This window comes from Streptomyces sp. NPDC040610, assembly GCF_055594065.1.
Genome location: NZ_JBVIXA010000007.1, coordinates 365,731 through 536,554, shown reverse-complemented (window position 1 = coordinate 536,554; position 170,824 = coordinate 365,731). Strand labels below are relative to the sequence as shown.

At 72.8% G+C, this 170,824-nt stretch carries 130 protein-coding genes and 1 pseudogene (1 of these 131 cut by a window edge); 76 read left to right on the top strand and 55 right to left on the bottom strand.

What is annotated here, in order from left to right:
- Nucleotides 1–107 precede the first annotated feature (107 nt).
- On the bottom strand, nucleotides 108–974 hold the full coding sequence (locus ACZ6AA_RS25930) for a chitosanase (protein ID WP_468454379.1): 867 nt from the start codon (nucleotides 972–974) through the stop codon (nucleotides 108–110).
- A gap of 417 nt (nucleotides 975–1,391) precedes the next feature.
- Here ACZ6AA_RS25930 and ACZ6AA_RS25925 point away from each other — a divergent pair, with 417 nt between their 5' ends.
- Nucleotides 1,392–2,033 (top strand): DUF4360 domain-containing protein, encoded by a 642-nt coding sequence (locus ACZ6AA_RS25925; protein ID WP_468454381.1) that lies wholly within the window; start codon nucleotides 1,392–1,394, stop codon nucleotides 2,031–2,033.
- A gap of 90 nt (nucleotides 2,034–2,123) precedes the next feature.
- Here the strand turns inward: ACZ6AA_RS25925 and ACZ6AA_RS25920 are convergent, their stop codons facing one another.
- Together ACZ6AA_RS25920 and ACZ6AA_RS25915 are read right to left on the bottom strand one after the other, a co-directional pair.
- Nucleotides 2,124–4,358 carry an alpha-N-acetylglucosaminidase gene (locus tag ACZ6AA_RS25920; protein WP_471460197.1) on the bottom strand — a complete coding sequence of 745 codons (2,235 nt, stop codon included), beginning with the start codon at nucleotides 4,356–4,358 and terminating at the stop codon, nucleotides 2,124–2,126.
- Between the two features lie 166 nt (nucleotides 4,359–4,524).
- On the bottom strand, nucleotides 4,525–5,139 hold the full coding sequence (locus ACZ6AA_RS25915; RefSeq protein WP_471460194.1) for a hypothetical protein: 615 nt from the start codon (nucleotides 5,137–5,139) through the stop codon (nucleotides 4,525–4,527).
- 251 nt (nucleotides 5,140–5,390) lie between these two features.
- On the opposite strand from ACZ6AA_RS25915, the gene ACZ6AA_RS25910 reads away from it, so the two are divergent.
- Entirely contained in the window at nucleotides 5,391–7,226 is a 1,836-nt protein-coding gene (locus ACZ6AA_RS25910) for an alpha-L-fucosidase (protein WP_471460189.1), read from the top strand.
- A 21-nt stretch (nucleotides 7,227–7,247) separates the two neighbouring features.
- Here the strand turns inward: ACZ6AA_RS25910 and ACZ6AA_RS25905 are convergent, their stop codons facing one another.
- Both ACZ6AA_RS25905 and ACZ6AA_RS25900 read right to left on the bottom strand, forming a co-directional pair.
- The gene (locus ACZ6AA_RS25905; protein ID WP_468454389.1) at nucleotides 7,248–7,829 is read right to left on the bottom strand and encodes a TetR/AcrR family transcriptional regulator; all 582 of its coding nucleotides are present in this window, start codon (nucleotides 7,827–7,829) and stop codon (nucleotides 7,248–7,250) included.
- Nucleotides 7,830–7,839: 10 nt separating this feature from the next.
- Complete coding sequence (locus ACZ6AA_RS25900; protein ID WP_471460187.1) at nucleotides 7,840–9,069, bottom strand: Cmx/CmrA family chloramphenicol efflux MFS transporter; 1,230 nt, start codon at nucleotides 9,067–9,069, stop codon at nucleotides 7,840–7,842.
- Between the two features lie 305 nt (nucleotides 9,070–9,374).
- On the opposite strand from ACZ6AA_RS25900, the gene ACZ6AA_RS25895 reads away from it, so the two are divergent.
- Entirely contained in the window at nucleotides 9,375–10,055 is a 681-nt protein-coding gene (locus ACZ6AA_RS25895) for a S1 family peptidase (protein ID WP_468454393.1), read from the top strand.
- 131 nt (nucleotides 10,056–10,186) lie between these two features.
- Here ACZ6AA_RS25895 and ACZ6AA_RS25890 read toward each other — a convergent pair whose 3' ends face one another.
- Together ACZ6AA_RS25890 and ACZ6AA_RS25885 are read right to left on the bottom strand one after the other, a co-directional pair.
- Nucleotides 10,187–10,744 (bottom strand): HXXEE domain-containing protein, encoded by a 558-nt coding sequence (locus ACZ6AA_RS25890; RefSeq protein ID WP_468482676.1) that lies wholly within the window; start codon nucleotides 10,742–10,744, stop codon nucleotides 10,187–10,189.
- A 78-nt stretch (nucleotides 10,745–10,822) separates the two neighbouring features.
- Nucleotides 10,823–11,497 (bottom strand): DNA-binding response regulator, encoded by a 675-nt coding sequence (locus ACZ6AA_RS25885; protein ID WP_468482675.1) that lies wholly within the window; start codon nucleotides 11,495–11,497, stop codon nucleotides 10,823–10,825.
- Nucleotides 11,498–11,750: 253 nt separating this feature from the next.
- On the opposite strand from ACZ6AA_RS25885, the gene ACZ6AA_RS25880 reads away from it, so the two are divergent.
- Complete coding sequence (locus ACZ6AA_RS25880) at nucleotides 11,751–12,548, top strand: oxidoreductase (protein ID WP_471460184.1); 798 nt, start codon at nucleotides 11,751–11,753, stop codon at nucleotides 12,546–12,548.
- A 50-nt stretch (nucleotides 12,549–12,598) separates the two neighbouring features.
- Here the strand turns inward: ACZ6AA_RS25880 and ACZ6AA_RS25875 are convergent, their stop codons facing one another.
- From ACZ6AA_RS25875 to ACZ6AA_RS25865, 3 genes are all read right to left on the bottom strand, one after another.
- A complete protein-coding gene (locus ACZ6AA_RS25875; protein ID WP_471460182.1) occupies nucleotides 12,599–13,057 on the bottom strand; it encodes an acyl-CoA thioesterase in 459 nt (152 codons plus the stop codon).
- Between the two features lie 123 nt (nucleotides 13,058–13,180).
- Nucleotides 13,181–13,822: a hypothetical protein gene (locus ACZ6AA_RS25870; protein WP_468482673.1), complete on the bottom strand. Its 642-nt coding sequence runs from the start codon at nucleotides 13,820–13,822 to the stop codon at nucleotides 13,181–13,183.
- 96 nt (nucleotides 13,823–13,918) lie between these two features.
- Nucleotides 13,919–14,512 carry a histidine phosphatase family protein gene (locus ACZ6AA_RS25865; RefSeq protein ID WP_468482672.1) on the bottom strand — a complete coding sequence of 198 codons (594 nt, stop codon included), beginning with the start codon at nucleotides 14,510–14,512 and terminating at the stop codon, nucleotides 13,919–13,921.
- Between the two features lie 135 nt (nucleotides 14,513–14,647).
- Between ACZ6AA_RS25865 and ACZ6AA_RS25860 the strand changes: the two genes are divergently transcribed.
- Nucleotides 14,648–16,312 (top strand): glycine/sarcosine N-methyltransferase, encoded by a 1,665-nt coding sequence (locus tag ACZ6AA_RS25860; RefSeq protein WP_468454405.1) that lies wholly within the window; start codon nucleotides 14,648–14,650, stop codon nucleotides 16,310–16,312.
- A gap of 131 nt (nucleotides 16,313–16,443) precedes the next feature.
- On the opposite strand, the gene ACZ6AA_RS25855 is transcribed toward ACZ6AA_RS25860, so the two are convergent.
- The 3 genes from ACZ6AA_RS25855 to ACZ6AA_RS25845 are packed head-to-tail and all read right to left on the bottom strand — an operon-like array spanning nucleotide 16,444 to nucleotide 19,584.
- Nucleotides 16,444–17,661, bottom strand: coding sequence for an FAD-dependent monooxygenase (locus tag ACZ6AA_RS25855; protein ID WP_471460231.1), 1,218 nt, complete (start codon nucleotides 17,659–17,661; stop codon nucleotides 16,444–16,446).
- A gap of 48 nt (nucleotides 17,662–17,709) precedes the next feature.
- Nucleotides 17,710–18,351 carry a cysteine peptidase family C39 domain-containing protein gene (locus tag ACZ6AA_RS25850; protein WP_471460179.1) on the bottom strand — a complete coding sequence of 214 codons (642 nt, stop codon included), beginning with the start codon at nucleotides 18,349–18,351 and terminating at the stop codon, nucleotides 17,710–17,712.
- Between the two features lie 21 nt (nucleotides 18,352–18,372).
- Complete coding sequence (locus tag ACZ6AA_RS25845; RefSeq protein ID WP_471460177.1) at nucleotides 18,373–19,584, bottom strand: pyridoxal phosphate-dependent aminotransferase; 1,212 nt, start codon at nucleotides 19,582–19,584, stop codon at nucleotides 18,373–18,375.
- Between the two features lie 84 nt (nucleotides 19,585–19,668).
- Between ACZ6AA_RS25845 and ACZ6AA_RS25840 the strand changes: the two genes are divergently transcribed.
- Nucleotides 19,669–20,316 carry a winged helix-turn-helix transcriptional regulator gene (locus ACZ6AA_RS25840; protein WP_468454411.1) on the top strand — a complete coding sequence of 216 codons (648 nt, stop codon included), beginning with the start codon at nucleotides 19,669–19,671 and terminating at the stop codon, nucleotides 20,314–20,316.
- A 239-nt stretch (nucleotides 20,317–20,555) separates the two neighbouring features.
- On the opposite strand, the gene ACZ6AA_RS25835 is transcribed toward ACZ6AA_RS25840, so the two are convergent.
- A complete protein-coding gene (locus ACZ6AA_RS25835) occupies nucleotides 20,556–21,332 on the bottom strand; it encodes a hypothetical protein (protein WP_471460174.1) in 777 nt (258 codons plus the stop codon).
- Nucleotides 21,332–22,621: a VWA domain-containing protein gene (locus ACZ6AA_RS25830; protein ID WP_468454415.1), complete on the bottom strand. Its 1,290-nt coding sequence runs from the start codon at nucleotides 22,619–22,621 to the stop codon at nucleotides 21,332–21,334. The genes ACZ6AA_RS25835 and ACZ6AA_RS25830 overlap by 1 nt, the downstream gene beginning before the upstream one ends.
- A gap of 70 nt (nucleotides 22,622–22,691) precedes the next feature.
- Here ACZ6AA_RS25830 and ACZ6AA_RS25825 point away from each other — a divergent pair, with 70 nt between their 5' ends.
- Both ACZ6AA_RS25825 and ACZ6AA_RS25820 read left to right on the top strand, forming a co-directional pair.
- The gene (locus ACZ6AA_RS25825; protein WP_468482668.1) at nucleotides 22,692–23,603 is read left to right on the top strand and encodes a HipA family kinase; all 912 of its coding nucleotides are present in this window, start codon (nucleotides 22,692–22,694) and stop codon (nucleotides 23,601–23,603) included.
- Between the two features lie 4 nt (nucleotides 23,604–23,607).
- Nucleotides 23,608–23,889 carry an Rdx family protein gene (locus ACZ6AA_RS25820; protein WP_468454419.1) on the top strand — a complete coding sequence of 94 codons (282 nt, stop codon included), beginning with the start codon at nucleotides 23,608–23,610 and terminating at the stop codon, nucleotides 23,887–23,889.
- 25 nt (nucleotides 23,890–23,914) lie between these two features.
- On the opposite strand, the gene ACZ6AA_RS25815 is transcribed toward ACZ6AA_RS25820, so the two are convergent.
- The 3 genes from ACZ6AA_RS25815 to ACZ6AA_RS25805 form a co-directional block, all read right to left on the bottom strand.
- Nucleotides 23,915–25,063 (bottom strand): serine hydrolase domain-containing protein, encoded by a 1,149-nt coding sequence (locus ACZ6AA_RS25815; RefSeq protein WP_471460171.1) that lies wholly within the window; start codon nucleotides 25,061–25,063, stop codon nucleotides 23,915–23,917.
- Between the two features lie 185 nt (nucleotides 25,064–25,248).
- Nucleotides 25,249–26,880, bottom strand: coding sequence for a malate synthase A (gene aceB / locus ACZ6AA_RS25810; RefSeq protein WP_468454423.1), 1,632 nt, complete (start codon nucleotides 26,878–26,880; stop codon nucleotides 25,249–25,251).
- Nucleotides 26,881–27,162: 282 nt separating this feature from the next.
- Nucleotides 27,163–27,786 (bottom strand): nucleotidyltransferase family protein, encoded by a 624-nt coding sequence (locus tag ACZ6AA_RS25805; protein ID WP_471460169.1) that lies wholly within the window; start codon nucleotides 27,784–27,786, stop codon nucleotides 27,163–27,165.
- Between the two features lie 185 nt (nucleotides 27,787–27,971).
- Between ACZ6AA_RS25805 and ACZ6AA_RS25800 the strand changes: the two genes are divergently transcribed.
- The gene (locus tag ACZ6AA_RS25800) at nucleotides 27,972–28,289 is read left to right on the top strand and encodes a DUF5955 family protein (RefSeq protein WP_468454427.1); all 318 of its coding nucleotides are present in this window, start codon (nucleotides 27,972–27,974) and stop codon (nucleotides 28,287–28,289) included.
- 106 nt (nucleotides 28,290–28,395) lie between these two features.
- Here the strand turns inward: ACZ6AA_RS25800 and yczR are convergent, their stop codons facing one another.
- The gene (yczR, locus tag ACZ6AA_RS25795) at nucleotides 28,396–29,874 is read right to left on the bottom strand and encodes a MocR-like transcription factor YczR (protein WP_468454429.1); all 1,479 of its coding nucleotides are present in this window, start codon (nucleotides 29,872–29,874) and stop codon (nucleotides 28,396–28,398) included.
- 127 nt (nucleotides 29,875–30,001) lie between these two features.
- Here yczR and ACZ6AA_RS25790 point away from each other — a divergent pair, with 127 nt between their 5' ends.
- On the top strand, nucleotides 30,002–30,493 hold the full coding sequence (locus tag ACZ6AA_RS25790; RefSeq protein WP_471460166.1) for a universal stress protein: 492 nt from the start codon (nucleotides 30,002–30,004) through the stop codon (nucleotides 30,491–30,493).
- A gap of 311 nt (nucleotides 30,494–30,804) precedes the next feature.
- On the opposite strand, the gene ACZ6AA_RS25785 is transcribed toward ACZ6AA_RS25790, so the two are convergent.
- Complete coding sequence (locus ACZ6AA_RS25785; RefSeq protein ID WP_468454433.1) at nucleotides 30,805–31,605, bottom strand: IclR family transcriptional regulator; 801 nt, start codon at nucleotides 31,603–31,605, stop codon at nucleotides 30,805–30,807.
- A 321-nt stretch (nucleotides 31,606–31,926) separates the two neighbouring features.
- On the opposite strand from ACZ6AA_RS25785, the gene allB reads away from it, so the two are divergent.
- Both allB and alc read left to right on the top strand, forming a co-directional pair.
- Nucleotides 31,927–33,264: an allantoinase AllB gene (gene allB, locus ACZ6AA_RS25780; RefSeq protein WP_468454435.1), complete on the top strand. Its 1,338-nt coding sequence runs from the start codon at nucleotides 31,927–31,929 to the stop codon at nucleotides 33,262–33,264.
- A 5-nt stretch (nucleotides 33,265–33,269) separates the two neighbouring features.
- On the top strand, nucleotides 33,270–34,391 hold the full coding sequence (gene alc, locus ACZ6AA_RS25775; RefSeq protein ID WP_471460164.1) for an allantoicase: 1,122 nt from the start codon (nucleotides 33,270–33,272) through the stop codon (nucleotides 34,389–34,391).
- 230 nt (nucleotides 34,392–34,621) lie between these two features.
- Here alc and ACZ6AA_RS25770 read toward each other — a convergent pair whose 3' ends face one another.
- Complete coding sequence (locus ACZ6AA_RS25770) at nucleotides 34,622–35,362, bottom strand: SDR family NAD(P)-dependent oxidoreductase (protein ID WP_468454439.1); 741 nt, start codon at nucleotides 35,360–35,362, stop codon at nucleotides 34,622–34,624.
- Nucleotides 35,363–35,604: 242 nt separating this feature from the next.
- Between ACZ6AA_RS25770 and ACZ6AA_RS25765 the strand changes: the two genes are divergently transcribed.
- Both ACZ6AA_RS25765 and ACZ6AA_RS25760 read left to right on the top strand, forming a co-directional pair.
- Nucleotides 35,605–36,213: a dihydrofolate reductase family protein gene (locus ACZ6AA_RS25765; RefSeq protein ID WP_468454441.1), complete on the top strand. Its 609-nt coding sequence runs from the start codon at nucleotides 35,605–35,607 to the stop codon at nucleotides 36,211–36,213.
- 143 nt (nucleotides 36,214–36,356) lie between these two features.
- Complete coding sequence (locus ACZ6AA_RS25760; RefSeq protein ID WP_468454443.1) at nucleotides 36,357–36,782, top strand: guanyl-specific ribonuclease; 426 nt, start codon at nucleotides 36,357–36,359, stop codon at nucleotides 36,780–36,782.
- A 39-nt stretch (nucleotides 36,783–36,821) separates the two neighbouring features.
- Here the strand turns inward: ACZ6AA_RS25760 and ACZ6AA_RS25755 are convergent, their stop codons facing one another.
- Nucleotides 36,822–37,028 carry a hypothetical protein gene (locus tag ACZ6AA_RS25755; protein WP_030361883.1) on the bottom strand — a complete coding sequence of 69 codons (207 nt, stop codon included), beginning with the start codon at nucleotides 37,026–37,028 and terminating at the stop codon, nucleotides 36,822–36,824.
- A gap of 181 nt (nucleotides 37,029–37,209) precedes the next feature.
- Between ACZ6AA_RS25755 and ACZ6AA_RS25750 the strand changes: the two genes are divergently transcribed.
- The 5 genes from ACZ6AA_RS25750 to ACZ6AA_RS25730 all read left to right on the top strand — a co-directional run bounded on the left by ACZ6AA_RS25750 (nucleotide 37,210) and on the right by ACZ6AA_RS25730 (nucleotide 42,282).
- Nucleotides 37,210–38,484, top strand: a complete 1,275-nt coding sequence (locus ACZ6AA_RS25750) for a sensor histidine kinase (RefSeq protein WP_468454445.1) — start codon at nucleotides 37,210–37,212, stop codon at nucleotides 38,482–38,484.
- A gap of 117 nt (nucleotides 38,485–38,601) precedes the next feature.
- Entirely contained in the window at nucleotides 38,602–39,837 is a 1,236-nt protein-coding gene (locus ACZ6AA_RS25745) for a hypothetical protein (protein WP_468454447.1), read from the top strand.
- Entirely contained in the window at nucleotides 39,834–41,051 is a 1,218-nt protein-coding gene (locus ACZ6AA_RS25740) for a hypothetical protein (RefSeq protein ID WP_471460160.1), read from the top strand. Before ACZ6AA_RS25745 ends, ACZ6AA_RS25740 begins: the two co-directional genes overlap by 4 nt.
- Nucleotides 41,052–41,101: 50 nt before the next feature.
- Nucleotides 41,102–41,770, top strand: a complete 669-nt coding sequence (locus ACZ6AA_RS25735; protein WP_468454451.1) for a response regulator — start codon at nucleotides 41,102–41,104, stop codon at nucleotides 41,768–41,770.
- A 47-nt stretch (nucleotides 41,771–41,817) separates the two neighbouring features.
- The gene (locus ACZ6AA_RS25730; RefSeq protein ID WP_468454453.1) at nucleotides 41,818–42,282 is read left to right on the top strand and encodes a PaaI family thioesterase; all 465 of its coding nucleotides are present in this window, start codon (nucleotides 41,818–41,820) and stop codon (nucleotides 42,280–42,282) included.
- A gap of 91 nt (nucleotides 42,283–42,373) precedes the next feature.
- Here the strand turns inward: ACZ6AA_RS25730 and ACZ6AA_RS25725 are convergent, their stop codons facing one another.
- The gene (locus ACZ6AA_RS25725) at nucleotides 42,374–43,393 is read right to left on the bottom strand and encodes a Gfo/Idh/MocA family protein (protein ID WP_468482661.1); all 1,020 of its coding nucleotides are present in this window, start codon (nucleotides 43,391–43,393) and stop codon (nucleotides 42,374–42,376) included.
- A 140-nt stretch (nucleotides 43,394–43,533) separates the two neighbouring features.
- On the opposite strand from ACZ6AA_RS25725, the gene ACZ6AA_RS25720 reads away from it, so the two are divergent.
- The 8 genes from ACZ6AA_RS25720 (at nucleotide 43,534) to ACZ6AA_RS25685 (ending at nucleotide 51,968) form a co-directional block, all read left to right on the top strand.
- Nucleotides 43,534–44,283 carry a GntR family transcriptional regulator gene (locus ACZ6AA_RS25720; RefSeq protein WP_468455030.1) on the top strand — a complete coding sequence of 250 codons (750 nt, stop codon included), beginning with the start codon at nucleotides 43,534–43,536 and terminating at the stop codon, nucleotides 44,281–44,283.
- Between the two features lie 112 nt (nucleotides 44,284–44,395).
- Nucleotides 44,396–45,388 carry a sugar ABC transporter substrate-binding protein gene (locus ACZ6AA_RS25715; RefSeq protein ID WP_468454457.1) on the top strand — a complete coding sequence of 331 codons (993 nt, stop codon included), beginning with the start codon at nucleotides 44,396–44,398 and terminating at the stop codon, nucleotides 45,386–45,388.
- A 178-nt stretch (nucleotides 45,389–45,566) separates the two neighbouring features.
- Complete coding sequence (locus tag ACZ6AA_RS25710; RefSeq protein ID WP_471460157.1) at nucleotides 45,567–46,580, top strand: sugar ABC transporter substrate-binding protein; 1,014 nt, start codon at nucleotides 45,567–45,569, stop codon at nucleotides 46,578–46,580.
- Nucleotides 46,577–47,647, top strand: a complete 1,071-nt coding sequence (locus ACZ6AA_RS25705) for an ABC transporter permease (protein ID WP_468454461.1) — start codon at nucleotides 46,577–46,579, stop codon at nucleotides 47,645–47,647. Before ACZ6AA_RS25710 ends, ACZ6AA_RS25705 begins: the two co-directional genes overlap by 4 nt.
- Nucleotides 47,644–48,465: an ATP-binding cassette domain-containing protein gene (locus ACZ6AA_RS25700; protein ID WP_468454463.1), complete on the top strand. Its 822-nt coding sequence runs from the start codon at nucleotides 47,644–47,646 to the stop codon at nucleotides 48,463–48,465. The genes ACZ6AA_RS25705 and ACZ6AA_RS25700 overlap by 4 nt, the downstream gene beginning before the upstream one ends.
- Nucleotides 48,466–48,645: 180 nt before the next feature.
- Nucleotides 48,646–49,803, top strand: coding sequence for an ROK family glucokinase (locus ACZ6AA_RS25695; protein WP_030361870.1), 1,158 nt, complete (start codon nucleotides 48,646–48,648; stop codon nucleotides 49,801–49,803).
- Entirely contained in the window at nucleotides 49,804–50,412 is a 609-nt protein-coding gene (locus ACZ6AA_RS25690; protein ID WP_468454465.1) for a sugar kinase, read from the top strand.
- Between the two features lie 290 nt (nucleotides 50,413–50,702).
- The gene (locus ACZ6AA_RS25685) at nucleotides 50,703–51,968 is read left to right on the top strand and encodes a sulfite oxidase (RefSeq protein ID WP_468454467.1); all 1,266 of its coding nucleotides are present in this window, start codon (nucleotides 50,703–50,705) and stop codon (nucleotides 51,966–51,968) included.
- 16 nt (nucleotides 51,969–51,984) lie between these two features.
- On the opposite strand, the gene ACZ6AA_RS25680 is transcribed toward ACZ6AA_RS25685, so the two are convergent.
- On the bottom strand, nucleotides 51,985–52,974 hold the full coding sequence (locus tag ACZ6AA_RS25680; protein ID WP_468454469.1) for an ornithine cyclodeaminase family protein: 990 nt from the start codon (nucleotides 52,972–52,974) through the stop codon (nucleotides 51,985–51,987).
- Nucleotides 52,975–53,115: 141 nt separating this feature from the next.
- Here ACZ6AA_RS25680 and ACZ6AA_RS25675 point away from each other — a divergent pair, with 141 nt between their 5' ends.
- From ACZ6AA_RS25675 to ACZ6AA_RS25660, 4 genes are all read left to right on the top strand, one after another.
- Entirely contained in the window at nucleotides 53,116–56,391 is a 3,276-nt protein-coding gene (locus ACZ6AA_RS25675; RefSeq protein ID WP_471460153.1) for an AfsR/SARP family transcriptional regulator, read from the top strand.
- 96 nt (nucleotides 56,392–56,487) lie between these two features.
- Nucleotides 56,488–57,783 carry a bifunctional 3-oxoadipate enol-lactonase/4-carboxymuconolactone decarboxylase PcaDC gene (gene pcaDC, locus ACZ6AA_RS25670; protein ID WP_471460151.1) on the top strand — a complete coding sequence of 432 codons (1,296 nt, stop codon included), beginning with the start codon at nucleotides 56,488–56,490 and terminating at the stop codon, nucleotides 57,781–57,783.
- A gap of 78 nt (nucleotides 57,784–57,861) precedes the next feature.
- Nucleotides 57,862–58,494 carry an MBL fold metallo-hydrolase gene (locus ACZ6AA_RS25665; protein ID WP_468455032.1) on the top strand — a complete coding sequence of 211 codons (633 nt, stop codon included), beginning with the start codon at nucleotides 57,862–57,864 and terminating at the stop codon, nucleotides 58,492–58,494.
- Nucleotides 58,495–58,587: 93 nt separating this feature from the next.
- Nucleotides 58,588–59,367, top strand: coding sequence for an exodeoxyribonuclease III (locus ACZ6AA_RS25660; RefSeq protein ID WP_468454475.1), 780 nt, complete (start codon nucleotides 58,588–58,590; stop codon nucleotides 59,365–59,367).
- 212 nt (nucleotides 59,368–59,579) lie between these two features.
- Here ACZ6AA_RS25660 and ACZ6AA_RS25655 read toward each other — a convergent pair whose 3' ends face one another.
- Nucleotides 59,580–61,394, bottom strand: coding sequence for an SGNH/GDSL hydrolase family protein (locus tag ACZ6AA_RS25655; protein ID WP_471460149.1), 1,815 nt, complete (start codon nucleotides 61,392–61,394; stop codon nucleotides 59,580–59,582).
- 260 nt (nucleotides 61,395–61,654) lie between these two features.
- Between ACZ6AA_RS25655 and ACZ6AA_RS25650 the strand changes: the two genes are divergently transcribed.
- From ACZ6AA_RS25650 to ACZ6AA_RS25625, 6 genes are all read left to right on the top strand, one after another.
- On the top strand, nucleotides 61,655–62,098 hold the full coding sequence (locus ACZ6AA_RS25650; protein ID WP_468454479.1) for a DUF3093 domain-containing protein: 444 nt from the start codon (nucleotides 61,655–61,657) through the stop codon (nucleotides 62,096–62,098).
- Nucleotides 62,099–62,225: 127 nt separating this feature from the next.
- Nucleotides 62,226–62,666, top strand: a complete 441-nt coding sequence (locus ACZ6AA_RS25645) for a DUF6278 family protein (RefSeq protein WP_468454481.1) — start codon at nucleotides 62,226–62,228, stop codon at nucleotides 62,664–62,666.
- A gap of 121 nt (nucleotides 62,667–62,787) precedes the next feature.
- Complete coding sequence (locus ACZ6AA_RS25640; RefSeq protein WP_468454483.1) at nucleotides 62,788–63,531, top strand: amino acid ABC transporter ATP-binding protein; 744 nt, start codon at nucleotides 62,788–62,790, stop codon at nucleotides 63,529–63,531.
- Nucleotides 63,532–63,544: 13 nt separating this feature from the next.
- The gene (locus ACZ6AA_RS25635) at nucleotides 63,545–64,453 is read left to right on the top strand and encodes a glutamate ABC transporter substrate-binding protein (protein WP_468454485.1); all 909 of its coding nucleotides are present in this window, start codon (nucleotides 63,545–63,547) and stop codon (nucleotides 64,451–64,453) included.
- A gap of 9 nt (nucleotides 64,454–64,462) precedes the next feature.
- Nucleotides 64,463–65,107 carry an amino acid ABC transporter permease gene (locus tag ACZ6AA_RS25630; RefSeq protein WP_468454487.1) on the top strand — a complete coding sequence of 215 codons (645 nt, stop codon included), beginning with the start codon at nucleotides 64,463–64,465 and terminating at the stop codon, nucleotides 65,105–65,107.
- Nucleotides 65,104–66,000 carry an amino acid ABC transporter permease gene (locus ACZ6AA_RS25625; protein ID WP_385713264.1) on the top strand — a complete coding sequence of 299 codons (897 nt, stop codon included), beginning with the start codon at nucleotides 65,104–65,106 and terminating at the stop codon, nucleotides 65,998–66,000. Before ACZ6AA_RS25630 ends, ACZ6AA_RS25625 begins: the two co-directional genes overlap by 4 nt.
- Before the next feature lie 47 nt (nucleotides 66,001–66,047).
- Here the strand turns inward: ACZ6AA_RS25625 and ACZ6AA_RS25620 are convergent, their stop codons facing one another.
- From ACZ6AA_RS25620 to ACZ6AA_RS25610, 3 genes are all read right to left on the bottom strand, one after another.
- Entirely contained in the window at nucleotides 66,048–67,643 is a 1,596-nt protein-coding gene (locus tag ACZ6AA_RS25620; protein ID WP_471460145.1) for an alpha/beta fold hydrolase, read from the bottom strand.
- A 117-nt stretch (nucleotides 67,644–67,760) separates the two neighbouring features.
- On the bottom strand, nucleotides 67,761–68,972 hold the full coding sequence (locus tag ACZ6AA_RS25615; RefSeq protein WP_468482656.1) for a L,D-transpeptidase: 1,212 nt from the start codon (nucleotides 68,970–68,972) through the stop codon (nucleotides 67,761–67,763).
- A gap of 161 nt (nucleotides 68,973–69,133) precedes the next feature.
- Nucleotides 69,134–69,895, bottom strand: coding sequence for a hypothetical protein (locus ACZ6AA_RS25610; RefSeq protein WP_468454495.1), 762 nt, complete (start codon nucleotides 69,893–69,895; stop codon nucleotides 69,134–69,136).
- Nucleotides 69,896–69,999: 104 nt separating this feature from the next.
- Here ACZ6AA_RS25610 and ggt point away from each other — a divergent pair, with 104 nt between their 5' ends.
- A complete protein-coding gene (gene ggt / locus ACZ6AA_RS25605) occupies nucleotides 70,000–71,898 on the top strand; it encodes a gamma-glutamyltransferase (protein WP_468482654.1) in 1,899 nt (632 codons plus the stop codon).
- 129 nt (nucleotides 71,899–72,027) lie between these two features.
- Here ggt and map read toward each other — a convergent pair whose 3' ends face one another.
- Nucleotides 72,028–72,795 carry a type I methionyl aminopeptidase gene (map, locus tag ACZ6AA_RS25600; RefSeq protein ID WP_468454499.1) on the bottom strand — a complete coding sequence of 256 codons (768 nt, stop codon included), beginning with the start codon at nucleotides 72,793–72,795 and terminating at the stop codon, nucleotides 72,028–72,030.
- A gap of 50 nt (nucleotides 72,796–72,845) precedes the next feature.
- On the opposite strand from map, the gene ACZ6AA_RS25595 reads away from it, so the two are divergent.
- Nucleotides 72,846–73,097: a helix-turn-helix domain-containing protein gene (locus ACZ6AA_RS25595; protein WP_468454501.1), complete on the top strand. Its 252-nt coding sequence runs from the start codon at nucleotides 72,846–72,848 to the stop codon at nucleotides 73,095–73,097.
- Between the two features lie 23 nt (nucleotides 73,098–73,120).
- On the opposite strand, the gene ACZ6AA_RS25590 is transcribed toward ACZ6AA_RS25595, so the two are convergent.
- Complete coding sequence (locus tag ACZ6AA_RS25590) at nucleotides 73,121–74,302, bottom strand: Cmx/CmrA family chloramphenicol efflux MFS transporter (RefSeq protein WP_471460142.1); 1,182 nt, start codon at nucleotides 74,300–74,302, stop codon at nucleotides 73,121–73,123.
- 492 nt (nucleotides 74,303–74,794) lie between these two features.
- On the opposite strand from ACZ6AA_RS25590, the gene ACZ6AA_RS25585 reads away from it, so the two are divergent.
- The 5 genes from ACZ6AA_RS25585 (at nucleotide 74,795) to ACZ6AA_RS25565 (ending at nucleotide 81,230) form a co-directional block, all read left to right on the top strand.
- Nucleotides 74,795–76,345, top strand: a complete 1,551-nt coding sequence (locus ACZ6AA_RS25585) for a hypothetical protein (protein ID WP_471460141.1) — start codon at nucleotides 74,795–74,797, stop codon at nucleotides 76,343–76,345.
- Nucleotides 76,346–76,551: 206 nt separating this feature from the next.
- Nucleotides 76,552–77,394, top strand: a complete 843-nt coding sequence (locus ACZ6AA_RS25580; protein ID WP_030361840.1) for a nitrilase-related carbon-nitrogen hydrolase — start codon at nucleotides 76,552–76,554, stop codon at nucleotides 77,392–77,394.
- Nucleotides 77,391–78,674, top strand: coding sequence for an aspartate aminotransferase family protein (locus tag ACZ6AA_RS25575; protein ID WP_468482651.1), 1,284 nt, complete (start codon nucleotides 77,391–77,393; stop codon nucleotides 78,672–78,674). Before ACZ6AA_RS25580 ends, ACZ6AA_RS25575 begins: the two co-directional genes overlap by 4 nt.
- Nucleotides 78,675–78,761: 87 nt before the next feature.
- Complete coding sequence (gene hydA / locus ACZ6AA_RS25570) at nucleotides 78,762–80,165, top strand: dihydropyrimidinase (RefSeq protein WP_468454508.1); 1,404 nt, start codon at nucleotides 78,762–78,764, stop codon at nucleotides 80,163–80,165.
- Nucleotides 80,166–80,213: 48 nt separating this feature from the next.
- A complete protein-coding gene (locus ACZ6AA_RS25565) occupies nucleotides 80,214–81,230 on the top strand; it encodes a TIGR03842 family LLM class F420-dependent oxidoreductase (protein ID WP_468482650.1) in 1,017 nt (338 codons plus the stop codon).
- A gap of 100 nt (nucleotides 81,231–81,330) precedes the next feature.
- Here ACZ6AA_RS25565 and ACZ6AA_RS25560 read toward each other — a convergent pair whose 3' ends face one another.
- The 4 genes from ACZ6AA_RS25560 to ACZ6AA_RS25545 all read right to left on the bottom strand — a co-directional run bounded on the left by ACZ6AA_RS25560 (nucleotide 81,331) and on the right by ACZ6AA_RS25545 (nucleotide 86,491).
- Nucleotides 81,331–83,217, bottom strand: a complete 1,887-nt coding sequence (locus ACZ6AA_RS25560) for a collagenase (RefSeq protein ID WP_471460139.1) — start codon at nucleotides 83,215–83,217, stop codon at nucleotides 81,331–81,333.
- A gap of 425 nt (nucleotides 83,218–83,642) precedes the next feature.
- Nucleotides 83,643–84,362 carry a GntR family transcriptional regulator gene (locus ACZ6AA_RS25555; protein WP_471460137.1) on the bottom strand — a complete coding sequence of 240 codons (720 nt, stop codon included), beginning with the start codon at nucleotides 84,360–84,362 and terminating at the stop codon, nucleotides 83,643–83,645.
- A gap of 163 nt (nucleotides 84,363–84,525) precedes the next feature.
- A complete protein-coding gene (locus ACZ6AA_RS25550) occupies nucleotides 84,526–85,389 on the bottom strand; it encodes a dihydrodipicolinate synthase family protein (RefSeq protein WP_471460229.1) in 864 nt (287 codons plus the stop codon).
- A 247-nt stretch (nucleotides 85,390–85,636) separates the two neighbouring features.
- Nucleotides 85,637–86,491: a class I SAM-dependent methyltransferase gene (locus ACZ6AA_RS25545; protein WP_468454516.1), complete on the bottom strand. Its 855-nt coding sequence runs from the start codon at nucleotides 86,489–86,491 to the stop codon at nucleotides 85,637–85,639.
- A 348-nt stretch (nucleotides 86,492–86,839) separates the two neighbouring features.
- On the opposite strand from ACZ6AA_RS25545, the gene ACZ6AA_RS25540 reads away from it, so the two are divergent.
- From ACZ6AA_RS25540 to ACZ6AA_RS25505, 8 genes are all read left to right on the top strand, one after another.
- Entirely contained in the window at nucleotides 86,840–87,913 is a 1,074-nt protein-coding gene (locus tag ACZ6AA_RS25540; RefSeq protein ID WP_471460227.1) for a sensor histidine kinase, read from the top strand.
- Between the two features lie 5 nt (nucleotides 87,914–87,918).
- A complete protein-coding gene (locus tag ACZ6AA_RS25535; RefSeq protein WP_468455038.1) occupies nucleotides 87,919–88,632 on the top strand; it encodes a response regulator in 714 nt (237 codons plus the stop codon).
- A gap of 119 nt (nucleotides 88,633–88,751) precedes the next feature.
- Nucleotides 88,752–89,480 carry a DUF4232 domain-containing protein gene (locus ACZ6AA_RS25530; RefSeq protein WP_468454518.1) on the top strand — a complete coding sequence of 243 codons (729 nt, stop codon included), beginning with the start codon at nucleotides 88,752–88,754 and terminating at the stop codon, nucleotides 89,478–89,480.
- A 496-nt stretch (nucleotides 89,481–89,976) separates the two neighbouring features.
- Entirely contained in the window at nucleotides 89,977–92,232 is a 2,256-nt protein-coding gene (locus ACZ6AA_RS25525) for a sensor histidine kinase (RefSeq protein WP_471460135.1), read from the top strand.
- Nucleotides 92,233–92,424: 192 nt separating this feature from the next.
- A complete protein-coding gene (locus tag ACZ6AA_RS25520; RefSeq protein ID WP_468454522.1) occupies nucleotides 92,425–92,862 on the top strand; it encodes a roadblock/LC7 domain-containing protein in 438 nt (145 codons plus the stop codon).
- Nucleotides 92,859–93,215: a DUF742 domain-containing protein gene (locus ACZ6AA_RS25515; RefSeq protein WP_468454524.1), complete on the top strand. Its 357-nt coding sequence runs from the start codon at nucleotides 92,859–92,861 to the stop codon at nucleotides 93,213–93,215. The genes ACZ6AA_RS25520 and ACZ6AA_RS25515 overlap by 4 nt, the downstream gene beginning before the upstream one ends.
- Entirely contained in the window at nucleotides 93,196–93,813 is a 618-nt protein-coding gene (locus tag ACZ6AA_RS25510; protein WP_468454526.1) for a GTP-binding protein, read from the top strand. The genes ACZ6AA_RS25515 and ACZ6AA_RS25510 overlap by 20 nt, the downstream gene beginning before the upstream one ends.
- Nucleotides 93,810–95,087 (top strand): cytochrome P450, encoded by a 1,278-nt coding sequence (locus ACZ6AA_RS25505; protein WP_468454528.1) that lies wholly within the window; start codon nucleotides 93,810–93,812, stop codon nucleotides 95,085–95,087. Before ACZ6AA_RS25510 ends, ACZ6AA_RS25505 begins: the two co-directional genes overlap by 4 nt.
- 47 nt (nucleotides 95,088–95,134) lie before the next feature.
- Here the strand turns inward: ACZ6AA_RS25505 and ACZ6AA_RS25500 are convergent, their stop codons facing one another.
- Nucleotides 95,135–96,361: a cytochrome P450 gene (locus ACZ6AA_RS25500; RefSeq protein ID WP_468482645.1), complete on the bottom strand. Its 1,227-nt coding sequence runs from the start codon at nucleotides 96,359–96,361 to the stop codon at nucleotides 95,135–95,137.
- 207 nt (nucleotides 96,362–96,568) lie between these two features.
- Between ACZ6AA_RS25500 and ACZ6AA_RS25495 the strand changes: the two genes are divergently transcribed.
- Nucleotides 96,569–97,027 (top strand): SsgA family sporulation/cell division regulator, encoded by a 459-nt coding sequence (locus tag ACZ6AA_RS25495; RefSeq protein ID WP_468454532.1) that lies wholly within the window; start codon nucleotides 96,569–96,571, stop codon nucleotides 97,025–97,027.
- A gap of 16 nt (nucleotides 97,028–97,043) precedes the next feature.
- Here the strand turns inward: ACZ6AA_RS25495 and ACZ6AA_RS25490 are convergent, their stop codons facing one another.
- Together ACZ6AA_RS25490 and ACZ6AA_RS25485 are read right to left on the bottom strand one after the other, a co-directional pair.
- The gene (locus tag ACZ6AA_RS25490; protein ID WP_471460132.1) at nucleotides 97,044–120,179 is read right to left on the bottom strand and encodes a non-ribosomal peptide synthase/polyketide synthase; all 23,136 of its coding nucleotides are present in this window, start codon (nucleotides 120,177–120,179) and stop codon (nucleotides 97,044–97,046) included.
- 182 nt (nucleotides 120,180–120,361) lie between these two features.
- Nucleotides 120,362–121,747 (bottom strand): hypothetical protein, encoded by a 1,386-nt coding sequence (locus ACZ6AA_RS25485; RefSeq protein ID WP_468454536.1) that lies wholly within the window; start codon nucleotides 121,745–121,747, stop codon nucleotides 120,362–120,364.
- A 424-nt stretch (nucleotides 121,748–122,171) separates the two neighbouring features.
- On the opposite strand from ACZ6AA_RS25485, the gene ACZ6AA_RS25480 reads away from it, so the two are divergent.
- The 7 genes and pseudogenes from ACZ6AA_RS25480 (at nucleotide 122,172) to ACZ6AA_RS25450 (ending at nucleotide 130,981) form a co-directional block, all read left to right on the top strand.
- Nucleotides 122,172–123,068: a helix-turn-helix transcriptional regulator gene (locus ACZ6AA_RS25480; protein WP_468454538.1), complete on the top strand. Its 897-nt coding sequence runs from the start codon at nucleotides 122,172–122,174 to the stop codon at nucleotides 123,066–123,068.
- Nucleotides 123,069–123,077: 9 nt separating this feature from the next.
- Complete coding sequence (locus tag ACZ6AA_RS25475; RefSeq protein ID WP_471460129.1) at nucleotides 123,078–124,925, top strand: gamma-glutamyltransferase family protein; 1,848 nt, start codon at nucleotides 123,078–123,080, stop codon at nucleotides 124,923–124,925.
- An 86-nt stretch (nucleotides 124,926–125,011) separates the two neighbouring features.
- Nucleotides 125,012–125,866, top strand: a complete 855-nt coding sequence (locus tag ACZ6AA_RS25470; protein WP_468454542.1) for an inositol monophosphatase family protein — start codon at nucleotides 125,012–125,014, stop codon at nucleotides 125,864–125,866.
- A gap of 337 nt (nucleotides 125,867–126,203) precedes the next feature.
- Nucleotides 126,204–127,616 (top strand): phytoene desaturase family protein, encoded by a 1,413-nt coding sequence (locus ACZ6AA_RS25465; RefSeq protein ID WP_471460225.1) that lies wholly within the window; start codon nucleotides 126,204–126,206, stop codon nucleotides 127,614–127,616.
- A pseudogene (locus tag ACZ6AA_RS25460) lies at nucleotides 127,613–128,038 on the top strand (O-acetyl-ADP-ribose deacetylase); the annotation flags it as partial. The gene ACZ6AA_RS25465 and the pseudogene ACZ6AA_RS25460, both read left to right, overlap by 4 nt.
- A gap of 784 nt (nucleotides 128,039–128,822) precedes the next feature.
- Nucleotides 128,823–130,445, top strand: a complete 1,623-nt coding sequence (locus ACZ6AA_RS25455; protein ID WP_471460223.1) for an AlkA N-terminal domain-containing protein — start codon at nucleotides 128,823–128,825, stop codon at nucleotides 130,443–130,445.
- A 50-nt stretch (nucleotides 130,446–130,495) separates the two neighbouring features.
- Nucleotides 130,496–130,981 carry a methylated-DNA--[protein]-cysteine S-methyltransferase gene (locus ACZ6AA_RS25450; RefSeq protein WP_468482640.1) on the top strand — a complete coding sequence of 162 codons (486 nt, stop codon included), beginning with the start codon at nucleotides 130,496–130,498 and terminating at the stop codon, nucleotides 130,979–130,981.
- 106 nt (nucleotides 130,982–131,087) lie between these two features.
- Here ACZ6AA_RS25450 and ACZ6AA_RS25445 read toward each other — a convergent pair whose 3' ends face one another.
- Together ACZ6AA_RS25445 and ACZ6AA_RS25440 are read right to left on the bottom strand one after the other, a co-directional pair.
- Nucleotides 131,088–131,582 carry an NUDIX domain-containing protein gene (locus ACZ6AA_RS25445; protein WP_471460127.1) on the bottom strand — a complete coding sequence of 165 codons (495 nt, stop codon included), beginning with the start codon at nucleotides 131,580–131,582 and terminating at the stop codon, nucleotides 131,088–131,090.
- A gap of 25 nt (nucleotides 131,583–131,607) precedes the next feature.
- Nucleotides 131,608–132,774, bottom strand: a complete 1,167-nt coding sequence (locus ACZ6AA_RS25440) for an ADP-ribosylglycohydrolase family protein (protein ID WP_468454548.1) — start codon at nucleotides 132,772–132,774, stop codon at nucleotides 131,608–131,610.
- 308 nt (nucleotides 132,775–133,082) lie between these two features.
- Between ACZ6AA_RS25440 and ACZ6AA_RS25435 the strand changes: the two genes are divergently transcribed.
- Nucleotides 133,083–134,204, top strand: coding sequence for a glycerate kinase (locus tag ACZ6AA_RS25435; RefSeq protein ID WP_471460221.1), 1,122 nt, complete (start codon nucleotides 133,083–133,085; stop codon nucleotides 134,202–134,204).
- 84 nt (nucleotides 134,205–134,288) lie between these two features.
- On the opposite strand, the gene pssA is transcribed toward ACZ6AA_RS25435, so the two are convergent.
- From pssA to ACZ6AA_RS25390, 9 genes are all read right to left on the bottom strand, one after another.
- Entirely contained in the window at nucleotides 134,289–135,143 is an 855-nt protein-coding gene (gene pssA / locus ACZ6AA_RS25430; RefSeq protein WP_468454550.1) for a CDP-diacylglycerol--serine O-phosphatidyltransferase, read from the bottom strand.
- Nucleotides 135,130–135,786 carry a phosphatidylserine decarboxylase gene (locus ACZ6AA_RS25425; protein WP_030361809.1) on the bottom strand — a complete coding sequence of 219 codons (657 nt, stop codon included), beginning with the start codon at nucleotides 135,784–135,786 and terminating at the stop codon, nucleotides 135,130–135,132. The genes pssA and ACZ6AA_RS25425 overlap by 14 nt, the downstream gene beginning before the upstream one ends.
- 182 nt (nucleotides 135,787–135,968) lie before the next feature.
- Nucleotides 135,969–137,210, bottom strand: a complete 1,242-nt coding sequence (locus ACZ6AA_RS25420; RefSeq protein ID WP_468455044.1) for an acyl-CoA dehydrogenase family protein — start codon at nucleotides 137,208–137,210, stop codon at nucleotides 135,969–135,971.
- 7 nt (nucleotides 137,211–137,217) lie between these two features.
- Nucleotides 137,218–137,742, bottom strand: coding sequence for a MaoC family dehydratase (locus ACZ6AA_RS25415; RefSeq protein WP_468454551.1), 525 nt, complete (start codon nucleotides 137,740–137,742; stop codon nucleotides 137,218–137,220).
- Nucleotides 137,743–137,747: 5 nt separating this feature from the next.
- A complete protein-coding gene (locus ACZ6AA_RS25410; protein ID WP_468482638.1) occupies nucleotides 137,748–138,731 on the bottom strand; it encodes an HpcH/HpaI aldolase/citrate lyase family protein in 984 nt (327 codons plus the stop codon).
- On the bottom strand, nucleotides 138,728–140,779 hold the full coding sequence (locus tag ACZ6AA_RS25405; RefSeq protein ID WP_468454553.1) for a protein meaA: 2,052 nt from the start codon (nucleotides 140,777–140,779) through the stop codon (nucleotides 138,728–138,730). The genes ACZ6AA_RS25410 and ACZ6AA_RS25405 overlap by 4 nt, the downstream gene beginning before the upstream one ends.
- Before the next feature lie 17 nt (nucleotides 140,780–140,796).
- Entirely contained in the window at nucleotides 140,797–142,134 is a 1,338-nt protein-coding gene (ccrA, locus tag ACZ6AA_RS25400) for a crotonyl-CoA carboxylase/reductase (RefSeq protein ID WP_380857918.1), read from the bottom strand.
- Nucleotides 142,135–142,576: 442 nt separating this feature from the next.
- Nucleotides 142,577–143,386, bottom strand: a complete 810-nt coding sequence (locus ACZ6AA_RS25395) for a TetR family transcriptional regulator (RefSeq protein WP_468454556.1) — start codon at nucleotides 143,384–143,386, stop codon at nucleotides 142,577–142,579.
- A gap of 136 nt (nucleotides 143,387–143,522) precedes the next feature.
- Nucleotides 143,523–145,304 carry a 3-hydroxyacyl-CoA dehydrogenase family protein gene (locus ACZ6AA_RS25390; protein WP_468454558.1) on the bottom strand — a complete coding sequence of 594 codons (1,782 nt, stop codon included), beginning with the start codon at nucleotides 145,302–145,304 and terminating at the stop codon, nucleotides 143,523–143,525.
- Between the two features lie 381 nt (nucleotides 145,305–145,685).
- On the opposite strand from ACZ6AA_RS25390, the gene ACZ6AA_RS25385 reads away from it, so the two are divergent.
- A complete protein-coding gene (locus tag ACZ6AA_RS25385; protein WP_471460123.1) occupies nucleotides 145,686–146,279 on the top strand; it encodes a HEAT repeat domain-containing protein in 594 nt (197 codons plus the stop codon).
- On the opposite strand, the gene ACZ6AA_RS25380 is transcribed toward ACZ6AA_RS25385, so the two are convergent.
- The gene (locus tag ACZ6AA_RS25380) at nucleotides 146,274–146,774 is read right to left on the bottom strand and encodes an SRPBCC family protein (RefSeq protein WP_471460121.1); all 501 of its coding nucleotides are present in this window, start codon (nucleotides 146,772–146,774) and stop codon (nucleotides 146,274–146,276) included. The genes ACZ6AA_RS25385 and ACZ6AA_RS25380 overlap by 6 nt on opposite strands.
- 62 nt (nucleotides 146,775–146,836) lie before the next feature.
- Here ACZ6AA_RS25380 and ACZ6AA_RS25375 point away from each other — a divergent pair, with 62 nt between their 5' ends.
- Nucleotides 146,837–147,439, top strand: coding sequence for a TetR/AcrR family transcriptional regulator (locus ACZ6AA_RS25375; protein ID WP_468454564.1), 603 nt, complete (start codon nucleotides 146,837–146,839; stop codon nucleotides 147,437–147,439).
- A 41-nt stretch (nucleotides 147,440–147,480) separates the two neighbouring features.
- Here the strand turns inward: ACZ6AA_RS25375 and ACZ6AA_RS25370 are convergent, their stop codons facing one another.
- From ACZ6AA_RS25370 to ACZ6AA_RS25360, 3 genes are all read right to left on the bottom strand, one after another.
- Complete coding sequence (locus ACZ6AA_RS25370; protein WP_471460119.1) at nucleotides 147,481–147,897, bottom strand: RidA family protein; 417 nt, start codon at nucleotides 147,895–147,897, stop codon at nucleotides 147,481–147,483.
- 105 nt (nucleotides 147,898–148,002) lie between these two features.
- Entirely contained in the window at nucleotides 148,003–149,589 is a 1,587-nt protein-coding gene (locus ACZ6AA_RS25365; RefSeq protein ID WP_471460118.1) for an alpha/beta hydrolase, read from the bottom strand.
- 144 nt (nucleotides 149,590–149,733) lie between these two features.
- The gene (locus ACZ6AA_RS25360) at nucleotides 149,734–150,768 is read right to left on the bottom strand and encodes an Rv2578c family radical SAM protein (protein ID WP_468454570.1); all 1,035 of its coding nucleotides are present in this window, start codon (nucleotides 150,766–150,768) and stop codon (nucleotides 149,734–149,736) included.
- A 192-nt stretch (nucleotides 150,769–150,960) separates the two neighbouring features.
- On the opposite strand from ACZ6AA_RS25360, the gene ACZ6AA_RS25355 reads away from it, so the two are divergent.
- The 4 genes from ACZ6AA_RS25355 to ACZ6AA_RS25340 all read left to right on the top strand — a co-directional run bounded on the left by ACZ6AA_RS25355 (nucleotide 150,961) and on the right by ACZ6AA_RS25340 (nucleotide 157,640).
- On the top strand, nucleotides 150,961–151,404 hold the full coding sequence (locus ACZ6AA_RS25355) for an SRPBCC family protein (protein ID WP_471460116.1): 444 nt from the start codon (nucleotides 150,961–150,963) through the stop codon (nucleotides 151,402–151,404).
- 240 nt (nucleotides 151,405–151,644) lie between these two features.
- Nucleotides 151,645–154,086, top strand: a complete 2,442-nt coding sequence (locus ACZ6AA_RS25350) for an MFS transporter (RefSeq protein ID WP_471460115.1) — start codon at nucleotides 151,645–151,647, stop codon at nucleotides 154,084–154,086.
- A 150-nt stretch (nucleotides 154,087–154,236) separates the two neighbouring features.
- Nucleotides 154,237–156,684 (top strand): ATP-binding SpoIIE family protein phosphatase, encoded by a 2,448-nt coding sequence (locus tag ACZ6AA_RS25345; RefSeq protein WP_471460113.1) that lies wholly within the window; start codon nucleotides 154,237–154,239, stop codon nucleotides 156,682–156,684.
- A 227-nt stretch (nucleotides 156,685–156,911) separates the two neighbouring features.
- On the top strand, nucleotides 156,912–157,640 hold the full coding sequence (locus ACZ6AA_RS25340; protein ID WP_468454578.1) for a class I SAM-dependent methyltransferase: 729 nt from the start codon (nucleotides 156,912–156,914) through the stop codon (nucleotides 157,638–157,640).
- A gap of 45 nt (nucleotides 157,641–157,685) precedes the next feature.
- On the opposite strand, the gene ACZ6AA_RS25335 is transcribed toward ACZ6AA_RS25340, so the two are convergent.
- The gene (locus ACZ6AA_RS25335) at nucleotides 157,686–158,561 is read right to left on the bottom strand and encodes a DUF4436 family protein (RefSeq protein ID WP_468454580.1); all 876 of its coding nucleotides are present in this window, start codon (nucleotides 158,559–158,561) and stop codon (nucleotides 157,686–157,688) included.
- A 27-nt stretch (nucleotides 158,562–158,588) separates the two neighbouring features.
- A complete protein-coding gene (locus ACZ6AA_RS25330) occupies nucleotides 158,589–159,737 on the bottom strand; it encodes an agmatine deiminase family protein (protein ID WP_468455046.1) in 1,149 nt (382 codons plus the stop codon).
- Nucleotides 159,738–160,212: 475 nt separating this feature from the next.
- Here ACZ6AA_RS25330 and ACZ6AA_RS25325 point away from each other — a divergent pair, with 475 nt between their 5' ends.
- The 9 genes from ACZ6AA_RS25325 to ACZ6AA_RS25285 all read left to right on the top strand — a co-directional run bounded on the left by ACZ6AA_RS25325 (nucleotide 160,213) and on the right by ACZ6AA_RS25285 (nucleotide 170,323).
- The gene (locus tag ACZ6AA_RS25325) at nucleotides 160,213–160,794 is read left to right on the top strand and encodes a TetR/AcrR family transcriptional regulator (RefSeq protein ID WP_468454582.1); all 582 of its coding nucleotides are present in this window, start codon (nucleotides 160,213–160,215) and stop codon (nucleotides 160,792–160,794) included.
- A 242-nt stretch (nucleotides 160,795–161,036) separates the two neighbouring features.
- The gene (locus ACZ6AA_RS25320) at nucleotides 161,037–161,870 is read left to right on the top strand and encodes a M55 family metallopeptidase (protein WP_468454584.1); all 834 of its coding nucleotides are present in this window, start codon (nucleotides 161,037–161,039) and stop codon (nucleotides 161,868–161,870) included.
- Nucleotides 161,863–163,188: a M20/M25/M40 family metallo-hydrolase gene (locus ACZ6AA_RS25315; protein ID WP_468454586.1), complete on the top strand. Its 1,326-nt coding sequence runs from the start codon at nucleotides 161,863–161,865 to the stop codon at nucleotides 163,186–163,188. The genes ACZ6AA_RS25320 and ACZ6AA_RS25315 overlap by 8 nt, the downstream gene beginning before the upstream one ends.
- 16 nt (nucleotides 163,189–163,204) lie before the next feature.
- A complete protein-coding gene (locus tag ACZ6AA_RS25310) occupies nucleotides 163,205–165,211 on the top strand; it encodes a S9 family peptidase (protein ID WP_468454588.1) in 2,007 nt (668 codons plus the stop codon).
- Nucleotides 165,212–165,288: 77 nt separating this feature from the next.
- The gene (locus tag ACZ6AA_RS25305; RefSeq protein WP_468455047.1) at nucleotides 165,289–166,224 is read left to right on the top strand and encodes a S66 peptidase family protein; all 936 of its coding nucleotides are present in this window, start codon (nucleotides 165,289–165,291) and stop codon (nucleotides 166,222–166,224) included.
- A gap of 184 nt (nucleotides 166,225–166,408) precedes the next feature.
- Nucleotides 166,409–166,660: a LapA family protein gene (locus tag ACZ6AA_RS25300; RefSeq protein WP_380859950.1), complete on the top strand. Its 252-nt coding sequence runs from the start codon at nucleotides 166,409–166,411 to the stop codon at nucleotides 166,658–166,660.
- 76 nt (nucleotides 166,661–166,736) lie between these two features.
- Entirely contained in the window at nucleotides 166,737–167,294 is a 558-nt protein-coding gene (locus ACZ6AA_RS25295; RefSeq protein WP_468454590.1) for a GNAT family N-acetyltransferase, read from the top strand.
- A 33-nt stretch (nucleotides 167,295–167,327) separates the two neighbouring features.
- Nucleotides 167,328–168,224, top strand: a complete 897-nt coding sequence (locus tag ACZ6AA_RS25290) for an arginase family protein (RefSeq protein WP_468482633.1) — start codon at nucleotides 167,328–167,330, stop codon at nucleotides 168,222–168,224.
- Nucleotides 168,225–168,364: 140 nt separating this feature from the next.
- Complete coding sequence (locus ACZ6AA_RS25285; RefSeq protein ID WP_471460108.1) at nucleotides 168,365–170,323, top strand: DUF5107 domain-containing protein; 1,959 nt, start codon at nucleotides 168,365–168,367, stop codon at nucleotides 170,321–170,323.
- A gap of 198 nt (nucleotides 170,324–170,521) precedes the next feature.
- Here ACZ6AA_RS25285 and ACZ6AA_RS25280 read toward each other — a convergent pair whose 3' ends face one another.
- Nucleotides 170,522–170,824, bottom strand: partial view of a VOC family protein gene (locus ACZ6AA_RS25280; protein WP_405662965.1) — the 3' portion only. Its footprint extends 57 nt past the window's final position; 303 of the gene's 360 nt are visible here — the last part of the coding sequence; the start codon falls outside the window, past its right edge; its stop codon occupies nucleotides 170,522–170,524.

Genomic DNA, 170,824 nt, shown 5'->3' with positions numbered 1-170,824 from the left:
CCCCCCCCCCCCCCCCCCCCCCCCCCCCCCCCCCCCCCCCCCCCCCCCCCCCCCCCCCCCCCCCCCCCCCCCCCCCCCCCCCCCCCCCCCCCCGCGCCGGGTGGCGGCTAGCCGCCGATGTGGAAGGACTCGCCGTAGACCTTCCAGTCGAGCGGCGGGTTCAGGTTCAGGTTCTTCTTGTTGAGGAACACGCGCTGTGCGGTGTCCACGCGGCTGGTGTCCTCGTGGGCCTCCTCCTGCTTCATCGCCCAGACCCGGGCGTCGAGGAAGGCGTGCAGGTACTTGACCTCGTCGCCGCCCTGCGCCGGGGGCTTGGCCTTGGTGAGGGCGCGCTTGCGTATGCTGCTGAAGCCGGTGCTGTCGCCGCCGTCGCCGTGCATGACGATCGCGTCGTAGTAGGCGAACTGGCCGAGCGTGCCGATGCCGTCGGCCTTGCCCTGCTTGACCGCCGGGTTGAAGTAGACGCGGTCGCGCTCGTCGTTCTGGGCCTTCTGGAACGCGGAGTCCTGCGCGGCCTTCTTCCAGTCCTTGGTGAAGTTCGGGTCCAGGCCCTCGTGGGAGTCGCTGCCGTCGACCTTGCGCAGCGCGGGCAGGTACTTCGCGAGCACGTTGCCGGGCTTGCGCTGGGTGTACAGCTCGACGAGGTCGAGCATGTCGCCGGTGCCGGAACAGAAGCCGATGATGCCCGCCGTGTAGCCGCGGCCGTCGTCGATGTCCTCGATGTAGCCGTACTGCGCCTTCCAGTCGAGCGAGGAGTTCTCCGCGCTGGAGACCAGCTTCATCGCGATCTCCTTCTTCGCCGGGTCGTCGAGCCCGGCGGCGGAGACCGAGGGAGCGGCGCTCGCGGGCGCCGGGGCCGGGGCGGCGCCCGCGGTCTGGGTCAGGGCCAGCGAACCGGCGACCAGGGTGGCGCCGACCAGGCCGATCACGGCACGTCGCGTGGCGCGCCGGTGGGGGGAGCGGTGAGCGTGCAACGGGTCCTCCAGGTGGGGGAGTTCAGCGTTCCGCTGTTCTGTTAGGAAGGTTTCCTACCAGAGTTTGAAGGTGACGTATACCCGTCAAGCAAGAGTCGTCGGAGGTGTGGCGCCCTCCCGGAGCCCGCGGACCGCGCCCCGGCCTCCGTCCGTCACTCCCCGGTGGCAGCTCCCCGCGCCCCGGACGCCCCACGGGCCGCGCGACGTCGCCCATACATGGCCGGTCATCGACCTAGTCGCTGCTCACCCTGGTCCGTACTATCCCAGCACCCTCAGCCTCCGCTCATCGCTCGCGGGCCGCTCATGACCCCGTGCGAGGGCTGAGTCAGTTCCTCCCAGCACGGCTACATCCCCCACCTCACGGCGCCGCGCCCTGCGCGTGTGCCGCCGTGGGCCGAAGCAAGAATTGGGAGAACCATGTCCGTTGCACTGCTCGCCGGGGGCGCACTAGCCGCCCTGATCGGCGCGGGTCTGCCCGCGCAGGATCCTTCGGGTTTCTCCGACCCGCCGCCGGACAAGATCGTGATCGACGTCGCTACCGTGAACGGCTCGGGCTGCCCCAGAGGGACCGCCGCCGTCGCCGTCTCCGAGGACAACACGGCCTTCACCGTCACCTACAGCGACTACCTCGCCCAAGCGGGCGGAAATTCCTCCCCCACGGCGTTCCGCAAGAACTGCCAGCTCAGCCTGGTCGTTCACGTCCCCCACGGCTTCACCTACGCGATCGCGAGCGCCGACTACCGCGGCTTCGCGGCACTGGAGAGGGGCGCCAAGGGCACCGAGAAGGCGTCGTACTACTTCCAGGGCTCCCCGGACACGGGGACCAAGACGCACTCCTTCAACGGCCCGGTCGCCGACAACTGGCAGGCCACCGACGAGACCGAGGTCACCCAGCTGGTCTGGGCGCCCTGCGGCAAACAGCGCAACTTCAACATCAACACCGAGCTGCGCGTCGACCTCGGCACCTCGGACCGCACCAAGACCAGCTTCATGACGATGGACTCCACCGACGGGGACATCAGCACCATCTACCGCGTGAAGTGGAAGGAGTGCCCCTGATCGTGCCCGGATGAGGCACTGACCAGCTCCTGGTGAGGGGGTCGCGCCCGCGGCGGAATCCTGCTTCCGTCCGTCCGCGGGCGCGGCGACTCACTCGGAACCGGCGAGCGCGGCGCGCACCTGCTTCGCGATCGCGTACGTGTCCCCGGTGGGGCGGACCGCCAGCCGGCCCGGCTGCCGGGTCCAGCGGTCCTCCAGCGCGAACCAGTCGATGTCCTTGGGCGCGCGGCCCTCGTCGAGCGCGGCGCGCAGCTCCCCGAAGTACGTCTTCCAGCGCAGCCGGTACAACCCGCCGACCAGGCCCGCCCACTCCCGGTTGGCGTAGTCCTTCAAGCCCGCGTCGGCCCCGGCGCGGGTGCCCCACACGGTCAGCAACGACAGCTGGTCGTAGGCGAGTCGGTCCCGTTCGTGGGCGTCGGCGCCCCAGCCCCTGGCGTCGGCGAGCGCGCGGCCGAGCAGATGCCGGGCGTCGGTGGCGACCAGCCGGTCGAGGAGGTCGATCAGGCCGAGCCAGGCGCGGGTCAGCTCGTCGAAGCGGGCGGTGTCCCGCCGGTCGTACGCGTCCTTGATGCGCGGCAGCAGCACCCGGCTGCGGTTGGACAGGGCCTGCCGGGCCACGTCGAGCAGATCACGGCGGTACGCGGACGACCCGCGCAACTCCCTGCGTACCGCGAGCAGTTCTCCGAGCGCGGGCTCGAAGTCCGCCGCCTCGTAGCGCAGCGCCTTCGGCGACCAGGAGGCCGCCGACGTCACCGCGAGCCCGGGGCGCGCGCCGAACAGGCCGTCGGCGCCCTCCGCCCATTTGTCGGCCCGCGTGGTGCCGTAGGCGGTGCGGCGCAGCACGTCCCAGGCGGCCCGCGCGTGCGGATCGGCCGCCCCGTAGCGCGCCACCGACCACGCGTCGAACCACGCCTTGAGGTCCAGGTCGCCATCCAGCCACGGCAGTTCGGAGAACAGGGCGAACGCCGCCGGGTTGTTGTCGGCGGCCTCCGGCATCAGCGCGATGCCGCGCAGGGCGCTGCCGTCCTTGGTGCGCCACTTCTCGTACAGCTCCGCCCAGTCCGGCGTGTTCGCGCCGAGGACCGTGTGCCCGCCGAAGTTCCAGATCGAGCCGAAGGCGTACGGCGTGGAGCCCCAGTCGGACTCGCGGTCGGTGACCGTGGGGAAGCGGTCGGAGAGGCCGTCGACGACGAGCATGCGGGACTTGTCGACGGCGTCCGTGAGGGCCTTCGGCGGATTGTGCTGCCAGCCCAGGATCACCCAGAGCGCGTCCGGATGGGCTCTCCGCAGCGCCCTCTCGACGCTCTTCGCGGCCTCGCCGACCGGCACGTCACCGGGCTTGCCGCCCTCGTGCAGCAGGTCCATCTTGTACATCGTCGAAGGGCCGAACAGCTCGTCCTGCACCCGGTAGAACGCGGCGGCCACGCGCGCGAACGCGTCGGTGCGCGGGTCCAGCCAGTCGGGCCGCGCGAATCCCACCCAGTCGCCCTGCGGCACGGTCCGCGCCCCCGGGTTGCGGTCCTCGAAGCCGGGCGGGACGGTCCCGAAGTAGCCGGGGAGCACGGGCGTCATGCCCAGCTCACGGGCCCGGTCGGCGATGCGGCGGCCGAGGCGGGCGCGCTTGGCGAGCAGCTGCCGTGACACGGGGTGCGGGAAGGACGACATGTTCTGCAGCAGCCACCACGGCTGGTGCGCGGGGCCCGGCACCCAGGCCCGCAGCTCCTCGTCGTCGTACCCGAACTCCTGAAACATCCGGTGATAGACGGCGTCGGCCCCGGCGTACACCAGGACTTCGTTGTAGCCGTGCAGGGCGAGTACGTCGAGTTCGTGCTCCCAGTAGGTCCAGTCGGCGTAGGCGTTCACGTAGCCGTCGTTGGTGTCGTTCAGCACGAAGCGGTGCGGGACGTCGGCGCGCCGGGTGACGGGGGCGCCCGGGGCCGGGAGCGTCGCGGGCAGGTCGATCTGGTCGCCCGCCCAGGTGATCGAGGCGTGCGCGGTGTGCTGCAAGTAGTGCCGCAGGCCGGTGAGTTGGACGCCCGCGGTGGGGCCCGACACGACGATGTGGCCGCGCTTTCCGGACACCCGGAAGACGTCGTCGTCGCTCGCGACCGTCTTGAACGTGACCTGCTCCCAGTGGTCGGGGAGCAGCCGCCGCGCGGCCGCGGTGGCCGCCGCGGCGGGCCCGGACCCGCTGCGCGTACGGACCGACGTGCCGGGTGCCGGGCCGTCCGCACCCCGTGACGAGGCGGGCGAACAGGCCACGGCGGCACCGGCGGTGCCGGCGAACGCGGTCAGGACGGTGCGGCGGCGGGGCGGGTGCGGCATACGGGGCTCCGGGGGTCGGGGCGGGCGGAGAGTACCGAGGTGACTCTTGCCCGGCCCGGCCCCGTCGCGTAACCCTCGGGCGGGAGGTTGCGCTGTCCTTCACCGTCCGGTCGGACGCCGTTCAGGCGGCCCGCCCCGGGCTCGGGACTTGGGCTCGGGACGCCGTTCAGGCCGTGGGCTGCGTCCGCCGGAAGTAGTCGTTGCCGCTGCCGTCGGGCCACGCGAACGTGAGCTGTCCGCCGCTGAGCCGGGCCGTCCCGGCCGCCGACTCGCCCATGCAGGTCGCCCGGATCACCATGGCCGCGGTGATGGTGCCGGGGCAGGACTTGCCGCCGGACGCCATGTTCATCGAGGTGCCGTTGACGGTCAGGACGATCAGCCGCCCGCCGCTGCCGCGCCGCACGTGGTACCAGGTGCCCTGCACGGACTGCGGCCCGGCGGCGGGGCGCGTGGTCTTCTTCGGAGGGACGGCGGGGGCGCTGGCGCGGGGCCTGGTGGGGGTGGCCGCGGCGGTGGGGGTGCCGGGGCGTGTCGGGGTGGCGGTCGCCTTCTTCGTACGGCTGGGGGTGGGGGAAGCGGTCTCCTCGGCGTCGCCCTTCTTGCCGCCCTTGTCGCTCTTGTCGTGCGGGGCGTTCTTGTCGTCGGTCTTCCCGGCCTCCTCCACGGACGCCGTGGAACCCGACGAGCCCTTGCCGCTCTTCTTGCCGTCACCTCCGCATCCGGTCAGGGCGAGGGAGAGCGCGGCGGCGACGCAGGTGGCAACGGCAGGTATTCGGCGCACGGAGAAGTCCTGAATTCCGGTTCTGGTGGGGGGACTTGGAGGAGCCTGCCACAGGCCGGAGCGCGAGATCCAGGGCCGCCAAACATGTTCCTGCGATCAGTTCGACTGCACCACGGACCACCAGGATTCATCGGATCAACGGGTGCCGTACGCCCCAACTGATCCCCAGGAAGGTCTCGTTCCTCGCATTGACATCGGATGTATCTGCTCCTACGTTCCCCAGCGTTCCGTCAACGAACAGGAGCCCGCACATGCGTAGAAGAGTCCCCACGCTCGCCCTGCTCCTCACCGCGGCCCTCTCGGCCACGGCCCTCCCGACGGCCGCCGCCACGCCCGCGCCCCGCGCCCCCGCCCCGCCCGCCGGCCCCGCCGCGGGCCCCGGAACCGACCACGCCGCCGACGACCCCTTCACCGCCGACCGCACCAACTGGTTCCGCCAGGACCGCTTCGGCATGTTCATCCACTTCGGCGCGTACTCGAACCTGGAGGGCGAGTACAAGCGCCCCGACGGCACGGTCTGCCGCAACGCCGAGTGGATCCAGCGCCAGTGCAGGATCCCCAAGGACGCGTACGAGAAGCAGGCCAAGGCCTTCGACCCCGCGGACTTCGACGCGCAGGCGGTGGTGAAGGCGGCCAAGGACGCCGGGATGAAGTACATCGTCATCACGTCCAAGCACCACGAGGGCTACGCGATGTGGCCGACGAAGGTCAACTCCTGGAACCTGCGGGACCATTCGTCGTTCGACAAGAACCGCGACATCCTCGCGGAGCTGAAGAAGGCGACCGACGAGGCGGGCATCAAGCTCGGCTTCTACTACTCGATCTGGGACTGGCACGACCCGGACTTCCCCGACCCGGCGACCTTCCCGAAGTACGAGAAGCGCATGTACGCCCAGCTCAAGGAACTGGTGGACACCTATGACCCGGCGCTCCTGTGGTTCGACGGCGAGTGGGACACCGAGGACCCGCACAACCCGTGGACCGCGAAGGACGGCGAGCGCCTGGAGTCCTACCTGCGCGGTCTGAACCCGGACCTCGTCATCAACAACCGGGTCGGCAAGCGCCGTGTCACGGACGGCGACTACGGCACCCCCGAGCAGGAGATCCCCGACGCCCCGGTGGACGGCCAGCTGTGGGAGTCCTGCATGACGCTGAACGACAACTGGGGCTTCGCCCGCTACGACCAGAACTGGAAGTCGGGCACGAGCCTCGTCCGCAACCTGCTCGCCACCACGTCCCGCAGCGGCAACTACCTCCTGAACGTCGGCCCCGACGCACGCGGCCGCATCCCGCAGCCGTCCGTCGACCGCCTCAAGGAGATGGGCACCTGGCTGCGCACGGCGGGCCAAGGCGAGGCGGTGTACGGAGCGCGTTACGGCGGCCTGGTCGAGGAGCCGGAGTGGGGCGCGGTGAGCCGCAAGGGCGACAAGCTGTACGCGGCGGTCACGCGGTGGCCCGGGGCGGGCAAGCCCTTGCACCTGACCGCGCGCACCGACTTCGAGGTCACGTCGGCCCGGGTGCTCGGCAGCTCCCAGCAGGTCACCGTCACCCGGTCCGGCGACGGCTTCGACGTGACCCCCTCCGGCGCCGCGACGAACCCGACCGCCACCGTGATCGAACTGACCGTGGACCCCGGCCGCACAGCCCGCCCCGGCAAGGGCAGGGGCCTCAAGCAGGAGGTCTTCGACAACCCGGAGCTGGCCGGCGCCCCGAAGGTCACCCGCACCGACCCGACGGTCAACCACGCCTGGAAGTTCGGGGGTTCACCGGCCGCGTCCATCCCCTCCGACCGCTTCGGCGTCCGCTGGACCGGCTCGGTCGAGCCGCGCCGCACGGAGACGTACACCCTCACGACGGTCTCCGACGACGTGGTGCGCGTCTGGATCGACGGGAAGCTCGTCATCGACTCCTGGAACCCGCACGAGCCGAAGGTCGACAAGGCCAAGGTCCCGCTGACGGCGGGCAAGCGCCACAGCATCCGCGTCGACTACGCGGAGAACACCGGCGAGGCGCACATGAAGCTGCTGTGGTCGAGCCCGAACCAGTCCCAACAGGTCGTTCCCAGGACCCAGCTGTTCACGCGGTAGAACGTTCGTTTCGGAGCTGGTTCAGAGGTGCGCGAGGGTGCTGTCCACGGTGGCCAGGAGGGCCTTCCGGTCGTCCTGGACCCGGCTCAGCACGCGCAGGCCGTAGTACGTGCTCTGCACCAGGCGGGCCAGGGTGCGGGCGTCGCGTCCGGACGCGATCTCCCCTGCGGCCTGGCCCGTGCCCACGACCGCGCACAGCTCGTCCTCGACCCGGTCGAAGCAGCGCCGCACGGCGCTCTTGACGTCCGGGTCGAGGGCGGCGACCTCGACGGCGGCGTTCATGGCGAAGCAGCCGCGCCGCCCCTCGGCGTCGTCGAGGTCGCTGTCGAGTGAGTGCAGCATCATGGCGCGCAGCCGCTCCTTCGCGGAGCCGGGCTCGTTCAGGCGCGCGACCTGCTCGGCGGTGACCGTCTCGTAGTACCGCTCAAGGGCGCGCAGATACAGTTCGCGCTTGCCGCCGAAGGTGTTGTAGAGGCTCGACGGGCCGAGGCCCGTGCTGTCGCACAGGTCGCGGGTGGAGGTGCCCTCGTACCCGTGGCGCCAGAAGGTCTCCATGGCGGCGGTGATGACGCGGTCCTCGTCGAACTGTCGTGGCCTGGCCATGGGCCGGAGCCTACCGGTTTTGGAATACCTTTTCAAAACCGGCGGGGCCGGCCGGGGCGGCCAGGGGCGTCCTCCCCTGTGCGGCCCGCGCCGAAGCCCGCTCAAGGCGTCCCGCCCACAGCGCCCCCGCACACCCGAGCACCGCGAGCCCCGCCCCGACCCAGGCCACCGACGTGTACCCGTACCCGGCGTCGATGGTGAGCCCGCCGAGCATCGGGGCGAGCGTGTTGCCGACGTTGAACGCGGCGGTGTTGGTCGCGCCGACGAGGGTGGGCGCGTCCGGGGCGAGGGTGAACACCCGGGACTGGAGAGGCGGGTTGGTGACGTACCCCGCCATGCCGAGCAGGAAGACGAGGGCGAGCACGACGGCGATGGCGGTGTGCGCGGTGAGCGCGAGCGCGGCCGAGACCACGGCGAGCCCGCCGAGCCCCCACCCGAGCGTGCCGACGGCGTGCGCCTGCGCGGTACGGCTGCCGATGAGCAGGCCGAGCATGCCGCCCGCCCCGAACAGCGCGAGCACGGCGGGCACCCAGCCCTCGCTCAGCCCGCTCTCGTCGGTGAGGAGGGAGGCGAGGTAGGAGAAGGTGACGATGACCGCGCCGAAGGCGAAGCCGGTGATGGCGTACGACAGCCACAGCTGCGGCCGCCTCATGCCGCGCAGCTCGGCGCGCACGGACGGCGCCTCGCGCGAGCCCCGGCCGCCCGGCACGGCGAACACGGTCGCGGCCAGGCTGACGGCGGTCGCCGCGGCCACCGCCCAGAAGGCGGCGCGCCAGCTCGCGGACTGGCTGAGGACGGTGCCGGCCGGAACGCCGACGATGGTCGCGAGCGTCAGCCCGCCCGCGACGAGCCCAACGGCCTTGCTCTTGGCCTCACTCGGCACCAGCGCCACGGCCGTGGCGACGGCCACGCCCCAGAACCCGGCGTACGCGAGCGCGCTGACGATCCGGGTCGTGAACAGCACGCCGTACCCCGGCGCGAGCGCGCCCACGACGTGCCCCGCGATGAACACGGCCTGCAGCAGCACGAGCGCCGTGCGGCGCGGCCACCGCAACGTCGCCACTGCGAGCAGCGGCGCCCCGACGACCATGCCGATCGCGAACGCCGAGATGAGCAGCCCGGCGTCCGGTATGGAAACACCCAGGTCGTCGGACATGCCGGGGAGCAGCCCGGACAGCATGAACTCCGATGTGCCCTGGGTGAAGATGCCGAGCGCCAAGACGTATACCGCGAGCGGCATAGGGGGTCCCTCCTTGGTGGTGACTGGTGACTGGTGACTGGTGACTGGTGACTGGTGAGTGGTGAGTGGCGAGTGGCGAGTGGTGAGTGCGGCGGGGCGTGACGGGCCCGATGAGGGCCTGGTAAAAGCGCGGTGGGGGCACGACTCGTTTTGAATCACCCGCTTCAAAACATCGACCGCACGGACCCTAGCATGTTCTGAATCGAGTGCTTCAAAACGAGTCGGGCCCCGTGACGAGGGCCCCGGACTTCGCAACAATGCCCACGCTCGCCCGAGCGCGCGTCCTCGCCCCCACAGGAGACCCCATGAGACTCCGGCTGATCATTGCCCAGTTACTGTGCGCGGCCCTCGCCGCCCTCGGCCTGCTCGCCGCCCCCACGGCCACCGCCGCCCCCACCGCGACAGCGGTCCGTGGCGGCGACGTCCTCTACTCCGCGAGCGGCCGCTGCACGGTGGCCTTCAACGTCACCAACGGCACGCGCTTCTACGGAATCATGGGCGGCCACTGCGGCACGGTCGGCACCCAGTGGTACGCCGACCCCCGCCTCACCGTCCCCGTCGGCGTGACCGACACCGTCGTCTTCCCGCGCAGCAGCTACGCGCTCGTGCGCTACACCAACACCACCCTGACCTACCCCAGCGAGATCAGAGCCGGGACCCAGATCATCCGCATCAACCGCGCCCCGCAGCCCGTCGTCGGCCAGCAGATCTGCCGTACCGGCCCCACGACCGGCCTGCACTGCGGGACCGTCCAGTCCCTGAACGCCACGGTCACCTTCCCCGAGGGCGTCGTCTACGGCCTCATCCGCACGAACGTCTGCGCCGAGCCCGGCGACGCGGGCGGCCCCGGCTTCGCCGGGGACGCGGCCCTGGGCATCGTGGTCGGCGGCAGCGGCAACTGCACGTCCGGCGGCACGACGTTCTTCCAGCCGCTGCCCCCGATCCTCAGCGCGCACGGCCTCCGGGTCGGGTACGCGCGTACGTGAGGAAACCGGCCCAGACGGCCGGGGCCGGTTATGCGTCGAGGTGACCGCTACGCGCACGGAGTGCCGCCCGCCGGACGACCCCGAACTGCCGCCGTCGGACGCCGAGTCGGTGCGGCGACCCGCCCACCCGGTTACGGCGTCCGACTCCACCTGACAACCCGCCGCGCGATCGCGTGCGCCCCGACCGTGGCCGCCGCCGCGAACGCGAGGCCTTGTACGGCGTCCCGAGGCCGGGTGGGACGCAGCACCCCGGCCCGCCGCAGACGGCCGCGCGCCCAGAGCGTGAAGGGAATGACCACCAACGGCGAGGTGACCGAGCCAGGCGTGTACCCCCGGACTGCGGCGGCCTGAGCCAGATGCACGACGCCGTGCAGCCCGAACCCGTCGAGGGCGCTCCGGTAGACGGCGGAACGCCCACCCGTGCGGTACCCGTCGGCAGCCGCAGCGGCCACGACGACGGCCACCACGCCGACGGCAGTCGCGAACTCCCGCTCGTCGAGAGACTCAAGCCGCCGCCAGACCAGCTCGGGCACCTGCGGAAACCGCTCGCGCAGCTCGGGCACCCGGGCACGGGCCCAACGCGGCACCATGACGACTTCCTCGGCATCATGAACAGCCCAAGCAGCGAGCAACCCGAACGTCACGCCGACACCGACACCGCTGCCTCGACCGGTCTCCTGTGCACCCATGAGCAGGCAGTCTGGCAGCACACGCGGGGCACCCGACCGGCGGGCCGGGGTGCGGGACACGGGATACGAGCGCGGGGCCTACGGCTTCCCTGCCCGCACCCCCGCCTGGAAGCGCGACGTAGCCCCCAGGGCCGCCATCAACCCGGCCACCCGCCGTCGGTACGTCCGCAAGGACATCCCGAGCCGCCGAGCGGCAGCCTCATCGGTGAGCCCGGCGGACAACGCCCCGAGCACGGACCGGGCGTCCTCATCCAACACGGGCGACGCGGCCGCCCCGAGGCAGTCGGCGACATCGTCGGCGGCCTCCCACGTCGCGTACAGCAGGGAGTGGATGCCCTCGACCACGTCGGGCGCCCGAACCACCGTGTACGTACGGGCACCGCGTGCCTCGGACCCCGCGAGAATCGCCACCCGCCGGTCGATGACGATCGCCTCCCGGGCCAGCGGCGCCGCCGAGATCCGGACCTGTGCCCCGGACGCGGCGATCGCGGCGAGCCGCCGCTCCGAGTACGGGTCGCCGAGGGCGCGGCGCGTGTACACCTTGCGCATCGCGAGGCCGTCGCGGCGCCCCGGCCGCAGCGGCGGGCGCTTCCCGTCGGCGAAGGCGGCGTTCACCCCGCCCGACCAGGTCACGAGGTCGGCGGCTCCGCACAGGAACTCCTCCCGGGCCGAGGCGAAGAGATCACCGGCGCGCCGCACCAGTTCCTCCTCGCCCCGCAACGTGACGAAGTCCGACGCCGCACTGTGCTCCATGTCCCCGTCCCGTCTCCCCGTGCCCCGACCGGGACAGCCTCCCCGAAGTGGCAACAACGTGCCACCCGCGCCCACGCGGGCCCCGGTACCCACAGGATGTGGCCATGTCGAACACGAACGACCTGCCCGCCACCGCCGGCACCTCCGGGGCCCTCAGCACCCCCGCCATCCCCGAAGCGCACCCGAGCCGGGAACCGCGCCCGCCTCCGCCGCCGGGACCTGGCTCCTCGGCGGCGACCTCCCCGTGCGGCGCATGGGCTTCGGCGCCATGCGGCTGCCCGGCCGCACCTGGGAGGGCCCCGCGGGCGACCCCGTCGCGGCCCGCGCCGTGCTGCGTCGCGCCGTCGAGCTCGGCGTCGACCACATCGACACCGCCGCCTTCTACTTCTACAAGGACCTCGCCGCCAACACCTTCATCCGCGAAGCCCTCCACCCGTACCCCGAGAACCTCGTCATCGCCACCAAGGTCGGCCCCGACCGCGACCCCGACCACAACTGGCTCGGCGCCGCCGGCCCCGCGAAGCTCAAGGACGACGTCCACCGCAACCTCCGCGAACTCGGCCGCGACCACCTCGACCTCGTCTACCTGCGCTTCCTCGGCGAGGACGGACCCGGCGACGGCCGCTTCGAAGCCCTCGCCGAACTTCGCGCACAAGGCCTCATCCGGCACCTCGGCGTCAGCAACGCCACGCCCGCGCAGCTCGCCGAGGCCCAGGCCGTCGCGCCCGTCGCCGCCGTCCAGAACAGGTTCAGCCCCGGGCACCGGGCCGCCGCGCACGCGATGATCGCCCTGTGCGCGCGGCAGGGCATCGCCTTCGTGCCCTTCTTCCCGCTCGGCGGCGCGGGCGCCCCGCACCTCGCGGGCCTCGAAGCCGTCGCCGACCGGCACGGGGCCACGGCCGCGCAGGTCACCCTCGCCTGGTCCCTGGCCGCGTCCCCGGCGATGCTCGCCATCCCCGGGACGTCGTCCCCGGCCCACCTGGAGGAGAACGTGGCGGCGGCCGGGCTCCGCCTCGACGCGGGCGACCTCGCGGAACTGGACGCCGACTGATGCCCCCGTACGCCGGGCGCCTCCCGTACCGGCCGGATCAGCGGGACCGGTCAGAGGCCGAGCACGCCCGGGTCCGACGCCAGCGCCCTGAAGTACTCCTTCGGGTCCTCCACCATCCTGCGCTCCTTGAGGTCGAGCAGGCCGCCCAGCGCGGACACCGTCGCCGCGACCTGGCCGTCCGCCCGCACCACGCTCTGCTCGATCCGGAACGTCTTCCGCTCACCCCACACGAACTGGCACGTCACCTCGACCTCGTCGCCCGCCCGCAGCTCGCTCCGGTACCGCACCGTGTTCTCCAGGGCGACCGGGCCGACCCCCTTCCCGATCAGGTCGCGCTGCTCGATGCCGGCCGCCCGCAGCGCCGACCAGCGGGCGTGCTCCGCGTACTGCAGGTACACGGACTGGTTGAGGTGCCCCTGCGAGTCGGTCTCGTACCCGCGGACGCTGATGTCCACGGAGAACAGCTTGGACGACGAGTCCGGACTGGTCCCGGGCAATGGCTGCGACACGGCTTCCCCTTCACCTCTCACCTTCGACTGACCTTCGGCTCAACTTCGACGGATGCAACAACAAGTCATCAGGTTGAACATCAACACCTTCCCGACGTACGGCATTCCGGCCACCGCCGGAACTCATCCCCTCCGGGGCGACACCAGTACATACCGTCCCGCCGCCCCGGCCGCCGCCCGCTCGCTGTGCTCGCTGACCTGCCAACCCGCGCGCTCCAGGGCTGTGGCGCAGGCCCGGACGCCCTCCGGTGTCGGTTCGCGGACCGCCACCGCGTCCGGCTGTGCGGTCGACGTGACGCGGTATCCCTCGCGGTCCGGGCCCGCGGGGGTGCGGCCCGCTGCCTCCAGGGCTATCGCGGCCGCCTGCACCAGGTGGGTGCGTTCCCAGGCGCAGGGGCGGTCGCGGTCGGCGTCCGGGTTGGTCATGCGGCGCATCTCGACGAGGCCGAGCCAGGCGCCGCGCACCTCGCGCTGGCGTGCGGGGCCGTCCTCCACGTCGCTCGCCCCCTCTGTGCCCGTGCGGGCGGTGAAGACGCCGGGGACCCGCTCCACCGGGGCCGTTTCCGGGGTGGCCCGTTCGGGTTCCTCCCTGATGCGGTGGCCCGCCGGGGTCAGGAAGTACGCGTGCGGGGGGCGGGGGTGGCGGAAGGCCAGCTGTAGTCGTACGAGGGCGGTCAGCTGGGTCTCTGTGCCGGTGAGGCGGCCGGTTACTGGGTCGGCCGCCGCGATGACGCGGCGCTGTGCGGCTGTGGTCGGCTTGGCCATGGGGGCACCACCTCGTCTCCGGATCGCCCAGGGGGTCCTGGTCCCGATAGTGCCTCGTGCCACTGACAGCGGCCCTGCGGGGCTTTCCCCACCCCCTCAGGGCCGCACGTTCCACGTGGCCAGGACCGGGCGGCCGTGCTCGTAGCTGAGGCGGCTCACCGTGCCGGTGGCCAGTTGGAAGTGGGCGCCCGCCGACGGAGGGAAGCCGAGGCGGCGCGCCGTGAGGGCGCGGAGGAAGTGGCCGTGGGCGAAGAGGACGACGCTGCCCTCCGTGTTGGCGAGGGCCGCGTCGACCTTGGCGAGCATCCGATCGGCCCGCTCCCCGACCTGCTCGGGACTCTCGCCGGGGTGCTCGGCGGACCCGGGAGCGACCCCGTCGGTGAAGAGGAACCAGTCGGGCCGGGTGCGGTGGATCTCGACGGTGGTGACGCCTTCGTACGCGCCGTAGTCCCACTCGGAGAGGTCGGGATCCACGCGCGCGTCACCGAACCCCGCAAGCTCGGCCGTCTCACGCGCGCGCACGCGCGGGCTCGTGAAGGCCGCGTCAACGCGGTACTTGCCGAGGAGCGGCGCGACGGCCCGCGCCTGGGCGCGTCCGTTTTCGGTGAGAGGGATCTCCGACCAGCTGGTGTGCTGCCCCGACAGGGACCATTCGGTCTCGCCGTGACGTACGAGGAGAAGATCACCCATGGCGTTGACGGTCCTGTTCTTGTCGGCGAATTGTCAGCCCAGCGTATGTATACAAAGCGCGGACGCATGGGGGTACCCGCCTTGGGATAGCGATGTGCCCAGGCCATCCCCCATTGAAGTCGAAGGGTGTTCATCGTGCATCCGGCTCAGAAGTTCGGCGACAACCCTGTCGAAGTACGAGAAACCGGCCACTACACCGAGGAGTATGTGCCCAGCTTCGTGGAGAAATGGGACTCGCTCATAGATTGGGAGAGGAGGGCGCAGAGCGAAGGAGACTTCTTCATCGATCTGCTGCGCAAACGCGGAGTGAAGAGCGTGCTGGACGTCGCGACCGGCACCGGCTTCCACTCCGTTCAGCTGCTGGCCGCCGGGTTCGAGACGGTCAGCGCGGACGGCAGCGCGGAGATGCTGGCGGCCGCCTTCTCCAACGGCATGAAGGACGGCCATGTGATGCGGGTCGTCCAGGCGGACTGGCGCTGGCTCAACCGCGACGTGCACGGGGCGTACGACGCCATCGTCTGCCTCGGCAACTCCTTCACCCACCTGTTCTCGGAGCGCGACCGCCGCAGGGCGCTCGCCGAGTTCTACGCGATGCTCAAGCACGACGGCATCCTCGTCCTCGACCAGCGCAACTACGACGCGATCCTCGACGACGGCTACACCAGCAAGCACACGTACTACTACTGCGGCGAAGACGTCTCCGTGGAGCCCGACTACGTCGACGAGGGCCTCGTGCGGATGCGGTACAGCTTCCCGGACGACTCCGTGTACCACCTCAACATGTTTCCGCTGCGCAAGGACTACACCCGGCGGCTCATGTCGGAGGTGGGGTTCCAGAACATCGAGACGTACGGGGACTTCCAGCACACCTACCGGGGCGAGCAGCCCGACTTCTTCGTGCACGTCGCGGAGAAGGAGTACCGCGCGGACGACGAGCAGGACGAGCGGTACAGCGGCGCGGTCGGCGTCGCCCGCAGCTACTACAACTCCACCGACGCGGACAACTTCTACGCCCGCGTCTGGGGCGGCGAGGACATCCACATCGGCCTGTACGACCACTCCGGCGAGCCCATCGCCGACGCCAGCCGCCGCACCGTCGAGCGGATGGCGGCGAAGCTCGGCCTCACCGAGCAGTCCGTGGTCCTCGACCTGGGCTCCGGCTACGGCGGCTCCGCGCGGTACCTGGCGTCGACGTACGGCTGCCGCGTGCTCGCCCTCAACCTCAGCGAGGTGGAGAACCAGCGCCACAAGGAACTCAACGCGGCTCGCTCGCTGTCCGGCCTGATCGAGGTCGTCGACGGGTCCTTCGAGGACATCCCCTACCCGGACGACCAGGTCGACGTGGTGTGGTCGCAGGACGCCTTCCTGCACAGCGGCAACCGCGTCCGGGTCCTCGAGGAGATATCCCGGGTGCTTCGGCCCGGCGGGCAGCTGATCTTCACCGACCCGATGGCCGTCGACAACTGTCCACCGGGAGTGCTGCAGCCGATCCTCGACCGCATCCACCTCGACGACATGGGCTCACCCGGCTTCTACGCGCGCGAGCTGGCCCGGCTCGGGTTCGTCGCCTCGCCGGGCGGGTTCGAGGAGCACCGCGAGCAACTGGTGACGCACTACGCGCGCGTCCTTGAGGAGACCGAGCGCCAGGAGGCGGAAGGGCTGGCCGGCCAGGTCAGCCACGACTACCTCACGCAGATGAAGATCGGCCTCGCCCGCTGGGTCGCCGCAGGCCGCGACGGGCACATCACCTGGGGCATCCTGCACTTCAGGAACGGTGCGAACGGGGCGAACGGGGCGTAGGTCCCGGCTCCTGCAGTACGTACGACTCCTGTGGCTCCGGCTGTCGGCGGGAGCAGCAGGCGTGAGGGCGGGAACCGGGCCGGAGCGGCGTCGCTGCGCCGACGGGCCTCGGCGCTCCGGCCCGGCCGCCCTCACCGGGGACGCAGCTCGCGCCCCCCGAACGCCCCCGTCCCGTCCGCCTGCTTCCACCACGACTCCAGGCCCGCCTGGTCCAGATCGCGCCAGCGCGGGGTCCGCTCGACCAGGGCCAGGCCGAGCCGCCGCCCCAGGTCGACCATCGTGCGGCCCGCCACGGTGCGGTCGGTGTCGTAGGACTCCAGGGCCTCCGGCCAGGTCGTCGCCGTGGCGATGGCGGACTCAAGGACCGTGGCGTCCTGGAGCGCCTTCACCGCGCCCGCGCCGGTGTGCGGCCGCGCGACCGTGGCCGCGTCGCCCGCGAGGAGCACCCGGTCCAGGGCGTAGCGGGGCGCCGTGAAGTCGTACATGGGCTGGAGGAACAGCTCGTCGGGCCGGGTCGCGCGGACCACGGCGCCCCAGTACGGCGGCAGCAGCGCGTCGGCCACGTGCGCGAGGTGGGCGCCGAGCGCGTCGGTGAGGCAGCCGGGCGGCAGGCTCGTGGGGCTGGTGAAGCCGAGGTCGGCGTCCAGGCCCGGGGGCGGGGCGGTGTACAGGACCCAGTTGACGCGGTGGCCGCCGACGCCGTCCGGGATGCGGTAGACGATCACGTGCCCGCCGTCGAAGACCGCGTACACGCAGTCCTCCTCGTCCCACAGGTGCGCGTCGGCCAGGCGGTCGGCGGGGTAGGCGCCGCGCCAGGCCAGATAGCCGGCGTATTCGGCGCGCAGGCCCGGGTGGGCGGCGGCGCGCACCACCGAGCGGTAGCCGTCCGCGCCGACCACGACGTCGAACCGCTCGGTGCCCTCGGCGGTGTCCACCTCCGCGCCGACCGCCCCGGTGCGCACGGCGTCCACCGACGTGGCGGTGCGAAACTCCACGGACTCGGGTACCCGGCGCCGCAACTCGCCCCACAGCGGGCCCCAGTTGTAGGTGCGGAAGGGGAAGGGCATCGTGCCGATCGGGTGCCCGAGCGGGCCCGACGCCCGCTCGTCCCTTACGTACCAGCGGCGTCTGACCAGCTGCACCCACGGCATGTCGGCGTCCATGTACCCGGCCGACTCCAGCTCCGCGTACCGGGAGTTGTGCACGGCGAGGCCCACGCCCCGCTCCGCGAGGCGGCCGCCCGCCCGCTCGTACACCGTGATCTCGTCCGCTCCGCCACGGTGCGCCGCCAGCGCCATGGCGCACCCCGCGACGCTGCCGCCGACGACGGCGACCCTGCCTGAATGCATCATCGCGCCATCCTGGCAGGGAAGATGACGTTCTGTCATGACCGCCTGTCAGCGCGTGGTCGGCACGTCCGCGCGCGGGCCGAGCGATACGCCCCGGCCTGCGAAGAAGGGCTCGAACGTGGACACGGGCAACTCGGCCGCGCGGGTGCGCGCGTCGAGGCCCGAGGGGTTGTGGAAGTGCAGTGTGCCGTCCGCCGTGCGCCCCGTGATCAGGACCAGATGTCCGCCCCGGCCCGGCGCGGGGCGCTCGGGCCGCCGGATCTCGAAGTGCGCGGACACCATCACCGTGCGCCCCGCGTCCAGGAGCGCGGGGATCTCGTCGAGCGCGAGATGGCGGTGCACGGTCGCCTCCATGCCGTGCACCTCGCGCACGTACTCGGCGAACGGCGCGTAGATCAGCCCCCGGATCGTGCCCTCGGCGTCCTCCGTGTACCCGCCGTACTTCAGCGCGCCGTCGCGCAGCTCGAACAGCGACGGCGCGTCCGGGCCGAGCGCCATCCGCAGGCAGGCGATCCCGCACAGGTGCTTGCACCAGCGTCCGTAGTCCGCGAGGGTGGCGGCGCCCGACGTCCGCCAGGCCGGGTCGTCCGTGGCGTCGTGACCCTCGTACACGATCTTCCCGACCAGCTCCGGCGAGGCGAACTGGGTGAGGGACGGTTTCTGGCAGCTGGTGCAGAGGGTCACCGGCACGCTCCTGTCGCGGGCTTGTGGCTACTGGCGATAGCCGCTCAGGAAGCGGCCGATACGGCTGATCGCCGCGTCCAGATCGTCAGCGTACGGGAGGGTGAGGATGCGGAAGTGGTCGGGGCGCGGCCAGTTGAAGCCGGTGCCCTGGACCACCTGGATCTTCTCCTGGAGCAGCAGGTCCAGGACGAACTTCTCGTCGTCGTGGATCGCGTGCACCTTCGGGTCCAGGCGCGCGAAGGCGTACAGGGCGCCGCGCGGCTTCACGCAGGAGACGCCGGGGATCTCGTTGAGCTTCTGCCAGGCCCGGTCGCGCTGTTCGTACAGCCTGCCGCCGGGCGCGGTCAGGTCGTGGATGGACTGGCGGCCGCCGAGCGCGGCCTGGATCGCGTACTGGGCGGGGGCGTTGGGGCACAGGCGCATGGAGGCCAGCATCGTCAGGCCCTCCAGGTAGTTCCGCGCGTGCTGCTTCGGGCCCGTCACCACCAGCCAGCCGGAGCGGAAGCCCGCGACCCGGTACGTCTTGGAGAGGCCGCAGAAGGTCAGGACCACCAGGTCCGGGGCCAGGGAGGCGACGCTGTGGTGCACCGCGTCGTCGTACAGGATCTGGTCGTAGATCTCGTCGGCGAAGACCATCAGGCCGTGGCGGCGGGCGAGGTCGAGCATGCCTTCGAGGATCTCGCGCGGATAGACCGCGCCCGTCGGGTTGTTCGGGTTGATGATCACCAGGGCCTTGGTGCGGTCGGTGATCTTCGACGCCAGGTCGTCGAGGTCCGGATACCAGTCGGCCTGCTCGTCGCACAGGTAGTGCACGGCCTTGCCCCCGGAGAGCGTCGTCACGGCCGTCCAGAGGGGGAAGTCCGGTGCGGGGACGAGGACTTCGTCGCCGTCTTCGAGCAGTGCCTGTACGGCCATCGTCACCAGCTCGGACACGCCGTTGCCGAGGAAGACGTCGTCCACGTCGATGTCGGTCAGACCGAGCGCCTGATAGCGCTGCACCACCGCCCGGCGGGCCGAGAGGACGCCCCGCGAGTCCGTGTAGCCGTGCGCGCCCGGCAGCATCCGGATCATGTCCTGGACGATCTCCTCGGGCGCCTCGAAGCCGAAGAGCGCGGGGTTGCCGGTGTTGAGGCGCAGGACGCTGTGGCCCGCCTCCTCCAGGGCGTTGGCGTGCTCGATGACCGGGCCCCGGATCTCGTAACAGACCTCGCTGAGCTTGCTCGACTGCCGGAACTCCATGTGCTGTGCCTCCCGTGGCGTGCGTTACTTGGTTTTACCAAGCTGCCGCTTGGAAAGTCCAACAACTTGTCTAGACTGCGACGCATGCCACCTCGATCACGCCGAAGCTATGACCAGTACTGCGCGTCCGCCCGCGCTCTCGACGCCGTCGGTGATCGCTGGACCCTGCTGATCGTCCGCGAACTGCTCGCCGGGCCCCGCCGGTACACCGACCTGCACGCCGATCTGCCCGGCGTCAGCACGGACGTGCTCGCCTCGCGGCTCAAGGACATGGAGCAGGGCGGGATCGCCTCGCGGCGGCGGATGGCCGCGCCCGTTTCCGCGTACGTCTACGAACTCACCCCGCGCGGGCGGGCGTTGCTGCCCGTGCTTGAGGCGCTGGGGGAGTGGGGAGCCGTCGACCTCGGTGAGCGCAGGCCCACCGACGCCGTGCGTGCGCACTGGTTCGCCTTGCCGCTGCGGGGGCACTTGGAGGCGTTGGGCGGGGACGGGGTGGTGGAAGTCCGGCTGGATGAAGGGGAGTTCCTGCTGCGGCTCGGCTCCGCGGCCGAGGGGCGGGGGGTGTACGCCGAGGGGCGGGCCGCCGGGGAGCCGGATGCCCGTGTTCGGCTCGGTGCGGAGGTGTGTGTCGCCATGGCCCGGGGGGAGCTGACTCTGCGTGAGGCGGTGCGGGACGGGGGCGCTGTGGTGGAGGGGGAAGGGGTGTTGGCGAAGGTGTTGCGGGAGGGGTGAGGTGGGGTGCCCTCGCGGGGCGCCCCAGTCCCACCCCTTCCCGAAACCATGGGCTTCGCCCCTGGAACCCCGGGGGTGGGTGTTCCCCTCGGGTGGGACGGGGGCGCCTTCGAATCGGCGCTTCGCGCCTCGTCCTCAAACGCCGGACGGGCTGAAGATCCTCAGGTGGCCGATCGGCTGAAGGTCCTCAGGTGGCCGACGGGCTGAAGGCCATCATGTGGCCGACGGGCTGAAGGTCCTCAGTTTCCCGACGGGGGCCTTCCGTTGCCCCGCGTCAACGCGTGGCCTCCGATGCCCGCCAGCGCCGCGAGCACTCCGCCCGCTCCCGTCCAGATCCAGCGGTCCGTCCACCAGCCCGACGCCCAGCCGTCCTCGGGCTCCGCCGTCGACAGGGCGGCCCGGGAGCCGGAGTCGTCGGAGTCCACCGACGCGCCCGGCACCAGCGGCTTCGCCAGGGTGCCGTCCACCGCTGCCGCGCCGCCGATGTCCTTCGACGTCACCTCGACCTCGGCCGTGACGGGGGCGCCCAGGTCGGCCGTCCTCAGGCCGGTGGCCGTCAGGCGGATGTAGTACGTGCCCGGGAGCGGGTCGTTGGACCAGGGGTCCGACCAGGCGCGGACCGGGCGCAGGGTGCAGGCCAGGTCGACCGTCGCCGCGTCCGCGGGCCTCGACTGCATGCCGTACATGCAGGACTGACGGCGCCTCAGGCCGTCGTACACGTCGACGCGCCACCGCGCCTCGGACCTGCGCGCCGCGTCGGGGAGCTTCACGGTGGCCTTGGCCGTGGGCCGCTGACCGGCGTCCGCCGGGAAGGACCAGTACAGATAGTCGCCGCTCGACGCGCTCGCCGTGGTCCGGTGGCCCTGCTCGATCTCCGTGGCCGTGCGGAAGGACGTGCCCGCGTCGGACCGCGACTTGTCATCGTCGTCGCCGGGGGCGGCCAGCGCCGCGCCCGGCGTGAGGAGCGCGACGAGGGCCGCCAGGCCCGCTGCCGCCGACAGACGTGTCGTACGCATCAGTTCGTCCTCCAGACAGCGACGCGCCACCGCGCCACCCAGCCCCACAGCAATCCGCCGACGAAGCCGGTCAGCACCAGTGCGCCCAGCAGCCACCAGCCGCGGCCGAGCCCGAACGCCGCCACGTCGGAGGCGTCGTCCGGAGCGTCCACGATGTCGACGGCCAGCTCCACGGGCAGACCCGGCTCGCCCTTCGCGGCGGCCGCCCCGCCGGAGGCGGGCGCGTAGGAGTGGGACACCTGGAGGCAGACCGCCTCGGTCTCGGCGTCTTCGTCGTCTTGCTCCGGCTTCGGGTAGCGCAGGCCCGTCGAGATGGCGTCGGTGCGACCGTCGCCCGCCTCCGAGCCGCGTACGATCTCACGGCCGTGCTTGGTGACGGCCCGCATCAGCACGCCGTAGTCGTTGGTCACGGCCCGGTCGGCCGCCACGCTCACCGAGGCGCGCAGCTCCTGCCCCGGCTCGACGTCCACGCGGTACCAGCGGTGCTCGCCGAACCCCGTGCGGTCCGTGTACAGGCCGGGCTTGAGCCGCGGCGCGGCGGCGCAGCTTCCGGCGCCCTCGACCGCCACGGGTGTGACGACGGGGTCGGCCGCGCGGTCCACCAACTGGCCTACGCGGTCGGTGAGTTCGTCGGTGTGCCGGATGGAGGTGTAGGTGCCGCCGGTGGCCTCGGCGATGCAGCTCAACTGCGCGCGCATCTTGGTGTTCGGGACCAGGCCGAGCGTGTCGATGGTGAGGTGGATGCCCTTGGCGGCGATGTCCCGCGCCACCTCGCACGGGTCGAGGGGCTGGCAGGTGTCCTCGCCGTCGCTGATGAGGACGATGCGGCGCGAGCCCTCGCCGCCCTTCAGATCGCCCGCGGCCTTCAGCAGGGCCGGGCCGATCGGGGTCCAGCCGGTGGGCGCCAGCGTGGCGACCGCCGCCTTGGCGTCCCTGCGGTCCAGCGGGCCCACCGGGTAGAGCTGCTCGGTGTCCTTGCAGCCCGTCTTGCGGTCGTCGCCGCGGTAGTTGGCGCCGAGGGTGCGGATGCCGAGCTCGACGTCCTCGGGGGTGGCGTCGAGCACCTCGTTGAACGCCTGCTTCGCCGCGGCCATGCGGCTCTTGCCGTCGATGTCGCGGGCCCGCATCGACCCGCTCGCATCCAGCAGCAACTCGACCTTCGGGACGGGCCCCGACCCGCCGGAGCCGTCCGGTTCGTCGTCCGCGAACGCGGACGTGGGCGAGAGCCCCATGCTCAGGGCCGCGAACAGGGCACAGAAGCCCGCCGCGAACCTCTTTCCAGTGATCATCGGAGGATCTTATGGATCAAGGACCGCCCGCTCCAAAAATGGCTTGCGGCCGCCGGTTAGGGTGGCTGGTGTGCTGCGAGAAGTGACGGCTGTCCGGTATCTGGAACCCCTGCGGGCCGGCGGCTCCGTGCCCGGGATCGTCGAGGCCGACGACCTCGGGACCTACGTCCTGAAGTTCACCGGCTCCGCGCAGGGCCGCAAGGCGCTGGTCGCCGAGATCGTCGTCGGCGAGCTGGGGCGCCGCCTCGGCCTGCGCGTGCCCGAGCTGGTCCTCGCCCACTTCGACCCGGCCGTCGGCGCGCACGAACCGCACCAGGAGGTGCAGGACCTGCTGCGCGCCAGCGCGGGCCTGAACCTGGGCATGGACTATCTGCCGGGAGCCCGCGACTTCACCCCCGACACCGACCTGGACGTCGACCCGCTGGAGGCGGGCAAGGTCGTGTGGCTGGACGCCCTCACCGCGAACGTCGACCGCACGGTGCACAGCTCGAACCTCATGGTCTGGCCTGCCTTCGGCACCCGCGAGCCGCACCTGTGGCTCATCGACCACGGCGCGGCCCTCGTCTTCCACCACCGCTGGGACGCGGCCACCGTCCTCGCCACCGCCGAGAAGGCGTACGACTTCCGCCAGCACGCCCTCGGCCGCTACGGCCCGGACACCGCGGCCGCCGACGCGGAACTCGCGCCGCGCGTCACCGAGGAACTCCTCCGCGACATCGTGGCCGAGGTCCCGGACGCGTGGCTCGCCGACGAGCCGGGCTTCGCCACGACCGACGCCCTGCGGGACGCCTACGTCACCTACCTCACCGCCCGCGCCCGCGCCTCCGCCGCCTGGCTGCCCACCGACTTCCCCTCCCGCGCCGAGCTGGCCGCCGAGGACGCGCTGCGCGCCCGGGCCACGGAGGCGTCCCGCCCGACCTGGCTGAAGCGCGTCCCGAACCTGCACGGCAAGCCCGACCCGCGCCCGGCCAAGGAGTACTGACCCCATGACAGAGCCCACCGGCCACCGGGTCGAGATCGAATACTGCACGCAGTGCCGCTGGCTGCCCCGCGCCGCCTGGCTCGCCCAGGAACTGCTCACCACCTTCGAGGCGGAGCTGGACACCCTGGCCCTCAGGCCGGGCACGGGCGGCGTGTTCGTCGTCCGCGTCGACGACGAGCCGGTGTGGGACCGCCGTGAACAGGGGTTCCCGGAGCCGACCGCGGTGAAGCGGCTGGTCCGGGACATCGTGGCGCCGGGGCGGAGCCTCGGGCACTCGGAGCGGTAGCCGCGGTCCTCAGGACCCGTGGATCTCAGGTCCCGCAGTACTCGGCGTCCGCCAGTGCCATCGTCGACGTGTACCGGTCGCCGTTAGCGTTGGCTGCCAGCGTGTGGCGGCCGTCCGCCGACGCGACCGCCACCGACGACGAGCCGAGCGCGCTGCCGGTGTGGCCCCAGACGGTGATGCCGCAGGAGAGCCGGTAGGAGCCGAGGCCGAGGCCGAAGCGGATCCCGGGGACGTCGGGGTGGACGGGGACGGTCGTCTTCATCGCGTCCAGCTGGCGCTTCGGGAGGAGTCGGCCGCCGAGGAGCGCGGCGTAGAAGCGGTTCAGGTCCGCGCCGTTGGAGATCATCTCGCCCGCGGCCCCGGCGTAGGACGGGTTCAGCTCCGTCGTGTCGTGGAGGGTGCCGCCGGGTGCGCCGGACAGCAGGTCGTAGGCGCGGCTGCTCGGGCGGGGCAGGGTCGGGGACGTGCCGGGGACCCGGGTGCCGCGCAGGCGCAGGGGGTCGATGACGCGGCGGCGGATCTCGTCGCCGTAGGGGCGGCCCGTGGCCTTCTCGATGACGAGGCCCGCGAGCAGGAAGTTGGTCTTGGAGTAGAGCACGCCCTCGCCGGGCTGGTTGTGCGGTGCGTGGCGCATCGCCATGGCGATCATCCGGGCCGGGGTCCAGGTGTCGTAGCGGTGCTTCAGGAAGTCCTTGGAGAAGACCTTGCGCGCGTACTCGGGGTCCGCGTTGACGTCGTAGATCCCGCTGGAGTGGTTCAGGAGCTGCCGGATGGTGACCCGGTCGCCGTCGTGGCCGTTGCCCTCGACCACGCCCGGCAGCCAGGAGCCCACGGTGTCGTCGAGGTCCAGCCTGCCCTCGGCCTCCAACTGGAGCACGACGGTGGCCACGAAGGTCTTGGTGATGCTGCCGACCCGGTAGTGGTCCCGCTCGCCGCGCGGGGTGCCGCGCCTCAGGTCGCCGAGGCCCGTCGCGGCCTTCCAGACGCCGTCCGCGTCCGTGACCCGCGCGGTCACGCCGGGGGCTCCGCCCGCGACGACGGCGTCCATGGCCGCGCGGGTCGCCTTGTGGCCGGGGCCGTGCTCCTGGCGGGGAGCGGCGGTGGCGGTGGCGGCCATCGTCGTCAGCGCCACCGTCGATATCGCCGCGGCCGTCAGCCGTCTGCGCAGGTTCATGCCCGTCCTCCGTCGCACCTGTGTCGCACCGTCAACTGCCGTGCTGGGCGCGGATGTTATGTCACAGGGGCGGGCGGAGGCGAAGATCTGCCCGTCGACGGGACAGGCGGTACGCGGACTGCCGCCCCCCGGCACCGAGAAGTGCGGGGGGCGGCAGTCCGCGTACCGTACGGGAGCGCTCGGGCTCAGCGGAGCTGCTCGTACGCGGGCAGCGTCAGGAAGTCCGCGTAGTCGGCGTCCAGGGAGACCTGGAGCAGCAGGTCGTGGGCCTGCTGCCACGTGCCGGCCGCGAAGGCCTCCTCGCCGATCTCGGCGCGGATCGCGGCCAGTTCGGCGGCGGCGACCTCACGGGCCAGATCGGCCGTCGCGGGCGTACCGTCCTCGAAGACCACGCCCGCGTTGATCCACTGCCAGATCTGGGAGCGGGAGATCTCGGCGGTGGCCGCGTCCTCCATGAGGTTGAAGATGGCGACGGCGCCGAGGCCGCGCAGCCAGGCCTCGATGTAGCGGATGCCGACCTGGACGGCGTTGACCAGGCCGTCGTAGGTGGGCTTGGCGTCGAGGGAGTCGATGGCGATCAGGTCGCCGGGGGCCACGGAGACGTCCTCGCGCAGGCGGTCCTTCTGGTTCGGCTTGTCGCCGAGGACCTTGTCGAAGGACTCCAGGGCGATCGGGACCAGGTCGGGGTGGGCGACCCAGGAGCCGTCGAAGCCGTCGCCCGCCTCGCGGTCCTTGTCGGCGCGGACCTTCTCGAAGGCGACCTTGTTGACCTCGGCGTCCTTGCGGGACGGGATGAAGGCCGCCATGCCGCCGATGGCGTGCGCGCCGCGCTTGTGGCAGGTGCGGACGAGGAGTTCGGTGTAGGCGCGCATGAACGGGGCCGTCATCGTGACCAGGTTGCGGTCCGGCAGGACGAACTTCTGGCCGCCGTCACGGAAGTTCTTGACGATGGAGAAGAGGTAGTCCCAGCGCCCGGCGTTCAGCCCGGAGGCGTGGTCGCGCAGTTCGTAGAGGATCTCCTCCATCTCGTACGCGGCCGTGATCGTCTCGATGAGGACGGTGGCGCGGACCGTGCCCTGCGGGACGCCGACGTAGTCCTGCGCGAAGACGAAGATCTCGTTCCAGAGGCGGGCCTCCAGGTGCGACTCGGTCTTCGGGAGGTAGAAGTACGGGCCCTTGCCGAGGTCGATCAGGCGCTGGGCGTTGTGGAAGAAGTACAGGCCGAAGTCGACGAGGGCGCCCGGGACCGGCGTGCCGTCCGCGTCCGTGAGGTGCCGCTCGTTCAGGTGCCAGCCGCGCGGGCGCATCACGACGGTGGCGAGTTCGCCCGCGTCCTTCAGGGTGTACGACTTGCCGGTGCGCTCGTCCGTGAAGTCGATGCGGCGCTCATAGGCGTCGGTCATGTTCAGCTGGCCGAGGATCACGTTCTCCCAGGTGGGAGCGGAGGCGTCCTCGAAGTCGGCGAGCCAGACCTTCGCGCCGGAGTTGAGCGCGTTGATGGTCATCTTGCGGTCGGTGGGGCCGGTGATCTCCACCCGGCGGTCGTTCAGGGCGGCCGGGGCCGGGGCCACCTTCCAGGAGTCGTCCGCGCGGATCGCGGCGGTCTCCGGGAGGAAGTCCAGGGTCGAGGTGCGGGCACTCGCCGAAAATTCAGTGCGGCGCTCCGCACGGCGGGCGAGGAGCTCGTCACGCCGGGGCGTGAACCTCCGGTGCAGCTCGGCCACGAAGGCGAGGGCCGCGGGGGTGAGGACCTCTTCCTGCCGGGGCAGGGGCTCGGCGTCGACGATGGCCAGCGGGGACGGCGCTGGTGCGGACATGAGCTGTCACTTCCTTCAGCGAGCTTGCTTCACGGGCGGTGCGGTGCCCCGGCCGGGCGGGTGCGGTGCCCTCGCGGCCTTCGGTCCGCGGCGGCAGGTCGCGGCACTGAGTGCCGCGGGGTCGGGATACGGCTGCGGGCGCCGTCCACCAGGTCGGGCGCTTCTGAGCAGTGGATACTAGTTTCCTCATGGTGGAAGTTCAATGGTTTGTTGACGTCGAGATTCTCTCCGTCGACAGAACATGGCGCTGAGTGCCATGCCCGTCACTCCAAGTTGACCAGCTCACTCCAGCCGCTCCAAGTCGGAGAACGTGTCGATGTCGGACGGCTCGGCCACGTCCCCGCACTCGACCGCCGCGACGGCCCCGGCGTGCTCCTTCAGATAGGCGCGGGCGCCCCGGTCGCCGATCGCGCTCGCCGCGATGCCGTCCCAGTGGTCCGCGCCGAACAGCACGGGATGGCCGCGCTCACCCGCGTACGTCGCCGCCGCGAGCGTCCCCGGGGAGCGGTACGCGGCCCGCACCCGGGCCACCGCCGTAGCGCCGATGCCCGGCTGGTCCACCAGGCACACCAGCGCCGCCCCAGCCCCGGTCGCGCGCAGCGAGGCGAGGCCCGCCCGCAGCGAGGACCCCATGCCCTCGCGCCAGTCCGGGTTGTCCACCAGGACGCACCCGGGCAGGTCCGCCCGCTCCCGTACGACATCGGCGGTGGCGCCGAGCACCACGTGCACGCGGGTGCAGCCGCCGTCCCGCAGCGCCCGCGCCGCACGCTCCACGAACAGCTCGCCGCGATGCTCGAGGAGGGCCTTCGGGCAGCCGCCCAGGCGCCGTCCACCGCCCGCCGCCAGCAGCAGGCCGACGACCTCGGCGGGGGCGGTGGGGGCGGAAGGTGACAGTGATTCGGTCATGACTCTTGCTTACCGCATGGGTTCTGGGCACCCTGTTCCGGCCGGGGGCGTGGCCGAAAGTGACGCCTGCGTCGCGCCGTGGCCGCATCGGCCCGCGCCGCGCCCCTTCGGTGTCCGGCCGCCGCGGCGGGTCCGCCCGGGCCCGCGCGCGTACAGGCGCACAACGACGTGCGAGGGGGAGAGCTGTGTTGCGGAGCGTGGGGCAGAGAGCCGTGAGGGGAAACTTCGAGGATCCGCGGGTGACGGAACTGCGGGCGGCCGTGTCCCGGCTGCGCCGCGAACTGGCCGCGTACCCGGGTGAGTTCCCGGACCGGGCGATAGCGGAGGACGAGTTAGCGGCTCTGGCCGCCATGGCCGCGACCGGCGCGCCCGAGGCCCTCAGGCTGCGTCGCTCGCTGCTGCTCGTCGCGAGTTCGATCGGCTCGGTCAGTGCCCTGACCGGTGCTCTGACGGGCGTCAGAGGGGCCGTGGAGTTGTTCGGGGAGCCGCCGCATCCGAGGTGATGCGGCGGCTCTCGTGCGCTGAGCCGTGTGTGCGAGCCGTGTGCTGAACGCGGCGGCGCCCCGTTCCCCCAGCCGGGTCCCGCCGTGTTACGCCCACGGAGCCGCGTTACGCCACCCAGTCCATGCGGTCCGGCTCCGTGCCCGTCGGCCGCAGCTCGCCGCCGAGCGCCGCGGCGAGCCGGACGGCCGCGTCCTCGTACAGGTCCGGTGCCAGCGTGAACGGGACGCGCAGCCGGTGCTCATGGATGCCAGGATCGGCGCCGAACCGCGAACCGCCCTCGATCCGGACGCCGTGCCCGAGCGCCGCCCGCGCGAGCGACGAGGCGACGGGCGCGCCCAGGTCGACCCAGAGGGACAGGCCGCCGGGCGGCAACTGCCAGCGCCAGCCCGGCAGATGACGGCCGAGCGCGGCGGCGAGCGCGGCCCGGGACTCCCGCAGCCCCGCCCGCCGCTCGCGCAGCACCTCGTCGAGCCCGGCCAGCAACCGCACCGCCACCAACTGGTCGAGCACCGGCGTCGCCATGTCCGCCGGGATCCGCGCCATGGTCAGCTCCGTGATCAGCCGTGAGCCCGCCCGCACCCAGCCGATCCGCAGCCCGCCCCAGTACGACTTGCTCAACGAGCCCACGGTGACGACCTGTTCGGCCACCCCGTGCGGGGCGAGCGAGGCGAACGGCGCGGGCGGCGGCACATCCAGGGCCATGTCGGCGATCGTCTCGTCGATCAGCAGCCAGGTGCCCGTGGCGCGCGCCGTCTCCAGGATCCGCAGCCGCTGCTCGCGCGGCATCAGGGCGCCCGTCGGGTTCTGGAAGTCCGGTACGAGATAGGCGATGCGCGGCGCGGTCTGCCGCAGCGTCGACTCCACCAGGGCCGTGTCCCAGCCCGCGTCCGTCACCGGCACGGGCGCCGCGCGCAGGCCCGCGCGGCGGACGGCGTCCAGGGCGTTCGGGTACGAGGGGTTCTCCACCAGGGCGCGGTCGCCCGGCCGCCCGACGAGGGCGAGCACGAGGGAGATCGCCTGCTGGGCGCCCGTGGTGACGAGGATCTGGTCGGGCAGTGTCGGCAGCCCGCGCCGGGTGTACCGCTCCGCCACCGCCGCCCTCAACTCCGGCAGCCCGTACGGGTGGTAGCCCGAGGTCGGCGTGTGCGCGGGCAGTAGCGCGGCGGCCGCCGCCACCGCGTCGCCGAGCCCCGCCGGTGCCGCGGGCGCGGCCACCGCGAGGTCCAGGACGCCCTCGCCCGGCGCCCCCACCGGGAACGCGGCCACGCTCGCCGGGCGCCGCCCCTCCGGCAGCTCCGTCCAGGTGCTCGCGCCCCGCCGGCTGGCCGCGAACCCGCTCTCGCGCAGCAGGTCGTACGCCGCCGTGACCGTGGCCCGGCTGACACCCAGTGCCGACGCCAGCTCGCGCTCGGCGGGCAGCCGGGTGTGCAGGGGGATCCGGCCGTCGAGCAGGAGGGCGCGGACGGCGTGGGCCAGGGCCCGGTAGCCCGGCCGCTCCCCGGCCGCGCCCGTCACGAGGGCGGCCAGCTGGGTGCCGCCGAGGCGGCGGTCCGGAGAGGGAACCACTGTGTGTACTCCTGCCATGCCAACTCCTGCGTATTGGCCCTGCTGTCCAGGCCAATCAGCGTACAGACTCGGCGGCGACGGGGTGCCAGGGGCGATGTGGCCCGGATGTGGCCCCCGATCCGGAGAGCGAAGAGGGGTGCCAGGCATGGAGACGGAAGGGCGGGTCGTCGTCGGGGTCAGCGGGGCCGACGGGTCGCGGGCCAGCCTCGCGGCACTGCGGGCCGCGGCGAGCGAGGCCCGGTGGGGCGGGCGGCGGCTCGTCGTCGTCCTCGCGTGGGAGCCGCCCGAGGGCGAGGCCCTGTACGCGCGGTGGCCCGACCGGGAGTGGGCCCGGCACTGGGAGCGGGCCGCGTGGCAGCGGCTTGACGAGGCCTTCGACTCGGTGTTCGGCGGGGTGCCGGTGGGGGTGTGGGCGGGCGGCGCGGTGGAGCGGCGGGTCCTGCGGGGGCCCGCCGGGCCGGTGCTCTGCGGGGTGGCCTCCCGGCCGGGGGATCTGTTGGTGATCGGGGCACGGGGTGGGCGGCGGTGGGGGCGGGGGCGGGTGCGGCGGTATGTGGACGCGCATGCGGGGGGTGCGGTGATGGTGGTGCGGGGGCTGCGGCGAGCGCTGTTGCCTCTGCGGTGGGGGCGGGTGTGACGTCCCGGTCCCGTGGGCCGGGGGCACCCCCGTATCGGCGCTCCGCGCCTCGTCCTCACACGCCGGACGGGCTATCTCCCACCCACCCGCCCAAGCCATTCACCAACTGAGCAACACCCCGGCACCATCAACCCCAACCTCCCCGCCCCGGCGAAGTTTTCAGCCCGTCCGGCGTTTGAGGACGAGGCGCGGAGCGCCGATTCGGGGGAGGACTGGCCGACCCGCACGGGACACCCACCCCCGGGGTCCAGGGGCAGAGCCCTGGGATCGGAGAAGGGGCGGGACTGGGGCGCCCCGCGAGGGCCGGGCGGTCAGGTGGACGGGGCCGACGTGGCCAGGGCCTCCGAGAGTTCGGCCGCGACCTGCTGCAGGACGGGGACGATCTTCTCGGTGGCTTCCTCGGTGACCCGCCCCGCGGGCCCGGAGATCGAGATGGCCGCAGCCGTGGGGGAGTCGGGCACGGACACGGCAAGACACCGCACCCCGATCTCCTGCTCGTTGTCGTCGACGGCGTACCCCGCCCGCCGCACCTCTTCGAGGGCATCGAGAAAACCATCGGCCGTGGTGATGGTCTTCTCGGTGGCGGCAGGCATACCCGTACGGGCGAGCAGCGCCCGCACCTCCTCCGCGGGCGTATGCGCGAGCAGCGCCTTCCCGACACCGGTGGAGTGCGGAAGAACCCGCCGCCCCACCTCGGTGAACATGCGCATGGAGTGCTTGGACGGCACCTGCGCCACGTACACGATCTCGTCCCCGTCGAGCAGCGCCATGTTCGCGGTCTCGCCGGTCTCCTCGACGAGTCGGGCGAGATAGGGCCGGGCCCAGGTGCCGAGCAGCCGGGACGCGGACTCGCCGAGGCGGATCAGACGCGGCCCGAGGGCGTAGCGGCGGTTGGGCTGCTGGCGGACGTACCCGCAGGCGACGAGCGTGCGCATCAGCCGGTGGATCGTCGGCAGCGGCAGCCCACTGCTGGCGGACAGCTCGCTCAGACCGACCTCGCCCCCCGCGTCCGCCATGCGCTCGAGCAGGTCGAAGGCGCGCTCGAGGGACTGCACGCCTCCGCTCGCGGGGGACTTCGCGGCGTCGGTGGTGCTGGCGCTAGACGTCGGCACGGCGCGTTCCTTTCGGGGCCTTACGGGAGGGCAGGCAAGGCAGCAGCCTACCGGGCGCTTTCCCGGACAGCCCCGGTGCCGTCGTCACGTCAGTGCCGGTCAGTGGGCGTTTGTCCGGTCTTCGAGGCGGGCGGGGACCTCCCTTGACGGTCCGCGTTGTAGATAGCTACGTTCTGGTGTGCGGAATTCTAATTCCACTTTGTGGAAACGTATAGGCCCTTGACGGATCCCGGCCCGAGGCGAAGACTTCTTCAACAGAACGTTGAATTCCGCTGGCCGGAAGGTCGGCGGAGGCGCACAGACGAACAGAGAGGGGCCGCGGTGTCCGGCGAGGAACTGGTGCTGCGCTCGACGCGCGTCATCACCCCGGAGGGGACGCGTGCCGCGTCCGTCGTCGTCTCGGACGGCACGATCGTGGCGGTGCGCGCGCATGACGCCGCCGTGTCGACGCACGCCCGCGTGGAGGACTTCGGCGACGACGCGCTGCTGCCCGGCCTCGTCGACACCCACGTCCACGTCAACGACCCGGGCCGCACCGAGTGGGAGGGCTTCTGGACGGCCACGCGCGCCGCGGCCGCCGGGGGCATCACCACCCTCGTCGACATGCCGCTGAACTCGCTGCCGCCGACGACCACGGTCGCGAACCTCCGTACGAAGAAGGGCGTGGCGGCGGCCAAGGCGCACATCGACGTCGGGTTCTGGGGCGGCGCGCTGCCCGACAACGTCAAGGACCTGCGGCCCCTGCACGACGCGGGCGTCTTCGGCTTCAAGTGCTTCCTGTCGCCCTCGGGTGTCGACGAGTTCCCCGAGCTGACGCAGGATCAACTCGCTGTGTCGATGGGGGAGATAGCCGGTTTCGGCGGCCTGCTCATCGTGCACGCCGAGGACCCGCACGAACTGGCCGCGGCCCCCGCGAGGAGCGGCCCGCGCTACACCGACTTCCTGGACTCCCGCCCGCGCGTCAGCGAGGACACCGCGATCGAGGGCCTCATCGCCGTCGCGAAGCGCATCGGCGCCCGTGTCCACATCCTGCACCTGTCGTCCTCCGACGCGCTGCCGCTGATCGCCGCCGCCAAGCGTGAGGGCGTCCGCCTCACCGTCGAGACCTGCCCGCACTACCTCACCCTGACGGCCGAGGAAGTCCCCGACGGGGCCAGCGAGTTCAAGTGCTGCCCGCCGATCCGCGAGGCCGCGAACCAGGACCTGCTGTGGCAGGCGCTCGCCGACGGCACCATCGACTGCGTCGTGACCGACCACTCCCCGTCCACCGCCGACCTCAAGACGCCCGACTTCGCCACCGCCTGGGGCGGCATCTCCGGCCTCCAGCTGAGCCTGCCCGCCGTGTGGACGGCGGCCCGGGCGCGCGGGTACGGCCTGGAGGACGTCGTGCGCTGGATGTCGACGCGCACCGCCGAGCTGGTCGGCCTCGACCGCAAGGGCGCCATCGAGGTCGGCCGCGACGCCGACTTCGCGGTCCTCGCGCCCGACGAGACCTTCACCGTGGACCCCGCGCGCCTCCAGCACCGCAACCGAGTCACCGCCTACGCGGGCAAGACTCTCCGCGGTGTTGTGAAGTCCACCTGGCTGCGCGGCCAACGCATCGTGTCCGACGGCGAGTTCAGCGCGCCGTCGGGCCGACTTCTGGAAAGGAAGAACTGATCACCGTGACGGCGACACCGATCCCCCGCTTCACCGGCGACGCGAACCCCTACGGCGGCGGCGAGCCCTACGCCGACTACCGCACCGCCGACTTCCCCTTCACCCAGCACGCCAACCTCGCGGACCGCCAGCTCGGGGCCGGTGTCATCGCCGCCAACGACGAGTTCTTCGCCATGCGCGAGAACCTGCTGCTGCCCAACGACGCCGAGTTCGACCCCGAGCACTTCGGCCACAAGGGCAAGATCATGGACGGCTGGGAGACCCGGCGGCGGCGCGGCGCCTCCGCCGAGCACCCCTGGCCCACCGCCGACGACCACGACTGGGCGCTCGTCCGCCTCGGCGCGCCCGGCGTCATCCACGGCATCGTCGTCGACACCGCGCACTTCCGCGGCAACTACCCGCAGGCCGTGTCGATCGAGGGCGCCAACGTCGAGGGCTCGCCCACCCCCGACGAACTCCTCGCCGACGGCGTGAAGTGGACGACCCTCGTGCCGCGTACGGCCGTCGGCGGTCACGCCGCGAACGGCTTCGCCGTCGACGCCCCCCAGCGCTTCACGCACCTGCGCGTCAACCAGCACCCCGACGGGGGCATCGCCCGGCTGCGCGTGTACGGCGAAGTCGTCGCCGATCCCGCCTGGCTCGCCGCCCTCGGCACCTTCGACGTCGTCGCCCTCGAGAACGGCGGCCAGGTCGAGGACGCCTCCGACCGGTTCTACTCGCCCGCCACCAACACCATTCAGCCCGGGCGGTCCCGGAAGATGGACGACGGGTGGGAGACGCGGCGGCGGCGCGACCAGGGGCACGACTGGATCCGCTATCGTCTCGCCGCGCAGTCCGAGGTCCGCGCCCTCGAGATCGACACCGCCTACCTCAAGGGGAACTCCGCCGGGTGGGCCTCCGTGTCCGTCCGGGACGGGGAGTCCGGGGACTGGGTCGAGGTCCTTGCGCGTACGCGGCTCCAGCCCGACACCAACCATCGCTTCACGCTGCCCGCGGCCGCCGTCGGGACGCACGCGCGCGTCGACATCTTCCCCGACGGGGGGATTTCGCGGTTGCGGCTGTACGGGGCGCCTACGGAGGGTGGGGCGGACGTGTTGGCCGCGCGGTATCGGGAGCTCGGGGGCTGAGGTCGGGGCCCTGCCGGGGGCTCCCCGATCCCGCCCCTTTCCCGAAACTGGGGCTCCGCCCCAGACCCCGCTCCTCAAACGCCGGAGGGGCTATATATGTCGCCGGTACGGCACGGTTTCAGCCCGTCCGGCGTTTGAGGACGAGGCGCGAAGCGCCGACAAGCGGGGGTCCAGGGGGCGGCAGCCCCCGGTTTCGGTGAAGGGGCGGGACTGGGGCGCCCCCGCGAGGCCTACGCCGCGTGCCCCCCGTCCACAGCCCACTCGGCCCCCGTCACGTACGACGCCTCCTCCCCGGCCAGGTAGGCCACGACGGAGGCGACTTCCCCGGCGGAGCCGTAGCGGCCGAGCGCGGTCCCGGCGGCCTGGGCCGAGGCGTAGGGCCCGTCGGCGGGGTTCATGTCGGTGTCGATGGGCCCCGGGTGCACGAGGTTCACGGTGACGCCGCGCTCACCGAGCTCACGGGCGAGCGCCTTGGTGAGCCCGACGAGCGCGGCCTTGCTGGTGGCGTACAACGTGCCCCCGCCCCCGGGCACATGCTGCACGATGCAGGAGCCGATGGACACGATGCGCCCACCGCGCCGCATCCGCCCGGCCGCGGCCTGGGAGGCGAGGAACACCCCGCGCACGTTCACGGCGAGCACCCGGTCGACATCGGCGAGGGCGAGGTCCCCGATGGGCCCGAGCACCCCCGCGCCGGCGTTGTTGACGAGGATGTCCAGGCCGCCCAGGTCATCGGCGGCCCGCTCCACGGCGCCCGACGCGTCCCCGGCGTCGGCCGCGTCGGCCCGGATCGCGAACCCCCGCCGCCCCATCGACTCGATCTTGGCGACGACCTCGCGGGCGGCGTCCTCGCCCTGGACGTAGGTGACGGCCACGTCGGCGCCCTCCTGGGCGAGCCGCAGGGCCGTCGCCGCGCCGATACCGCGGCTGCCGCCGGTGACGAGAGCCGTCTTGCCGGTCAGAGAAGACATGTCCGTACCTCTTCGTTCTCGTTCTAGGAAAGTGTTTGCGGGTTCAACCGCTTCGACGAGTTCCATCAAAGCCGTGGGCACGGGGGACGGCTGGCGGTAAATGGACGGGGATGCCGGGGATGCCGGGGGTGCCGGGGCCACCCGGTACGCGGCGATGAGTTCCGGCGCGGGCGGCGGTCTGAGTAGGTGAGACAGGCAGGACCGCGCCGCGGGCGCGGCGGCCACCCCGGAGAGGTCACACCATGAAGATCACGCTCACCCAGTTCCTCACCCTCGACGGCGTCATCCAGGCCCCGGGCGGCCCGGAGGAGGACACCAGCGGCGGCTTCCCGCACGGCGGCTGGTCGTTCCCGTACGGGGACGAGGACTTCATCCGGTTCGTCACGGAGGTCTTCGACCGGGCGGACGCCTTCCTGCTCGGGCGCAGGACGTACGACATCTTCGCCTCGTACTGGCCGAAGGTGACCGACCCCGCCGACCCCATCGCCTCCCGTCTGAACTCCCTGCCGAAGTACGTCGCCAGCTCCACGCTGACCGCTGCCGACTGGCAGGGCGCCGAGATCATCGGCCGCGAGGACCTGGTCAAGGACGTCACCGCGCTCAAGGAGCGACCGGGCCGCGAGCTGCAACTGCACGGCAGCGCGGGGCTCGCGCAGTCCCTGATGGAGCACGAGTTGATCGACACGCTCCATCTGCTGACGTTCCCCGTGACTCTCGGCACCGGGAAGCGCCTGTTCGCGGAGGGCGGCCTGCCGACCGCGTTCCGGCACACCGGGGCGCGTACGACGTCCAAGGGCGTCGCCATCCACACATACGAGTGCGACGGCCGCCCGGAGTACGGGAGTTACTAGCGCGAAGGGAGAGCGACCGCGGGGTGAACGTGGTGTGGGGAGGGATTCGCGAACGTGAGGGCCCCGGGGAGGCGGTTAACTTCCGGAAAATTCGATGTACTTGACGTTGACACATCAACCTCTACGCGCGTCATCCTGGGGGCATGCGAATCCCCCCACGGATCCTCAGTGTCACTGCCCTCGCCGCCGCCCTGCTCGTCGGCGGCTCCGTCACCGGCACCGCGAACGCCGCGGCCCCCCACAAGGTCGCCGCCGTCGCGCCCGCCGGGCTCTCGGCCGCCGCCGTCGGCGAGATCTGCTACTCCGACCTGCCGTCCCAGGCGCACGACACGCTCGACCTGATCGAGCGGGGCGGCCCGTTCCCGTACCCGCAGGACGGCACCGTCTTCCAGAACAGGGAAGGCATCCTGCCCAAGCAGAGCAACGGCTACTACCACGAGTACACCGTCAAGACCCCCGGCTCCCCGAACCGGGGCGCGCGCCGCATCGTCACCGGTGAGTCCCAGCAGGAGGACTACTACACCGCCGACCACTACCGCTCGTTCGACCTCGTCGACCGCGGCTGCTGACCGCGTCAGGGGCGGGGTCGGGCCGGGGCGCGCCCTGGCTCAGCCGAACCTGCGGCTCTCCGCCGCGGCGAACAGCGCGCACGCGAGCACGATCATCGCGATGCTCAGATACAGCTCGTAGCCGTCGACGAAGGCCAGGTGCTGTACCGCGCCCCACCCGCCCAGCCACCCGGTGAGCTCGTTCAGCAGGCCCACCGCGCCCTGGATCAGCAGGATCACACCGAGAAACTCCAGCAGCTGTTTCATGGCTCAACAGCCTCGCCCCGCGGCCCCGCGCGCACATCGGCCGCGGGGCGAGGCCCCGCCCGTCCCAAGGCGCACCCCGGCGCGCACCCCGTTCGCCCAAAGTCTCGGACGCTCCGACTTTCGTCGATGATCACGTTCGGGGGTCGGGTGTGGCGCCGTACGGTGCGTAGATTTGTCGAGTGTGAAGAGTCGTACGCAGCCCGCGGGCACCGCAGACGTCGGGACCGGGGCGGAGCCCGTGGCCCGCAGGCAGTGGTTCCTGCCGTCGGCGGTCGCCGCCGAGCTCGATCCGGACCGGGCCACCGGCAGGACCGGGCGGCACAAGCGGACCGTGCGCGACTGGATGGTCGACTTCGCCTGCTTCCTGATCGCCGTCTTCCTCGGCCTCGTCATCAGCGACGAGGTGCAGCACAACCCCACCGTCTCCGACGGCTGGGCCGCGCTCGACCATCTGCTCGGCGCGCTCGCCTGCGCCGGGGTGTGGCTGCGCAGGCGCTGGCCGGTGGGGTTCGCCGTCGCGATGGTCGCCGTCAGCCTGCTGTCCAACACCGCGGGCGGCGCCGCCCTCGTCGCCTACTTCACGCTCGCCGTGCACCGGCCCTGGAAGTACTCCGCCTGGCTCGTCGGCGCCGCCGTGGTGCTGATGGTGCCCTTCTACTGGTGGCGGCCCGACCCGGACCTGCCCTACGTCCTCTCGATCGTCCTCACCTCGCTGTTCGCCGCGACCACCGTCGCCTGGGGGATGTTCGTGCGCTCCCGGCGCCAGCTCCTGCTCGCCCTGCGCGACCGTGCCCGGCGCGCCGAGAACGAGGCCGCGCTGCGCGCCGAGAAGGCCCAGCAGCTCGCCCGCGAGGCCATCGCCCGCGAGATGCACGACGTCCTCGCCCACCGGCTCACCCTGCTCAGCGTGCACGCGGGCGCCCTGGAGTTCCGGCCCGACGCGCCCCGCGAGGAGATCGCACGGGCGGCCGGGGTCATCCGGGAGAGCTCGCACGAGGCGCTTCAGGACCTGCGGCAGGTCATCGGCGTCCTGCGCGGCGGCGACGCGGACGCGTCGGGGCGGCCGCAGCCCACCCTCGCCGCCCTCGACACGCTCGTCGCCGAGTCCCGGGAAGCGGGCATGAAGGTCGTCCTCGACCTGCGCGTCCCCGACCCGGAGTCGGTGCCCGCCGCGATCGGCCGCACCGCGTACCGCATCGCCCAGGAGGGCCTGACCAACGCCCGCAAACACGCGCCCGGCGCCGAGGTCACCGTCGTCGTCGCGGGCGCGCCCGGCGAGGGCCTCACCCTGTCCGTGCGCAATCCGCCGCCGCCCGGCGAGGTGCCGCAGGTGCCCGGCTCCGGGCAGGGCCTCATCGGCCTCACCGAACGCGCCGCGCTCGCGGGCGGACGCCTCACCCACGGCGGCGGTCCCGGCGGGAGCTTCGCGGTCGAGGCCTGGCTGCCCTGGGCCTGACGGCCGGGCTGTCGTGGACCTGACGACCTGGTGGCTTCGCTTCCGCACACCTTCTGTACGATCAGCCGCCACACAACGGAGAGTCGGAGGGCGGAGATCGTGACGGGGGAGAGCCCAGTGGGGTCGTCCGGCGGTGCGCCGGGGGACATACCGGGGGACAGCGGGGCGGACCGGACGCAGGGCGCGGACGCCCAACGGCTCGCACGCGTACGGCGGTTCGTCAGGACGCGGCGCGGCGCCACCGCCACCGGCCTCGCCGTCGCGCTGCTCGCGGGCGGCCTCGGCACCTGGGCCACGGACACCTGGCCCTTCGACGGCCGGGACCAGTACTGCTGGGGCGCCTGGGAGCAGGACAGCGGGCCCGGCGTCCTCGGCGACGAGGGCTTCAAGGGCGAGGACGGCCGCAGCCGTACGTCCACGGGGACCGCGCCGACGCCCGGCGCGCCGCGCGGCGAGTGCCGACTCACCGTCAGCTCCAGCCACACGTACAGCGACGGCGACAAGGAGCGGCAGCGCACCACCGTCCGGGTGCGGTACGGGCCCGCGCCCAAGCCCGCGGGCGAACGCGTCAGCTGGCTCGGCGGCTATCTCGCCGACCGCGCCATGCCCCTGCCGGGCGGCCTGCCCGGCACCGCCGACGGCAACCACGGCATCCTCGTCCTGCCCGAGCGCTGCGACACCCGCGACGGGCGCCCGACCGCCGTCACCCTCGACGCCCACGAGGAGTCGGACGCCGACGACACGGTGCCCGACATCCCCGACCTCGGCGGCTCCCAGGCCGTCGCCGAACTCCTCGTCGCCGCCGCCAACAAGGGGATGAAGGCCGCCGGTTGCGCCGGGTCCGAGCCGCTGCGCGTCAGCTCGGCGGTGCCGGAGCTGCCGGAGCGCGCGGACACCTTCTCCCGCGGCCCCGTCTGCCGCATCCCCGGCCTCGACGTCGGCGCCGACCTCACCAAGGAGACCGCGATGCGCCTGGAGTACCAGGTCGGTGCGGTCAACCGGGACCTGCAGTCCTGCTCGGCGCGGATCGGCCGCTCCCTGCGGCTCGGGGAGCGCACCGACCAGCCGCTGTTCGACGCCGTGATGGTGCGCGAGCCCCGGCTCACCCGGCTCCTCGACGGCGCGGCCGGGACCAGGGCACCCGCGAAGGGCTGGCGGGGCACCGGGAACTTCACCGCCGACCGCCGGTTCGTCCGCGCCGGGTGTGCGGGCCGCCCGACGGCGTTCCTGCTGCTCGGTACGCCGACGGGGGCCACGTCCGACTACTTCGCCACGTTCACCAACGCGGTGGCGCGGCGCCTCGGCTGCGCACCCGTCGCGCCGACCACCGACGCGGAGGGGAACCGTCGATGAGCGACATGGAGAAGGACGAGAAGGCGGGGCAGTCCGAGGGTGAGGTGACTCCTGCCCTGGCGGACAAGCCGCTCGGTGTCGTCGCCGCCGCCATCGCCGCCGCCCCTGCCCCCTGGTGGCACTGGCGCAGCCTGCGCCGTCTCACCCGTGGCCACCGGAGGCGTGCCGTCGCCGCGGCGCTCGCGGGGGCGTTGCTCGGCGGGACCGTCGTGGCCTGGCAGGCCGAGGCGGGGCCGTTCGAGCGGGAGCGGGCGTGCTGGGGCGCGCTCGACGAGGACGACGTCGCGGACCTGTTCCACGGCAAGCGGGACATCGCGTACTCCCAGATGGACATCGGCTACGACCGCATCGCGTCGGACGGGCCCTCCGGCCGGTGCGAGCTGCGGTCGCCGCGCGGCCACCGCGTCCGCGCCCAACTGCACCGGCTCGACACCCGGTTCGGCGGCGACCGCGACGTGTGGGCCGACGAGTACCTGTCCGCGCGGATGACGCCCCTGGGCGGCGGGCTGCTCGGCATGGTGTCGGACACGCGCGCGTGGCTCGCCGTACCGGAGGGCTGCGTCGGCCGCGCCCCCGACCGGGACGGGCCGCTCGTCGTCGACATGGAGGCGGGCTGGACGACGTACCGCGACCCCGTCGACACCGACGAGCGCGCCCGGCTCGCCCGCGCCGTCGTCAAGCTCGTCAACCACTACATGGACGACCAGGGGTGCGACAGCGACCTCCCCGACCCCACGGACCGCCTGGCCGCCCCCGCGCGGTTCATCGACGAGAAGCCCGGCGCGTTCTGCGGCGTCAAGGGGCTCGGGCTGCCCGGCTCCGGCGAGAGCAGCCGGTACGAACGCCCGCTGGTGAGCGGCGCCGGTGGCCCGGTGCGGACCTGCGACCGGGACGTCCTGTTCGGCCACCCGAAGCTGCGCCTGATGACGGTCGAGAGCTCCCGGCTCTCGGCGCTCTACCACGGGCTCTCCTTCGAGGGCGGCCGCCGGATCACGGCCGAGGGGGACACCAAGGACGAGACGCGGGGGCGCGGTTTCCTGCGCGAGGACATGGCGCTTTACCAGGCCTCCTGCCAGACCGGCGACGTCACCTTCCTGATCCGTTCGGACGACGGCGGCCGGGCCGCGGACATCCGCAGGCTCATGCCGCGCTACGTCGCCGCGGAGGCCGACCGGATCGGCTGCGGGCCGCTGCGCCTGAGGCTCCCGGCGTGAGGGGGCCCGGGCGTGCCGAGGGGGTACGCGAGGCTGGTTACGGTAGGCGCATGACACCGATCAGGCTGCTGCTCGTCGACGACGACCCGCTGGTCCGCGCCGGTCTTTCCTTCATGCTCGGCGGCGCCGACGACATCGAGATCGTGGGGGAGGCGGGCGACGGCAGCGAGGTCGCCGCGCTCGTCGCGGAGGTCCGGCCCCACGTCGTCCTGATGGACATCCGGATGCCCACGATGGACGGGCTCGCCGCCACGGAGGCCCTGCGCAAGCGGCCCGACGCCCCCGAGGTCGTCGTGCTCACCACCTTCCACGCCGACGAGCAGGTGCTGCGGGCGCTGCGGGCGGGGGCCGCCGGGTTCGTCCTGAAGGACACCGCGCCCGCCGAGATCGTCGCGGCGGTACGGGCGGTGGCCGCGGGCGAGCCGGTCCTCTCGCCCAGCGTGACGCAGCAGTTGATCTCGCAGGTGGCCGGGGGCGGCCCCGAACTCGACCGGCGGCGGCGCGCCCTCGACCGGCTCGACGTGCTCGGCGACCGGGAGCGTGAGGTCGCCGTCGCCGTGGGCAAGGGCGCGTCCAACGCGGACATCGCCGCCGAGCTGTACCTGAGCGTGGCCACCGTGAAGGCCCATGTGTCCCGCGTTCTGACCAAGCTCGACCTGAACAACCGCGTCCAGATCGCCCTGTTGGTCCACGACGCGGGCCTCCTGAACGACGACTGACCGACCCCGCACGTCAACGGCCCGCGGGCGCGGGTACGTTGGCGGCCATGACGGATGACAAGGGGCGGACGGCCGCGGCCCACGACGGGACGGGAGTGCCCGTGCTCGACCTGGACCTCGCCCGCAAGACCCTGGACGCCCAGCCCTTCAGCCGCCTGGTGCGCGCCGAGATCACCGCGTTCGGGGACGGCGCGGCCACCCTGGAGATCCCCGTACGCGGCGAACTCCGCCAGCAGAACGGCTTCGTGCACGGCGGCGTGCTGGCGTACGCGGCCGACAACAGCATCACGTTCGCGGCCGGGACCGCGCTCGGCCCCGCGGTCCTGACGTCCGGCTTCACCATCCAGTACGTGCGCCCCGCGACCGGCGCCCGTCTGGTGGCCCGTGCGACGGTGGCGGAGGCGACCCGCCGTCAGGCCGTCGTCCGCTGCGATGTGTTCGCCGTGGCCGACGACGGCGCCGAGTCGCTGTGCGCGCTGGCCCAGGGCACGGTCCGCGCCACGTCGACCTGAGCCGCGCCCGCCCCCGAGCCACGTCCGAGCCTGAGCCGCGCCCGTCCCCGAGGCCAGGCCAGGCCCGCCCCTCAGCCCTCCTCGGCCCTCCTCAGCCCCCGTCGACCTCCGCGAGCCGCACCGGCCGCCGCTCGGCCCGCGACCGCTCGCACGCCTCCGCGATCCGCAGCGCGTGCAGCGCCTCACGGCCGTCGCAGGGGTTGGCCCGCTCGCCGCGCACGACCTCCACGAACGCGGCCAGCTCCGCCTCGTACGCGGGCGCGAAGCGCTCCAGGAAGCCGGGCCACGGCTTGTCGGGCGCGGGCGGTCCGTCCGGCTCGGCCGAGGTGAGCGGGGTGCGGTCGTTGACGCCGACCGCCAGCTGGTCGGCCTCGCCCGCGAGCTCCATGCGGACGTCGTAGCCCGCGCCGTTGCAGCGCGTCGCCGTGGCCGTGGCCAGTGTGCCGTCGTCGAGGGTGAGCAGCACCGCGGCGGTGTCGACGTCGCCCGCCTCGCGGAACATCGCGGGTCCGGCATCGGAGCCGGTGGCGTACACCTCCACCACCTCGCGGCCCGTCACCCAGCGCAGGATGTCGAAGTCGTGCACCAGGCAGTCGCGGTACAGGCCGCCGGAGAGCGGCAGATACGCGGCGGGCGGCGGCGCCGGGTCCGACGTCATGGCCCGCACCGTGTGCAGCCGGCCGAGGCGCCCGGCCCGCACGGCGTCGCGGGCCGCCGCGTACCCGGCGTCGAAGCGCCGCTGGAAGCCGAGCTGGAGCACCGTGCCCGCCGCCTCGACCTCCGCGAGCGCGGCGAGGGTGCCGGGCAGGTCGAGGGCGATCGGCTTCTCGCAGAACACCGGCAGACCGGCCCGCGCCGCCCTGCCGATCAGCTCCGCGTGCGCCGAGGTCGCCGCCGTGACGACCAGGGCGTCCACGCCGGAGCCCGCCGTCCCCGCCGTGAAGAGCGCGTCCACCGAGGGCGCCGTCTCCGCGCCCACCCGGGCCGCGAGGTCCGCCGCCCTGGCGGCGTCCACGTCCGCGACGACGAGTGAGTCCACCCCCGGATGGCCGACCAGGGCCGCCGAGTGGAAAGTGCCGATACGTCCCGTTCCGATCAGTCCGATGCGCATGGGCACACCTTCGCGAGGCAGCCGCGCTCCTGTCAATGGTTTGTCCTGACAACAGAACTTCCGAACTTCCCGTCATCATCTCCCCGGACTACGCTCACCCCGTGACCGATCCAGCCGCGGCCAAAGCCGCCAAACCGGCCGTGGACCCCACGGTGGCCCTGCACCTCGGCGTCGACCGCAGCAGCCCGGTCCCGCTGTACTTCCAGCTGTCGCAGCAGTTGGAGGCGGCGATCGAGCGCGGCGCCCTGACCCCCGGCAGCCTCCTCGGCAACGAGATCGAGCTCGCGGGCCGCCTCGGCCTGTCCCGGCCCACCGTCCGCCAGGCCATCCAGTCGCTCGTCGACAAGGGCCTCCTGGTGCGCCGCAGGGGCGTCGGCACCCAGGTCGTGCACAGCCAGGTCAAGCGCCCGCTGGAGCTGAGCAGCCTCTACGACGACCTGGAGGCGGCCGGGCAGCGGCCCGAGACCCGGGTCCTGCGCAACGTCGTCGAGCCCGCGACCGCCGAGACCGCCGCCGCCCTCGGGGTCGCGGAGGGCGGCGACGTCCACCTGGTGGAGCGCCTGCGTCTGGCCCACGGCGAGCCGATGGCGTACCTGCGCAACCACATCCCGGCCGGACTGCTTCCGCTCGACACGGAGCGCCTGGAGGCCACCGGGCTCTACCGTCTGATGCGTGCCGCGGGGATCACGCTGCACAGTGCCCGCCAGTCCGTCGGAGCCCGTGCCGCCGGGGCCGAGGAGGCCGACCTGCTCACCGAGCCGGAGGGTGCGCCGCTGCTCACGATGCGCCGCACGACCTTCGACGACACCGGCCGCGCGGTCGAGTTCGGCTCCCACATCTACCGGGCCTCGCGGTACTCCTTCGAGTTTCAACTTCTGGTGCGGCCGTAAGAATGTTCTGACAAAGTCATTGACGCTGGCCCGCTCCCGCCGTTAGAACTCCTCAAGCCGCATCGGCGCGGCCGAAGCCGCGATCCGCGGCCGGGAGAAGGGCGGACCCCTCATGCGTACAGCCCGCACGGCAGCAGCGCTCCTAGCGGTCATCGCACTCGCGGCAGGGTGCAGCGGCTCCGGGGGCAAGGACTCCGAGGACTCCGGGAAGTCCGGGGGCTCCGGTGGCCAGGCCGCCGGGACCCCACGCCTGAAGATCGCGATGGTGACGCACTCCGGCGAGGGCGACACCTTCTGGGACATCGTCCAGAACGGCGCCAAGGAGGCCGCCAAGAAGGACAACGTCGAGTTCCTGTACTCCAACGACAAGGAGGGCAAGGGCCAGGCGGAGCTCGTCCAGACCGCGATCGACAAGAAGGTCGACGGGATCGTGGTGACGCTCGCCAAGCCGGAGGCGATGAAGGCCGTGCTCGGCAAGGCCCGCGCGGCCGGGATCCCGGTCGTCACGATCAACTCGGGCGGGGAGTACTCCACCCGCTTCGGCGCGCTCGGCCACATCGGCCAGGACGAGTCCGTGGCGGGCGAGGCCGTCGGCGACGAACTGGACCGGCGAGGGCGGAAGAAGGCCCTGTGCGTGATCCACGAACAGGGCAACGTCTCGCTGGAACAGCGCTGTGCGGGTGTGAAGAAGACCTTCGACGGCACGGTGCAGAACCTCAACGTCGACGGCACCAACGCGCCCGGCGCCCAGTCGTCCGTCAGCGCCAAGCTCCAGGCCGCCAAGGACATCGACGCGGTCGTCACCCTGGGCGCGCCGATCGCGGCCGTGTCCGTGAAGGCGAAGGAGGACGCGGACAGCGAGGCGGAGGTCGACACCTTCGACCTCAACGCCGAGGTGGTCAAGCGGCTCAAGGCGGGCGAGGTCGGCTTCGCCGTCGATCAGCAGCCCTACCTCCAGGGCTACCTCGCGATCGACGAGCTGTGGCTGTACAGGTCCAACGCGAATGTGATCGGCGGCGGCAAACCGGTCCTGACCGGTCCGGCCGTGGTGACCAAGAAGGACGTACCGAAGCTGGAGAAGTACACCGCCCGCGGTACCCGATGACCACACGGCTGATCCGTGTGACCGATACTTGGGCGGCCGGGTCCGGGCAGCGGGCCCGGCCGCACCGAAGAACACAGCAAGCACTGCAAACCGAATCGGCGCCGCGAACGCAAATGTGGACGGCTCCGTGCGCACCGCAGGCACAGCAGACACTGGACAGCAAGAAGGGCACGACGTCGTGGCAAGGGTTCGGACTGGAGTACGTGCGGTGGGTGCCGTGCTTGTGGCGGTGCTCGGGGTGTCCCTGGCGGGATGCAGCAGCACCGGCGGCAAGCGCGCCGAGGACGCCCGCAAGGCGCAGCAGGCACAGGGCAGGGCCGCGGTGAACACGCCGCGCTGGACGTTCGCGATGATCACGCACTCGGGCGACGGCGACACGTTCTGGGACATCGTGCAGAGCGGCGCCAAGCAGGCCGCCGTGAAGGACAACATCAAGTTCCTGTACTCGCACCACGACGAGGCGCAGCAGCAGGCGCAGCTCGTGGACGCCGCCATCGACAAGAAGGTCGACGGCATCATCGTCACGCTGGCCAAGCCGGACGCGATGAAGGCCGCCGTGGCCCGCGCGACCAAGGCCGGGATCCCGGTGGTCACGGTGAACTCGGGCTCGGCGGAGTCCAAGCAGTTCGGCGCCCTGACCCACATCGGCCAGGACGAGACGATCGCGGGCGAGGCCGTCGGCGAGGAGCTGAACAAGCGCGGCAAGAAGAAGGCGCTGTGCGTCCTGCACGAGCAGGGCAACGTCGGCCACGAGCAGCGCTGCGAGGGCGCCAAGAAGACGTTCGACGGCGATATGCAGAACCTGTACGTCGAGGGCACCAACATGCCCGACGTGCAGTCCTCCATCGAGGCCAAGCTCCAGTCCGACAAGGACATCGACGCCGTGGTCACCCTCGGCGCGCCCTTCGCCGACACGGCCGTGAAGGCCAAGGACGGCGCGGGCAGCAAGGCCGAGATCGACACGTTCGACCTCAACGAGAAGGTCGCGGGCGGCCTGAAGTCCGGCACGCTGGGCTTCGCCGTGGACCAGCAGCCCTACCTTCAGGGCTACGAGGCCGTGGACCTGCTCTGGCTCTACAAGTACAACGCCGATGTGCTCGGCGGCGGCAAGCCGGTCCTCACCGGACCGCAGATCATCACCAAGGACCAGGCCGCCGAGCTGGAGGAATACGCGAAGCGGGGGACCCGATGAGCGCGACCGCACCTGCACCCGCACCGTCACCGCAGCGGCCCGAGAAGGCGGTCGACGAGCGGCTTCTGAAGACCTCGCCGCTGAAGAAGTTCCTGGGCCGGCCCGAGCTCGGCTCCGTCGTGGGCGCCGTGGCGGTGTTCCTGTTCTTCGCCGTCGTCGCCGACAGCTTCCTGCGCGCGACGAGCCTCGCCACCGTCCTGTACGCGGCCTCCACGATCGGCATCATGGCGGTGCCGGTGGCGCTGCTGATGATCGGCGGTGAGTTCGACCTGTCGGCGGGCGTCATGGTGACGACGTCCGCGCTGATCTCGTCGATGTTCAGCTACCAGATGACGGCGAACGTCTGGGTCGGCGTGGGCGTGTCCCTGCTGGCCACCCTCGCCATCGGCGTCTTCAACGGCGTGATGCTGATCCGCACGGACCCGCCGAGCTTCATCATCACGCTCGGTACGTTCCTGATGCTCACCGGCGCGAACCTGGGCTTCACCAAGCTGATCAGCGACACCGTCTCCACCAAGTCGATCTCCGACATGGAGGGCTTCTCGTCGGCGAAGGACGTGTTCGCCTCGACGATCACCATCGGCGACGTCGACTTCAAGATCACCATCGTCTGGTGGCTGGCGATGATCGCGGTCGCCACCTGGATCCTGCTGCGCACCCGCGCCGGAAACTGGATCTTCGCGGTCGGCGGCGGTGAGCAGGCCGCCCGTGCGGTCGGCGTCCCCGTCGGCAGGACCAAGATCGGCCTGTACATGGGCGTCGCCTTCGGCGCCTGGGTCTCCGGCCAGCACCTGCTCTTCAACTACGACGTCGTGCAGTCCGGCGAGGGCGTCGGCAACGAACTGATCTACATCATCGCGGCCGTCATCGGCGGCTGTCTGATCACCGGCGGCTACGGCTCGGCGGTCGGCGCCGCGGTCGGCGCCCTGATCTTCGGCATGACCAGCAAGGGCATCGTGTACGCCGAGTGGAACCCGGACTGGTTCAAGTTCTTCCTCGGAGCGATGCTGCTCCTCGCGACCCTGCTCAACGCCTGGGTCCGCAAGCGCGCGGAGGCGACGAAATGACCACTGAGGCCGTGGCCAAGGAAGAGACGGCCCCCGCGGACCGTACGCCGCTGGTCGAGCTCGACGCCGTCAGCAAGTACTACGGCAACATCCGGGCCCTCGAGGGCGTCTCCCTCGAAGTGCACGCCGGGGAGATCTCCTGCGTGCTCGGCGACAACGGCGCGGGCAAGTCCACCCTCATCAAGATCATCGCGGGGCTGCACCAGCACGACGCGGGCAGCCTGCGCATCGAGGGCGAGGAGACCAGGCTCTCCAGCCCCCGCGAGGCCCTGGACCGCGGCATCGCCACCGTCTACCAGGACCTGGCCGTCGTCCCGCTGATGCCGGTCTGGCGGAACTTCTTCCTCGGCTCCGAGCCGACGAAGGGCACCGGCCCGTTCAAGCGCCTCGACGTCGACCTGATGCGCCGGACGACGCACGCGGAGCTGCTCCGCATGGGCATCGACCTGCGCGACGTGGACCAGCCGATCGGCACCCTGTCCGGCGGTGAGCGCCAGTGTGTGGCGATCGCCCGCGCCGTGTACTTCGGCGCGAAGGTCCTCGTCCTGGACGAGCCCACCGCCGCGCTCGGCGTGAAGCAGTCCGGCGTCGTCCTCAAGTACGTCGCGGCCGCCCGGGACGCGGGCCTCGGTGTGGTCCTGATCACCCACAACCCGCACCACGCCTACCTGGTCGGCAACCGCTTCGTCCTCCTCAAGCGCGGGGCCATGTCCGGCAGCCACACCCGCGCCGAGATCACCCTCGACGAGCTGACCCGCCAGATGGCGGGCGGCTCCGAGCTGGACGACCTCCGTCACGAACTCGAGCGCGCCCCGTAAGGGGCGCGGGGAACTGCGCGACCAGCCCCGACAAAGCCGCAGACGCATCTGCTGAGTGCCGAGCAGACGCGTCTGCGGCTTTTCTCTGGCTGAGCGCGCAGTTCCCCGCGCCCCTGACGGGGCCCCGGCACCCCGGTCCCGTTGTGCGCGCCCCCGCGAGCGTGAGGCAGAATCGGCCCGATGAGCACCTACCGCGACCTCACGCACCGCGGCTCCGCACGAGCCACCGTTCTGCGGACCGTGGGCACGCGTGAGCGCCGATCCCATCTGACGGCGCCCCGCGTCCCCACCGTCGGCATCGACATCGGCGGCACGAAGGTGATGGCGGGCGTCGTGGACGCCGACGGCAACATCCTGGAGACGCTGCGCACCGAGACGCCGGACAAGTCCAAGAGCCCGAAGGTGGTCGAGGACACCATCGTCGAGCTGGTCCTTGACCTGTCCGACCGGCACGACGTGCACGCCGTCGGCATCGGCGCCGCGGGCTGGGTGGACGCGGACCGCAACCGCGTCCTGTTCGCCCCGCACCTGTCCTGGCGCAACGAACCCCTGCGCGACCGCATCTCCGGCCGCCTCGCGGTGCCCGTGCTCGTCGACAACGACGCGAACACCGCCGCGTGGGCCGAGTGGCGCTTCGGCGCGGCCCGCGGCGAGGACCACCTGGTCATGATCACGCTCGGCACCGGCATCGGCGGCGCGATCCTGGAGGACGGCCAGGTCAAGCGCGGCAAGTTCGGGGTCGCGGGCGAATTCGGCCATATGCAGGTCGTGCCCGGCGGCCACCGCTGCCCGTGCGGCAACCGCGGCTGCTGGGAGCAGTACAGCTCCGGCAACGCCCTGGTGCGCGAGGCCCGCGAGCTGGCGGCCGCGGACTCCCCGGTGGCGTACGGCATCATCGAGCGCGTCAAGGGCAACGTCCCCGACATCACGGGCCCCCTCATCACCGAGCTGGCCCGCGAGGGCGACGCCATGTGCGTCGAGCTGCTCCAGGACATCGGCCAGTGGCTCGGCGTCGGCATCGCCAACCTCGCCGCCGCCCTCGACCCGTCCTGCTTCGTCATCGGCGGCGGCGTCAGCGCGGCCGACGACCTGCTCATCGGCCCGGCCAGGGACGCCTTCCGCCGCCACCTCACCGGCCGCGGCTACCGCCCCGAGGCCCGCATCGCCCGCGCCCAGCTCGGCCCCGAGGCGGGCATGGTGGGCGCCGCCGACCTGGCCCGGCTCGTCGCCCGCCGCTTCCGGCGCGCCAACCGCCGCCGCGTCGAGCGCTACGAGCGGTACGAGCGCTACGCCGAGGCCCGCCGCTCCAACGACCGCACCGCCCAGGGAACCCAGTAGATGACCGTGCCCCGCCAGCCCTCGTCCCCGGACCTGCCGGGCCCGCCCGGACCGGGTGACGCGGAGCAGCGCCCTCCGGAAGACCGCCGCCACATGCTCCGCCGTCGCTGGCTCACCGCGACGATCATCGTGCTGCTCATCGGCGTACCCGCCGTGTATCTGCTGATCTCCGCGAACCAGAGCCGCGACAGCGGCCGCGACAAGGAGAAGAAGTACTCCGCGACCGGCCTCACCGCGGGCTGGCCCTCCAAGGTCCAGCGCCGCCTCTACGACGTGCCGATCCCGCCGTACTCCGCGGAGGTCGCCTACTACGAGACCAACAACTGGCGCACCAGCCGCCTGTACGTCCAGTTCCTCACCAGCAACGAGGGCCTCGACAAGTTCCTCAGGGCCACCGGCACCGGCAAGGGCGTCAGCGCCCTGAAGAAGAACGACATCACCATCAGCAAGCGCGACCGGAAGGTCGTCGGCTGGGAGTTCACCGACCCCGGGCCCTGGTGGGGCCTCACCCACAAGATGAAGAACCCCACCCCCACCCAGGACATCGTCGTGAACCGCTCCGACCCGAAGCACCCCATGGTGTACGTGGTGTCGACGACGACGCCGTAGCGGCGCCGTGCACGAACGGGCCGAGGCCGTGACGGGACACGTCACGGCCTCGTAGCATGTCGGGATGATCCTCAGCCGCAGCACCTGTGCCACCGGAAGCATCCGGGTCCGCGCACTGCCGTCGCACGCCTGTTGTTGATCCTCCTGCTCTCTCGCTTTCCCTCTCTTCCCTCTCTTCTTTCCTCTCGGTACGTCGCTGCTCGTCCCGTGCGCCGCTCGCTTCCCTGACGGCGTACGGCACTTCGCGCACTCGGAAAAGACCGTCACGCCCGCCGCGGAAGGCTGCCCTCATGACGCCCACGGAACCGATCACCGAAGCCGCGTACGACCGCCGTCGCCTGCGGCAGTGGCTCGCGGGCGCGGCCCGCGCCGACGGAGTGGCCCGCCGCGACGTGCTGCGGCTCGCCGCCGCCGCGGGCCTCGCGGCAGCCGTGCCCCTCGCCTGGCCCGCCCCGCGCGCACGGGCCGCGACCATGCCTGGCATCGTCAAACCGCTGCCCGACGACGTGTTCACGGTGCGTGGCACGAACGCCGAGACCCGCTTCGACGCGCTCGCCGACACCGGTCAGCTGACCCCCGCCTCGCACTTCTTCGTACGCAACCACACCACCACGCCCCGCCTCGACGCCACCGCGTGGCGGCTCACCGTGTGGGGAGACGGACTCACCGGCGGCGCACGGGAGTTCACGCTCGCCGACCTGAAGCGGCTGCCGTCGACGGCGCGCACGGCGTTCGTGGAGTGCGCGGGCAACGGCCGCAGCCTGTTCCAGACCCAGCAGGGCCAGCCGGTGTCGGGCACGGCCTGGACGCTCGGCGCCATCGGCACCGCACGCTGGCGCGGGGTCCGGCTCGCCGACGTCCTGCGCCGGGCGGGCCTCTCGCGCCGGGCCGTGGACGTCATGCCCCGTGGCCTCGACGACGACTACGTCACGGCCGACGGCACGAACCTCGGCCGGGTGCGGCGCCCGCTGCCCCTCGCGAAGGCCCTGGACGACGTCCTCCTCGCGTACGAGATGAACGGCGAGCCGCTGTCGCCCGACCACGGCCACCCCGTGCGCGTCGTCGTGCCCTCCTGGATCGGCATCGCGTCCATCAAGTGGGTCGGCGACATCGAGGTCTCGACGACACCGCTCTACTCGCCCTGGAACACCGACTTCTACCGCCTGTTCGGCCCGCACTTCCCGGCCGAGGGCTCACCGCCGCTCACCCGCCAGACCCTGAAGTCGGCCTTCGAACTCCCCTGGAACGCCACGCTCCGGGCCGGAGTCCGGCACCGCCTCACGGGCCGCTCCTGGTCGGGCGACGGCGCCGTCGCCCGCGTCGACATCAGCACCGACCAGGGCGGCACCTGGCACCGCGCCCGCCTCCACGACATACCCCGGCGCGGCTCCTGGGTGCGCTGGTCCACCGACTGGCGGCCGCGCACGCCCGGCCCCGCGACACTCCTCGCCCGCGCCACGGACACGACCGGGCGCAGCCAGCCGACGACGACGGCCCACAACACCCAGGGGTATCTCTTCGACGCGGTGGTGCGGCATCCCGTGACGGTGGCGTGAGGCCGGGGCGGGGCGCTCAGGCGTCGGCGCCCCGCCACCTCTCGTACGCCGCCACCGCCACCGCGAGGTCCTCCCAGGCCATGCCCGCCGACTTGAACAGGCGCGGGCGGGCCTCGTCGACGGCCACCTCGCCGCGGGCCAGCTCGCGCAGGGTGCGCAGCCGCCGCAGGTCGAACGCGGCGGTGGCGACCGCCTGCACGATGTCGCCGCACTCCCGCATCGCCACGGACCGGGACTCGGCGACGACCGTGGCCCGGCCGAGGAGGCGTTCGTCGACCTCGCGGGCGTCGGGCTCGTGCGAGCCGACCGCGGCGACGGTCGCGTGCGGGGCGAGCAGCGAGCTGTCGAACAGCGGCTCGCGCGCCGTGGTGCAGCAGCACACCACGTCGGCGTGGGCGACGTCCTTCGGCGCCGCGGCCGCCGCCGCGAGCCCCGCCGCCCGGCACCGCTCCACGAACGCGTCCACCCGCCCCTGATCGCGCCCGACGACGTCCACGTGCGCGAGGCCGGGGCGCACCGCCCGTACCGCCTCCACATGCCCCCACGCCTGCGGCCCCGTCCCGAACACGAGCAGCCGCCGGACCTCCGGCGCGGCCAGGCGCCGGATCGCGGCGCCGGACACCGCGGGCGTGCGCAGCGAGGTGAGGGCGATGCCGTCGAGCAGGGCGAGCGGCTGGTGGGTCACGCCGTCGAGCAGGAGGTACAGGCCCTGGATGCGGGGCAGTCCGCGCTCGGGGTTGGCGGGGGTCACGGTCGCCACCTTCACGCCCGCGTACGAGGCCGTCGACGACGGCATGAGCAAGAGCTGACCGCCCGTCACACCGACGACGGACCGCGCGGGTTCCGCCTCGGGGTCGAGCCCGCCGCTCGCGAGGACGTCCTCGACGGCGTCGACGGCGGCGCCCATCGGGACCAGGCGGTCGAGCGTGGCGGCGTCGAGATGGGGGAGGGCCGCATGGGTCGGGAGGGGGTTCTGTGGTGCGGGGGATTCGAGGTGCGGGGTCATTCGGTGATCCTCACCGCGGACGCCGCACCGAAACACCGGGGCGCGCCGGGCCCCTGGGACCGCGGGAACGGCGGTCGTGACCAGCGCGGGAGTGGTTGGTCAGGCGTCGGAGCCGTGCGGCACTATGGCCAGGTGCACATCATGATGCTCGGGCCGTTCGAGGTCAGGACCGCCGCCGGGGCGGCGGTGGAGGTGCCGGGCACTCGTCTGCGCGCCCTGCTGTCCGCGCTCGCCCTCGAACCCGGCCGGGTCGTCACCCGGTCGAGGCTCGTGGACTGGATCTGGGGGGAGCGGCCGCCCGCGGACGAGGCGAACGCCCTGCAGGTGCTCGTGTCCCGGCTGCGCAGGGTGCTGCCGGACGGGTCGGTCGAGGCGGAGTCCGGCGGGTACCGGCTGGCCGTGGCGCCCGACGCCGTGGACGTGAGCCGGTTCGAGCAGCTGCTCGGCCGGGCGCGCGCCGCCGACGACGTGCCGCGGCGGGCGGAGCTGCTGCGCTCGGCCCTGGAGCTGTGGCGCGGCACGGCCCTCGCGGACATCGCGCCGCACGGCAGCGACGCCTTCGCCGCCGCGGCCACCCGCCTCGACGAACTCCGCCTCGCCGCGCTCGCGGACCGGGTGGACGCGGACCTCCGCCTCGGCCGCGGCGCCGACCTCGTCTCCGAACTGACCGAGCTGGTCGCCACGCACCCGCTGCGTGAAGGCCTCGTCGCCGCGCTGATGCGGGCGCTCGCCGAGGCGGGCCGGGGCAGCGAGGCCCTGATGGCGTATCAGAAGCTGCGCGAGCGGCTCGTCGACGCGCTGGGCGTGGAGCCATCGGCCGAACTCTCCGCGCTGCACACCGCGTTGCTGCGTGGGGACCTGGGTGGGCGCGGGGCCCGGGGACAGCACCGCGAGCGCGCCGGGACCGCCGACCGCACCGCCCCTGCCGACCGCACCGACCGTGCCGAGCGCCATGAGCAGGGCGAGCAGCACGACCGGAGCGGCGGCCGGACGCAGCCGGAGCGGCCCCGCACCAACCTGCGCGCCGGGCTGACCAGCTTCGTCGGCAAGGACGAGGACGTCGCCGCGGTCGCCGACCTCGTCACCGAGCACCGCCTCGTCACCCTGACCGGACCTGGCGGCTCGGGCAAGACGCGCCTCGCCACGGAGACCGCGCGGCGGATGCTCGAAGACCTGCCGGACGGGGCCTGGCTGGTCGAGCTGGCCTCGGTGCGGGCGGGCGGGGAGCTGGCCCAGGTCGTGCTCACCGCCATCGGCCTGCGCGACCAGGCGCTGGTCGGTGGGGACGGCGGCGGGGACCCGGGCGGGGACTCGATGGACCGGCTCGTCGCGGCGGTCCGGGACCGCGCGCACCTGCTGGTCCTCGACAACTGCGAGCACATGATCGAGGCGGCCGCGACCTTCGCCGACCGGCTGCTCGGGGAGTGCCGGGGCCTGCGGATCCTGGCCACGAGCCGGGAGCCGCTCGGCATCACCGGCGAGGCGCTGTGGCAGGTGGAGCCGCTCGCCCTGCCCGGCGGAAGCGCGGACCCGGCCGCGGTCGGGGCCTCGCCCGCGGTGCTGCTGCTGCGGGACCGGGCCGGCGCGGTGCGCAAGGACATCGTCTTCGACGAGCCGACCCTGGCCGCCATGGCCCGGATCTGCCGGGCGCTCGACGGCATTCCCCTCGCCATCGAACTGGCCGCGGCACGGCTGCGCACGATGTCCGTCGAACAGCTCGCCCTCCGGCTCGACGACCGCTTCCGGCTGCTCAGCAGCGGCAGCCGCACCGCGCTGCCCCGGCACAAGACCCTGCGCGCGGTCGTCGACTGGAGCTGGGACCTGCTCACCGAGGCCGAGCGGAGCGTGCTGCGGCGGCTCTCGGTGTTCTCCGGCGGCGCCACGCTCGACGCGGCCGAGCGGGTGTGCGGGGGCGAGGACCCGGGCGGGGAGCAGGTCCTCGACGTGCTCACCGCGCTGATCGAGAAGTCCCTGCTGCTCGCCGACGACACGGCCGTGCCGCGCTACCGGATGCTGGACACCATCAGGGAGTACGCGGCGCACCGCCTGGCCGAGGCCGGGGAGACCGAGTCGGCCCGCCGGGCGCACCTCGCGCACTTCACCGACCTCGCCGCGACGGCCGAGCCGCACCTGCGCCGGACGGAGCAACTGGAGTGGCTCGCCGTCCTCGAGGCCGAGCACGACAACATCAACGCGGCCCTGCGCGGCGCCATCGCGGACGGCTGGGCCCACGAGGCGATGCGGCTCGCCGGACCCGCGGGCTGGTACTGGTTCCTGAGCGGACGCAAGGCCGAGGGCACCGAACTGAGCGTCGCCGCTGCGTCCCTGGACGGGCCCGTGCCCGACGACGTGCGCGCCATGGCGTACGCCGTCGTGTCGCTGTTCCTGACCTCGGGCCAGGGCGACCAGTACGCGGCGCAGGAGTGGATCCACAAGGCGTACCGGTACGCCCGGCGCGGGACCGGGACGAGCAGCCACCCGCTGATGGTCATGGTCGACCTGATGGAGCGGATGCTGGCGGAGCCGCTGGAGTTCCTGGCCGCGTTCGAGCCCATGCTCACTGACGAGGACTCGTGGGTGCGCGCCCAGGCCCGGCTCAACCGCAGCCGGCTGCGGCTCACCATCGGCCGCGTCGAACCGGACACGGACACGGACATGGAGATCGCCCTGGCCGAGTTCCGCGCCCTCGGCGACCGCTGGGGGATGTCCCTCGCGCTGATGTCCCTGGCCGACCGGCTCGCCCAGCGCGGCGCGTTCGCCGAGGCCTGCGAGCACTACGAACAGGGGATCACGGCCCTGACCGAGCTGGGCGCGATCGAGGACGCGATCGGCCTGCGGGCGCGCCAGGCCCAGCTGTACTGGCTGCTCGGCGACGAGGCGGCGAGCGCGGCCGCCATGGCACAGGCGCAGGCCTGCGTGGACCGGGTCGCCTGGCCGGACGCGCTGGCCGGGCTCGTCCTCGCGAAGGCGCACCTGGCCCGCTGGCGCGGACGGCGGGAGGAGGCGTACGCGCACCTGGACGCGGCCAGGCCGCTGCGCGTCTCCGGGACCAGGGGATACCTGCGGGTCGTGACCCAGGACCTGTACGGCTACCTCGCCGAGGACGTCGAGGAGGCCCGCGGCCACTGGGCCGAGGCCTTCCGCGAGGCGGTGAGGCTGGGGCACCTGCCGCTGCTCGCACACGTGCTGGTCGGCCTCGCGGAGCTGGCGCTGCGCCAGGGGCAGCACGAGCGGGCCGCGACGCTGCTCGCCGCCGCTGACAGCGTGCGGGGCACACCGGACCGCTCACATCCGGACGTCGACCGGATCACCGCACAGGCCCGCGCCCACCTCGGCGAACCGGCGTTCGCCGAGGCGACCCGGGCAGGCGGGGCGGGGGACTGGCGCGAGCCCGCCGAGGCCGTACTCGCCGGGTGAACCCGTCCCGGCCGCGGCCGTGAAGGTCTGCGGCGGTTTGGTGGAGGCGCACACCCCCGTCGGTGCGCATGGGGGCGATGTGGCAGCGTGGAGCGGGTGAGCGAGACGAACACTGCAGCCCTGCAATACCGCTTTGACGGGCCGGAGGACGCCCCTGTCCTGGTCCTCGGCCCCTCCCTCGGCACCACGTGGCACATGTGGGACCGGCAGGTGCCCGAACTGAGCAAGAACTGGCGGATCATCCGCTTCGACATGCCCGGACACGGCGGCGCCCCCGCCCACCCCGTGGACTCCGTCGGTGAACTCGCCCGCCGCGTGCTCGCCACGCTCGACGAGCTCGGCGTGCAGCGCTTCGGGTTCGCGGGCTGCGCGCTCGGCGGCGCCATCGGCGCCGAACTGGCGCTGCGCAACCCGCACCGCGTCGCCTCGCTCGCACTCATCGCCACGTCGCCGCGGTTCGGCACCGCCGACGAGTTCCGCCAGCGCGGCGTCATCGTCCGCACCAACGGCCTCGACCCCATCGCCCGCAGCTCCCCGGAGCGCTGGTTCACGCCCGGCTTCGCCGCCGCCCAGCCCGCCATCACCGACTGGGCCGTGCAGATGGTGCGCACCACCGACCCCGGCTGCTACATCGCCGCCTGCGAGGCGCTCGCCGCCTTCGACATTCGCGCGGAGCTGGCCAGCATAGGAGTGCCCACCCTCGTCCTGGTCGGCTCCGAGGACCAGGTGACCGGTCAGGGCGAGGCCCGCACCCTCGTCGCGGGCATCCCCGACGCCCGCCTCGCCGTGGTGCCCGGCGCCTCCCACCTGGCCCCCGTGGAACAGCCCGGCGCGGTCACCGACCTGCTCGTACGCCACTTCTCCAGCGCCTGGCAGGCCGCCCCCGACACCCACGCCACCGGCCAGCACGCCATCACCGCGCCCCCCGTCAAGCCCGTGCTCACCCCACCCCCGGCCGCGCCCGTCGCCGAGATCGCCGCGGTCGAGCAGCCCGTGGCGACGGACGCCCGCCCCGACGCGTACGCCCAGGGCATGAAGGTCCGCCGCGAGGTGCTGGGCGACGCGCACGTCGACCGGGCCATGGCCACCGCCGACGAGTTCTCCGCGGACTTCCAGGACCTCGTCACCCGCTACGCCTGGGGCGAGATCTGGAACCGCCAGGGCCTGGACCGCCGCACCCGCAGCTGTGTCACCCTCACGGCCCTCGTCGCGGGCGGCCACCTGGACGAGCTGGCGTTCCACACCCGCGCCGCGCTCCGCAACGGCCTCACTCCGGCCGAGATCAAGGAAGTGCTGCTGCAGGCCGCGGTGTACTGCGGGGTCCCCGCGGCCAACAGCGCGTTCCGGGTCGCCCAGCAGGTGATCCGCGAGGAGACGACTCCGCAGGAGTAGCGGTGCATGTCCCCCTCGGGGCCCCGGTCGGCTCCGGTCGGCCCCGAGGAGCAGGATGGGGGCATGACGACGTCTCACATCAAGCTCACCAAGAAGTCCCACGCGTGCGTGCGCCTGGAGAAGGACGGCCGCCTCCTCGTCATCGACCCCGGCGGCTTCAGCGAGGACGACGCCGCTGCCGGGGCCGACGCCCTCCTGGTCACGCACGAGCACCCCGACCACTTCGACGAGCGCCATCTGCGCGCCGCCCTGGAGGCCGACCCGGCCACCGAGCTGTGGACCCTCGCGTCCGTCGCCGACCAGCTCGCGGCGGCCTTCCCGGGGCGGGTGCACACCGTCGGCCACGGCGACACGTTCACGGCCGCCGGGTTCGACATCCAGGTCCACGGCGAGCTGCACGCCGTGATCCACCCGGACCTGCCGCGCGTCACCAACGTCGGCTACCTCGTCGACGGCACCGTCTTCCACCCCGGCGACGCGTTCACGGTGCCCGAGCACCCCGTGGACACCCTGATGGTCCCGGTGATGGCCCCCTGGAACAAGATCTCCGAAGTCATCGACTACGTACGCGAGGTCAAGCCGCGGCGCGCCTACGACATCCACGACGCCCTCCTCACCGACCTGGCGTTGCCGATCTACGGCGGTCACATCGGGCGGCTCGGCGGCACGGACCACGTGCGGCTCGCGCCGGGGGAGTCGACCGAGGTGTGACCGCGCGGCGCGGGGCGGTGGGGCCGGGCGGTGGCGGGTGGTGTCGGGGCGGGGGATCCGGGACTGTCAGTGGTGGCGGGTAGGTTGTTTCCCATGCGCATCGCGACCTGGAACGTGAACTCGATCACCGCCCGCCTTCCCCGGCTCCTGGCCTGGCTGGAGAAGACCGGCACGGACGTGCTGTGCGTCCAGGAGACCAAGTGCGGCGCGGAGCAGTTCCCCGCCGAGGCCCTGCGCGAGCTGGGGTACGAGTCCGCGGTGAACGCCACGGGCCGGTGGAACGGCGTGGCACTGATCTCCCGCGTCGGCCTCGCCGACGTCACCACGGGCCTGCCCGGCGGCCCCGACTACGACGACGCGCAGGAGCCCCGCGCCATCTCCGCGACCTGCGGCCCCGCCCGCGTCTGGTCGGTCTACGTGCCCAACGGCCGCGAGGTCGACCACGCCCACTACGCCTACAAGCTCGCCTGGTTCGACGCCCTCAAGGCCGCCGTCGCCGAGGACGCGGCCGGGGCCCGGCCCTTCGCCGTCCTCGGTGACTACAACGTCGCGCCGACCGACGAGGACGTCTGGGACCCCGCCCTCTTCGAAGGTGCCACCCACGTCACGCCCGCCGAGCGCGGTGCGCTCGCCGCCCTCCGCGAGACCGGCCTCACGGACGTCGTCCCGCGGCCCCTCAAGTACGACCGTCCCTACACCTACTGGGACTACCGACAGCTCGCCTTCCCCAAGAACAACGGCATGCGCATCGACCTCGTCTACGGCAACGAGGCCTTCGCCAAGGCGGTGTCCGACTCCTACGTCGACCGTGAGGAACGCAAGGGCAAGGGTGCCTCGGACCACGCGCCCGTGGTGGTCGACCTGGATCTGTGACCTTTCCCCAACCCCGCCCCTTCTCCGAAACCGGGGGCTGCGCCCCCGGACCCCCGCTGATCGGCGCTTCGCGCCTCGTCCTCAAACGCCGGACGGGCTGAAACCGTGCCGCACCGGCGACATATATAGCCCCTCCGGCGTTTGAGGAGCGGGGTCTGGGGGCGGAGTCCCAGTTTCGGGAAAGGGGCGGGATCGGGGAGCTCCCAGCCGGGCTACGGCACCAGCTCCCCCAACCGCACCGACCGCCCCAGCGCGGCAAGCCCCGCATCGCCCGGATGAAGATGGTCCCCGCTGTCGTAGGCGGGCAGCATCCGCGAGGGACGGGCAGGATCACGCAGGACGGCGTCGAAGTCGAGGACGGCGTCGAAGTCACCACCACCCCGCAGGTAGGAGTTGACCTTCACCCGCTCCGCGTCCACCGCGGCAGTGCACCGAGCCTCCCCCTCACAGGGAACGACGGTCGCCGCGACCACCCGCACCCCCCGCTCCCGCGCCCGCAGGGCGATCTCCCGCAGCCCGGCGACGACGTCCTCGGCGGCCGCCCCGGCCCGCACGTCGTTGACGCCCTCGAAGACGACGAGCGTCCGCGCGGAGGTCTGGGCGAAGACGTCCCGGTCGAGGCGGTGCAGGGCGCTGACGCCACCGGTGTCGGTGGACACACCGTCGCCGGGGTAGCGGTCGGTGAGGACGCGGTTGGCGGAGATGCCGTGGTTCAGGACGCCGTAGCGCGGCACGTCGTCCTGGGCCAGGAGGCGCCGGGCCAGCTCGTCGGGCCAGCGCCGGTCGGTGTCGGGCGTGGAGCCGACGCCGTCCGTGATGGAGTCGCCGAGCAGCACCACGGACCCGGGCCCGCCCCCGACGTCGACGCCGGTGAGCAGCGGCCAGGTCCGCAGCGTCGAGGTGTACGAGGCTCCGGAGCCGTCGGCCGTGTGGTCACCGGGCCCGCTGACGTACGAGGTCTGCAGGGCCTGGCTGTGCACGGGCGCGGAGGCCACGGGCCCGGGCAGGTGGAAGCTGACGAGGAGGTGCGCGTCCGACGGCACCGCGAACCGCAGCGGATCGCTGAACACCTGCGCCCCGGCGGGAATCTCGGCCCCCGGACGCCCGCCGAACCGCAGCGCCACCGGCTCCCCCCGGGCCCCTGCGCCCGCCGCGCGCACGGCGACCGTGGCGCTCCCGACGCGTACCGGCGTACCCGCGAAGGTGTTGTCGAGCCGGATCCGCACCCGCGGCCCCCCGGCGCTGGTGTGCACCACGAGTCGCACGGTCCGGTCCTGCCAGGGCCCGACCGCGGTGTACCCGGCCGTCGAGGCCGCCCAGCTGCCCGTCCACCCCTTGGTCTCGCTTCGCACCGACAGCGCGAAGACATGCAGGTCGGCTCCCGCGCCGGGGTCCCGGGGCAGCACCACGGAGGCCACCTCGCGCCCGCGGTCGACCGGCACCGTGACGACGTACAGCCGGGCGCGCTCGGTGAGTTGGCCGCCGGGTGTGTTGACGTGGGGCAGGGCGACGGACTTGGTGGCGAGGGGGCCGCCGCGCCAGTCCGGCGCCGTGAGGCGGTAGCTGCCGCGTGAGCCGTCCCGGTAGCGCACGCTGCCCGTCCCGCTCGCGTCGCCGCCCGTGCCCGCGACCAGGAACGCCAGCGCGTCCCCGTGCCCGCGCACCCGTACCGCCTGCCCGTCCGCCCGGACGTTGTCCGGCTCGCCCGCCGCCGTGTCCGGCCAGGTGACACGGGCGCCGTCGACGCCGAGCGAGCGGCCGGGGGTCCAGCCGGCCGTCGCCAGGTCCCGGGCGGACAGCGAGGCACCGGCGCCGTCGAAGTCCGCGTCGCCGGGGCCCGCGTCGTCGCTGACGGCCCGATTGTCGAACAGCCGCTCCAGGGGGAGCGGTCGGGTGCTCTTCGCAGACGGGGAGCGCTGGGCCTGCTCAGGCGCTGCCTCGGCGGCGGCCACCGGGGCGAGCCCCGTGAGCAGGGCGAGTGCGGCGGCGGCTCCCCAGATACGTCTTCGCAAGATGCGTCTTCGCACGACGGACCCCTCCCACGACGTGGTGCACGGCGGACTCGACGCGCACGACGGACTGCTGACGCCTCATGCGGCCACGGACGACAGATGGTGCGTGATGAAACTAAGGAGCAGTCAGATGCCCGTCAATGAACGCGGCGTGGACATCGGCACCCGATCCGGCCAAGGTCACGCGCACGGGTCCGGCGCGCAGGGGACCGGCGGGCACGGGCCAGGGGGCGGCCCCCTCAACCCCGCCCGTACGCCAGTGCCAGGATGGCGGCATGCACCTTTACGATGAGCGCCTGAGCGTCCCGGCCGTGTGGTGGTTCCTCGTCGTGCTCGCGGGCTGTCTCCTCGGCGGGTTCCTGCTGCCGTTCGGGCCCGTGGCCGCCGTGTTCGGCGTGCTCCTCGTCGGCGGGGTGTTCGGCCCGCTGGTCCACCGCTACGGCTCGGCCCGCATCGTCGTGACGCCCGGCACGCTCGTCGTGGGCGACCGGGTCATCCCGATCGACGACCTCGGCGGCACGGAGATCCTCGACGCGGGCGAGGCCTTCGAGTGGCGCACGTACAAGGCGAACGCCTACGCCCTGCTCCTGCTGCGCGCCTACGTCCCCACGGCGCTCCGTGTGGAGCTGCGGGGACCGCACCACACCGCGCCCTATCTCTACCTCTCCACCCGCCGCCCGATGAACCTGGCCACGATCCTGGCCTTCACCCGCCGCTGATTCGCCTGATTCCGCTCATTCCGAGATCAACTGCCGCAAGATACATTCCTTGGAGCGCGGATCCGCCGTCCGGCCGCCCCGGCCCGCCCGGGGAGGCCGCCCCGGGCACCCCACGGAGAGGCCGGTCATGAACATTCCGTTCCTGGACAAATGGCGCAAGCGGCACCCGAGCGAGCCGGGGCTGCGGCTCGCGGCCGCCTTCGAGGACGATCCGGTCGGCGTGGGCGAACTGCTGTCCGAGTGCGAGCTGCTGCGCTCGCAGGCGGGCGCGGCCGGCCTTGAACTCGACGACTCCCCGGCGTCGTTGGCCGCCCTCGACCAGCTGCCGCCGCGCTGGCGCGACGACGCGGAGACGCTGCCGTGGCTCGGCAACGACGCGGGCCTGTATCTGGGCACGGTGATCGTGCGGACCGTGCCGGGCGCGGTCTGGCAGGTCCTTCCGGGTGGTACCCCGGTGGTGCGCCTGGTGTCGGGGCGGGAGCTCGACGTGGTCGCGGCGGGGCTCGACTGGGCGGTTCAGGGGACGCCCGAGTTGTCTCAGGTGTACGCGGAGGCGTCCGAGACGTAGCCGCCAGGCAACGTAGCCTCAAATACGGTTAATGCCCATAAGTGCGTGTCGTCCAATAAGTCCCGTTTTCGCGTGGATAGTTTGCGCTGACCGACACCGCGATGAGTGGGCAGGTCTGGGCATGGCCGTCGATCCGTTGATCGAGCTGCGTGATGTGAACAAGTACTACGGAGAGCTGCATGTCCTCCAGGACATCGATCTCACCGTCGGCAAGGGGGAGGTGGTCGTGGTCATCGGCCCTTCGGGGTCGGGCAAATCAACGCTCTGCCGGACGATCAACCGTCTTGAGACCATCCAGTCGGGCCGCATCAGCCTCGACGGGCAGCCGCTGCCCGAGGAGGGCAAGGCGCTCGCACGGCTCCGCGCCGAGGTGGGCATGGTCTTCCAGTCGTTCAACCTCTTCGCACACAAGACCGTGCTGCAGAACGTCTCCATGGGCCAGGTGAAGGTCAGGGGCCGCAAGAAGGACGAGGCGGACCAGCGCTCCCGTGAGCTGCTCGAACGCGTCGGCCTCAGCGCACACGCCGCGAAGTACCCGGCGCAGCTCTCCGGCGGCCAGCAGCAGCGCGTGGCCATCGCCCGCGCGCTGGCCATGGACCCCAAGGTGATGCTCTTCGACGAGCCGACCTCGGCCCTCGACCCGGAGATGATCAACGAGGTCCTCGAAGTCATGCAGCAGCTCGCGAGCGACGGCATGACCATGGTCGTCGTCACCCACGAGATGGGCTTCGCCCGCTCGGCCGCCAACCGCGTGGTCTTCATGGCCGACGGCCGCATCGTCGAGGACCGGGCCCCCGAGGACTTCTTCACCCACCCGGAGAGCGAGCGCGCCAAGGACTTCCTCTCCAAGATCCTCAAGCACTGACGGGGGGCTGAGCATGCTCCGTACGACACGTCTGTTCGCCGCGCTCGTCCTCACCGCGCTGGCCACCGCCGCCTGCGGCAAGGAGGGCAGCCCCCCGACCAAGGGCCCCGCGGCCGGTGAGCTGCCGAAGTACCAGGTGGCCAAGGGCTTCGAGCTGACCGAGTCCGGCACCTGGCGGAAGGCGAGGAGCCGCGGCCGCTTCGTCGTGGGCGCCAAGGAGGACCAGCCCTACCTCGGCGAGAAGGACCCGGCGACCGGCAGGTACTCGGGCTTCGACATCGAGATCGCCAAGATGGTCTCGGCCTCCCTCGGCCTCGACCCCGGGAAGATCTCCTTCCGGACGATCGCCTCCGCCAACCGCGAGACCGCCCTGCAGAACGGGCAGATCGACTACTACGTCGGCACCTACACCATCAACGACCTCCGCAAGAAGCTCGTCGGCTTCGCGGGCCCGTACTACATGGCCGGACAGGGCCTGCTCGTGCGGCACGACGAGGACGACATCAAGGGCCCCAAGGACCTGAACGGCAAGCGCGTGTGCTCCGCCGCGGGATCCACGCCGTACCAGCGCATCAAGCAGGACTACCCGAAGGCGACGCTCGTCGCGTACGACACGTACTCCGTGTGTGTCGACAATCTGCTGACCTATCAGGTCGACGCGGTCACCACCGACGACGCGATCCTCATCGGGTACGCGGCCAAGGTGCCCGACGAGCTCAAGCTGGTCGGCAAGCCGTTCTCGAAGGAGCCCTACGGCATCGGCGTGCCGCGCGGCGACACCACGCTGCGCTTCGCCATCGACGACGCCCTGGCCGCCCGGGAGAAGAACGGCGACTGGAAGAAGGCGTACGAGGCCACCCTCGGGCTCTCCGGCGTTCCGGCGCCGAAGCCGCCCGCCATCGACCGCTACCCGGCGAGCTGAGGAGGCGTCGTGGACGTACTGACAGACAACTTCTCCACGTTCGGGGACGGCTTCCTCGGCACCGTCGAACTCACCGTGTACGCCTCGCTGCTCGCGCTCGCGCTCGGGTTCGTGATGGCCTCGTTCCGGGTGGCGCCCGTCGGGTCCTTCCGGGTGTTCGGCGCGGTGTGGGTGGCGGTCCTGCGGAACACACCGCTGACGCTGCTGTTCTTCGCCGTGCTCCTCGGGCTGCCGCGGTTCGGGCTCGTGCTGCCCTTCAAGGTGTTCGCCGTGCTCGCGCTCGGCTGCTACACCTCGGCGTTCATCTGCGAGGCGCTGCGCTCCGGCATCAACACCGTGCCCAAGGGGCAGGGCGAGGCGGCCCGCAGCCTCGGTATGACCTTCAGTCAGACCCTGTCCGCGGTGGTGCTCCCGCAGGCCTTCCGTTCGGTCATCCCGCCGGTCGGCTCCACGCTGATCGCGCTCGCCAAGAACTCCGCCATCGCCGGGGCGTTCAGCGTCACCGAACTGCTCGGCACCTACAAGACCCTCAGCGAACTCGGCTACAGCATCATCTGGACCTTCGTCTGGATCGCCCTCGGCTACCTGATCATCACCCTCGCCATCAGCGCCGTCTTCAACATCCTCGAGAAGCGCTGGGGAGTCGCCCGATGACCACCACCGCCCACGCTCCCGAAGCCACCGCGCTCTACGACATCCCGGGCCCGCGGACCCGCCGCAGACACCTGATCTACGGCATCCTCTCCACCGCCCTGATCGTCGCGCTCGTCGGCTGGATCCTGTATCTGCTGTTCGACACCGACCAGTTCACCGCCACCAAGTGGACGCCGTTCGAGTACAAGGGCATCCAGGAGCTGCTGCTCCGCGGCCTCGGCAACACGCTGAAGGCGTTCGCCATCGCCGCCGTGCTCTCGCTCGCCCTCGGCGGACTGCTCGCCACCGGGCGGCTCTCGGACCACCGGCCGGTGCGCTGGGTGGCCACGCTCCTGGTGGAGTTCTTCCGGGCCATGCCCGTGCTCGTGATGATCTTCTTCGTCTTCGTGGCGCTGAAGGTCCAGCCGCTGCCGGCGCTGGTCGCCGGGCTCACGCTCTACAACGGTTCCGTGCTCGCCGAGGTGTTCCGCTCCGGCGTCAACTCGGTCGAGCGCGGCCAGAGGGAGGCCGCTTACGCGCTTGGCATGAGAAAGACCCAGGTCATGTCGTACGTCCTGGTGCCGCAGGCGGTGCGGGCCATGCTGCCCGCCATCATCAGCCAGCTGGTCGTGGCCCTGAAGGACACCTCACTCGGCTATCTGATCACCTATGAGGAGTTCCTCCATGCCGGGAAGCTCATCGCGTCGAATCTCGACTACGATTTGCCTTTCATCCCCGTGGTCATGGTGATCTCACCGATCTACATCGGGATGTGCATGCTGCTTTCGTGGTTCGCCTACTGGGTGTCCAAGCGTCAGCAGCGCAGTCCCAAGACAGAGGCCGTGGATGTCGCCCCGGCTGAACCAGGGACGCTGCTGCCGGGCGGGGGTCCCCCCAGGGCCCCCGGCCCCTGACGGGAGCAGCAGCTGGAGGGCCAGGCCCGCCCGGCAGCAGCCGGAGATCACTGCTCGCGCAGGGGGACCGACACGTACGACGGGTCGGTTCCGGGCGAGGAGAAGGTCAGCTGCGCGCCGGACGGGTTGTGCTCGACATAGAGCGGGTCGACCGTGTCGACGACCAGGGCGAGCCGGTGCCCCGCCGGGACGTCGTAGGCCGTGGAGAACAGCTCCAGGTCGACGGCGAACGGCTTGCCCGGGGTCTTGCCGTGGAAGGTGTACGGCGCGTTGCTGACCAGCTTGCCGAGGCCGAGCGGGCCCACGTCGTAGAGGTATGCGACGAGGGTTCCGCTCTCCTTGGTGCTGGTGAGCGTGGTGTGCAGCTTCGCGGTGCCGCGCACGCGCTGTTCCCGCTCGGCCCGCTCCGACTGCCACACCGCCGCGTACCTGCGCGGCAGCAGCGGCATCGATGCCACCGGCGGCAACTTCAGGAACTGGTCCAGCGTGTTGGACAGCATCACGATGCCGCCGTTGGCCCCGGAGTCGACGTTCGCGCGGATCGTGGTGGAGCCCGCGAGGTCGATCTTCCTGCTCGTCGCGCCGACCGACTTCCAGTCCGGATAGCCCTCGTAGCCGCCCGTGGACCGGGACTTGAGCTGGACGGGCTGCTCCTTCTCGATGCCGTTCCGCTCGCCCTTGAGGTAGTGGTCGAACCAGCGTTGGGTGGTCGTCCAGGTGTCGTTGGGCAGGCCGAGCAGGCCGGTCGCCTCGGCCGTGGCGTGGTCGCCGGGGCGGAACTCCAGGCGCTTGGGGCCGGTCAGCTTCTCGTAGAAGGACGCGTACTGGTTGGGCGGGAAGATGGTGTCGCCCCAGGCGTTGGCGAGCAGGATCGCGGCGCCGTTCTTGTTGAGGCGGTCCAGGTAGGTCGCGGGGGAGCGCTTGGTGCCCCATGCGATCATCTCGTCCTCGGTGTCGAGGTTCGAGCCGAGGAAGTCCTTGAGGATGCGCTGGAGTTCGGCGCTGGGGCGGCCGGTGAGGTAGCCCGCGCCGCCGAGGAGCGCGCCCGCCTGGGCGTGCTGGGTGCGGCCGCTGTAGATGGACTCGACGAGGTCGCCCCAGCCGCTGAGCGCGCCGACGGCCTTCACCCGCTTGTCGTGGGCGGCGGCCAGCAGGCTGATGCCCGCGCCGTAACTGACGCCCGCCATGCCGACCTTGTCGGGGTCGGTGGGGGTGTTCTTCAGCGTCCAGTCGATGACCTTGGAGGCGTCGGCGATGTCCTCGGGGCCGCCGACCTCGATCTCGCCGCCGGACTGCCAGAAGCCGCGGGAGTTGTAGCTGACGACGACGTATCCGGCGGCGGCGAGCTTCTTGGCCTGCGCGATGTATTCGATCTGCGGCATGGCCCAGCTGGTGGGCAGCACGATCGCGGGGTACGAGCTGTCCGCCCGCGCGCCCGCGGGCGCGACGACGTTGGCCTTGAGGACGGTGCCGCCGTCGCCGGGGATGTCGACGAACCGCACACTCGCCGCGGCCGCCGCGGCGGGGCGTTCGGCGGGTGCGGCCTGGGCCGCGGGCGCCAGACCGAAGGCGGCGCCCGCGATCAGGGTGGCGGAGACGGCCCCCGCGGTCGTGGACCGCAGGGACTGGTGGGGGTCTCGCACGGGTCACTCCTCACTTGTTGAAAGTGCAAAGTGACCGAACGGTAGCCGTGGTTCTTTACCGGGGGTAACCCGTCGGTAAGTTACGCCCCGGTAACGATTGTTGACGCGGCTGTCACCTCAAGAGGTCTGCTGCAGCGCGCTTTTGGCCTGCCAGTCCGCCCACGACAGGTTCCACAGGCCGTAGCCGTTGCCCGGGTCCGGCGTGCCCTTGGAGCCCGAGCCCGTGACCTCGAACGGGTCGCCGACCTGGACCTGGCCGTACAGCCAGGAGGCGTCGGAGGTGCTCATGCCGACGCAGCCGGAGCTGTGGTTGGTGTTGCCGAAGTACGAGGCGTTCCAGGGCGCCGCGTGCGCGTACATGCCCGACCAGGTGAGCCGCATCGAGTAGTCGACCATCTTGTCGTAGGCGTCGCCGAGGCCGACGGTCTCGGAGCGCATGTTGATCGTGCCCTCCTTGGCCATCAGGACCGACGTGCCGCCCCAGGACGCCTTCTCGCCGCCGGGGGTGCCGGCCGACATCGGGACCTGCTTGACGCTCTCGCCGTCCCGCGTCAGCGTCGCCGTCTTGCTGTCCAGGTTCACCTTGACGACCTGGTTCTTGCCGATGGTGGCGGCGGTGTCGTAGTCGCGCACGAACCAGCCGCCGTCCGCGCCCGAGTCGACGCCGTTGAGCTGGGCGTCGAGCTCCACCTTGGTGCCGGGCTTCCAGTACTCCTCGGGGCGCCAGTCGACGCGGTCCTTGCCGTCGTAGTTCTTGATCCAGCCCCAGGAGCCGGTGGTGTCGTTCGACGTGCTGACCTTGAGGTGCTTCTCCACCTCGGCCTTGTTCTTGACCGGGTGGTCGAAGACGATCGAGAGCGGCTGGGCCACGCCGACGGTCTTGAGGTTGCTGCCCGGCGTGATCGTGACCTTGTTGACCTTCTCGGGCGCGGCCGTCTTGAAGGACCTCGTCGCCTCGCCGCCCTCCTCGGTGGTGGCCCGCAGGGTGTAGCTGGTGCCGGGCGCGGCCTTGCGCGTCGAGGTCCAGCTGCGGCCGTCGGCGGCGACCTTGCCCGCCAGCTTCGTACCCTCGGCGTCGGCGACCGCGACGTCCTTGAGCTTGGCGTCCTCGGTGGCCAGCTTCACGGTGACGGGGACGCCCGCCTTGGCCTGGCCGCCGGTGAGGTTCACGGAGACCCTCGGCTTGACGGCCTTGGCGTCGTCGGAGCCGGAGCCGCCGTCCGAGCAGGCGGACAGGGTGGCCGCCAGGGCCGCGACGCCCGCGACGGCGGCGTGGCGGGGGCGTATGGAGCGTCGGCTGTGCGACGGGCTCTGGGACCGGGACCTCAAGGAAACGTACCTCCGTGCGGATGTTCACTGCCTGCCCGGAGTGAGAGTGCGCGAGGTCCGCTTCGGTTGCCCGTCGCCCGGAAATTGCCGACTACGTCATAGAGGCGTTATTCGCGGCATACGTTCCGTGGGGGTGCGCTCACGTGCTGCTCATGCAGCGCTCACTTGGCGCGGTGGGAGTTGCGCGCGGCCGGGGCGGGGGTCGGGATCGGCTCCTGGGCGGGGCGGGTCACGTCCGCGACGAGCTCGACCACGTCCGGTCCGTACGCCTGCGAGTTCACGACCTTCAGGAGCAGCGCGAAGGAGTGGTTGCCGTGCTTGCGGGCGAGGCGCTCGTGGTGGCGGGCCAGATAGCGGGTCGCTGCCTGGTTGGTGATGGCGCGCTGGCCGCAGAAGAGGAAGACGGGCCGCGCGTCCGGCGTCTGCCCGGCGGTGAGGCGGGCCAGGATGACGTACTCGGTCCTGCCGCCCTCCATGCGGTAGCGCTCGGAGCCGATCTGGAAGGCGCCCCGGTCCGGGCCCGGCTCCGGGTCGGTGTTGACGCGCACGCCGGGCAGCAGCGAGTGCATGTGCGCGGCCATGCGGCGGTGCACCGCCGGGTTGCCGACGCAGAACTCGGTGCGCTCGCCGAAGCCCTGCTGGGCGGCGTCGTGCGCGACGATCTGGGCGTGCCCGCCGCACTCCTTGATCAGCGCGGCGAGTTCGAGCAGCGAGAACACGTCATGCCGGGTCACGAGCAGCTCAGGGCCGCTCGCCTCGCGGTTGACCACGAGCAGCGACTCGGCGTTCGCGGGCAGCCCGAAGAACGCCTGCTTGCGGCGGAGCCTGCGCTTCCACAGCTGCGAACGCAGGAGCCAGCCCAGGGTGGCACCGAGCACGGCCGCGAGCAGGCCGAGGACGAGATAGCGCACGTCTTCAGTCATGGGGGCGCATGCTAGCGGCCATTCGGAGCCTCGTTCGAAGAGCCCATGGCGAGGCGCGGAGACCGAAGTTACGCTGCGCAGACGGCTGTTGACTGGAGGTACGAATGCGGCGCGGTCTCGTACGGAATCTGACGCTATGCGCGGTCGGCGGGGTATTGGTGACGGTCGGTGCGGCGGCGCCCCCTTCGCCTTCGCGCTCAGCGCAACCGGGCATGAGCGCCGAATCGGCCGGTGCGGCCGAACCCGGCGCAAGACCGGAATCGGCCACTATGGCCCGAACGGGCGCTTCGGGTGCCACGACTCCGGAGAAGACCCCGGTGGCCGTCGGCCACGGCGGCGCGGTGGCGAGCGTCGACCGGGACGCGTCCGCCGCCGGCATCGAGGTCCTGAAGAAGGGCGGCAACGCCGTGGACGCGGCGGTCGCCACGGCCGCGGCGCTCGGCGTCAGCGAGCCGTACTCCGCGGGGATCGGCGGCGGCGGTTACTTCGTGTACTACGACGCGAAGTCCCGCACGGTGCGCTCCCTCGACGGCCGCGAGACCGCGCCGCGCACCGCCGACTCCGGGCTCTTCCTGGAGAACGGCAAGCCGCTGCCGTTCGCGGAGGCCGTCACCAGCGGCCTGGCCGTGGGCACCCCCGGCACGCCCGCCACCTGGCAGGAGGCGCTGGACGCCTGGGGCAGCGAGTCGCTCGGCACGGTCCTGAAGCCCGCCGAGCGCCTGGCGCGGCACGGCTTCACCGTCGATGAGACCTTCCGCTCCCAGACCGCGTCGAACCAGGCGCGGTTCGCGGACTTCCCCGACACGGCGCGGCTGTTCCTGCCGGGCGGGGAGCTGCCCGTCGTCGGCTCCACGTTCAAGAACCCCGACCTCGCGCGCACGTACGCGGAGCTGGGGGACAAGGGCGTCGACGCGCTGTACGACGGCAGGCTCGGCCGCGATCTGGTGCGCACCGTCAACAAGCCGCCCGTGGACCCGGACTCCGGGCGCAACGCCCGCCCCGGCGACCTGTCCATGAAGGACCTGCGCGACTACGCGGTGAAGCGCCGCACCCCCACCAAGACGTCCTACCGCGGCCTCGACGTCTACTCCATGGCGCCGTCCTCCTCCGGCGGCACCACCGTCGGCGAGGCCCTGAACATCCTGGAGCGCACCGACCTCTCCGAGGCCACCCGCACGCGCTATCTGCACCGCTTCATCGAGGCCAGCCGCATCGCGTTCGCCGACCGGGGGCGCTGGGTGGGCGACCCGGCCTTCGAGGACGTACCGAAGAAGGAGCTCCTGTCGCAGAAGTACGCGGACTCCCGCGCCTGCCTGATCAAGGACGACGCCGTCCTCAAGAGCCCGCTCGCGCCCGGCGACCCGCGCAATCCGGTGCCCTGCCGCGCCGGGGACAAGGCGGCCCCGACGACGTACGAGGGTGAGAACACCACGCATCTGACGGCCGCCGACAAGTGGGGCAACGTCGTCGCGTACACCCTCACCATCGAGCAGACCGGCGGCAGCGGGATCACTGTGCCCGGGCGCGGCTTCCTGCTCAACAACGAGCTGACCGACTTCTCCTTCGCGCCCGCCAACCCGGCCGTGCACGACCCGAACCTGCCGGGGCCCGGCAAGCGCCCGCGCTCGTCGCTCTCGCCGACCATCGTCCTCGACGAGCGGGACCGACCGGTCGTCGCGCTCGGCTCGCCCGGCGGCGCGACCATCATCACGACCGTCCTGCAGACCCTGACCGGCTTCCTCGACCGGGGCCTGCCGCTCGTCGACGCGATCGCGGCGCCGCGCGCCAGCCAGCGCAACGCCGCCCAGACGGAACTCGAACCGGGCCTGTGGAACAGCGAGACCCGGCGCAGGCTGGAGGCGATCGGCCACTCCTTCCGGCAGAACCCGGAGATCGGTGCCGCGACCGGCGTGCAGCGGCTCGCGGGCGGGCAGTGGCTCGCGGCGGCCGAGAAGGAGCGCAGGGGCGGCGGGTCGGCGATGGTGGTGAAGCCTGGGCGGTAGTCCGGCCCGCGGTCGGTCGCCATCGGTTCGCGGTCGGTTCCGCGGTCGGTGGTCCGGCCCGCGTGTGACCTTTGGGTACGCGGAGGTCCGTACCGCCCCGGAGCCGGGGCGGTACGGACCTCCGCATGGTCACAGGGCCGTGAGGATGCGAGGGCCCGCGTCCGTGATCGCCACCGTGTGCTCCACGTGGGCCGCGCGGCTGCCGTCGTTCGTGCGCAGGGTCCAGCCGTCCGGCGCGGCGTGATAACCGTCCTTGCCGCTGGCGATCAGCATCGGCTCGATGGCGAGCACCATGCCGTGCCGCAGCGGCATGCCGCGGCCCGGGCGGCCCTCGTTCGGCACCCCGGGGTCCTCGTGCATGCTGCGGCCCACGCCGTGGCCGCCGAAGCCGTCCGGAATGCCGTACCCGGCGTCCCGGCAGACCGTGCCGACCGCGTGCGCGATGTCGCCGATGCGGTTTCCCACGACGGCCGCGGCGATACCGGCCTCCAGGGCCTGCTCGGCGGTCTTGACGAGCAGGACGTCCTCGGGGCGCGGGGTGCCGACGATGAAGCTGATGGCCGAGTCGCCCACCCAGCCGTCCAGGCTGGCGCCGAAGTCCGCGGAGACCAGGTCGCCGTCCCGCAGGCGGTACCCGTCCGGGATGCCGTGCACGATCGCGTCGTTCACCGACGTGATGAGCGTGGCCGGGAAGGGGACCGGGGCGAACGCCGGGTGGTAGTGCAGGAACGGTGATGTGGCGCCCGCGTCCTTCAGGACCTGGTGCGCCACCTCGTCCAGGTCCCGCAGGACCACGCCGACCGCCGCCGCCTCGCGCACCGCTGTCAGGGCGCGCGCGACCACGCGCCCCGCCTCCCGCATCGCTTCGATGGATGTGTCTGTCTTGAGTTCGACCATGCCAATTACTATACCGGTATTTAAATGGTGTCCAGGGGTAGGATGGCTTCATGGTTCGTACCCCCTTGACCCCCGAAGAGCGTGAACGCGGCGAGCGGCTCGGCCGGCTGCTGCGCGCCGCGCGCGGTGAGCGGAGCATGGTGGAGGTCGCCGCGAGCGCCGGGATCTCGGCGGAGACGCTGCGCAAGATCGAGACGGGGCGGGCGCCGACGCCCGCCTTCTTCACGGTGGCGGCCCTCGCGGTGACGCTGGAGCTGTCGATGGACGAGGTGGCGCGGGCCTGCGCGCTGGTCCCGGTCTGATCCCGGCCGCAGGCCCGTGCTCGTCACGCCCTCGCCGGTGACGGCTCCTCCCGCCGCGCCGCCCTGCGCCGCGCCGGCAGGGCCACGCCCGCCGTCGCCAGCGCCAGTGCCACGAGCAGGGCGCCGACCCACACCGGGGAGCGGTAGCCGAGCCCCGACGCGATGGCCCGGCCGCCCGCCCAAGGGCCCACCGCAGCGCCCAAGTTGAAGGCCGCCGTGGCGAATCCGCCCGCGAGCGTCGGCGCCCCTGTCGCCGCGTACAGCGCCTGCGAGATCAGAGTGGAGCCGACCGCGAACGACAGCATTCCCTGGGTGAAGGCGAGCACGACCGCCGCCACCGGGCTGCCCGCCGTGAGCGCGAACACCACCCAGCCCGCGAGCAGCGCCATCGTGCCGCCCACCAGGAGCGGCAGCGGACGCGTGTCGGCGAGCCGTCCGCCGAGCGCGACCCCGACCGACGAGCCGAGCCCGAACAGGGCGAGCAGTCCGGGCACCCACGCGTCGTCGATGCCGGAGACATGCGTGGCCAGCGGTTCCAGGTAGGTGAAGACGCAGAACGTGGCGCCGTTGACGAGCGCGCCGAGCAGCAGCGTGACCAGGAGCCTCGGGGAGCGCAGGGCCCGCAGCTCCGCGCGGGCCCCGGTGCGCGCGGCGGTGGGCGCCGACGGCGGCACGGCTTGGGCGACGGCGGCGACGGCGGGCACCGAGATCAGCGCCACCGCCCAGAACGCGGCGCGCCAGCCCCACAGTTGACCGAGCAGCGCGCCGCCCGGCACGCCCACCACGCAGGCGAGCGTCGTGCCGCCGAGCAGGATCGACGTGGCCCGGCCCTTGGCGTCCGGCGCGACCAGGCTGGTCGCGGTGGCCAGGGCCACAGCGAGGAAACCGGCGTTCGCGAGCGCGCCGACGACGCGGGTGGCGAGCAGCACGCCGTAGCTGGTGGTGAGGGCGCCCACCACATGCACGAGCAGAAACGTGATCAGGAAGCCGAGGAGTGCGCGGCGGCGGGGCCAGCGCAGGCTCAGCACCGCCATCAGGGGCGCCCCCACGATCATTCCGACGGCGAACGCCGAGGTCAGGGAACCGGCTGCCGGGACCGACACCGCCATGTCGGCGGCGATGTCCGACACCAGGCCGGACAGCATGAACTCGGACGTGCCCTGGGCGAACACGGCGAGAGCGAGCAGATACAGGACGAAGGGCACAGCGAGACTCCGCGAGCGCTGAGAGGATCGGCGAGCCCCGCGGGCAGCCCTCGGCGGCGCGGCGCAGGGCCGCGCCGGCGCCGCGCGGCTGCCGCGCGGGGAAGAGGAGGGTGAGAAGCAGTCCGTGACTACGGCACTGAGCAGTCCGTTGCTACGGCGCTGAACAGTCCGCGACTGCGGCACTGCGGCGATCCTGTGGCGGAGGGGCCGCGGAGCGACACAAGGCGTCGTACCGGACAACGGCACGACATCGGTGTCGCTGCCACGCGGCAGCGAAGGACTCAAGGAGTCCGTGGAGCAGCCACCGGAGCGCCGGTGGCTAGCGTCTGTTCGCCTCGGGACTGGACATGTGCGCAGACTAGCCACGTCTGTCGCCGCACGTCCAAGTAATTAATGAAGCCTTCGGAAAACCGCGTGTAGCCGTCCCGTAACCCATCTGGTGTTATCTTCCGGACCGGCAGACTCCAGTCTCCCAGGGGGCGGTGCCCGACGATGGCAGTGGGACAACTCCCGGACGAGATCCGGGAGTTCGCAAAGTACTTGAACGATCTCCTGGCCCGGCTCGACCGGGACGGCGGGTGGTGCGGGGTGTTCCTCGCCCGCGACCCCGACGGCATGCGGGCCTGCCTGGAGGGCGCCGAGGTGCCGCCCTGGGACGTCGTGCAGGCGCTGCTCCACGACCTCGCGGCCGACGCCGGGGTGGGCGTCGCGCACGCCGAGACGGCACGGGCGCAGGCCCTGCACGCGGCGTCGGTGTCCGCGCACGACGACCGGCCCGGCGCGCGCGAACTCCTCAGCGACCGGCTCGACCTGATGCTCCAGGAGCAGCGGTTCGCCCAGGAACGGCAGCAGGAGCTGGCGCGCGCCCTCGCCGTCGCCGCCACGCCCGACGAAGTGGACCGCATCCACCTGGACCTGGCGTGGGTGCGCGACGACCACGAACGCGCGGCCGCGCGCTGCGGGGAGCTGCGTGCACGCATCGACCGCCTCGACCGGGCGAGCGCGCCGCAGTGGGTGGACTTCGGGGGGCCGGGGCAGGAGGGCGTGCTGCCGAAGGCGGAACCGGGGCGCTCCCAGGACGCCCGGCCTGCCGATCACGACCCCCGCTCCGGCGAGTACGAACCTCGCCCCGCCGAGTACGACTCCCGCCCCGGCGAGTACGACACCGGCGCTCCCGCCCCCGCCCCCGCCCCCGCCCCCGACGAGCACACCCACGCCGACCCGCCCCACCGCACCCCCCGCGTCCCGCACCAGTCCACCCCCCACCGCCGCCCCCGGGGCGCCCGCTTCGCCGGGTTCGCCGGGCTCGACGCCGACGAGGCGGACGGGGTGGGACCCGTCGTCGCACCCGTGGCGGACGGGCCGCCCGCCGACGCGGGGACGCCCCGCGGCGCGCGCTACGCCCAGGCCATGGACGCCGCGCCGCGCGCCCCGAGGCGGTCCAGGTCCATGGACCGGGAGGCCGTCGGCGACCGCGAGGCGGCCGACGCGCGCGCCGCCGCCGACGCGCACCTCGCGGACGAGCGCGTCACCGTCGAGGCCGTGCGGGCCCTGATCCGGCTGCGCGGCGAGGGCCGCAGCGGCGAGGCGCACGGCGTGCTCGTGGAGGCTGCGGGGTGGCCCGCGGCCAGGCTCCCGCTGTTCGCCGAGGAACTGCACCACGCGGGCCTCGCCGCCGACTGGGCGACCCTGCTGTGGGAGGCCGCGTCGCTGCCGCCCGACCGGCTCGTGGCCGTCGCGGACGCGCTCGCCGGGGCGGGCCGCGCGGAGGACTGCCGCAAGCTGCTGCGCCAGGGCGTGGCCCGGCCCGCCCCGGAGATCGCCGAGTCCCTGATCGCGCTCGCCGACGCGGGGCGCACCCGTGAGGCCAGGGCGCTGCTCGACGCGTTCGTCCGGGTCCGCAGCGCCGAGGACGTCGCGGCCTGCGCGCACACCGACCCGCCCCGGCTCATCCCGCAGCTCCTCGAGGCCGCGAAGGCGGCGTCGGACGATCGCCACTGGGACCTCGTGCACGCCTTGCGCGTCGCGGGCTTCACCACCTGAGCCGCCCCGGCCGACCTGGACGCGCCCCGGCGCCGCCCGCGCACCGCCGCGCCGTTCCGTCACCCGCCCGGGTGCGAAACATGATCGACTCCGCCGCGTTACGACGATGGTCTTGGCAAGGCCGTCGATGGGGCTTACGTTCGTCTGTCTACGCAAGAAGTCTACGGGCGTAGAGGCTCTCTGACGTCCCGTCGAAGGAGCAGCTCATGGCCAATGTCGTACGCGCCGCACTGGTCCAGGCGACCTGGACAGGCGATACCGAATCCATGATCGCCAAGCATGAGGAGCACGCCCGCGAAGCCGCACGGCAGGGCGCGAAGGTCATCGGTTTCCAAGAGGTCTTCAACGCTCCCTACTTCTGCCAGGTCCAGGAGAAGGAGCACTACCGCTGGGCGGAGCCGGTGCCGGACGGGCCCACCGTGCGCCGCATGCAGGACCTCGCGCGCGAGACCGGCATGGTGATCGTCGTGCCGGTCTTCGAGGTCGAGCAGGCCGGTTTCTACTACAACACCGCCGCGGTGATCGACGCCGACGGCAGCTACCTGGGCAAGTACCGCAAGCACCACATCCCCCAAGTCAAGGGATTCTGGGAGAAGTTCTACTTCAGGCCGGGCAACATCGGCTGGCCCGTCTTCGACACCGCCGTCGGCCGCGTCGGCGTCTACATCTGCTACGACCGCCACTTCCCAGAGGGCTGGCGCCAGTTGGGCCTGAACGGCGCCCAGCTCGTCTACAACCCCTCGGCCACGTCCCGCGGCCTGTCCGCCTATCTGTGGCAGCTGGAGCAGCCCGCGGCGGCCGTCGCCAACGAGTACTTCATCGCCGCGATCAACCGCGTCGGCCAGGAGGAGTACGGCGACAACGACTTCTACGGCACGAGTTACTTCGTGGACCCGCGCGGGCAGTTCGTCGGCGAGACGGCGAGCGACAAGGCGGAGGAACTCGTCGTGCGCGACCTCGACTTCGACCTGATCGACGAGGTCCGTGAACAGTGGGCGTTCTACCGGGACCGCCGCCCGGACGCGTACGAAGGGCTGGTCAACCCGTGAAGGATCTCTACGCCCGGCACCGGGCCGTGCTGCCGGACTGGCTCGCGCTCTACTACGACGAGCCCGTCGAGCTGACCCACGGCGAGGGCCGCCACGTCTGGGACGCCGCCGGACGGCGCTACCTCGACTTCTTCGGCGGCATCCTCACCACCATGACCGCGCACGCCCTGCCCGACGTCACCAAGGCCGTCGCCGAGCAGGCCGGCCGGATCATCCACAGCTCCACGCTCTATCTGAACCGGCCGATGGTCGACCTCGCCGAGCGGATCGCGGCCCTGTCCGGCATCCCCGACGCCCGCGTGTTCTTCACGACGTCGGGCACCGAGGCCAACGACACGGCGCTGCTCCTGGCCACCGCGCACCGCCGCTCCAACCAGATCCTGGCGATGCGCAACAGCTACCACGGCCGCTCCTTCACCGCGGTCGGCATCACCGGCAACCAGTCCTGGTCGCCCACGAGCCTGTCGCCGTTGCAGACGCTGTACGTCCACGGCGGCGTCCGCTCCCGCGGCCCCTACGCCGCCCTGAGCGACGCCGAGTTCACCGCGGCGTGCGTCGCGGACCTGCGGGACATGCTCGGGCAGTCCCGCGGCGGTGTCGCCGCGCTCATCGCCGAGCCGGTCCAGGGCGTCGGCGGCTTCACGTCACCGCCCGACGGCCTGTACGCCGCCTTCCGCGAGGTCCTCGCCGAGCACGGCATCCTGTGGATCGCCGACGAGGTGCAGACCGGCTGGGGCCGCACCGGCGACCACTTCTGGGGCTGGCAGGCGCACGCCGCGGCCGGACCGCCGGACCTGCTCACCTTCGCCAAGGGCATCGGCAACGGCATGTCCATCGGCGGCGTCGTCGGCCGCGCCGAGATCATGAACTCCCTGGACGCCAACTCCATCTCCACCTTCGGCGGCTCGCCCGTCACCATGGCCGCGGGCCTCGCCAACCTCTCGTACCTCCTGGAGCACGACCTCCAGGGCAACGCGCGCCGCGTCGGCGGGCTGCTCATCGAGCGGCTGCGGGCCATCTGCGCCCAGCTCCCCGTGGTCCGCGAGGTGCGCGGACGGGGCCTGATGATCGGCATCGAGCTGGTCAGGCCCGGCACCGACGAGGCGAACCCGCAGGCCGCCGCGGCCGTCCTGGAGGCGGCCCGCGAGGGCGGACTGCTCATCGGCAAGGGCGGCGGGCACAGCACCAGCGTGCTGCGCGTCGCCCCGCCGCTCTCGCTGACCGTCGCCGAGGCCGAGGAGGGCGCCGCGATCCTGGAGCGGGCCCTGCGGAGCGTCTAGGCCGCCGCCCCGCCCCGTGCGCGGGCACACCCCGTGCCCGCGCACCGCACTCGCGTACCCCGTACGTACGAAAGGGAGCGCATCACCATGAGTACCCGCACCCTGATCCGCGGCGGTCTCGTCATCACCGCCGCCGAGGAGCTGCACGCCGACGTCCTGATCGAGGACGGCCGGATCGCGGCGCTCGCCGCGCGCGGCACCCGGGCCGCCGAGGCCTGGAGCGCGGACCGCGTCATCGACGCGAGCGACAAGTACGTCATCCCGGGCGGCGTCGACGCGCACACCCACATGGAGCTGCCGTTCGGCGGCACCTTCGCGTCGGACTCCTTCGAGACCGGCACCCGCGCGGCCGCCTGGGGCGGCACCACCACCATCGTCGACTTCGCCGTCCAGACCGTCGGCCGGGCGCTGCGCGAGGGCCTGGACGCGTGGTACGCGAAGGCCGACGGCAAGTGCGCCATCGACTACGCCTTCCACATGATCCTCTCCGACGTCAACGACCGGACGCTGAAGGAGATGGACCTGCTCGTGGAGGAGGGCATCACCTCCTTCAAGCTGTTCATGGCCTACCCCGGCGTCTTCTACAGTGACGACGGGCAGATCCTGCGCGCGATGCAGCGCTCCGCCGCCAACGGCGGGCTGATCATGATGCACGCCGAGAACGGCATCGCCATCGACGTGCTCGTGGAGCAGGCGCTCCAGCGCGGCGAGACCGACCCGCGCTACCACGGTGAGGTCCGCAAGGTCCTCCTGGAGGCCGAGGCCACGCACCGCGCCATCCAGCTCGCCCGGGTCGCGGGCGCCCCGCTGTACGTCGTGCACGTCTCCGCCGAGGAGGCCGTCGCGGAGCTGGCGGCCGCACGGGACAAGGGACTCGACGTCTTCGGGGAGACCTGCCCGCAGTATCTGTTCCTGTCCACCGACAACCTCGCCGAGCCGGACTTCGAGGGCGCCAAGTACGTCTGCTCGACGCCGCTCAGGCCCCGCGAGCACCAGGCGGCGCTCTGGCGGGGCCTCAGGACCAACGACCTCCAGGTGGTCTCCACCGACCACTGCCCGTTCTGCTTCACCGGCCAGAAGGAGCTGGGCCGCGGCGACTTCTCGAAGATCCCCAACGGCCTCCCCGGTGTCGAGAACCGCATGGACCTGCTGCACCAGGCCGTCCTCGACGGGCACATCACCCGCCGCCGCTGGATCGAGATCGCCTGCGCCACCCCGGCCCGCATGTTCGGCCTCTACCCGAAGAAGGGCACCATCGCCCCCGGCGCCGACGCGGACGTCGTCATCTACGACCCCGGCGCGCCCCAGACCATCTCCGCGGCCACCCACCACATGAACGTCGACTACTCCGCGTACGAGGGAAAGCAGGTCACCGGACGCGTCGAGACCGTCCTGTCGCGCGGCGAACCGGTCATCGACCAGCGGGAGTTCACCGGACGCGCCGGGCACGGCCTGTACACCCCGCGCGCCACCTGCCAGTACCTGAGCTGACCGGCCGCCCGCGCCGCTCACGCACCTGAACCAGCTAGGAGGTCCCTCGTGGATTTCGGACTTGTCCTGCAGACCGACCCGCCCGCGTCCGCCGTGGTCGACCTGATGCGCCGCGCCGAGCAGCGCGGCTTCCGCTACGGCTGGACGTTCGACTCGGCGGTCCTGTGGCAGGAGCCGTTCGTGATCTACAGCCGGATCCTTGAGCACACCGAACACCTGACGGTCGGCCCGATGGTGACCAACCCGGGCACCAGGACCTGGGAGGTCACGGCCTCGACGTTCGCCACGCTCAACGACATGTACGGCAACCGCACGGTGTGCGGCATCGGCCGCGGCGACTCGGCGATGCGGGTCGCGGGCCGCAAGCCCAACACCCTGGCCCGCCTCGGCGCGTGCATCGACGCGGTCCGTGACCTCGCCGAGGGCCGGGAGGCCGACGTCGACGGGCGGACCCTGCGCATCCCGTGGGTGCGCGACGGCAGGCTGCCGGTGTGGATGGCCGCGTACGGCCCGAGGGCCCTTGCCCTCACCGGGCAGAAGGCCGACGGGTTCATCCTCCAGCTCGCCGACCCGTTCCTGACGGAGTGGATGGTCAAGGCGGTGCGGGCCGCGGCCGTGGAGGCGGGACGTGATCCGGCGGCGGTGAAGATCTGTGTGGCGGCGCCCGCCTATCTCACCGACGACGACTCGCCGAAGGCCCTCGCGCATGCCCGGGACGAGTGCCGGTGGTTCGGCGGGATGGTGGGCAATCACGTGGCCGACCTGGTCGCCAAGTACGGGGAGCACTCGGGCCTGGTGCCCGAGGCGCTGACCGACTACATCAAGGCCCGCGAGGGGTACGACTACGCCCACCACGGCCGGACCGGCAATCCGGACACCGCCTTCGTGCCCGACGAGATCGTGGACCGCTTCTGCGTCATCGGCACCGCCGAGCAACACCGGCGGAAACTGGAGCAGTTGCGGGACCTCGGGGTCGACCAGTTCGCGGTGTACGCGATGCACGACGCCCGCGAGAAGGTCATCGACGGCTACGGCAGCACGGTCATTCCGGCGCTGGGGGAGTAGCCGCGTACGGAAGCCGATGAGACCGACGCGCAGGCGGACGCCGTTGTCCGCCTGCGCGCCGTTTCGTGCGGAGCTGACTTCATGCAGAGATGATGGAGCGTCAGCCCCGTGCGCTCGGACGGGTTCCGCAGTTGCCCGCGGAGCACTTGTCCAGCCAGTTGGCGAAGTCCGCGTCGTAGCGGGTGCCGATGGTGTTCGTGAGCAGGCTGCGGGCCGCCGCCCAGTCGCCCTTGCGGTAGTGGCCGAGCAGGGTCGTCACGTCCTGGGGGTGCGACTGGATCAGGTAACGGACCGCCAGGTAGCCCCAGTTGTAGATGCGCGTGGAGTCGGCGTTGTCGTAGGTGGTGTCGAAGAGCGTGCTGAGCCTGTACGTCTTCTTGCCCGCCTGCTCGATCGCGTCGTCATAGGTGACATTGCGGTACGAGTAAGAGATGTACTCGGCGAATCCCTCCACCCACATCACGGTCGGCGTCTTCATGCCCTCCGCGAAGTCGCCGTACATGTTGAAGCGGCCGTCGAGGTAGTGCGTGTACTCGTGGTTGAGGTTCCAGATCTGGAAGTCGGGGCGCAGCCACTCCGCCTCGTACGCGATGAACCGGGGCAGGTTGCCCGCCTGTGCCGGGTTGCCCTCCAGGTACATGCCGCCGTTGTTGGTGTCGATGCCGAAGACGATGCCCGCGTACGTCTTGTAGTCGCTGCTGGAGTCGAACGCGACGACTTCGAGGGTGGTGTTCTTGTCGTTGCCGACGGGGCCGTTGTCCTTGGCCACGCCGTGGAAGTAGGAGTCCTGTGCGAGCAGGCTGGAGCAGGCGGAGCTCAGCTCGGTGGACGTCATCTGCTGGGCGACGATCCGCAGGCTCGGGGCGCAGGTGTGCTTGACCGTCAGGACGGCGTCGCGTACGCGGTTCTGCAGGTCGCAGGTGTTGTAGTACGAGCAGTTGTCCTTGTCGTACGCGTCCGTCATCTCGGCGAGGCCGACCCACAGCGGTGCGGTGCGGCCGGTGATCCGGGTGCGGTCGAGGAGCTGCTTGACCAACTGCGGGACCACACCGGCGAATTGCTCGTGCCGCAGGAACCGGCCCAGCTCGCGCCCGGCGTTGGAGGTGAGGTACGACTTGTCGGTGCCGAGCAGGTCGTCGTGGGCGACGGCGAAGTCCCGCAGCACGGTCAGGACGGTCCGGTCGGCCTGTACGGCGGCCACGAACTCCGGCACCTGGTGGCCGCGGAACAGCACCGTGTAGGTGTTGTTGACCGCCACGACCATCCACCAGTGGGCGTTGTACGAGGAGTTGTAGCCGTTGAGGAGCCGCTTGACGACGTTCAGGAAGCGGGCGTTCTCACCCGAGCTGTCGATCAGGGTGACCGTCTCGGCCAGGGTCTCGCCGTTGGCCTCGGTCACGTCGAAGGCGCGCGCCGAGCCGAAGAAGGTGTCGAGGCCGCCCTGGATCGCGCTCTTCAGCGCCGGACCGTAGGAGCCGACGGTGTCCGGCTGGCCCCACTGCACGTAGTAGCCGGCGCGCAGGTACAGCACCACCTGCGTGATCGAACCACGGTTGTTCCCGGGGTAGTTGGCGGCCGTGTCGCGCAGCGCGCGGGCCACCGTCACCATCTGCTCCTCACGGAACAGGGCCCGGGCGTCCGAACCGGTCACGCCGAACAGCGTGTTGATGCAGCTGGTCTCCGCGGACTTGATCTGCTGGACCAGGGCGCCGCCGGTCTTCGACGTGAAGTCGGAGACGTTGCAGGCCGCCTTCGGGGCGCCGCGGTAGGCCTTGGGGGCCTGCTTGACGGTGTGCGTCGGCGGGCGCTTCGAGGGGTCCTTGGTCGGCCTGGCCGCGTGCTCGGCCTCCGTGGCCCGCAGGTCCTCGGTCGAGGTGGGGGTGGCGGGCGAGGGGGCGGTGCCCGGGCGTGGGGCGGGCGCCTTGGCACCGGCGTCCGCCGTGGCCGCCTGGCCGGTGAAGGCGACCAGGGTGAGGCCCAGACACATGACAAGGGCCGATATCAGGAGCTTGGCCAGGGAGGTTCTTGGCGTGGGGGAGTTCTGTGGTCTCGAGGTGCGTCTCAAAGTGCCCTCCGGGCGGTCGGCGGCCGTGCCCGAGCACGGCCGTGGGGGGTGCGCGAACCGTGGCGACAACGGGTACGGGGCGCTGAACTGCACGAACCCTTGATCTGTCATGCCCACGGAGAATGCGTGACATGTAATATTGCACACATCACATGGCCGGAGGAAGCCTTCTGCGGGCATGGGCAGGGATTGACGCAGCGTCACATCCGGGGTGAGGGTCAGGTGTTGTTCATCGCGATGCGGCCGTGGCGGCGCTCGCGCGACATGGTGGGGCCCGGCGGGCGGTGTCTGGTGTGCCGGTCCGGTGAGGTGGGTGCGGGGCCCGGGTCAGCGGGTGGTGTCCGGGGTCAGCGGGCGGTGCCGAGCCCGCCCCTGCGGGGGCGCTTGGCAGGCTCCTGGGGCTGACGCCCCTTCGCCCACAGGGTCCGGACGTGCCCGAGGTGGCGCGTCATGCACTTCTCGGCGCCCTTGGCGTCACCGGCCAGCATCAGGTCGAGCAGCTCGATGTGCTCCTCGGCCGACGGGAGCAGCTCGCCGCGCTCGTCCAGGCCCGTCAGGCCGTACAGCCGGGAGCGCTTGCGCAGATCGCCGACGGCTTCCACGAGCCGGTCGTTGCCCGACAGGGCGAGCAGCGACAGGTGGAAGCGGCGGTCCGCCTCCAGATAGCCGATGAGGTCGTGGACGCGGGCGGCGCGCACGATCTCCTCGGCCACCCCGCGCAGCGCCTCCAGGTCCTCGCGGGCGGCGGTGCGCGTGATGCGGCCGATCGTGGGGACCTCGATCAGGGTGCGGATCTCCGTGTACTGGTCGAGGTCCTGTTCGTTGACCTCGGTGACGCGGAAGCCCTTGTTGCGGACCGGCTCGACCATGCCCTCCCGGGCCAGGTCCAGCATCGCCTCGCGCACCGGCGTCGCCGACACCCCGAAGTCCTCGGCGAGGGCGGGCGCGGAGTAGACCTCGCCGGGCTTCAGCTCGCCGGAGATCAGGGCCGCGCGCAGCGCGTTCGCCACCTGGTCGCGCAGGCGCTCGCGGGTGGTGATGAGGTCGCGCTGCGTCAGATGACCCATGGCGGTGGTGATCCCTTCGTGCCTGCGCCCCGCGCCTTCGTGGCCGGGCGGATCACCAGCGTACAATGTCACGTTGTTTTCGCAGTTGAGCGGGCGGGAAAGGAAGCGGGTCCGGGCCCTTCGGGAGTTCCTCGGCGCGGGTCCCGGGGCGGCTCCCGGCCCCTCAGTGGTGGCCGTCGGCGACGGCCTTCTCGGTGGCGGAGCGTACCGCCTGCTCGGCCGCGCCCGGCAGGGGCAGCCGCGGTGGGCGGGTCGGGCCGCCGTACCGCCCCGCGAGGTCCATGGACAGCTTGATCGCCTGGACGAACTCGGGCCGGGAGTCCCAACGCAGCAGCGAGTGCAGGGACTTGTATCGGGGCAGGGCGCGGTCGAGGTCACCGGCCGTCGCCGCGCGGTACAGCTCGGCGCAGGAGACCGGGAAGGCATTCGGGTACCCGGCGATCCAGCCGACCGCGCCCGCGAGGGCCAGTTCGAGCAGGACGTCGTCGGCGCCGACGAGGAGGTCCAGGTCCGGGGCCAGCTCGGCGAGTTCGTAGGCCCTGCGGACATCGCCGCTGAACTCCTTGACGGCCACGATGTGCCCGGCCGCGCGCAACTCGGCGAGCAGTGCGGGGACCAGGTCGACCTTGGTGTCGACCGGGTTGTTGTAGGCGACGACCGGCAGGCCCGCCGAGGCGGCCTCGGCGTAGTGGGCGCGCACGGCGTCGGCGTCGGCGCGGTAGGCGTTCGGCGGCAGCAACAGGACGCTCCCGCAGCCCACTTCGGCCGCGTGCTCGGCCCAGCGCCGTGACTCGGCGCTGCCGTACGCGCCGACCCCGGCCATGACGCGGGCCCCGTCGCCCGCCGCCTCCACGGCGACGCGCACCACCAGGGCCCGCTCCTCGCGCGTCAGCGTCTGGTACTCGCCGAGCGAACCGTTCGGGACGACGCCGTCGCAGCCGCCCTCGATCAGGAACCGCACATGCTCGGCGTACGCGTCGTAGTCGACCGTGCGGTCGGCGCGCAGCGGGAGGGCGGTGGCGACCATGATGCCGCGCCAGGGGCGGGCGGGGCTCCAGGAGGCGTCGGGGGTGCCTGAGGCGCCTGAGGTGTCGGAGTTTTCGGTCGTGCTGGTGCTCATGGGGACTCCAGACGGGAGCGGGAGCGGGGGTGACGCGCGAGCGGTTCTCCTGGGGATCTCAGTAATATTTCACATGGCACCAAGGCTGCCAAGAGGGCGAGCGCCCCCCGCGGCCCCGCCACCGGGGGACGCGGGGCGAAGCCCTGGTGCTCCGTCAGGCCGGGCGGGTCGCCGTCACCAGCCACACCCGCGCCTGCATCCGGACCCCGCGCCCGCCCGCGTACGGGCTGAGCGTGTCCTCCAGGGCCTTGCGGGTGACCCTCGGCACCACGCGGCCGGGCGTGCGGGAGAGGAGGAAGTCGACGGCGTCCGCCGGGTCGCGGCCCCAGTACGTCTCGATGGGCAGCGAGGTCACGGTCACGTCGGTGTAGGCGGCGAGGGAGCGGCGGATGTGGGCGGGGTCGCTGAGGGAGGCCATCGCGGCGCGGGCGTCGGTGTGGTCGGGGGAGGGGGCGGCCCCGTGGGCGCCGAGCAGGCCCGCGAGCAGGCCGAGCGCGCGGGACTCCTCTATGTCGGGGCTCGCGGGCTGCGGGCAGACGAACACCAGGCGCCCGCCGGGACGCAGCGCGCGGGCCACATTGCGGAACGCGGCCGCGTGGTCGGCGAAGAACATCACGCCGCCCCTGCTGATCGCCACGTCGTAGCGTCCCCCGGGAAAGGCGTGCGTCTGGGCGTCCCCCAGTTCGTACGAGACGTTGGTGACGGCCTCGGCCGCGGTGCGCGCCCGGGCCCGCTCCAGGAGCGGCGCCGAGATGTCGACGCCGACCGCGTGCCCGTCGGGACCGGCGAGCCGTGCCGCGATCCGCGTGACGGTGCCCGCGCCACAGCCGATGTCCAGGACCCGGGCCCCGCCGCTGATCCGCGCGGCCGCGAAGAGCCGGCCGTTGAGGTCGCCGCTCATCGCGTCGTAGCGGTCCTGCTGTTCGGCCCAGTGCCGGCCGATGGGGCCGTTCCAGAGCTCCTCCTGGCGGGCGTTGGGGCGGGCTTCGGGGCGGGTGTGCGTCGTCATGGCGGTTCCTTCGCCTCGGGGGTCGTCCATGGGGTGGCTCCGCGTGGTGCGGCGCCGACGCGGTGGTGCCGCCGTGCCGGTGCCGCTGCGTGGTGTTCGTGCCGCCGATCGTCGCCGCGCCGGTGCCTCCCGGTCGTCGTACCGGCGAAGGCAGTTGGATCTACGGCGGCGGGGGCGGGCGGGCGCGCGACTACTACGCCGGGAGTAGCGCGGGAGCGGTCCGCACGGGGGACGTGACGGTCCGAACCCCGGGCTAGGGTGCGGGACATGATGGGGGAACACGGAGGATCAGGTGGCCGTGGCCTGCTCGACGGCCACGGCCACCTCGACGAGCGCAAGGCCAGGGCGATGGTCGTGGGGTTCGCCGCGATCGTCGCCGCCGTCGTCGTGGTCGCGACGGTGTACGAGGGCGGCACGGACGCCGTCGACTACGCCCTGGCGTGCGTCGGCTCGCTCGTCCTCGCGGAGTACCGCCGGGCACCGCGCGTCGTCCTCGTCGTCAGCGCGGCCTCCATGGCCGCCTTCGTACTGCACGCCGAACCGGCCACCGCGGCGGCGTTCCCCGTCCTCGGCGCCGTGCACGCCGCCGCGCACAGCGGCCACCGGCTGCTCGCCACGGGCACCGGACTCGCCTTCCTCGCCGTGTTCCTCGGCGCCGACCCGGGCCGCGACGGCGCCGTCGAGCGGACCCTGCTGCTCACCGGGTGGTTCGTGTGCGCCGTCGCCACCGGCATCGCGGCCACGACCTGGCAGGCGTATCTGCGCCAGACCGAGGAGCGCGCCCTGGAGGCCGAGCGGACCCGTGAGGAGGTGGCGCTGCGCAGGGCCGGGGAGGAACGCCTGCGCATCGCCCGCGAACTGCACGACTCCCTCACCCACCAGATCTCCATCGTCAAGCTCCAGGCGGGCGTGGCCGTCCACCTGGCGCGCAAGCGCGGCGAGGAGGTGCCGCCCGCGCTGCTCGCCATCCAGGAGGCCGGCGGCGAGGCCATGCGGGAGCTGCGCGCCACCCTGGAGGTCCTGCGCACCGACGGGCCCACCGGCAGCCCCGCCCTGCTCGTCGAGCGCGCGCGGTCGGCGGGCCTGCCCGTCGAGCTGACGGTGACCGGGCGCGAGCGTGCCCTGCCGACGGCCCTGGAGCAGGGCGTGTACCGCATCGTCCAGGAGTGCCTCACCAACGCGGCCCGGCACGCGGGCGGCCCGGCGAAGGTCGGCGTCCATCTCGACTACGGGGAGCGGCAGGTGGTGGTCCGCGTGGACGACGACGGGGCCGCTCACCCGGACCTGCCCGTGGAGCCCGGGGTCGGGCTCATCGGGATGCGCGAGCGGGTCGAGGCGCTGGGCGGCGCGCTGCGCGCCGGGGCGCGGGACGAGGGCGGCTTCTCGGTGCGGGCCGAGCTGCCGCTCGGGGCGGCCGGGTGAACCGGGTGATCCGGGTCGTGCTCGTCGACGACCAGGCCCTGATGCGGGCCGGATTCCGGGCGTTGATGGACGCCGAGGACGGGATCGAGGTGGTGGGCGAGGCCGGCGACGGGGCCCAGGGGGTGGCGCTCGTCGGGGAACTCGTGCCCGACGTCGCGCTCATCGACGTACAGATGCCGGTCATGACGGGCATCGAGGCGACCCGCCGCATCGCCGCCGACCCGCGCCTCGCGGACGTGCGCGTCGTCATCCTCACCAACTACGGCCTGGACGAGTACGTCTTCGAGGCGCTGCGCGCGGGGGCCAGCGGCTTCCTGCTCAAGGACACCGAGCCCGCCGACCTGTTGCAGGCCATCGAGGTCGTGGCCCGCGGCGACGCGCTGCTCTCGCCCGCCGTGACGCGGCGCCTGATCGGCGAGTTCGTGGCCCGGCCGCCGGACCGCGCGACCCCGCCGGGCCTCGAGGGCCTCACGCGCCGGGAACGCGAGGTGACGGCGCTCGCGGCCCGCGGCCTCACCAACGAGGAGATCGCCGCGCACATGGTCGTCAGCCCGTTCACGGCCAAGACGCATGTGAGCCGGGCGATGACGAAGCTGGGCGCGCGCGACCGGGCCCAACTCGTGGTGTTCGCCTATGAGTCGGGGCTGGTGCGGGCGCGGGTCGAGGGGGACGGGGGTGCGGGCGGGGGCGGGGATGGTGGGAGTGCGGGGGAGGTGTAGCCGTGTCCGGGGGTGCGGGTATGGGGAGGCCGTAGCCGTGTCCGGGGTGCGGGCGTGCGGCGGGGCGCGGGGCGGTCCGGCCGGGGTCGGCGTGAAGTGCCGCGTGGCATGATCCCGGCGTGACTCTCCTCTCGCCCCGCCGTGCCACCGCCCTCTGCGCCCTCGCGATACTCGTCGCCGGGTGCGGGCAGTCGAAGGGATCAGGGCGGGACGGCGCGGACGGCGCCGCGACCCGCGTCGCGGGCAAGGGCGGCCTGCCCCCGACCACCGCCGGGACCCCGTCCGCCGCCGGGCCCGCCCCGTCCTACCGCGTCACCCCCGACGAACTCCCCTCCGGCGCCGCGAGCGCGCCCCAGTACGGCGCGCCGCCGCCCGAGCCCCGGCAGGCGTCCCGGGACTGCGCGGGCAAGCGCGGCGCCCTCGTCGAACCGGGCCCCGTCGACGCCGCGATGGGCCTGCGCGCGATGCGGGTGACCCTGACGCACTGCGGCACCGGCACCTACCGGCTCGACGGCTACCCCGGCCTGCGCGCGCTCGGCGACGACGGGGAGCCCCTCGACGTACGCACCCTGCGGGGCGCCGGGGAGATCACCACCGGTGTGCCCGACCCGGGGCCGCACCCCGTGGCGCTGCGGCGGGGTGAGTCGGCGACGGTGGTCGTGGTGTGGCGCAACACCCACACGGACCTGGCCCGTCCCGCCGTGCACGCGCCCCGGCTGCGCGTGGTCCCCGCCCCCGGTGCCCCGGCCAGGACCGTCACGCCGGACGGCGGCATCGACCTCGGCAGCACCGGCCGCATCGGGACGACGGCCTGGAAGAAGTACGTGGCCGACGGCACCGGGGGGTGACCGAAGGGTGAGACGGCCCGGGGTCGCCTGTGCCATGGGACGCGCCGCACAGCAGGCAAGTTGGCTTGAAATCGCCATCATGGGGGTGGGATTTCAGCCGCAGGAAGGATCCTGCCCGCGATAGATGGCTGGCCCATGCACCGAACGTATGTGCGTGGCCGACGGTGCGTCACCGTCCGGCCTGGGGTGTCGGGTTCCGCGGGGCGGTAGCACGCACGCGGCCCCGATGAGTCCTTTCGCGACGAACCTTCCGGGCGGAGCCCCCCGGAGCTGAATGCCCGCTTCCACTGTGCGATCTTGTGACTAGCATGACCACCACAAGTGCCGTCGGAAGACAGCGCCACCAGGCGGACTTCCCTCGCGGCGGCACGCAGTCGAGGGCGGGCCGACGGCCCGCGCACCCGTGCCGACACCGAGGGACCAGGGAATGACACAGCCCGCCGATCGTCGTCCGGACCGCACCCCGAGCAGCCGGCGAACGGCATACACGCTGCCCGTGTTTCTCCTCATAGCCGCCGCGGCGGCGGGCGCCGCCGTCGCCGCCCTCGCCCCGGACGAGGCCCGCGCCTGGGCGGGCGCCGCGGCCGCCGGGGGCTGGATCCTGCTCACCGTCGCCGTCCTCGTCGGCCTCGCGACAGCGAACAGGCTGCGCGCGCGGGCCACCGACGCCGAGGGCGAACTGCTTTCCGTACGCGGCCAGTTGGACACCCGTACCGCCGAGGACATGGGCCTGGCGCAAGTGACCCTGCCGGGCGTCGCGCGACTCGTGCGCGAAGGCGTCGCCCCGGACGAGGTGCTGCGGCAGACCCGGCCGCCCGCCCTGCCCTCCCAGCGCGAGCTGCTGCGGGTGTGCGTGAGCGCCCTCGCCGACGCCGAGCAGCGCGCCGCCACCGCCGCCGCGACCCGGCGCCGCGCCGCCGACGACCTGGCCCGCGTCACCGACGACATCCGGCTCCTCGCCGACGAGACCCTCCCGGGCGTGGTCGCCACCCTGCGCGGCGGCGCCTCCGTCGACCGCGCCCTCGCGAGCACGCGCTGGCCCGACGATGCCGCGCTGCGCGCCCTGACCGAGGCGGCCGTCCGCGAACTCGCCCTGAGCGAGCGGCGCGCCGCCGCCGCGCAGGCCGCGAGCGCCAAGGCCCTCAGCCGCGTCCAGGCCAAGTCCGTGAGCATGCTGGCCGATCTGCGCGACATGCAGGACCGGCACGGCGAGGAGGTCTTCGGCGACCTGCTCCGGCTCGACCACAGCACCTCGCAGCTCGGCCTCATGACCGACCGCCTCGCCCTGCTCATGGGCGGCCGCTCCAGCCGCGCCTGGAACAAGCCCATCGTGATGGAGTCCATCCTGCGCGGCGCCGTCGGCCGCATCGCCGCCTACCAGCGGGTGCGGCTGCACTGCTCGACCCGGGTCGCCGTCGTCGGCTTCGCCGCCGAGGGCGTGATGCACCTGCTCGCCGAACTCGCCGACAACGCCGCGAACTTCTCGCCGCCCACCGACGAGGTCCACGTGTACGTGGAGGAGTCCCGCACCGGCGTCGTCATCACCATCGAGGACAGCGGCCTCAGGATGTCCGAGGCCGCCCAGCGCCGGGCCGAGGAGTCGGTGTCCGGACGGATGACCGACCTCGCGCTCCTCCAGGGCACCCGGCTCGGGCTCGCCGTCGTCGGCGGCCTCGCCGTGAAGTACGGCATCAACGTCAGTTTCCGCCCCTCGGCGCGCGGCGGCACCGGCGTCGTCGTCCTGCTGCCCCCGCAGCTCATCGCCCAGCAGCCGCAGCCGGAGCGCGCCCCGGCGCTCGACGCTCCCGCGCTGCCCGGTACGGGAGCCGCGGCCGGCGCGGAAGCCGTGCCCGCGCCGCGCCCCGCCCCGGAGGGCCCCGTCGGGACCCCGGCCGCAGCGGGCCTCGGCGGCGCCCCCGGCGAGCGGGCCGAGACACCCGAGCACACCGCCGTGCGGGAGCGCGCCGCCGATGGGGACGACGAGTACGGGCGGGCGCCGGGCCACGGCACGGATGGCCGGGGTGTCCGCGCGGACGGTGGGGGTGGCTTCGGCGGGACGGACGGTCGGGGGATGGGCACCGACGGCCCGGGCCGCACGGACGGCCGGGGCATCCGCACCGACGGCGGGGGCGGCACCGGCAGCACGGACGGCCGCGGCATCCGCACCGACGGCCCGGGCAGCTCCGGCGGCACCGACGGCCGTGGCGCCACCCTCGGCGGACTGCCGATGCGGCGCCCCGGCCGCACCATGGCCGCCGCGCACGCCGAACTCCAGCAGCGCCAGGCCGCCAACTCCGCCGCCCGGGAGGCCGCGCGGAGCGGCCCCGACACCACCCCGGGAGGCCGGGGCGCCACCCCCGGCGCCCCCGACTCCCACCGGCACACCGACCCGGCCGCACCCGGCACCACCCCCGCCGCGGACGGCGCGGACCAGGCCGGGGCGCAGCGCCCGCCGCGCGACCTGGGCGCCCGGTTCGGCGCGTTCCACCGCGCCCGGCGGGCCGCCGAGGAGAGCGCGCAGTCCGGGTTCGACGGAGACAGCGAGTCGCCCCGGGCCGCCGAGGCGAGTGAGTCGCCGCAGGCCGTCCGTGCGAGCGAGCCACTACCGGCCGCCCGCGCGAGCGAGTTGCCCCGGGCCGCCGAGGCGAGCGAGTCACCGCAGGCTGCCCACGAGAGCGAGCCACCGCAAGCCGCCCGCGCGAGCGAACCACCGCGGGCCGCCCACGAGAGCGAGCCGCCGCGGGCCGAGTGACCGGCCCCCGCGGCCGCCGGGGCCGGTCCGCCCGGACCGCGTCCCCGGGGCGCCGCGCGCACCCGGCGCCCCGCGCCGCCCCAGGGGCCCGCGACACCGACGAGCCCCACCGTTCTCACCTTCCCCACCCCCGCCCCGCATCGAAAGGGAGGCACGGGCGTTCGCGCACCCGGTGATCGCCCCCAATTCACCATGCAGACCACCGACAACAGCCTGAACTGGCTTCTGGACACCCTCCTCGACGGCACCCCCGGCACCCGGCACGCCCTCGTGCTGTCCCGGGACGGCCTCAAGCTCTGCTGGAGTCCCGGCCTCAGCCTCGACCAGGCCGACCAGCTCTCCGCGATCTGCTCCGGCATCCAGGCGCTCGCCCAGGGTGCCTCCATGGAGTTCGGCGACGGCACCGGAGGCGTGCGGCACTCCATGACCGAGTTCCACGGCGGACTGCTCTTCGTCGTGGAGGCCGGACAGGGCGCGCACCTCGCCGTCATCGCCGACGAGGACGCCGACCCCGGTGTGGTGGGCCATCAGATGAGCCAGCTCGTCTCCCAGATCGGCGAACACCTGCGGGCCGAGCCGCGCGCCCAGGGGACCGCCCGGCCCGGGAGCCCCGGGAGCACGGCCTCGTGATGCGGCGGCCCGTCGACGTGGGCGAACCCGACCGGCTCTACACGGTCACCGGGGGCCGCAGCCGCTCCGACGGCAGCTCCTTCGACCTGGTCACGCTGATCGTCGCCGAGTGCGACCCGTCCGTCGGCCAGCAGTCGGAGCACGCGCGCATCCTCGAACTGTGCCGCCACCCCACGGCCGTCGTCGAGATCGCCGCTGAGCTGTCCCTGCCCATCACGGTCGTCCGGATCCTCCTGGAGGACCTGCTGGCGACCGGCCGCATCACCCCTCGTCACCCCCGCGTGGCGGCCTCCGCCGCGCTGCCCGATTCCGCTCTTCTCACGGAGGTGCTCCATGGGCTCCGCAACCTCTGAGCTGCCGTCGTCCCGGACACCGCTGCGCGACACGGCCGAAAACGGACTGAAGATCGTCGTGGTGGGCGGCTTCGGCGTCGGCAAGACCACCCTCGTCCGCTCCGTCAGCGAGATCCGCCCCCTCAACACCGAGGAGGTGATGACGCAGGCGGGCGCCGGAGTCGACAGGATGCCCGAGTCGACCGGCAAGAACACCACCACCGTCGCCTTCGACTTCGGCCGCATCAGCCTCAACGACCGCCTGGTGCTCTATCTGTTCGGCGCCCCCGGCCAGAAGCGCTTCTGGTTCCTGTGGGACCGGCTGTTCTCCGGGACGCTCGGCGCGGTGGTCCTCGTGGACACGCGCAGGATGGACGAGTCCTGGTACGCCATCGACCGGCTCGAACACCACGGCACGCCCTTCGTGGTCGCCGTGAACCGCTTCGACGACGACACCGCGCGCCACTCCCTCCAGGACATACGCACCGCGCTCGCGCTGCCGGACCACGTCCCCCTCATCGAATGCGACGCCCGGGTCCGCTCGTCCGGCAAGGACGTGCTGATCACGCTCGTCGACCACCTCCACCACCTGGCACGGGAACGGGAACTGACAGCATGACCGAAGCGAGTGGACCCGCGGCCGCGCCGAACACCCCGCCGCCCGGCTGCCCCGCCCACACCGCCCACCCCGACGCGGTGCCCCTGAGCGGCCTCGAGTACCAGCAGACGCCCTTCGACCTGTACCGCAGCCTGCGCAGCAAGCACGGCTCCGTCGCGCCCGTCCTCCTCGACGGCGGCGTGCCCGCCTGGCTCGTCCTCGGCTACTCCGAGGTGTCGTACGTCACCGCGCACGACGAGCTGTTCGCCCGCGACTCCCGGCGCTGGAACCAGTGGGACAACATCCCCGCCGACTGGCCCCTGATGCCGTTCGTGGGCTACCAGCCCTCCGTGCTGTTCACCGAGGGCGCCGAGCACCGCCGCCGCGCGGGCGTCATCACCGAGGCCCTCGAAGGCGTCGACCAGTTCGAACTCGGCCGCGAGTGCGCCTACATCGCCGACCAGCTCATCGCGTCCTTCTCCGGCCGCGGCAGCGCCGAGCTGATGAGCGTCTACACCCACCCCCTCGCCATGCGCGCCGCCGTCCACATGGTCGGCATGCCGCCCGGCGCCGCCGACACCGAGGCCCTGGTCGAGGACCTGCGGATGTCCCTGGACGCCGCCGAGGGCGACGACCCGGTGGCCGCGTACATCCGCGTCGGCGAGCGCGTCCACCACCTGGTCAAGGAGCGGCGGCAGAACCCCGGAGCCGATGTCACGTCGCGCATGCTGGAGCACCCGGCGGGCCTGTCCGACGAGGAGATCGTGCAGGACCTGATCTCCGTGATCGCCGCCGCCCAGCAGCCCACCGCGAACTGGATCTGCAACGCGCTGCGGCTGCTCCTGACCGACGAGCGGTTCGCCCTGAACGTCTCCGGCGGCCGTCTCAGCGTCAGCCAGGCCCTCAACGAGGTGCTGTGGCTCGACACCCCCACCCAGAACTTCATCGGCCGCTGGGCGGTCCGCGACACCCAGCTCGGCGGGCGCCGCATCCGCGCGGGCGACTGCCTGGTCCTCGGTCTCGCCGCAGCCAACGCCGACCCGCAGATCTGGCCGGGCGCGCAGGTGGGCTCCGAGAACTCCGCGCACCTGTCCTTCAGCAACGGCGAGCACCGCTGCCCCTATCCGGCGCCGCTGCTCGCCGACGTCATCGCCCGCACCGCGGTCGAGACGCTCCTGGAGCGGCTGCCGGACCTGGTGCTCGCCGTCGACCCGGCGGAGCTGACCTGGCGGCCGTCCATCTGGATGCGCGGCCTGACGGCGCTGCCGGTCCAGTTCACGCCCGTGGCGCAGTGACGGCGGCGGCGCGGAGACGCTCCGCGCCGCACGCGGCGGCACGGTGCTCAGCGCGGCACGGGCGTGAACACCACGGGCAGGGCGGCGGGGCCCCGCGTGAACACGCCCTGCTCCGAGGGTACGAAGCCGTCGGCGAGCCGGATGTCCGGCATGGCGTCGAGGAGTTGGTTGACGCCCGTCTCCACCTCGGCGCGGGCGAGCAGCGCGCCCACGCAGAAGTGCCTGCCGAGGGCGAAAGCGAGATGGTCGGCCGCCGCGGAGAACGCGGTGGTGGTCGTCAGGTCGTCCCGGAAGATGTCGAACCGGTCCGGCTCGCGGTAGCGCTCGCCGTCCCGGTTGGCGGAGCCGATGAGGCAGGTCACGGTGGTACCGGCCGGAATGGTGCCACCGGCCACCTCGACGTCGACCGCGCTCTGCCGCATGATCATGTGGACCGGCGGGCTGTGCCGCAGGGTCTCCGCGAACGCCCGGTCGATCAGGGTGCGGTCCGCGCGCACGGCGGCGAGCTGGTCGGGGTGCGTGAGCAGGTTCGCGAAGATGCCCGCGATGGCCTTGTCGGTGGTCTCGCCACCCGCGGCGAGCAGCAGGCTGCAGAACGCCTTGATGTCCTCGTCGCTCATCCGCACCCCGTCGACCTCGGCGGCGCACAGCGCCGAAAGCAGGTCGGTCCCCGGGTTCTTCCGGCGCTCGGCGATGACCGGGAACATGTACTCGGCGAACTCCACCCGGGTCCGCTCGCCCGCGGCCGCCACCTCCGGGTCGCCCGCCAGATTGCCGAGGAAGGCGATGACGGTCGTGTACCAGCCGTGGAACCGGGCGTGGTCGGCCTTGTCCAGGCCGAGCATGTCGGCGATCACGTTCACCGGGAAGCGGGTGGCGTAGTCGGCGACCAGGTCCGCGGAGCCGCGGTCGCGGAAGGCGTCGATCAGTTCCTCGGAGTTGCGGCGGATGACCGGCAGGAACACGTCCCGCAGCTCGGTGCCGCGGAAGGCCGGGGCGACCAGGGCCCGGCGCACCGCGTGTTCACGGCCGCTGAGCTGGAGTATCGTCCGGCCGTGCACGGGTTCGACCTGCCAGTCGTAGTTCTCCGTGGTGAACTGCGCCTCCTTGTCCTTGAAGACGCGGGCCACGTCCTCGTAGCGGGAGACGAGGTAGCTTTTGGTGGGCTCGTGCCACAGCAGCGGGGCTTGTTCCCGCAGGGCGCGATAGACAGGGTAGGGATCGGCCGCGAACTCGGGCGAGAGGATGTCCGGGATGGGCTGAGCAGTGGACACGGTGCTCCTTCGGAGGGCGACTGCCTGGCCGGCACAGCCTATTGATCAAGGAAAAGAACCAACAGAGTGCGTCAGCTGTCATCTGTCAGCTGTTCGTCGTCATCTGTCAGTTGTTACATGTCACCCATCACGTGTTTTCCCCGCATTCCCCGAGCCCGTCGGGGCATACGGGATCCCACCATCCCCCAACCCCCCTGGAGGCACGCCGTGGAGGCCGAGGTCAGAGTGACGGTGTTCATGGAACTGGAGACGGCCGACACACCCGGCGGCCGCGCCCCCCTCTCCGCCGAACTCGCCTACGCGGCCGCCGATCCCTTCGCGGTCACCATGACGTTCCACTGCGAGGGCGGTGAGGTGACGCGCTGGCGCCTGGACCGGCAGCTCCTCGGCGACGGCTGCCGCGGCCCCGCCGGTGAGGGCGACGTGCGCGTCGAGCCGACCGCGGACCCGGGCCGCGGTCCCGGCGTGCGCATCGAGCTGTTCGGCATGCCGGGCCCCGCGGGCCGCTCCCACGGCGTGCTGCACGCCGCCGCGGCCGACATCACCGCCTTCCTCGCGGACGCCCACGAGATCGTGCCGCCGGGCGCGGAGCGGATCTGCCTGGACGAACTCGTGGCGGCCTGCCTGGGGGACAGCGAGAGCCCGTTCGGGGAGCACGCGGCGTAGCCGACGGCGGCGGCGCTCACGCGGGCCGCGGCCCGTCCGGCGCCCCTGCGGACCGCCGCAGCCGTTCCTCGATGACCGGCACGAGCGAGCGCAGGACGTCCGGACGTACGAGGGTGTGGTGCTTGGAGCGGACGAGGTGCCGGGTGATGTCCCCTGCGACGTACCCGCGCCACATCTCCGCGGTGACGAGCGGCGGCTCCCGGTCGGTGGCCGCGAACAGGAGCATGTCGGTGGCGACCCGTTCGTGCCGGTGCCGCCCGGCCAGCCGCACGAAGTGCCGGGTCCGCCGCACCAGCGCCGCCACCTCCTCCTCCGACAGCGAGCCGAGAGCCGTGCCGGTGGTCCGTGCCGCCTCCGTGAACTGTTCGTAGGTGAGGCGGTCGGTGTCCGGCTCGGCGCCCATCAGTTCGAGCAGCGTCGCGTAGATGCGGCCGGTGTCGTCCATCCGCTCCAGCTCGTGGTCCGGGACGGGCCGCGCGGGTTCGCTGTCCAGACAGACGATGACCTCGACGCGTTCGCCGGACCGTTCGAGGAGCGCGGCCATGGCGTGCGAGACGATGCCGCCGAAGGAGTGCCCGAGCAGGTGGTACGGGCCCGTGGGCTGGACGCGCCGCATCTGCGCGACGCAGTCCGCCGCGATCTCGTCGATGCTCGCGGGCACGTCGTCGGGGTGCCGCAGCAGCCGTGACTGCAGGCCGTAGACGGGGAAGTCGGCGCTGAGCAGCGGCAGCAGATGGGCGTAGCTCCAGCTGTCGCCGCCGCCCTGGTGCACACAGAACAGCGGCGGCATGTCCCCGCCGGTGCGCAGCGGAAGCAGGACGTCCAGGGAACCGTCGCCGTCCGTGGCGTCGTCGAGGTGGGCGGCGAGCCGGGCGGGCGTCGCGTGCACGAAGACGACCCGCAGCGGCACCTCGGCGCCGAGGGTCGTACGGATGCGGCTGATGAGGGTCGTGGCGAGCAGCGAGTGGCCGCCCAGGTCGAAGAAGCTGTCGTCGACGCCGACCTCGCCGATGCCGAGGACCTCGGCGAACAGCGTGCACAGGATCTCCTCGCGCGGCGAGCGCGGCGCCCGCCCCCCGGCGGTCGCGGGGAGCCCGGGCGCGGGCAGGGCACGCCGGTCGACCTTCCCGTTCGGGGTGAGCGGGACGGCGTCGAGGGGGACGATCGCGGACGGGACCAGGTGCGCCGGGAGTTGCTCCTGGAGCGCCGTCCGGAGGTCGGCCAGGGGCAGTTCGCCGGGCACGGCGGGCACGACGTACGCGATGAGCCGCAGGTCCTCCGCATCTGCCTGACGAGCCGTCACCACCGCCTGGCCAACGGTAGGTTGGGCGGTGAGAGCGGCCTGGACTTCGCCGGGCTCGATGCGGAAGCCGCGGATCTTGACCTGGTCGTCGGTGCGGCCGAGGTAGTGGAGTTGGCCGTCGGGAGCGAGGCGGACACGGTCTCCGGTGCGGTACAGCCGTGAGCCGGGTGGTCCGTAGGGGTTGGCGATGAAGTGGCTTGCCGTCAGGGCGGGTTGGCCGAGGTAGCCGCGGGCCAGCCCGGCGCCCTCGATGTACAGCTCGCCGGGGGTGCCGGGCGGTGTGAGGCCCAGATGCTCGTCGAGGACGTGCAGACGGGTCCGCGGCAGCGGTACGCCGATGGGGGCGCGGCCGTCCTCCAGGGGGCGGCTGATCGTGGCGAGGGCCGTGGTCTCGGTGGGGCCGTAGCCGTTGAGGAGCCGTCGGCCGGGCGCCCAGCGGGCGACGAGGTCCGGCGGGCAGGCCTCGGCGCCGACCATGAGCCCCCGCAGCTCGGTGAGGGCGCGCGGGGCGTCGGCGGGCAGGGTGGCGAGGACCGAGGGCGGGATGAAGGCGTGCGTGATCCGCTGCTCGGCCAGGACGCGCGCCAACTCCGCGCCCGCGAGCCGGTGTTGGTCGGGCACGACGAGGGTGGCCCCGGCGCGGAAGGCCATCGCGTACTCCAGGACGGACGCGTCGAAGCTCGCCGACGACAGCTGGAGCACCCTGCTGTCGGCGGTCACCTCTGCCCGCACGGCAAGCGCCGTGCCGAGCCCCGCGAGCCCCGAGTGCGTGGCCGCGACACCCTTCGGCCGCCCCGTCGAGCCCGACGTGTGGATGACGTACGCGAGGTGCGCGGGAGTCAGGGGCTTCGCCCGGTCGGCGTCCGTGGGGTCGGTGGCCGGCGCCTGCGCCAGGGCGTCACGCACGTCCGGCGCGTCGAGGTGGACCAGGCGCGCGGGCAGCTCCTGGGGGAGGTCCCGGGCCGTGGGCCGGTCGGTGAGGACGAGCGCGGGACGGGCGTCGGCGGTGAGGAAGGCGATGCGGTCGGCGGGGTAGGACGGGTCCACGGGCAGATGCGCGGCGCCCGCCTTGGCGATGCCGAGGACGGCGGCGATCTGCTCGCCGGAGCGGGGCAGGGCCACGCCCACCGGCTGCTCCGGGCCGACGCCCTGCCCGATGAGCCAGTGCGCGATCCGGTTGGCCCGCTCGTTCAACTCCCCGTAGGACCAGGTGCGCGGCCCGTCCACGACCGCCGACGCGTCCGGCGTCGCCCGCGCCCCGGCCTGGAAGAGCGCGGGCAGGGTCAGGGGCTCCACCCCGGCCTCGTCCGGCTGCTCCCGAGGAGCCAGGAGCAGGTCGCGCTCCGCCGTCGTGAGCAGATCGGCGTCGCCGATGCGCAGCGCGGGGTCGGCGACCACGGCTGAGAGGAGCCGCCGCCAGCGGTCCACGAACGCCTCGACGGTCGCCGCGTCGAACAGCTCCGTGGAGTACTCGACGCCGATCACCAGACCCGCGGGCGTGGCCCGGCCCTCGAACGTCTCGGACAGGGTGAGCAGCAGGTCGTACCGGGACGTGCCGGTCGCCGCGCCCTCCGTGCGCACCCGCAGGCCGGGCAGGTCGAAGTGGGCCTGCTCGTTGTTCTGCAGGGCGAGCGCGACCTGGAACAGCGGGTGCCGGGACGCCGAGCGCCGCGGGTTCAGCTTCTCCACGAGGCTCTCGAACGGCACGTCCTGGTGGGCGTACGCGGCGAGGCTGGCCTCCCGCACCCGCGCGAGGAGATCCGCGAACGCCGGGTTGCCGGAGGTGTCCGTGCGCAGCACCAGCGTGTTCACGAAGAACCCGACGAGGTCGTCGAGGCCCGCGTCGGTGCGCCCCGCGACCGGCGTGCCGATCGCGATGTCGTCGCCCGCCCCGAGCCGGGTCAGGAGCGCCGCCATCGCCGCCTGGAACACCATCTGCACGGTGGCCCCGGCGGAGCGGGCCAGCTCCGTCACCCGCTGGTGCAGGCGCGCGTCCACGGTGAACCGGGTGAACTCACCGGTGTGCTCCGGGCTGGCCGGGCGCGGCCGGTCGGCGGGCAGGGTCACCTCCTCGGGCAGCCCGGCGAGCCGCTCGGCCCAGTAGGCGTGCTGCCTGCCGTAGCGGCTTTCCGGGTCGTCGGCGTCGCCGAGGAGATCGTGCTGCCACAGCGTGTAGTCCGCGTACTGCACCGGCAGCGGTGCCCAGTCCGGCGCGCCGCCCGCGCGCCGCGCGGTGTACGCGGTCGTGAGGTCCCGGGCGAGCGGGGTCAGGGACCAGCCGTCGGCGGCGATGTGATGGAGCACGAGCACAAGCACCGACCGCGTCGGGCCGAGGGTGAACAGCCGGGCGCGCAGGGGCAGTTCGTCGGTCAGGGAGAAGGCATGCCGCGCCGCGGCCGCGACGGCCGCCGTCAGCTCTTCCTCACGGACTCGCCGCACGGGCAGCTCGAGCGGCGCCTCGTGCGGGTCGAGGACATGCTGGTGGGGCTTGCCGTCGGTGACGGGGAAGACGGTACGCAGGGTCTCGTGCCGCGCCACGACGTCGCCGAGCGCCGCCGTCAGGGCCGGGACGTCGAGGTCACCGGTGAGACGCAGGACGAACGGCATGTTGTACGTCGGCGACGGGCCCTCCAACTGGTGCAGGAACCACAGGCGTTGCTGGGCGAAGGACAGCGGAAGCCGCTCGGGCCCCCGCGCCGCGGGCGCCAGCGGGGTCCGGGCGTGCGGGGCCGTGTCCAGGTGCGGGGCGAGCCCGGCGACCGTGGGGTGGGCGAAGAGCAGCCGCAGCGGCAGCTCGGCGTCGAGGGCCGTGCGGATGCGGCTGATGAGCTTCGTGGCGAGCAGCGAGTGCCCGCCCAGGTCGAAGAAGTCGTCGTCGACGGTGACGGGCGCGGGCAGCCCGAGTGCCTCGGCGAACAGGGCGCACAGGATCTCCTCGCGGGGTGTGCGCGGGACCCGTCCGTCTCCGGCGGAACGGTGGTCGGGTCCCGGCAGCGCCCGGAGGTTGATCTTCCCGTTGGGCGTGAGCGGCACCTCCGTGATGGGGACGAGCGCCGACGGCACCATCGGCGCGGGCAGCCGGTCCTTCAGGCGCCGCCGCACGGCGGCGAGCAGGTCCGCGGTCGCCGCCGTACCCGCGGGGGCGTTGGCGGGCACCGCGGGCGGGGCGGGGCAGTCGTATGTGCCGACGTGCGCTCCGTCGGCGCCCGGCGGCAGGATCACCGCGTCGAAGGCGTCCAGGGCGTCCCCGCTCCACGTGGTGCGGACCGTGCGGCCCCGCTCCCGCGCCCAGCGGTGGACGTCCTCGGGGTCTACGGCCTCGGCGTCGGCGTGGGCGAGGAGCTGCCGGATGTGCTCCAGCGGCGTGTGGCCCGACGCGGCGCGGTGGGCGGCGACTTCGCGGGTGAGGCGCGCGTTGGGGATGCCGGTGACGCGCAGCGGCCCCTCGACGGCGGCCGTGAGTGCGGACAGGGTGGCGGCGGCGTCGGCGGGGCCGCCGTCCGCGGGCCAGGGGCGGGTGGGGGCGGTGCCGAGGTCGGCCGGGCGGGGCGTGGTGTGCAGGACGGCGTCGTAGCGGTGGCGGCTCAGCTCGTTGTGCGCGGTGGCCCGCTTGAGGCGGATGTCGACGCCCGTGGCGGCCGGGTGGCGGTGCGCGTAGGCGGTGAAGTAGCCGGGGTGGACGAGGAGTTCCGCCTCAGTGAGCACGGAGCGCTGCACGGCGTCGTACAGTCCCGGCGTCGTCGTGACGCCTTCCCGCGGTGCGTGCGCGGCGGTCTGCAGGGCCGGGAGCAGCCCGTGGTGGCGGACGTCGCCGACGATGACGCGGCCGCCGGGCGCGAGGTGCTTCAGGGCCTGGTCCAGGACGCCCGTCAGATAGGGGTGGCCGGGGAAGTACTGGAGCACCGAGTTCAGGACGATCGTGTCGAAGTGCCCGGCGGGCAGCCCCGTGAAGTCGTGCGCGGGCTGCCGGCGTACGCGCACGTGGTCCCAGTGCTCGGTCAGCGCGGTGAGCCGGTCCACGGCCGCGGCGGACAGGTCCGTCGCCCAGTACGACTCCACGTCCGGCGCCAGCGGCCCCAGGAGCAGCCCCGAGCCCGCGCCGATCTCCAGGACGTGGCGCGGCCGGTGCTCGCGGACGAGGGCGACGGTGGCGTCGCGCCACTCCCGCATCTCCTCGACGGGCAGCGGACGGCCGGTGTACGTGCTGTTCCAGCCGTGGAAGTCGGTGCCGAGCGGCACGTCGGGCGCCTCGGAGTACACGGCGTCGTAGACGCGTCGCCACTGCGTGACGTGCCGTTCGCCGGTGTCGTCGTCGGTGGCGGGCACCACGTACGCGATCAGCTGCCGGTCACCGGCGTCCGTGTCCTGGGCGGTGACGACCGCGCGGGCCACGCCGGGCTGCTCGGTGAGGGCCGCCTGGACCTCACCGGGCTCGACGCGGAACCCGCGGATCTTGAGCTGTTCGTCGCCGCGGCCCAGATACTCCAACTGCCCGTCGGCGGCCCGCCGGACCAGGTCGCCCGTGCGGTACATGCGGGATCCCGCGGGCCCGTACGGATCGGCGACGAACCGCTCCGCCGTCAGCGCGGCCCGCCCCCGATAGCCGCGCGCGAGGCCGGGGCCCGCCACGTACAGCTCGCCCGGGACGCCGGCCGGGGCGAGGCCGAGGCGTTCGTCGAGGACGTACAGGCGGGTGCCGACGGCGGCGGTGCCGATGGGCACGCGGGAGCCGGGGGTGAGCCGCGCCATGGTGGCGTCGCAGGTGATCTCCGTGGGGCCGTAGCCGTTCAGGAGGCGGCGGCCGGGCGCCCACCGGGCCGCGAGGTCCGGCGGGCACGCCTCCCCGGCCACCGTCAGGACCCGCAGCTCGCCGAGCGTCTCGGGGGCGTCGGCGGGCAGGGTGGCGACGACGGACGGCGGCAGCGTGACATGCGTGATGCGGCGGCCCGCCAGGGTCCGCGCCAACTCGTCCCCGGCAAGCCGCGGTTGCGGGGGCAGAACCAGCGTCGCGCCGGTCGTCAGGCCCGCGAGCAGGTCCCACACCGCCACGTCGAAGCCCGTGGACGCCGCCTGGAGCACCCGGGCGCCCGGGCCCGGCGCGAGGTCCCGCAGCTGGGTGGCGCGCAGCGGGGCCAGGCCCGCGTGGGTCAGGGTGACTCCCTTGGGGCGGCCGGTGGAGCCCGAGGTGTAGATGACGTACGCCGGGTGGGCGGGCGTCAGCGCGGTGGTGCGGTCGGCGTCGGTGGGGTCGGTCGCGGCCGACCGCGCCCAGGCCGCTTGCGTCTCCGGGGCGTCCACGGCGGCCAGCCGCGCGGGCAGGGCGCAGGGCAGGCGCCGGGTGGTCTCGCGGGTGGTGAGGACGAGCGCGGGACGCGCGTCCTCGACGAGCTGGGCGACGCGGTCCGCCGGGTGTTCCGGGTCGATCGGCAGGTGGGCGGCGCCCGCCTTGGAGATGCCGAGGACGGCCGCGACCTGCTCGCACGAGCGGGGCAGGGCCACCCCCACCAGGTCCTCCGGGCCGATGCCCTGCCCGATGAGCCAGTGCGCGATCCGGTTGGCCCGCTCGTTCAACTCCGCGTACGACCACAGGAGTTTGCCCGACTCCACGGCCGTGGCCTGCGGCGCCGCCCGCACCGCGGCCTCGAACAGCTCGGGCCAGGTCGCCGGGGGCGGCACGTCCGCCCCGGCCCGCCCCGGCGCCGCGAGCAGCTCCGCGCGCTCGGCACCGGTGAGCAGGTCGGCGGCACCGATCCGCAGCCCCGGATCGGCCACCACGGCCCGCAGCAGCCGCTCCCAGCGGGCGACGAACACCTCGACGGTGGCGGGGTCGAAGAGTTCCGTGGAGTACTCGACGTCGACGGTGACCCCGGCGGGCGTGGTCCGGTCCCGGAAGGTCTCGGACAGGCTGAGCAGCACGTCGTAGCGGGACGTGCCGGTGCCGGTGGTCACGGTGCGCACCCGCAGGCCCGGCAGGTCGAACCGCGCCTCCTCGTTGTTCTGCAGGACCAGGACGACCTGGAACAGCGGGTGGTGGGAGGGGGAGCGCTGCGGGTTGAGCCGCTCCACCAGGCTTTCGAAGGGGACGTCCTGGTGGGAGTAGGCCGCGAGGCTCGTCTCCCGCACCCGCGCGAGCAGGTCCGCGAACGCCGGGTCGCCGGAGGTGTCCGTGCGCAGCACCAGCGTGTTCACGAACAGGCCGATCAGGTCCTTCAGGCCCTCGTCGGTGCGTCCCGCGACACCGCTGCCGATGGGGATGTCCGTGCCCGCGCCGAGCCGGGTCAGCAGCGCGGCCATCGCGGCCTGGAGCACCATGAACGGCGTGGCTCCGGCAGCCCGCGCCAGGTCGGTGACGCCCTGGTGGAGATCGGCGGCCAGGGAGAGCCGGACCAGGTCGCCGCGGCCGGACAGGGCGGCGGGGCGCGGCCGGTCGGCGGGGAGGGTGACCTGCTCGGGCAGATCGGCGAGCTGCCCGGCCCAGTACGCGTACTGCTCGCTGAACCTGCTGTCCGGGTCGTCGGCGTCACCGAGGAGCCCGTGCTGCCACAGCGTGTAGTCCGCGTACTGCACCGGCAGCGGTGCCCAGTCCGGCGCGCGGCCCGCGCGCCGCGCGGTGTAGGCGGCGGCGAGGTCCCGCGCGAGCGGCGCGAGCGACCAGCCGTCGCCCGCGATGTGATGGACCACCACGGAAAGGACGTGCTCGTCCGGACCGACCTCGAACAGCCAGGCCCGCAGCGGCATGTCGGCGGACAGATCGAAGGCGTGCCGCGCGCACTCGTCGAGCGCGCCCGGCACCTCCTCGTCCGTCACCCGCCGCGTCCGCAGCGGCGGCCGTGCCTCTCCCGGGTCCAGGACGTGCTGGTACGGCTCGCCGTCGGCCATCGGGAACACGGTGCGCAGCGTCTCGTGCCGGGCGACGACATCGCTCAGCGCCGACTCCAGTGCGGCGACGTCGAGTTGACCGTCGAGGCGCAGGACGAACGGCATGTTGTACGTCGCCGACGGCCCTTCGAGCCGGTGCAGGAACCACAGGCGCCGCTGCGCGAACGACAGCGGAAGCCGCGCGGGCCGCCGGTCGGCACGCACCAGCGGCGGCTGCGCCGGGGACGGGCCGCCGTCGCCCAGCGCGGAGGCGAGCCCCGCGACCGTGGGGTGCGCGAACAGCGTCCGCAGCGCCACCTCGACGCCGAGGGCCGTCCGGATGCGGCTGACGAGCTTCGTGGCGAGCAGCGAGTGCCCGCCCAGGTCGAAGAAGCTGTCGTCGACGGTCACCGCCGCCGCGCCCAGGACGTCCGCGAACAGCGCGCACAGCGTCTCCTCGCGCGGCGAACGCGGCGCCCGCCCCGCACCGCCCGAGGCCCGCGCAGGCTCGGGCAGCGCACGCCGGTCCACCTTCCCGCCGACCGTCAACGGGATGGCGTCGAGCGCGACGAACGCCGACGGGACCATGGGGCCCGGAAGCCGCTCCGCCAGCGCGTCCCGCAGCGCGGCCACGGACAGCTCCGCCGACGGAGCGGGCACCACATAGGCGACGAGCCGCAGGTCGCCCCCCTCGTCCTGACGTGGCATCACCACAGCCTGTGCAACGGCAGGTTGGGCGGTGAGGGCGACCTGGACCTCGCCGGGTTCGATGCGGAAGCCGCGGATCTTGACCTGGTCGTCGGTGCGGCCGAGGTAGTGGAGTTGGCCGTCGGGGGTGAGGCGGACGCGGTCTCCGGTGCGGTAGAGGCGTGAGCCGGGTGGTCCGTAGGGGTTGGCGGTGAAGTGGCTCGCGGTGAGGGCGGGTTGGCCGAGGTAGCCGCGGGCCAGTCCGGCGCCCTCGACGTACAGCTCGCCGGGCGCTCCCGGTGGGGTGAGGTTCAGGAGCGGGTCGAGCACGTACAGACGGGTGTGGGGCAGCGGGGTGCCGATGGGGGCGTGCCCGCCGGTCAGGGGCTCGCTGAGGGAGGCCACCGACGTGGCCTCGGTGGGTCCGTAGGCGTTCAGGAGCCGTCGGCCGGGGGCCCAGCGGGCGACGAGGTCCGGCGGGCAGGCCTCGGCGCCGACCATGAGCCCTTGCAGGCCGGTGAGGGTGTCCGGGGCGTCGGCGGGCAGGGTGGCGAGGACCGAGGGCGGAATGAAGGCGTGTGTGATGCGCTGCTCGCCCAGGAAGAGCGCCAACTCCTCACCCACGAGCCGGGGTTGCTCGGGTATGACCAGTCCGGCGCCCCCGCACAGCGCCATCGTGTACTCCAGGACGGAGGCGTCGAAGGCGGCGGACGCCAACTGCAGCACCCGGCTGCCGTGGGTGACCCGCGCCCGCGCGGCCAGGGCCGTGCCGAGGCCCGCGAGCCCGGCGTGGGTGACGGCGACGCCCTTCGGCCGCCCCGTCGAGCCCGACGTGTGGATGACGTACGCGGTGTGGGCGGTGGTGAGGGGCGCGCTGCGGTCGGCGTCACCGGGGCTCGTCGCGGCCGCCCGCTCCCACGCCGCCCGCACGTCCGGCGCGTCCACGGCGACGACCCGGGTGGGCGGGCCCTCGGGCAGGCGGGGTGCGGTGGCGCGGGTGGTGAGGGTGAGGGCCGGGCGGGCGTCGGCGATCAGGTGGGCGATGCGGTCGGACGGGTACTCGGGGTCGAGGGGCAGATGGGCGGCGCCCGCCTTGGCGATGCCGAGGAGCACCGCGATCAGCTCGGCCGAGCGGGGCAGGGCGGTCCCCACGAGCTGGTCGGTGCGGACTCCCTGGGCGAGCAGCCAGTGCGCGACACGGTTCGCGCGCTCGGCGAGCGTCCGGTACGTCCACGACGTGCCCCCGTGCGTGACGGCGACCGCGTCCGGCGTGGCTGCCGTCTGCCGGTCGAACAGCTGAGGCAGCGTCAACTCCGGTACGGGCAGACCGGTGTCGTTGAACTCGTGCAGGGCCCGCTCCCGCTCGGCGGGCGACAGCGCGTCCAGGCGCCCCACCGGCAGCCGCGGGTCGTCGGCGCATTGCCGCAGGACCCGGGCGAACCGCTCGGCGACGGAGACCACGGCGGCACGGTCGAACACGTGGTGCTGGTACTGCAGGAGCAGGCGCAGCCGGGGCTCGGCGTCCGCCACCACCGTCAGCGGGTAGTGCGTGCCGCTCACCGCGCTGAGGCCCGTGACGGCGACGCCCGCCGCCGAGTACGCGTCGGCGAGGGAGACGGTGTCGATCGGATAGGAGTCGAACCCGATCATGGTGTCGAACAGGGAGTCCAGGCCGACGGCCTGCTGGATGTCCGACAGGCCGTAGTGGTGGTGGTCGAGGAGGGCGGCCTGGCGGTCCTGGAGGCCGGTGAGGAGCTGGGCGAGGGTCTGGCCGGGGTCGGCCTGAACGCGGACGGGGAGGGTGTTGATGAAGAGGCCGACCATGGTGTCGACGCCGGTGACCGACGGCGGGCGTCCGGAGACGGTGGCGCCGAAGGTCACGTCCTGGCGTCCCGTCAACTGGCCGAGGGTCAGGGCCCAGGCGCCCTGCACCAGGGTGTTGAGGGTGATGCCCAGTTCCGAGGCGCGCCGCGAGAGGGTGCGGGCGTCCTCCGCGGTCAGCGGCACCTCGACCGTGCCGGGCTCGGCGCGGCCGGGGGAGCCGGGGGCGCCCGGGGCGAGCAGGGTCGGCTCCTCGACGCCGTCCAGCTCGCGGGCCCAGGCGCGGGTGGCCTCCCCGTGGTCCTGCCGGTCGAGCCAGGCCAGGAACTCGCGGTAGCTGCGTACGCGGGGCAGGTCCGCGGGGTCGCCGTGGGAGCCGTAGAGGCGCAGGAGGTCCTGGATGAGCATGGGGAAGGACCAGCCGTCGTACAGCACGTGGTGGGCGCTGAAGACCAGCTCGGAGAGGTTGTCGTCCATCTTGACCAGGCACATCCGCAGCAGCGGCGCGGTGGCCGGGTCGAAGTGGGTGACCTGGTCCTCGGCGAGGAGCCTTTCGAGGGCGGCCTCGCGCTCGTGCGGGGGCAGTTCGCTCAAGTCGGTCTCGTGCCAGGGGAGTTCGACGCCGTCGACGATGAGCTGGACCAGCTCGCCCGCCGCGTCGTGCGCGAAGGCCGCCCGCAGGTTCGCGTACCGGTCCAGCAGGGCCTGCCCGGCCGCGCGCATGCGTCGCGGGTTCACCTGTCCGGACAGGTGGAGCACCAGGCGGACCTGGTAGGCGTCGTGCTCGCTGTCGCCGAGCATGCTGTGGTAGAGCAGGCCCGACTGCATCGGGGTCAGCGGCCATACGTCCATGAGGCCGGGGTGCGCCGCCTCCCAGGCCTCGATGTCGGACTGCTCCACGGTGACCAGCGGCACGTCGGACGGCGTGAGGCCGCCCGCGTCGGGGGTGGCGGCGTGGCGGGTGAGGCCGTCCAGGGCCTCGCACCACAGGTCCGCCAGGCGGCGCACCTCGTCCTCGGCGAGCAGGCCGGTGGGGAAGCCGAACCGGGCACTCAGGCGGGGGCCGCCCTCGCCGTCCGTGACGTACGCGTTCAGCTCGACCGTCGCGAGGGCGGGCATCTCCGCGTCGGGGTCGGCGATGAGCGCGTCCGTGTCGGGGGCGATGCTCCAGCCCAGGCCGCGCAGTTCCTCGGGCATGTCGTCGGCGGAGAACCGGCCCAGGTAGTTGAACGCGATCTGCCCCGTCGGCCGCCCCTCCAGGGCGCGGGACGTGTCCGGGTTGAGGTAGCGCAGGAGGCCGAAGCCGATGCCCTTGTCCGGCACGGACAGCAGCTGCTCCTTGACCGCCTTGACCACCGACCCCGCGGCCCGGCCGCCCGCGAACGCCTCCGCCACGTCGTGCCCCGCCACGTCCAGACGTACCGGGAACATGCTCGTGAACCAGCCGACGGTACGGGACACATCCGCGCCGGGAACGATGTGCTCCTCGCGGCCGTGGCCTTCGAGGCGGATCAGCGTCGAGGACTCGGTCACGCCCCGCTCGTCCCGCCAGCGCGACACCGCGAGGGCGAGCGCGGCGAGGAGACCGTCGTTGACGCCGCCGTGGAACGCGGCCGGGACGGTCGTCAGGAGCGACTCCGTCACTGCCACCGGCAGCTCCACCCAGAGGTGGTCCACAGTGGCCGTGGTGTCCACGGCGCTGTCGAAGGGGCGCGCGCCCAGATCGGGATCCGGGCCGTCCAACACGCGCTGCCAAAGGGCGAGTTCGGCGGTACGGGTCCCGCTGTGTGCCTCGTCCTTCAGGGCGTGTGCCCAGCGGCGCAGCGAGGTCGCCACAGGTGTCGGCTCCGGCGCCCTGCCCGCCTTGACCTGCTCCCAGGCCGCGGCGAAGTCCGGCACCAGGATGCGCCAGGACACACCGTCGACCACCAGGTGGTGCAGCACGACGATGAGCCGCCCGGCCGACTGGACACCCGCGGTGTCGAACCACACGAGCTGCGCCATCACCCCCGCCGCCGGATCCAATCGCCCTGTGGCAGCGTCGAGTTCGGCCTCCGCCACCTGCTGCCAGGCGGCCGAGCCCCACTCGCCCTCGTACGCCACCCGGCGCACCAGCGACGCCACGTCGACCGAACCGGGCGCGGTGACCTCCAGGCCCCCCTCGCCCTCGGTGAGGAAGCGCGAGCGCAGCACGTCGTGGGCGTCGACGACCGCCGTGAGGGTCGCGAAGAGCCCCGCCTCGTCGATGCCGACGGGCAGGTCGAGGACGGTGGACTGCGAGAACCGGCCGATGTGGGGCCCGAGTCCGGCGTGCATAGAGCGGGCCACGGGCAGGAGCGGCATCCAGCCGACACCGCCCCCTTCCAGCTCCTCCAGAACTTCCAGGTCCGCCGGGGTCGTACCGGCGCCCGAGCCCCCACGCGCCGCCGCGACGTCGGCCAGCTCGGCCACCGTCCGGCACTCGAAGATCTGCCTCGGCGTGATCTCGACGCCCTGCGCGCGGGCCCGCGAGACGGCCTGGATGGAGCGGATGGAATCGCCGCCGACGGCGAAGAAGTCGTCGTCGATGCCGACCCGGTCCAGGCCGAGGACCTCGGCGAAGACCCCGGTGAGGGCCTTCTCCGCCGCCGAGCGCGGCGCACGGTAGTCGCCGCCGGCGAACTCCGGCTCGGGCAGGGCCCGATGGTCGACCTTGCCGTTCGGTGTCAGCGGCAGTCGGTCGAGTACCACGAACACCGCGGGCACCATGAACTCCGGCAGCCGCGCGGCGAGGAAGCGCCGCAGGTCACGAGCGGAGACCACGGTGGCCAGGTCGACGTCCAGGTCACTGAGGGCCCGGGACTCCACGGACGTCGACGACCCCGCAGGGGCAGGCGACCCCACCGGCACCACATAGCCCACGAGTTGCCGGTTCCCGGGGCCCTCCCGGACGGTCACGACCGCTTGGGCCACCCCGGGGTGGGCGGTCAACGCGGCCTGGATCTCGCCGGGTTCGATGCGGATGCCGCGGACCTTGACCTGGTCGTCGGTGCGGCCGAGGTGTTCGAGCTGGCCGTCGGGTGCGCGGCGGACCAGGTCGCCGGTGCGGTAGAGGCGGGATCCGGGGGCGCCGTAAGGGTTGGCGACGAAGCGGGACGCGGTGAGCGCGGTCCTGCCGAGGTAGCCGCGGGCCAGCCCTGCGCCCTCGACGTACAGCTCGCCGGGGGTGCCGGGCGGGGTGAGGGCGAGGTGTTCGTCGAGGACGTGCAGGCGGGTGCGGGGGAGCTGCAGGCCGATGGGGACGCGGTCGCCCGTCATCGGGCGGCTGATCGTGGCGAGGGCGGTGATCTCGGTCGGCCCGTAGCCGTTGAGGAGGCGCCGCCCCGGCGACCAGCGGGCCACCAGGTCCGGCGGGCAGGCCTCCGCGCCCACGACGAGGTCGCGCAGATCGGTGAGGGCGGTCGGAGTCTCGGGCGGGAGGGTGGCGAGGACGGAGGGCGGTATGAAGGCGTGGGTGATGCGCTCGTCGGCCAGGACGCGGTCCAACTCCTCGCCGACCAGAAGTGGTTGGCCGGGGATGATCAGGGCGGCACCGGCGCGGAACGCCATCGCGTATTCGAGGACGGACGCGTCGAAGCTCACCGACGACAGCTGGAGGACGCGGCTGCCGGGGGTCACACGGGCGCGCTCGGCCAGCGCGGCGCCGAGCCCGGCGAGGCCGGTGTGGGTGGCGGTGACGCCTTTCGGGCGGCCCGTGGAGCCCGACGTGTAGATGAGGTACGCGGCATGCGCGGGCGTGAGGGGTGCGGTGCGGTCGGCGTCCGTGGGGTCGGAGGCGGGCGCCTGCTGCCAGGACGCGCGGACGTCGGGCGCGTCGATCGCGACAAGGCCGCCAAGGCCGCCATGATCGCCCGAGCCGCCCGAGCCGCCCGAGCCGCCCGAGCCGCCCGAGCCGCCCGAGCCGCCCGAGCCGCCCGAGCCGCCCGAGCCGCCCGAGCCGCCCGAGCCGCCAAGGTTGCCGAGACCCTCGGCTGTGGCCCGGTCCGTCAGGATCAGCGCCGGTCGAGCGTCCTCGGCGAGGAAGGCGATGCGGTCGGCCGGGTACGTGGGGTCGACCGGCAGGTGCGTGGCGCCCGCCTTGGCGATGCCCAGGACGACGGCCAGCTGCTCGCAGGAGCGGGGCAGGACGACCCCGACCACCTGCTCGGGTCCGGCGCCCCGCCCGATGAGCCAGTGCGCGATCCGATTGGCGCGCTCGTTCAACTCCCGGTACTTCAAGGAGTGTTGGCCGTCGACCGCCGCCGTGCCGTCCGGGTGGTCCAGGACCCGCGCCTCGAACAGCTCCGCCAGCGTCATCACGCCGGGAGCCCCCGCTGCGCCCTGCGCCGCAGCATCGGCGTGCGGCGGCACATCCTCCACGGGCGGCAGCAGCAGGCGCCGCTCCGCCCCGGTGAGCAGGTCGACCGCGCCGACGCGCACCCCGGGGTCGGCGACCACGGCCGTCAGGAACCGCCGCCACCGGTCCACGAACGCCTCGACGGTCGCCGCGTCGAACAGCTCCGTGGAGTACTCGACCTCCACGGTGACCCCGGCGGGTGCCCCACGGCCCTCGGTGCCCCCTGAAGCCTCCGAAGCCGCCGAGCTTTCCGAAACCCCCGCTCCCGCCCTCGCGCCCGCGAAAGCCTCGGAGACGCTCAGGAGCAGGTCGTACCGGGACGTCCCCGTCCCCACGGTCTCGGCGCGCACCCGCAGACCCGGCAGCTCGAACCGTGCCTCCTCGTTGTTCTGCACGGTGAGCGCGACCTGGAACAGCGGGTGCCGGGACGCCGAGCGCCGCGGGTTCAGCCGCTCGACCAGGGTCTCGAAGGGCACGTCGTGGGCGTACGCGGCCAGGCTCGTCTCCCGTACGCGCGCGAGCAGATCCGCGAACGCCGGGTTGCCGGAGGTGTCCGTGCGCAGCACGAGCGTGTTGACGAACATGCCGACCACATCGGCGAGTTGGTCGTCGGCGCGGCCCGCGCTGCCGCTGCCGACGGCGATGTCCGTACCGGCGCCGAGCCGGGTGAGCAGCGCGGCCGTCGCGGCCTGGAGCACCATGTGGAGCGTGGCACCCGACGACCGGGCCAGGCCGACGAGCCCGCGGTGCAGCGCGGCGTCGAGGGTGAACGTCGCCGTGTCGCCGGTGTGGGCGAGGGCGGCCGGGCGCGGGCGGTCGCCGGGCAGGGTGACCTGCTCGGGCAGGTTCGCGAGCTGCTCCGCCCAGTAGGCGTGCTGCCGGGCGAGGAGGCTGTCGGGGTCGTCCGCGGCACCGAGGAGTTCGCGCTGCCACAGCGTGTGGTCGGCGTACCGCACCGGCAGCGGCGGCCAGTCGGGCGCTGTGCCCGCGGTCCTGGCGGCGTAGGCGGTGCTGAGGTCCCGGGCGAGCGGCGCGAGGGACCAGCCGTCGACGGCGATGTGGTGGAACAGGAGCACCAGCGCCGCCCGCTCCGCGCCGAGCGTGAACAGGCGTGCCCGCAGCGGCACTTCGCCGGACAGGTCGAAGGTGTGCCGCGCGGCCTCGGCGACCGCCGCGGCCAGTTCCTCCTCGTCGACCTCCCGCACCGGCAGGTCGACCGCGGCCTCCCGCGGGTCGAGGACACGCTGGTGGGGCTTGCCGCCGATCGCCGGGTAGAGGGTGCGCAGCGGCTCGTGCCGGGCGACGAGGTCGCCGAGCGCCGACTCCAGGGCCGGGACGTCGAGCGCGCCGGTGAGGTGCAGGACGTACGGCATGTTGTACGTCGCCGACGGGCCCTGGAGCTTGTCCAGGACCCACAGGCCCTGCTGGGCGTACGACAGGGGCAGCCGCTCCGGCCGCCGCGCGGCGGGCACCAGCGGCACCCGCGCGCCCGGCCCGTCCGCGAGCGCCGGGGCGAGACGCGCCACCGACGGGTGGGCGAAGAGGGTGCGCAGCGCCACCTCGGCGCCGAGTACCGTGCGGATGCGGCTGATGAGCCTGGTGGCGAGCAGCGAATGCCCGCCGAGGTCGAAGAAGTCGTCGTCGATCCCGGCCCGGCGTACGCCGAGGACCTCCGCGAACAGGGCGCACAGCGCCTCCTCGCGCGGGGTGCGGGGCGCCCGGTGTCCGGCACCCGCGAACTCGGGTTCCGGCAGCGCGCCCCGGTCCACCTTCCCGTTCGGGCCCAGCGGCAGCCGCTCCAGGGCCAGGAACGCCGACGGCACGAGAGGATCGGGCAGCCTGTCCGACACGAAGTCCCGCAGCCCCGCCGTGCCGCCCCCGGCCCTCGCCGCGTCGCCGTCGAGGACCACGTACGCCACCAGGCGCCGCCCCGCGGGACCGCCGTCGTCGCGGGCGACCACGACCGCCTGCGTCACCTCCGGGTGGGCCGTGAGGGCCGCCTCGACCTCGGCGGGCTCGACCCGGAAGCCGCGCACCTTCACCTGCGCGTCGCCGCGCCCCCGGTACTCCAGTTGCCCGTCGGCGTTCCAGCGGGCCAGGTCCCCGGTGCGGTACATGCGGGCACCGGCCGGGCCGTACGGGTCCGCGACGAAGCGGTCGGCGGTGAGCGCGGCCAGGCCGTGGTAGCCGCGGCCGATGGTGCCCGCCACGTACAACTCGCCCACCACACCCGGCGGCACGGGCCTGAGGGTCGGCCCGAGGACGTAGGCGCGCATGTTCCCGAGCGGTGTGCCGATCGGGGTGCCGCCCACGCCCTGCCACTCGGCGTCGGCGGGTAGCGCGAAGGCGGTGGCGTAGAAGGTCTCACTCTGGCCATAGGCGTTCACGACCGTCGCACCGGGCATGGCCTCGCGGACCCGGCGCACCAGGGACGCGGGCAGCGCCTCACCGGCGAACACTAGCGTGTCCGGCCCGGAGCGGGGGGCGCGCCCGCCCGCGCCCGGCCCGTCGGAGGCGCCCCCGACCCCCGTCCCCTCGGCGATCCGGTCGGCCATCTCGGCGAAGACCGACGGCACGGTACTGACCACGTCCACCGCCGGCGCGCCGGGCTCCACCAGCGCAAGGGCGTCCCTGACGAGCTCGACGGTGCCGCCGGTGGCGAGCGTCGTGAACGTCTCGAACACCGACACGTCGAAGTTCACGGACGTCCCCGCGAGCATCCGCACCCCCGCACCGCCACCCACCCGCGCGGCCAACTGCGTCACGCCGTTGACCACGTTGGCGTGCGTGATGACGACACCCTTGGGCGTACCGGCGGAGCCCGACGTGTACATCACGTACGCCATGTGGTCGGGGCCGAGCGGCGCGCGCCGCTCGGCGTCGGTGACCGGCGCTGTCGGCGTGCCGTCGAAGGCCAGCTCGTCGAGGCACAGTCGCGGCACATCGGCGGCGGGCAGCACATCGGCGGTCCCGGCGTCGGTCAGGATCAGCCGCGGCCGCGCCTGCGCGAGGACGAAGCCGAGGCGGTCGCTCGGGTAGCGGGGGTCGATCGGCAGGTATCCGGCGCCGGACTTGAGGATGCCGAGCATGCCGACGACGAGGTCCGCGGAGCGCGGCAGGGCCAGGCCCACGACGGTCTCCGGGCCCGCGCCCCGGGCGATCAGCTCCCGCGCGATCCGGTCAGCGCGCGCGTCCAGTTCCCGGTACGTGTACGTCACGTCGCCGCAGGCCACCGCCACCGCTTCGGGCGTACGGGCCGTCTGCCGCGCCACGAGCCCCGGCACCGTGGTGTCGGTCACCGGCTCGGTGGCCGCGTGGGCGCGCTCCAGCGCGCGGCGGCGTTCGGCTGGCTCCAGGATGTCCACGGCGGCGACCGGCAGGGCGGGGTCCGCCGCGAACTGCCGCAGGACACGGGCGAAGCGGGCGGCGAGGTCGTCGGCCGTGTCCCGGCCGAAGACGCTCCGCTGGTACTGCACGTCGAGCCGCGGGTGCTCCCCGTCCGGGTAGACGAAGACGGTCACCGGGTAGTGGCTCGCGGTGAACGCGCGGATCCCGGAGACGGAGATCCCCGCCGCCGCGCTCGCCTCGGCGATGCCCGCCCGGTCCATCGGGAAGGACTCGAACCCGATGATGGTGTCGAACAGCGCCTTGAGGCCGGTCGCCTCATGGATCTCGGTGAGGCCGTAGTGGTGGTGGTCCAGGAGGGCCGCCTGCCGCTGCTGGAGGCCGGTCAGGAGATCGGCGACGCTGTCGGCCGGGGTGCAACGGACGCGTACAGGAAGGGTGTTGAGGAACATCCCGACAATCGAGTCCACCCCCGGCATGGAGGGCGGCCGCCCCGCCACCGTGGCGGAGAGCACCACGTCCTGACGGTTCGTCAACTGGCCGAGCAGGATGCCCCAGGCGCCCTGCACCACGGTGTTGAGGGTGACGCCCGCCTCGGCCGCGCGCCGCGCCAACTCCCGTGCCTGCGACGGGGACAGCGGTACGGAGACCTGGCCGATCCCGGCGCTGTCGGCTCCGGCCCGGACGCCGGGGGCCAGGAGGGTGGGCTCGTCGACGCCTTCCAGTTCGTGCCGCCAGGCTTCGGCGGACGCCTCGGGGTCCTGCTGGGCCAGCCAGGCGAGGTAGTCGCGGTACGTCCGCGCGGGCGGCTCCGTCGGGCCGGTGCCGTCGTCGGCGTAACACCTGAGCAGGTCCTGGACGAGCAGGGGCAGTGACCAGCCGTCGAACAGCGCGTGGTGCGCCGTGAGGACCAGGTCGTGCCGCTCCTCGTCCCGTCGGGCGAGGGAGAGCCGCAGCATCGGCGGCCGGAGCGGGTCGAAGTGGTGCTTCAGATCCTCGGCGAGGAAGTCCTCCAGGGTCTGGTCGAGGCTGCTGAGGTCGACCTCCTGCCAGGGCAGCTCGACTCCGTCCACGACGAGCTGGACGAGGTCCCCGCCGTCCGTTCCGTTGACGAAGGCCGTGCGGAGAGCAGGGTGGCGGTCGAGCATGGCCTGTCCGGCGGCGCGCATTCGTGCGGGGTCGATCCGGCCGGAGAGGTGCAGGACGTACTGGACCTGATACGCGTCGAACGACGCGCCCGACTCGGCCGTCATCAGCGTGTGGAAGAGGAGGCCGGATTGGAGGGGGGAGGTGGGCCAGACGTCGGAGAGGCCGGGGTAGTGCTCCTCCCAGGCTTCGATGTCGCTCTGGGTGACGTTGACCAGGGGGATGTCGGAGGGGGTGAGGCCGCCTGCGTCGGGCTGGGCGGTGTGCCGGGCGAGGCCTTCCAGGGCGGCGTGCCAGAGGTCGGCGAGTTCGCGGACTTCTTCCTGGGTGAGGATGCCGGTGGGGGCGGTGAACAGGGCGGTGAGCTGGGGGCCGTGGGGGGTGTCGGTGACGGAGGCGTTGATGTCGATCTCGGCGGGGGCGGGCATCGCCTGGTCCTGCGCGGCGTCGAGTTCCGCGAGTTCTTCCACGTCGGTGGCCTGGGTGAAGCCCAGGCCCTGGGCGTGGGCGGGCATGTCGCTGTGGGCGGAGAAACGGCCGAGGTAGTTGAAGCCGACCTGGCCGTGTCCGTGTGCGGACAGCACGGGCGCGGTGTCGGGGTTGAGGTGGCGCAGCAGGCCGTAGCCGATGCCCTTGTCGGGGATCGCGCGCAGCTGTTCCTTGACGGTCTTCAGGATGCGGGCGGCGGCGGGGCCGCCGGTGAAGGCGTCGTCGAGGTCGGCGTCGGCGAGGTCGAGGCGGACGGGGAAGACGCTGGTGAACCAGCCCACGGTCTGGGAGAGGTCCGCGCCCGGGGCGGCAGTCTCCTCCCGCCCGTGCCCCTCCAGCCGGATCAGCGAAGAGGTCTCGTCGGTGCCGCGGGTGCGGCGCCACTTGGCCAGGGCCAGGGCCAGGGCGGCGAGGAGGCCGTCGTTGACCTCGGCGTGGAAGGCGGCCGGGATGCGGGTGAGGAGGGCTTCGGTGAGGGGGGCGGGGAGCTGGACGCGGGTCTCGGACAGCGTCGCGATGACATCCACCGCCGGATCCAGACGCCGCGCGCCCAGGACCGGGTCGGGGCCGTCCACGATCTGCTGCCACAACTCCAGTTCGGCGACCCGTGTGTCGCTGACGGCTTCGTCGGCCAGGGCGTGGGCCCAGGCCCGCATCGAGGTCGCCACCGGCGCGAGCTGCGGGGTGCGCCCGTCGCGGACCTGCTCCCAGGCCAGCGCGAGGTCGGGCATCAGGATGCGCCAGGACACCCCGTCCACGACCAGGTGATGCAACGCGATCAGCAACCGCCCCGGAATGTCCCCGGCAGGCTGGAACCAGACGAACTTCGCGATGACCCCGCTCTCGGGGTCCAGGGAGGCCGCCGCCGTTTCGAGTTCGGCCATGAGAGAGGCGTGCCAGGCCTGGCTGTCCCACACCCCGTCGCACTCCACCCGCGTGAGGAGGGCGGCGGCATCAACGGACCCGGCCGGGGCGGCTTCCAGGCCGCCCCCGCCGTCCTCCACCAGCCGCGCCCGCAGCAGGTCATGCCGGTCGATCACCGCACCCAGCGTCGCCGCCAACTGCCCCTGGCTGATCCCGGCGGGCAGGTCCAGGACCATCGCCTGCAGGAACCGGTCGAAGCCCGGCCCCCACCCGCGCAGCAACCGCGCGACCGGCAGCAGAGGCATCCACCCGACACCCCCGCCCTCCAACTCCTCCAGCACACTCGCGGCACCCGAGAGCCGGTTGGCCACAGCCGCCTCCGCCAGCCGCGCCACCGTCCGGGACTCGAACACCTCCCGCGCACTGACCTCCAGCCCCTCCGCACGGGCCCGCGAGACGACCTGGATGGACTGGATGCTGTCCCCGCCCACCGCGAAGAAGTCGTCATCGATCCCCACCCGGTCCAAACCCAGCACCGCGGCGAACGCGCCCGCCAGAACCTCCTCCTCAACGGTGCGCGGCGCACGATAGGCACTGCCCTTGAACTCCGGCTCCGGCAACGCCTTCTTGTCGACCTTGCCGTTCGTCGTCAACGGCAGCCGGTCAAGCACCACCACCGTCGCCGGCACCATGAAATCCGGCAACCGTCGGGCCAGGAAGGTCCGCAGCTCGCCCGTCGCGAACCCCGAGCTGAGATCCAGATAGCCGGTGCCGCCCCCCGCACGGGGTCCACCGGTCACCGCGGTGTCGGCGTCGACCGGGACGACGTACCCGACCAACTGCCTGCCGCTGTCCCGTCCCTCGTGGGCGATCACGACGGCCTGGGCGACCCGGGGGTGCGAGGCCAGCGTCGCCTCGATCTCGCCGACCTCGATCCGCAGCCCTCGGATCTTGACCTGGTCGTCGGTGCGGCCGAGGTATTCGAGCTGGCCGTCGTCGGCCCGGCGGACCAGGTCGCCCGTGCGGTACATGCGCTCGCCGGGCGCGCCGAAGGGGTCGGCGACGAACCGGTCGGCGGTGGTGCCGGGGCGGCCCAGATAGCCGCGGGCCACGCCAGGACCCGCCACGTACAACTCGCCAGGGGAGCCCGCGGGGACGGGGGCGAGGCGGTCGTCGAGGACGTGCACGCGGGTGCCGGGGACGGGGGTGCCGATGGGGACGCGGGGTGCGGGCAGGAGGCGGGCCACCGTGGCCGCGCAGGTGGTCTCCGTGGGGCCGTACGCGTTCATGACGAGGCGGCCGGGGGCCCAGCGGGCGATCAGGCCGGGCGGGCAGGCCTCACCGGCCAGGGACAGGACCCGCAGCCCCGTGAGGGCCCGGGGCGCGTCGGCGGGGAGCGTGTTGACGACGGACGGCGGCAGGGTGACGTGGGTGATCCGCCGGTGGGTCAGGGTGGCGGCCAGCTCGTCGCCGACCAGGCGAAGTTGCGGTGGCAGGACCAGGGTGACGCCGGTGGTGAGGCCCATGACCAGGTCCCACACCGACACGTCGAAACTGGGCGAGGCGCACTGCAGCACGCGGGAGCCCGGCGTGAGGTCGAACCGGGCGACATGGACGGCGCACAGCGCGGCCAGGCCGGTGTGGGTGACGGTGACGCCCTTGGGGCGGCCCGTGGAGCCCGAGGTGTAGATCACGTACGCGGGGTGGGCCGGGTCGAGCGGGGCGGCGCGGTCCGCGTCGACCGGGTCGGTGTCCGGGTGCCCCGCCCACGCGCGTACGAGGGAGGGCTCGTCCACCGCCACGACGTCCGGGCCCGCCTGACCCTTCGGACCCGCGTATTCCTCCTGCCCCACCGACAGGTCCGCGGCCAGACCCGTGGCCGTGGCCCGCGTGGTGAGGACGAGCGCGGGGGCCGCGTCCACCGCCATGTACCGCACGCGCTCGCCCGGATAGTCCGAGTCGATCGGCAGGTAGGCGCCACCGGCCTTCATGATCCCCAGGAGCACGGCCACCTGCTCGGCGGAGCGCGGCAAGGACACCCCGACCAGGCGCTCCGGCCCGACGCCCCGCCCGATGAGCCAGTGCGCGATCCGGTTCGCCCGGGCGTTCAGCTCCGCGTACGTCCAGGAGAGGTCGCCCGACTCCACGGCAGGCGCGTCCGGTGTCGCCGCCACGCGGTCCTGGAACAGGGCGGGGAACGTGGCGAACGAGCGGGGGTCGCCCGCGCGGAGCTCGGCGGCTGACGATTCCTGAAGGTGGGACACGAAAGCTCCAGAAGAACGAACAACGAACAACGAACGGTGCGTGGGGGCAGGTCAGCGCGTCCGGAACGGCCTGTGCCGCCCGTGACCGCGGTGGGGGCGGGGTCACGGGCGGCTGGTCTTCGGCGGACGCCCTGGACGCCCCGGCGGTGTGGATGCCCTGGACGCCCCGGCGCGTGTACGCGCTAGACGACCCGGCGCGGCGGCCTGGAGAACGGGCACGCCTGGGAGAAGAACTCGCGCCGCTCCTGCACATCACGGAAGTTGACCTGCGTGGACGCGCCGGTCGCGGCGAGCAGCATCCCGTCGGAGGACTCCGGCCCGTCTAGGTAGCCGATCAGCGGCCCCGCCGAGCTGGACGGGACGTGCGCGGCGACGGCGTGCCGCTCCAGGGCGTCGCCGTGCGCCGCGTTGTCCCGCATCTTGCGGACCGTGCGGATGGCGTCCGGGGCGCCCGTGAGCGACTTGGTCTCCATGCCGCCGAGGTTGTTGCGCGGCAGGTGCAGATGCATGTCGCGCCAGGCGAAGATGAACACGCGCAGGCCCACGCCGTGCCGTTCGAGCCGGGGGAGCAGCGGGTCCGCGCCGCCCTCGGCCCGCAGCCGTGCCAGCTCCGCGGCGAACTGCTCGTACAGGTCCGTGAACAGGTGGAACCGCATGCTGACCGAGTGGCTGCCGCTCGTCAGGCCGAGGTTCTCGCGGATCTGGTGGTAGTCGTGGGTGCTGAGGTTGTCGACGATCGGGGGCAGGCACGCCTCGACCGGGTCGAACAGCTCGGCGGCGCCGTCCAGGGCGTCGACGGCGGCCGCGATGTCACCGGCGCGGGCGCTGCGGATGGCCGCCTCGATACGGTCGTTGATCTCCCGTACGAGAAGTTCGGGGATCTGGTGAAGTGCCCGGAACTGGGTGAAATACGTGTCACCGGCCAAGTGGTGCTCATGGACGGCGTGCTGCAGCCGGTCGCTGGCCAGCAGCCGCTCGGGGGCGACGCCCGGCGCGGGGTGCGCGGCCTTGGCCAGGTTCGAACTCCACACCCGGGCGTCGTGGTTGGCGACGCGCACACAGTGCAGGACGCCGAACCACCGGTCCTCCAGGCCGCGCTCGGCGATGACCCCCGCCACGTCGACCAGGCCCTGCCCGGCGAGCGCCGTGAGCCGCTGGTCGAACCGGCGCAGGGCCGGGGTGAACTCGGCGAACGCCGGGGTCGCCTCGACGTCCCAGCGGGGCGCCTCGTCCGGCATGCCGCCGCTCACGCGCAGGGCGGCGACGCTGAGGCGGACCAGGACGCGGTGGAAGCTGCGCACCCAGTGCAAAGCCGTCACGCAACGGTCGACATCCAGCCTTTCCAGGTGGTCGGCGGCGCGGTCGAGGAGGTCCGTGAGGTTGTGCAGGGCGATCTCCGCCGACTGGTAGAGCCCCACGAGCAAGGCCTGCGGGGTGACCGGGTCGGCGGTCGCCTCGGCGCGGGCGTCCTCGATGGCACGCAGGCTCTGCAGGGCGTAGTAGTGCTCGGCGATGACGCCTCGTTCGTTGTGGGTGGGGGTGTGGGAGGCGACAGACGTGGGGTGCAAGAGACTCTCCCTCGGGGGCGATTGACTCACCATTGGCTGCCGTTGCCCGAATGGTGGCCGATGTCATCTGTCGTGCGGCATGAGCAGATGTCGTACTTCTTAGTGAGGCGCATATCCGGGCGATAGACTGAAAGTTTTTCCTGTCCTGTCGACAGGACAAGTGGCCCGTGAATTGCGCGAAGCTGCGGACCCGGGTCGGAAACTCCCGGCCCGGCCGGGAAGTTCGCTGGTGGGGGGTGGCTCTTCCCGTTCACTGCAACGTCGTTCGCCCATCCGGCGGGCCGGATACGTGTGCCCGGCACCGGTGGGACAGCTCCAGACTCGCTCACCTTAGGCGCCGAGTGGTATGGGTAAAAGTGCGTATCGACACTCGAGGAACGCGTTAAGGGCGCAATAAAAATTACGGGGAGACCCAGTGCTAGTTATGTCCGCTATATCCGTGCGCCACTATCAGCGCATGCTCGACCTCGCCATCGAGGCGCTGCGGGAACCGGATCCCGGGCGGCTGTGGCCGCCGGTGGTGTCGGAATTACTGAACGCCTGCGGCGGCGAGTTCCTGTTCCTGACCCAGACGGAACGGACGGGCGGCGGGGGCCCGGTCCGTTCCTGGGCCGCGGACGGGGCCGCCGACCACCGTCTCGACGATCACCTGAGGGAGCGTATCCGCCTCAGCTGTCCCTTCGCGGACCACTACGGCTCGTCCGGCGACCGGGCGCCGCGGACCGCCGCGGACATCCTCGGCGAGCGGGAGTGGCACGGCAGCGAGCTGGCACGGCTGCTGCACGGCCGCCTCGGCACCGACCACCTCCTGGTGGTGCCGCTGCCCGACGCCTCGGGGACGCGCCGCTACTTCCTCATCTGCCGTTCCGGGACGGACTTCACCGACGCCCACCTCGCGTACGCGCGCCGCATCCAGCCCCTGCTCGCGAGCGTCGACGAGCAGGCGGAACTGCTCAGCCGCTGGCGCGCGGCGGCCGCGTCCCCGGCGGGCCGAGAGGACGACGGCAAGGCCGGGGCCGCGGCGGAGGACGGCCAGGACGTCGAAGAGCCGGTGCCCGGCGGCGATCTCACACCGCGCGAGCTGACCGTCCTCGGTCTGCTCGCCGACGCCCTCACCGCCGCGGTCATCGGCCGCCGCCTCGGCATCTCGGTGCACACGGTGCAGAAGCACATCCAGAGCATCTACCGGAAGCTCGGCACCCGCGACCGGGTCACCACCGTCCTGCGGGCGCAGACGTACGGCCTGATCCCCGCCCCCGCCGGGACGCCGGAGGCAGGAGGGACGGGAGCCGCCGGACGGCCCTACGCCGACAGGGCCTAGCCTGCGGGCATGTTCACGACGCGCCCCACGCTCCAGGGCACCTTCGGCATGGTGTCGTCCACCCACTGGCTCGCCTCGCAGTCCGCGATGGCCGTCCTGGAGGACGGCGGCAACGCCTACGACGCCGCCGTCGCGGCGGGCTTCGTGCTGCATGTGGTCGAGCCGCATCTGAACGGGCCCGCCGGGGAGGTGCCGATCATCCTCGCCCCGGCGGGCGGCGACGTGCGCGTCCTGTGCGGACAGGGCGTCGCGCCCGCCGGAGCGAGCGTCGCCCACTACCGGGACGCCCTCGGCCTCGACCTCGTGCCCGGCACCGGACCGCTCGCCGCCGCCGTGCCCGGCGCCTTCGACGCGTGGATGCTGCTGCTGCGCGACCACGGCACCAAGTCGCTCGCCGAGGTCCTGAAGTACGCCATCGGGTACGCCGAGGACGGGCACCCGCCCGTGGAACGCGTCACCGAGACCGTCGAGACCGTACGGGAACTCTTCGAGACCGAGTGGACGTCCTCGGCCGAGGTCTACCTGCCCGGCGGCGCCCCGACCGCCCCCGGCGAACTCCTGCGCAATCCGCGCCTGGCCGCCACCTGGCGGCGGCTCGTCGCCGAGGCCGAAGCCACGGGCGGCGCCGACCGCGACGCGCAGATAGACGCCGCCCGCGAGGTGTGGCGCACCGGCTTCATCGCCGAGGCGCTGGTCCGCCAGGCCGCGCGTCCCACCCTGGACACCAGCGGCAAGCGCCACACCGGCACCCTCACCGCCGCCGACCTCGCCGGCTGGTCGGCCACGTACGAGGACCCGGTCACGTACGACTGGAACGGCTGGACGCTCTGCAAGGCGGGCCCCTGGAGCCAGGGCCCCGCCTTCCTCCAGCAACTCGCCCTGCTTCCAGCCGAATTGCCCGCATACGGCTCGGCCGAATACACGCATCTGCTCGTGGAGGGCTGCAAGCTCGCCATGGCCGACCGAGAGGCCTGGTACGGGGACGCCGCCGAGGTACCGGTCGCCGAACTGCTCTCGGACACCTACAACGCCCGGCGCCGGGCGTTGATCGGCGAGCGGGCCTCCCGCGAACTGCGGCCCGGGCGGCCCGGCGGACGGGAGCCGAGGCTGTCCGCGCACGCGCGGGCCGTCGCTTCGGGGGCGGCGGCCGCGCTCGGGGGCGCGGTGGGGGCGGGGGAGCCGACGGTGGCGGGGGCCGGTGAGCCGACCGTGACGCGGGACGGCGAGCCCGTCGTGACGCCGGACGGCGGGACCCGGGGCGACACCTGCCACCTGGACGTCGTCGACCGCTGGGGCAACATGGTCGCGGCCACGCCGTCCGGCGGCTGGCTCCAGTCCAACCCCGTCGTGCCGGAACTCGGCTTCCCGCTCGGCACCCGGCTGCAGATGGCCTGGCTGGAGGAGGGCCTGCCCAACGCGCTCACCCCCGGCCGCCGCCCCCGCACGACGCTGACGCCGTCGCTCGCCCTCAAGGACGGCGTGCCCGTCATGGCCTTCGGCACACCGGGCGGGGACCAGCAGGACCAGTGGCAGGTGCACTTCTTCCTGTCGGTGGCGCTGCGCCCGCCGGTACGCGGTGGGCTCGACCTGCAGGGCGCCGTCGACGCCCCCAACTGGCACACCGAGTCCTTCCCCGGGTCCTTCTACCCGCGCGGGATGCGGCTGGGCAGCCTCGTCGTCGAGTCCCGCACCGACCCGGAGGCCGTGGCTGAGTTGCGGCGCCGCGGCCACGACGTGACGGTGGGCGGCCCCTGGTCGGAGGGGCGGCTGTGCGCGGTGGCGCGGGATCCGCGGACGGGGGTGCTTTCGGCGGCGGCGAATCCGCGGGGGATGCAGGGGTACGCGGTCGGGCGGTGAGGGCGCGGAGCGCCTTTTCATCCCGATTCCACCCGTTGTTCACCCCGGGAGTCCGCGTTGTCAGTGGTACGTGCTCTCATGGAGGCATGATCGAAACACAGGCAATCAAGGAAAGCATCGACGACTTTCTCGCACGACAGACCGCTGACGTGGAGCGTGTGGTCCGCGAGGCCGCGGCGGCGGAGATCACCCCGAGGTTCCGGCAGCTCGCCGAGGACGACGTCGTCCAGAAGAGCGGCCCGCACGACCTGGTGACCGTCGCCGACCGGCTGGCGGAGGAGCACCTGACCCGAGAGCTGACGGCGCTGCTGCCCGGCTCGGTCGTCGTCGGCGAGGAAGCGGTGCACGCCGACCCGGCGAGGTACGACGCGATAGCGGGCGACGCGCCGGTCTGGATCGTCGATCCCGTCGACGGGACACGCCAGTTCGTCCACGGAGACCCCGGTTTCTGCACGCTCGTCGCGCTCGCCCTGGACGGCGTCGTCCTGGCCTCGTGGACGTACGCGCCCGCGCTCGACGAGTTCGCGACGGCGGTCCGCGGCAAGGGCGCGACGCTCAACGGCACGCCCCTGCGCGCCGGTTCCCCCGAGCCCGGCCGCCCGCTGACGGTGGCCACGTCCCACCCGGACTTCACCACCGACGACCAGAAGCGCGCCCTGCTCGGCCTCACCGCCGAAGGCTTCGCCGCCCGCCCCTGCGGCTCGGCGGGCCTGGAGTACCTGGCCATCGCCCGCGGCGCCCTCGACGCCGTCGCCTTCAGCTGGGAGCTGGCCTGGGACCACGCCGCGGGCCTGCTCCTGGTGGAGGAGGCGGGCGGCGCCCACCGCACCCGCGAGGGCGTGCCGTTCGCCATCACCGGCGGCAACGCCCTGCCGTTCACCGCGGCCCGTGACGAGGCCACGGCCCACCGGGTGGCGGGGGTGCTCGCGGGCGGGGCCTGATCGGGCCGGGGGCCGTCGGGCGAGGTGGTCCGGGGGCTTGTGCGTCGGGGGTGGGGTCCGGGCCGTTTGCGTCGGGGCGCGCCGGTCGGCACAGGCGTGCTGTCGTGGGCGACGGCGGGGGCTGTCCTTCCGGATGTGGCCGCAGGCGACCGCACGCTTCGGTCTCGGACGGCGCCGCACGTCACCGCGGGGTCCGGCCGGGGACGCGGCCGTACTCGACGGCGTGGTCCGACCCGCGTGCTGTCGGAGGGCGCCGGGGCCCGGGAAGTGGCCGTGGTCCGGCATATCCTGGGCGGCACTGGCCATCGGCTGACGAAGGAGTCCGAAGGTGCCGTCGATGCTCGATGCCGTCGTCGTGGGGGCGGGACCGAACGGTCTGACCGCTGCCGTGGAGCTGGCCCGCCGCGGCCTCTCCGTGGCCGTCTTCGAGGCCCGTGACAGCGTCGGTGGCGGCGCCCGCACCGAGGAGCTGACCCTCCCCGGCTTCCGGCACGACCCGTGCTCGGCGGCGCACCCGCTCGGCATCAACTCGCCCGCGTTCCGCGCCATGCCCCTGGAGCGGTACGGCCTCGACTGGCTCCAGCCCGAGCTGCCCATGGCCCACCCCCTCCTCGACGGCCGCGCCGCCGTGCTCGCGCGTTCCGTCGCCGAGACCGCCGCCTCCTTCGGGCCGCGCGACGCGGGGGCGTACCGCAGGCTCGTCGAGCCCTTCCTGCCGCACTGGGACACCCTGCTGCGGGACTTCATGTCGCTGCCGCTGACCGCGCTGCCCCGCGACCCGGCGCTGCTCGCCCGGTTCGGGCTCGTGGGGCTGCCGCCGTCGACGTGGCTGATGCGGCGCTTTCGCGACGAGCCCGCGCGGGCGCTGTTCTCCGGGCTCGTCGCGCACGTCATCGCGCCGCTCGGCGGCCTCGCCACCGGCGGCGTCGGCATGGTCTTCGCGCTCGCCGCACACGCCCGCGGCTGGCCGCTGGCCCGCGGCGGCTCCCAGTCCATCTCCGACGCGCTCGCGGTGTACCTCACCGACCTCGGCGGCATCATCCACACCGACTACGAGGTCAAGCGGCTCGACGACCTGCCGCCCGCCCGCTCCTACGTCTTCGACACCTCGCCCACCGCGCTCGCCCGGATCGCCGGACTCGGGCGCTACTACGACAACTTCCGGTACGGCGCCGGCGCCTTCAAGGTCGACTACGCGCTCGACGGGCCGGTGCCGTGGACCGCGCCCGAGGCGCGCGTCGCGGGCACCGTCCAGGTCGGCGCGGGCAGCCGCGAGATCGGCGCCGCGCTGCGGGCCGCCTCCCGCGAGGGCCGGGCGCCGGACGCCCCGTTCCTGATCACGGTGCAGCCCGGCGTCGTCGACCCGTCCCGGGCGCCCGCGGGCAAGCAGGTCTTCTGGGCGTACGGGCACGTTCCGAACGGCTGGCAGGGCGACCTCACCGACGCCATCGAGCGGCAGCTGGAACGCTTCGCGCCCGGCTTCCGCGACCGTGTCCTCGCCCGTGCCACGGCGGGACCGCCGCAGCTCGCCGCCCGCAACGCCAACTACGTCGGCGGCGACATCGCCTGCGGCGCCGCCAGCGGACTCCAGCTGCTGCTGCGGCCCCGGCTCACCGCGTACCCGTACCGCACCCGGCACCCCGCCGTCTTCATCTGCTCGTCGGCGACCCCGCCAGGACCCGGCGTGCATGGCATGTCCGGCCACAACGCGGCGAAGGCCGTCTGGAAGAGGCTGCGGGAGTCCGCGTGAGCGCCCGCATCACCCTCGTCCAGGGCGACATCACCCGCCAGCGCGCCGACGCCCTCGTGAACGCGGCGAACTCCTCGCTGCTCGGCGGCGGAGGAGTCGACGGCGCCATCCACCGGCGCGGCGGCCCCGACATCCTCGCCGACTGCCGCCGCCTGCGGGCCTCGCACTACGGCAAGGGCCTGCCGACCGGCCGGGCCGTGGCGACGACCGCGGGACGCCTGGACGCGGACCACGTCATCCACACCGTCGGCCCCGTGTGGTCCCCCACCGAGGACCGCTCGCGCCTGCTCGCCTCCTGCTACCACGAGTCCCTGCGGGTCGCGGCCGACCTGGGCGCCCGCACGGTCGCCTTCCCGGCGATCTCGACGGGGGTATACCGCTGGCCGCTGGCCGACGCGGCACGGATCGCGGTGGGCGCGGTACGGGGCGCCTTGGCGGCGCGCCTGGAGGGGGCGGGTGCGGGCGGGGAGGGCCTGGGCGGGGAGGGCTCGGCGCAGGTGGGCTCGGGCGGGTCGGGCTCGGGTGCGGCAGGACCGGGTGGAGCGGGCTCGGCTGCGGCGGGGCTGGGTGGAGCGGCCTCGGGTGCGGCAGGGCCGGGTGGGTCGGGCTCGGGTCGAGCGGGCTCCGATGTGGCGGGGCCGGGCGACATGGGCCAGGACGGGGCGAGCCCGAGCGGGGTGGTGCCGGTGGCGTGGGACTTCGACGAGGTGCGGTTCGTCCTGTTCGACGAGGTCGCGTACCGGGCGTTCGAGGAAGCCCTGGCCGCGCAAGGTTGATGTCGGATTCTCGCCAGCCCGGGGCGCGGGGATGTCCGATGCTTGAGCCATGCCGATCGTGACGCACACCGCATCCCGAGCCCCCGAGGCCACCGCCGCCACAGCAGGAGCTGGCCTGCCCGAGGGCCCGGCAGCGCCCGGCACGCACCCGGCGACGGGGGCGGACGGTACGGGGCGCTCCGGCCCGGCCGGGGTGCAGAGCGCCGACAGGACCGGCCCGGCGGAGCCGCAGGGTGCTGTACGTCCCGGTCGGGAGGAGGCGTCCGGCGTAGGCCGCCCCGGCCCGGCCGGGGGAGAGGGTTCCGGGCACCCCGGCCCGGCATCCGCACAGCACCCCACCGCACCCACCGTCCCCGCCGCCCCCCTCACGCCCCTCACCCCCGCCCGAACAGCCGCGCCCGCAGGGACGTACGGGGACTTCGAGCGTTGTGTGCGGGCCGTGCAGTCCAAGGACGCCCGGTTCGACGGGTGGTTCTTCACCGCCGTCCTGACGACCCGCATCTACTGCCGTCCCAGTTGCCCGGTCGTGCCGCCCAAGCCCCAGAACATGAGCTTCTACCCGAGCGCCGCCGCCTGCCAGCAGGCCGGATTCCGCGCCTGCAAGCGCTGCCGCCCCGACAGCAGCCCCGGCTCGCCCGAGTGGAACCAGCGGGCCGACCTCGTGGCCCGCGCCATGCGGCTCATCGGCGACGGCATCGTCGACCGCGAGGGCGTCCCCGGCCTCGCCACCCGCCTCGGCTACAGCACCCGCCAGGTCGAGCGGCAACTCCTCGCCGAACTCGGCGCGGGCCCGCTCGCCCTCGCCCGCGCCCAGCGCGCCCAGACCGCCCGGCTGCTCATCGAGACCACCACCCTGCCCATGGCCCAGATCGCCTTCGGCGCGGGCTTCTCCTCGATCCGTACGTTCAACGACACCGTCCGGGAGGTCTTCGCCCTCGCCCCGGGGGAACTTCGGACCCGGGCGGTGAAGCGGGCCGGGGGCAGTCGTTCGGCCGCCAAAGCCCAGGCCAACGCCGATGCCAACTTCAGCGTCGGTACGCATGGTGCGCACGGTGCGCGTGAGGCTTCCGTGTCCGGTGCGGCCTCCGTGGCCAACAGGACCTCCGCCGCCAGCGGCCCGCACACCTCCCTCACCGCCGAAGGCGCCCCGCCCGCCGAAGGCGCCCCCGCCACCATCTCCCTCCGCCTCCCCTTCCGCGCCCCCCTCAACCCCGACAACCTCTTCGGGCACCTCGTCGCCACCGCCGTGCCCGGCGTGGAGGAGTGGCGCGACGGCGCCTACCGCCGCACCCTGCGCCTGCCCTACGGACACGGCATCGTGGCCCTCACCCCGCACCCCGACCACATCGGCTGCCGCCTGACCCTCACCGACCCGCGCGACCTCACCCTCGCCATCAGCCGCTGCCGGCGCCTGCTCGACCTGGACGCCGACCCCGTCGCCGTCGACGGCCAGCTCGCCGACGACCCGCTGCTCGCGCCGCTCGTCGCGAAGGCGCCGGGGCGGCGGGTGCCGCGCACCGTGGACGAAGCCGAGTTCGCCGTACGGGCGGTCCTTGGGCAGCAGGTCTCCACGGCCGCCGCCCGCACCCACGCCGCGCGCCTCGTCACCGCCCACGGCGAGCCCGTCGACGACCCCGAGGGCGGCCTCACCCACCTCTTCCCCGCGCCTGGCGCCCTCGCGGACCTCGACCCGGAGTCGCTCGCGCTGCCCCGAAGCCGCCGCACCACCCTGCTGACGCTGGTGCGCCACCTCGCCGACGGCACCCTCCAACTGGGCGTCGAGAACGACTGGGAGCGCGCCCGCGCCCAGCTCACCGCCCTGCCGGGCTTCGGCCCCTGGACCACGGAGGTCATCGCGATGCGGGCCCTCGGCGACCCGGACGCGTTCCTGCCCTCCGACCTCGGCATCCGGCGCGCCGCCCAGGCGCTCGGCCTGCCGCACACCCCCGCCGCCCTCACGGCGCGCGCCGCCGCCTGGCGCCCCTGGCGCGCCTACGCCGTGCAGTACCTGTGGGCCACCGAGGACCACGCCATCAACCACCTCCCCGCATAAGGGCTTCCACCACGTTCCCGCACCGCGGGGACCCGAACGGGACGTGACCCATGTACCGACAGCACACCGTCGTCGACAGCCCCTACGGGCCGCTCACCCTCGTCGCCACCGACGGCACCCTCAGCGGCCTCTACATGACCGAGCAGCGCCACAGGCCTGCCGAGGAGACCTTCGGCGACCGCGACCCGTCCCCCTTCGGCCCGGCGACGGAGCAGCTCCAGGCCTACTTCGCGGCCGAGTTGAAGGAGTTCGACCTGCCGCTGCGCCTGGACGGCACCCCGTTCCAGCGCTCGGTGTGGCAGCGGCTCCTTGAGATCCCCTACGGCGAGACCCGTACGTACGGCGAACTTGCCGCGGAGCTCGGCAACCCCGCCGCCTCCCGCGCCGTCGGCCTCGCCAACGGCAAGAACCCCATCGGCGTCATCGTCCCCTGCCACCGCGTCATCGGCGCGAACGGCGGCCTCACCGGCTACGGCGGCGGCCTCGACCGCAAGCAGCGCCTCCTCGCCTTCGAGAGCGGGTCGGTTCTCTTCTAGGGCAGACCGTTCGGGGCAGTCGGTTCCGGGCGGGCGGTTCAGTGCGGGCGGTTCAGGACAATCGCAGGAGCGACTAGGAGCGACTAGGAGCGAGAACGGGTTCGGGTCAGCCGATCCGGCGCCCGTTCTCCAGCTCCACCGCCCCCGTCCCCGCGTCCAGCGCGTCCAGCGCCGCGAGGACCCGGCCCGCGAGCGGCCCCGGGAGGTACGTCGGCAACTCCTCGCGGGTGGCGAGGCGCCACGACAGCAGTTCCTCCTTCTGGAGCCGGATCGCCTCGAACCGGTCGTCGGCGAGCACCCCGCCGTCGTACAGGAAGGCCACCAGCGGAGGCCGTGCCGACGTGCCGGGCACCCAGTCCACGGCGAGCAGCCCACCGGGCTCGACGTCCAGGCCGATCTCCTCGACGGTCTCGCGGCGCGCACCCTGGCGCGGGCTCTCGCCGTCGTCCGACTCGACGGTGCCGCCCGGAAGGGCCCAGCCCTCGCGGTAGTTGGGCTCCACGAGCAGGACGCGTCCGGCGCGGTCGCGGATGACGCTGGCGGCTCCGGCGAGGACGCGGGGGAGGCCCGCGATGTACGTGGCGTAGTCGAGAGTGGTCACGACAGGCAGCGTAGCGCCAGGTGGATCACCCGCCGTGGCGCTTCGGCGGCGTCAAGTCCTGCGGCTCCGCCGCCCCCTCCGCCGCCCCCTTGGCCACCCCGGCCGCCGGCGCCGCGTCCCCCGCCTCCCGCACCGCCAACCGCGCCGTCCGCTCCGCCAGTTCGCTGATCCGCGCCCCGTCGTAGCCGAACACCGCGCTGCGCACCCGGTCCCGCAGCGGATCGCGCCACTGCGCAGGAAGGGCCGCGGCCCCGCAGAGCACCCCCGCGACGGACCCCGCCGTCGCTCCGTTCGAGTCGGTGTCGAGGCCGCCGCGGACGGTCAGCGCGATGGTGCGCGTGAAGTCCCCTTCGCCGTACAGCAGTCCGGCCGTGAGGACGGCGGCGTTCGGCACGGCGTGGATCCAGCCGAGCCCCGCCGTCTCGCTCTCCGCCGTCGCCAGCGTCTCCTCCCAGCTCAGCGACGCCTCGTACAGCGACATCACACGGCGTACCGTCCGCGCGAACCGGCTGCTCGCCGGGATCACGGTGAGTGCGGCGTCGAGCGCGTCCCGCGGCCCCGCCGCCGTGAACGCCGCCGAGACCAGCGCCGCCGCCCACATCGCCGCGTACACGCCGTTGCCCGAGTGCGAGAGCACCGCGTCCCTGCGGGCGAGGGACGCGGCGCGGCGCGGGTCGCCCGGGCAGGTCCAGCCGAAGATGTCGGCGCGGATCAGCGCCCCGATGAACTCCTGGTACGGATTGTCGTACGTCGCCGTCAGCGGCGGCTTGAGCCCGTTCGTGAGATTGCGGTACGCGGCGCGCTCCGCCGTGTACGTCTGGAGATAGGGCAGCCGCAGCAGCCACAGCTCGCCCACCTGCTCGGTGCTGAAGCCGAACCCGTGCGACTCCAGGAGTTCCAGGCCGAGGATCGCGTAGTCCACGTCGTCGTCGCGGCAGCTGCCGTCGACGCGGCCGCGCACGCAGGCGCGCCACTCCGGGCGCAGCTCGAAGCCCGCCGCGCCCTCCGGCGGCTCCGGCAGGTAGTCGGTGAGGGGGAGCGCGTCGGTGAGCCGCAGATAGCGGTCGATGCGGTCGCGCGTCCAGTGGTCGCCGCGCTCGACGGGCTTGCCGAGCATGTTCCCGGCGACCCGGCCGAGCCAGCCGCCATGGACGCGGTCCGCGAGCGGGATGTCCGGTGCCGTCGACGTCATGCGTCCGGTCTACCCGAAGGCGGGGGTGCGCCGCGCGCCGCCGACCGGGACCGGGGGATGATCGATCATCCCCCGCACATCCCGCGCACCGTTCTGCCCCGACATGAGCGGAAAACTCCGGGCAGTGGATCAACGTCTGCTCCGGTCGACCATGGGCAGCGGCCCCCTCCTGCGGTTATGGTCGCAGCGGCGCGACTGCCTTGACGCGAGCAAGGCCCGGAAAGCAAGGGGAATGCAAGGTGGCGGACGCTGCAGAGACGGCGGGAGTCGGCGCGGCACGGGGCGCCGAGGGTACGGGTCGCGGCCATGTGCTCATCGCCGCGGACAAGTTCAAGGGGTCCCTCACGGCCGTGCAGGTCGCCCAGCGCGTGACGGCGGGCCTGCACGGCGTGCTGCCGGACCTCCCGGTGCGGGCGCTGCCCGTGGCCGACGGCGGTGACGGCACGGTCGACGCGGCCGTGGCGGCCGGTTTCGAACGCCGGGAGGCGCGGGTCACCGGGCCGCTCGGCGACGAGGTGGTGGCGGCGTACGCGCTGCGCGACGGCACGGCCGTCGTGGAGATGGCCGAGGCCTCCGGGCTGCAACTGCTGCCTGCGGGGACGTTCGCGCCGCTCACGGCGACGACGTACGGCAGCGGCGAGCTGATCCGTGCGGCGCTCGACGCGGGCGCCCGCACCCTCGTCTTCGGCGTCGGCGGCAGCGCGACGACCGACGGCGGCGCGGGCATGCTGGCGGCGCTCGGCGCGCGGTTCCTGGACGCGGCCGGGGAGCCCGTGGCGCCCGGCGGCGGCCCTCTGCGGGAGCTGGCGTCGGCCGACCTGTCCGGCCTCGACCCGCGGCTCGCGGACGTCGACATCGTGCTCGCCAGTGACGTCGACAACCCGCTGACGGGCCCCAAGGGCGCGCCCGCGGTGTACGGGCCGCAGAAGGGCGCCACGCCGGACGAGGTCGCCGCCCTCGACGCCGCGCTCGCGCACTTCGCGCGGGTCCTCGCGCGGGACGCCGGACCGCAGGCCCTGGAGTACGCGGACGCGCCGGGCGCCGGCGCGGCGGGCGGCATCGGCTACGGGGCGCTGGTCGGCCTCGGGGCGTCGTTCTGGCCGGGCATCGACGTCATGCTGGACGTCCTCGGCTTCGCGCCCGCGCTCGCCGGGGCGACCCTCGTCATCACGGGGGAGGGGTCCCTCGACGAGCAGACCCTGCACGGGAAGGCTCCTGCCGGGGTGGCGGCGGCCGCTCGTGCCGCCGGGGTGGACGTGGTCGCCGTCTGCGGGCGGCTCGCGCTGCCCCCGTCGGCGCTCGGCACGGCCGGAATCCGCCGGGCGTACGCCCTGACCGACATCGAACCGGACGTGGCCCGCTGCGTGGCCGAGGCGGGCCCCCTCCTGGAACGCCTCTCGGCCAAGATCGCCACGGATTTCCTGACCTGACCGGGGCCCGGCGGGCGTCACAACGCCTGAGGGGCCCGAACCAAACGGTTCGGGCCCCTCAGGGCTACGTACGTACAGGATCCGCTACGGCACCTGCGTGGCGCGGGCCTCACGCCGGTTGTCCCGGAAGTTGTTCACCCGGCGAGCCGTGGCGAACAACGGAATCACCGCACCGAGGACGAGCTGCAGCGCGCACCCGGTCTGGAGCAGCAGCTGCCCACCGGGCGCGTCGAAGGCCCAGGCGGCGAGCAACCCCATCGCGGAGACGATCCAGGCGAGCATGGCGACCGCCAGGGGGCCACGCGGCTTCGGGTACTCGACCCGGCTCACCATCAGCCAGGCCGTGCCGATGATCGCCAGGAGCGTGGCCACGAAGGGCAGCTCCAGGAGCACGATGGAGACCACCGTCAGCGCCCCGAAGGGCGAGGGCATGCCCTGGAACGTGCCGTCCGGCAGCGTCACGCAGGAGAATCTCGCAAGCCGCAGCACCACCGCCAGCAGGACCACGATGGCGCCCACCGCCGCGACCCGCTCGTGCGCGTCCCGCGCGACCATGCCGTACACGAGCACGAAGTACGCGGGTGCCAGGCCGAAGCTGATCAGGTCGGAGAGGTTGTCCAGCTCCGCGCCCATCGGCGACGACCGCAGCTTGCGGGCCACGAGGCCGTCGAAGAGGTCGAAGACCGCCGCGCACAGCATCAGGATCACCGCGGTGGCGGCGCTGTTGCGGGCCATGCCCGACTCGTCGCCCGACAGGTGCGGGATCAGGATGCCGGTGGTGGTGAAGTACACCGCCATGAAGCCGCACGTGGCGTTGCCGAGCGTGAGGGTGTCCGCTATCGACAGCCGCAGTGACAGCGGCATGTCCTCGTCGGCGTCGTCCGCGTCCGCGGCCTCGGGCACCCAGCCCGCCTGTGTCTCCGGATCAGTCACGGTCAATGCGAGTCACCCCAGCCACGGTCTTCTGACCCACTTCGACATCCACCTCGACGCCCTCGGGCAGATAGATGTCGACGCGCGAGCCGAAGCGGATCAGGCCGATTCGCTCGCCCTGCTCCACCTTCGTGCCCTGCGGCACATACGGCACGATGCGGCGCGCGACCGCGCCCGCGATCTGGATCATCTCGATGTCGCCGAGCTCGGTGTCGAAGTGCCAGACAACGCGCTCGTTGTTCTCGCTCTCCTTGTTGAACGCCGGGACGAACCCGCCGGGGATGTGCTCCACGGACGTCACCGTGCCCGCGAGGGGCGCGCGGTTGACGTGCACGTTCAAGGGGCTCATGAAGATCGCGACGCGGGTGCGCCCGTCCTTCCACGGCATGATGCTCTGCACCACACCGTCGGCCGGGGAGATCACCCGGCCCTGGGTGATCTCGCGCTCGGGGTCGCGGAAGAACCACAGCATTCCGGCCGCGAGGGCGGTCGCGGGCACGGCGACCGCCGCCGCGCCCTTGGAACGGCGCGCCTTGGCCAGGCTGAGTGCCGCGGTGGCGACGGTCGGCAGAAGCCACGGCGATGCTCCGCGCGCGAGGCGTACGCCGGCCAGGCTGTCGCGAGGTGCAGAGGTTTGGCTGTGGGGCATGGATGACCTTCGTAGCGGATGATGCCGCACTGCATACGGGGGGACGGCGGCTTTCCCGGGATCGTATCGGTTGCGAGCCACAACTGGGCAAGCCAGGAAGCCGAGTCGGCCGCCGGAGCGTGCTGACAGGGTGTGATCTTCTTCTCGAATAAATCTCGAAGGAATCACCCCAAGTCGGACATTTATCCCTGGAATCGATACTCTTCGAGGAGTCGTCGGCCAATGATCATTTTCTGGATCTCGGCGGTACCTTCACCGATGAGCAACATCGGTGCCTCACGGTAGAGACGCTCGATCTCGTACTCCTTCGAGAAGCCGTAGCCACCGTGAATCCTGAACGCGTCCTCTACGACTTCCTTGCAGTATTCGGACGCCAGATACTTCGCCATTCCGGCTTCGAGGTCGTTTCGCTCCCCGGAGTCCTTTTTGCGTGCTGCGTTCACCATCATCGCATGGGCGGCCTCGACCTTGGTAGCCATCTCGGCCAGCTTGAACTGAATCGCCTGGTGCTGGGCGATCGGCTTTCCGAAAGTGTGACGTTGTTGGGCATAGGAGACACCCAGCTCGAAGGCACGCTGCGCGACCCCGCAACCACGCGCGGCCACATTCACGCGGCCGACCTCGACGCCGTCCATCATTTGGTAAAAGCCGCGGCCGGTCTGTCCGCCGAGCACGCGATTGGCCGGAATGCGCAGGCCATCCATGATCAGTTCGGTGGTGTCGACACCCTTGTAACCCATCTTGTCGATCTTCCCGGGGATGGTGAGGCCCGGACGCACCTCGCCGAAGCCCGGTTCCTTCTCCACCAGGAAGGTCGTCATCGACTTGTGGGGGGCCGTACCCTCGGGGTGTCCTTCGTCACTTCTGACGAGTACGGCGACCAGAGTTGACGAGCCCCCGTTGGTCAGCCACATCTTCTGACCGTTGAGTACGTACTCTCCCCCACTCTCGGCTTCGCTCGAGCGGGAGGTGCCCCCATCGTCCCTGACCGCCTTCGACGTGATCGCCGACACGTCCGAGCCGAGCCCCGGCTCCGACATCGAGAACGCGCCCCGCACCTCGCCCGTCGCCATCCGCGGCAGGAAGTGGTCCTTCTGCTCCTGCGTGCCGTGCTGCTTGAGCATGTACGCCACGATGAAGTGGGTGTTGATGATGCCGGACACCGACATCCAGCCGCGCGCTATCTCCTCCACGCACAGCGCGTAGGTGAGCAGCGACTCGCCGAGACCCCCGTACTCCTCCGGGATCATCAGGCCGAACAGGCCCAACTCCTTGAGGCCGTCCACGATCGCTTGCGGGTACTCGTCACGGTGTTCCAGCTCCGTCGCCACCGGAAGGATCTCTTTGTCGACGAAGTCCCTGACGGTGGCCAGGATTTCCTGCTGGATGTCGGTCAGACCGGCGGTCTGGGCGAGTCGGCTCATCACGGTCTCAGCTTTCGGTCTTCGGCGACGGGGTGTTCAGCTCCGGGCGGCCGGGCTGCTCGCCGCCCCTCTCCTTGATGTACGTCTCCGTGGGCACCATCACCTTGCGGCGGAACACACAGACCAGCGTGCCGTCCTGCTTGTAGCCCTTGGTCTCGACGTACACGATGCCGCGGTCCGACTTGGACCTCGACGGCGTCTTGTCCAGGACGGTCGTCTCGCCGTAGATCGTGTCGCCGTGGAACGTCGGCGCCACGTGCTTGAGCGACTCGACCTCCAGGTTCGCGATCGCCTTGCCCGACACGTCCGGCACCGACATGCCGAGCAGCAGCGAGTAGATGTAGTTGCCGACGACGACGTTCTTGCCGAAGTCGGTCGTCCGCTCCGCGTAGTTGCTGTCCATGTGCAGCGGGTGGTGGTTCATGGTGAGCAGACAGAAGAGGTGGTCGTCGTACTCGGTGACCGTCTTGCCGGGCCAGTGCTTGTACACGGCGCCGACTTCGAACTCTTCGTAGGTGCGGCCGAATTGCATGATCCCTACGCCTCCGGGGCCTCGAACGTGCTGGTGCGCCTCATGCCCGCGGCCCGGCCCTTGCCGGAGATGACGAGCGCCATCTTGCGGCTGGCCTCGTCGATCATCTCGTCGCCGAGCATCGCGGAGCCCTTCTTGCCGCCCGCCTCGGACGTGTAGTACTCGTACGCGTCCAGGATCAGCTCGGCGTGGTCGTAGTCCTCCTGGGACGGCGAGAAGATCTCGTTGGAGGCCTCGACCTGGCCCGGGTGCAGCACCCACTTGCCGTCGAAGCCGAGCGCGGCGGCCCGCCCGGCGACCTCGCGGTAGCCGTCGATGTTGCGGATCTGCAGGTAGGGGCCGTCGATCGCCTGGAGGTTGTTGGCGCGGGCGGCCATCAGGATCTTCATCAGGATGTAGTGGTAGGCGTCCGCCGGGTAGCCGGGCGGCTGCTCGCCCACGACCAGCGACTTCATGTTGATCGACGCCATGAAGTCGGCCGGGCCGAAGATGATCGTCTCGACGCGCTGGGAGGCCGTCGCGATCTCGTTGACGTTGTTGAGACCCTGGGCGTTCTCGATCTGCGCCTCGATGCCGATCTTGCCGACCTCGAAGCCCATCGTCTTCTCGATCTGGGTGAGCAGCAGGTCGAGGGCCACGACCTGCTGGGCGTCCTGGACCTTGGGCAGCATGATGCAGTCCAGGTTCGGGCCCGCGCCCTCGACGACGGTCACGACGTCGCGGTACGTCCACTCGGTCGTCCAGTCGTTCACGCGCACGACCCTGGTCTTGCCCGTCCAGTCGCCCTCGTTGAGGAACTTGACGATGGTGTGCCGCGCCTCCGGCTTGGCGAGCGGCGCGCAGGCGTCCTCCAGGTCGAGGAACACCTGGTCGGCGGGGAGGCTCTGGGCCTTCTCCAGGAATCGCGGGTTCGAGCCCGGCACGGCCAGGCAGGAGCGGCGCGGGCGGAGCCGGTTCACGGCGCCGGGCTGCGGCTGGGACGGGGTCATGCGGGGACCTCCAGGGGGTCGAGGTGGTTCGCTCTGCGGATCTCGTCGACGATACGGCCGATGATCTCCGTGATGCCGAAGTCCTTGGGGGTGAACACGGCGGCCACACCCGCCGCCTTCAGGTCCTCGGCGTCGCTGGTGGGAATGATGCCCCCGGCGATGACGGGAATGTCGTGCGCGCCCGCCGCGCGCAGCCGCGTCAGGACGTCCGGCACGAGCTGCGCGTGCGAGCCAGACAGGATCGACAGGCCGACCGCGTGCACGTCCTCCGCGAGCGCGGCGTCCACGATCTGCTCGGGGGTCAGCCGGATGCCCTGGTAGACCACCTCGAACCCGGCGTCACGCGCGCGCACCGCGATCTGCTCGGCGCCGTTGGAGTGCCCGTCCAGGCCCGGCTTGCCGACCAGGAAGCGGAGCTTGCCGCTGCCGAGGTCGGCGGACGTCTTCTCGACCTTCTCGCGGACCAGGGCGAGCGGCGTGCCCGCCTCCGCGGTGACCGCCACCGGCGCCCCGGACACGCCCGTGGGCGCCCGGAACTCCCCGAAGACCTCCCGCAGCGCGCCCGCCCACTCGCCGGTCGTGACACCGGAGCGCGCGCACTCCAGGGTGGCCTCCATCAGGTTGCCGGTCCCGGCCGCGACCTCCTTGAGCCGGACGAGTGCCTGCTGGACGGTGGGGAAGTGGAACGGGTCGCCCAGACCCTGCCGGTCCGAGGACTCCTGCCGGGTGGTGCGCCAGTCGCCGATGGCGTCCACGACGCGCGCCTCGACCGCCGGGTCGACCGTCATGATCGCGGTGTCCAGGTCGGCGGTGAGCGGGTTCGGCTCCGTCGTCTCGAAGACGTTCACACCGATGATCTTGTCCTCGCCCGCCTCGATCCGGGCCCGGCGCTCGGCGTGCGAGGACACCAGTTGCGACTTCAGATAGCCCGACTCGACGGCGGCCATCGCGCCGCCCATCTGCTCGATGCGGTCCATCTCCGCGAGGGACTCCTCGACCAGGGCGTCCACCTTGGCCTCGATCACGTGCGAGCCCGCGAAGATGTCCTCGTACTCCAGGAGGTCGCTCTCGTGCGCGAGGACCTGCTGGATGCGCAGCGACCACTGCTGGTCCCAGGGGCGGGGCAGACCGAGCGCCTCGTTCCAGGCGGGCAGCTGCACGGCACGCGCGCGTGCGTCCTTCGACAGCGTGACGGCGAGCATCTCCAGGACGATGCGCTGGACGTTGTTCTCCGGCTGCGCCTCGGTCAGGCCGAGCGAGTTGACCTGCACGCCGTAGCGGAAGCGCCGCTGCTTGGGGTTGCTGATGCCGTACCGCTCGCGCGCGACCCGGTCCCAGATGCGGCCGAAGGCCCGCATCTTGCACATCTCCTCGATGAACCGCACCCCTGCGTTCACGAAGAACGAGATCCGCGCGACCACGTCGCCGAACTTCTCCTCGGGCACCTGCCCGGAGGCACGCACCGCGTCGAGCACCGCGATCGCCGTGCTCATCGCGTACGCGATCTCCTGCACCGGCGTGGCCCCGGCCTCCTGCAGGTGATAGCTGCAGATGTTGATCGGGTTCCACTTCGGGATGTGCGCCACCGTGTACGTGATCATGTCGGTGGTCAGCCGCAGGCTTGGCCCCGGCGGGAACACGTGCGTGCCGCGCGACAGGTACTCCTTGACGATGTCGTTCTGCGTCGTCCCCTGGAGCTGGGTGATGTCGGCGCCCTGCTCCTCGGCGACGACCTGGTACAGCGCGAGCAGCCACATGGCGGTCGCGTTGATCGTCATGGAGGTGTTCATCTGCTCCAGGGGGATGTCCTGGAACAGCCGCCGCATGTCGCCGAGATGGGACACCGGGACGCCGACCCGGCCCACCTCCCCGCGCGCGAGGATGTGGTCCGGGTCGTAGCCGGTCTGCGTCGGCAGGTCGAAGGCGACCGACAGGCCGGTCTGGCCCTTGGCGAGGTTGCGCCGGTACAGCTCGTTCGACGCCTCCGCCGTGGAGTGACCGGCGTAGGTGCGCATCAGCCACGGCCGGTCTTTCTGGCGCTCAGTCATGTATGGGCCCTCGCCCCTCAGATGTTGCGGAAGCGGTTGATGGCGTCGAGGTGCAGGGCCCGCTTCTCCGCGTCGCGCACGCCGAGCCCCTCCTCGGGCGCGAGCGCGAGGACGCCGACCTTGCCCTGGTGGAGGTTGCGGTGCACGTCGTAGGCGGCCTGCCCGGTGTCCTCCAGGGAGTACACCTTGGAGAGCGTCGGGTGGATCTTGCCCTTGGCGATCAGCCGGTTGGCCTCCCAGGCCTCGCGGTAGTTGGCGAAGTGCGAGCCGATGATGCGCTTCAGGGACATCCACAGGTAGCGGTTGTCGTACTCGTGCATATAGCCCGAGGTGGAGGCGCAGGTGGTGATGGTGCCGCCCTTGCGGGTCACGTAGACGCTGGCGCCGAAGGTCTCCCGGCCGGGGTGCTCGAAGACGATGTCGATGTCCTCGCCGCCGGTGAACTCGCGGATGCGCTTGCCGAAGCGCTTCCACTCCTTGGGGTCCTGGGTGCGCTCGTCCTTCCAGAACTTGTACCCCTCGGCGTTGCGGTCGATGATCGCCTCGGCGCCCATCGCGCGGCAGATCTCCGCCTTCTGCGGGCTGCTCACCACGCAGATCGGGTTGGCGCCGCCGGCCAGCGCGAACTGCGTGGCGTACGACCCGAGTCCACCGCTCGCGCCCCAGATCAGGACGTTGTCGCCCTGCTTCATGCCGGCGCCGTTGCGGGAGACGAGCTGGCGGTACGCGGTGGAGTTCACCAGGCCGGGCGCCGCCGCCTCCTCCCAGCTGAGGTGGTCCGGCTTCGGCATCAGCTGGTTGGACTTCACCAGCGCGATCTCCGCGAGACCGCCGAAGTTGGTCTCGAAGCCCCAGATGCGCTGCTCGGGGTCGAGCATCGTGTCGTTGTGGCCGTCGGAGGACTCCAGCTCCACGGACAGGCAGTGCGCGACGACCTCGTCGCCGGGGTGCCAGGCGTTCACTCCGGGGCCGGTACGCAGAACGACGCCCGCGAGGTCGGAGCCGATGATGTGGTACGGCAGGTCGTGGCGCTTGGTGAGGTCGCTCAACTTGCCGTACCGCTCCAGGAACCCGAAGGTCGACAGCGGCTCGAAGATGGACGTCCACACGGAGTTGTAGTTCACGGACGAGGCCATCACGGCCACCAGGGCCTCGCCCGGGCCGAGTTCGGGCACCGGCACTTCGTCCAGGTGCAGCGACTTGCGCGGGTCCTTGTCGCGGGTCGCGAGCCCGGCGAACAGCTCCGTCTCGTCCTTGTGCACGGTCACCGCGCGGTAGGACTCGGGCAGCGGCAGCGCGGCGAAGTCGGCGGCCGAGGTGTCCTGCGATTGGATCGCGTCCAGGATTTCCTGCATGGGTTGCCTCCGGCGAAGGGCGCTTCGAGGGGGAGCGCTCTGAGGGGTACGTCGGGGTGGTGCTGGAAAGCGGGATGGTGCCGTCGGTTCGGCGGAGGTGGTGCTGTGGCGGCGCCCTGGTGGGGCGCGGGGTGCCTGTGACGCAGGCGTCCGGGCGCGCTCGCCAGTGGCTCGCGGGGACAGCCGGTGGGGGAAGGTTCTCCACCCGTCGGCCGCCCGGACAACATCAACGTATGACACCGCGTGCCAGTCGGCAAGACACTCAGTGCCAACAATTTCTCTCAGTTGTCATCGCGGGGGTTCATCTGAGCGATGATCGATCATCGCAGGTCAGAGGGCATGCGGAGGCGGGCACACAAAAGCCGGACGGGCAGTGACAGCCCGTCCGGCGTTTGAGGACGAGGCCCGAAGGGCCGAAAAGGGGGAGAGGGGCGAAGCCCCATCAGGCGCGGGTGCGCAGCGCCTTCTCGATGGTGCGCATGACCTCGTCGAGGGGGGCGTCCGTGCGGGCGACGGTGACCAGGACCTCACCGCCGTCGGAGACGGTGGCCGCAGCCGAGGAGGGCGCTGTGTCCCGCCCGGCAGGGATCCCCGTTCCGAAGGTGCGCCGCACGATCCCGAAGGCGTGGTCCAGCTGCCCCTCCACGTCCCCCTGGCCACCGGCCCGCAGCCAGCGCCGCAGGACGTGGTTGTGGGCCGTGACGACGGCGGACGCGGCGACCTCCGCGAGCAGCGGATCGTCGTTGCCGTGGTGGTGCGCGTGCTCGTCGAAGTGCCCGAGGAGGTAACGGGTGAAGAGCCGTTCGTAGCGCGCCACGGAGGCGATCTCCCGCTCGCGCAGCGTGGGCACCTCACGCGTGAGCCGGTACCGCTCCACGGACACGGCGGGCGAGGCCGCGTACATCTTCATGACTTCCTTGATCCCGCGGCACACCGTGTCGAGCGGGTGCTCGTGCGCGGGTGCCGCGTTCAGCACGGCCTCCGCGCGGATCAGGGTGTCGTCGTGGTCGGGGAAGATCGCCTCTTCCTTGGAGCGGAAGTGGCGGAAGAAGGTCCGGCGGGCCACCCCGGCCTGCGCCGCGATCTCGTCGACCGTGGTCGCCTCGTACCCCTTGGACGCGAAGAGTTCCATGGCGGCGGCCGCCAGCTCCCGGCGCATCTTGAGCCGTTGTGCGGCGGCGCGGCTGCCCGCGGCGCTCTCCGGAGCGTCGGGCGTAGCTGTCGTACGTGAGGACTTGGCGGCCTTGGGCATGCCCCGAACGTACTGCATGTGCGCAGCTGAGTGCGCCTGCGGGACGGGGCTGCCCGACGGTTCGAGCAGCCCGCCCCAGTCCGCGCGCTCGGCGCGCACCGCCTCGTGTGCTCTGGGCCCGGGGTCCGCGCGCCGGTCAGCGCCGGGCATATTCGCGGAAACCCCGGCCCGTCTTGCGGCCGAGGCAGCCCGCGGCCACCAGGTGTTCCAGGAGCGGCGCGGGGGCGAGCCCGGGCTCGCGGAACTCGCGGTGCAGCACCTTCTCGATGGCGAGCGAGACGTCCAGGCCGACGACGTCCAGGAGCTCGAAGGGCCCCATCGGGTAGCCGCCGCCGAGCTTCATGGCCGCGTCGATGTCGTCGAGGGAGGCGTAGTGCTCCTGGACCATCTTGATCGCGTTGTTCAGGTACGGGAACAGGAGCGCGTTCACGATGAAGCCGGCCCGGTCGCCGCAGTCCACCGGGTGCTTCTTGATCGACGCGCACACCTCGCGGGCGGTGGCGTGCACGTCGTCCTCGGTCAGGACGGTGCGCACGACCTCGACGAGCTTCATGGCGGGCGCCGGGTTGAAGAAGTGCAGGCCGATCACGTCGCCGGGGCGGGAGGTGGCGCGGGCGCAGGCCACGACGGGCAGCGAGGACGTGGTGGTGGCGAGGACGGCACCGGGCTTGCAGACCTTGTCGAGCGTCGCGAACAGCTGCTGCTTGATCTCCAGGTCCTCGGCGACCGCCTCCAGGGCCAGATCGACGTCGGCGAACGCGTCGTACGTACCGCTCGGCGTGATGCGGTCCAGGGTCTTCGCCGCCGCCTCGGCCGTCAGGCGCCCCTTGTCGACGGAGCGCGCGAGCGACTTGGCGACCCGGGCCCTGGCCGCGGCGGCCTTCTCCTCGCTGCGGGCGACGATCACCACGTCGTACCCGGCCTTGGCGAAGACCTCCGCGATCCCGGACGCCATGGTGCCGGAACCGGCCACGCCGACGGAGCGGATCTCTCGCCCGCGCGCCTGCCGGGTGCCCTCCAGCGGTGTCGCCGCGTCCCGCACCACCTCCTCGCTGCCGGACGCCGCGTACGTGTAGAAGCCCCGGCCCGACTTGCGCCCCGTCAGGCCCGCCTCGCTGAGCTGCTTGAGGATCGGCGCGGGCGCGTGCAGCCGGTCCTGCGACTCGGCGTACATGGCGTCGAGGACGGTGCGGGCGGTGTCGACGCCGATCAGGTCGAGCAGCGCGAGCGGCCCCATCGGCAGCCCGCAGCCGAGCCGCATCGCCGCGTCGATGTCCTCCCGGCTCGCGTACTTGGCCTCGTACATCGCCGCGGCCTGGTTGAGGTAGCCGAAGAGCAGCCCGTCGGCGACGAAGCCGGGGCGGTCGCCGACGGCGACGGGCTCCTTGCCGAGCGCGCAGGCGAGGTCGGTCACCGCCGCGACGGCGGCCGGCGCGGTGAGCACCGACGAGACGACCTCGACGAGCTTCATGGCGGGCGCCGGGTTGAAGAAGTGCAGGCCCAACACCCGCTCCGGGTGCGCGGATTCGGCGGCGAGCCGGGTCACGGACAGTGCGTTCGTGCCGGTGGCGAGGATCGTCTCGGGGCGCACGATGCCGTCGAGCTCACGGAAGATCTGCTGCTTGATCTCGTACGACTCGGGGGCGACCTCGATCACCAGGTCGGCCTCGGCCGCCGCCCGCAGGTCGGTGAAGGCGCGGAAGCGGGCGAGGATGTCCTCGCGCTCGCCCTCGGTGATCCGTTCGCGGCGCACGGCCCGCGCGGTGGAGGCCTCCAGGGCGGCGACGGCGTGGGCCGTGGCCTGTTCGCTGACGTCGATGCCGATGACCTCGCGGCCCGCGTGCGCGAGCACCTCGGCGATGCCGGTGCCCATCGTGCCGAGACCGACGACGGCGACCGTGCTGAAGGGAGTGTCCATGGGTGGACTCCAGGAAGTGAGTGACGACTGAGGGGCGCACGCGCACGGCGCGTGGCGGGGGCGCACCGGACACGGGCCACGCGAGCGTGCGTGGCGGCCACGCGAGCGGGCGTGAAGTGGCGTACGGCGTGCGGAGGTTGCGCGAGAGGGGAACCGGCAGGCCCTGTCCCGTGGCCACGCCGTCCTGCGGTACGTACGTACCGAACCGACAACACTCAAGACGGCTGCGTCACCAGGCCGTCAGGAGCTGAAATACGAAGAGCGAGAACTGCGAACGAACTCTACGCGGGGAGTGTGCCCCGCTCACATGAGATTAACCCGCGAGTAACGAGCGCGCCAGCCCCCGGTGTCTGTGACGTCCGTCGCGACTAGGCTCTGCGCATGGATGCGGAGTTGCGGACGGTGACGAATCGCTTACGACGCGAGGCGGTGGCGTCGGGAGCGCTGGACGCGTACGAGAGACTGCTGGCCGCCAACACCGCGGACGAGCTCGCGGGGGTGCTGCTCGCGGCCGGACAGCCCCTGTGGGCGCGGGAGTTGGCTGCGGTCAGGCTGGGGGTCCTGGGGGACCGGCGGGCCTTCGAGTCGCTGGTGCTGCTGCTCAACCACCGGGATCCGCCCCGCTGCGCCGCCGCCGCGTACGCCCTCGCGCGGCTCGGCGACCGGCGCACGGCGCGCGCGGCGGCGGCGCTCGCCACGAACGAACTGCGGGTCGCCTATGCCCTGCATCCGGTGCGCCTCCTCACGGAACTGCGCGCCCCGGAGTCGGCACCCGCCCTGATCGTCACCCTCCAGCGCCGCCTCACCCCCAACGACCCTTACGGCAAGGTCGCGCTGGCGTGCGTCGAGGGGCTCGGGGCGCTCGGGGACGCCCGGGCCATACCGGTGCTCACGGCCGCCTGCGCCCACCCGCGCCTCGCGGCGGCCGCGGCGGCGGCGCTCGCCCGGGTGTCGGTGCGGGCGCAGGGGTCATGAGGGTCTGCCGACGATGAGGCGGCGCAGGAAGCGCACGTAGGGGCTCCAGCGGGCGGGGCGGCGGACCGTGCCGGTCAGGGCGCGCTCCGCCCGGTCGAGGCTGTCCTCTAGGCAGGCGTCGTGGAAGGGGCGGTACGCCAGCGGCCAGGTCAGCCGGGCCGGGCCGTGGGTGCGCATCGTCAGGGTGTGGCGCAGGACCGTGTGCCCGCTGCCGTCGTCCAGCGGGTGCACCGTGAACTCGTGGAACCCGTCGAAGCCGCGCGGCCCGGTGAAGGCGAACCGCACCCACTGCCGGGGCGCGTGCGCCGCGACCGTGTACCGGACCGGGCCGTGGCCGCCGCGCGACCCGGGCGCGAGCCCCCGGTCCAGCCTCATGGGCGGCCAGCCGGGCGTGGGCCACAGCGGGTCGTCGGGGGTGGCGAGGGCGTCGACGAGGTCGCCGACCGCGCTCGGCTCGACGGGCAGGAGGCGTTCGTGGACGTTGAGGACGGCCATGATGGCTCCAGGTGCGTTGTGGAGGGACCTCTCTATTTTAATTAGAGGGTACTCTCCAATACATGGCGAGACCACCCCGGTACGACATGAGCCGCTTTCTGGACGCCGCCGTCGAGCTGGCCGCGGACGCGGGTCCTTCCGCGGTCACGATGACGGCCGTGGCCAAGGCGGTCGGCGCGCCCAGCGGATCGGTCTACCACCGGTTTCCCGGGCGTCCCGCGCTGCTCGCGGAGGTGTGGCTGCGGACCGTCGAGGACTTCCAGGAGGGGTGGTTCGCGGCGCTGGGGTCCGGCGCGGGCGATCCGCGCGCGGCGGCCCGGGCGGCGGCCGTCCACGTGGTCGCGTGGAGCCGGGCGCACCCGAGCGCCGCGGCCCTGCTCCTGTACGGCGCCGCCGAGTTCGCCCAGGACGACTGGCCCGAGCCGAGCACCCGGCGGGCGGCGGCGGGGCACCGGCGGGTGGGCGAGGCCGTGGCGGGACTGTGCGCGGCGCTGGGCGCGGAGGCCGGGCCCGCCGCGGACCGGGTCGCGCTCGCCGTGATCGACGTGCCGCTGACGATCGTCCGCCGCCATCTGCGCCGCGGCCAGGAGCTGCCCGCGCAGGCGGAGGAACTGGCGGGGGAGAGCGCGCTGTTGCTGCTGGGCGAGGGGCCCGGGGGCCGCTAGGTGCCCGGGGCGGCCCGGAGCCGTCTGGCGCCCAGGAGCTGCTAGGCGCTTGTCGTGTTCTCCTCCTGGACCACCGCGAGCGCCTCTATCTCCATCAGGAACTCGGGTCCCACCAACGCCGCCACCTGCACCGCCGACGAGGCGGGCAGCCGGGCCGGGTCGAGGTGGGCGTCGCGGGCGGCGCGGATCGCGGGCATGTGCGCCACGTCCGTGACGAAGTACGTCAGCTTGATCACGTCGTCGAAGTCCGCGCCCGCGGCCGCCAGACAGCGCCGCAGGTTCTCGAAGACCTGGAGGGCCTGCGCCGCCGCGTCCCCCGCGCCGACCAGCTTGCCCTCCTCGTCCAGGGCGAGTTGACCGGAGACGGCGACGAGGCGGCCCGTACCGGACACCACGTGGGTGTACCCGGTCGCGGGCGCGACCCCGTCGGGGGCGTTGATGTGTGTCAGTCGGCTCATGGTCACCATGGTGGACCACGGCTCTGACAACGCCCCCGGCGGAGTCCCGGTCCACGGATCAGCCACGAACTTCAGCTCAGCCGCCAAAAGCAGCCCGGCGGCGGATCAGCCGCGGAAGCCGAGCAGCCGGTGGAGTTCCGCGCCGCCGCCCGTCGCGCCGCCGCGTGCCGCGGCCTTCGGCTTCGGGTCGGGCAGCGGCTTGCACACCGCGTCGACCTCACCGCCGCTGTGCGGCACCTTGCCGTCCGTCAGGTACGCCGCCAGATGCCGGTCCAGGCAGGCGTTCCCGCTCAGGGTGATGCCGTGGTTGCCGCCGCCCTGCTCCACCACCAGGCTCGATCCGCGCAGCTTGCGGTGCATCGTGATCGCGCCCTGGTACGGCGTGGCCGCGTCGTCGGTGGCCTGGAACAGCAGCACCGGCGGCACGGAGACGTTGGTGACGTCGGGGTGGTGCAGCGACCGCACCGGCCAGAACGCGCACGGAGCGTTGTACCAGGCGTTGTTCCAGGTCATGAACGGCGCCTTCGCGTGCGTGCGCCAGTTGTCGCGGCGCCACTGCGCCCAGTCGCGCGGCCAGGCCGCGTCCCGGCACCCCACGGAGGTGTACACCGAGTAGCTGTTGTCGCCCGCGGCGTCCACGGCGCCGAAGTTCTCGTACGCCTCGACCAGGAGATCGGTGTCCTTGGTGCGGGCGTACGACGAGAACGCCTCCGCGAGGAACGGCCAGTAGCCGTTGAAGTAGGCGCCCGGCATGAAGGTGTCCTCCAGCTCGGCGGCGCCGACCTTCTTGCCGGCCGGCTTCTTGGCGAGGGCGGCGCGCATGGCGTACCACCTGGCCTCGATCTTCGCCGGGTCCTTGCCGAGCCGGTACTGCTTGTGGTGCTTGGCGACCCAGGCCATGAAGGCCTTGTGGCGGCTGTCGAAGGCGTGGTCCTGGGACAGGTTCGCGTCGTACCAGACGAGGTGCGGGTCGACCACGGAGTCCAGGGCCATGCGGCGCACCCGGTCGGGGAACAGCTTCGCGTACACGGCACCCAGATAGGTGCCGTACGAGTACCCGAAGTAGTTGATCTCGTCGGCGCCCACGGCCGCGCGGATCGCGTCCATGTCCTTGACCGCGCTCACCGTGTCGATGAACGGCAGGACGTCCGCGTACTTGGAGGCGCACGCCTTGGCGAAGGCCCGCGCGCGGTTGAGGTTGGCCTTCTCCAGGGCGGCCGTGTGGGGCACCGTGGCGGGTCGTACGGGCTTGAAGTGGCCGGGGCGGCAGGTGAGGGCGGGCTTGCTCCTGCCGACGCCGCGCGGGTCGAAGCCGATGACGTCGTAGCCCGCGGCGACCTTCGCCGGGAGCGTCTTGGCGACGAAACCGGCCATGGACAGACCGCTGCCGCCGGGGCCGCCGGGGTTCACCAGGAGCGGGCCCTGGGAGCGCTTGGCGGTGTGCGCGATCCGGGACAGGGCGAGCGTGATCTGCTCGCCGTGCGGGTGGTCGTGGTCGAGCGGGACCTTCAGGGACGCGCACTGGAGCTTCGGATAGGCCTTGGTGGCGCACTTCTTCCACGTGAGGGGGTGCGGGGTGTGCGCGGTGCGCGGCGCGGACCGCGTGTCGGTGCCCGCGGCGGACGGCACCGCCACGACGAGACCGGTCACCAGCGCGGCGGCGCCGCACAGTGAGACGGCGGTTGCTCTCATCGAGCCTCCCAGAGCGGAGGGTTCGGGGCCGCGAGGCCCACGACCCCCGCGGCATCGTCCCGGAAACCCCGCCCGGAAGCGGCGGTTCTCCGGGCGAACTACCTGAAAGGAGCATGACGAAGGACGCCGATGGCCCAGCCCGGATCAGAGCAGCGTGAGCTGGGTGGCGCCGGGGGCGGGTGCCGTCTCCCGAGGCTCGGGGATGCGGCGCGCGGCGCCCGCGCGGGACGGGCCGATGCCGAACTCCCGCGCCAGGTCGTGCACCTGGCGGGTGATGCGGCGCTGGTACCACTTCGGGGCGTACGCGCCGTCCGCGTACAGGCGCTCGTACCGCCGCACCAGATGCGGGTGGTGGTGTGCGAGCCAGGCCATGAACCACTCACGCGCGCCGGGCCGCAGGTGCAGCGTCAGCGGCGTCACCGAGGTCGCCCCGGCCGCAGCGACGGCCCGCACCGTGGCGCGCAGCTGGTCCGGGTGGTCGCCGAGGAACGGGATCACCGGGGCCATCAGGACGCCGCACCCGATGCCGTGCCCGCTCAGGGTGCGCACGACCTCCAGGCGCCGCCCGGGGGCCGGGGTGCCCGGCTCGACCGTGCGCCACAGGTGCTCGTCCAGGAAGCCCACGGACACCGAGATGCCGACGTCCGTGACGGCGGCAGCCTGCCGCAGCAGGTCCAGGTCGCGCAGGATCAGCGTGCCCTTGGTGAGGATCGAGAACGGGTTGGCGTGGTCGCGCAGGGCCGCGATGATGCCCGGCATCAGCGCGTACCGCCCCTCCGCGCGCTGGTAGCAGTCGACATTGGTGCCCATCGCGATGTGCTCGCCGCCCCAGCGCGCCGACGCGAGGTGCCGGCGCAGCAGCTCGGGCGCGTTGACCTTCACCACGATCTGGCTGTCGAAGTCCAGGCCCGTGTCCAGGTCCAGATAGGAGTGCGTCTTGCGGGCGAAGCAGTACACGCACGCGTGCGTGCAGCCCCGGTAGGGGTTGACCGTCCACTCGAAGGGCATGCGGGACGCCCCCGGGACCCGGTTCACGATCGACTTCGCGCGCACCTCGTGGAAGGTGATCCCGCGGAACTCGGGGGTGTCGAAGGTCCGGGTGGTCACGGCGTCGGCGCCGAACAGGGCGGCGTCCGCGGCGCCCCCTCGCGGCCCGTCGGACAGGTTCTCCCAGCGCATGGCGCCTCCTCCGTAGCACTGACCAGCAGCAACCAGCGCGGACAACAACGGCAACAACACTCACCCCAGAGAATAGAACACATGTTCCCTTGATCGTGCGAACGTGGTCCGGACCCGATTTGGGGCGCCGGTGCGCGGGGTGGTTGGCTGACCGCCCAACCCCTGAGACACCCAACTGCTGGAGGAAGTGCAATGGCGCAGGTCGAGGCGACCACGGAGCGGATCATCGCGGCGCAGCCGGAGGACGTCTTCGATGCGCTGGCCGACTACAGCGGCACGCGCGCGAAGATCCTGTCGGAGCACTTCAGTGAGTACGGGGTGCGCGAGGGCGGCGACGGCGAGGGCACCCTCGTCCACTGGAAGCTCCAGGCCACCAGCAAGCGGATCCGCGACTGCCTGCTCGAGGTGAGCGAGCCCACCGACGGCGAACTCGTCGAGAAGGACCGCAACTCGTCCATGGTCACCACCTGGCGGGTGACCCCCGGGGGCGAGGGCGCCTCGCGCGTCGTCGTCTCCACGGTGTGGAACGGCGCGGGCGGCATCGGCGGCTTCTTCGAGAAGGCCTTCGCGCCCAAGGGCCTCGCGCGGATCTACGACGCCGTGCTCGACAAGCTCGCCGCGGAGGTCGAGAAGTAGGCACACCCGGCCGGTTGAGGGTTGCGCGGGCGCCGGAGCCCGCCAACTCCCGTAACCCATCAGGGTTGTTGTCACTCTCACCGTTTCGAGTGGTTTTCGGGACGGCCCAGTTGTACGCCGTAGGGCTCCCACCGGCGCTTACGCGCGCCGGTGTGCGCCCGAGGGCGACTCGTCGCACTTGCTCCAGTTTTCGCGTAATGCGAGAAATGGGCGGCGCAGGCGCGACGAGGGGAGCAGCAAGTGGGCGGGACGACGCTGGTGATGGGCGCCGGACACGGCGATCGGGCGGTTGTACCGCCCCTCACGGCCGCCGCGGGGCAGGGCGGGGCGCCGGAGCCGCCACCGTCCCCCGAGGCCGCGCAGGGGCCGCCGCACGGCCTCAGCCCCGCCCGGGTCCGGATGGTCTTCGTCGGCCTCATGCTCGCGCTGCTGCTCGCCGCGCTGGAGCAGATGATCGTCGCCACCGCGCTGCCGAAGATCGTCGGCGAACTGCACGGCCTGGACAAGATGTCCTGGGCGATCACCGCGTACCTGCTGACCTCCACCGTCGGGCTGCCCATCTACGGCAAGCTCGGCGACCTCTTCGGACGCAAGGGCGTCTTCCAGTTCGCCATCGTCGTCTTCGTCATCGGCTCCGCCCTCGCGGGCGCCTCGCGCACCATGGACCAGCTCATCGCCTTCCGCGCGCTCCAGGGCGTCGGCGCGGGCGGCCTCATGATCGGCGTCCAGGCGATCATCGCCGACATCGTGCCGCCCCGCGCGCGGGCCCGCTACATGGGCCTCATCGGCGCCTCCTTCGGCCTGGCCTCCGTCGCCGGGCCGCTCCTCGGCGGCTTCTTCACCGACCATGTCTCCTGGCGCTGGTGCTTCTACTTCAACGTGCCGTTCGGCCTGGTCACCCTGCTCGTGGTCGCGCTCGTCCTGAAGCTGCCCAAGCCCGCGGCCCGGGGCAGGTTCGACGTGCTCGGCGCGCTGCTGCTCGTCGCCGCCTCCACCTGCCTGGTGCTCCTGACCAGTTGGGGCGGCACGGAGTACGGCTGGGGGTCGCGCGTCATCCTCGGGCTCGCCGCCGGAGCGGTCGTGTCCACCGTGCTCTTCCTCGTCGCCGAGCGGTTCGCGGCAGAACCGATCATCCCGCTGCGCCTGTTCCGTGATTCCGTCTTCAACATCACGGGTCTCGTAGGGCTCGTCGTCGGCATCGCCCTCTTCGGGGCGGCCAGTTACCTGCCGACGTTCCTGCAGATGGTCGACGGCGCGAGCGCCACGGAGTCCGGCCTCCTGATGCTGCCGATGATGGGCGGCGTCGTCGGCGCCTCCGTCGTCGCCGGTCAACTCATCAGCCACACCGGGCGCTACCGGATCTACCCGATCCTCGGCGGCGCCCTCTCCGTAGTCGGCATGTTCCTGCTCTCGCGGCTCGAATCGGACACGCCCCGGCTGCACTACAGCATCTGGATGGCCGTCCTCGGCGCCGGCGTCGGCCTGGTCATGCCCGTGCTCATCCTTGCCGTGCAGAACGCCGCGCCGCCCGCCGACCTCGGCACCGCGACCAGCGCCAACAACTACTTCCGGCAGATCGGCGGCAGCGTGGGCGCCGCGGTCTTCGGCACGCTCTTCGCCGACCGCCTCACCGACGCCCTCGCCGAGAGCCTGCCCGCGGGCGCCGACCTGCCGGACGCCGAATCGATCACCCCCCAGCTCGTCCACGCGATGCCCGCCCCGCTGCGCGAGGGCTACATCCAGGCGTACGCCGAAGCGATGCCGCGGATCTTCCTCTACCTGGTCCCGGTGCTCGTCCTCGGCCTGCTGCTCGCCTTCTTCCTCAAGGAGACCCCCCTCGTGTCCAGCGCCGTGTCCTCGAAAACCCCGCACGCCCCCCTCGGCGAGCAGGCCGCCGTCCCGGGGGCCCGCGCCCCGTACGCCGCCGGAGTGCCCGTCTGCGGCACCGTGCAGCACCCGGACGGCACCGTCGTGCCCCGCGCCGCCCTCACCCTCATCGACGTCGCGGGCCAGCAGATCGGGCGCGGCGCCAGCGGCGACGACGGGCGGTACGCCCTCGCCACCCCCGGCGCCGGATCGTTCGTCCTGATCGCCGCCGCGGGCGGCCACCAGCCGCAGGCCGTCACCGTCACCGTCGGTGAGCGCCCCGTGGAGCTCGACGTGGTCCTCGGCGGCGCGGGCCGCCTGGCCGGGAGCGTGCGCACCGCCGACGGCTCGCCCGTACGGGACGCCGCCGTCACCCTGACCGACGTCCGCGGCGACGTCGTCGCCACCGCCCGCAGCGGCCGCGAGGGCGCGTACGCGATCACGGAGCTGGTCGCGGGGGAGTACACGCTGGCCGCCAGCGCGCCCGCGTTCCGCCCGGCGGCCCTGCCCGTCAGCGTGCAGGCGTCCCGCGAGACCCGCCAGGACATCGAGCTGGCCGGGGGAGCGGTCCTGCGGGGCACCGTGCGGGCCGGTGGCGGGCGGCCCGTGGAGGACGCCCGCGTCACGCTCCTCGACGCGGCGGGCAACGTCGTCGACACCCTGACCACGGGCGCCGACGGCACGTTCCGCTTCGTCGACCTCTCGTCCGGCGAGTACACGGTGATCGCCGCCGGATACCCGCCGGTCGCCACGGTGCTCCAAGTCGCGGGCGGCGGACGGACGGAGCGGGACCTGCAACTGGGCCACGAGGACTGAGAACGTGCCCCCGCGGGGCCCCGCGAATGCTCCGGAGGCGCCCCCTCGGCGGGGCAATTCGCCGATAGCGCCGCACCGCAACCCGATGCGGCCGTACGGTGGTCGGGGGGCGTTGCAGATCTTTCCGTGCCGAGGGAGGGAGCCGAGGCCATGGAGCGTGACATCCCGGACGGCGAGCCGGTGACCCGCGGCGGCATGTCCGGCCGCGTCCCCCTGGCCGTCGTCGTCGTCGACGGGGACGGGCTCGTCTCCCACTGGAGCACCGGCGCGCGACGCCTGTTCGGGTACGCCAGGGAAGACGCCGTGGGCCGCCCGGCCGGTGACCTGCTGCCCGTCGCCGGAGCCCTGCCGCAGGACGGCGGAGCCCGCGGGGAGTACGACGCGCTCGGCCCCGACCTCGGCAGCTCCCTGGACGGACGGCTCTCCTACCCCGCCGCGGGCCGCGCCCGCCTGACCGCCTCGACCCGTGAACGCGAGCGCATCGACGTCCTGTGGTGGGCCTACCCGCTCGTCGGACCGGGACCCGAGCGGCTGCTCGTCCTCGCCGCCGACGCCGCCCGCCTCGCCGTCGACGGCGACCCGGACACCGACCGGGTGGAGCGCATAGCGCCCGGGTTCGCGCTGCACACCGACTTCCCCGGGTCCGACGAACTCGCGCGCCGCCTCCCCGAGATCCTGCCGAGCATGAGCGTCGGCGAGAGCGCCCGCATCGCCGCCCAGGTCCTCGAACTTGGCTACCCCGTCCTGGAGTTCAGCCAGCACGACCGCGTGCCCGTCACCCCCGACTGGGGCGTCCCGCGCCGCGCCGAGCGGCAGGCCCGCAGGCGGCGCGCCGAAGCGGCGGCCGCCGCCGGGCAGGCGCCCCCGCCCGCGGCGGAGGCCGACGACGGCGAGGACCTCGAATACGCGGCGGTGCGCGAGCGCCTGGAGTTCCTGAACGAGGTCAGCGGCCGCATCGGCACCTCCCTCGACCTCTCCCGCACCATCGTCGAGGTCAGCAAGGCCGTCGTGCCGCGCTTCACCGACGTCGCGGGCACCTATCTGCGCGAACAGGTCGTCGCGGGCGAGGGCTTCCCCGAGGGCCCGCCCGACGAGACCACCCTCTGGCACCGCGTCGCCGTCGAGCACACGGACGAGCCCGGCCGCTGGGACGACGTCGTGCCCGTCGGCGAGTCCATGCCGTTCCCGGCGCACACCCCGTTCTTCCAGTGCATGACGTCGGGCGACCCCGTCCTCGTACCGCGCATCACCGAGGAGATGGGCAACGCCATCGCCTCCCAGTTCGAGAAGCGCGACATCCGGCCGCTGATCAACCACCGCTCGATGCTGGTCGTGCCCCTGAAGGCGCGCAACGTCGTCCTCGGCTTCATGATCCTGCTGCGCCACCGCGAGCGGCCCGTCTTCAACGACATGGACCGCGTCACCGGCGCCGAACTGGCCGCCCGCGCCGGACTCGTCCTGGACAACGCCCGCATGTACACCTACCAGGAGTCGGTCGCCGACACCCTCCAGGACAGCATGCTGCCGCACATCCAGCCCCGCATGTCCGGCTGCGACATCGCCACCCGCTACCTCCCGGGCACCCTGCTCGGCCGCGTCGGCGGCGACTGGTTCGACTCCGTGAAACTCCCCGGCGCCCGCACCGCCCTCGTGGTCGGCGACGTCATGGGGCACGGCCTGAACTCCGCGGCGATGATGGGCCAGTTGCGTACGGCCGTGCAGACCATGGCCGCCCTCGACCTGCCGCCCGCACAGCTCCTGCGCAACCTCGACGACCTCGCCCAGCGCCTCGGCGAGCACTACCTGGCGACGTGCCTGTACGCGGTGTACGACCCGATCGCCGGTGAGCTCCAGCTGGCCAACGCCGGCCACATCCCGCCCGTCCTGGTGCGCGCTCTGGACGGCCGCAGCGAACTGCTCGACCTGCCCACGGGGGCGCCCATCGGCGTCGGCGGCGTGCCGTTCGAGTCGGTGCGGGTCCGCGTCGCGCCCGGTGACCGCCTGCTGATGTGCACCGACGGCCTGGTCGAGGTGCGCGGCGAGGACATCGGCGTGGGCCTCGCCACCCTCGTGGAGTCGGCCGCCCACCCCGCCGCCTCCATGGACGACGCCTGCGACACGATCATCCGCGCCCTCGCCGCGACGTTCTCGGAGGCGGGCCGCGGCGGCCGCAAGGACGACGTCGCCCTGCTGATGGCCCGGCTGAACGGCGTGGCCTCCACCGACGTCGGGCACTGGCGGCTCGCGCCCGACCCCAGCGAGGTCAGCAGGGCCCGCGACCTGGTCCGCCGCCAACTGCGCGACTGGGACCTCGACGCCATCGGCGACACCGCCGTGCTCCTGGCCAGCGAACTCGTCACGAACGCCGTACGACACGCGCGCGGCGGCCGCATCGGCCTGCGCCTGGTCCGCTCCGGCCAGCTCCTGTGCGAGGTCGAGGACGACGACGCGACCCTGCCGACGCTGCTCAGTGCAAGCCCCGCCGACGAGTTCGGGCGCGGCCTGCGCATCGTCACCAGCCTCGCCAAGGAGTGGGGCACCAGCCGGACGAGCACGGGCAAGACCGTGTGGTTCGAGCTGTCCCCGCCGCGCCGGTAGCCGCGCGTCCCGAGCCGCGTCGAACCGGCCGGGCGCAGAGCCGCGCCGGGGCCGGGCGGGCAGGCCGCGCGCCGGGGCAGTGGTGCCGCGCGCAGGCGCACGCGGGGGGAACGCGCCTCGAAAGCGCCGTGAAGGTGTGGGCGTGCGGCTTGTCGGGCGCTTCCCCGAGCGGTAGACCGATCTTGTCGCCGGGTTCGGCGGCGCTTGTCGCACCCCGGGGAGCTGGCATGGGCGTCACTAGTCGGTACCAGGAGGCCTGGGAGGGCTTCTGGAGCGAGGCTCCCGCGGAGGCGGGCGGCGTCTTCTGGGACTCCGAGCCCGCCCTCACCGCGGGCATCCATCTCGCCCTGTTCGAACCGCACTTGACGGCGCCCGACCTGCCGATGGTGGACCTCGGCTGCGGCAACGGCACCCAGACCCGCTTCCTCGCCGACCGCTTCCCGCGCGTCCTCGGCGTCGACCTGGCGGCCGCCGCCGTCGACCACGCCCGGCACGCGGACCCCGCGGGCCAGGCCGAGTTCCGCCAGCTCGACGCGGCCGACAAGAGCACGGCCGAGCAACTGCACGCCGAACTCGGCGACACCAACGTCTACATGCGCGGCGTACTGCACCAGTGCGAGCCCGCCGACCGGCAGCCGCTCATCGACTCCGTCGCGGCCCTGACCGGCGAGCGCGGGCGGGCCTGCCTGGTCGAACTGGCCGAGGCCGCGGGGGCGGTGCTGCGCGGCCTCGCTCAGGACGCCGGGGGGCCGCCGCCGAAGCTGGCGCCCGTGTTCGCGCACGGCATCGCGCCGGGCGAGGTGGCCGACGCCGCCGTCCCGGAGCTGGTGCGCTCGGCGGGTCTGACCGTGCTGGCCGCCGGTTCGCTGCCGCTGACCACGACCGAGTACAGAGCGGACGGCACCCGCATCGAACTGCCTTCGAAGTGGCTGGTCGTGGGCCGCGCCACCCCATGAGGGCCCGCCCGGGCGTGGCTCACACGGGCGCGGGACGGAGCGTCCTCACGCGGGAGCGGGCGAGTCCGGGTGCCGGGCCTCCGCGCGCATGCCCATGACCACCACGGTGATGACGCAGAACGCGATGACCGTCTCCGCCCAGAGGAAGGCGATGTAGTCGAGGAGGGAGCCGATGGGCGGCGCTCCCGGTGCGGTGTTGCGGAAGGCCGCGAGGGCGAAGAGCGTCGCGGCCATCCAGCCGAGCGCGGGCCACGTCAGGCCCTTCTTCCTGCTCAGCAGGAACCACGCCCCGATGAGGACGGCGACGGCGAGCGCCCACATGGCGGCCATCATGAACACCGCGAAGATGAGCACGCTGGTCGAGCGCGCGAGGCCGAGGTCGAACACCGCCACGCCGTCCTCCTCGGACGCCTCGACCGAGGTCGCGAACAGCGCGTCGTTGTTGGACAGCGTCATCCGGACCGGGACGGCCTCGCCGCCCTGCACGGCGCCGAACTCCAGCGCCGCGTCGTAGGCGTCGAACGGATAGTCCGTGATGGACCCCGCCGTCAGGGCGACGGGCACGTCCACGGTCGAGATCCGGCTGTGGGCGGGGAAGGTGAGGTCCCCGCGCGTCGACGTCGACGTCTGGAGCGTGAGCGTCTCGGCGGGGGAGATCCCGCCGGCCTCCGCGAGGCCGCCGCGCGGGGTCACCAGGAGCCGCAGGACCAGCTCCCGGCCCGCCGCGTCGACCCGCTGGACCGACGCCTCGATGTCCACCCGGTCGGGGACCGGGTCGCCCGCGCGGTAGCGGGTGTCCAGGGCGTGCCGTTCACCGAACTGGAGCCACACCCCGAAGGCGACGGCCGCCGCCACCGCGAGCAGGACGAGCCCCGCGATCAGGGCCCTGCCGCGGGACGAGGGGAGGCGTCGGATGACCACAGCCGCTCCGGGGGGTGGGACGGACGGTCAGTCGACCGGCTCGCCGGGCTGGTCGTGCGTGGAGCAGTGGATGCCACCGCCGCCGGAGGCGATGGTGTCGATCTCGACCTGCACGATGTCGCGCTTGGGGAAGTGCTCCTGGAGGATGCTCTTGGCGCGCTTGTCGGCCTTGCGGTCGCCGAACCGCGGCATGAACACCGAGTCGTTGGCGACATAGAAGTTGGCGTACGTCGACACGAAGTCGTCGCCCTCGCCGGTGATCCGGTCCAGGTCGGGCTGCGGCAGGTCGATGATCTCGAAGCGGCGGCCCTTGGCGTCCGTGGCCTTGCTCAGGACGGACTTCGCCTGGTCGGCGGAGCGGGACCAGGAGTCGGCGGGCATCCCGGGGAACGCCCGGTCCAGGAGCACCACACCGGGTGCGGTGAACCGGACGAGGCTGTCCACGTGCGCGTCGGTGATGTCCTCGCCGCGCACGCCCGCGAGCCAGATCACCTTCTCCACGCCCAGGGTCTCCTTGAGCTCGGCCTCGATCCGGTCCCGGCTCTTGCCGCGGTTGCGGTTGTCGTTGACGATCGAGCTCTCCGTGATCAGGAGCGTGCCCTCGCCGTCGGTCTCGAACGAGCCGCCCTCGGAGACCAGGGGCGCCTTCTCGCGGGGGATGTCGTACTTCGACAGCAGGGCCCGGCCCACCCGGCCGTCGTTGGTGTGCTCCTGCTTGTTCCCCCACCCGTTGAAGTTGAAGTCGACGCCGACGACCTCGCCGTCCTCCTCCACGAACACGGGCACCGTGTCACGTGCCCACAGGTCGTCGACGGCCAGGGGGACGACCTCGACGTCGCGCCCGCACGCCCGCTGGGCGGCCTTCTGCTGGTCGGGCCGCGCCATCATCACCACGTACTCGTACTCCGCGATGGCGCGCGCGATGCGGGCGATGTCCTCCCGTACGTAGGGCAGGTCCTCCCCCCACACCGACTCCAGGGCGGGCCACGACATGAAGGTGCGCGCGTGGCTCTCCCACTCGGCACCGAAGCGCCGCCCCTCGGTCGCGGTGTCCGCACCGGCGGTGCCCGCGGCCTTCGTCACGCCCGAGCCGCCGGGCCCGCAGGCCGTGGAGCCGAGGACGACGGCGCCGACACCGGCGAGCGCGCGCAGGGCGGAGCGGCGGGAGGGGCGCATCGAGGCGAGGGGGGACGCCGGGGTGAGCGAGGCGAGGCGGGAGTGGGGGGTGAGGGGGGACACGGTGAACTCCGATCATCGTGATGGTCACAAGCTAGCCGTCGGCAGGGTGGGGCGCTCGACGAGCGCGGCGCGGACGGCGGGTGCTGTGCCGGGAGCGGCCGGGTGGCGCACCGCGCCAGGGGTTGCGGCCGTGCGGCCCCGTCGCGGTGGCCGTGACGCCACTCTGACACGGACTGAAAATTCAGTCAAAGAGGTGTGTGGTGGGTCCGGGGCCGGAGATGGGGCTCGTGTCGGCGGTGCGTTCCGTGACGCGCAGCCCCGGACCTTGCCTCGCGGGACGGATGATCACCATCTCGTGGCGTCGTGGACTGACTGAAATTTCAGTTGCGTGGAGCAGACCGGCACCGGGTCGGTGCTGCCCGAGGACAGTGACGCCTCGAGGGCCCGGACCGGCCCGGTAGGGTTCGGATCCATGGCGCCTCGCACTACCCGGATCCTCGAAGCGGCCGCACGGCTGATCGCCCGTCGCGGGGTCCGCGGTCTGCGCGTCGAAGAACTCGCCGCCGAGGCGGGCGTCTCCACCGGGCTGATCTACTACCACTTCAAGGACCGGACCGGGATCCTGCGCCAGACCCTGGAGTTCATCAGCAACCGCGCCGAGCGCTACACCACCGGCCGCGACCCGGAGGCCGAACCCCTCGCTCCCCGCGAGGAACTGGAGGAGATCCTCCTCCTCGAGCTCCAGGACACCCCCGAGGTCAGGGAGAACAGCTCCGCCTGGGGCGAGTTGCGGGCGAGCGCCGTCTTCGACGAGGTGCTGCGCGAGGACCTGGCCCGGGCCACCGTGGTGTGGGTACAGGAGGTCGCCGCCCTCCTCGGGCAGGTGCAGCCGACGACCCCGGCGCCCGCCCTCGCCGCGGCCGGCGAACGGCTCACCGCGCTGCTCGAAGGGCTCAGCATGCGCTGGCTCAGCGGAGGAACGCGGCTCGACCACGCGCGGGACCTGATGCGCGGCGCCATCGACGCGGAGCTGGCGCTGCTGCGGGGGGAGTAGCGCCCGCGCGGGACGCCCGCGTCCGGTACCGGTACCCCCCGATCCGCGGCAGCGCGCCCAACGACCCGAGCAGCAGCCTTGGGGGAGAGGTCTAGGCCGGGGCGTTCCGTACCGCGTAGCGTGACGCCGTGTGAAGATCTTTACCCCGGACCGGCGGTGCCCGTGGGCCGGGTGAGCGGTGCTGATGCCGCTCCCCGTGCCCACGCCTCCCACGCACCTCCTCGCACCCAAGGCTGGAGCTCATGAAAATCCTCATCAGCGCCGACATGGAGGGCGCCACCGGCGTCACCTGGCCCGCGGACGTGCTGCCGGGCACGCCGCAGTGGGAGCGGTGCCGGTCGATGTTCACCTCGGACGTGAACGCCGCCGTGCTCGGGTTCTTCGACGGCGGCGCCGACGAGGTGCTCGTCAACGAGGCGCACTGGACCATGCGCAACCTGCTCCTCGAACAGCTCGACGAGCGGGTCGAGATGCTCACGGGCAGGCACAAGTCGCTGTCCATGGTCGAGGGCGTGCAGCACGACGACGTGGACGGCATCGCCTTCGTCGGCTACCACGCGGGCGCGGGCATGGAGGGCGTCCTCGCGCACACCTATCTGGCCAACCAGATCACCGGCGTGTGGGTCGACGGCGTACGCGCCAGCGAGGGCCTGCTGAACTCCCATGTCGTCGCGGAGTACGGCGTCCCCGTGGTCCTCGTCACCGGCGACGACCTGGCCTGCGAGGACGCCCTCGGCTATGCGCCGGGCGCGCTGAAGGTCGCGGTCAAGGACCATGTGTCGCGGTACGCGGCGGTGTGCCGCACCCCCGCGCGCACCGCCGCCGACATCCGGGCCGCCGCCAAGGAGGCGACGGCCCTCGCCGTGCGGCACGAGCCGGTGGCGGGCGGCCCGCACACCGTGGAGGTCGAGTTCGACGCGGAGCACCTGTCGATGGCGGCGACGGTGGTTCCGGGCGTGCGGCGCGTGGCGGAACGGAAGGTCGCCTACACGAGCGACACCATGTACGAAGGCATCCGCACGTTCAAGGCGGTCACCACGATCGCCTCCGCCGCTGTTGAGGAGCAGTATGGCTGACCAGGTCGACCCTCAAGCACTGGACGAGGTCGTCCGGTTCACCTCCGACCTCATCCGCATCGACACCACCAACCGGGGCGACGGCGAGTGCCGCGAGCGCCCCGCGGCCGAGTACGCCGCCGAGCAGCTCGCCGGGGCGGGCGTCGAGCCCACGCTCCTGGAGCGCACACCGGGCCGTACGAACGTCGTCGCCCGCATCGAGGGAACCGACCCGTCGCAGGACGCGCTCCTCGTCCACGGGCACCTGGACGTCGTCCCGGCGGAGGCCGCCGACTGGCGCGTGCACCCTTTTTCGGGCGAGATCGTCGACGGTGTCGTGTGGGGGCGCGGCGCCATCGACATGAAGAACATGGACGCGATGATCCTCGCGGCCGTGCGCAGCTGGGCGCGGACGGGAGTGCGGCCGCGCCGGGACGTCGTGATCGCGTTCACCGCCGACGAGGAGGCCAGCGCCCTCGACGGCTCCGGGTTCCTCGCCGACGAGCACGCGGACCTGTTCGAGGGCTGCACGGAGGGCATCAGCGAGTCCGGGGCGTTCACGTTCCACGACGGCCGGGGCAACCAGCTCTACCCGATCGCGGCGGGCGAGCGCGGCACCGGCTGGCTCAAGCTCACCGCGCGCGGCACGGCGGGCCACGGCTCCAAGGTGAACCGCGCGAACGCCGTCAGCAGGCTCGCCGCGGCCGTCACCCGCATCGGGGAGCACCGCTGGCCGGTGCGGCTCACCCCGACGGTGCGGGCGGCCCTGGTCGAACTCGCCGGGCTGTACGGCCTGGAGGCCGACCCGGACGCGCCCGGCTTCGACGTCGATGCCTTCATGGAGAAGCTCGGCCCCACCGCAGCCCTCGTCGAGCCCACGGTGCGCAACAGCGCCAACCCGACCATGCTCCAGTCCGGGTACAAGGTCAACGTGGTGCCCGGCGAGGCCACGGCATATGTGGACGGCCGATATGTGCCCGGCGGCGAGGAAGAGTTCCGCGCCACCCTTGACCTGCTCACCGGACCGGACGTCGACTGGGAGTTCCACCACCGGGAGGTGGCGCTGCAGGCGCCGGTGGACACACCCACGTACGCCAGGATGCGGGCGGCCGTCGAGGAGTTCGCGCCGGAGGGCCGTGTCCTTCCGTACTGCATGTCGGGAGGCACGGACGCCAAGCAGTTCTCGCGGCTCGGCATCCGCGGCTACGGCTTCTCGCCGCTGCGGACGCCGGAGGGCTTCGACTACCAGGCCCTCTTCCACGGAGTGGACGAGCGGGTGCCGGTCGAGGCGCTGCACTTCGGCACCCGAGTCCTCGACCGCTTCCTGCGCACGGCCTGACCGACCTTTGGGGGAGATGAACGACATGGCGAAGACCACGCCGTACGGCTCGTGGCTGTCCCCGATCGACGCCGCGCTCGCCGCGGCCCACGACGGCCACCCCGCCTTCGTCGGCTTCGTGGGGGACGAGGCCTGGTGGACCGAGCCACGGCCCACCGAGGGCGGGCGGCGGGCGCTGGTGCGGCGCCGCCCGGACGGTACCGAGGAGTCGGTGCTGCCCGCGCCGTGGAACGTCCGCAGCCGCGTCATCGAGTACGGCGGCCTGCCCTGGGCCGCCGCCGCGAGGACCGGTGATCCGCGCGGCCCGCTCCTGGTGTTCGCCGACTTCACCGACCAGCGCCTGTACGCCTACGAGCCCGACGTCCCCGAGGCCGAGCCCAGACCCCTGACCCCGCTGTCCGGCGTCGGCGGCGGGCTGCGCTTCGCCGACCCGCGCGTCCACGTGGACCGCGGCGAGGTCTGGTGCGTCCTGGAGGAGTTCACCGGCGAGGGGCCCACCGAGGTGCGGCGCGTCCTGGTCGCCGTACCGCTGGACGGCTCGGCCGCCGAGGACCGGGCGGCGCTGCGGGAGCTGTCCGACGGGCGGCACCGCTTCGTCACCGGGCCGCGGCTGTCCCCGGACGGCACGAAGGTCGCCTGGCTGGCCTGGGACCACCCGCGGATGCCGTGGGACGGCACGGAACTCCTGGTCGCCGACGTCACCGACGGCGCTGACGGCGTCTTCGAGGGCGCCCGGGTGCTCGCGGGCGGCCCGCAGGAGTCGATCGCGCAGGCCGACTGGGGGCGGGACGGGCGGTTGCTCTACGCGAGCGACCGCTCCGGCTGGTGGAACCTGTACCGCGCGGAGCCCGACGGCACGGCGAGCGCGCTCTGTCCGCGCGAGGAGGAGTTCGGCGGGCCCCTGTGGCAGCTCGGCCTCAGCTGGTTCGCGCCCCTGGACAGCGGCCTGGTCGCCGTCGTGCACGGCACCGGCGCCTCCGTGCTCGGCGTCCTCGACCCGGAGACCGGCGAGGTCGTCGACGCGGCGGGCCCCTGGACGGAGTGGTCGGCCTCGCTCGCCGTCCACGGCACCCGCGTCGTGGGCATAGCCGCGAGCCCCCGCAGCGCCTACGAGGTCGTGGAGTTGGACACCCGCACCGGCAGGGCCCGCGTCGTCGGCGCCGCGCACGACGACCCGGTCGACCCCACGTACTACCCCGAACCCCAGATCCGCACCTTCCTCGGCCCCGCCGGACGCGAGATCCACGCCCACATCTACCCGCCGCACCACCCCGGCCACATCGCCCCAGGCGGCGAACTGCCGCCCTACGTGGTGTGGGCGCACGGCGGCCCCACCTCCCGCGCCCCTCTCGTCCTCGACCTGGCCATCGCCTACTTCACGTCCCGCGGCATAGGCGTCGCCGAGGTCAACTACAGCGGCTCCACGGGGTACGGCCGGGCCTACCGCAACCGGCTGCGCGAGCAGTGGGGCATCGCCGACGTCGACGACTGCGCGGCCGTGGCGCTCGCCCTCGCCGACGAGGGCACCGCCGACCGCGCGCGGCTCGCGATCCGCGGCGGCAGCGCGGGCGGCTGGACCACGGCGGCCTCCCTGACCACGACCGACGTGTACGCCTGCGGCACCATCATCTACCCCGTCCTCGACCTCGCCTCCTGGCAGGACGGCCAGACCCACGACTTCGAGTCGCGCTATCTGGAGACCCTCGTCGGCCCCTACGCCCAGGTGCCGGGCCGCTACGAGGAGCGCTCGCCCGCCCGGCACGCCGACCGCATCACCGCGCCGTTCCTGCTGCTCCAGGGCCTCGACGACGTGATCTGCCTGCCCGCGCAGTCCGAGCTGCTCCTGGAGCGGATGCAGCGGCGCGGGGTGCCGCACGCGTACATCGCCTTCGAGGGCGAGGGGCACGGATTCCGGCGCGCGGACACCATGATCCGGGCCCTGGAGGCCGAACTCTCCCTGTACGCGCAGGTGTTCCGCTTCGACCCGGCGGGCGGCACGCCCACGCTGGAGCTCGCCAAGTGACCGGATCCGAGGAGCCCGTGGGCCGCCCGAAGCTCACCGTGCCGCCGCCCGCGCCCGCACCCGGGCCGGTGGTCGCCATGCCACCCCTGGTCCGGCCGCCCCGCCTGGTCCCCGGCGACCGGGTCGCCGTCGTCGCGCCGAGCGGGCCCGTGCCCGAGCACCGGCTGGAAGCGGGCCTGGACATCCTGCGCGGCTGGGACCTGGAGCCCGTCGTCGCCCCCCACGTCCTGGACGTGCACCGGGAGTTCGACTACCTCGCGGGCGAGGACGCCGACCGGGCGCGGGACCTGGAGCGGGCCTGGCGGGATCCGTCGGTGGCCGGGGTGTTCTGCGCGCGCGGCGGCTATGGGGCCGCGCGGATGGTGGAGCTGATCGACTGGAACGCTCTGCGGGCCTTTCCGCCCAAGGTGTTCCTCGGGTTCAGCGACATCACCACGCTGCACGAGGCGTTCGCGCGGCGCCTCGGGATCGTCACCCTGCACGGGCCGATGGTGGCCGCGGCCGACTTCCTCAAGAACGCCCGCACCCAGGAACACCTGCGGCTCACCCTGTTCGAGCCGGAGGCGGTCCAGGTCATCGACTCGCCGGGGCGGCCCCTCGTCGGCGGCCGGGCCCGGGGGGTCACCTTCGGCGGCTGCCTGTCCCTGCTGACCGCGGACCTCGGTGTGCCGGGGACGCGGCTGCCCGCGCGCGGCGGGCTGCTGTTCCTGGAGGACACGGGCGAGGAGCCGTACCGCCTCGACCGGTGCCTCACGCAACTCCAGCGCGCCGGACAGCTCGACGGCGTCACGGGCGTCGCCCTCGGCTCCTGGGAGGAGTGCGGCCCCTACGACGCCGTGCGCGCGGTCCTGCGCGACCGGCTCGGGGGTCTTGGCGTACCGGTCGTGGAGGAGTTCGGGTTCGGCCACTGCGAGGGGGCGCTGACGGTCCCGTTCGGGGTGGCGGGGGAACTGGACGCGGCGACGGGGACGCTGCGGCTCGACACGGCGGCGCTGGGGGAGCGCACGGGCTGAGGCGCGGGCCGGGGCCACGCGGGGGCGGGTGACACGGGCGGGACGGTCCGCCCCGCCCGGCGTCACCCGAATGGCCCACCCCGTCCCGCTCCCGGCGATACCCACCGCGCGGGATCCCGTACCACTGCCCATCCTGGACCCGGGGGGAGCGGCCGACGCTCCGACGGAACGGAAGGGTCCAGACATGAGCCCCAAGAGCTCCACGGGCGGCTCCACGAGCCCCTCGAAGGGCGGCGTGGGTGCGCTGATGACGCCCGGCAGAGTGACCGTCGCGGTGATCGCCCTCCTCACGCTGGTCTTCATCTTCGAGAACACCCGCAGCACCAAGATCCGGCTCCTGATCCCGGAAGTCACCGTGCCGCTGTGGATGGCGCTGCTGGGCACCGGCCTGATCGGCGCCCTGTGCGGGGCGTTCTTCGTCAGCCGGCGCAAGTGACGGCGCCCTGGACGCGGCGCCCGGGCGGGAGCAGCCGCGTGGGGTGACGCCGCGGACCGCCGGGTAGCGTGGCCGGATGCCGCACACCCGCCCCGCCCCGCTCGCCGAAGGCCCCCGCGTGGGCATACGCCCCTACTCGTACGCGGACGCGGCCGAGTTCACCGCCCGGGCCCGGGAGAGCGCCGAACTGCACCGGCCCTGGCTGTTCCCGCCGACGACGGACGAGAACTACGCGGCGTACGCGCGCGTGCTCATCGAGGACCCCACCAAGGCCGGTTTCCTCGTGTACGAGCGGTCCGACGGCGCCCTCGCGGGGTTCATCAACATCAACAACATCGTCGAGGGCGGCTTCCGGTGCGGGGCCCTCGGCTACGGCGCGTTCGCGCACGCGGCGGGGCGCGGACTCATGGGGGAGGCGCTCGGGCTCGTCGTGGGCCACGCCTTCGGGGAGCTGCGGCTGCACCGCCTGGAGATCAACGTCCAGCCGCGCAACACCGCCTCCATCGCGCTGGCCCGCCGCGCGGGTTTCCGCCTCGAAGGGTTCTCCCCCCGCTTCCTCTTCATCGACGGCGGCTGGCGCGACCACCAGCGGTGGGCCCTCACCACCGAGATGACGGCGGCCGGGGGCCATTGATAGCGGCCGTGCCGGTCACGGAGGATGAGCGGCATGCGAACTGTTGTGATCATCGACGCGCCCTCCAACCTGGGACTGCGTCCGCCCGCCCCCGGCACCGTGCCCGGCTGCTACAAGCTCGCCGGAGCGCTGCGCGAGCGCGGCATCCTGCGCCGCCTGGACGCCGTGGAGGGCGGCGTCGTCGTACCGCCGCGCTATGACCGGGGCGACTGGAAGGAGGGCGACGGCGTCTTCAACGCCGCCGCCATCGCCGCCTACACACCGAAGCTCGCCGACCGCATCGAGCGGCATGTGCGCGCCGGTGACCTGCCCGTCGTCCTCGGCGGCGACTGCTCCATCCAGCTCGGCGCGTCCCTCGCGCTGCGCCGGATCGGCCGCTTCGGCCTCGCCGCGATCGACGCCTCCGCCGACTTCCGCCACCCGGGCAACTCCGACCGCGTCGGCGCCGCGGGCGGCGAGGAACTGGCGCTCGCCACCGGGCGCGGCCAGCGCGACCTCGCCGACATCGAAGGGCTCGGCCCCTACCTGCGCGACGAGGACGTACGGCTCTTCGGGATGCGCGACGAGGACGAGGACCGTTCCGAACTCGGCGAGCTCGGCATACCCACCGTCACCGTCGGCGAACTGCGCCAGTGGGGCGCCGACGACGTGGCCCGCTCCGCCGTCCTGAGCCTGGAGCACGAGGACCTGGGCGGCTTCTGGGTGCACCTCGACGCCGACGTCCTCGACCCCTCCGTGATGCCGGCCGTCGACAGCCCCGACGCGGACGGCCTGCACCCCGACGAACTCCTCGCGCTGCTCCGCCCGTTGGTGCGCTCCCCGCGCTGCGTCGGCCTCAACGTCACGATCTACGACCCCGACCTGGACCCGGACGGCACCGCGGGCGACGTCCTCACCGATGTGATCGTGGCGGCCTTCGCGGAATCCTGACCCCGCTGTACGAAATCCGCTCGGTACGAGATCCGTGCGCAATCCTGACCGGCCAAGGCCCTGGCAGGAGCGGGGCCGAGCGTGTTCCATGGTCAACGGGGCCCGGGGACGCGCGGCGCCCTTGAACTGAGGAGGACGCCTTGGCGACGACCGTGCGACGTGACGTGACGACCCTGTCGGCGGCCGAGCTGGGGCCGGAGAACCCGCTGCCCCCGCTCAAGCCGCTCGACGCGGCGCACGGCCTCGACGACCGGGACCTGCAGGGGCTGCCGCGCGACATGGCGCGGCAGCTCACGTACGAACCGCTGCGGTCGGTGCTGCCCGCGCGCATCCGCGACGGCTACGGCCGCGAGCGGACACCCACGTCCTTCGACACCCTCGTCATCGAGAACACCCGGCTGCGCGTCACCGTCCTGCCCGGCCTCGGCGGCCGGATCCACTCCCTCTTCCACAAGCCGACCGGCCGTGAACTCCTCTACCGCAACCCGGTGTTCCAGCCCGCCGACTTCGCCCTCAACGGCGCCTGGTACTCCGGCGGCATCGAGTGGAACATCGGCGCCACCGGCCACACGGCACTGTCCTGCGCGCCCCTGCACGCCGCGCGCCTGACCGCGCCCGACGGCGGCGAGATGGTGCGCCTGTGGGAGTGGGAGCGGCTGCGCGACATCCCCTTCCAGGTCGACCTGTGGCTGCCGGAGGACTCCGACTTCCTGCACGTCGGCGTGCGGATCCGCAATCCTCACGAGCGGCCCGTGCCCGTCTACTGGTGGTCCAACGTCGCCGTGCCCGAGGAGCGCAGGGTCCTCGCCCCCGCCGACGAGGCCTGGCACTACGGCTACGCGCGCACCCTGCGGAAGGTGCCGGTGCCCGAGCACGACGGCGTGGACCGCACCCGCCCGCCGCGCGCCGAGTTCCCCGCCGACTACTTCTACGACGTCCCCGACGGGGAGCGCCGCTGGATCGCGGCCCTCGACGCCGACGGGCACGGCCTCGCACAGACCTCCACCGACCTGCTGCGCGGCCGCAAGCTCTTCGTGTGGGGCACCGGCGCGGGCGGGCGGCGCTGGCAGCGGTGGCTCACCGAGCCCGGCACCGGCGGCTACGCCGAGATCCAGGCCGGGCTCGCGCGCACCCAGCTGGAGCACGTACGCCTCGACGCGGAGAGCGAGTTCGCGTGGCTGGAGTCGTACGGGCCGATGACCGCCGACCCGGACGTCGTGCACGGCGCCGACTGGGCGGCGGCGCGCGGCGAGGCGCGGACGCGGCTGGACCTGGCGCTGCCCGCCGCGGCCGTGGACGCCGCCTACGCCCAGTGGCGGCCCTGCGCCGACACCGAGCCGGAGGAGACGCTCGCCGTCGGGTCGGGCTGGGGCGCCCTCGAAGTCCTGCGCGGGCAGTACAAGCTGCCCGGCACGCCCTTCGCCGAGTCCACGCTCGGCCCCGAACAGGAGCCGTGGCTGGAGCTGTTGCACAGCGGGGCCGTGCCGGAGCCCCGGCGGGTCGGGCCGCCCGGGCCCACCCTGGTCGCCCCGCACTGGCGGGACATGCTGGAGACCGCGCCCGCCCAGCCGCACGCCGAGTACCACCTGGGCGTCGCCCAGTGGCACGCCGGGGATCTGGCCCAGGCGGTGCGCAGTTGGGAGCGCGGCCTGGAACTCGCCCCGTCGCGCTGGCCGTTGCTGCGCTGCCTCGCCGTCGCCGACCAGGAGTCCGGGCATGTGGAGCGCGCCGCCGACCGGTACGCCGAGGCCTTCGACGACCTGTGCGCCGAGCGCCGCGACGACGGCGTGGTGTGGTCCGCGGCGACCGCGGCCCTCGGCCGTGAGGCCATCGGCGCCCTCGTGGCCGCGGGGCGCGCCGAGGTCGCGCGGGGCGTGTGGGACCGCGTCCATCCGCACACCCGGCGCACGGGCCGATTCCGCCTGATCGAGGCCCAGTTGCTGCTCGCGGAGGGCGACATCCCCGCCGCCCGCGCCGTCTTCGACGAGGACTTCGAGGTGGCCGACCTGCGGGAGGCCGACGAGGTCGTCGGCGAGGTGTGGGCGGCGGTGTCGGAGGAGCCCCTGCCGGGGAGGTACGACTTCCGGATGCGGCCGTGAGGGGGGCGTGCGCGATGAGTGGGGCGTGCGCGGTGAGTGGGGCGTGCCCGGCCTGACTGCGCTTCAGGTCGGTCTGATCCGGACGACCTTCACCCTCGGTGGCCCACCCTCGCGCCCTCGCCCGTCCCGGTCCGCCCCGGGGCGGTGCCGGGGCGACGGTGACGGGTGGGCGCTGTCGGGTCGGGGTGGGGCCGGGGGTCAGTGGGGGGCGGGGGCGTTGCGGTCCACGTACTCGAAGACCGCGCCGTCGGGGTGCATCGCGATGAGGTTGCGGCCTGCGGGCGTGGGCACGGGGCCTGCGACGATGTGCGCGCCGGAGGCGGTGAGGGTCGCGAGCGCCTCGTCGACGTCCTTCACGGCGATGGTCGCCGCGACCTTGCGAAGCACCTCCAACTCGGCCTCCGGCCCGCTCATGAGCAGAAAGCAGCCGACCGAGGCGACGGCCACGCCGCCCCGCTCGAAGCGCATCGCGGTGCTGCCCGTCAGCCGTTCGTAGAACGT

Excerpts from the sequence above, each read along its gene's own strand:
- ACZ6AA_RS25925 (WP_468454381.1), top strand. The coding sequence starts at position 1,392 with ATGTCCGTTGCACTGCTCGCCGGGGGCGCACTAGCCGCCCTGATCGGC.
- ACZ6AA_RS25920 (WP_471460197.1), bottom strand. The coding sequence starts at position 4,358 with ATGCCGCACCCGCCCCGCCGCCGCACCGTCCTGACCGCGTTCGCCGGC.
- ACZ6AA_RS25910 (WP_471460189.1), top strand. The coding sequence starts at position 5,391 with ATGCGTAGAAGAGTCCCCACGCTCGCCCTGCTCCTCACCGCGGCCCTC.
- ACZ6AA_RS25905 (WP_468454389.1), bottom strand. The coding sequence starts at position 7,829 with ATGGCCAGGCCACGACAGTTCGACGAGGACCGCGTCATCACCGCCGCC.
- ACZ6AA_RS25900 (WP_471460187.1), bottom strand. The coding sequence starts at position 9,069 with ATGCCGCTCGCGGTATACGTCTTGGCGCTCGGCATCTTCACCCAGGGC.
- ACZ6AA_RS25895 (WP_468454393.1), top strand. The coding sequence starts at position 9,375 with ATGAGACTCCGGCTGATCATTGCCCAGTTACTGTGCGCGGCCCTCGCC.
- ACZ6AA_RS25890 (WP_468482676.1), bottom strand. The coding sequence starts at position 10,744 with ATGGGTGCACAGGAGACCGGTCGAGGCAGCGGTGTCGGTGTCGGCGTG.
- ACZ6AA_RS25885 (WP_468482675.1), bottom strand. The coding sequence starts at position 11,497 with ATGGAGCACAGTGCGGCGTCGGACTTCGTCACGTTGCGGGGCGAGGAG.
- ACZ6AA_RS25880 (WP_471460184.1), top strand. The coding sequence starts at position 11,751 with ATGGGCTTCGGCGCCATGCGGCTGCCCGGCCGCACCTGGGAGGGCCCC.
- ACZ6AA_RS25870 (WP_468482673.1), bottom strand. The coding sequence starts at position 13,822 with ATGGCCAAGCCGACCACAGCCGCACAGCGCCGCGTCATCGCGGCGGCC.
- ACZ6AA_RS25865 (WP_468482672.1), bottom strand. The coding sequence starts at position 14,512 with ATGGGTGATCTTCTCCTCGTACGTCACGGCGAGACCGAATGGTCCCTG.
- ACZ6AA_RS25855 (WP_471460231.1), bottom strand. The coding sequence starts at position 17,661 with ATGCATTCAGGCAGGGTCGCCGTCGTCGGCGGCAGCGTCGCGGGGTGC.
- ACZ6AA_RS25845 (WP_471460177.1), bottom strand. The coding sequence starts at position 19,584 with ATGGAGTTCCGGCAGTCGAGCAAGCTCAGCGAGGTCTGTTACGAGATC.
- ACZ6AA_RS25840 (WP_468454411.1), top strand. The coding sequence starts at position 19,669 with ATGCCACCTCGATCACGCCGAAGCTATGACCAGTACTGCGCGTCCGCC.
- ACZ6AA_RS25835 (WP_471460174.1), bottom strand. The coding sequence starts at position 21,332 with ATGCGTACGACACGTCTGTCGGCGGCAGCGGGCCTGGCGGCCCTCGTC.
- ACZ6AA_RS25830 (WP_468454415.1), bottom strand. The coding sequence starts at position 22,621 with ATGATCACTGGAAAGAGGTTCGCGGCGGGCTTCTGTGCCCTGTTCGCG.
- ACZ6AA_RS25820 (WP_468454419.1), top strand. The coding sequence starts at position 23,608 with ATGACAGAGCCCACCGGCCACCGGGTCGAGATCGAATACTGCACGCAG.
- ACZ6AA_RS25815 (WP_471460171.1), bottom strand. The coding sequence starts at position 25,063 with ATGAACCTGCGCAGACGGCTGACGGCCGCGGCGATATCGACGGTGGCG.
- aceB (WP_468454423.1), bottom strand. The coding sequence starts at position 26,880 with ATGTCCGCACCAGCGCCGTCCCCGCTGGCCATCGTCGACGCCGAGCCC.
- ACZ6AA_RS25805 (WP_471460169.1), bottom strand. The coding sequence starts at position 27,786 with ATGACCGAATCACTGTCACCTTCCGCCCCCACCGCCCCCGCCGAGGTC.
- yczR (WP_468454429.1), bottom strand. The coding sequence starts at position 29,874 with ATGGCAGGAGTACACACAGTGGTTCCCTCTCCGGACCGCCGCCTCGGC.
- ACZ6AA_RS25790 (WP_471460166.1), top strand. The coding sequence starts at position 30,002 with ATGGAGACGGAAGGGCGGGTCGTCGTCGGGGTCAGCGGGGCCGACGGG.
- ACZ6AA_RS25770 (WP_468454439.1), bottom strand. The coding sequence starts at position 35,362 with ATGTCTTCTCTGACCGGCAAGACGGCTCTCGTCACCGGCGGCAGCCGC.
- ACZ6AA_RS25765 (WP_468454441.1), top strand. The coding sequence starts at position 35,605 with ATGAAGATCACGCTCACCCAGTTCCTCACCCTCGACGGCGTCATCCAG.
- ACZ6AA_RS25760 (WP_468454443.1), top strand. The coding sequence starts at position 36,357 with ATGCGAATCCCCCCACGGATCCTCAGTGTCACTGCCCTCGCCGCCGCC.
- ACZ6AA_RS25755 (WP_030361883.1), bottom strand. The coding sequence starts at position 37,028 with ATGAAACAGCTGCTGGAGTTTCTCGGTGTGATCCTGCTGATCCAGGGC.
- ACZ6AA_RS25740 (WP_471460160.1), top strand. The coding sequence starts at position 39,834 with ATGAGCGACATGGAGAAGGACGAGAAGGCGGGGCAGTCCGAGGGTGAG.
- ACZ6AA_RS25735 (WP_468454451.1), top strand. The coding sequence starts at position 41,102 with ATGACACCGATCAGGCTGCTGCTCGTCGACGACGACCCGCTGGTCCGC.
- ACZ6AA_RS25730 (WP_468454453.1), top strand. The coding sequence starts at position 41,818 with ATGACGGATGACAAGGGGCGGACGGCCGCGGCCCACGACGGGACGGGA.
- ACZ6AA_RS25725 (WP_468482661.1), bottom strand. The coding sequence starts at position 43,393 with ATGCGCATCGGACTGATCGGAACGGGACGTATCGGCACTTTCCACTCG.
- ACZ6AA_RS25715 (WP_468454457.1), top strand. The coding sequence starts at position 44,396 with ATGCGTACAGCCCGCACGGCAGCAGCGCTCCTAGCGGTCATCGCACTC.
- ACZ6AA_RS25705 (WP_468454461.1), top strand. The coding sequence starts at position 46,577 with ATGAGCGCGACCGCACCTGCACCCGCACCGTCACCGCAGCGGCCCGAG.
- ACZ6AA_RS25700 (WP_468454463.1), top strand. The coding sequence starts at position 47,644 with ATGACCACTGAGGCCGTGGCCAAGGAAGAGACGGCCCCCGCGGACCGT.
- ACZ6AA_RS25695 (WP_030361870.1), top strand. The coding sequence starts at position 48,646 with ATGAGCACCTACCGCGACCTCACGCACCGCGGCTCCGCACGAGCCACC.
- ACZ6AA_RS25690 (WP_468454465.1), top strand. The coding sequence starts at position 49,804 with ATGACCGTGCCCCGCCAGCCCTCGTCCCCGGACCTGCCGGGCCCGCCC.
- ACZ6AA_RS25685 (WP_468454467.1), top strand. The coding sequence starts at position 50,703 with ATGACGCCCACGGAACCGATCACCGAAGCCGCGTACGACCGCCGTCGC.
- ACZ6AA_RS25680 (WP_468454469.1), bottom strand. The coding sequence starts at position 52,974 with ATGACCCCGCACCTCGAATCCCCCGCACCACAGAACCCCCTCCCGACC.
- ACZ6AA_RS25675 (WP_471460153.1), top strand. The coding sequence starts at position 53,116 with ATGATGCTCGGGCCGTTCGAGGTCAGGACCGCCGCCGGGGCGGCGGTG.
- ACZ6AA_RS25660 (WP_468454475.1), top strand. The coding sequence starts at position 58,588 with ATGCGCATCGCGACCTGGAACGTGAACTCGATCACCGCCCGCCTTCCC.
- ACZ6AA_RS25650 (WP_468454479.1), top strand. The coding sequence starts at position 61,655 with ATGCACCTTTACGATGAGCGCCTGAGCGTCCCGGCCGTGTGGTGGTTC.
- ACZ6AA_RS25645 (WP_468454481.1), top strand. The coding sequence starts at position 62,226 with ATGAACATTCCGTTCCTGGACAAATGGCGCAAGCGGCACCCGAGCGAG.
- ACZ6AA_RS25640 (WP_468454483.1), top strand. The coding sequence starts at position 62,788 with ATGGCCGTCGATCCGTTGATCGAGCTGCGTGATGTGAACAAGTACTAC.
- ACZ6AA_RS25635 (WP_468454485.1), top strand. The coding sequence starts at position 63,545 with ATGCTCCGTACGACACGTCTGTTCGCCGCGCTCGTCCTCACCGCGCTG.
- ACZ6AA_RS25625 (WP_385713264.1), top strand. The coding sequence starts at position 65,104 with ATGACCACCACCGCCCACGCTCCCGAAGCCACCGCGCTCTACGACATC.
- ACZ6AA_RS25610 (WP_468454495.1), bottom strand. The coding sequence starts at position 69,895 with ATGACTGAAGACGTGCGCTATCTCGTCCTCGGCCTGCTCGCGGCCGTG.
- ggt (WP_468482654.1), top strand. The coding sequence starts at position 70,000 with ATGCGGCGCGGTCTCGTACGGAATCTGACGCTATGCGCGGTCGGCGGG.
- map (WP_468454499.1), bottom strand. The coding sequence starts at position 72,795 with ATGGTCGAACTCAAGACAGACACATCCATCGAAGCGATGCGGGAGGCG.
- ACZ6AA_RS25595 (WP_468454501.1), top strand. The coding sequence starts at position 72,846 with ATGGTTCGTACCCCCTTGACCCCCGAAGAGCGTGAACGCGGCGAGCGG.
- ACZ6AA_RS25585 (WP_471460141.1), top strand. The coding sequence starts at position 74,795 with ATGGCAGTGGGACAACTCCCGGACGAGATCCGGGAGTTCGCAAAGTAC.
- ACZ6AA_RS25580 (WP_030361840.1), top strand. The coding sequence starts at position 76,552 with ATGGCCAATGTCGTACGCGCCGCACTGGTCCAGGCGACCTGGACAGGC.
- hydA (WP_468454508.1), top strand. The coding sequence starts at position 78,762 with ATGAGTACCCGCACCCTGATCCGCGGCGGTCTCGTCATCACCGCCGCC.
- ACZ6AA_RS25560 (WP_471460139.1), bottom strand. The coding sequence starts at position 83,217 with ATGTGTCTGGGCCTCACCCTGGTCGCCTTCACCGGCCAGGCGGCCACG.
- ACZ6AA_RS25555 (WP_471460137.1), bottom strand. The coding sequence starts at position 84,362 with ATGGGTCATCTGACGCAGCGCGACCTCATCACCACCCGCGAGCGCCTG.
- ACZ6AA_RS25550 (WP_471460229.1), bottom strand. The coding sequence starts at position 85,389 with ATGGTCGCCACCGCCCTCCCGCTGCGCGCCGACCGCACGGTCGACTAC.
- ACZ6AA_RS25545 (WP_468454516.1), bottom strand. The coding sequence starts at position 86,491 with ATGACGACGCACACCCGCCCCGAAGCCCGCCCCAACGCCCGCCAGGAG.
- ACZ6AA_RS25540 (WP_471460227.1), top strand. The coding sequence starts at position 86,840 with ATGGTCGTGGGGTTCGCCGCGATCGTCGCCGCCGTCGTCGTGGTCGCG.
- ACZ6AA_RS25520 (WP_468454522.1), top strand. The coding sequence starts at position 92,425 with ATGCAGACCACCGACAACAGCCTGAACTGGCTTCTGGACACCCTCCTC.
- ACZ6AA_RS25510 (WP_468454526.1), top strand. The coding sequence starts at position 93,196 with ATGGGCTCCGCAACCTCTGAGCTGCCGTCGTCCCGGACACCGCTGCGC.
- ACZ6AA_RS25505 (WP_468454528.1), top strand. The coding sequence starts at position 93,810 with ATGACCGAAGCGAGTGGACCCGCGGCCGCGCCGAACACCCCGCCGCCC.
- ACZ6AA_RS25480 (WP_468454538.1), top strand. The coding sequence starts at position 122,172 with ATGTCCGCTATATCCGTGCGCCACTATCAGCGCATGCTCGACCTCGCC.
- ACZ6AA_RS25475 (WP_471460129.1), top strand. The coding sequence starts at position 123,078 with ATGTTCACGACGCGCCCCACGCTCCAGGGCACCTTCGGCATGGTGTCG.
- ACZ6AA_RS25470 (WP_468454542.1), top strand. The coding sequence starts at position 125,012 with ATGATCGAAACACAGGCAATCAAGGAAAGCATCGACGACTTTCTCGCA.
- ACZ6AA_RS25465 (WP_471460225.1), top strand. The coding sequence starts at position 126,204 with ATGCTCGATGCCGTCGTCGTGGGGGCGGGACCGAACGGTCTGACCGCT.
- ACZ6AA_RS25450 (WP_468482640.1), top strand. The coding sequence starts at position 130,496 with ATGTACCGACAGCACACCGTCGTCGACAGCCCCTACGGGCCGCTCACC.
- ACZ6AA_RS25440 (WP_468454548.1), bottom strand. The coding sequence starts at position 132,774 with ATGACGTCGACGGCACCGGACATCCCGCTCGCGGACCGCGTCCATGGC.
- ACZ6AA_RS25425 (WP_030361809.1), bottom strand. The coding sequence starts at position 135,786 with ATGCCCCACAGCCAAACCTCTGCACCTCGCGACAGCCTGGCCGGCGTA.
- ACZ6AA_RS25420 (WP_468455044.1), bottom strand. The coding sequence starts at position 137,210 with ATGAGCCGACTCGCCCAGACCGCCGGTCTGACCGACATCCAGCAGGAA.
- ACZ6AA_RS25415 (WP_468454551.1), bottom strand. The coding sequence starts at position 137,742 with ATGCAATTCGGCCGCACCTACGAAGAGTTCGAAGTCGGCGCCGTGTAC.
- ACZ6AA_RS25410 (WP_468482638.1), bottom strand. The coding sequence starts at position 138,731 with ATGACCCCGTCCCAGCCGCAGCCCGGCGCCGTGAACCGGCTCCGCCCG.
- ACZ6AA_RS25405 (WP_468454553.1), bottom strand. The coding sequence starts at position 140,779 with ATGACTGAGCGCCAGAAAGACCGGCCGTGGCTGATGCGCACCTACGCC.
- ccrA (WP_380857918.1), bottom strand. The coding sequence starts at position 142,134 with ATGCAGGAAATCCTGGACGCGATCCAATCGCAGGACACCTCGGCCGCC.
- ACZ6AA_RS25395 (WP_468454556.1), bottom strand. The coding sequence starts at position 143,386 with ATGCCCAAGGCCGCCAAGTCCTCACGTACGACAGCTACGCCCGACGCT.
- ACZ6AA_RS25390 (WP_468454558.1), bottom strand. The coding sequence starts at position 145,304 with ATGGACACTCCCTTCAGCACGGTCGCCGTCGTCGGTCTCGGCACGATG.
- ACZ6AA_RS25385 (WP_471460123.1), top strand. The coding sequence starts at position 145,686 with ATGGATGCGGAGTTGCGGACGGTGACGAATCGCTTACGACGCGAGGCG.
- ACZ6AA_RS25380 (WP_471460121.1), bottom strand. The coding sequence starts at position 146,774 with ATGGCCGTCCTCAACGTCCACGAACGCCTCCTGCCCGTCGAGCCGAGC.
- ACZ6AA_RS25375 (WP_468454564.1), top strand. The coding sequence starts at position 146,837 with ATGGCGAGACCACCCCGGTACGACATGAGCCGCTTTCTGGACGCCGCC.
- ACZ6AA_RS25370 (WP_471460119.1), bottom strand. The coding sequence starts at position 147,897 with ATGAGCCGACTGACACACATCAACGCCCCCGACGGGGTCGCGCCCGCG.
- ACZ6AA_RS25365 (WP_471460118.1), bottom strand. The coding sequence starts at position 149,589 with ATGAGAGCAACCGCCGTCTCACTGTGCGGCGCCGCCGCGCTGGTGACC.
- ACZ6AA_RS25360 (WP_468454570.1), bottom strand. The coding sequence starts at position 150,768 with ATGCGCTGGGAGAACCTGTCCGACGGGCCGCGAGGGGGCGCCGCGGAC.
- ACZ6AA_RS25355 (WP_471460116.1), top strand. The coding sequence starts at position 150,961 with ATGGCGCAGGTCGAGGCGACCACGGAGCGGATCATCGCGGCGCAGCCG.
- ACZ6AA_RS25345 (WP_471460113.1), top strand. The coding sequence starts at position 154,237 with ATGGAGCGTGACATCCCGGACGGCGAGCCGGTGACCCGCGGCGGCATG.
- ACZ6AA_RS25340 (WP_468454578.1), top strand. The coding sequence starts at position 156,912 with ATGGGCGTCACTAGTCGGTACCAGGAGGCCTGGGAGGGCTTCTGGAGC.
- ACZ6AA_RS25330 (WP_468455046.1), bottom strand. The coding sequence starts at position 159,737 with ATGCGCCCCTCCCGCCGCTCCGCCCTGCGCGCGCTCGCCGGTGTCGGC.
- ACZ6AA_RS25325 (WP_468454582.1), top strand. The coding sequence starts at position 160,213 with ATGGCGCCTCGCACTACCCGGATCCTCGAAGCGGCCGCACGGCTGATC.
- ACZ6AA_RS25320 (WP_468454584.1), top strand. The coding sequence starts at position 161,037 with ATGAAAATCCTCATCAGCGCCGACATGGAGGGCGCCACCGGCGTCACC.
- ACZ6AA_RS25315 (WP_468454586.1), top strand. The coding sequence starts at position 161,863 with ATGGCTGACCAGGTCGACCCTCAAGCACTGGACGAGGTCGTCCGGTTC.
- ACZ6AA_RS25310 (WP_468454588.1), top strand. The coding sequence starts at position 163,205 with ATGAACGACATGGCGAAGACCACGCCGTACGGCTCGTGGCTGTCCCCG.
- ACZ6AA_RS25305 (WP_468455047.1), top strand. The coding sequence starts at position 165,289 with ATGCCACCCCTGGTCCGGCCGCCCCGCCTGGTCCCCGGCGACCGGGTC.
- ACZ6AA_RS25300 (WP_380859950.1), top strand. The coding sequence starts at position 166,409 with ATGAGCCCCAAGAGCTCCACGGGCGGCTCCACGAGCCCCTCGAAGGGC.
- ACZ6AA_RS25295 (WP_468454590.1), top strand. The coding sequence starts at position 166,737 with ATGCCGCACACCCGCCCCGCCCCGCTCGCCGAAGGCCCCCGCGTGGGC.
- ACZ6AA_RS25290 (WP_468482633.1), top strand. The coding sequence starts at position 167,328 with ATGCGAACTGTTGTGATCATCGACGCGCCCTCCAACCTGGGACTGCGT.